Source organism: Enterobacter sp. FB, from assembly GCF_000805795.1.
Taxonomy (GTDB): Bacteria; Pseudomonadota; Gammaproteobacteria; order Enterobacterales; family Enterobacteriaceae; genus Enterobacter; species Enterobacter roggenkampii.
Genome location: NZ_JSZC01000016.1, coordinates 115,343 through 295,444 on the forward strand (window position 1 = coordinate 115,343; position 180,102 = coordinate 295,444).

General features: G+C 56.6%; 155 protein-coding genes, 2 tRNA genes, 3 rRNA genes, 8 pseudogenes and 1 other annotated feature (1 of these 169 running past the window's edge). Of the genes and pseudogenes, 78 read left to right on the forward strand and 90 right to left on the reverse strand.

Going from position 1 to position 180,102, the window contains the following annotated elements:
* The 5 genes and pseudogenes from rfaD to PI91_RS21330 all read left to right on the forward strand — a co-directional run.
* Nucleotides 1-676: the 3' portion of an ADP-glyceromanno-heptose 6-epimerase gene (gene rfaD, locus PI91_RS21310; RefSeq protein ID WP_008502707.1), read on the forward strand. 257 nt of this gene lie to the left of the window's left edge; the window shows 676 of its 933 coding nt (coding positions 258-933); its start codon lies off the left edge, out of view; it ends in the stop codon at nt 674-676.
* A 2-nt stretch (nt 677-678) separates the two neighbouring features.
* A complete protein-coding gene (gene rfaF, locus PI91_RS21315) occupies nt 679-1,725 on the forward strand; it encodes an ADP-heptose--LPS heptosyltransferase RfaF (RefSeq protein WP_039267062.1) in 1,047 nt (348 codons plus the stop codon).
* Between the two features lie 3 nt (nt 1,726-1,728).
* Nucleotides 1,729-2,715, forward strand: coding sequence for a lipopolysaccharide heptosyltransferase RfaC (gene rfaC, locus PI91_RS21320; protein WP_039267063.1), 987 nt, complete (start codon nt 1,729-1,731; stop codon nt 2,713-2,715).
* Complete coding sequence (rfaQ, locus tag PI91_RS21325; protein WP_008502704.1) at nt 2,708-3,817, forward strand: putative lipopolysaccharide heptosyltransferase III; 1,110 nt, start codon at nt 2,708-2,710, stop codon at nt 3,815-3,817. The genes rfaC and rfaQ overlap by 8 nt, the downstream gene beginning before the upstream one ends.
* Nucleotides 3,814-4,922, forward strand: a pseudogene (locus tag PI91_RS21330) (glycosyltransferase family 4 protein). The gene rfaQ and the pseudogene PI91_RS21330 overlap by 4 nt, the downstream one beginning before the upstream one ends.
* Here PI91_RS21330 and PI91_RS21335 read toward each other — a convergent pair.
* Entirely contained in the window at nt 4,901-6,004 is a 1,104-nt protein-coding gene (locus PI91_RS21335) for a glycosyltransferase family 4 protein (RefSeq protein WP_039267064.1), read from the reverse strand. The pseudogene PI91_RS21330 and the gene PI91_RS21335 sit on opposite strands and share 22 nt — an antisense overlap.
* A gap of 230 nt (nt 6,005-6,234) precedes the next feature.
* Here PI91_RS21335 and PI91_RS21340 point away from each other — a divergent pair, with 230 nt between their 5' ends.
* The 7 genes from PI91_RS21340 (at nt 6,235) to coaD (ending at nt 14,051) form a co-directional block, all read left to right on the forward strand.
* The gene (locus tag PI91_RS21340) at nt 6,235-7,605 is read left to right on the forward strand and encodes an O-antigen ligase family protein (protein WP_039267065.1); all 1,371 of its coding nucleotides are present in this window, start codon (nt 6,235-6,237) and stop codon (nt 7,603-7,605) included.
* A 145-nt stretch (nt 7,606-7,750) separates the two neighbouring features.
* A complete protein-coding gene (locus tag PI91_RS21345; protein ID WP_039267066.1) occupies nt 7,751-8,734 on the forward strand; it encodes a glycosyltransferase in 984 nt (327 codons plus the stop codon).
* Between the two features lie 8 nt (nt 8,735-8,742).
* On the forward strand, nt 8,743-9,714 hold the full coding sequence (locus PI91_RS21350) for a glycosyltransferase (protein ID WP_039267067.1): 972 nt from the start codon (nt 8,743-8,745) through the stop codon (nt 9,712-9,714).
* A gap of 18 nt (nt 9,715-9,732) precedes the next feature.
* Nucleotides 9,733-11,367: a sulfatase-like hydrolase/transferase gene (locus tag PI91_RS21355; protein ID WP_008502698.1), complete on the forward strand. Its 1,635-nt coding sequence runs from the start codon at nt 9,733-9,735 to the stop codon at nt 11,365-11,367.
* A gap of 156 nt (nt 11,368-11,523) precedes the next feature.
* Nucleotides 11,524-12,798 carry a lipid IV(A) 3-deoxy-D-manno-octulosonic acid transferase gene (gene waaA / locus PI91_RS21360; protein ID WP_025910600.1) on the forward strand — a complete coding sequence of 425 codons (1,275 nt, stop codon included), beginning with the start codon at nt 11,524-11,526 and terminating at the stop codon, nt 12,796-12,798.
* Nucleotides 12,798-13,568 carry a glycosyltransferase family 2 protein gene (locus PI91_RS21365; RefSeq protein ID WP_039267068.1) on the forward strand — a complete coding sequence of 257 codons (771 nt, stop codon included), beginning with the start codon at nt 12,798-12,800 and terminating at the stop codon, nt 13,566-13,568. Before waaA ends, PI91_RS21365 begins: the two co-directional genes overlap by 1 nt.
* 3 nt (nt 13,569-13,571) lie before the next feature.
* Entirely contained in the window at nt 13,572-14,051 is a 480-nt protein-coding gene (gene coaD, locus PI91_RS21370) for a pantetheine-phosphate adenylyltransferase (RefSeq protein ID WP_008502695.1), read from the forward strand.
* A 2-nt stretch (nt 14,052-14,053) separates the two neighbouring features.
* On the opposite strand, the gene mutM is transcribed toward coaD, so the two are convergent.
* The 4 genes from mutM to radC form a co-directional block, all read right to left on the reverse strand.
* Entirely contained in the window at nt 14,054-14,863 is an 810-nt protein-coding gene (gene mutM / locus PI91_RS21375) for a bifunctional DNA-formamidopyrimidine glycosylase/DNA-(apurinic or apyrimidinic site) lyase (protein WP_008502694.1), read from the reverse strand.
* 72 nt (nt 14,864-14,935) lie between these two features.
* Entirely contained in the window at nt 14,936-15,103 is a 168-nt protein-coding gene (gene rpmG, locus PI91_RS21380) for a 50S ribosomal protein L33 (RefSeq protein ID WP_003024094.1), read from the reverse strand.
* A 22-nt stretch (nt 15,104-15,125) separates the two neighbouring features.
* Nucleotides 15,126-15,362: a 50S ribosomal protein L28 gene (gene rpmB, locus PI91_RS21385; protein ID WP_002436699.1), complete on the reverse strand. Its 237-nt coding sequence runs from the start codon at nt 15,360-15,362 to the stop codon at nt 15,126-15,128.
* A gap of 218 nt (nt 15,363-15,580) precedes the next feature.
* Nucleotides 15,581-16,249, reverse strand: a complete 669-nt coding sequence (gene radC / locus PI91_RS21390) for a DNA repair protein RadC (protein ID WP_039267069.1) — start codon at nt 16,247-16,249, stop codon at nt 15,581-15,583.
* 172 nt (nt 16,250-16,421) lie between these two features.
* Between radC and coaBC the strand changes: the two genes are divergently transcribed.
* From coaBC to slmA, 3 genes are all read left to right on the forward strand, one after another.
* On the forward strand, nt 16,422-17,633 hold the full coding sequence (coaBC, locus tag PI91_RS21395) for a bifunctional phosphopantothenoylcysteine decarboxylase/phosphopantothenate--cysteine ligase CoaBC (RefSeq protein WP_025910617.1): 1,212 nt from the start codon (nt 16,422-16,424) through the stop codon (nt 17,631-17,633).
* Complete coding sequence (gene dut / locus PI91_RS21400) at nt 17,611-18,069, forward strand: dUTP diphosphatase (protein WP_008502691.1); 459 nt, start codon at nt 17,611-17,613, stop codon at nt 18,067-18,069. Before coaBC ends, dut begins: the two co-directional genes overlap by 23 nt.
* A gap of 120 nt (nt 18,070-18,189) precedes the next feature.
* On the forward strand, nt 18,190-18,786 hold the full coding sequence (gene slmA / locus PI91_RS21405; RefSeq protein WP_008502690.1) for a nucleoid occlusion factor SlmA: 597 nt from the start codon (nt 18,190-18,192) through the stop codon (nt 18,784-18,786).
* Nucleotides 18,787-18,868: 82 nt separating this feature from the next.
* Here the strand turns inward: slmA and pyrE are convergent, their stop codons facing one another.
* Nucleotides 18,869-19,510 carry an orotate phosphoribosyltransferase gene (pyrE, locus tag PI91_RS21410; protein WP_039267070.1) on the reverse strand — a complete coding sequence of 214 codons (642 nt, stop codon included), beginning with the start codon at nt 19,508-19,510 and terminating at the stop codon, nt 18,869-18,871.
* 67 nt (nt 19,511-19,577) lie between these two features.
* On the reverse strand, nt 19,578-20,294 hold the full coding sequence (gene rph, locus PI91_RS21415; protein WP_039267071.1) for a ribonuclease PH: 717 nt from the start codon (nt 20,292-20,294) through the stop codon (nt 19,578-19,580).
* Nucleotides 20,295-20,419: 125 nt separating this feature from the next.
* Here rph and PI91_RS21420 point away from each other — a divergent pair, with 125 nt between their 5' ends.
* From PI91_RS21420 to PI91_RS21430, 3 genes are all read left to right on the forward strand, one after another.
* The gene (locus PI91_RS21420; RefSeq protein WP_008502687.1) at nt 20,420-21,283 is read left to right on the forward strand and encodes a YicC/YloC family endoribonuclease; all 864 of its coding nucleotides are present in this window, start codon (nt 20,420-20,422) and stop codon (nt 21,281-21,283) included.
* Between the two features lie 206 nt (nt 21,284-21,489).
* Nucleotides 21,490-22,107 carry a trimeric intracellular cation channel family protein gene (locus PI91_RS21425; RefSeq protein ID WP_008502677.1) on the forward strand — a complete coding sequence of 206 codons (618 nt, stop codon included), beginning with the start codon at nt 21,490-21,492 and terminating at the stop codon, nt 22,105-22,107.
* Between the two features lie 113 nt (nt 22,108-22,220).
* A complete protein-coding gene (locus tag PI91_RS21430) occupies nt 22,221-23,873 on the forward strand; it encodes a phosphoethanolamine transferase (protein WP_039267072.1) in 1,653 nt (550 codons plus the stop codon).
* Here the strand turns inward: PI91_RS21430 and ligB are convergent.
* A complete protein-coding gene (ligB, locus tag PI91_RS21435) occupies nt 23,870-25,540 on the reverse strand; it encodes an NAD-dependent DNA ligase LigB (protein ID WP_039267074.1) in 1,671 nt (556 codons plus the stop codon). The two genes, PI91_RS21430 and ligB, sit on opposite strands and share 4 nt — an antisense overlap.
* A gap of 251 nt (nt 25,541-25,791) precedes the next feature.
* Between ligB and gmk the strand changes: the two genes are divergently transcribed.
* Genes gmk through recG form a run of 5 tightly spaced genes read left to right on the forward strand, consistent with a single transcriptional unit; the run spans nt 25,792 to nt 31,658 of the window.
* The gene (gmk, locus tag PI91_RS21440) at nt 25,792-26,415 is read left to right on the forward strand and encodes a guanylate kinase (protein ID WP_008502674.1); all 624 of its coding nucleotides are present in this window, start codon (nt 25,792-25,794) and stop codon (nt 26,413-26,415) included.
* Between the two features lie 54 nt (nt 26,416-26,469).
* Complete coding sequence (gene rpoZ, locus PI91_RS21445; protein WP_000135058.1) at nt 26,470-26,745, forward strand: DNA-directed RNA polymerase subunit omega; 276 nt, start codon at nt 26,470-26,472, stop codon at nt 26,743-26,745.
* A 19-nt stretch (nt 26,746-26,764) separates the two neighbouring features.
* Nucleotides 26,765-28,879 carry a bifunctional GTP diphosphokinase/guanosine-3',5'-bis pyrophosphate 3'-pyrophosphohydrolase gene (gene spoT / locus PI91_RS21450; protein WP_008502673.1) on the forward strand — a complete coding sequence of 705 codons (2,115 nt, stop codon included), beginning with the start codon at nt 26,765-26,767 and terminating at the stop codon, nt 28,877-28,879.
* A 4-nt stretch (nt 28,880-28,883) separates the two neighbouring features.
* The gene (gene trmH, locus PI91_RS21455) at nt 28,884-29,573 is read left to right on the forward strand and encodes a tRNA (guanosine(18)-2'-O)-methyltransferase TrmH (RefSeq protein WP_032654439.1); all 690 of its coding nucleotides are present in this window, start codon (nt 28,884-28,886) and stop codon (nt 29,571-29,573) included.
* 3 nt (nt 29,574-29,576) lie between these two features.
* Nucleotides 29,577-31,658 carry an ATP-dependent DNA helicase RecG gene (recG, locus tag PI91_RS21460; RefSeq protein ID WP_039267076.1) on the forward strand — a complete coding sequence of 694 codons (2,082 nt, stop codon included), beginning with the start codon at nt 29,577-29,579 and terminating at the stop codon, nt 31,656-31,658.
* 141 nt (nt 31,659-31,799) lie between these two features.
* Here recG and PI91_RS21465 read toward each other — a convergent pair whose 3' ends face one another.
* The 7 genes from PI91_RS21465 to tetR(C) form a co-directional block, all read right to left on the reverse strand.
* Nucleotides 31,800-32,636, reverse strand: coding sequence for an aminoglycoside O-phosphotransferase APH(6)-Id (locus PI91_RS21465; protein ID WP_000480968.1), 837 nt, complete (start codon nt 32,634-32,636; stop codon nt 31,800-31,802).
* On the reverse strand, nt 32,636-33,439 hold the full coding sequence (aph(3'')-Ib, locus tag PI91_RS21470; protein WP_001082319.1) for an aminoglycoside O-phosphotransferase APH(3'')-Ib: 804 nt from the start codon (nt 33,437-33,439) through the stop codon (nt 32,636-32,638). Before aph(3'')-Ib ends, PI91_RS21465 begins: the two co-directional genes overlap by 1 nt.
* Before the next feature lie 106 nt (nt 33,440-33,545).
* A protein-coding gene (locus tag PI91_RS21475; protein ID WP_085959879.1) for an IS3-like element IS1133 family transposase occupies nt 33,546-34,675 on the reverse strand; the annotation gives its coding sequence in 2 pieces (ribosomal slippage) (nt 33,546-34,429 and nt 34,429-34,675; 1,131 coding nt in all).
* A gap of 64 nt (nt 34,676-34,739) precedes the next feature.
* Nucleotides 34,740-35,285 (reverse strand): recombinase family protein, encoded by a 546-nt coding sequence (locus tag PI91_RS21485; RefSeq protein ID WP_011013294.1) that lies wholly within the window; start codon nt 35,283-35,285, stop codon nt 34,740-34,742.
* Nucleotides 35,286-35,340: 55 nt separating this feature from the next.
* A complete protein-coding gene (locus tag PI91_RS21490; RefSeq protein WP_001067855.1) occupies nt 35,341-36,045 on the reverse strand; it encodes an IS6-like element IS26 family transposase in 705 nt (234 codons plus the stop codon).
* 1,629 nt (nt 36,046-37,674) lie between these two features.
* Nucleotides 37,675-37,989, reverse strand: a complete 315-nt coding sequence (locus PI91_RS26665; RefSeq protein WP_061342203.1) for a helix-turn-helix transcriptional regulator — start codon at nt 37,987-37,989, stop codon at nt 37,675-37,677.
* Nucleotides 37,976-38,635, reverse strand: a complete 660-nt coding sequence (gene tetR(C), locus PI91_RS21505) for a tetracycline resistance transcriptional repressor TetR(C) (RefSeq protein WP_001038045.1) — start codon at nt 38,633-38,635, stop codon at nt 37,976-37,978. Before tetR(C) ends, PI91_RS26665 begins: the two co-directional genes overlap by 14 nt.
* Before the next feature lie 92 nt (nt 38,636-38,727).
* Between tetR(C) and tet(C) the strand changes: the two are divergent.
* A pseudogene (tet(C), locus tag PI91_RS26240) lies at nt 38,728-39,917 on the forward strand (tetracycline efflux MFS transporter Tet(C)).
* A gap of 91 nt (nt 39,918-40,008) precedes the next feature.
* On the opposite strand, the pseudogene PI91_RS26670 reads toward tet(C), so the two are convergent.
* Nucleotides 40,009-40,098: pseudogene (locus tag PI91_RS26670) on the reverse strand (type VI secretion protein); the annotation flags it as partial.
* A 268-nt stretch (nt 40,099-40,366) separates the two neighbouring features.
* Here PI91_RS26670 and PI91_RS26245 point away from each other — a divergent pair.
* Nucleotides 40,367-40,636: pseudogene (locus PI91_RS26245) on the forward strand (hypothetical protein); the annotation flags it as partial.
* A 366-nt stretch (nt 40,637-41,002) separates the two neighbouring features.
* On the opposite strand, the gene PI91_RS21525 reads toward PI91_RS26245, so the two are convergent.
* On the reverse strand, nt 41,003-41,707 hold the full coding sequence (locus PI91_RS21525; protein ID WP_001067855.1) for an IS6-like element IS26 family transposase: 705 nt from the start codon (nt 41,705-41,707) through the stop codon (nt 41,003-41,005).
* Between the two features lie 99 nt (nt 41,708-41,806).
* Here PI91_RS21525 and PI91_RS21530 point away from each other — a divergent pair, with 99 nt between their 5' ends.
* Nucleotides 41,807-44,692 carry a Tn3 family transposase gene (locus tag PI91_RS21530; protein ID WP_001138082.1) on the forward strand — a complete coding sequence of 962 codons (2,886 nt, stop codon included), beginning with the start codon at nt 41,807-41,809 and terminating at the stop codon, nt 44,690-44,692.
* Here the strand turns inward: PI91_RS21530 and gltS are convergent.
* On the reverse strand, nt 44,689-45,900 hold the full coding sequence (gltS, locus tag PI91_RS21535) for a sodium/glutamate symporter (RefSeq protein ID WP_039267077.1): 1,212 nt from the start codon (nt 45,898-45,900) through the stop codon (nt 44,689-44,691). The genes PI91_RS21530 and gltS overlap by 4 nt on opposite strands.
* Nucleotides 45,901-46,125: 225 nt before the next feature.
* Here gltS and xanP point away from each other — a divergent pair, with 225 nt between their 5' ends.
* Nucleotides 46,126-47,517: a xanthine/proton symporter XanP gene (gene xanP, locus PI91_RS21540; protein ID WP_039267079.1), complete on the forward strand. Its 1,392-nt coding sequence runs from the start codon at nt 46,126-46,128 to the stop codon at nt 47,515-47,517.
* A 119-nt stretch (nt 47,518-47,636) separates the two neighbouring features.
* A complete protein-coding gene (locus tag PI91_RS21545; protein ID WP_039267080.1) occupies nt 47,637-49,331 on the forward strand; it encodes an AsmA family protein in 1,695 nt (564 codons plus the stop codon).
* Between the two features lie 128 nt (nt 49,332-49,459).
* On the opposite strand, the gene yicI is transcribed toward PI91_RS21545, so the two are convergent.
* Both yicI and PI91_RS21555 read right to left on the reverse strand, forming a co-directional pair.
* Nucleotides 49,460-51,778, reverse strand: coding sequence for an alpha-xylosidase (gene yicI, locus PI91_RS21550; protein WP_039267081.1), 2,319 nt, complete (start codon nt 51,776-51,778; stop codon nt 49,460-49,462).
* A 12-nt stretch (nt 51,779-51,790) separates the two neighbouring features.
* A complete protein-coding gene (locus tag PI91_RS21555) occupies nt 51,791-53,182 on the reverse strand; it encodes a glycoside-pentoside-hexuronide family transporter (RefSeq protein ID WP_039267082.1) in 1,392 nt (463 codons plus the stop codon).
* A gap of 290 nt (nt 53,183-53,472) precedes the next feature.
* Between PI91_RS21555 and PI91_RS21560 the strand changes: the two genes are divergently transcribed.
* Nucleotides 53,473-53,567: transfer RNA gene (locus PI91_RS21560), tRNA-Sec, on the forward strand.
* An 18-nt stretch (nt 53,568-53,585) separates the two neighbouring features.
* On the opposite strand, the gene PI91_RS21565 is transcribed toward PI91_RS21560, so the two are convergent.
* Nucleotides 53,586-54,461, reverse strand: coding sequence for a WYL domain-containing protein (locus PI91_RS21565; protein ID WP_039267084.1), 876 nt, complete (start codon nt 54,459-54,461; stop codon nt 53,586-53,588).
* 209 nt (nt 54,462-54,670) lie between these two features.
* Here PI91_RS21565 and PI91_RS26250 point away from each other — a divergent pair, with 209 nt between their 5' ends.
* The 3 genes from PI91_RS26250 to PI91_RS21575 all read left to right on the forward strand — a co-directional run bounded on the left by PI91_RS26250 (nt 54,671) and on the right by PI91_RS21575 (nt 55,980).
* On the forward strand, nt 54,671-54,841 hold the full coding sequence (locus PI91_RS26250; RefSeq protein WP_198527872.1) for a hypothetical protein: 171 nt from the start codon (nt 54,671-54,673) through the stop codon (nt 54,839-54,841).
* Between the two features lie 145 nt (nt 54,842-54,986).
* A complete protein-coding gene (locus tag PI91_RS25060) occupies nt 54,987-55,250 on the forward strand; it encodes a DUF1883 domain-containing protein (RefSeq protein ID WP_071580387.1) in 264 nt (87 codons plus the stop codon).
* Between the two features lie 49 nt (nt 55,251-55,299).
* Complete coding sequence (locus tag PI91_RS21575; RefSeq protein ID WP_039267086.1) at nt 55,300-55,980, forward strand: hypothetical protein; 681 nt, start codon at nt 55,300-55,302, stop codon at nt 55,978-55,980.
* Here the strand turns inward: PI91_RS21575 and PI91_RS25065 are convergent.
* Nucleotides 55,977-56,150, reverse strand: coding sequence for a YlcI/YnfO family protein (locus tag PI91_RS25065; protein WP_071580389.1), 174 nt, complete (start codon nt 56,148-56,150; stop codon nt 55,977-55,979). The two genes, PI91_RS21575 and PI91_RS25065, sit on opposite strands and share 4 nt — an antisense overlap.
* Before the next feature lie 128 nt (nt 56,151-56,278).
* Between PI91_RS25065 and PI91_RS21580 the strand changes: the two genes are divergently transcribed.
* Nucleotides 56,279-56,620, forward strand: coding sequence for a SymE family type I addiction module toxin (locus PI91_RS21580; RefSeq protein ID WP_039267088.1), 342 nt, complete (start codon nt 56,279-56,281; stop codon nt 56,618-56,620).
* A gap of 57 nt (nt 56,621-56,677) precedes the next feature.
* A pseudogene (gene rhuM, locus PI91_RS25070) lies at nt 56,678-57,146 on the forward strand (RhuM family protein).
* On the opposite strand, the gene PI91_RS21590 reads toward rhuM, so the two are convergent.
* The 3 genes from PI91_RS21590 to PI91_RS21600 all read right to left on the reverse strand — a co-directional run bounded on the left by PI91_RS21590 (nt 57,136) and on the right by PI91_RS21600 (nt 59,307).
* The gene (locus tag PI91_RS21590; protein WP_039267089.1) at nt 57,136-57,591 is read right to left on the reverse strand and encodes an acetyltransferase; all 456 of its coding nucleotides are present in this window, start codon (nt 57,589-57,591) and stop codon (nt 57,136-57,138) included. The pseudogene rhuM and the gene PI91_RS21590 overlap by 11 nt on opposite strands.
* Before the next feature lie 66 nt (nt 57,592-57,657).
* Nucleotides 57,658-58,704 (reverse strand): class I SAM-dependent methyltransferase, encoded by a 1,047-nt coding sequence (locus PI91_RS21595; RefSeq protein ID WP_039267090.1) that lies wholly within the window; start codon nt 58,702-58,704, stop codon nt 57,658-57,660.
* A 78-nt stretch (nt 58,705-58,782) separates the two neighbouring features.
* Complete coding sequence (locus PI91_RS21600) at nt 58,783-59,307, reverse strand: lipocalin family protein (RefSeq protein WP_039267091.1); 525 nt, start codon at nt 59,305-59,307, stop codon at nt 58,783-58,785.
* 117 nt (nt 59,308-59,424) lie between these two features.
* On the opposite strand from PI91_RS21600, the gene PI91_RS21605 reads away from it, so the two are divergent.
* The 4 genes from PI91_RS21605 (at nt 59,425) to PI91_RS21620 (ending at nt 62,956) form a co-directional block, all read left to right on the forward strand.
* A complete protein-coding gene (locus tag PI91_RS21605) occupies nt 59,425-60,150 on the forward strand; it encodes a MerR family transcriptional regulator (protein WP_008500116.1) in 726 nt (241 codons plus the stop codon).
* Between the two features lie 99 nt (nt 60,151-60,249).
* Entirely contained in the window at nt 60,250-60,660 is a 411-nt protein-coding gene (gene uraH / locus PI91_RS21610) for a hydroxyisourate hydrolase (protein WP_008500117.1), read from the forward strand.
* 102 nt (nt 60,661-60,762) lie between these two features.
* Nucleotides 60,763-61,722, forward strand: coding sequence for a DUF523 and DUF1722 domain-containing protein (locus PI91_RS21615; protein WP_008500118.1), 960 nt, complete (start codon nt 60,763-60,765; stop codon nt 61,720-61,722).
* A gap of 145 nt (nt 61,723-61,867) precedes the next feature.
* The gene (locus PI91_RS21620; protein ID WP_039267092.1) at nt 61,868-62,956 is read left to right on the forward strand and encodes an AAA family ATPase; all 1,089 of its coding nucleotides are present in this window, start codon (nt 61,868-61,870) and stop codon (nt 62,954-62,956) included.
* A gap of 56 nt (nt 62,957-63,012) precedes the next feature.
* Here the strand turns inward: PI91_RS21620 and PI91_RS21625 are convergent, their stop codons facing one another.
* Nucleotides 63,013-63,264: a hypothetical protein gene (locus PI91_RS21625; RefSeq protein ID WP_039267093.1), complete on the reverse strand. Its 252-nt coding sequence runs from the start codon at nt 63,262-63,264 to the stop codon at nt 63,013-63,015.
* 301 nt (nt 63,265-63,565) lie between these two features.
* The gene (locus PI91_RS21630; protein ID WP_039267135.1) at nt 63,566-63,799 is read right to left on the reverse strand and encodes a hypothetical protein; all 234 of its coding nucleotides are present in this window, start codon (nt 63,797-63,799) and stop codon (nt 63,566-63,568) included.
* 110 nt (nt 63,800-63,909) lie between these two features.
* Between PI91_RS21630 and PI91_RS26520 the strand changes: the two are divergent.
* Nucleotides 63,910-64,057: pseudogene (locus PI91_RS26520) on the forward strand (AAA family ATPase); the annotation flags it as partial.
* 38 nt (nt 64,058-64,095) lie between these two features.
* On the opposite strand, the gene PI91_RS21635 reads toward PI91_RS26520, so the two are convergent.
* The 9 genes from PI91_RS21635 to PI91_RS21675 all read right to left on the reverse strand — a co-directional run bounded on the left by PI91_RS21635 (nt 64,096) and on the right by PI91_RS21675 (nt 82,581).
* Nucleotides 64,096-64,551: a hypothetical protein gene (locus PI91_RS21635; protein ID WP_039267095.1), complete on the reverse strand. Its 456-nt coding sequence runs from the start codon at nt 64,549-64,551 to the stop codon at nt 64,096-64,098.
* Between the two features lie 4 nt (nt 64,552-64,555).
* On the reverse strand, nt 64,556-76,654 hold the full coding sequence (gene cdiA / locus PI91_RS21640; protein WP_113771518.1) for a contact-dependent inhibition toxin CdiA: 12,099 nt from the start codon (nt 76,652-76,654) through the stop codon (nt 64,556-64,558).
* Between the two features lie 14 nt (nt 76,655-76,668).
* Nucleotides 76,669-78,366 carry a ShlB/FhaC/HecB family hemolysin secretion/activation protein gene (locus PI91_RS21645; RefSeq protein WP_232764472.1) on the reverse strand — a complete coding sequence of 566 codons (1,698 nt, stop codon included), beginning with the start codon at nt 78,364-78,366 and terminating at the stop codon, nt 76,669-76,671.
* Between the two features lie 182 nt (nt 78,367-78,548).
* On the reverse strand, nt 78,549-79,502 hold the full coding sequence (locus tag PI91_RS21650) for a GlxA family transcriptional regulator (RefSeq protein ID WP_039267097.1): 954 nt from the start codon (nt 79,500-79,502) through the stop codon (nt 78,549-78,551).
* Between the two features lie 26 nt (nt 79,503-79,528).
* Nucleotides 79,529-80,308 carry an MBL fold metallo-hydrolase gene (locus PI91_RS21655; RefSeq protein WP_039267098.1) on the reverse strand — a complete coding sequence of 260 codons (780 nt, stop codon included), beginning with the start codon at nt 80,306-80,308 and terminating at the stop codon, nt 79,529-79,531.
* Nucleotides 80,309-80,430: 122 nt separating this feature from the next.
* Complete coding sequence (gene nlpA, locus PI91_RS21660; protein ID WP_008500128.1) at nt 80,431-81,231, reverse strand: lipoprotein NlpA; 801 nt, start codon at nt 81,229-81,231, stop codon at nt 80,431-80,433.
* Between the two features lie 139 nt (nt 81,232-81,370).
* Nucleotides 81,371-81,769, reverse strand: coding sequence for a type II toxin-antitoxin system VapC family toxin (locus tag PI91_RS21665; RefSeq protein WP_023293716.1), 399 nt, complete (start codon nt 81,767-81,769; stop codon nt 81,371-81,373).
* The gene (locus tag PI91_RS21670; protein ID WP_023345171.1) at nt 81,766-82,032 is read right to left on the reverse strand and encodes an antitoxin; all 267 of its coding nucleotides are present in this window, start codon (nt 82,030-82,032) and stop codon (nt 81,766-81,768) included. Before PI91_RS21670 ends, PI91_RS21665 begins: the two co-directional genes overlap by 4 nt.
* A 129-nt stretch (nt 82,033-82,161) precedes the next feature.
* Entirely contained in the window at nt 82,162-82,581 is a 420-nt protein-coding gene (locus PI91_RS21675) for a GNAT family N-acetyltransferase (RefSeq protein WP_008500129.1), read from the reverse strand.
* A gap of 140 nt (nt 82,582-82,721) precedes the next feature.
* Here PI91_RS21675 and PI91_RS21680 point away from each other — a divergent pair, with 140 nt between their 5' ends.
* On the forward strand, nt 82,722-83,018 hold the full coding sequence (locus tag PI91_RS21680) for a YicS family protein (RefSeq protein WP_021242704.1): 297 nt from the start codon (nt 82,722-82,724) through the stop codon (nt 83,016-83,018).
* Between the two features lie 61 nt (nt 83,019-83,079).
* On the opposite strand, the gene PI91_RS21685 is transcribed toward PI91_RS21680, so the two are convergent.
* Nucleotides 83,080-84,030: a LacI family DNA-binding transcriptional regulator gene (locus tag PI91_RS21685; RefSeq protein WP_023293714.1), complete on the reverse strand. Its 951-nt coding sequence runs from the start codon at nt 84,028-84,030 to the stop codon at nt 83,080-83,082.
* A gap of 293 nt (nt 84,031-84,323) precedes the next feature.
* Here PI91_RS21685 and PI91_RS21690 point away from each other — a divergent pair, with 293 nt between their 5' ends.
* From PI91_RS21690 to PI91_RS21715, 6 genes are all read left to right on the forward strand, one after another.
* Nucleotides 84,324-84,638 carry a PTS sugar transporter subunit IIB gene (locus tag PI91_RS21690; protein ID WP_008500132.1) on the forward strand — a complete coding sequence of 105 codons (315 nt, stop codon included), beginning with the start codon at nt 84,324-84,326 and terminating at the stop codon, nt 84,636-84,638.
* An 11-nt stretch (nt 84,639-84,649) separates the two neighbouring features.
* Entirely contained in the window at nt 84,650-85,978 is a 1,329-nt protein-coding gene (locus PI91_RS21695; protein WP_039267099.1) for a PTS sugar transporter subunit IIC, read from the forward strand.
* Nucleotides 85,979-85,995: 17 nt separating this feature from the next.
* Nucleotides 85,996-87,372 carry a glycoside hydrolase family 1 protein gene (locus tag PI91_RS21700; protein ID WP_039267100.1) on the forward strand — a complete coding sequence of 459 codons (1,377 nt, stop codon included), beginning with the start codon at nt 85,996-85,998 and terminating at the stop codon, nt 87,370-87,372.
* Between the two features lie 5 nt (nt 87,373-87,377).
* A complete protein-coding gene (locus tag PI91_RS21705) occupies nt 87,378-87,680 on the forward strand; it encodes a PTS lactose/cellobiose transporter subunit IIA (RefSeq protein ID WP_029741865.1) in 303 nt (100 codons plus the stop codon).
* Between the two features lie 138 nt (nt 87,681-87,818).
* A complete protein-coding gene (locus PI91_RS21710) occupies nt 87,819-89,198 on the forward strand; it encodes a carbohydrate porin (protein WP_023326394.1) in 1,380 nt (459 codons plus the stop codon).
* Nucleotides 89,199-89,332: 134 nt separating this feature from the next.
* Nucleotides 89,333-90,238 (forward strand): EamA family transporter, encoded by a 906-nt coding sequence (locus PI91_RS21715; protein ID WP_032654354.1) that lies wholly within the window; start codon nt 89,333-89,335, stop codon nt 90,236-90,238.
* Nucleotides 90,239-90,286: 48 nt separating this feature from the next.
* Here PI91_RS21715 and nepI read toward each other — a convergent pair whose 3' ends face one another.
* From nepI to PI91_RS21760, 10 genes are all read right to left on the reverse strand, one after another.
* The gene (gene nepI / locus PI91_RS21720) at nt 90,287-91,477 is read right to left on the reverse strand and encodes a purine ribonucleoside efflux pump NepI (protein WP_023345166.1); all 1,191 of its coding nucleotides are present in this window, start codon (nt 91,475-91,477) and stop codon (nt 90,287-90,289) included.
* A 102-nt stretch (nt 91,478-91,579) separates the two neighbouring features.
* Nucleotides 91,580-92,032 (reverse strand): DUF1198 domain-containing protein, encoded by a 453-nt coding sequence (locus tag PI91_RS21725; RefSeq protein WP_021242696.1) that lies wholly within the window; start codon nt 92,030-92,032, stop codon nt 91,580-91,582.
* Nucleotides 92,033-92,207: 175 nt separating this feature from the next.
* Complete coding sequence (uhpT, locus tag PI91_RS21730; protein ID WP_025910697.1) at nt 92,208-93,599, reverse strand: hexose-6-phosphate:phosphate antiporter; 1,392 nt, start codon at nt 93,597-93,599, stop codon at nt 92,208-92,210.
* A 132-nt stretch (nt 93,600-93,731) separates the two neighbouring features.
* The gene (locus tag PI91_RS21735; protein ID WP_039267101.1) at nt 93,732-95,051 is read right to left on the reverse strand and encodes an MFS transporter; all 1,320 of its coding nucleotides are present in this window, start codon (nt 95,049-95,051) and stop codon (nt 93,732-93,734) included.
* Entirely contained in the window at nt 95,044-96,549 is a 1,506-nt protein-coding gene (gene uhpB, locus PI91_RS21740) for a signal transduction histidine-protein kinase/phosphatase UhpB (protein WP_039267102.1), read from the reverse strand. The genes PI91_RS21735 and uhpB overlap by 8 nt, the downstream gene beginning before the upstream one ends.
* Nucleotides 96,546-97,139 carry a transcriptional regulator UhpA gene (uhpA, locus tag PI91_RS21745; RefSeq protein ID WP_021242693.1) on the reverse strand — a complete coding sequence of 198 codons (594 nt, stop codon included), beginning with the start codon at nt 97,137-97,139 and terminating at the stop codon, nt 96,546-96,548. The genes uhpB and uhpA overlap by 4 nt, the downstream gene beginning before the upstream one ends.
* 82 nt (nt 97,140-97,221) lie before the next feature.
* Entirely contained in the window at nt 97,222-97,509 is a 288-nt protein-coding gene (gene ilvN / locus PI91_RS21750; protein WP_008500144.1) for an acetolactate synthase small subunit, read from the reverse strand.
* Between the two features lie 3 nt (nt 97,510-97,512).
* Nucleotides 97,513-99,201 carry an acetolactate synthase large subunit gene (gene ilvB, locus PI91_RS21755; protein ID WP_023293706.1) on the reverse strand — a complete coding sequence of 563 codons (1,689 nt, stop codon included), beginning with the start codon at nt 99,199-99,201 and terminating at the stop codon, nt 97,513-97,515.
* A 106-nt stretch (nt 99,202-99,307) separates the two neighbouring features.
* A complete protein-coding gene (ivbL, locus tag PI91_RS25910; RefSeq protein WP_057979964.1) occupies nt 99,308-99,406 on the reverse strand; it encodes an ilvB operon leader peptide IvbL in 99 nt (32 codons plus the stop codon).
* A gap of 342 nt (nt 99,407-99,748) precedes the next feature.
* Complete coding sequence (locus PI91_RS21760) at nt 99,749-100,969, reverse strand: ISL3-like element ISKox3 family transposase (protein ID WP_000343760.1); 1,221 nt, start codon at nt 100,967-100,969, stop codon at nt 99,749-99,751.
* Between the two features lie 282 nt (nt 100,970-101,251).
* Between PI91_RS21760 and tisB the strand changes: the two genes are divergently transcribed.
* From tisB to emrD, 4 genes are all read left to right on the forward strand, one after another.
* On the forward strand, nt 101,252-101,341 hold the full coding sequence (tisB, locus tag PI91_RS25090) for a type I toxin-antitoxin system toxin TisB (RefSeq protein WP_008500146.1): 90 nt from the start codon (nt 101,252-101,254) through the stop codon (nt 101,339-101,341).
* Nucleotides 101,342-101,405: 64 nt separating this feature from the next.
* The gene (locus PI91_RS21770; protein WP_023293705.1) at nt 101,406-101,852 is read left to right on the forward strand and encodes a GNAT family N-acetyltransferase; all 447 of its coding nucleotides are present in this window, start codon (nt 101,406-101,408) and stop codon (nt 101,850-101,852) included.
* A 62-nt stretch (nt 101,853-101,914) separates the two neighbouring features.
* Complete coding sequence (locus PI91_RS21775) at nt 101,915-102,748, forward strand: EamA family transporter (RefSeq protein ID WP_039267103.1); 834 nt, start codon at nt 101,915-101,917, stop codon at nt 102,746-102,748.
* Nucleotides 102,749-102,923: 175 nt separating this feature from the next.
* Nucleotides 102,924-104,108, forward strand: a complete 1,185-nt coding sequence (emrD, locus tag PI91_RS21780) for a multidrug efflux MFS transporter EmrD (protein ID WP_039267104.1) — start codon at nt 102,924-102,926, stop codon at nt 104,106-104,108.
* Here the strand turns inward: emrD and PI91_RS21785 are convergent.
* Both PI91_RS21785 and dsdC read right to left on the reverse strand, forming a co-directional pair.
* Nucleotides 104,011-105,099 carry a cellulase family glycosylhydrolase gene (locus PI91_RS21785; protein ID WP_039267105.1) on the reverse strand — a complete coding sequence of 363 codons (1,089 nt, stop codon included), beginning with the start codon at nt 105,097-105,099 and terminating at the stop codon, nt 104,011-104,013. The genes emrD and PI91_RS21785 overlap by 98 nt on opposite strands.
* An 84-nt stretch (nt 105,100-105,183) precedes the next feature.
* On the reverse strand, nt 105,184-106,110 hold the full coding sequence (gene dsdC / locus PI91_RS21790; protein ID WP_039267106.1) for a DNA-binding transcriptional regulator DsdC: 927 nt from the start codon (nt 106,108-106,110) through the stop codon (nt 105,184-105,186).
* Nucleotides 106,111-106,314: 204 nt separating this feature from the next.
* Between dsdC and dsdX the strand changes: the two genes are divergently transcribed.
* Nucleotides 106,315-107,652: a D-serine transporter DsdX gene (gene dsdX, locus PI91_RS21795; protein ID WP_039267107.1), complete on the forward strand. Its 1,338-nt coding sequence runs from the start codon at nt 106,315-106,317 to the stop codon at nt 107,650-107,652.
* 17 nt (nt 107,653-107,669) lie between these two features.
* Nucleotides 107,670-108,956 carry a D-serine ammonia-lyase gene (dsdA, locus tag PI91_RS21800; protein WP_021242686.1) on the forward strand — a complete coding sequence of 429 codons (1,287 nt, stop codon included), beginning with the start codon at nt 107,670-107,672 and terminating at the stop codon, nt 108,954-108,956.
* An 83-nt stretch (nt 108,957-109,039) separates the two neighbouring features.
* Here dsdA and PI91_RS21805 read toward each other — a convergent pair whose 3' ends face one another.
* From PI91_RS21805 to PI91_RS21820, 4 genes are all read right to left on the reverse strand, one after another.
* Nucleotides 109,040-109,387 carry a DUF202 domain-containing protein gene (locus PI91_RS21805; RefSeq protein WP_039267108.1) on the reverse strand — a complete coding sequence of 116 codons (348 nt, stop codon included), beginning with the start codon at nt 109,385-109,387 and terminating at the stop codon, nt 109,040-109,042.
* Complete coding sequence (locus tag PI91_RS21810) at nt 109,377-109,724, reverse strand: YidH family protein (RefSeq protein WP_008500156.1); 348 nt, start codon at nt 109,722-109,724, stop codon at nt 109,377-109,379. The genes PI91_RS21805 and PI91_RS21810 overlap by 11 nt, the downstream gene beginning before the upstream one ends.
* A gap of 92 nt (nt 109,725-109,816) precedes the next feature.
* A complete protein-coding gene (locus tag PI91_RS21815) occupies nt 109,817-111,139 on the reverse strand; it encodes a 6-phospho-alpha-glucosidase (protein WP_039267109.1) in 1,323 nt (440 codons plus the stop codon).
* Nucleotides 111,136-112,758 carry an alpha-glucoside-specific PTS transporter subunit IIBC gene (locus tag PI91_RS21820; RefSeq protein WP_039267110.1) on the reverse strand — a complete coding sequence of 541 codons (1,623 nt, stop codon included), beginning with the start codon at nt 112,756-112,758 and terminating at the stop codon, nt 111,136-111,138. Before PI91_RS21820 ends, PI91_RS21815 begins: the two co-directional genes overlap by 4 nt.
* Before the next feature lie 221 nt (nt 112,759-112,979).
* Here PI91_RS21820 and PI91_RS21825 point away from each other — a divergent pair, with 221 nt between their 5' ends.
* Complete coding sequence (locus PI91_RS21825; protein WP_039267111.1) at nt 112,980-113,723, forward strand: GntR family transcriptional regulator; 744 nt, start codon at nt 112,980-112,982, stop codon at nt 113,721-113,723.
* Here the strand turns inward: PI91_RS21825 and PI91_RS21830 are convergent.
* The 3 genes from PI91_RS21830 to ibpA all read right to left on the reverse strand — a co-directional run bounded on the left by PI91_RS21830 (nt 113,694) and on the right by ibpA (nt 116,503).
* Entirely contained in the window at nt 113,694-115,355 is a 1,662-nt protein-coding gene (locus PI91_RS21830) for a putative transporter (RefSeq protein ID WP_039024540.1), read from the reverse strand. The two genes, PI91_RS21825 and PI91_RS21830, sit on opposite strands and share 30 nt — an antisense overlap.
* 172 nt (nt 115,356-115,527) lie before the next feature.
* Nucleotides 115,528-115,956: a small heat shock chaperone IbpB gene (gene ibpB / locus PI91_RS21835; protein WP_008500161.1), complete on the reverse strand. Its 429-nt coding sequence runs from the start codon at nt 115,954-115,956 to the stop codon at nt 115,528-115,530.
* A 136-nt stretch (nt 115,957-116,092) separates the two neighbouring features.
* Nucleotides 116,093-116,503, reverse strand: coding sequence for a small heat shock chaperone IbpA (ibpA, locus tag PI91_RS21840; RefSeq protein ID WP_008500162.1), 411 nt, complete (start codon nt 116,501-116,503; stop codon nt 116,093-116,095).
* Nucleotides 116,497-116,568: a sequence feature (ROSE (Repression Of Heat Shock gene Expression) occurs in the 5'-region of heat shock genes and acts as an RNA thermometer to modulate expression.), on the reverse strand. Its footprint overlaps the gene before it by 7 nt.
* 249 nt (nt 116,569-116,817) lie before the next feature.
* Here ibpA and PI91_RS21845 point away from each other — a divergent pair.
* Nucleotides 116,818-117,150 carry a YceK/YidQ family lipoprotein gene (locus tag PI91_RS21845; protein WP_021242679.1) on the forward strand — a complete coding sequence of 111 codons (333 nt, stop codon included), beginning with the start codon at nt 116,818-116,820 and terminating at the stop codon, nt 117,148-117,150.
* Here the strand turns inward: PI91_RS21845 and PI91_RS21850 are convergent.
* From PI91_RS21850 to PI91_RS21860, 3 genes are all read right to left on the reverse strand, one after another.
* Nucleotides 117,147-118,376, reverse strand: a complete 1,230-nt coding sequence (locus PI91_RS21850; RefSeq protein WP_039267114.1) for a DUF3748 domain-containing protein — start codon at nt 118,374-118,376, stop codon at nt 117,147-117,149. The genes PI91_RS21845 and PI91_RS21850 overlap by 4 nt on opposite strands.
* 50 nt (nt 118,377-118,426) lie before the next feature.
* Nucleotides 118,427-119,239: a sugar-phosphatase gene (gene yidA, locus PI91_RS21855; RefSeq protein WP_008500165.1), complete on the reverse strand. Its 813-nt coding sequence runs from the start codon at nt 119,237-119,239 to the stop codon at nt 118,427-118,429.
* A gap of 114 nt (nt 119,240-119,353) precedes the next feature.
* Complete coding sequence (locus PI91_RS21860; protein ID WP_025910743.1) at nt 119,354-120,379, reverse strand: NAD(P)-dependent alcohol dehydrogenase; 1,026 nt, start codon at nt 120,377-120,379, stop codon at nt 119,354-119,356.
* Between the two features lie 109 nt (nt 120,380-120,488).
* Between PI91_RS21860 and PI91_RS21865 the strand changes: the two genes are divergently transcribed.
* Complete coding sequence (locus tag PI91_RS21865) at nt 120,489-121,424, forward strand: LysR family transcriptional regulator (RefSeq protein ID WP_032654294.1); 936 nt, start codon at nt 120,489-120,491, stop codon at nt 121,422-121,424.
* Between the two features lie 34 nt (nt 121,425-121,458).
* Here PI91_RS21865 and gyrB read toward each other — a convergent pair whose 3' ends face one another.
* From gyrB to dnaA, 4 genes are read right to left on the reverse strand one after another with little or no spacing between them, the layout of a single operon-like run.
* Nucleotides 121,459-123,870 carry a DNA topoisomerase (ATP-hydrolyzing) subunit B gene (gene gyrB / locus PI91_RS21870; protein ID WP_039267115.1) on the reverse strand — a complete coding sequence of 804 codons (2,412 nt, stop codon included), beginning with the start codon at nt 123,868-123,870 and terminating at the stop codon, nt 121,459-121,461.
* 28 nt (nt 123,871-123,898) lie between these two features.
* Complete coding sequence (recF, locus tag PI91_RS21875) at nt 123,899-124,972, reverse strand: DNA replication/repair protein RecF (RefSeq protein ID WP_008500169.1); 1,074 nt, start codon at nt 124,970-124,972, stop codon at nt 123,899-123,901.
* Entirely contained in the window at nt 124,972-126,072 is a 1,101-nt protein-coding gene (dnaN, locus tag PI91_RS21880; RefSeq protein ID WP_008500170.1) for a DNA polymerase III subunit beta, read from the reverse strand. The genes recF and dnaN overlap by 1 nt, the downstream gene beginning before the upstream one ends.
* A 4-nt stretch (nt 126,073-126,076) precedes the next feature.
* The gene (dnaA, locus tag PI91_RS21885; RefSeq protein WP_039267117.1) at nt 126,077-127,471 is read right to left on the reverse strand and encodes a chromosomal replication initiator protein DnaA; all 1,395 of its coding nucleotides are present in this window, start codon (nt 127,469-127,471) and stop codon (nt 126,077-126,079) included.
* Nucleotides 127,472-128,070: 599 nt separating this feature from the next.
* On the opposite strand from dnaA, the gene rpmH reads away from it, so the two are divergent.
* The 9 genes from rpmH (at nt 128,071) to PI91_RS21925 (ending at nt 135,590) form a co-directional block, all read left to right on the forward strand.
* Nucleotides 128,071-128,211, forward strand: coding sequence for a 50S ribosomal protein L34 (gene rpmH, locus PI91_RS21890; protein WP_000831330.1), 141 nt, complete (start codon nt 128,071-128,073; stop codon nt 128,209-128,211).
* 16 nt (nt 128,212-128,227) lie between these two features.
* On the forward strand, nt 128,228-128,587 hold the full coding sequence (rnpA, locus tag PI91_RS21895; RefSeq protein ID WP_021242673.1) for a ribonuclease P protein component: 360 nt from the start codon (nt 128,228-128,230) through the stop codon (nt 128,585-128,587).
* On the forward strand, nt 128,551-128,808 hold the full coding sequence (gene yidD, locus PI91_RS25100; protein WP_001307474.1) for a membrane protein insertion efficiency factor YidD: 258 nt from the start codon (nt 128,551-128,553) through the stop codon (nt 128,806-128,808). Before rnpA ends, yidD begins: the two co-directional genes overlap by 37 nt.
* Nucleotides 128,809-128,810: 2 nt before the next feature.
* Entirely contained in the window at nt 128,811-130,454 is a 1,644-nt protein-coding gene (yidC, locus tag PI91_RS21900; RefSeq protein ID WP_008500173.1) for a membrane protein insertase YidC, read from the forward strand.
* Between the two features lie 72 nt (nt 130,455-130,526).
* Nucleotides 130,527-131,891, forward strand: coding sequence for a tRNA uridine-5-carboxymethylaminomethyl(34) synthesis GTPase MnmE (mnmE, locus tag PI91_RS21905; RefSeq protein ID WP_032654291.1), 1,365 nt, complete (start codon nt 130,527-130,529; stop codon nt 131,889-131,891).
* A 111-nt stretch (nt 131,892-132,002) separates the two neighbouring features.
* On the forward strand, nt 132,003-133,178 hold the full coding sequence (locus PI91_RS21910) for an MFS transporter (RefSeq protein ID WP_039267118.1): 1,176 nt from the start codon (nt 132,003-132,005) through the stop codon (nt 133,176-133,178).
* Nucleotides 133,147-134,118, forward strand: coding sequence for an HTH-type transcriptional regulator YidZ (gene yidZ, locus PI91_RS21915; protein ID WP_039267119.1), 972 nt, complete (start codon nt 133,147-133,149; stop codon nt 134,116-134,118). The genes PI91_RS21910 and yidZ overlap by 32 nt, the downstream gene beginning before the upstream one ends.
* A gap of 122 nt (nt 134,119-134,240) precedes the next feature.
* Complete coding sequence (locus tag PI91_RS21920; RefSeq protein WP_039267120.1) at nt 134,241-134,987, forward strand: 4'-phosphopantetheinyl transferase superfamily protein; 747 nt, start codon at nt 134,241-134,243, stop codon at nt 134,985-134,987.
* A 36-nt stretch (nt 134,988-135,023) separates the two neighbouring features.
* Entirely contained in the window at nt 135,024-135,590 is a 567-nt protein-coding gene (locus PI91_RS21925) for an NADPH-dependent FMN reductase (RefSeq protein ID WP_014833835.1), read from the forward strand.
* Nucleotides 135,591-135,681: 91 nt separating this feature from the next.
* Here PI91_RS21925 and adeP read toward each other — a convergent pair whose 3' ends face one another.
* Nucleotides 135,682-137,019, reverse strand: a complete 1,338-nt coding sequence (gene adeP, locus PI91_RS21930) for an adenine permease AdeP (RefSeq protein ID WP_021242668.1) — start codon at nt 137,017-137,019, stop codon at nt 135,682-135,684.
* A 165-nt stretch (nt 137,020-137,184) separates the two neighbouring features.
* On the opposite strand from adeP, the gene yieH reads away from it, so the two are divergent.
* The gene (gene yieH / locus PI91_RS21935; protein WP_039267121.1) at nt 137,185-137,850 is read left to right on the forward strand and encodes a 6-phosphogluconate phosphatase; all 666 of its coding nucleotides are present in this window, start codon (nt 137,185-137,187) and stop codon (nt 137,848-137,850) included.
* 31 nt (nt 137,851-137,881) lie between these two features.
* On the opposite strand, the gene PI91_RS21940 is transcribed toward yieH, so the two are convergent.
* From PI91_RS21940 to asnC, 21 genes are all read right to left on the reverse strand, one after another.
* The gene (locus tag PI91_RS21940) at nt 137,882-139,030 is read right to left on the reverse strand and encodes an esterase (RefSeq protein WP_087450469.1); all 1,149 of its coding nucleotides are present in this window, start codon (nt 139,028-139,030) and stop codon (nt 137,882-137,884) included.
* Nucleotides 139,031-139,190: 160 nt separating this feature from the next.
* Complete coding sequence (gene phoU, locus PI91_RS21945; RefSeq protein ID WP_008500182.1) at nt 139,191-139,916, reverse strand: phosphate signaling complex protein PhoU; 726 nt, start codon at nt 139,914-139,916, stop codon at nt 139,191-139,193.
* A 26-nt stretch (nt 139,917-139,942) separates the two neighbouring features.
* A complete protein-coding gene (gene pstB, locus PI91_RS21950; RefSeq protein WP_008500183.1) occupies nt 139,943-140,716 on the reverse strand; it encodes a phosphate ABC transporter ATP-binding protein PstB in 774 nt (257 codons plus the stop codon).
* Between the two features lie 47 nt (nt 140,717-140,763).
* Nucleotides 140,764-141,654: a phosphate ABC transporter permease PstA gene (gene pstA, locus PI91_RS21955; RefSeq protein WP_008500184.1), complete on the reverse strand. Its 891-nt coding sequence runs from the start codon at nt 141,652-141,654 to the stop codon at nt 140,764-140,766.
* Nucleotides 141,654-142,613: a phosphate ABC transporter permease PstC gene (gene pstC / locus PI91_RS21960; protein ID WP_008500185.1), complete on the reverse strand. Its 960-nt coding sequence runs from the start codon at nt 142,611-142,613 to the stop codon at nt 141,654-141,656. The genes pstA and pstC overlap by 1 nt, the downstream gene beginning before the upstream one ends.
* 128 nt (nt 142,614-142,741) lie before the next feature.
* Nucleotides 142,742-143,782, reverse strand: a complete 1,041-nt coding sequence (gene pstS, locus PI91_RS21965; RefSeq protein WP_008500186.1) for a phosphate ABC transporter substrate-binding protein PstS — start codon at nt 143,780-143,782, stop codon at nt 142,742-142,744.
* 321 nt (nt 143,783-144,103) lie between these two features.
* On the reverse strand, nt 144,104-145,933 hold the full coding sequence (glmS, locus tag PI91_RS21970) for a glutamine--fructose-6-phosphate transaminase (isomerizing) (RefSeq protein ID WP_008500188.1): 1,830 nt from the start codon (nt 145,931-145,933) through the stop codon (nt 144,104-144,106).
* Nucleotides 145,934-146,158: 225 nt separating this feature from the next.
* On the reverse strand, nt 146,159-147,529 hold the full coding sequence (gene glmU / locus PI91_RS21975; protein ID WP_039267122.1) for a bifunctional UDP-N-acetylglucosamine diphosphorylase/glucosamine-1-phosphate N-acetyltransferase GlmU: 1,371 nt from the start codon (nt 147,527-147,529) through the stop codon (nt 146,159-146,161).
* 137 nt (nt 147,530-147,666) lie between these two features.
* Nucleotides 147,667-148,086, reverse strand: coding sequence for a F0F1 ATP synthase subunit epsilon (locus PI91_RS21980; protein ID WP_006177560.1), 420 nt, complete (start codon nt 148,084-148,086; stop codon nt 147,667-147,669).
* A gap of 20 nt (nt 148,087-148,106) precedes the next feature.
* The gene (gene atpD, locus PI91_RS21985; RefSeq protein WP_003862362.1) at nt 148,107-149,489 is read right to left on the reverse strand and encodes a F0F1 ATP synthase subunit beta; all 1,383 of its coding nucleotides are present in this window, start codon (nt 149,487-149,489) and stop codon (nt 148,107-148,109) included.
* 31 nt (nt 149,490-149,520) lie between these two features.
* A complete protein-coding gene (gene atpG, locus PI91_RS21990) occupies nt 149,521-150,384 on the reverse strand; it encodes a F0F1 ATP synthase subunit gamma (RefSeq protein ID WP_008500191.1) in 864 nt (287 codons plus the stop codon).
* Nucleotides 150,385-150,435: 51 nt separating this feature from the next.
* A complete protein-coding gene (atpA, locus tag PI91_RS21995) occupies nt 150,436-151,977 on the reverse strand; it encodes a F0F1 ATP synthase subunit alpha (RefSeq protein WP_003862367.1) in 1,542 nt (513 codons plus the stop codon).
* A gap of 12 nt (nt 151,978-151,989) precedes the next feature.
* A complete protein-coding gene (atpH, locus tag PI91_RS22000) occupies nt 151,990-152,523 on the reverse strand; it encodes a F0F1 ATP synthase subunit delta (protein ID WP_008500192.1) in 534 nt (177 codons plus the stop codon).
* A 14-nt stretch (nt 152,524-152,537) separates the two neighbouring features.
* Nucleotides 152,538-153,008: a F0F1 ATP synthase subunit B gene (gene atpF / locus PI91_RS22005; RefSeq protein WP_003862370.1), complete on the reverse strand. Its 471-nt coding sequence runs from the start codon at nt 153,006-153,008 to the stop codon at nt 152,538-152,540.
* Nucleotides 153,009-153,056: 48 nt separating this feature from the next.
* Complete coding sequence (gene atpE / locus PI91_RS22010) at nt 153,057-153,296, reverse strand: F0F1 ATP synthase subunit C (protein WP_000429386.1); 240 nt, start codon at nt 153,294-153,296, stop codon at nt 153,057-153,059.
* A 49-nt stretch (nt 153,297-153,345) separates the two neighbouring features.
* Nucleotides 153,346-154,161, reverse strand: coding sequence for a F0F1 ATP synthase subunit A (gene atpB, locus PI91_RS22015; RefSeq protein ID WP_008500193.1), 816 nt, complete (start codon nt 154,159-154,161; stop codon nt 153,346-153,348).
* Nucleotides 154,162-154,169: 8 nt separating this feature from the next.
* The gene (gene atpI, locus PI91_RS22020) at nt 154,170-154,550 is read right to left on the reverse strand and encodes a F0F1 ATP synthase subunit I (protein WP_008500194.1); all 381 of its coding nucleotides are present in this window, start codon (nt 154,548-154,550) and stop codon (nt 154,170-154,172) included.
* A gap of 616 nt (nt 154,551-155,166) precedes the next feature.
* On the reverse strand, nt 155,167-155,790 hold the full coding sequence (gene rsmG / locus PI91_RS22025) for a 16S rRNA (guanine(527)-N(7))-methyltransferase RsmG (RefSeq protein ID WP_008500195.1): 624 nt from the start codon (nt 155,788-155,790) through the stop codon (nt 155,167-155,169).
* A gap of 107 nt (nt 155,791-155,897) precedes the next feature.
* Nucleotides 155,898-157,787, reverse strand: coding sequence for a tRNA uridine-5-carboxymethylaminomethyl(34) synthesis enzyme MnmG (gene mnmG, locus PI91_RS22030; protein WP_008500196.1), 1,890 nt, complete (start codon nt 157,785-157,787; stop codon nt 155,898-155,900).
* 374 nt (nt 157,788-158,161) lie between these two features.
* Nucleotides 158,162-158,611: an FMN-binding protein MioC gene (mioC, locus tag PI91_RS22035; protein WP_039267123.1), complete on the reverse strand. Its 450-nt coding sequence runs from the start codon at nt 158,609-158,611 to the stop codon at nt 158,162-158,164.
* Between the two features lie 90 nt (nt 158,612-158,701).
* A complete protein-coding gene (gene asnC, locus PI91_RS22040) occupies nt 158,702-159,160 on the reverse strand; it encodes a transcriptional regulator AsnC (protein ID WP_039267125.1) in 459 nt (152 codons plus the stop codon).
* A gap of 151 nt (nt 159,161-159,311) precedes the next feature.
* Between asnC and asnA the strand changes: the two genes are divergently transcribed.
* Nucleotides 159,312-160,304 (forward strand): aspartate--ammonia ligase, encoded by a 993-nt coding sequence (gene asnA, locus PI91_RS22045; RefSeq protein WP_039267126.1) that lies wholly within the window; start codon nt 159,312-159,314, stop codon nt 160,302-160,304.
* Here asnA and viaA read toward each other — a convergent pair whose 3' ends face one another.
* Complete coding sequence (gene viaA / locus PI91_RS22050; RefSeq protein ID WP_039267127.1) at nt 160,305-161,756, reverse strand: ATPase RavA stimulator ViaA; 1,452 nt, start codon at nt 161,754-161,756, stop codon at nt 160,305-160,307. It lies immediately after the preceding gene.
* The gene (gene ravA, locus PI91_RS22055) at nt 161,750-163,246 is read right to left on the reverse strand and encodes an ATPase RavA (RefSeq protein WP_039267129.1); all 1,497 of its coding nucleotides are present in this window, start codon (nt 163,244-163,246) and stop codon (nt 161,750-161,752) included. The genes viaA and ravA overlap by 7 nt, the downstream gene beginning before the upstream one ends.
* 222 nt (nt 163,247-163,468) lie before the next feature.
* Here ravA and kup point away from each other — a divergent pair, with 222 nt between their 5' ends.
* The 7 genes from kup (at nt 163,469) to rbsR (ending at nt 171,406) form a co-directional block, all read left to right on the forward strand.
* On the forward strand, nt 163,469-165,337 hold the full coding sequence (gene kup / locus PI91_RS22060; RefSeq protein ID WP_021242659.1) for a low affinity potassium transporter Kup: 1,869 nt from the start codon (nt 163,469-163,471) through the stop codon (nt 165,335-165,337).
* A gap of 216 nt (nt 165,338-165,553) precedes the next feature.
* Nucleotides 165,554-165,973: a D-ribose pyranase gene (gene rbsD, locus PI91_RS22065; protein ID WP_008503495.1), complete on the forward strand. Its 420-nt coding sequence runs from the start codon at nt 165,554-165,556 to the stop codon at nt 165,971-165,973.
* A 7-nt stretch (nt 165,974-165,980) separates the two neighbouring features.
* Nucleotides 165,981-167,486, forward strand: a complete 1,506-nt coding sequence (rbsA, locus tag PI91_RS22070; RefSeq protein ID WP_008503496.1) for a ribose ABC transporter ATP-binding protein RbsA — start codon at nt 165,981-165,983, stop codon at nt 167,484-167,486.
* A gap of 4 nt (nt 167,487-167,490) precedes the next feature.
* Complete coding sequence (gene rbsC / locus PI91_RS22075; protein WP_021242657.1) at nt 167,491-168,456, forward strand: ribose ABC transporter permease; 966 nt, start codon at nt 167,491-167,493, stop codon at nt 168,454-168,456.
* A 27-nt stretch (nt 168,457-168,483) separates the two neighbouring features.
* The gene (rbsB, locus tag PI91_RS22080) at nt 168,484-169,374 is read left to right on the forward strand and encodes a ribose ABC transporter substrate-binding protein RbsB (protein ID WP_008503498.1); all 891 of its coding nucleotides are present in this window, start codon (nt 168,484-168,486) and stop codon (nt 169,372-169,374) included.
* 106 nt (nt 169,375-169,480) lie between these two features.
* Nucleotides 169,481-170,410 (forward strand): ribokinase, encoded by a 930-nt coding sequence (rbsK, locus tag PI91_RS22085; protein ID WP_039267138.1) that lies wholly within the window; start codon nt 169,481-169,483, stop codon nt 170,408-170,410.
* Nucleotides 170,411-170,413: 3 nt separating this feature from the next.
* Nucleotides 170,414-171,406 (forward strand): ribose operon transcriptional repressor RbsR, encoded by a 993-nt coding sequence (gene rbsR, locus PI91_RS22090; RefSeq protein WP_113771519.1) that lies wholly within the window; start codon nt 170,414-170,416, stop codon nt 171,404-171,406.
* Here the strand turns inward: rbsR and PI91_RS22095 are convergent.
* Nucleotides 171,372-172,169 (reverse strand): annotated as a pseudogene (locus PI91_RS22095) (MFS transporter); the annotation flags it as partial. The gene rbsR and the pseudogene PI91_RS22095 overlap by 35 nt on opposite strands.
* Before the next feature lie 70 nt (nt 172,170-172,239).
* On the opposite strand from PI91_RS22095, the gene PI91_RS22105 reads away from it, so the two are divergent.
* Nucleotides 172,240-173,360, forward strand: a protein-coding gene (locus tag PI91_RS22105) for an IS3-like element ISSen4 family transposase (RefSeq protein WP_085950818.1) whose coding sequence is annotated in 2 segments (ribosomal slippage) — nt 172,240-172,498 and nt 172,498-173,360 — 1,122 coding nt in all. Because the reading frame shifts where the segments join, the coding sequence is not laid out codon by codon here.
* A 29-nt stretch (nt 173,361-173,389) separates the two neighbouring features.
* Here the strand turns inward: PI91_RS22105 and PI91_RS22110 are convergent.
* Both PI91_RS22110 and PI91_RS22115 read right to left on the reverse strand, forming a co-directional pair.
* Nucleotides 173,390-174,019: pseudogene (locus PI91_RS22110) on the reverse strand (MFS transporter); the annotation flags it as partial.
* Entirely contained in the window at nt 174,016-174,723 is a 708-nt protein-coding gene (locus tag PI91_RS22115; RefSeq protein ID WP_039267131.1) for a FadR/GntR family transcriptional regulator, read from the reverse strand. The pseudogene PI91_RS22110 and the gene PI91_RS22115, both read right to left, overlap by 4 nt.
* Before the next feature lie 453 nt (nt 174,724-175,176).
* On the opposite strand from PI91_RS22115, the gene PI91_RS22120 reads away from it, so the two are divergent.
* The 4 genes from PI91_RS22120 to rrf form a co-directional block, all read left to right on the forward strand.
* A 16S ribosomal RNA gene (locus tag PI91_RS22120) occupies nt 175,177-176,716 on the forward strand.
* Between the two features lie 85 nt (nt 176,717-176,801).
* Nucleotides 176,802-176,877 (forward strand) — tRNA-Glu (locus PI91_RS22125).
* Between the two features lie 183 nt (nt 176,878-177,060).
* A 23S ribosomal RNA gene (locus tag PI91_RS22130) occupies nt 177,061-179,963 on the forward strand.
* Between the two features lie 71 nt (nt 179,964-180,034).
* Nucleotides 180,035-180,102: ribosomal RNA gene (gene rrf, locus PI91_RS22135) — 5S ribosomal RNA — on the forward strand; the annotation flags it as partial.

The window sequence follows — 180,102 nt, forward strand, 5'->3', positions numbered from 1 at the left end:
CAAGTACATGATGGACAACAACTATCAGTACTCCAAAGAGATCCTGCACTACTGCCTGGAGCGTGAAATTCCGTTCCTGTATGCCTCTTCTGCCGCCACTTACGGCGGGCGCACCTCGGACTTCATCGAGTCCCGCGAATATGAGCAGCCGCTGAACGTCTACGGCTACTCCAAATTCCTGTTCGACGAATATGTGCGTCAGGTTCTGCCAGAAGCGAACTCGCAGATCGTCGGCTTCCGTTACTTCAACGTCTACGGACCGCGCGAAGGCCACAAAGGCAGCATGGCAAGCGTGGCGTTCCACCTGAACACCCAGCTGAATAACGGTGAAAGTCCAAAACTGTTCGAAGGCAGCGACGGCTTTAAGCGTGACTTCGTTTACGTGGGCGACGTGGCGGCCGTAAACCTGTGGTTCTGGGAAAACGGCGTGTCCGGCATCTTCAACCTGGGTACTGGCCGCGCAGAGTCCTTCCAGGCGGTGGCTGATGCCACGCTGGCGTACCACAAAAAAGGCAGCATCGAGTACATTCCGTTCCCGGACAAGCTGAAAGGCCGCTATCAGGCGTTCACCCAGGCTGACCTGACTAACCTGCGCGCAGCGGGTTATGACAAGCCGTTCAAAACCGTTGCCGAAGGCGTAACGGAGTATATGGCCTGGCTGAACCGCGACGCGTAAGTATGAAGATTCTGGTGATCGGCCCGTCATGGGTGGGCGACATGATGATGTCGCAAAGTCTCTATCGCACGCTCAAGGCGCGCTATCCCCAGGCGATAATCGACGTGATGGCACCCGCGTGGTGCCGTCCGCTGTTATCGCGTATGCCGGAAGTGAATGAAGCGATCCCGATGCCGCTCGGCCACGGGGCGCTGGAAATTGGCGAACGCCGCAAGCTCGGCCATAGCCTGCGCGAGAAGCGGTATGACCGCGCGTATGTTCTGCCCAACTCCTTTAAATCTGCCCTGGTGCCCTTCTTTGCGGGCATTCCGCATCGCACCGGCTGGCGCGGCGAAATGCGCTACGGCCTGCTGAACGATGCGCGCGTGCTGGATAAAGCGGCCTGGCCATTAATGGTGGAGCGCTACGTGGCGCTGGCCTATGACAAAGGCGTGATGCGCAGCGCGAAAGACCTGCCGCAGCCGCTGCTCTGGCCCCAGCTTCAGGTTAACGACGGTGAAAAATCCCAGACCTGCAGCACGTTTGGCCTTTCGGCTGAACGTCCGATGATTGGCTTCTGCCCTGGCGCCGAGTTCGGCCCGGCAAAACGCTGGCCGCACTACCACTATGCAGAGCTGGCGAAACAGCTGATCGACGAAGGCTACCAGATTGTCCTGTTCGGTTCGGCAAAAGACCACGAGGCGGGCAACGAAATTCTCGCGACGCTCAGTAATGAACAGCAGGCCTGGTGCCGCAACCTGGCGGGAGAAACGCAGCTTGAGCAGGCGGTTATCCTGATTGCTGCCTGCCACGCTGTGGTTACCAACGATTCAGGCCTGATGCACGTCGCCGCTGCGCTCAACCGTCCGCTGGTGGCGCTGTATGGGCCAAGCAGCCCGGACTTTACGCCTCCGCTTTCCCATAAAGCGCGCGTTATTCGCCTGATCACCGGCTACCACAAGGTGCGCAAAGGCGATGCCGCTGAAGGTTATCATCAGAGTCTGATCGACATTACCCCGCAGCGCGTTCTTGAAGAACTCAACGCACTGCTGTTGAGCGAAGAAGGATAACGGATGCGGGTACTGATCGTTAAAACCTCGTCGATGGGCGATGTTCTGCATACGCTGCCGTCGCTGACGGACGCCATGCGGGCCATTCCCGGCATCCGTTTTGACTGGGTGGTGGAAGAGGGCTTCGCGCAGATCCCCACCTGGCATGAAGCGGTCGACCGCGTGATCCCGGTGGCGATTCGCCGCTGGCGGAAAGCGTGGTTCTCCGCGCCGATTAAAGCCGAACGCAAAGCCTTCCGCGAGGCGGTACAGGCGCAGCGTTATGATGCCATCATCGACGCGCAGGGACTGGTCAAAAGCGCCGCGCTGGTAACGCGTCTGGCACACGGCGTAAAGCACGGGATGGACTGGCACAGCGCCCGAGAACCGCTGGCGAGCCTGTTTTATAACCGCCGCCATCACATCGCAAAGCAACAGCACGCGGTGGAACGTACCCGCGAGCTTTTTGCAAAGAGTCTTGGCTATGCAAAGCCGGAAACGCAGGGCGATTACGCCATTTCGCAGCATTTTTTGCACGGTTCGCAACAAACAGACGCACCCTACCTGATTTTCCTTCATGCAACGACCCGCGACGACAAGCACTGGCCGGAAGCGCACTGGCGCGAACTGATCGGCCTGCTGGCAAACGCGGGGCTGCGTATCAAACTCCCGTGGGGCGCTCCCCATGAAGAAGCGCGCGCCAAACGCCTGGCGGCAGGATTTGATTATGTGGACGTTCTGCCGCGCATGAAGCTGGATGGCGTCGCTCAGGCGCTGGCAGGCGCGACGGCTGTGGTCTCCGTGGATACGGGACTCAGCCACCTGACGGCGGCGCTGGATCGACCTAATATTACGCTTTACGGCCCAACGGACCCGGGGCTTATCGGCGGCTATGGAAAAAATCAATATATCTGCCGCCCGGAACACTCATCGCAGCTGAGCGATCTCAGCGCCGCTGCGGTATTTGCGCAATTAGAGCCTTTGCTGGCAGCAGAGAGAGCCTATGTCTGATTTTTTCTCAGCGGAGCGCCCGCCAAAGCGCGTGCTGATTATTAAGCTTCGTCACCACGGTGACGTTTTGCTTACCTCGCCGGTTTATACCGTGCTGAAAAAGAACTGGCCGAACGTGGAAGTCGATGCGCTGGTTTATGACGATACCCAGGCGATGCTGACCAGCCACCCGCATATCGACCAGGTGCACACTATTGGGCGCAACTGGCGCAAGAAGGGCTGGTTTGAACAATTCCGCCTCTACCGCGCCCTGCTGAACACCCTGAAAGGCCGTCAGTATGACGTGCTGATTAACCTGACCGAACACTGGCACGGCGCGCGTCTGGCGCGTCGCCTGAAACCGCGCGTCTCCGTCGGCTTTAAGCCGGATAAGCGCGGTGGCCTGGCGCGTCGCCGTTGGGTGAAATCGTTCACCACGCTCTATCCGGCGATTCAGGACAACAGCCGTCATATGGTGGAGGTTAATCTGGATGCCCTGCGCCGGATCGGCATTCATCCGCAGTCCGACGAAGACAAACATACGCTTTTTGTGCCCGGTGACGCGGCAGAAGCCTCTGTGGCCGAAAAGCTGGCCGGGTTTGGGCTCACGAGTAAATCCTACATTCTGGTTCACCCGACCTCGCGCTGGATGTTTAAGGCCTGGGATATCAAAAAGCTGGCAGCGACCATTGATAACCTGGCGGCGCGCGGCCTGCCGATCGTCCTCTCCGCCGCGCCGTCAAAAGAAGAGAAGGCCTATATGGACGCGCTGCGCGCTGCGCTCACCCAGCCGGTCTTTGATTTAAGCGGTCAGCTGAACCTGAAAGAGCTGGGTGCGCTCATGAAGCACGCCCGGGTGTACTTCGGCGTGGATTCCATGCCAATGCATCTTGCGAGCGCCGTCGGTACGCCAACCGTCGCCATCTTTGGTCCTACCGGCGCCATCAAATGGGCGCCGTGGGGGGTAAATTATCGCGTAATCGTGGCCGGGTTTACCTGCCAGCCGTGCGGCAAAGCGGGCTGCGGAGACAGCGGTGTCTCTGACTGCATCACGGCCATCACCCCACAGCAGGTGCTGAGCGCCATTGATACGATGCTTCTGGAAACGGAAACCCCTGCATGAAGCTGGCTATTGTCCGACAGACCTACAACCCCAACGGTGGCGCAGAGCGTTTTGTCTCACGTGCGCTAAACGTGCTGGCGCAGGATACCTCCCTTGATGTCACGCTGATTGCTCGCCAGTGGGAGGATGCCGCAGGCTGGAAAACGCTGACGGTCAATCCGCCGTTTCGCAATCGCATCGCGCGTGAATCCGGTTTTGCCCTCGAAGCCGCCGCGCATTTTGCGCAGTTTGATATTGTGCAAAGCCACGAACGCATACCGGGAGCCACCATCTTCCGGGCGGGCGACGGTGTTCACGCCACCTGGCTTGAGCAATATGGCCGCATTCTGTCGCCGCTGGCGCGCTGGGCGCAATCTCTGAGCCGCTATCACCGCTACATTCTGCAGGCCGAGGCGCAGATGTTTACCCATCCGCAGCTGCGCAAGGTGATCTGTAATTCGAAGATGGTGCGCGATGATATCGCGCGGCGCTTCGGGCTGCCGGACGACAAGCTGACGGTGATCTACAACGGCGTGGACACCGTTCAGTTTAGCCCTGAGGTCCGCGCCCTTTCGCAGCGTGATGCCCTGGGTATTCCTCCTGACGCACCGGTGCTGGCGTATGTTGGGTCAGGCTTCAGCCGCAAAGGCGTCGCCACCGCGCTGCGCGCCATTGTGGCGCATCCTGACGTCTGGCTGCTGATTGCTGGCCGCGATAAACATGCGCGGAAGTTCGAAAAGCTGGCACAGGCGCTGGGATTTCCTCACGAGTGAAGTTCCTGGGCCCCGTTGCCAACGTGCGTGAAGTCTATGGCACGGCGGATGCCCTTATCCTGCCGACGCTCTACGATCCCTTCCCGAACGTCTGCGTGGAAGCGCTGGCCTGTGGTTTGCCGCTGCTTACCAGCCACGGCTGCGGCGCGGCGGAGTGGATAACCGAGGGTCAAAACGGCTGGGTGCGCGATGCGCTGGACAGCGAAGGCTACCAGCAGGCCATCTCGCTGTGGCTGAAAGGCCGTGAACAGGGTGTCGATTACTCCGCCGCTGCGCGTGCAACCGCCGAGCCCTTCACCCTGGACAGAATGGCGAAAGAGCTACAGGCGCTTTATCGTGATTTGCTGCGCTGAGCGGCATCGGAGAAGACTTTCTCCATCGCGTCCAGCATACATTCGCGGGTAAAGTGCGTGCTCAGGTAATCATATCCCTGTTGCGCGAGCGTCTCACGAAGGGCTGAGTCGTCATAGAGTTTCATTATGGCATCGTGCAGCGCGTTTTCGTCGCGCTGCGCGACCAGCACTCCCGTCAGCCCGTTAATCACCGCATCTCCCGTTCCACCCGCATCCGTTGCAATGGTGGCAATACGGGTGGCTAACGATTGCAGCACGCCCTGCGGAACACCTTCCATATCGTGCGAAGGGCTGAGCGCAATATCAAAGGCCGGGAACCAGCGTTCCGGATCGGATTGATGTCCCGCCATGACTACGCGGTGCTGTAACCCCAGGGCGGTGATTTCCTGTTCCAGCGTCGCTTTGTGCGGACCTTCGCCGACAATCGCCAGCTTGATGTGTGGATTGGCGATTTTCGCCAGGGCGCGCAGCAGTACGCTATGGCCTTTGTTCGGGCGCAAATGCGATACCACGCCCAGCCAGAAATCGTCCTGCGACAAACCACAATGAACCCGGGCCTGGTGCTTATCTCCCGGATGGAAACGCTGCGTATCAACACCGCTTGGCACCGACGTACTCTGAGACATCGGCACGCCAATATTTGCCACCTGATGGCGCAGCGCCTCGCCGGTGGTCACGATATGCGCGCAGGCCGTGCGGAAGAGCCAGCGGGTCGTCCAGTTGTTGCGCGGTACGCCGGACGCATGACGGGTTCTCACCAGTGGTACAGGGTTGGACAGCGTCAGATTCGCCAGCGCCACCAGCCAGGTATCGGCAGAGTTATGGCTGTTGATGACGTCAATCGAGTGACGGTTATCCTTCATCCAGCGACGCAGCACCTGCAGGTTTTTAAGGTTCTTACGCTTCAACGGCATCGTGACCACCGTCAGACCGGCATTGCGTGCCAGCGCGTGGAGCGGCGCAGTTTCCGGACAAAGGAGAGTCACCTGATGGCCACGCTGAATCATCCCAAGCGATTCGTTGATAATGCGCAGAGGCTGCCCGCCTTTGCCGCCGTCTGCTTCAGTGTGAACAATATGCATATATTTCCTGTCGTTTAGCTGAAACCGCTGTCCAGGCCGCCGATTATATACGTGGGTATTACGATAATGCACAGGCGGATTAATCTTGCTTACAAACATTGTCCTTCTGTAGTAATGGCTTCTGTGGTAATTTTCTCAGGCTTTTATTCCACTCAAAATCAGTGGAATCTGCATATGGCATTGTTAACTAACCGGTATTAACGCCGAGATCCTTTACCAGTACCAAAATTATGACAAATACTCGTAACATCCTGACAGGTCTTTTAGTACTGTCTGTACTGGCTTTATGTTTTATCTGGCCAATCCCAAACGATCAGCTACCTTTTCATCGTAATGGACTGATTTATCCTAATATAGTGGTGGCGCTCGGTCTTTTCTTTAGCTCTTCAGTGGCGAGAAAAGCGCTGGACTTAAACAAAATTAAGTTCGTGCTTATTGTGCTGTGGGCATTAACCTTCTTTATCCTGATTAACGGCTTTTTTGTCGCGCCAGATATTAAAGAAATGGTGTCGACCTGGGATGGACAGTGGTTACGTCCGGTATTGCTTTTCTGTGCAGGCCTGGTGTTATTACCGGTGATTCAGGAGCGCTTCCCCTCTTTATCGGCAGCCCGTTTCTTTACTCTCGTCGTTCTTTTTTTCTGGGGCGTCGTCTGTATCCATCTCCTTGATACCGTCTGGCTTTACTGGCGAGACGGCGTGATCCACTGGGGCGAAACGCGGATTGTTTATAACCGCACGCGCATGAGCTTCCAGGTCAATATGATCACCGGTTTCCTGATCGCCGAACTGCTTGCACGCGGCCTGCTTCATCAGCGTTTCTTACGCCTGAAGACACCGTTCCTCGCCTTTATGCTGCTGTGTAACCTTGTCTGCACGGCGTTAGTCGATACCCGCTGGGGAACGATCGGCCTGGTTGGTAGCCTGTTCTCCACCTTCCTACTGCTCAGCCTGCACAGTATGCGTCGCAGCCGAGTGGTGTTAACAGGCGTTATTCTTGTGAGCATCATTATCATTTCCGCGCTTCTGGGCTATGCCTCCTGGAAAACCGATCCGCGCTGGCAAAATCTGGAAGATGATGCGGTAACAGGCTGGAACGCGCCTTTCACCAGTTTTTGCTATAACAGAACAGACGGAACTGTACCGACTAACGATCTCGGTCGTCCAATGGATCACTCCAACGGCTGTCGTGCCAGCTTCTTCCATCAGGGCTGGAAACTGGTGGGTGAACACCCTGCGGGAATGGGGCCTCGCAAAGAGGCCTTCCGCTATGTGCTGCGTCGCGACACGCAGGACAATCGCATTAACATTCCGCACAGCCACTACGGCCTGATTGAGTTTGGTATCCAGAACGGCATCGCGGGCATTGCAGGCTGGCTGATTCTGCTGGCAGGCTGCTGGTACATCGGCTGGCGCGAGTTCCGCCATGGCAATATGATGGCGGGCATGTTCCTGCTGCTGTTTACGGTTGGTTTCTTCTCCCGAACCATGGTTGACCACAATCTGAAAGATCACTACCTGGAACAATATATGCTGTTAACCGGGTTGCTTGTGGGAATGTGCGCGTTACGGCCCGCTAAACGAACAGAAACAACCTCCTGATTGCGTATACATAGCGCCGTTGACAATACGCATCGGCGCAACGTTACCTATCAGAACTCTTTTGCCTGCCGGCTGTCGAAAAGCCATTGCACATTGCTGTATCGCTCGCTAGCCGCATCTCACCGCGTTAAATTACGGAGTAAGCATGTCTGGAACGCCTCAATTAAGCCTCGTTGTCGCCGTCTATAATGGCGAGAATTTCCTGAGCGCTTTTTTTGACAGCATAAAGAAACAGAATCTGCACAGCCTGGAACTTATTATTGTTAATGACGGCTCTACTGACGGCTCTGCAGAGATCATCGCCCGCTACGCCAGTGAATTCAGTCATTTTAACGTCATCGACCAGCCTAATGGGGGGGTCTCTGCGGCCCGTAATACCGGTCTGGCCGCAGCAACGGGCGATTACATCGCGTTCCCGGATATTGATGATGTCATCTATCCGGGCATGTATCCGCGCCTGCTGGAGATTGCACTCGCCGGGCAGTTGGACGTCGCGACCTGCAACGGTACCTACATTTATGACGACGGACGCCCGTCGAAGAAGATTTTCCCTTCAGATAAACTTGCGTCAACCGACGTGCTGGACGGCCCGACCTGGCTGCAGATGGCGCTCGAATCGCGCAAGTTCCTGCACGTGACGTGGCTGAACATCTATCGCCATGCCTTTATCAAAGAGCAGGGCTTCAGCTTTGAACAGGGTCTGCGCCATCAGGACATCCCCTGGACTACGGAAGTGCTGCTCACCGCCAGACGCGTGCAGTATATTGATGAGACCTATTACGACTACCTGATCCACTCCGCTTCCGTTTCCCATACGCCAGGCACGGACGACACGCGCATGCGCTCTTCGCGCCATTATATGAAGATTCTGGAGATGCTGGACGCCATCAACAAACGCTATCCGGAACAGGTGAAACGCGTGCCCGCCTGCCGCTGGCAAATCGCCAAAGAGGGTCTGGGGATCCTGCATAGCATTAATAACATTGACGATATGGCCAAAAAACGCGAGATCACCCGTGAGCTTTTCGATCGCGGTATCTGGACTCTGATTTGGCAAAATGCGCGCGGCTTCCGCCAACGGTGGCGTCTGGGACGTCGCTACTTCCGTCTTAAAAAACTCGTCAAATGAGTGGAAATATGAGCAAGCTTAAACTGCATGTTGTCTCCCGCCCTGAGTTTATCGCGACGAATTTTGCCGATTTTCAGGAACTGATTGATCAGAAAATCAATCCGGATGATATTCCGCATCGTTTTTACTGTGGGGGAAGAGGCGTCTGGACATTTCAGACGATGCTCAGCCTTAACTATTACTATAACGGCCAGATTGAATGTTCATGGGGCACTGAATGCCGCCCGGACGCAATTAATCTGATGCACAACGATCACTATGGTTCCCGCGTAAAACCCTGGGTCGGCGTGACCGTTGTTGCTCGTGCCGATCGTCCGCCGGTTATCGGCGCGGATTACGTCGTCGAACAAAACCCTGAAGTTGCTAACATCCCAGGGCGTATCTTTATTCCTAACTGGCCACAGCCGGGCGTAAAACCACGCGAACGCACCGACGAGACAATCAAAACCGTCGCATTCTTCGGCCGTGTAGACAGTTTCCCGGACGAATACCGCGAAGGGAATTTTAAGCAACGTCTTGCCGAACAAGGTATTGAGCTCCGCATCTCGTTCGATAACTGGACAAACTACCAGGACGTGGACGTGTGCATCAGCTTCCGCAAATCACACGATCATAAACTGGCGCGTAAGCCTGCCAGTAAGCTCATTAACAACTGGCTGGGGAAAACGGTGATGGTCTGCGATGACGAGCCGTCTTATCGCGCGATCCGCGAAAGCGAGCTGGACTACCTGATCGCCAAAACCCCTGATGAAGCCTTCAATGCCATCATGCGTCTTAAAAACTCCCCTGAACTGTATCGTCAGATGCGCGAACAGGGTGAAAAACGTCTACAGGTCTATTCCCGCGAAGCGGTCGCTGCACGCTGGTATGCCCTGTTTGAGGATATTTGGCGAAAAGGATTGCACAATCGTCCTACGGTAGTTCGCGCACTGCGCTTTGGCTTTGGTAAAGCCATTCGCCCGCTGACTAAAAAGTTCTGATCGGAATAGAGTCCTTCCATGTTCAAAACAACGACACACTCTTCGTTCACCCCGCGCAGCAATCTGTTGCGCACCCTGGGGTTGACGCTGGCATTCCTGCTGCTGTTCTCGCTCTCAGAAATCATCATTCTGCTGAAAGATCACGTCTACCAGCCGAAATCCGGTGATATCTCGCTGTATCTGATCATCTCCCTGCTTGCCGCAGCCAGCGCGCGTTTCTTCCTGACTCGCCTGCTGCTGGCCGTCACGTTTATCGTTCAGATTTCGGAAGCGGTATACTACCAGTTCTACGGTCAGTTCTATGGCCCGAGCGAAGTCTGGCTGGCGTTCGTGGAAACGAAAGACATTGCCAGCGGGATCACCGACAGCCTGGGTTCACTGGGCATCTACTTCGCCATCATGATTGTGGCGGTCGTGTTTGCGCTGGTCTTTGCGCGTCGTCTGGCGCCGCTTTGGCACAAATGGATTGCGCTTCCTTGCCTGCTTGCGATTGTCGTGATGTTTGTCGGTCAGTTCTACAAAGCGATCGACGGGCAGATGTACAAGTTCAACCCGGACCTGCGCCACTCCCTGCTGCGTAACGGCCTGTCTGCGATGAGCTTCAGCGCCATACGCCTGATCCCAGAAGCGATGTCAGGCGAAAACCAGAATCTGACCCACTACGATCCCTACCAGGTCAAACCTGTTAAGGATACGCGCGCGGGTAAATATTCGATTATTCTGGCGATAGGTGAAAGCCTTAATCCGCACCACGTCAGCGCTCTGGGCTACGAACGCGATACCACACCCGAGCTGAAAGCGCTGCTCCAGCAGTATCAAGGTACGGGCCGCCTGATTGTCTCCAACGCCGTGTCCACCCGCGTGGCCATCCCGATGCTGGTGAATAATCTGCGCGAGCCGGATAACTACGGGGCCTATAAATCGAAATCCACCAATATCTTCGCCAACGCGAAGAAACAGGGTTATCAGACCGCCTTTATCTCCGCCCAGGGGCTGGAAGGGCTGAGCAACTGGATTGGCATCCATGATATCGATCTGTGGGAAGATACCCAGATCCGCCCGGCACCAGATGTCGGCGCAGACGTTGTTCTGACGCCATCCGTTGAGAAAGCAACCCTGGACTGGAACAAACCGTTCCTGATGGTGCTCAACAGCCGTGCGCCACATATCCCGTACGAGCGTAATATTCCGCAGGGCTTCGCGAAATTCTCTACGCCGCGTCTGAGTGATGATGTGGCGCAGAAGAAAAATGAGTATGACGATGCGGTCCGCCTGTATGACAAAGAACTCGCGTCCGCGATTCGCACCGCGCTGGCAAAATCCAAACTGCCGGTGCTGGTGTTTATCACCTCCGATCACGGTGAACGCGTGGGCGATAACGGTCTGTTTGGCCACTCGGTTGTTGAAATGCCAATTGCTCAGGTACCGTTCCTCTACTTCAGCAACGATCCGGCTTACGCCATGAAGGAGATCAGCCCGCAGGTACCTCTCAACCATTACCAGGTGGCAACGCTCATCAACAAGATGCTGGGCTACGACGTCAGCAATCCGAATCAAAAAGATGACAGCTTCTTTATCACTGGCGGTGATATTCGCGGGCTTTCGGAGCGCGTAACCTACCATCTGAATGCCCTCCCCGAAGCGGAGCGCTAATCGGTCAGACATGAAACGGGCAAGAAATTGCCCGTTTTTTTTCAGGCGAATGAGCGTAACGCAGGCAAATGGGTATCTTAAAACACCAAAGAGATAGCTTTAGACGGCTCAAATGCTTAGAATTTGCCCGCCGAAACTAAAAAAACGGATAATCGCTTGGAATTGTTGTATACCGCCCTGCTCTACATTATTCAGCCACTGGTGTGGCTGAGACTGTTGCTTCGTAGCCGGAAAGCGCCTGCGTATCGTAAACGCTGGGCTGAACGCTATGGCTTCTGCCGCAATAAAGTCGCACCGGACGGTATTTTGCTGCATTCCGTGTCTGTCGGTGAAACGCTGGCGGCGATCCCGCTGGTTCGCGCCCTGCGTCACCGCTACCCGTCGCTGCCGATTACCGTCACGACGATGACGCCAACCGGCTCGGAGCGCGCGTTATCCGCTTTCGGCAAAGACGTTCATCACGTCTATCTCCCTTACGATCTCCCCTGCGCCATGAATCGTTTCCTGAATACCGTTCGCCCGAAGCTGGTGATTGTGATGGAAACCGAACTGTGGCCAAACATGATTTCCGCCCTGCATGCCCGTAAAATTCCGCTGGTGATTGCCAACGCGCGCCTGTCAGAGCGCTCGGCGAAAGGTTACGGCAAGCTGGGTAAATTTATGCGCCGCCTGCTCAGCAAGATCACCCTGATTGCCGCGCAGAATGAAGAAGATGCGGCACGCTTTATCTCTCTGGGCCTCAAACGCAACCAGCTTGCGGTGACGGGCAGCCTGAAATTTGATATTTCGGTTACCCCTGAACTCGCCGCGCGCGCCATCACGCTTCGCCGCCAGTGGGCCCCGCGTCGTCAGGTCTGGATTGCGACCAGTACCCATGACGGTGAAGAAGAGATCATCCTGCAGGCGCACCGCAAGCTGCTGGAAAGCTTCCCTGATTTACTGCTGATCCTCGTGCCCCGCCATCCGGAACGTTTTAAAGATGCCCGTGAAATGGTGCAAAAAGGCGGTTTCAGCTTCACGCTGCGCAGCAGCGGGGAGATCCCGTCTGGCAGCACCCAGGTGGTGATTGGCGATACGATGGGCGAACTGATGCTGCTGTACGGGATTGCTGACCTCGCGTTTGTCGGCGGCAGCCTGGTGGAGCGCGGCGGCCATAACCCGCTCGAGCCGGCAGCCCACGCGATTCCGGTGCTGATGGGGCCACATACGTTTAACTTCAAAGATATCTGCGCGAAATTACAGCAGGCCGATGGTTTAATTACCGTGACCGATGCGGACTCCGTAGTTAAAGAGGTCTCAACCCTTCTGACTGACGAAGATTATCGCCTGTGGTACGGGCGACATGCGGTCGAAGTGCTGCACCAGAACCAGGGTGCCCTGACCCGTCTGCTGCAGCTTCTGCAACCTTACCTGCCCCAGCGGAGCCACTGATGTCAACGCGTCTGTCGGTCGTGATGATCGCCAAAAACGCCGCCGACCTGCTTCCGGACTGCCTGGCGTCGGTTGCCTGGGCTGACGAGATAGTCGTTCTTGATTCCGGAAGTACGGACAACACGGTGGACGTTGCCCGGGCAGCGGGCGCAAAAGTCTTTATCGATACTGACTGGCAAGGCTATGGCCTCCAGCGCCAGCGCGCGCAGGGGTTTGCCACCGGAGATTATGTCCTGATGCTCGATACTGACGAGCGCATCACGCCGGAGCTTCAGCAGGCCATTCAGGCGGTGCTTTCCTCACCTCAACCTGATGCTGTATACAGCATTGCCCGACGCAACTACTTCCTTGGCCGTTTTATGCGCCACAGCGGCTGGTATCCTGACCGCGTGACGCGCCTCTACGAGCGCGAGCGGTATCAGTACAACGACAATCTGGTGCATGAATCTCTGGCCTGCGACAACGCCCAGATCATCCCCCTGACGGGCGATTTACTGCACCTGACCTGCCGCGATTTCGCAAGCTTCCAGCGCAAACAGCTCAACTATGCCACCGCATGGGCGCAGGAGCGTCACCAGCGCGGCAAGAAGGCCTCGCTGACCGGAATCTTCACCCACACGCTGGGCGCGTTTCTGAAAACGCTGCTGCTACGTGGTGGCGTGCTGGACGGTAAGCAGGGCTGGTTACTTGCGGTAGTCAATGCCCAGTATACTTTCAACAAATACACCGAGCTGTGGGCGCTCTGCCGCGGCTACTCAGAGAAAACGTGAGCCATGAGCACAAAAGCGATTTATCCGGGTACCTTCGATCCGATCACCAACGGTCATCTTGATATCATCACCCGTGCGGCGTGCATGTTTGACAAGGTGATCCTGGCCATTGCCGCCAGCCCCAGCAAAAAGCCGATGTTTGACCTCCACGAGCGCGTGCAGCTCGCCACCGATGCCATTTCGCACCTGCCGAATGTTGAGGTTGTCGGATTCAGCGACCTGATGGCGAACTTCGCCCGGGCCCAGCAGGCGAACATTCTGATCCGCGGTTTACGCGCGGTGGCAGACTTCGAATATGAGATGCAGCTGGCGCACATGAACCGCCACCTGATGCCGGAGCTGGAGAGCGTGTTCCTGATGCCCTCCAAAGAGTGGTCGTTTATCTCGTCCACGCTGGTAAAAGAGGTGGCGCGACATCACGGGGACGTTACCCATTTCCTGCCGGTTAACGTCCACCAGGCGTTGATGGAAAAGCTCAAGTAGCCCTATTTCTGGCACTGACGGCAGTAGAACGTGGCGCGCTGGGCGTGTTTCGTGGCAATAATGGGTGTGCCGCAGACTCTGCACGGTTCGCCCTTACGGCCATACACCTGCAGCTCCTGGGCAAAATAGCCCGGCTTGCCGTCACTTTGCAGGAAGTCCTTCAACGTTGTCCCCCCCTGCTCAATCGAGCGCAGCAATACGGCTTTAATCACGCGGACCAGCAGCTCACACTCCTGCGCCGACAGCGACGAGGCCAGCCGATCGGGGTGGATCCCGGCCGCAAACAGCGATTCGCTGGCGTAGATATTCCCCACGCCGACCACCAGCTTGTTATCCATCAGCCAGGGCTTAATCGGGCTTTTCTTCTTCGCGCACTTCGCCTTGAGGTATTCCGCGTTAAACGCGTCTGAGAGCGGCTCCGGGCCCAAATGCGCCAGCACGTTATGCCCTTCCAGCTCCTTCGTCCACAGCCACGCGCCAAAGCGCCGTGGATCGGTGTAACGGAGCACTTTGCCGTTGCTCATCACCAGATCCACGTGGTCGTGCTTTTCCGCAGGCAGTTCTTCGGTAAGAACGCGCAGGCTCCCGGACATCCCCAGGTGGATAATGATCCAGCCGTCGGGCAGCTCCAGCAGCAGATATTTCGCGCGGCGCTGAACGCTAAGGACGGGTTTATCGCTCAGGGCATGGATCTCATCGGACACCGGCCAGCGCAGACGCCCGTTACGGACAACCGCGTGAAGAATCGTCGCGCCGACCAGATGGGGCTCAATGCCGCGACGGCTGGTTTCTACCTCAGGTAATTCAGGCATGGTTCCTCCGTTGAGATACAGAATGCAAAAAACCCCGCAGTTGCGGGGTTTTTCGATACAAGGAGACTAAAATTATTTGATTTTAGCTTCTTTGTACAGTACGTGCTGGCGTACAACTGGATCGAATTTTTTCAGTTCCAGTTTTTCCGGCTTAGTACGTTTGTTCTTCGTGGTGGTGTAGAAGTGACCTGTACCAGCAGAAGAAACCAGCTTGATTTTCTCGCGAATACCTTTAGCCATGATTTATTTCCTCTTTAAGTACTTAGTACTTTTCGCCACGGGCACGCAGTTCAGACAGAACTGTATCGATGCCTTTCTTATCGATTACACGCATACCTTTAGCAGATACGCGCAGGGTGACAAAACGCTTCTCGCTCTCAACCCAGAAACGGTGAGAGTGCAGGTTCGGCAGGAAACGGCGTTTAGTCGCGTTCAGTGCGTGGGAACGGTTGTTACCGGTCACCGGACGCTTGCCAGTAACTTGGCAGACTCGGGACATGTCTATTCTCCAAAAATCAAATTAGCTCGAGCTTCGTATGGGGTATCGGCGCCTCGTCAGGCTTTACAGCCCGGTCATCGCATAGTTCTAAGTGAACTCTCGATTGCCAGGCCCAAATGCCAAACCCGAGATTCTCAAAGGTGGCGTAGTATACGCTGACTCGGCGGTGTGCTCAAGTCCCGAACAGACAAAGATCCCGATGGATCGCGAGAAATAGCCTAAATCCAGCCATGTTCTGCAAAAGAAATGTACTCTCCGCGGCCAATTATCAGATGGTCCAGCACACGAATGTCCATGAATTGACAGCATTTGATAATGCGCTCGGTGATTTCTTTGTCCGCTCTGCTCGGTTCTGCACAGCCTGAGGGGTGATTATGCGCGAGGATCACGCCCGCTGCATTCACTTTTATCGCTTCCCGCACAATTTCTCGCGGATGCACCTCAACGTGGCTTAACGTACCGGCAAAGAGGCAGCTATGTTTCAGTACCCGGTTTCTGTTATCGACAAAGATCACCATAAAGATCTCGCGCTCGATATCGGTTAACTGGCTTTGCAGGTATTCACGCGTCATCGCTGGCGTCAGGATCGGATCGTCCTTCTCCATGCGGACATTGTAAAAACGGCGGGCAAGTTCAGCAATGGCCCGCAACTGGGCATATTTCGCCACACCGATCCCTTCTACGTGCTTAAACTGCGCCAGTTCGGCGGTCAGCAAACCGTGCAGAGAACCGAAATGTAAGATCAGCTCTTTTGCCAGCGTAAATACCGTTTTACCGGGCGTTCCGGTACGTAAAAAGAGCGCCAGCAGTTCATCATCTTTTAACAGGGTGACGTCATAGCGCAGCAGTTTTTCGCGCGGCAGCAGCGGCTCATCCTCTTCTTCCATGCTCTTTCTCCCTTTTTTAACCGCATGCTGCCACAGGCCAGTCAGGCACTCGACGACCACGTTGCGTTCTTGCGTAGCGCCTCGCAAAGTGGTCGAAGGACAAAATCACCCCGTTTTGGGGATTGTGATAAAATGCCCGCTCTCTGGTGAACCCCAACAGGAAAGAATCATGATGAGCCTGGCCGGTAAAAAAATCGTTCTTGGCGTGAGCGGCGGTATTGCTGCCTACAAAGCGCCGGAGCTGGTGCGTCGTCTGCGCGAGCGCGGGGCAGATGTACGGGTCGCGATAACCGAAGGCGGTAAAGCCTTTATCACTCCTCTGAGCCTGCAGGCCGTTTCAGGATACCCGGTATCTGACAGTCTGCTCGATCCGGCCGCCGAAGCCGCGATGGGCCATATTGAGCTTGGGAAATGGGCAGACCTGGTTATCCTCGCCCCCGCCACGGCTGATTTAATCGCCCGGGTAGCGGCCGGTATGGCAAACGACCTGGTCTCCACCATTTGTCTGGCCACACCTGCGCCTGTTGCCGTCGTGCCTGCCATGAACCAGCAGATGTACCGTAACGCGGCTACGCAGCACAATCTTGAGACCCTGGCCTCACGCGGCCTGCTTATCTGGGGTCCGGACAGCGGTAGTCAGGCCTGCGGCGATGTTGGCCCGGGCCGCATGCTTGATCCGCTGACGATTGTTGATATGGCCGCGGCCCACTTTTCGCCTGTCAACGATCTGCAACATCTCAACATCATGATAACCGCGGGCCCCACGCGCGAGCCGCTGGATCCGGTGCGCTACATCACCAACCACAGTTCCGGCAAAATGGGCTTTGCGATTGCCGCCGCCGCCGCGAAGCGTGGTGCGAACGTCACGCTGGTGAGCGGCCCGGTCTCTCTGCCTACGCCTGCGTGTGTGAAGCGAATTGACGTTACCACCGCGCTGGAGATGGAAGCCGCCGTGCAGGCACATGCGCAAAGCCAGCAGATTTTTATTGGCTGTGCGGCCGTTGCAGACTATCGTGCTGAGACGATCGCCGAGGCTAAAATTAAAAAGCAAGGCGATGAATTAACACTAAAAATGGTGAAAAACCCGGACATTGTTGCCGGTGTCGCCGCACTAAAAAGCCACCGGCCATACGTTGTTGGGTTTGCCGCAGAAACGAATAATGTGGAAGAATATGCCCGGCAAAAACGTACCCGCAAAAACCTCGATTTGATTTGCGCGAACGACGTATCGCTGGCCACACAAGGATTTAACAGCGACAGCAACGCACTGCACCTTTTCTGGCAGGATGGAGATAAAGTCTTACCGCTTGAGCGCAAGGAACTCCTGGGCCAACATTTACTCGACGAGATCGTTACCCGTTATGATGAAAAAAATCGACGTTAAGATTCTGGACCCGCGTGTTGGCGAGCAATTCCCGCTGCCAACCTATGCCACCTCCGGCTCTGCCGGTCTTGACCTGCGCGCCTGTCTCGATGACGCCGTAGAACTGGCTCCGGGTGCCACGACCCTGGTTCCGACTGGCCTGGCGATTCACATTGCTGACCCGTCGCTGGCAGCGGTTATCCTGCCGCGTTCTGGCCTGGGCCATAAGCACGGCGTTGTGCTGGGTAACCTGGTGGGCCTGATCGACTCCGACTATCAGGGTCAACTGATGGTCTCCGTCTGGAACCGTGGTCAGGACAGCTTCACCATTGAACCGGGCGAGCGTATCGCACAGATGGTCTTTGTACCGGTGGTACAGGCAGAATTTAACCTGGTGGCAGACTTTGACGCCACTGACCGTGGCGAAGGCGGCTTCGGCCATTCCGGGCGCAAATAACGGCCCGACAAACACGTATCTCACAGCGTCATAATGCAATAACAAACCGCAAACGTCCGTTTGCGGTCGCTGTGTGGATGCCAGCCTGGCAAGTGCTTATTTTCAGGGGTATTTTGTAACATGGCAGAAAAACAAACCGCGAAAAGGAATCGTCGCGAAGAAATACTTCAATCTCTGGCTCTAATGCTTGAATCCAGCGATGGCAGTCAACGCATCACCACCGCTAAACTGGCCGCCTCCGTAGGCGTGTCTGAGGCGGCGCTGTACCGTCATTTTCCGAGCAAGACCCGGATGTTCGACAGTCTGATCGAGTTTATTGAAGACAGCCTGATCACGCGCATCAACCTGATTCTGAAAGACGAAAAAGACACTACCGCGCGTCTGCGTCTGATAGTGCTGTTAATCCTGGGCTTCGGTGAACGCAATCCGGGCTTAACCCGTATCCTGACCGGCCACGCGCTGATGTTTGAGCAGGACAGACTCCAGGGCCGCATTAACCAGCTTTTCGAACGCATTGAAGCGCAGCTGCGCCAGGTGCTGCGCGAGAAGAAAATGCGTGAAGGTGAAGGATACAGCATTGATGAAACGCTGCTGGCGAGCCAGATTCTGGCGTTTTGTGAAGGGATGCTTTCCCGCTTTGTGCGCAGCGAGTTTAAATACCGTCCAACGGACGATTTTGACGCCCGCTGGCCGTTAGTGGCGGCACAATTACAGTAACGCCATCGCCGGATGGCGGCTTCGCCTTATCCGGCCTACGAACGGGTAGGCCCGGTAAGCACAACGCCACCGGGCAATGCACTTAAACCCCGAACGCTTCGCGATACGCTTTTACCGCTGCCAGATGGTCCGCCATCTCAGGCTTCTCTTCCAGATACGCAATCAGATCTTTCAGGGTGATTATTGACGTCACAGTGCAGTTGTAATCCCGCTCCACTTCCTGAATGGCGGAAATTTCTCCGCGACCACGCTCCTGACGATCCAGCGAAATCAACACGCCAGCCAGCGTTGCACCGTTGGCCTGGATAATCTCCATTGATTCGCGGATCGCCGTGCCCGCGGTGATCACATCGTCCACCAGCATGACGCGGCCCTGCAGCGGGCTGCCGACCAGATTCCCGCCTTCACCGTGGGTTTTGGCTTCTTTGCGGTTAAAGCAGTACGGCACGTCGCGATCATGATGTTCCGCCAGCGCCACCGCGGTAGTGGTCGCAATCGGAATGCCCTTATAGGCCGGGCCAAACAGCAGGTCAAAATCAATCCCGGAATCCACCAGCGCTTCGGCATAGAAACGGCCTAACAGTGCCAGATCGCGCCCGGTATTAAACAGCCCGGCGTTGAAGAAATAAGGACTTTTACGCCCGGATTTCAGCGTAAATTCGCCAAACTTAAGTACCTGCTTGTTAAGCGCAAACTCAATAAACTGGCGCTGATACGATTTCATGGATTAGCTCCTTTGGTTTTTCTGTCTTACAGGCAAAAAAAAGGCGACTCATTGGTCGCCTTTAAAATCAATTTTCTAACGCCGCTTTCTGCGTCGTGACAATGGATTCGATTCCCCCTCGGGCCAACGCCAGCAGGGAGAGAAGCTCTTCGTGGGTGAACGGCTCGCCTTCTGCCGTGCCCTGCACCTCAATGATGCGACCGTCTTCGGTCATCACCACGTTCATGTCTGTCTCTGCAGCGGAATCTTCAACGTATTCCAGATCGCAAAGCGCTTCACCGTTAACGATGCCTACGGAGACCGCCGCAACCATGCCTTTCATTGGATTGGTTTTCAGCTTACCGGCAGCAACCAGCTTGTTCAGAGCATCGGCCAGCGCTACACAGGCGCCGGTAATAGAGGCCGTACGCGTGCCACCATCGGCCTGAATCACGTCGCAGTCCAGGGTAATCGTGAATTCGCCGAGGGTTTTCAGATCAACGGCGGCGCGCAGCGCACGCGCGATCAGACGCTGAATTTCCATGGTACGACCGCCCTGCTTACCCTTTGCCGCTTCACGGGCGTTACGGGTATGGGTCGCGCGCGGCAGCATGCCGTACTCGGCGGTGATCCAGCCCTGGCCCTGACCTTTCAGGAAGCGCGGAACGCCTTCTTCGATGGATGCGGTACACAGCACTATGGTGTCACCAAACTCAACCAGCACGGAGCCTTCAGCGTGTTTTGTATAGTTACGGGTCAGGGTGACGGGACGCACCTGATTGGCGCTACGACCTGATGGACGCATGATGGATTCTCCGGCTTGAAACGAATGTGGCTGCGCATTATACGGATAAAGGACGCTTATTCCTATCCTGAGAAGCCCCCGAAAGCTATAATCCCCCCATCTCTCCTTTAAAAACGGGAATGTCTATGATCCGCAGTATGACCGCCTACGCCCGGCGTGAAATCAAGGGTAGCTGGGGTAGCGCTACATGGGAAATGCGCTCGGTAAACCAGCGTTACCTGGAAACGTATTTCCGTATGCCGGAGCAGTTCCGCAGCCTTGAGCCTGTTGTTCGCGAGCGTATCCGTACGCGTCTGACGCGCGGTAAAGTGGAATGTAACCTGCGCTTTGAGCCTGATGCCAGCGCACAGGGCGAGCTGATCCTCAACGAAAAACTGGCGAAACAGCTCGTGAATGCGGCGAACTGGGTCAAAATGCAGAGCGATGAAGGCGAAATCAACCCGGTTGATATTCTGCGCTGGCCTGGCGTCATGGCCGCCGGTGAGCAGGATCTGGACGCGATTGCCGCTGAAATTCTGGCCGCCCTCGACGGCACGCTGGATGACTTTATCGTTGCCCGCGAAACCGAAGGTCAGGCGCTGAAAGCGATGATTGAGCAGCGCCTTGAAGGCGTGAGTGCGGAAGTGGCTAAGGTTCGCACCCATATGCCGGAAGTGCTGCAGTGGCAGCGCGAGCGCCTGGTCGCCAAACTGGAAGAGGCAGAAGTTCAGCTGGAAAACACCCGTCTGGAACAAGAGCTGGTGCTGATGGCGCAACGTATTGATGTCGCTGAAGAGCTGGACCGTCTGGAAGCGCACGTTAAAGAGACCTACAACATTCTGAAGAAAAAAGAAGCGGTAGGCCGCCGTCTGGACTTTATGATGCAGGAGTTCAACCGCGAGTCGAACACTCTTGCGTCTAAGTCGATCAATGCGGAAGTGACGAATTCAGCGATTGAGTTGAAAGTACTGATTGAGCAAATGCGCGAGCAGATCCAGAATATTGAGTAACGCCTTTTCGGGTGGTGCCGACGGCATCACCCATTATTATTTCTAATCCATTCCGGCACCTGATTTTGCATGTCACCGCCTTTCATCAAGCTTATTCAACAACATTTGATAAAAATTTATAGGGCAAACGCAGTTGCCTTAGAAAAACTCAATCGTGATCTTGCGCACAAATCGCTAACCTCCCCCGCGTTCACACCGGAGGAAATATGCTGCTTCACATCCTTTATCTCATTGGCATCACCGCAGAAGCCATGACCGGCGCACTTGCTGCCGGACGTCGCCGTATGGACACCTTCGGCGTGATCATTATTGCTACAGCGACCGCGCTGGGCGGCGGCTCGGTACGCGATATTCTGCTGGGACATTATCCGCTTGGGTGGGTCAAACACCCTGAGTACGTCATTATCGTGGCGACAGCAGCCGTGTTAACCACCATAGTGGCGCCCGTCATGCCCCATCTTCGCCGCCTGTTTTTAGTCCTTGACGCTTTAGGTCTGGTGGTTTTCTCGATTATCGGAGCGCAAATCGCGCTGGATATGGGGGAAGGACCTGTTATCGCTACCATTGCCGCCGTGGTCACGGGCGTATTCGGCGGTGTGCTGCGCGATATGTTCTGCAAGCGCATTCCACTGGTTTTCCAGAAAGAGCTTTACGCCGGAATATCCTTTGCGTCTGCCGTTCTGTATATTGCTTTACAACATTATGTTTCGAGCCATGATGTTGTGGTCATTGCCACGTTATTATTTGGCTTTACGGCTCGCTTGCTGGCACTGCGCTTAAAACTGGGATTGCCTGTTTTTCATTACACGCAGGACACACATTGAATTCTCAACAAAACCACAACAAAGTAGTAAAAAGCACTTTTTGTTATCTCATATAACCGGGCCAAACGCGATAAACTGTCGCATCTTTGTCCCCATAAACTTGCGTTAAAACAATGTCCTTTGCCAAAACGTCAGCCCTGATTATTAATAAAAAACTCAGCAGCCATTTTTTAATTTTGCTGCTCGTTTCCGTGCTGATTCAGTTATGGCCAGTATTTTTAACGCAACCTGCACGATTCGCAGTGCGCATTGCGATTTGTAATGCGCTTTTACTGGTTTGCGCCGCAGCGATCTTTCGCTCGCTTCCCGGCAAGATCCTCGCATTTTTTTTAACCGCCCTGCTCACGTTAAATTTTGCGATTGCTTACAGTACCTGGAGCGTCTACCAGAGCGAATTTAACACGGTATTCGCGATGAGTATTCTCGGCACTCACGTTGCCGAAGCGAAAAGCATGTCAGGTTTATACCTGCACTGTTTACCAGCCGCGTTTGCTTACTTTATTGTCACCTGGTTCGCAATCAAAGCAGCTAGCGAGCATGTTTCTTTCCGCGTCAAAACTATCGGCTTCGTTCTGCTTGCCGTTTATTTTGGCTGGTATTCGACGGCAAATTGGCTAAAAAAACGCCATGACCTTGAAGTTTATTATCCGCTAAGCTCCCGGATTTTAACCAATACGCCATTTTACACCGGCGCAGAGTTCATTATTGCCCATCGCGATAACGCGCTGGCGGAGAAAATTAGCCAGCACAGCGTCAATTATCCTGCGTTGCAGTATCATGAAACGGGCATCGAAAACTATGTTGTTATCGTGGGTGAATCCGCACGTCGCAGCAATATGAAGCTCTACGGTTTTCACCAGGATACCACGCCAGTGGAATCCTTGCTGGCGAAGGACTCCCTCATTTTTAGCAATGCTATTGCCCCTGCGTCAGCCACCGTGCTTTCCGTGCCGATGATATTAAGTAAAGCTGATCCAGACCACTTCACCACCGATAAGCTTGCAGACAATATCGTTAGCGTCGCTAAAAAAACGGGCTATCACACCGAATGGATTAGCGCCCAGGGTAATACAGGCAAGAGCAATAACTATATTGTGGCGATTGCTTCTATTAGCCATAAAGCCCAGTGGATTGACACCCGTTATGACACCGAACTTTTACCTGCCCTGGATGAGGCGCTTAAAGCACCCGGCAGGAAGTTAATTTTCCTGCATATCAACGGTAGTCATGAGATGGCCTGCGATCGGTATCCGCCATCCGCAAATATTCTGCATACCGGCAACAAGTATGAAGATTGCTACAATAATGCGATTCTGTTTACCGACTACTTCATTGGCGAAGTAGCTAAACGTCTGCAGGGCAGCGCATCCTCTCTGCTCTATTTTTCAGACCATGGGCTGGAAAAAAACCCGCAGCTGAACTCCATCTATATGCATGGCTCACGCAACCCAAGCAAAGAGGCTTACCAGGTCCCCCAGTTTATCTGGTATAGCCAGCAAGCCCTGAATGCTCAAAAAAGATCGGTGGGGTGGGTGCATGAAGCGTGGCCCACAGCAAGCAATTATGAGTTGATGTTGACGTGGCTTGGAATCACAACGGGTGTTGATCAATGCAGCTCGGTGCTTGCGGCGTGCTATCAGGCTCCTACACTTATCCCGGTAATTGATGGTGGCCGCCACATCTATGACTACGATCAGCTACGCGAAACCTTCAGTTCACCAGACAGACATACCCCCTGGCGCAAAGCTAAAGCAAGCTCGCTCTAAAATCCAGGCAGGCCCTGCTTGCCTAACCAGGATGCCAGCCCGGCAACGCCAGGGTCGTGGATGAAGGCAACAATTTGTCGCGCCTTCCTCTCTCCCGTTCCCGGCAGGCTTTGCCAGTCCTTTGCGTTACGTTCGCTCAACGTCTGCCAGGTTACGTTCCCCATCGCCTTCAGCGAAGCCTGTGTCAGCGGAACACCCAATGCCATGAGCCAGCGAATAAATGGCTTCTCGCGCACCAGATTAAATCGATGCCAGAGCGCCAGCCCGCGCGCGGAGGAAAACCCAGGCGTAGCCTGCATTTGCGCCTGCGTTAATAACAGCCACGAAAAGAGGTGTTCAAAATGATGTGCCTGCCAGAGGGTGCGCCAGCCTGACTCGCCTAATCCTTCAATATCAAGTACCTGCTTTGAGCTGAGCCAGGTCAGTCGGGCAAAGAACTGTTCCATACATTCCGGAGAAGCATAGAAACAGCTCAGCGCATGATAACGCGAGGCTGGAGGCTCGGGTTTATGTCTGTCCGTCCCGCGCCAGACCACCTTATCAAACCGGGGAATACCCTGCCCGGCCAGGCTGACCTGTATCTGATCCCCTGAGGCAATATCCAGCCTCTGCCAGCGCTCAACCGAGCCCAGACTCACCCGCCGTACCTGTTTATCGTCCAGTTGCACAGGTTCCAGTGCGGCTACAACGGACATTTTGCCCGTTCGCCCCACGGAAAAATGAATATCACTCACCTCGGCCACCTGGGATGCAGGCGCATATTTCCACGCAACCAGCCAGTTGCCTTCGCCCGGTAACCAGCCTTCCCCTGCGGGCGCATCCTCCGAACGCACCACAATGCCATCCGTGGCAAAGGGTAATCCGGTTACGTGCCAGGCGGCGCGCTGTTTCTCGACGGCATCAACAGAATCGGCGGGTAGTGTATACCGTGCCGACAGCGTAAAACCGGCCTGAGACAGTTCAGCTAAAGATGTCTGCATATCTTTCGGCCCATCCGGCCAGGCCCAGATGAACACGCCGATCTTGCTCAAAACTGAGTTATCCTTTTGCCGCATCATCGCCCCCGCCACCTTTGCGCGAGCGTTCATCCCGCCCATTTGCCGCTGAATGTGATTGTCGCTTAGCCAGAAAAGCTCGCCCTGTAAGACGCTGTTCGCGAGCTTGCCGGTGAGCTTTTGCGGAATAGTCGGGATCAAACGCACCTTCCCGGTCCAGTCTTCCCCTTTCAGGCCATCACCACGACTGATGGCCTGGGTTAACGTTCCGTCACGATAGACCAGCGTTACCGCCACACCGTCAACTTTGGGCTGCATCCACAGATGCTGCCGCGCACGCATCCACTGTCTCAACTCCTCTTTGCTGGCCACTTTATGTACGCCCGTATGGGCAACAGGATGTTTTACGCTTCCCACCAGCGCAGGGAGTTTCTCCTCTGAAGGCTCACTGCCAAAACAGTGCTGCCACTGCATTAAGCGCCCGTTAAGCTGGTCGTAAACTTCGTCGTTGACCTCGCTCACGCCCTGCTTCCAGTAAGCGTCATCCCAGCGTTTGATTTGCGCGCTTAACGACGCCATCTCTTTCTCAGCTTTTGCCTGCGACCACACCGGGCACACCGCCGCGCCATAGCCACTCCACAAGAGCATTAACCCGCTTATCCATCGCCACATTGCTACTCCTCCTTTGTGTTGCAGGAGGTATATCCCGATGCCTGAAACAACGCTAACGGCAACGATTCACAATGCGAGACGCTATCCGGTATTTCTTTGGGTTGCTGAAAACCTCAGATATAACCTGAAAACGGCACGCAAAATTCAATAATCCAGGGGAAAAAGTGTGACAAAGGCTACGTCACACGGCAGTGACGTGTATAATAAGCCCGTATGTAGGACTTCTTCGTTAACACATACAAAAGACTCTCATGGCTCAAGGCACGCTTTATATTGTTTCTGCCCCTAGTGGCGCGGGTAAATCCAGCCTTATTCAGGCACTGTTAAAAACCCAACCGTTGTACGACACACAGGTTTCTGTTTCTCACACCACGCGTCAACCGCGTCCGGGTGAAGTGCACGGCGAACACTATTTCTTTGTGGATCACGACGAGTTCAGAGCGATGATCGGCAGAGACGCGTTTCTTGAACACGCGGAAGTATTCGGTAATTACTACGGTACCTCGCGTGAAACCATTGAGCAGGTTCTGGCCACGGGCGTGAATGTGTTCCTGGATATCGACTGGCAGGGTGCACAGCAAATTCGCAAGAAAATGCCTGACTCGCGCAGTATCTTTATTTTACCGCCATCGAAAGATGAGCTGGATCGCCGCCTGCGTGGCCGCGGTCAGGACAGCGAAGAAGTCATCGCAAAGCGTATGGAACAGGCTGTTGCAGAAATGAGCCATTACGCGGAATATGATTACCTTATTGTGAATGATGATTTTGATGCCGCACTGAGCGATCTCAAAACCATTCTTCGTGCAGAACGTCTGCGTATGAGCCGCCAGAAGCAGCGACATGACGCATTAATCACCAAACTGTTGGCAGACTGAACCCACTTTCAGTATCATGCCCAGTCATTTCTTCACCTGTGGAGCATTTTAAGTATGGCACGCGTAACTGTTCAGGACGCTGTAGAGAAAATTGGTAACCGTTTTGACCTGGTGCTGGTCGCCGCGCGTCGCGCTCGTCAGATGCAGGTAGGCGGTAAAGATCCGCTGGTACCGGAAGAAAACGATAAAACCACCGTTATTGCACTTCGCGAAATCGAAGAAGGTCTGATCAACAACCAGATCCTCGACGTGCGTGAGCGCCAGGAGCAGCAAGAGCAGGAAGCCGCAGAACTGCAGGCCGTAACCGCTATTGCTGAAGGTCGTCGTTAATTAAACCTGCGGGTCGCCCTTGTATCTGTTTGAAAGCCTGAATCAACTGATTCAAATCTACCTGCCTGAAGACCAGATTAAGCGTCTTCAGCAGGCGTATCTCGTTGCACGTGACGCTCACGAGGGCCAGACACGTTCAAGCGGTGAACCCTACATCACGCACCCGGTAGCGGTGGCCTGTATTCTGGCCGAGATGAAACTCGACTACGAAACGCTGATGGCCGCGCTGCTGCACGACGTGATTGAAGATACCCCTGCCACTTACCAGGACATGGAACAGCTGTTTGGCAAAAGCGTTGCCGAACTGGTGGAAGGGGTCTCTAAGCTTGATAAGCTGAATTTCCGCGACAAGAAAGAGGCGCAAGCCGAAAACTTCCGCAAGATGATTATGGCGATGGTGCAGGATATCCGCGTCATTCTCATCAAACTCGCTGACCGCACCCACAACATGCGCACGCTGGGCTCACTTCGCCCGGATAAACGTCGCCGCATTGCCCGTGAAACCCTCGAAATCTACAGTCCGCTGGCGCACCGTTTAGGTATTCACCACATTAAAACCGAGCTGGAAGAGCTGGGTTTTGAAGCGTTGTACCCGAACCGCTATCGCGTGATTAAAGAGGTGGTGAAAGCCGCACGCGGCAACCGTAAGGAGATGATTCAAAAGATCCTCTCTGAAATCGAAGGGCGCTTGCAGGAAGCGGGAATTCCGTGCCGCGTCAGCGGTCGCGAGAAACACCTGTACTCCATCTACTGCAAAATGGTGCTCAAGGAGCAGCGTTTTCACTCGATCATGGATATCTACGCCTTCCGCGTCATTGTCCATGACTCGGACACCTGCTATCGCGTGCTGGGGCAGATGCACAGCCTCTACAAACCGCGTCCGGGGCGGATGAAAGATTACATCGCCATTCCAAAAGCGAACGGCTATCAATCTTTGCACACCTCGATGATCGGACCGCACGGCGTGCCTGTTGAGGTGCAAATTCGCACCGAAGACATGGACCAGATGGCAGAGATGGGTGTTGCCGCGCACTGGGCCTATAAAGAGCACGGTGGCGAAAGCAGTACGACCGCACAAATCCGTGCCCAGCGCTGGATGCAGAGCCTGCTGGAACTTCAGCAGAGTGCGGGTAGCTCGTTTGAATTTATCGAGAGCGTGAAATCCGATCTCTTCCCGGATGAGATTTACGTTTTCACCCCAGAAGGTCGCATTGTCGAACTGCCTGCGGGCGCAACGCCGGTCGACTTCGCTTACGCCGTGCATACCGATATCGGCCATGCCTGCGTGGGCGCGCGCGTCGACAGACAACCTTACCCGCTGTCTCAGCCGCTCGCCAGCGGCCAGACGGTGGAAATTATTACCGCGCCGGGCGCACGTCCGAACGCGGCCTGGCTGAACTTTGTCGTGAGCTCCAAAGCGCGCGCTAAAATCCGTCAGCTGCTGAAAAACCTCAAGCGTGATGATTCCGTCAGCCTGGGGCGTCGTCTGCTCAACCACGCGTTGGGCGGCAGCCGTAAGCTGGCTGAGATCCCACCGGAGCATATCCAGCGCGAGCTCGACCGTATGAAGCTCACGTCTCTTGACGATCTGCTGGCGGAAATTGGTCTGGGCAACGCCATGAGCGTCGTGGTGGCGAAAAACCTGCAGCAGGGCGAAGCAATACCTTCTGCGCCAGGCGCATCCGGCCATGCTCATCTGCCAATCAAAGGCGCGGACGGGGTGCTAATCACCTTCGCAAAATGTTGCCGTCCAATTCCAGGCGACCCGATTATTGCGCACGTCAGCCCAGGTAAAGGGCTGGTTATCCACCACGAATCCTGTCGTAACATTCGCGGCTACCAGAAAGAAGCCGAGAAGTTTATGGCGGTCGAGTGGGATAAAGAGACGGCGCAGGAATTTATCACCGAGATTAAGGTGGATATGTTCAACCATCAGGGTGCCCTGGCGAACCTGACGGCAGCGATCAACACGGCCTCTTCCAATATTCAAAGCCTGAATACGGAAGAAAAAGATGGCCGCGTGTACAGCGCCTTTATTCGTCTGACCGCCCGCGACCGCGTGCATCTGGCGAATATCATGCGCAAGATCCGCGTCATGCCGGACGTGATTAAAGTCACCCGTAACCGAAACTAGTGGTATGAATTCACAACGTTACGCGCGGATATGCGAAATGCTCGCCAGGCGTCAGCCTGACCTGACGGTCTGCATGGAGCAGGTCCATAAACCGCATAACGTCTCTGCTATCGTCCGTACCGCCGATGCCGTCGGTGTGCATGAAGTGCACGCCGTCTGGCCGGGTCACCGGATGCGCACCATGGTCTCGGCGGCGGCAGGCAGTAACAGCTGGGTTTCCGTCAAATCTCACCAGACAATTGGCGATGCCGTTTCGCACCTGAAAGGGCGCGGGATGCAGATCCTTGCCACTAACCTGTCCGCTAAAGCCGTGGATTTTCGCGAGATCGACTACACTCGCCCGACCTGCATTTTGATGGGTCAGGAGAAAACCGGGATCTCACAGGAAGCGCTGGATCTGGCGGATCGGGACATCATCATTCCGATGATCGGCATGGTCCAGTCTCTCAATGTCTCCGTGGCGTCCGCGCTCATTCTGTATGAAGCGCAGCGCCAGCGTCAGAACGCCGGCATGTACGAGCGTAGCAACAGCATGCTGCCGGAAAATGAACAGCAGCGCCTGCTGTTTGAAGGCGGTTATCCGGTGCTGGCTCGCGTTGCGAAGCAGAAAAAATTGCCTTACCCCCACGTCAACGCGCAGGGCGAAATTGAAGCCGATGCCGAGTGGTGGGCCACCATGCAGTACGCCGGGTAAGCGATGAAAGGCCGCCTGCTGAATGCTATCCCGCTCAACAGCCTGACGGGCGTGGGCGCGGCGCAAAGCAGTAAGTTGGCCAAAATTGGCCTGCACACCGTGCAGGATCTCCTGCTTCACCTCCCCCTGCGTTATGAAGACCGCACCCAGCTTTATAAGATTGGCGATCTCCTTCCTGCCATTTACGCCACCGTTGAAGGCGAAGTCCTGAACTGCAACATCACCTTCGGCGGACGCCGGATGATGACCTGCCAGATCAGCGACGGCACCGGCATTCTCACCATGCGTTTCTTCAACTTCAGCGCGGCGATGAAAAACAGCCTGGCGACAGGCCGCAGGGTGCTGGCCTATGGCGAAGCCAAACGCGGGAAGTACGGCGCAGAGATGATCCACCCCGAGTACCGCGTGCAGGGCGATCTCAGCACGCCGGAACTGCAGGAGACACTTACCCCGGTTTACCCGACGACCGAAGGCATCAAGCAGGCGACGCTGCGTAAGCTTACCGATCAGGCGCTGGAGCTGCTGGACACCTGCGCCATTACCGAGCTGCTGCCACCCGAGCTGGCGCAGGGCATGATGAGCCTTCCCGAAGCGCTGCGTACCCTGCACCGTCCGCCACCCACGCTGCAGCTCAGCGACTTAGAAAGCGGGCAACACCCCGCCCAACGGCGTCTTATCCTTGAGGAATTACTGGCGCATAACCTGAGCATGCTGGCGCTTCGTGCGGGCGCGCAGCGTTTCCACGCTCAGCCTTTAAGCCAGAATGATGCGCTCAAAGATAAGCTGCTGGCCTCTCTGCCGTTTAAACCCACCGGCGCGCAGGCGCGCGTCACCGCCGAGATTGAACGCGATATGGCGCTCGACGTGCCGATGATGCGCCTGGTACAGGGCGATGTAGGCTCCGGTAAAACGCTGGTTGCCGCCCTTGCAGCCCTGCGCGCCATTGCCCACGGTAAACAGGTCGCGTTAATGGCGCCGACCGAGCTGCTGGCGGAACAGCACGCCAACAATTTCCGCGCCTGGTTCGCGCCGCTGGGGATTGAAGTAGGCTGGCTGGCAGGAAAACAAAAGGGCAAAGCGCGCCTTGCGCAGCAGGAAGCCATCGCCAGCGGGCAGGTGCAGATGATTGTCGGCACGCACGCTATCTTCCAGGAGCAGGTGCAGTTCAACGGCCTTGCGCTGGTGATTATCGATGAACAGCACCGCTTCGGCGTGCATCAGCGTCTGGCGCTGTGGGAAAAGGGACTGCAGCAGGGCTTCCACCCGCATCAGCTGATCATGACCGCCACGCCGATCCCGCGCACGCTCGCGATGACGGCTTACGCCGATCTGGATACCTCCACCATCGACGAACTCCCCCCGGGCCGTACGCCGGTCACGACGGTTGCCATTCCTGACACGCGTCGCAGCGATATCATCGACCGCGTGCGCAACGCCTGCACCCACGAAGGGCGTCAGGCCTACTGGGTTTGTACCCTGATTGAAGAGTCGGAACTGCTGGAAGCGCAGGCTGCCGAAGCCACGTGGGAAGAGTTAAAGCTCGCCCTGCCGGAGCTAAACGTGGGTCTGGTTCACGGACGCATGAAGCCCGCTGAAAAGCAGGCGGTGATGCAGTCGTTCAAACAGGGCGAGCTGCATTTGCTGGTCGCGACTACGGTCATCGAAGTGGGCGTGGATGTGCCGAACTCCAGCCTGATGATCATCGAAAACCCGGAGCGCCTGGGCCTTGCCCAGCTCCACCAGCTTCGCGGGCGCGTCGGCCGTGGCGCGGTAGCGTCCCACTGCGTTCTGCTCTACAAAGCGCCGCTCTCGAAAACCGCCCAGATGCGGTTGCAGGTGCTGCGCGACAGCAACGACGGTTTTGTGATTGCGCAAAAAGACCTGGAGATCCGCGGCCCCGGTGAACTGCTGGGCACGCGTCAGACGGGAAATGCGGAATTCAAAGTCGCGGATTTGCTGCGCGATCAGGCCATGATCCCCGAGGTTCAGCGCCTCGCCCGCCACATTCATGAACGCTACCCCGAGCAGGCGGCAGCGTTAATTGAGCGCTGGATGCCGGAAACCGAACGCTATTCCAACGCCTGATTTCAGGCGAACATCGGCAGCATCAGGTACAGCTTGGGGTCGTTTGCGGGAGAGGGCGAAATCCTACGCTAAGGCTTTGGCCAACGATATTCTCCGGTAAGATTGATGTGTTACCAGGGGATAGGAGAAGTCGCTTGATATCTAGTATGACGTCTGTCGCACCTGCTTGATCGCGGCCGCGATAGCTAGATCGCGTTGCTCCTCTTCTCCATCCGCGTTCCAAGCTGCGGAAAGGCACCCATAAGCGTACGCCTGGTCGAGCAGGCGACGCGGATCGACGTCCAGCGCACGAGAGAATGCGTCCGCCATCTGTGCAATGCGTCTAGGATCGAGACAAAGGTCGTCTCTGTCAGCCGGATCGTAGAACATATTGGCGGCGCCAAAGCCCACTTCACCGACCAGACCGACGGGATCTATCACCAGCCAGCCGCGACTGGAGAACATGATGTTTTCATGATGCAGATCGCCATGTAGCCCACGCAGTTCCGAGGCATTGCTCATCATTTGATCGGCTATAATCGCCGCGTGGACGTAGTCAGTTTGACAACCTGCGTTTTGATCATCGCGCGCCCGCTGAAACAAAGCTGCAAAGCGATCCCGGATCGGGAGAAGGGCAGAAGGCAGGGGTTCCTCAGATGCGGCATACAGCTTCGCCATTAGTTCCGCTGCAATTTCGGTCGCCTGGTAGTCGCCGTGCTCGGCAACGATGTGAGAGAGCATTCGCTCCCCGGCATATTCGAGCAACATCAGATTGTTCTCACGACCGAGCAACCGGACTGCTCCCCTCCCATTGCGCCATACCAGATAGTCGGCCCCGCGCAGTTCATCAGCAATGTCTTCTATAGGTTTCAATCCCTTGACGATTGCAGGAGTCCCGTCTGGCAATGAAACTTTCCAAACGAGGCTGGAAAAGGTGTCCGCAATGAGAACAGGTTGCGAAACGTGCCAATGAGCAGGAAAAACAGGCGGCATGAACATCAACCCCAAGTCAGAGGGTCCAATCGCAGATAGAAGGCAAGGCGTTCGCGGTCGGGGGCTTCGATCCCCAATACATTGAATAGGACAGCGAAGGCGCGCTCTGCTTCATCTGGCGCTGCCCAGTTCTCTTCGGCGTTAGCAATCATGAGTGCCAAATCGGCATAGCGATCTGCTGTTCCGAGCCGCCCAAGGTCGATCAGACCCGTGCATTGAAGAGTTTTAGGGTCCACCATGAAGTTCGGCATGCAGGGATCACCATGGCAAACAACCATATCGGTGCGCTCTTGGTCGAGCCGCACCGGTAGCTCTCGTTCGACACGAGCCAAAAGATCGAGCTGCGGCGTACTCTTGTCCTCGTCCGGTAAGAAGTCGGGATTGACGGCATTGCGGGACACCACATCAACGGCGCGTCCGAACATTCGCGACAGCCTGCGCTCAAACGGACATTGATCAACCGATAGGCTGTGAACAGCGCCAAGTTGCTGCCCCATTGACGGCCACGCTTTGAGCAAATCCGCTCCAGACAGATCAGCCGCCGGTACTCCCGGAATTGCCGTTATCACCAAGCATGCACCCTCCTGTTCCTCCTGCCAGTTGATCACCTCGGGGCAAGCCACACCTCGACCTTTGAGCCAAATGAGGCGGTCACGCTCTCCAGCGAGCTCACCGCGGCGGGAAGCAGGTGCGATTTTCGCGAAGGCATGCCCGTCACCACGTCGAAAAACAAAATCACCAGATTCTCCGCCTCTGACAGGCAACCAGTCAGAATGCGATTCACCAAAAAAAATATTAGTTCGATTCAATGGAGGTTCCTTCAGTTTTCTGATGAAGCGCGGAGGTGGCTCAACCTGCGAAAAGAAACGAGTTGCTATGGACTTGCACCGGTTGTGTTCCGGTCTATCTCTCATTTTAAGCGGCTTTTTTCTCAAATGCCACCGGCGATTTCCAGCCGAGTGTTGAATGTCTTCGGCGTGGATTATAAAAGCCATTTATATATTCGAAGATTGCAATCTCAATATCTCGCCTTGTTTGCCAGTGTCTGCGCCAAATCAACTCAGCCTTTAATGATTTAAAGAAGCTTTCTACTGCGGAGTTATCAAAACAATTGCCTTTCCCGCTCATGGACGGCAGCAATTGATGTTTGAGCAGTAGCTTTTGATATTCATGAGCGCAATATTGGCTCCCACGGTCTGTGTGTTGAATACAACCCGGTGGTGGTTTGCGTAAAGCCAACGCCATATTCAGTGCCCTTAATGCAAGATCCTGCTTTAATCGATCACCTGTTGCCCAGCCAATCACGCGACGGGAATACAGGTCAAGGATAACAGCAAGATAGACCCATCCTTCTCTGGTCCAAACATAAGTGATATCGCCTGCCCATTTCTGGTTGGGTGCGCTTGCGCTAAAGTCTTGTTTTAATAGGTTCGGTGCAATGTTGAAGGTATGATGACTATCCGTTGTCCGTTTGAATTTACGCGTTCGAACAACTGTAATGTTATTCTGGCGCATCAAACGTCCAACCCGACGCTGCCCAACCTGCAGGCCCAGCGCTTTCAACTCTTCTGTCATACGCGGCCTACCATAGCTCCCCAAACACAACCGATGCTGCTCACGTATATGCGCTAGAAGTATAAGATCACGACGCTGGCGCAGTGATGGAGGACGGCGTTTCCATGCACGTAAACCACGATCTGTTACGCCCATCAAACGACATATGCGTGAACGTGAGAGAGAGCCACGGTAATCCGTAATAAACTGAAATCTCACAGCTTTTGTACTGCGAAAAATATTGCTGCCTTTTTTAATATCTCCCTCTCCTCCCGAAGGATACGGTTCTCTTTGCGTAAACGTTCATTCTCACGCAGAAGATCAGTGTCTTGGGTAGGAATTTTAGTTTCATCGGAAATTGATGCGATCCATTTCCCAAGCGTGGAAAGCCCAATACTTAAATCTGACGCAACTTGACGGCGTGTTAAGCCACTAGTGAGTGCTATGCGAACTGCATCACGCTTAAATTCATCACTATGCTTTAATGACATATATGGTCTCCTTGATAACAAATAATGCTCTCAAAAAGACCGGAACGAAACCGAGGCAAGTCCACTACGTAAGTCCGAGAACATGCTTTCCATGGTCTCTGAGCTCGCCTTTGGGACCGACATATCGGTAGAGAGTGACGCGCTCGATGCCGAGTTCCTTGCAGAGATCGGAAACTGAAGTATCGCGCTGGGCCATGGCGGCTTGCGCGAGACGCACCTGAGCTTTGGTGAGCGCGAATTTTCGTCCGCCCTTGCGACCGCGCGCTCTCGCGGAGGCGAGACCCGCCATGGTGCGCTCTCGGATCAGATCCCGCTCGAACTCGGCCAAGGTGGCGAAGATTCCGAACACCATGCGACCGGACGCAGTCGTGGTGTCGATCTGAGCGCCCTTTCCAGTCAGAACCCGCAGGCCGATCTTGCGGTCTGACAGCTCCTTCACCGTGTTGACCAGATGGGCAAGCGATCGTCCGAGGCGATCGAGCTTCCAGACCACCAGCACATCGCCGTCACGCAATGACTTGAGGCAGGCAGTCAAGCCAGGGCGATCATCACGACCGCCGGAAGCAAGATCATCATAGATATTGTCCCGTTCGACACCTGCGGCGCGCAAGGCGGCACTGTTGCAAAGTTAGCGATGAGGCAGCCTTTTGTCTTATTCAAAGGCCTTACATTTCAAAAACTCTGCTTACCAGGCGCATTTCGCCCAGGGGATCACCATAATAAAATGCTGAGGCCTGGCCTTTGCGTAGTGCACGCATCACCTCAATACCTTTGATGGTGGCGTAAGCCGTCTTCATGGATTTAAATCCCAGCGTGGCGCCGATTATCCGTTTCAGTTTGCCATGATCGCATTCAATCACGTTGTTCCGGTACTTAATCTGTCGGTGTTCAACGTCAGACGGGCACCGGCCTTCGCGTTTGAGCAGAGCAAGCGCGCGACCATAGGCGGGCGCTTTATCCGTGTTGATGAATCGCGGGATCTGCCACTTCTTCACGTTGTTGAGGATTTTACCCAGAAACCGGTATGCAGCTTTGCTGTTACGACGGGAGGAGAGATAAAAATCGACAGTGCGGCCCCGGCTGTCGACGGCCCGGTACAGATACGCCCAGCGGCCATTGACCTTCACGTAGGTTTCATCCATGTGCCACGGGCAAAGATCGGAAGGGTTACGCCAGTACCAGCGCAGCCGTTTTTCCATTTCAGGCGCATAACGCTGAACCCAGCGGTAAATCGTGGAGTGATCGACATTCACTCCGCGTTCAGCCAGCATCTCCTGCAGCTCACGGTAACTGATGCCGTATTTGCAGTACCAGCGTACGGCCCACAGAATGATGTCACGCTGAAAATGCCGGCCTTTGAATGGGTTCATGTGCAGCTCCATCAGCAAAAGGGGATGATAAGTTTATCACCACCGACTATTTGCAACAGTGCCCAAATCGGACGTACGCGTTGTCATGAAATTTTTGGCACTTTCTTAAGTAGGCGATAAGACTCTGCAAGGTCAATTACTGTTCCGCACATCGCGGCCGCTTGGAGCAACTCGCCATGCTCGTGGCAGATACCGAGAATGCGGCTCCAAGACAGATGTCTTGCATCTAGTCAACTCTCGACATCCACCGACCGACGGTCAATGTAATTTGCAATAAAATTCCTGTCAACTACGCGGTTACCCGCCTTATCACTGTTGAAGGCCACCGCTCATCACGCGTTTGCTGACATTGAGCCCTGCCGGCCGATCGGCCTGAGACTCTCAGCACAGGAGACGGCGGGTGACGAGCGTATACTTTTTCGACGCTTGGTTGCGGTCGCGCTAGGCGTGGCCGCCGACGAACCCGCTGGTGTCGCCCTTGCGGAGCAGCGCAAGGCGGACCTTGCCACGACATCCCCTCGCCCGCCGATCGTCTAAATTCGTCGAGGTTAAGAAATTCCCGCTCCGGCGAGGCCATCACCATCACCGGCGTCAGGTAGTGGACATGGCAGCAGCGCACGCAGGTCATTTCCAGTTTCTGGCCGTCGTCGAGATCGCCGACCTTCAGGCTCCGCTTCCAGCTCATCACCCGAAATCCTCTCAACTCGGTATCCGCGTATAGGGAATCTTGCCGCCGACATGTCCGCCAGCCGGTGGCTTCCGTTCGCTCAGGCTGATGACGGTGCGCCCCGAGAGCGCAATGAGTCCGTCGATCGCTGCTGATGCCCGTTCCCTGCGTTGCCGCCCGGCATCGTCGTCGAACAGCAAATCAAGCTGGCTGGCGTCAGGTCGAATAGTGTCACTCCGACGCGAAATACCTTCACGCCGCACGGATTGGCTTGTGCCAATTTGCGCCAAAGGGCGTCGATCCCGGCAAGCCCTGCCATCTGGACTCCGACCGACAGTCCCGAACTCAGCCCGCTTCGGCGCGAAACGCCATGCTGACTGCCTGATCACTCCGCCGGACAGATTCACCACTTTTGTGTTGTGACGCCTACTCCTATGGCTCGCCCCCTTCTTTTCGTAACGCCTGCAGATCGTCCTGATCTTCACGCTCATCTGCATAGGCTTCATCAGCGCCTGACTGGCGAGCACGATTCCGGCCCTAGCCGCAGGATCGCGCAGGACGACCTAGTTACGAACCAGGCCGAGTGTTCCTGACATCCATCGGCACCATAGTTCTGCTTATCCGGCACGCGCGCGTCAGGGGTGTGGTGAACTACAAAGCAGACCCGTTGAGGTTATCAGTTCGATGCACAATCAGCAGCGCATAAAATATGCACAAGAACAGGAGCACCCTTCGCATTAAGCTGTGGTGGTAACAAGTAGTGCCGGGCTACCATCAGCGAGCATGATGCGCTCCCACAGCATTCGCCTTGGCAGTATGGAAGTTCCTCGCTCCAGTTCGGGCCGGTATCCACCTCGAGTGACCCCAGCCGCCCCTCATGCCAACCGAGCCCATTAAGCGCAGAGTCGGCCGCAACTATCTCGGGGACGCATAAACACGCAGCGATTTACCAAGGAGTTCGGCTAGGTCAATCCGCAATTCCCTTTGCCTGGCCGGAGATGCCGCGAGCAAACAATGTGTCCGGTCGCTACCAGATGGACTTTGTGGGCGGAGGATTGCACCAGACGCTTCAGCGCAGCGTCGTACGATGAATCGGAAGGCCCGGTAAGCAATTGAAGAACCGCTGACCACCTCCCATCCGACAATGCAAGGGTGCCCCGCTCCCAGCGCGACACGGTTGCCTGATCCACACCCATTAATTCAGCTAGGTGACTTTGCTTCATATGACGAAGCAACCGCGCCCTCCGCACCTGCCGCCCCCTGTCATTCGTCAACATTCTTCAGCACCTCAATGTCGTTCGTAGTGAGCCTCATTTTTTCAAGACCGCCGATGATGAGAGCCAGGCCTCGCTCGAATGCCGCGTCCGGACCGCCTTCGTAGACGATTTTCATCGCGCTCTGTAGGCGCGCCGGCATCGTAGACGCTGAGGTGGTCAACTGATCTTCGCCCCGCTCCTCGGCGTCTGCCTCGCTAGCTTGCTGCTCAAGAACAGCGCCGACGGTGAAGTAGCTGATTGCCATCAACGCATAGGTCGCGTCACCTGCCGAAAAGCCAGCATCGCAAAGGAAGCGAAGCTGCGCGTCGGCTTTTTCCATCTGCGGCGCGGCTGGCCGCGTCCCGGCATGAATACGCGCGCCATCGCGATAAGCGAGCAACGCCCGTCGAAAACTGCATGCATTGCCCTTCAGGAACGAACGCCAGTCGTCGTCATCCCTTGGCGTCGAATGCGTGTGATTTATCGTCAGCATGGCTTCGGCAAGTGCGTCGAGCAACGCACGCTTGTTCTTGAAATGCCAGTAGAGCGCTGGCTGTTGCACCCCGAGGCGCTCAGCCAGTCGGCGCGTCGTTAGACCTTCCATGCCCACGTCGTTAAGCAGTTCGAGCGCGGTTCGGATCACGGCCTCGCGTTGGAGCTTGTTCATTCGCGAATTCTCATGTTTGACAGCTTATCATCGATAAGCTTTAATGCGGTAGTTTATCACAGTTAAATTGCTAACGCAGTCAGGCACCGTGTATGAAATCTAACAATGCGCTCATCGTCATCCTCGGCACCGTCACCCTGGATGCTGTAGGCATAGGCTTGGTTATGCCGGTACTGCCGGGCCTCTTGCGGGATATCGTCCATTCCGACAGCATCGCCAGTCACTATGGCGTGCTGCTAGCGCTATATGCGTTGATGCAATTTCTATGCGCACCCGTTCTCGGAGCACTGTCCGACCGCTTTGGCCGCCGCCCAGTCCTGCTCGCTTCGCTACTTGGAGCCACTATCGACTACGCGATCATGGCGACCACACCCGTCCTGTGGATCCTCTACGCCGGACGCATCGTGGCCGGCATCACCGGCGCCACAGGTGCGGTTGCTGGCGCCTATATCGCCGACATCACCGATGGGGAAGATCGGGCTCGCCACTTCGGGCTCATGAGCGCTTGTTTCGGCGTGGGTATGGTGGCAGGCCCGTGGCCGGGGGACTGTTGGGCGCCATCTCCTTGCATGCACCATTCCTTGCGGCGGCGGTGCTCAACGGCCTCAACCTACTACTGGGCTGCTTCCTAATGCAGGAGTCGCATAAGGGAGAGCGTCGACCGATGCCCTTGAGAGCCTTCAACCCAGTCAGCTCCTTCCGGTGGGCGCGGGGCATGACTATCGTCGCCGCACTTATGACTGTCTTCTTTATCATGCAACTCGTAGGACAGGTGCCGGCAGCGCTCTGGGTCATTTTCGGCGAGGACCGCTTTCGCTGGAGCGCGACGATGATCGGCCTGTCGCTTGCGGTATTCGGAATCTTGCACGCCCTCGCTCAAGCCTTCGTCACTGGTCCCGCCACCAAACGTTTCGGCGAGAAGCAGGCCATTATCGCCGGCATGGCGGCCGACGCGCTGGGCTACGTCTTGCTGGCGTTCGCGACGCGAGGCTGGATGGCCTTCCCCATTATGATTCTTCTCGCTTCCGGCGGCATCGGGATGCCCGCGTTGCAGGCCATGCTGTCCAGGCAGGTAGATGACGACCATCAGGGACAGCTTCAAGGATCGCTCGCGGCTCTTACCAGCCTAACTTCGATCATTGGACCGCTGATCTTCACGGCGATTTATGCCGCCTCGGCGAGCACATGGAACGGGTTGGCATGGATTGTAGGCGCCGCCCTATACCTTGTCTGCCTCCCCGCGTTGCGTCGCGGTGCATGGAGCCGGGCCACCTCGACCTGAATGGAAGCCGGCGGCACCTCGCTAACGGATTCACCACTCCAAGAATTGGAGCCAATCAATTCTTGCGGAGAACTGTGAATGCGCAAACCAACCCTTGGCAGAACATATCCATCGCGTCCGCCATCTCCAGCAGCCGCACGCGGCGCATCTCGGGCAGCGTTGGGTCCTGGCCACGGGTGCGCATGATCGTGCTCCTGTCGTTGAGGACCCGGCTAGGCTGGCGGGGTTGCCTTACTGGTTAGCAGAATGAATCACCGATACGCGAGCGAACGTGAAGCGACTGCTGCTGCAAAACGTCTGCGACCTGAGCAACAACATGAATGGTCTTCGGTTTCCGTGTTTCGTAAAGTCTGGAAACGCGGAAGTCCCCTACGTGCTGCTGAAGTTGCCCGCAACAGAGAGTGGAACCAACCGGTGATACCACGATACTATGACTGAGAGTCAACGCCATGAGCGGCCTCATTTCTTATTCTGAGTTACAACAGTCCGCACCGCTGCCGGTAGCTATTGACTATCCGGCTGCACTAGCCCTGCGTCAGATGGCTCTGATCCAAGGCAAACTGCCAAAATATCTGCTGGCACCGGAAGTCAGCGCCCTGCACCATTATGTTCCGGATCTGCATCGCAGGATGCTGCTGGCTACCCTGTGGAACACCTACATCTGTATTAACGAAGCGCTGGCATTGACCCTGAGTGATTTTTCTCTGGTGCCGCCTTATCACTGTTGAAGGCCACCGCTCATCACGCGTTTGCTGACATTGAGCCCTGCCGGCCGATCGGCCTGAGACTCTCAGCACAGGAGACGGCGGGTGACGAGCGTATACTTTTTCGACGCTTGGTTGCGGTCGCGCTAGGCGTGGCCGCCGACGAACCCGCTGGTGTCGCCCTTGCGGAGCAGCGCAAGGCGGACCTTGCCACGACATCCCCTCGCCCGCCGATCGTCTAAATTCGTCGAGGTTAAGAAATTCCCGCTCCGGCGAGGCCATCACCATCACCGGCGTCAGGTAGTGGACATGGCAGCAGCGCACGCAGGGGCACTGTTGCAAAGTTAGCGATGAGGCAGCCTTTTGTCTTATTCAAAGGCCTTACATTTCAAAAACTCTGCTTACCAGGCGCATTTCGCCCAGGGGATCACCATAATAAAATGCTGAGGCCTGGCCTTTGCGTAGTGCACGCATCACCTCAATACCTTTGATGGTGGCGTAAGCCGTCTTCATGGATTTAAATCCCAGCGTGGCGCCGATTATCCGTTTCAGTTTGCCATGATCGCATTCAATCACGTTGTTCCGGTACTTAATCTGTCGGTGTTCAACGTCAGACGGGCACCGGCCTTCGCGTTTGAGCAGAGCAAGCGCGCGACCATAGGCGGGCGCTTTATCCGTGTTGATGAATCGCGGGATCTGCCACTTCTTCACGTTGTTGAGGATTTTACCCAGAAACCGGTATGCAGCTTTGCTGTTACGACGGGAGGAGAGATAAAAATCGACAGTGCGGCCCCGGCTGTCGACGGCCCGGTACAGATACGCCCAGCGGCCATTGACCTTCACGTAGGTTTCATCCATGTGCCACGGGCAAAGATCGGAAGGGTTACGCCAGTACCAGCGCAGCCGTTTTTCCATTTCAGGCGCATAACGCTGAACCCAGCGGTAAATCGTGGAGTGATCGACATTCACTCCGCGTTCAGCCAGCATCTCCTGCAGCTCACGGTAACTGATGCCGTATTTGCAGTACCAGCGTACGGCCCACAGAATGATGTCACGCTGAAAATGCCGGCCTTTGAATGGGTTCATGTGCAGCTCCATCAGCAAAAGGGGATGATAAGTTTATCACCACCGACTATTTGCAACAGTGCCTCTTGAACGCTATCAGATTTTGAAAAAGGAACATGTATGCCGCGTCGCGTCACTCTAACCGATCGGCAGAAAGACGCGCTGTTGCGCTTGCCGACTTCACAGACGGATTTGCTCAAGCACTATACGCTGAGTGATGAAGACCTTGGGCATATCAGGCTGCGTCGGCGCGCTCACAACAGGTTCGGCTTCGCCCTGCAATTGTGTGTCCTGCGCTATCCCGGCCGGGTGCTGGCTCCAGGCGAACTGATCCCTGCAGAGGTCATCGAATTTATCGGAGCGCAGCTTGGCCTGGGTGCCGACGATCTCGTAGACTATGCTGCCCGCGAGGAAACACGGCACGAGCATCTTGCCGAGTTACGGGGGCTCTACGGCTTCCGCACCTTCTCCGGACGTGGTGCGAGCGAGCTGAAGGAATGGTTGTTCCGAGAAGCCGAGATGGCGGTGTCGAACGAGGATATCGCCCGTCGCTTCGTAGCCGAGTGCCGACGCACCCGCACTGTCCTTCCCGCGACATCCACGATCGAGCGGCTTTGTGCCGCGGCTCTCGTCGATGCCGAGCGACGCATCGAGACGAGGATCGCCAGTCGGCTGCCTATGTCGATCCGAGAACAGTTGCTGGCATTGCTCGAGGAGACGGCTGATGATCGGGTGACCCGTTTTGTGTGGCTGCGCCAGTTCGAGCCTGGCTCGAACTCTTCGTCGGCCAACCGGCTGCTCGACCGGCTCGAATATCTGCAACGCATCGATCTCCCCGAGGATCTGCTTGCCGGCGTTCCTGCCCATCGGGTGACTCGTCTGCGCAGGCAGGGTGAACGGTATTATGCCGACGGCATGCGCGATCTCCCGGAGGACAGGCGGCTTGCGATCTTGGCTGTTTGCGTCTCGGAATGGCAGGCGATGTTGGCCGACGCAGTGGTCGAAACCCACGACCGGATCGTCGGCCGTCTCTACCGTGCTTCGGAGCGTATTTGCCATGCAAAGGTCGCAGACGAAGCGGGGGTGGTGCGTGACACCCTGAAATCCTTCGCCGAGATCGGGGGCGCCCTGGTCGATGCACAGGATGATGGCCAGCCGCTGGGCGATGTCATCGCGAGTGGGTCAGGGTGGGACGGCTTAAAAACCCTTGTTGCAATGGCAACCAGGCTGACCGCCACCATGGCCGACGATCCGCTCAATCATGTGCTCGACGGTTATCACCGCTTCCGCCGATACGCTCCACGCATGTTGCGCCTGCTCGATCTGCGAGCTGCGCCCGTTGCACTGCCGCTTCTGGAAGCGGTGACGGCCCTTCGTACCGGTTTGAACGATGCCGCGATGACCAGCTTCTTGCGGCCCAGCTCGAAATGGCATCGCCACCTTCGGGCCCAGAGGGCTGGCGACGCTCGCCTATGGGAGATCGCGGTGCTGTTCCATCTGCGCGATGCGTTCCGCTCCGGAGATGTCTGGCTTACTAGGTCCCGGCGCTATGGCGATCTGAAACACGCACTCGTTCCGGCACAATCCATCGCGGAAGGCGGTCGTCTCGCTGTGCCATTGCGGCCGGAGGAATGGCTGGCAGACCGGCAAGCTCGCCTCGACATGCGGTTGCGCGAGCTTGGCCGTGCCGCTCGCGCAGGCACGATCCCGGGCGGGTCGATTGAAAACGGCGTTCTGCATATCGAGAAACTCGAAGCCGCCGCGCCGACAGGCGCCGAAGATCTGGTGCTCGATCTCTACAAGCAGATCCCGCCCACGCGCATCACCGATCTCCTGCTGGAGGTGGATGCGGCGACCGGCTTCACCGAAGCGTTCACCCATCTGCGCACAGGAGCACCCTGCGCTGACCGGATCGGGCTAATGAACGTTATCTTGGCGGAAGGGATCAACCTCGGCTTGCGCAAAATGGCGGATGCGACAAACACCCACACCTTCTGGGAATTGATCCGCATTGGACGGTGGCATGTCGAGGGCGAAGCCTATGACCGGGCGCTGGCCATGGTGGTCGAGGCACAGGCAGCGTTACCCATGGCCCGGTTCTGGGGCATGGGCACGTCGGCTTCGAGCGACGGACAGTTCTTCGTCGCTACAGAGCAAGGTGAGGCCATGAACCTGGTCAACGCGAAATATGGCAATACCCCGGGCCTGAAAGCCTATAGCCACGTCTCCGACCAATATGCGCCGTTCGCAACCCAGGTGATTCCTGCAACGGCAAGCGAAGCGCCTTACATCCTCGATGGCCTGCTGATGAACGATGCTGGACGCCATATCCGCGAGCAGTTCACCGACACGGGCGGCTTCACCGATCACGTCTTTGCCGCATGTGCCATTCTCGGCTACCGGTTCGCTCCGCGCATCCGCGACCTGCCATCCAAACGGCTCTACGCGTTCAATCCGTCGGCCGCCCCGGCGCACCTGCGAGCGTTGATCGGCGGAAAGGTCAACCAAGCCATGATCGAGCGCAATTGGCCCGACATCCTGCGCATCGCCGCCACCATTGCTGCCGGGACCGTCGCGCCAAGCCAGATTCTGCGGAAACTCGCCTCCTATCCGCGGCAGAACGAGCTCGCGACAGCCCTGCGGGAAGTCGGTCGCGTCGAGCGCACCCTGTTCATGATCGACTGGATTCTGGATGCCGAACTCCAACGGCGTGCCCAGATCGGGCTCAACAAAGGCGAAGCTCATCATGCGCTGAAGCGGGCAATCAGCTTCCACCGCCGCGGTGAAATCCGCGACCGTTCCGCCGAAGGCCAGCATTACCGCATCGCCGGCATGAATCTGCTCGCCGCCATCATCATCTTCTGGAACACCATGAAGCTCGGCGAGGTCGTTGCAAACCAGAAACGCGATGGAAAGCTGCTATCGCCCGATCTCTTGGCCCATGTTTCGCCGCTCGGATGGGAACACATCAATCTCACCGGAGAATATCGCTGGCCAAAGCCTTAGCGTAGGATTCCGCCCCCTCCCGCAAACGACCCCAGCTTAATCACCAGCGCGTTGACGATATCAATAAAGAACGCCCCGACCATCGGCACCACCAGAAACGCCATGTGCGATGGCCCAAAGCGTTCGGTGATCGCCTGCATGTTGGCGATAGCCGTTGGGGTTGCCCCCAGACCAAAACCGCAGTGACCCGCCGCCAGCACCGCCGCATCGTAGTTTTTGCCCATCATGCGCCAGGTGACAAACATGGCGTACAGCGCCATAAACAGGGCCTGCACCGCCAGAATCGCCACCATCGGCAGCGCCAGGGAGGCCAGCTCCCACAGCTTGAGGCTCATCAACGCCATCGCCAGGAACAGCGAGAGGCAGACGTTGCCAAGCACCGACACCGCCCGTTCAAACACGCGGTAGAAACCCATCAGCGCCAGACCGTTGCTCAGAATCACCCCGATAAACAGCACGCAGACAAACGTCGGCAGCTCAAACGCGGAGCCCGCCAGCCATTGCGCAACCACTTTACCCACGGTGAGGCAGATGGCGATCATCGCGATGGTTTCAATCAGCACCAGCGAGGTGATACTGCGTCCAACGTCAGGCTTTTCAAAGGCGGTCGGTACCAGCTCGTCGTCCGGCCTGCCGTCCGGCGTGGTGGAATGCTTCACCAGATAACGCGCCACCGGGCCGCCAATCAGGCCACCCAGCACCAGGCCAAAGGTGGCACAGGCCATCGCCACTTCCGTTGCATTTTCAAAACCGTAGCGCTCGACGAACAATTTACTCCATGCCGCCCCGGTACCGTGACCGCCTGACAGCGTAATCGACCCCGCCAGCAGCCCCATCAGCGGGTCCAGCCCCAGCAAGGTTGCCATGCCGATGCCAATCGCGTTTTGCATCAGCAGCAGCCCCACCACCACAATCAAAAATACGCCAAGCACCTTACCGCCCGCCCGCAGGCTTGCCAGGTTGGCGTTCAGGCCGATGGTGGCAAAGAAGGCCAGCATCAGCGGGTCTTTCAGGGACATGTCAAAATCGATTTCCCAGCCCATGCTTTTTTTGAGCACCAGCAGGGCCAGCGCCACCAGCAGGCCGCCAGCGACAGGTTCAGGAATGGTGTATTTTTTCAGAAGGGAAACGCTATGTACCAGCTTACGGCCAAGCAGTAACACCAGCGTTGCGGCAACAAGGGTCGACAACGTATCGAGATGAATCATAGAAGGCTCCTTTTTTGCGCGTGTTCCATACACACGCGGCGTTATCCTGGGCCGGTTTGCGCTCTTCATGAGCTTCCGGCGCAAAAAGTGTAATTTTTTTTCCTCATCGGATGTAGAAAACCTGCTCACGGCGGCAGATTTTCTTGTCTTTTTTTGCTGGCAATCGTTTGCTTTTACCAGGTGGTCAGATAAAATGCCCGCTTTTCCACCGTGGGATTGCCGCCGATGTCCGTTAACACCATAGAGTCGCCTGATGCGCAACCGATTGCGCAGAAGCAAAATAGCGAACTGATTTACCGCCTTGAAGACCGCCCGCCGCTGCCGCAGACGCTTTTCGCCGCCTGCCAGCATCTTCTGGCGATGTTTGTTGCGGTGATCACCCCGGCGCTGCTGATCTGTCAGGCGCTCGGTTTACCGGCGCAGGACACGCAGCACATCATCAGCATGTCTCTCTTCGCCTCCGGCGTGGCCTCGATTATCCAGATTAAAGCGTGGGGTCCGGTGGGTTCGGGTTTACTGTCGATTCAGGGCACCAGCTTTAACTTTGTGGCGCCGCTGATCATGGGCGGTACGGCCCTGAAAACCGGCGGTGCGGATGTTCCGACCATGATGGCGGCGCTGTTCGGCACCCTGATGCTGGCGAGCTGTACGGAGATGGTGATCTCCCGCGTTCTGCACCTGGCTCGCCGCGTCATCACCCCGCTGGTTTCCGGCGTCGTCGTGATGATTATCGGCCTGTCGCTGATTCAGGTGGGCCTCACCTCCATCGGCGGCGGCTATGCCGCGATGGGCGACCACACCTTCGGCGCGCCAAAAAACCTGCTGCTGGCGGGCGTCGTGCTGGCCATCATTATTCTGCTTAACCGCCAGCGTAACCCCTACCTGCGCGTCGCCTCGCTGGTGATCGCCATGGCGGCAGGCTACCTGCTGGCGTGGGCGCTCGGCATGCTGCCGGAGAACACCGCGCCAGCCAACAGCGCGCTGATCGCTGTCCCTACGCCGCTGTATTACGGTCTGGGCATTGACTGGGGTCTGCTCCTGCCGCTGATGCTGGTCTTTATGATCACCTCTCTGGAGACCATCGGCGACATCACCGCCACCTCCGACGTCTCCGAGCAGCCCGTTTCCGGCCCGCTGTACATGAAGCGCCTGAAAGGCGGCGTGCTGGCGAACGGTCTGAATTCGTTTGTCTCTGCGGTCTTCAATACCTTCCCGAACTCCTGCTTCGGTCAGAACAACGGCGTGATCCAGCTGACCGGCGTGGCCAGCCGCTATGTCGGCTTCGTGGTGGCGCTGATGCTGATCGTCCTCGGCCTGTTCCCGGCGGTGAGCGGCTTTGTGCAGCACATCCCTGAGCCGGTGCTGGGCGGTGCAACGCTGGTGATGTTCGGGACGATCGCGGCCTCCGGCGTGCGTATCGTCTCCCGCGAGCCGCTGAACCGCCGCGCAATCATGATTATTGCGCTGTCGCTGGCCGTCGGTCTGGGCGTTTCTCAGCAGCCGCTGATCCTGCAGTTTGCCCCGGACTGGGTGAAAAACCTGCTCTCTTCCGGCATTGCCGCGGGCGGTATCACCGCTATCGTGCTGAACCTCGTTTTCCCGCCTGAAAAGAACTGATCCCCTTCACGGCAGGCAGTCAATGTCTGCCGTGACATCTATTTACACCATTCCCGCCTTGAGGATTGCGCATAAATCGTGCATAACTCCCTTATGTGCGTTTTGCGGGATGGAAGACCATGAAATTTATTGGAAAGCTACTCGTCTATCTTCTGGTAGCCCTGCTCATTGTGATACTGGCGCTCTATATTCTGCTCCAGACCCGCTGGGGCGCGACTCAGGTCAGCAGCTGGGTAACGGTGAATACCGACTACGAGCTCAGTTTCGACAAGATGAATCACCGCTTTTCGTCACCATCCCACATCATTCTGGAAAACGTCACCTTCGGCCGGGACGGTAAACCCGCCACGCTGGTGGCCAAAAAAGTGGATATCGGCCTCAGCAGCCGCCAGATAACCGATCCGCTGCACATGGACACCATCACCCTGTTCGACGGCACGCTGAATCTCTCCCCGCAGACCGCGCCGCTGCCCTTCCAGGCGGATCGCCTGCAGCTGAACAATATGGCCTTTAACAGCCCGAATACCGAATGGGATCTGAGCGCGCAGAAGGTGACGGGCGGCGTCAGCCCGTGGCAGCCGGAAGCGGGCAACGTGCTGGGCAATCACGCGCAGATCCAGATGAGCGCAGGCTCGCTAACCCTCAACGGCGTACCGGCCACCAACGTGCTGATCGAGGGCCAGCTTAACGGCAAGGAAGTGGTGCTGAATACGATCGGCGCCGATATGGCCCGGGGCTCGCTCACCGGCTCGGCCCTGCGCAACGCCGACGGGAGCTGGATTATCGACACGATGCGCCTGAACGAGATCCGCCTGCAGAGCGATAAAACGCTGACCGCGTTCTTCGCACCGCTGGCCACTATCCCCTCTCTGCAGATTGGTCGTCTGGACGTGACCGACGCCCGGCTTCAGGGCCCGGACTGGGCGGTGACCGACCTCGATTTAAGCCTGCGCAACCTGACGCTGAGCAAAGGTGACTGGCAGAGCCAGGAAGGCCGCCTGTCGATGAACGCCAGCGAGTTTATCTACGGCTCGTTGCATCTTTTTGATCCGATCCTGAATGCGGAGTTTTCCCCGCAGGGCATGGCGCTGCGCCAGTTCACCTCCCGCTGGGAAGGCGGCATGGTGCGCACGTCCGGTAACTGGCTGCGCGACGGTAAAGCGCTGGTGCTGGACGATGTCGCCATTGCCGGGCTGGAGTATACCCTGCCGCAAAACTGGAAAGCGCTGTGGATGGCGCCTCTGCCGGAATGGCTGAACAGCGTCACGCTGCAAAAATTTGGCCTAAGCCGCAACCTGGTGATCGACATCGATCCCGCCTTCCCGTGGCAGATCACCTCTCTGGACGGCTATGGCGCAAACCTGCAGCTGGTGAAAGATCGCCAGTGGGGCGTCTGGGGCGGCAGCGCAACCCTGAACGGCGCGGCGGCGACCTTTAACCGCGTGGACGTGCGCCGTCCGTCGCTGGCGCTGAATGCTAACGCCGCGACGGTGAACATTACCGACCTGAGCGCGTTTACCGAGAAAGGTATTCTGGAAGCCACGGCGACCGTTTCCCAGCTGCCGCAGCGGCAGACCACGGTGAGCCTGAACGGGCGCGGCGTGCCGCTCAGCGTGCTGCAGCAGTGGGGCTGGCCTGCGCTGCCGATTGCAGGTGACGGCAATATTCAGCTCACCGCCAGCGGCAGCGTGCAGGCCAGTGCGCCGCTGAAGCCAACGGTGAATGGGAAGCTGAGCGCGGTGAATATGGATAAGCAGCAGGTAGAGCAGACGATGACGGGCGGCGTGGTGTCGGCGATGGCGCCGGCACAGTAAAAAGCCGGGTTGCGGCTTCGCCTTACCCGGCCTACGAGGTTTTGGTTCCCTCTCCCTGTGGGTGAGGGCATCAGACCGCATAATTACCGTAGGCCCGGTAAGCGCAGCGCCACCGGGCATTTTCCACCTCAGAGCTGAACCGCCACCTCATCCCCCTCGGCTTTCACCACCACGCCCCACTCGCTGCCCGCGTGCGAGCCGCCCTTCACGCCGCGCACTTTCTGCACGTTGCGCAAACACACCGACCAGTTTTGCGCGTCTCCCGCGCCGGTAAAGGTCACGATGTCGCCCCGACGTGACGCCTTCAGCGTAAACGCCACCGCGCCGTCCGCCGCAGGCACTTCGCTTACCGCCGTTGCGCCATCGTCCAGGTTAAACAGCTGGAAGGCCGTCCCCTCGTGCCACGCGTAGTTCGGCTTCTGGTTATTGTTGCCCAGCGCCAGCAGCGTGTTGTCGCGCACGTAGACCGGCAGGCTCATGAAATCGTGCTGCTGCTTATGCCAGCGGCTGCCCTGGATTTCGTCGTTGTGCCACAGGTGCGTCCAGCGCCCTTCCGGCAGGTAGAACTGCACGTCGCCCGCCCCGGAGAACACCGGAGCGACCATCAGGGCATCCCCCAGCATGTACTGACGGTCAAGGTAATCGCAGGCCGGATCGTCCGGGAACTCCAGCATCATCGCGCGCAGCATCGGCGTGCCGAACTCGCGCGCCAGCGCCGCCTGACGGTACAGGTACGGCATCAGCTGACACTTCAGCTGGGTGAAGTGGCGCACCACGTCGCAGGACTCGTCATCGTACGCCCACGGCACGCGGTAGGATTTGCTGCCGTGAAGGCGGCTGTGGCTGGAAAACAGCCCGAACGCGCACCAGCGCTTGTAGACGTGCGCCGGGGCGGTGTTTTCGAACCCGCCGATATCGTGGCTCCAGAACCCGAAGCCGGACAGGCCAATCGACAGCCCACCGCGCAGGCTTTCGGCCATTGATTCATAGTTGGCGTAGCAGTCACCACCCCAGTGCACCGGGAACTGTTGCGCACCCACGGACGCGGAGCGGGCAAAGAGCACCGCCTCTTCTTCTCCCACCGTCTCTTTCAGCACGTTCCACACCAGCTCGTTGTAGATGTAGGCGTAATGGTTGTGCATCTTCTGTGGATCGGACCCGTCGAACCACTGCACGTCCGTCGGAATACGCTCGCCAAAGTCGGTCTTGAAGCAGTCGACGCCGATATCCACCAGCCCTTTCAGCTTGTCGGCATACCACCGGCACGCGTCCGGGTTGGTGAAGTCGTAAATCGCCAGCCCCGGCTGCCATTTGTCCCACTGCCACAGGGATCCGTCCGGGCGCTTGAGCAGGTAGCCCTTCTCTTTCAGCTCCCGGAAGATCGGGGATTTCTGGCCGATATACGGGTTAATCCACACGCAGACCTTCAGCCCTTTCTCTTTCAGGCGGCGGATCATGCCTTCCGGATCCGGGAAGGTCACCGGATCCCACTCGAAGTCGCACCACTGGAAGGCCTTCATCCAGAAGCAGTCAAAGTGGAACACGTGCAGCGGCAGGTCCCGTTCGGCCATGCCGTCGATAAACCTGTTCACCGTGGCTTCGTCGTAGTTGGTGGTGAACGAGGTGGTGAGCCACAGGCCGAACGACCAGGCAGGCGGCAGCGCCGGACGCCCAGTGAAGCGGGTATAGCGGTTCAGCACTTCTTTCGGCGTCGGGCCGTCGATAACGAAGTACTCAAGATATTCGCCTTCCACGCTGAACTGCACCTTAGAGACTTTCTCGGAGCCCACTTCAAACGAGACGTTTTCCGGGTGATTCACCAGCACGCCGTAGCCGCGGTTGGTCAGGTAGAACGGGATATTTTTGTAGGACTGCTCGGTGCTGGTGCCGCCATCGCGGTTCCAGGTTTCGACCGTCTGGCCGTTGCGCACCAGGGCGGTGAAGCGCTCGCCCAGGCCGTAGACCGTTTCCCCCACGCCCAGATCCAGACGTTCAAACACATAGTTGCGATCGGTATTGCTGTCCTGTACGTAGCCGTTGTTTTTCAGCTGGCTGCCGGTAATGCGCTTGCCGTTGCGCAGGAAATCCAGCGCCCAGAACTCGCCTTTGGTAACGCGCACGCTGACGCTGCCGCTTTTCAGCTCGGCAAAATCGGCGTTGTTTTCGATCTCTAGCTTCACGTCTTTCAGAACGTTCAGCGGATAGTGCGGGCCGTTGTTTAGCGCGCCCTGAAAGTGCTCGATGCGCACCCCGACAATCCCTTCCTGCGGGGCAAACAGGCGCACCGTGAACATCAACGTGTCGAGCTGCCAGGTGCGTTCACGCACGTCACGCGGCGCCACGTACACCACCAGGTCATTGCCCTGCTGCTCCACGTCAAACACCTGCACCGGACAGGTCACGTTCAGGCCCGGTTGAATAAGCCAGTTTCCATCACTGATTTTCATGCTTTCGTCCTCTTAGTTCTGCAATTCTTTGCTGACCGGCAGGTTTTCAAACTCCTGCTGATTGCGGCGCGCGCCCTGCGCCAGCTCGGCCAGGATTTTGGTCAGGAAGGGGGTTTTCAGCGTGTAGTAGCGTTTGGCGATGATGGCGCTCAGCACGTAGCAGACCGCCGGGGCCAGGGTAAACAGGCCGATAATGATGCTGATGGTCGCGCTGTTCTGGGTTTTGGCCGCCGCATCGTAGCCGCCGCCTGCCAGCATCCAGCCGATCATCGCCCCGCCCAGCGCCAGACCCAGCTTCAGCACGAACAGCGTGCCAGCAAAGCTGATGCCGGTCAGGCGCTTGCCGTTGGTCCATTCACCGTAGTCGACGGTATCGGACATCATGACCCACTGGATCGGCGTCACCAGCTGGTGCAGCACGCCGATGACGAAGATAAAGGCGAACATCACCACGGTGGCCTGCATCGGCACGAAGAACATCGCCATGCTGACCACCGCCAGCGCGGCGTTGGTCCACCAGAAGATGCTGACCTTGCACTTCCAGTCGGTGAGCGGTTTCGCCAGCGCGGAGCCAATCAAGTTGCCGACGCAGTAGGTGGTCAGGAACGCGACGAACACTTCCGGCGAGCCCATGATCCAGGTGCAGTAGTACATCATCGCGCCGCCGCGCACGCAGACGGCGAGGATGTTGAGGATGGTCAGTACGCCGACGATGCGCCACTGGTCGTTTTGCCAGATATCGCGCAGGTCTTCCCGCATGGAGGTGGTGCTCGGCGGCACCTGGATGCGCTCTTTGGTGGTAAAGAAGCAGAACGCCAGCATCAGGAACGCGACCACCGACAGCACGGCGATCCCGCCCTGGAAGCCGAAGGCTTTGTCATCTCCACCAATCAACTTCACCAGCGGCATCATCAGCACCGTGGAGAGCATGCCGCCCGCCGTCGCCAGCACGAAGCGCCAGGACTGAAGGGAGATACGCTGCGTCGGGTCACTGGTGATCACGCCGCCCAGCGCGCAGTAAGGAATGTTGACCACGGTATAGAGCAGGGTCAGCAGGGTGTAGGTAACGGCGGCGTAAACCATTTTGCCGTTAAGGCTGAGGTCCGGCGTGGTGTAGGCCAGCACGCAGACGATACCGAACGGGATCGCGCCGAACAAAATCCACGGGCGGAACTTGCCCCAGCGGCTGCGGGTGCGGTCGGCAATCAGCCCCATGCACGGGTCGGAGATCGCATCCAGCGCGCGGGCCAGCAGGAACATGGTGCCGACGAACCCGGCGGGAATGCCGAAAATGTCGGTGTAGAAAAACATCATGTACAACATGACGTTATCAAAAATGATGTGGCTGGCGGCGTCTCCCATGCCGTAGCCAATCTTCTCTTTTACTGACAGTACTTCGCTCATCTTTTTTTATCCTTCACGCTGTAGGGGGCGCTGAGACCGGTTGCATTGGTTTTAAACCATTGTTTCAGATGGGGGTATTGCGTTTTCTGGTTAGCAGATTACGTTTCTTGTTTTTTGTGATCGCGGTAAATACTGGAGAGCACGAAAGGCTAACCTGAGGATTTTCTTAAGAATTAACTGAAACAGGGGGGTGCAGGTCAAAAGAGAGGTGAAAAAAGTGGTGTGGGGTATGTGGTAAATGCCTGAAAGTAGCTATAATGCGCCCCGCCTCCATGTAGCAATGCAGGCGCGGAAGATCGTCATCTCCGGTGAGGTGGCTGGACTTCAAATCCAGTTGGGGACGCCAGCGTTCCCGGGCAGGTTCGACTCCTGTGATCTTCCGCCAAAATTCAGCGGTTAACTATCAACCCAATGCTCCTTGTGATCTTAACATATCTGCATTATTCAGTTTAAACTTGAAACCATCATGATTTTTCTGTTGAAAATCGACTGACCATTCATTAAATATAATCCAAAGAAAAGCAGCCCTTTCGGTGAATAGGATTTTATTCTGCCCATCTTGAATATTATAATCTCGTCTTATTTCATTCTTAACATCGTCATTAAGTTTGGGGTTTATTTCCAACTCCACTGGAAGAAATTTACTCCATAAATCATCGTAATCAAGACCAAATTCATTGTTAATAGAATCCGCTAATTCACTTACCTCAGAAACTCTAGCAAAGTTGAAATTTTTATAATTAATATCGTTTTTACTATCCTCTTGATAAGCCCTGAATATCCAATTTCGCCCATCAAATAGAATTACCAATGGTGATAGAATTCTTTCACTAACATCACCACTTCTTATTGAATTATATACACATTTTAATTTTTTCTTATTAAAAATCGCTCTTGTTATTTTCGCAACGTTGAGCTTGTCAAGTGGAGGCATATATAACCCAATCCTTTCAAAGACTACAACATTTCGCCCACGAAGAATTTTATTTTTATCAAAACCTGACGACAACATATCAAGTGCATCTTCAGCCGATATATTAATTAGCTCAATAAATTCAGGTGAGATAGTAAATTTTTTAGTTTTATTACTATATACTAAGTTCCTAGGCCTTATTTTTTTATATTCGTTCAGAATACGTGTCGCCGTAATTTCAGATACAGCAAACTCTTCTATTATATCTAATCGACTTAGCGTTCCTGTGAAAAATAATCTAAAATCTATGAATGCAAGCCGCAGTGCTAAATCATAATCATCATTAATTATATTTTTGAAATCCATAAAGTCACCTCCACCATCTATCTTATGAGACAATTCTAACTCATAACCACACCAAAGTACATATCATTTTGATACCAACTAGACACCCAAAAACATCAAAAAAAAGCATGATCAGATAGCCAGTGTTGACAAGAATCCATCATGTCTATAGATTGGATAGCAGAGGGTTCAATCCTGGGCCTTCTTAACCAACTCGAGAGGCACTTCGAATGGCTACAAATCCACCAAAAGATAACCACCGTAATGGTATGGTTAAAGAACGGTCTCAGGTGTTTAACCCAACGACTGAAATATGGACAAAACGTGACACTAACACAGGAAGATTTATGGATGGAAAAGCAGACGGCACACCTTTTAAAGGCGTAAGAAAAAAAAAGTAAGCGGGGAGACGCTCAAATCAGACCCGCTTAACTTTGACACCGCGCCGTCGAAGAGATGGCGCTAAACAGGTGAAACTGTTGCGAAGAGTGGCAGCTTTTCTAACTCAGGTCAACAGTCTCATTAAAAAATGTGAGGCTAATTCCAATGCAATATACGCATTATGATTTAAAGCAGCTTAATGCAGGTCAAGTTGTTCATGTTCAACTTGCTGGTAGCGCTGCTAATGTTAAATTGATGGATTCTGTCAACTTTGACAATTATAGAAATGGCAGACGCCACACCTACTATGGGGGCTATGTGACCAAGACCATATCAAGTTTATCAATCCCCAACAATGGGCACTGGCATTTAACTGTCGATCTTGGTGGTTATCCCGGCTCTGTACGTTCATCAATCAATGTGTCATAGTAATAGCTCATGGGAGGTGTGATTATACCTCCCTTTTTTTGGACATTATATGAAAGCATTAGCATTATTTGGTAGTACCGCACGTTATGAACGTGAAATCGACTCAGATATTGATTTATTAGGAGTGTACGATAAAGCTACTATTCATTGTAGTTCTGAATCAATAGTTAATCTATATTTATATCCAGAAGAGATAATCATTAAAAAAATGGTGTCGGGTGATTTGTTTGCTCTTCATCTTGTCAAAGAAGCCATCCCAATATATGGCACTGAATATTTTAAAGAAATATTTAGCAATTTCAGATACAAAAAAGATTATTCCTATGAAATAGGTACCGCCTTGTTTATTGGTAACATCCTTATCAAAAACTACGCTTCAATTATTAACAAAGCGATTGTTAATAAAAAACTAGCCTGGTGTCTAAGAACAGTTGTCATTGCAATTTCAGCAGAAGAAAAAAAACCTGTATTCTCAAAGAAATATATTTCAGAGTATTTAAAGCTAAAAAACTTAAACGCCAATGAAGTTCTATACCTTATAAATACAAAACGTATAAAATACGCTCTCCAAAAAGAAAGTTTAGAGAAATATTACTTTTTTTTTGATGAGATTTCAAGACGTTATCATGTAAATGGCAATTACTATAGTGATCCATTGGTTTTAGATATTCTGTCAAAAGTTGGATTAATAAGTCCAATCTCTAAAGGCCAATCTGAAGCATATTCTTAGAATTTACTTTTTTCTTCTTTGAGCCTTAGTTTACATGCCTCCTTAACCCACTTACTAAAATTCCCTTTCCCCGCAGCCTTCTCAATCTGTTCCAAAAGCTCATCCTCGAACCGGATGTTCTTCATCGTGCTTTTGGTGCGGTCAAAATTTGGTTTCTTTTTCTCTTGCACGGTAGGTACCACTTCGGTTAATTTATCCTCACATGGTACCTACCACATGAGTTTGGAATTCTGACAACGCCCAGCAGTGTTGGAGCACTAAAGGGCGTCTAACCTCACCAACTATCAAGGAGTTGATTATGGCTGATTCGCATTCTACCCCAGACACCGACCAATCCGGAACCGAGCGTTCGTTAATTGTGGGATACCGCCCGAATGTTTTCGACAAATCCACGCCAAATATCATCCTTTCCGGCAAGTGGCTGCGCGCGGCGGGTTTTGATACCGGACAGCAGGTCACGGTAAAGGTCATGAAGGGTTGCATCGTTCTAGTGGCGTATAACGAGCAGGAACAGCGTTTGCAGGACGATTATAAGCGGACTAAGGCAAAGCTTATTGAGATAGAGGACGCGCTTGCAGCGATCCAAGCTCCGCGTCCTGAAAAGCGCCTCGCAAAATCAAATACAAACCACCTGGCTTAGCGGCTGTTTCTGGCATACTACGAACTTAAAGGCATCACCTTATGACGCGGATGCAGCATGACATATGAAGAATTAATTAATTCACCAGCCGGTGAGTTTGTCATGTTTGCCAGCAAAGATGGAAAAGTTCGCATTGAATGCCGCTTCGAAAGCGATACGTTGTGGCTCTCACAGGCCACGATCTGTGAGTTATACGGCAAAGCCAAAGCCACGATCAGTGGGCATATCAAGAATATTTTTGATGAGGGTGAGCTGGTCGAAAATTCAGTTGTTCGGTTTTACCGAACAACTGCCAGCGATGGAGTAGGTATTTTTACGAGACTGGCAAACCAAACTCGATCAGTTCCTTCAATTTAGCGATCGGGGCGTTTTAAAAGGAGCAGGCAAAATCAGCAAGAAAGCGGCTGATGAAAAGGCGTGCTCAGAATACATTGAGTTTGAAAAAAAGCAGCGCCTGCTGAAAGAAGCCGAAGGTGAGAAAGATATCATCGGCTTATTAAAATGGGATAAGCAGGCTAAGCGCTAATCCCGGTATTCCTGCTCAGCTTCATATGCAACAACGGAAACGGATTCCCCTGCCCGTCCAGTTCCGAGCGTCCGACCTGCTCAAACCCCATATGGCGATAAAACGCGACGCCCTGCGGGTTCTGCTCGTTCACGTCCACTTCGTTCGCGCCGAACGCTGCGATGGCGTATTTCAACAGCAATTTCCCGACGCCCTTCCCCCGGCTCGCATCGTCAACAAACAGCATTTCAATGCGGTTTTCATCCACGCCTAAAAAGCCGTGAATAACGCCTGCGTCATCGCGGGCCATCACGACGGTGAGGTTTGGCAAATACGCGTTGAGCAATAGCGGGCGCAGCGCCGCAATATCGCTTTCCTGTAAAAAGTGATGGGTGGCGCGGACGGAGGATTCCCAGATCGTGACCAGACGCTCGAAGTGCGTGGGGAGTGCGGTTTCAATTTTCATGGGGGAGATCATGATTGGAAAATCCTACTAATGCAAATCACGCTATGCGGCCTGTTCCCCCTCACCCTAACCCTCTCCCACAGGGAGAGGGAACTGACCGTGCGGTTTTTCATCCCCTACCCTGATCTCCATCACCGCATACACCCCGTCCTTCGGCACCACCACGGTGACGTTTTCCACCGGCACGCCCGCCGCGAGGTGGATGTCCTGCAGCTGCTGTAACGACCTCGGGTGAATATCCTCCCAGCCGATACCCCGCAGCACAAAGTCAATCTGCGGGCTGCTGGTGAGCATGTTCGACACAATCACCGCGCCGCCGGGTTTGACCAGCCGCAGCGCGCGCTGGAGAAAAATCACCGCGTCGGTATCGTTGAAGTATTCGAAAATCCCCAGCGCGTCGACCAGTTCGGCCTGATGCTCGCCCAGCTCCAGCAGCAGGTCCTCGTTACGCACCAGCGTATGGAGCAGGTTGCGCCTGAGCAGCGTCAGCTGTTCGCCCACCACAATGCCTTCCTGCGCCGCCATGGTTTCCGCCCAGCTCAGCGCTACGGGATCTTTGTCCACCAGGGTGAGATAGACCTGCTGACCGTCGAGCTTTGCTTCGCGCAACGCCTCCAGCACCGGAATGGCGGCACCGCTCGCCAGGCTGACCCAGTTGTTCTCGCTCGCATTGCGAATGTACTTATCCACCAGTGCGGCCAGCACCCGGGCGCGGGAGCGCACGCCAATCGCATCGTTAGCGTGGATAAACCACTGGCGGCTGTCGCTGTCCATTTTTGTGCCGTCGGGCAGGCGGTCCTCCAGCGGGTTTTGCACCACAAACAGCGCCAGCGCGGAGGGGACCAGCCGGGTGCGCCACGCGGTGAGCGCCGGACGGTTGCGGAAAGCCTGTTCGGAATAGCGGTTCTGCGGAACAAGCACGGCCTGCCCCCCTTCGTCGTATTCCACCCTCGGCGGCCGGAGCGCTGGCTCGGCTTTCAGGGCGCGGTCAAGGGAGGCGATCTCACGGGCAGCATCGTCTTTCATCGGCCACTGGTCGCTGACGTCGGGAAATGACGCGCTGAAAATCGTCATATTTTCCGGTGCATCGCCGCGAAAAGGCTGCCAGTTCATGTCGTCTTCCCTCCGTTAGGCTTTTAACGGAAGTCTATCCAGGCGTGCCAGTAATGCCCCAGGAAGAAAGCACGATTTTTATTGTTTCACCCACACCAGCTGGTCAACCCGGAAGCCCAGGCTGCGCGCGGTGTTCAGGTAATCCTGCTTCACCGCATCCGGGATGGTCGGCGTACGCGACAGGATCCACAGATAGTCGCGGTTCGGGCCGCTTACCAGCGCGTACTGGTACTTATCGTCCAGCCTGATCACGTTATACCCGCCGTAGAACGGGCCGAAGAAGGAGACCTTCAGCGCGGCCGTGGTCGGCTCGCCGGTAAAGTACGCTTTGCCTTCGCTCTCATTCCACTTGTTCTTCACCGGATCGTAGCCCCGGTTGAGCACGCTAATACCGCCGTCGCTGCGCTTGCCGTAGGTCGCCGTCACCTGCTCCAGGCCGCGTTCGAAGCGGTTTTCCAGACGGGCGACTTCGTACCATTTGCCGAGATAGCGGCTGGCTTGGAAGTTGGTAATAGGCTGCACGCCTTTCGGCGGCGTGGGGGATTTACAGGCGACCAGCGTCAAAGCAATCGCAACACCGGTCACAACGGGCCATAGCTTCATGAGAATTCCTTTCATTTGCACGGTTGGATGTTAAGTGTAGTGCACCGTTTCGGCGCTTCATCCCGTTCGGGAAAATTCGTAGTATATTGAGAGTATTCCTCCACTCTGGACACGGACATGGCTTACTCCATCGGCGAATTCGCCAGACTCAGCGGCATCACCGCCACCACCCTGCGGGCGTGGCAGCGTCGCTATGGTTTACTCAAGCCACAGCGCACGGAAGGCGGCCATCGCCAGTACAGCGATGAGGACGTCCAGCAGGCGCTCAAAATCCTCGACTGGGTAAAAAAAGGCGTCCCGATCGGCCAGGTCAAACCGCTGCTGGAACGCCCGACGCCGGGCCGAACCAACAACTGGCAAACCCTGCAGCAGAACATGCTGCAACGCCTGCAGGACGGCAAAGTCGAGTCCCTGCGCCAGATGATTTACGACGCCGGGCGCGAATACCCAAGGCCGGAACTGGTCGCGAACGTGCTGCGCCCGCTGCGCCGCCAGGTCTCGGCTAACGTGGCCGCCGCCATGACCCTGCGCGCGATCCTCGACGGCATCATCATCGCCTATACCTCGTTTTGCCTCGAAGGCGATAAAAAAGCGCCGGGCGATAACATTCTGCTTAGCGGCTGGCACCTGAACGACCCGTGCGAGATCTGGCTCGAAGCCCTAACGCGCACCGGGCAGGGCCACCGCATCGACATTCTGCCAGTTCCGCCAGACGCCCTGGCTCCGGACATTTTCCCGGAGCGAAAATGGCTGCTGGTCACCAGCGGTAAACTCACCGCCGGGCGGAAAAAGCAGGTGGAGCAGTGGCAGCAGCAGGTATCGCTTGAAGTGATTATCCTCTGATCATTTTCTCCTGCGGGAATCTTCACGAAAAGTTGAATATTTTCCCGCGCCGCAAATGCTAACGTTTTCCTGTGACGAATAACTCCACAGGAAAACACCATGAAAAAAACTGCCCCTCTGCTGATCCTGGCCTCAATGGCCTTTGCCCCCGCCGCCTTTAGCGCCCCTGCCGGTACGCTGAGCGTCCACATTCTCGACCAGCAAACCGGGATGCCGCCATCAGACGTGAGCGTTACGCTGGAGAAGCAGCAGCAGGACAAATGGACCCCGATTGCCAGCGGTAAAACCGACCATGACGGACGCATCAAATCGCTTTATCCGCAGGATCAGGACATGCAGCCTGGCGTGTATAAAGTGACCTTCAAAACCGCTGAGTACTTCCACGGCAAAAAGCTGGACTCCTTCTTCCCGGAGATCCCGGTGCTGTTTACCGTGACCCGCACCAACGAGAAGCTGCACATCCCGCTTCTGCTGAGCCAGTACGGTTACTCGACCTATAAGGGCAGCTAAGACGCATTGATTCTAAAGGAATAAAAAAAATAGTTCCGCTAATACTTGGACAAATTAGTCATGTTGTGTAAGTTTTAATTATATGAACGGGAGGACCACACCATGACAACGAAACCTGTGCTCGGTATTAGCGGATGTTTGACCGGATCCGCCGTTCGCTTTGACGGCGGACACAAGCGTATGAGCTTCGTCATGGATGAGCTGGCCCAGTGGGTGAACTTCAGGCCCGTCTGTCCGGAAATGGCCATCGGCCTGCCGACGCCTCGCCCTGCGCTGCGTTTGATTATGACCACCAGCGGTGAAACGCAGATGCGCTTTAGCCACGCGCCTCACGAAGACGTTACGCAGAAAATGGCGGACTTTACGGCAGATTTTTTGCCGAAAATCGGCGATCTCGCCGGGTTTATCGTCTGCGCTAAATCCCCAAGCTGCGGCATGGAACGCGTGCGGCTGTATGATGAAAACGGCAACCGGGGCCGCAAGGAGGGGGTCGGGCTGTTCACCGCCGCCCTCCTTGAAACCTGGCCGTGGCTGCCCGTGGAAGAGGATGGACGCCTGCACGACCCGGTGCTGCGGGAAAACTTTGTCGAACGTGTTTTTGCCCTGCACGAACTGAACACGCTGCGTAAAAATGGCCTCACGCGCCGCGCGCTGCTGGACTTCCACAGCCGTTACAAACTCCAGCTGCTGGCGCACCATCAGGCGGGTTACCGTGAAATCGGCCCGTTCGTTGCCTCGCTGCACGAGTGGGAAGACCTGGACGCCTTCTTTGTGGCGTACCGGGAAAAGCTGATGACCATCCTGAAAAAACCCGCTTCGCGGAAGAATCACACCAACGTGCTGATGCATATTCAGGGGTATTTTCGTAACCAGCTGAACACCCGCCAGCGCGGCGAACTGCGCGACGTGATCCTGCATTATCGCAACGGACAGTTGCCTATCCTCGCCCCGATCACGCTGCTGAAGCACTACCTGGCCGAATACCCCGACCGGTATCTGATGACGCAAAACTACTTTGATCCCTATCCTGATGATTTGGGTCTGCGTCTGGCAGTCAAGTGATGAAAAAAATGCGAAGGCCCCATTGACCCGTAGAGGCCCAAAGCAGTACCCCGTTTAGACGACATCCTCACTGTCGTCTCTTTTTTGCATTTCATCTCAAAGACTGTGATTATATACAGGCTTATTCTGCGAAAGGGGCCTGCCTGTGATCCACACCCTGCACATTCAAAATTACCGCTCCATCCGCGAGATGTCGCTGGAGCTGGAGCAGCTCAATATCGTCTTCGGGCCGAACGGGACCGGAAAATCGAATATCTACAAGGCGATACACCTGATGCACAGCGCCGCGCAGGGGCAGTTTTCCCAGGCGCTGGCGAACGAGGGCGGCATTCTGAAGGTGTTCTGGGCAGGCAAAACCCGTAGCGACCAGCTGCGGCGGATGAATCTGGCGGTAGAAACAGAGACCTATGAATACGAGCTGCAGGTCGGGTTTGTGGAGAAGCTGCCCTATCCCTCGCAGTTTCAGCTCGATCCGGTGATCAAAGAAGAATCTCTCTGGCTGAGCGGCCAGCACCGCCGCCCCTCGTCGCAGCTGATGAAGCGCAGGAATCAGGCGGTGTTTCTGAATAACGTGCATCACGAGAAAGTGACCCACAGCGGCACGCTGTACGAGAACGAATCGGTATTCGGCCAGCTCGGCGAACCGCACCTTTACCCGGAAGTGTCGCAGATGCGCGAGTCCCTGCGTAACTGGCGCTTTTATCATGAGTTTTCTGTATCAATCGGCTCAGCGATGCGGGCCCCACAGGTCGGCTTTCGCTCGCCGGTGCTGGCCAGCGACGGCGCCAATCTCGCGGCGGCGTTTCAGACCATTGTGGAGATTGGCGACGAGCTGCTGCTGATGCGCATCCTCGACCAGGCCTTCCCCGGCTGCGTGTTTTACAGCGACAACACCGGCGGACGTTTTCGCATGATGATGCAGCGCGAGGGATTGAGCAGGCCGCTGGAACCCGCGGAGTTCTCCGACGGCACCCTGCGCTTTCTGTGCCTGGCGGTGGCGCTGCTCAGCCCGCGTCCGCCTGCGTTTATCGCGTTGAACGAACCGGAAAACAGCCTGCACCCGCAGATGCTGCCCGCGCTGGCGAGCTTAATCGCCGAGGCCAGCCGCTACTCGCAGATCTGGCTCACCAGCCACTCGCCGGAGCTGGCGACGTTGATTGAGAAGCAGCGATCGTTTTCGCTGTATCAGCTGTCGATGGTTGAGGGGGAGACGCGGGTGGAGAGGCTGGGGTAAGCCGCATTCTCTTCCTTAGAAGCCCAACAAAAAGAAACACAGTCCCAAAATCGACATTACTCCGGGGGCTTCTTTCGTATCTTGCGCTCATCGAGTAAGGCATATAGCCACGATCTGACGCCTGCCGCGGTTGCTGCAATAGCGCTTACAACGACAATCTGCTTAATATCTGACCGGTCAAAAACAACGTCATGGCTGATGATGAATTTAACGACAATCAGGGCCAGAGAGAAAAACGCCAGGCAGCAAACAAACAGGTAGGCAATGCTGAAGAATAACCTGGCGAGAGTAGGTTTATTTTTTGTCATTTTGTTCACATCATCTTTATCGGCATTATCGAAAACGCCCTTCTCAGAGAACCAAAAATATCATCAATATATACCTTTCCCGAGTCTGGTACAGGGCTAAACAGTGGTTGATATGAAAGGCCTGCAAATGTACGAACAGGGCTATAATTTTTATCTTTCCGATAGCAGTGTGTGGTTAGTGAATTTAAGTTCTCTACCCTGATTTATACACAGCAGACTCATTCTCTGCAGCTGCAAACCACGCGCTAAAGTTAGCTACTGCATCATGGTCCGCCCACCCCGGTGATGCAAAAGCATGAACTTAGTAAACGTTAGGATCGCCTGATGTAGAGTGGCCGTCAAAACAAGCAACATCGTCAGAGTCACTCTTTTTTGCAAACGGTATCAAATTTCGTTCTGGGTATTGCTTTTTAATTTCATCAAACCACTGCTGAGAATATCCCTCGAACTCGCACAGGAACCACCAAGGTTCCAGATCAATAAGATAGTCTTCATCTATAACATTCAGAAAGCTCTGTGGATACTGAAACCCCATGACAAACTCTTTATTCGACCAGTGGTCGCCTCACCCGTGTTGTTGGTGCTAACCTCTTTTTAGGTCGTAGAAATAGAATATTTCAGCCACTTTTAGTTTATCAATTGAATATCGCGTTGAACGAACCGGAAAACAGCCTGCCCCCGCAGATGCTGCCCGCCCTCGCGAGCTTAATCGCCGAGACCAGTCTCTACTCGCAGATCTGCCTTACCAGCTTCGATGGCGGAGGGGGAGACGCGGGTGGAGAGGCTGGGGTAGTCTCCCGGGGCACGGAGACACTTTTTTCGCATCTCGCTTCAGTGAAGCATGCCAATAAAGAACCCCAGATACCCGGCCCTGCTTAACCATATAAAGGGGCTGGTAAGGCCGGATCGCCGGATATTAATCAACTCTCTCATGGGGGCCAGGCCATCATTTTTGATAACGACATTTTTTGCACAATAGCGGCAATGCATAATCAGAAATAAAATTCCGGCGATCGCAAAACCAAAATAACTTTCGCGACTTCCCCAAAAATGAGTGCTTAACTTTAAATAAGTTAATCCCCAGATACTGACTAGAAAGACGATAAATGAACATGCCGCGATGTTCATGTCTCGCTTACTACCCAGACCAAAAAAGAGCGCATCAAAGAAAAACATCGTGGTAAGAGGTGACTGAACGCTTCTTCCCGTCACTTTACTAAAACGGACAAACACGACAGTTCCGATGAAAAATGCGAAAAGCGCAATTCCTAATAGAAGATAAATCATTTAATTAATCCTTTTTGAAGGGCCAGGATACGAGTTCGGTACTGCCAGCGCCATCGATCTCCGGCAGGTTGTTATGATTTTCACTTTGTCGGATACTGGCACCAATGCCTCCGCCAATTCTAAAAGCACCACCAACACCATCTTTACCAACAGATCCTTCAATTGAAAAAATACCAGCGGATATGGAACCGGAATAATCATAAGCCGGATTGAAATCCTTAATTGGATAAGGCCCGAAAGTTAATCCAGCCGACGCATCCGCGCGCCAGCCAAACACCTTTGTTATCCCGCCATTAATTGCGAATTTATCTTCTGAAAGGACCCCCTCCAGATAGCCCCCGCCGACATAACCAACAGCCACCTGACCTTTTACATCACCATGGATTTTTGCCGTATCCCCTACTGATGGACCAATATGAGAGTCTGTAATAGCCTTGTTAATTTTGTCGGGAGATACACCTTTACCGCCGAGATCGAAAGCCAGTGAAGCATCCTGTTGCGTTGCTGGAGGCACTAATCCACCCCAGTTTGAGGTAGCATTATTCTCAGCTGCGTTCTTTCCTCCTTGCGCCCCAGCAGCCGCCGAAGCCGTACTCCCTCCCGCCAACCCACCAGCCACCCCCGCCGATACAGAAGCCAGCGTAACGATCGTCTGCTTTTGATCTTCACTCAGTTTCGACAGGTCTTTCACCTCCGGATAGAGCAGGCTGGCTATCGCATGCGCAGCCAGCTCGCCCGTTGCCGCCCCCGCAGCTCCCGCAGCGGCGCTGTTACCCTGAAGAACCGCCACCGCGCCGCCCAGAATAGCGTGCGCAACGGTATTGACGGTAGGATCGCCTTCGGTTGATTTAAGCAGATGCGCCAGCTCAGGCGCCGACGCGCCTGCCAACGCACCCGCAATATTACCGCCCGCCAGTCCCTGAAGTGCCGCCGTTGCCGCCTGAATACCGCGCTGAATATCGCTGCCAGTACCGTACTTCTCCATTGCCGTCTGGCCAGCCTGATTCACGATTTGCTTATCACTTGGGTTAGCATTACCTTCCGATTTCAGCTTCTCTTTGGCCGCCTTCAGCGCCTCTGGATCGGTCATGGCATTCCGTGCCGCTATCTCTCCTTGCGTCCGCGCGATATCCGCAGCCTGGCTGCCGATATCACTGATAAGCCCGACCGCTTTCAGGCGATTTTGCTCTTTCTCCTTGTCGAAGATTGGGCTGATGCTATCGTTGGCATGTTCGGTATCGCGGCTCAGGTTTGCCACATCCTGCTTCTGATTATCCCGATCGCGAACGATAATGGTGCCGTCTGCCACCGCCGCTTGGGTGGTACCTTCCGCATGGCCGCTGTGGCTTGCGCCTGAAATCATGCCGCCCGGCATTTTGCCTTTAAAGGTATCGCCAAAACTGCCACTCCCACTCAGGCTCACACCCGTTTGGCTGACCTTATAATCCGCCTCGTTGTGAAGGTCGCTAAAGCCCAGCGTTCCCGTGTCTAACGAATTTTTGTCAGCCGTCGCCGTGGAGGCAATAACCGCGCCATCCAGTTGCGTGTGACGGCCAACCGTGACGTCAAATCCACCATTACCGGCAAACAACCCCGTCTGCTCTTGAACGGAGTCGTACGTGCTCTTCATCTTATCCTGACTGGCACTGATGTAACCGGAGCCAGTCATACTTCCGAACGTGAAGCTGCCGCCCGCCGCTACGCTGGTCTGCTTAGATTTGTAATCATTATTGTCCTGCTGACTACTCATCAAAAGATCGCGGCCAATATCAGCGACAATCTTCTCACCGTTGACCTGCGCCCCGTTCAGAATGGCATCTCTACCGCTGGTCATGGAGACCGTGCCGCCGCTGTCCAGCGTGGTTTCGGTCCAGGCGGTGCCGTTACCTTTTTCATTACCTTTAGACGCATTCACATTGGCGAAAACACTGATCCCCATCCCGCCGCTGCCGCCCCCAATACTTACGCCCACACCACCACCGCTGCTGCTGTTTTTGCCGGTGGTTTTCTGCGTGTTGGCCGCTCCCGTCAGCAGGATGTCGTTTTCAGCATTCAGCGTGGCGTCACCGCCCGCTTTCAGCTGGCTACCGCCGATCAGGATATCGCCGCTATTCGTACTCTTACCTTTGCCCGTGGCGGTAATAGAAAGATCGTTTCCGGCATTGATTGTGCTGCCCGCTACCGTGTCGCTATCGGCATGCTGCTGAGATTTCGATTTCTGGCTAGTCAGAGAGAGGCTGACACCAAATCCGTTCGCCGGATCGCCAGTCTGCTGGGCAACAACCGCTCCCTGTGCCGCCTGTACGCCCGAGAGTGTCGCTTTCGTTGCCTGCAGGGCAGCCAGACGTCCATCACTTTCTTTAGACGCCTCCTGTGCAGTGGTAACAGCGCTGTTGATTGCGCCACCCACTACGCCAGACAGAGCCACCGTAAGGCCACTGGATTTTTGTTCAAACTTCTCATCGCGGGCGCGTTTGTCATGACCCGGCTCGATCGTCACGCTGTCGCCAGTGAGCGCCATATTTTTGCCAGCCACCAGGTCCGCGCCGCCGACATGCAGCTGATTACCGGCGGCAATATCAACGCTCCCCCCCGTCGAGCCCACCGTACTGAAGCTCTGACTCTGGGTAGTGCCTTTCTCACGGAGATCGTGCGTGCTTTTGCTGCTGCCGATGGTGAAGCCAATCCCGCCCGAGCCCATCAGGCCGGATTTTTTCTCTTCCTTAAAGCGCCAGGAGGTATCGCTGTTCGTCGCTGCCACAATATCGACGTTGTTGCCCGCCTTAAGCTTCACGTCGCCATCGCCCGCCACGGCGGATCCGTTCACCAGCAGGTTATTGCCCGCAACGACCTGCACGTTATCGCCGCTCAACAATGAGCCGGATTCACGCGTCGCGCTGTTCTCCTCGATGGTGTGGGTGGTTTTCTTGCTCAGGAACCCTTTTTTGGTTTTGGTCTGCTCTTTGTAGTGATAATCGCTTTCGGTTGCGGTATTGAGATTGACGTCGCGGCCCGCCGCCACGCCGATATCGCCCTTCGCCGTTACCTGCGCGGCTTCGGTGGTGACATCGCGCCCCGCGAGGATCTGGGTATTCGCCCCGCTGGCGATCTCGGTTCCCTGCTGGCGTACGGACTCGTTGATGACGGTTTTCTTGCCTGACTTATAGCTATCGCCCTGTGTGGTCTCTTCCGCCGCCAGATTCACGTCGCGACCCGCCTGCAGCCCGACGCTTTTCTCCGCCGCCAGCGCGGCGGCCTGGGCGTTGATATCCTGCCCGGCCTTCAGCACCAGGTTATCGCCTGCGGAAATCGTGGTGCGGTCGAGCCCGGTGCTGTGGGACTCGCTTTTCCCTTTACGGCTGCTTTCGCTGGTCTGTGCCGCGTTCAGATTGAGATCGTTGCCCGCGCTCAGCCCCGCGCTGCCGCCCGCCTTCAGGTCGCTGGCGGTCACGTCAAGGTTGTGCCCGGCGTTCACCAGCAGGTTGCCGCCCGCGGTGACGTTACTGCCCTGATACGTGACAGACGAACGGCTGGTTTTCGCCCGGCTTGAGCTGAATGCGTCGTTGATCTGATTCGCGTTGACGGCAATATCGCCCCACGCGTTCAGTAGCATATCGCCACCGGAGGCCAGGTTCGCCCCGGTAACGGTGATGTTTTTCCCCGCCTCAAGCGACAGGCCATCCTGTGCGGTAATAGACGCCGTGTTGCCCAGCAGGGTGTCTTTCAGGCCGATCTTGCCGTACTTCCCGCCGGCGTTGATATCAATCTGCTCAACCTGGGTCAGGTTGTTGATGCTGCCGTCCAGGCTCTCCAGCGCGACCGTTTTGCCGCTGATGGTGGAGCTGATGTTATTGATATCGCCGATGGCGCTCAGGTTCAGGTCGCCGCCAGCTTTCATCAGGCCGTTGTTGAGGTTGCTGATGCTGTTCTGGCTGTCGAGCGTCAGGCTGTTTTTCGCCAGCAGCGAGCTGCCGCCGTTGGTGATGTCGCCGCCCTTCAGGGTAACGTTGTTACCCGCGATTACGCTGCCGTTATTGACGGTGACGTCCTTCGGCGACAGGTAGAGTTTCGGTACCATCACGGTTTCGCCGTTGACGGTGGCTTTCTCCCACCACAGCAGGCTGTGGTCGAGCGCGGCAATCTGATCGGCGGTCAGCGAGACGCCAAACTGCAGGCCCAGCGACTGCTGAGCCGCCGCGGCGTTGTCCATCAGATAGCGCATCTGATCCAGATCGGAGCCGATGCCGTTCAGGTAGCGGTTACCGGTCTGGTTGAGCACCACGTTGGAGACATAGCGGGTATCGAACGCCGCATCACCGAGGAAGCGGTAATCGTAATCCGGGTTCAGGTTGAGTCGGCCGAGCATGTAAGACGAGCCGAGGAACTGCTTCTCATCGGTAAACGCCAGCCGCGTCTCCTGAGGCGCCGTGGACGACGGTTTGACCCCGAGCATTGCGTTCAGGTCGGCAAACAGGGCGGGATCGAGCTGTCCGAGACCGTTCAGTTTCGGGTTGATGCTGATCAGGTACGGGCTTTTCGGGTTATCGGAGAAGACGAAATAGCCGTTGTTGCCCGACGGCAGCGGGTAAGCGCTGGTATCGACGCGCTGGCCCTGATAATGCCCGACGGCGCCGCCCTGAGCGGTTCTGAGATCGGCGGTGGTGACCCCGGCGTTCGCCAGCGCGCCCAGCTGGCCGAGGTTCGCGTTGCCTTTCTGCGTGGTGCCAATGTTGCTGAGAGGCGTGCCGGACGCGCCGCCGTTTTCCAGCGCGCCGCCGCCGTTAAGCTGCTGCAGCGCACCCTGGAGCTGATCGTTCCACTGCGGCGAGTTCACCGCCACGGTGCCGGTATTGCTCAGCCCCTGTTTTTGTACGCCGCTGCCGACGCTCTGGTTGCTGAGGGTGTTCAGCGACGGCGCGGAGATAACGTTGCTAACGCCGCCCGCGTTCGCAGTGGTATTGGTGTTGCTGATGTTACTGGTGAAGTTTGCGGTGACGTTACCGCCCGCCTGGATGACGGCGCGGTAGAGTTCACCCGGTTGGAATTCTGTTTCATGCCCAACCAGATTGTACTCAATAGTATCATTCTGGAATTTGATATTCTTACTACCAGCCACGCCTAACTTACTTGTTGCGTAACCAACAGACGCAGATAACGGTTTATATTCATAAATCAGGTAATCAACCTCACTACCTGCCTGCCAGCTCTGGTTATTTAATTGATTTCCAGACAGGTGAATATCACCGTTTGCCAATATATTGCTGGCATTATTATCAAGTCTGGAAGCCTGAATAGTCAGGTCACTACCTGAAGAGATACGCCCTGATGGAGAATCGCCCCCTGTGATAACAGTTGTGCTGTATCTTCCGGAAAAACGCTGCCTGACTGTATTTTTAAAAGGAGCCAGATAATAGTATGTGGAGCGATGGATATTACATGCACTATTAGCTCCACAGTTACCAGCACCCGGACCAGTAATGACTTCTCGCGAATAAAAACCATAACTTCCATTTGGCAGAGCCGTAACAGGCACATCTATTGTTGACTCACCTGTCATCCAGTCATCAACTGGTTGTACCTGACTCTGAGTTGAAGCTTTAAGCCCTTCCCGTTCATTTCGTAAGTTGATGGTTTTAATATTAAGACTTCCACCCTGCGTCTCAATATTCCCAGACGTGTTCACCACCTGGCTGTTCGCATTCCCTGCCGCATCCCGCTGCATCCACAGGTTGTTTCCCGCCATGATGTCGCCGCGCTGGTTGGTGATGCTGTCGGCAAACAGCGCCAGGTTATTCGCCGCGTACAGCAGCGCGGTGTTGACGATGGCGCCCGGCGCGCTCAGGGTCAGCGAGCCGCGCGTGCCGGTGAAGCCGTCGACGGTAATATTGCTCCGGCTGGCCACGGTGATATCGCCCCCGCCCTGCACCGAGCCCGCGGCGTTCAGCGCCACGCTGCCGCCGGAGAGCGTGCTGGAGCCGCCGCCGGTGGTGATTTGTCCGTTGTTGCTGAGCTGCCCGCCCGCATTCAGGTTGACCGCCTGCCCCTGCAGCACGCTGCGGTTATCGATGTCGCTGCCGCTGTTGATGGTGAGGGTTCTGCCTGCCGCCACAGCGGTTCGGCTGGTAAACGCGTTCGTCAGCTGCAGCGTTAAGTCCCCCAGGGACACCAGTTGGCCGGTAAGGTCCAGCCCCCGGCTCTGCAGCCACAGGTTGCCGCCGCTCAGCAGCTTGCCGCCCGCGCTCTGGGTTACCTGGTCCGCGCCAATATTCAGCTGCGTGTTGCCGAGCAGCGTGCCGCTGTTGTTCAGCTGGCTGTAGTTAACCGTCAGCTGTCCCGCCTGGGTGGTGCCCTGGCTGGCGAAATTGGTGCCGATCAGGGTGGCGCGATCGGCCACCCACGTGCCGCCGTTGGTGGCGTTTGCCGCATTGAGTATCAGGTCGGTGGCCTGCAGCCAGCCGGTGCCGGTGAATTGCGGCGTGCCGAGCGTCAGGCGCGCGCCGGAGAGGAGTCTGCCGTCGTTACGCGCCTGCGAGGAGGCGGTCACGCGCGTCTCGCCGCCGCCCTGGATCAGGCCGTAGTTAAACAGCGCGGGCGTGGTCAGCGTCAGCGCATCGCGGCTGACGATTTCACCCCCGCTGTTGTTGGTCAGCGTCCCGCTGAGGGCCAGCGTCGCGCCGTTATCGCCCTGCAGACGTCCGTTGTTGGTGAGCGCCCCGGTGGTGATACCGAGCGTGCCCCCCTGCATTTTGCCGTCGCTGGTGACGGAGGCCGCCGTGACGTTCAGCGCCCCGCCGGACAGCAGGGTGCCGCCAGACTGCTGGCTGACCGCGCCGGTCTGGCTGAGGGTCAGGCCATTCACGCCGCTGATGGCGCCGCTGTTGCTGAGCGTGCCGCCCGTCAGCGTCAGGTTTTTCGCCGCCCACTGGCCCTGGTTCGCCAGCGTCGCGGCCTGCAGCGTTGCCGCACCCAGCGCGGTGATCCTGCTGCCTGCGGTTCCGGTGAGCGTGTCGGCCAGCGTCATCTGCAGCGCGTCGGCGCTCTGCACCGCGCCGCTGTTGGTGAGCGACCGGGCGTTAAGCAGGATGTTCTGTGCCTGCCAGCTGCCGGCGTTGGTCACTGCCCCGGACGCAATCGTCAGCGCGCCCTGGGTAAGAAGTTTGCCGCCTGCGCCGTTGATCAGCTCCTGCTGCGGCGCGGCCATCGCCATGCGCGCCATCAGCCGCTGCTGCCCCTGAACGGTCAGGCTCTGCAGACCGGTTAAGGTGCCCTGGTTGTTAATGCTGTTCTGATGCAGCGCGAGGGTGTTCCCCTGCACGGTGCCGCTGTTTTTAAGCGTGCTGCCGCCGAGCGTCACATCGCCCTCGCTGAGGAGCTGCCCGCGGTTATCCAGCGTCTGTGCGGTGATATCCGCCCAGCCCTGGCTCATCAGCGAGCCGGTTGAGGTCAGCGTGCCGCCGGTCGTGGCCGTCAGCGTTCCCTGGCTGAGCAGAGACCCGCCGTGCGTCCAGTCGCTGGCGCGGATGTCCGCGCCGTTCCCCTGCAGCGTGCCCTGCGTGGTCAGCTGGCCTGCATCCAGCGTCAGCATGCCGCCGGAGAGGGTGCGCGAGGTCGCGCCCGTGGTCAGCGTGGTGCCGGTGAGCGCCAGGCCGTTCGTTCCCTGCATCAGCCCGCCGTTGTTCATATCGCGGGCGGTGAGGGACAGCGTACCGCCCGTGATGCGCCCCGGGTTCGCCAGGGTGTCCGCGGTGAAGGCGGTCGCGCCGCCGCTCTGCAGCAGCCCGGTATTGGTTAACGCTCCGCTGAGCGTGCCGCTGAGTCCCGTCTGCCCGTTCACCGTGCCGCTGTTGGTGAGGGTGGTGCCGGTCATGCCCAGCGTGGCGCCCTGCAGCGTACCGGCGTTCGTCAGCTGTCCGCCCGCCAGCGTGAAGCCGCCGCCGGAGAGCCATTTACCGTTCAGCTCGTTGATAAAGCGGTCGGCGGTGGCGTTAACCGCGTTGCTGCCCTGCATCAGGCCGCTGTTGCGCAGCTCAGTACCGCCTGCTGTCAGCGTTTTGCCCGCCACCGTGCCGCTGCTGGTCAGCGTCGTCGCGTTAAGCGCGGCATCGTCGGTGGCAATGATGTTCCCCGTGTTGGTCAGGGCATTGCTCAGGCCCAAATCCAGGCTCTGCGCCTGAATATCGCCCCGGTTCGTCAGGTCGCTGCCCCGCAGGGTGAACCCGCCCTTCACCAGCAGCAGGCCGGCGTTATCGAGCGTGTCGAGGGATAAGTCCAGAGGACTGCCGCTCACCAGCTGCCCGGTGGCGCCGTTGCTCAGCGCACGGGTGGTCAGCGCCAGCGTGTCGTTACCCTGAAGGATCCCGGTGTTGTTCAGCTGCGCAGCCTTCACCGTGAGGGCTTTCCCGGCCAGCTGGCCGTCGTTAAACAGCTGCGCCGCCGTCAGCGTGAACAGATTTTGGCTGAGCAGGACGCCCGTGTTATCCAGCCTGCCGGTCGCGGAAAGCGTCAGGGCATCCAGCGTCTGAACGCTGCCCTTGTTATTCAGGCTCCCGGCGTCAAGCGTCGCGCTGCGCCCCTGAAGGCTGCCCGCGTTGCTGAGGGTTTGTCCGCTGAGCGTCAGGGTCTCGCCGCCCGTCACCTGCCCCTGAGGCTGGTTCGTGAAGGTGTTCCCGGACCAGGCCAGCGTGCTGCTGCCCTGAAGCAGGCCGCTGTTTTGCAGGTCGCCCCGCAGGGTCAGCACTTTCGCCAGCAGCTGGCCCCGGTTATCGGTCCTGTCGGCCTGGACGTCCAGCGCCTGCTGGCTGAGCACCTTACCGCTGTTGGTCAGCGTGCCGGTCACCGCCGCCGTCACGCCCGCTTCCCCCAGCGCGTTGCCGGTGTTCATCCACTCACCGGTGGCCAGGTTCAGGGTGTTGCCCTGCAGCAGCCCGGCGTTGTTCAGGGTGGTGTGGTGCAGGTCGAGCGCGCCGCCGGAGAGCAGCATGCCCGCCTGCTGGTTGCTGAGCTGTGTCCCGGTCGCCGTGAGGGAATGTGTCCCCTGCAGCGTGCCGCCGTTGGTCACCGACGCGCTGTTAAACTGCGCGTCGGTGCCGGCCATCAGCCCGCTGTTCGTCAGGCTGGCGGTGGTCAGCGTCAGGCCGTTCCGGGCAATCACCCGCCCGTCGGCATCGTTGCTGGCCTGTCGGGTCAGGTTCAGCAGCAGCGCGGTGGCGCTGAGCTCGCCGCTGTTGGCCAGCGTTTCACCGCCGAGCGTCAGCGTTCCGCTGCTGCGCAGCGCGCCACGGTTAGTGAGGTCTGCCACGCCGAGCGTCAGCGCCGAGTCCCCCTCGACGGTGCCCTGGTTTTGCAGGCTGTCCGCCGTGATGTGCAGGTCGCTGGCCGCAATATTGCCCGCGTTAGCAAACGCAGTGCCGTTCAGGGTGAGCCGGTCGTCCGCCAGCAGGCGTCCGGTATCGGTGTTGGTCAGGCTGAGGTAGTCGCTGCTCAGGCTGACGCCGTTGATTTCCCCCTGGTTTGTCAGCGTGTCGCCCCGGAGGTGCAGCGTGCCGTCGGTAGTGATAAGCCCGCTGTTAGACAGCACCGGAACGTTCAGCGTTAAATCCTGCGTGCTGTAGACCGATCCGCCCGCGAGGTTTGTGAGTGACCCGGTCTTCAGGCCGAGCAGGGTGGTCCCCTGCAGCAGTCCGCTGTTCTCCACCGAGGCAGCGTCCAGCGCCAGCGCACCGGCAACCAGCGTACCGCTGCTGGTGATGCGTTCAGGAGCCGTCAGGGTCATGCGTTCCGCTTTTGCGACGCCGGACTGGAGGATGTTCTGTCCGCTGAGCGCGATGGCGCTGGCGGTAAGCTCTCCGCCGCTGGTCAGGTCGCCGGTCGCGTTAAAACTCAGCGCGTTACCGGTGGATTTCCCGGCGTGCGCAATCGTGCCCGCCGTCACCGACAGAGCGCCTTTCGCCGCCTGCGTGCCGTTCAGCGCGGCATTCTGCGCCTGCAGGGTAAGCCCCTGCCCGCTCTGCAGATGCGCATCCCGGCCGGTGGTCAGGTCGCCGGTGCTGACGGTTAAGGCCCCCGCCGCGTCCGTCTGCCCGTTCAGGCTGGCGCTGCGGGTCGCGGAAATCTGTACATTGCCCTGGCTGGTGGTACGGGACGCCTGACCGCTGGTCAGGGTGCCGGCCTGCGCCGTCAGCGCCGTCGCGCCGGACAGGGTGCCGTTCTGTTCAAGCGCGCCTGCCGTCACGCTCATCGCCCCGTCAGCCAGCAGGCTGCCGCTGTTACGCAGGGCCTGCTGCGCCGTGACGTTCGCATTGCCTTTCGCGCTCAGCGTGCCCCGCTGCTCCAGGGTACCAACGCTCAGCGCCAGGTTGCCGGCGCTCTGCAGGGTACCGCTGTTAGTGACCGTCTGCCCCTTCAGGGTGACGTCGTTACCCTGCACCGTGCCGCCGTTTGTCAGCTCTCCTGCGCTCACGTCAAGGTGGCCTTTCGCTGCCAGCTGGCCGCTGCTGGACACCCTGTCGCCGGAGAGGGCAATGTCGCGCCCCGCATTCACCTGCCCCTGATTACTGACGCCGCTGCCCGTCAGGCGGACATCGCCCGTGGCATCGGCCCGGCTCTGGCCGTCCATCACCAGCTGTCCGCCGCTCAGGGCCAGATTCTCTCCTGCCGAGACCGCACTGGCCGTGGATGACAGCGTGCCGCCGCTGCTGAGGGTCGCGCGGGTATCGCTACCGCTGCGGGTATTCGCCAGCGTGATATCTTTCCCGGCCGCCACGCTGAGCGCGCCTTTGGTGGTGACGCTGCCGCCGCGCTGCGTCAGGCTGCCGTCGGTGGACAGCGTGGTGTCGGCCTGACCCGTCAGCGTCGCATCCGCAAGCGCCATTCCCTGTTTGCTCGTGACGGTTAGCGCCCCGCCCTGTGCCGACACGCCGCCGCCGTTGACGGTCAGGGTATCTTTACTGTCCAGCGTCGCCGCGCCGCGGGAGACCAGGGAGGTATTGCTGAGCGTCATCCCCTGCCCGCTGCTCACCGACAGCGCGCCCGCGCTGTTTGTCCCGCCGCCCGTCGTCTGCACTTTCCCCGCAGCGGAAAGGCGCATATCGCCCTGGCTGGCGAGCGTGCTGTTATTGAGTTCCACATCCTGCGAGCTGGCCACATTCAGCGCGCCACCGGACTGATGGCTGCCGTTGAGGGCCACTCCCGCGCCGTTCGCGGTAATCGATCCGCTGGCCAGGCTGTTCGTGACCGTCAGTTTCCCGCCCGCGTCCAGCTGAATATCGCCCTGGCGCGCGGTGAGGTTGCCGAGGTTCACCCCTACGCCCGTCTCGCTGGAGACCAGGCGGATACGGTTCGCATACATCCCGCCGAGCGCGCCGGTATCCACGGCCACCACGGGCGCGGCACCCTCACCGGCAATCGGCCTGACGCTGCCGTCCGTGCCCACGCGGTTCGCCCCTGCCGTCACCGTCAGGTCGTTCGCATGTATCGCGGCGTTCACTTCCGTTGCGCGCGCAATAATCGACAGCGCGTCGCTCCTGCTGGCATCCAGCCCCTGGCCTTCAACCGTGATGGCGCCTTTCGTCACCTCCAGCGCCTGCAGGTTACCGCTGGCGTCGAACTGCGGTTTCCCCGTGGTCAGGGTGACGTTCGGGGTGTTGATAAATCCGCACCCGTTACAGGTAATGCCGTACGGGTTGGCCACCATGACGTTTGCTGCTTTACCGGCGACTTCCGTATAGCCCTGCAGCTGCGAGCGGCTGGCGCCCGTGACTTCGTTGATAATGCCTTTCGCTTCCCGCCCGGCCTGCAGGTTGGGGTTGTTCTGGATAAGCCCGCCCAGCTGGGTCCGGGTTAAACGGACCGTGCCGTTGTTGAGGATAAGCCCCTCTTTGCCGACGTTATACTCACCGAACTGGTTATGCGAGATACCCGCCCCGTTAGGCGTGGCGATGTTGACGACCGGCACCCCGTTCCCCGCCCGATCGACCGTGGTCTGCCCGGTCGGCGTAAGCGCCGCCGCGACGGCAGGTGCCATCGGCTGCCAGACCATCAGGCCGCAGACAATCCAGCTGATCAGACGCTGCGAGAAACGAACGGGTGGGTGACGGGTATCCATAGTCGTAGAGTCTCTTAAAGCATGAAGGCAATGCGCCAGTTAACGCTCACATGATCCGGGCCGAGCCAGTCGGGGTAGTGCAGGGGCGTACCGACCGAAATCTGGCTGCTGTACCCGCGCCCTGCGCTGTTCAGCCCCACCGAAGCGCCCCACAACGTGCCGGAGGCAAAGCGGTCCTGACGGTCTTTTTCCAGCCAGCCGCCGTCAACGGCGACCGTTGCGCTCACCGCGCCAATCACCGGAAGGGTGAAGAGGGAATACCCCAGCTCGTTACGCCAGTAGCCGCCGTTATCCCCGGACAAGTACTGCTCTTTAAAACCGCGCACGGAGCTTTCGCCGCCGAGCGTCAGGCGCTCGGAACCGTACAGCCGGTCGGGCGACCACTGGCCGTAGGCGCTGGTCAGCCACCAGGCATTACGGGTAATCGGCCGCTGGAAGCTGGCGTTCAGACTCCATTTACGGAATTCCGCGCGCGGCATATCCCCGGACTTATCTTCGTCGGTTTCGGCATTGAACCACGGCATGCCGTGGCTCCAGGTCGGGTTGAAGGTCGCCACGCCGCCCAGCATTTTTTGCGTGTGCGTAATGCCCAGAATCAGGCTGGAGAGGTTGCGCGTGCTGCTCTGAAGCGGCGCGTCGTTGAGCCAGTTGCGGCTGGATCGCTGAACCACGCCTGCCGCAATGCCGGTTTTCACCTCCCCGTTGCGGAAGACCACCCAGGACGCGTTAAGGCGGTGGGTTTTGGTATCGCCCGTGGAGAGCCAGTTGAATCCCTGGTTACTGATGGTGGTCCGGTAGTTACTCCAGGCGTAGCTGTAGTCCAGTAATCCGTAGCCAAACGGCACGCTGACGCCCGCCTGGAAATTCTGCGCATCGTACGCGCTGGCAAAATCACTGCTGCGCCCGCCGCTGACAAACCATTTATCCGCCAGCCCCAGCATATTATTAGCGGTGAGCACGCCGCTCAGCTGATCTTCGCCGGTACTCTTCTGCCCGCTATTATCCAGGCTTACCGATGCACTTAAGGGAAATTCCGGCTTTGCCGTAAGATTAACAATGGAATATCCGGCCTGCGTTCCCGGAAGAATTTCAATCTGAACCGGCTCGGCGCGCAAACGGTTAATTTGCTCCATGCCCTGTTCGATGTCGCGTAAATTAAGGATGCCGCCCACCCGCCCCGGAAACGCCATTTTCAGCATACGCGGCGTTTCGCCTTCCAGACGGATCGCTTCCAGTCTGCCTTCCAGCACAACAATATTCAGATGGCCGCCGGAGAGATCCTGCTCGGTAAGAAAAGCGCGGCTGGTGATATATCCCCGGCTGATATACCAGTCAGAAATATGGGCGAGAAGCTCCGTTATTTTCGCCATATCCAGACAGCGGCCCTGCCACGGCGCGACAAGGGTCTGCCGGGTTTTCGGGGAGATTAAGGTCGCACCGGAAAGGGTAATGGTATGAATGGTGAAACAGGGTCCGGAGCCGGTAACCGGCAGCGGTCTGGCGGGCGCGGGGCGAGGAATACTCCGCTCCAGCTCCTCACGCTGTTGCTGGTTCTGTAATAAAAGCTGCTGCTGTTGCTGTTGAATGGAATCGCGATCGGCTGGCGATAAAGGTGCAGCACTCACCCTCGCTGAAAAAAGCGAAAACAATAAGATAGCAACGGCATAATTTACTAATGAAATTATTCTAATTTTTATTTCGGCGCTATTCATCCATGCCACAAAAATGTCCGCAATGATTATTTTTGTAATATAAGAGTTTTCTTAAAGCGAGTATATCTAATTTGAATTAGGGCTCCTAAAATTAATAGTTATTTCAGAAGAGTGAGAAGGATATTAAGAGAAAATAAGAAAGGATTTAACTCACCCTTAAATCTTGAGTTAGCCGTAATACACTAGGCATGAAGCCGAAACGTCTTTCGCCACTCCGCCGGACTCACCCCAAAACGCGCCTTAAACTGCTGTCGCCAGGTGACGGCGGAATTAAATCCCACCAGCTCAGCCACGCGTTCAATCGGCATATTTCCGGCTTCCAGCAGGATTTGGCTGCGCCGCAGGCGTTCGGCGGTCAACCAGTCGGCGACGCTCATCCCTGTAGCGTTCACAAAGTGACGGGTCAGGGTGCGGCGGCTCATCGAGACCACCTCAGCCAGCGAGTCCAGACTATGTTGTTCGGTGATGTGCTGCTGCAGGTAGTCGATCAGGCAGTTAATGCGTCCGTCGCGGGTATCTTTAGGCACCGGCTGGGCGATGAACTGCGCCTGCCCGCCCTCGCGGTGGGGCGGAACAATCATCCGGCGGGCAATCTGGTTAGCAACCACGCTGCCAAAGCGCTGGCGAATGATATACAGGCAGCAGTCGAGGGCTGCGGCAGTCCCGGCGGAGGTGATGATATTGCCGTCATCCACGTAAAGGGCATTAATATCCAGCTGAACGTTCGGGAAGAGCGACTGAAACTGACGTTCGAACTCCCAGTGGGTGGCCGCACGTTTGCCGTCGAGGATCCCCGCCCAGGCCAGCACAAACGACCCCAGACACAGCCCGACGATTTCTGCGCCGCGGTCTCTCGCCTGTACCAGGCTGTCGAGCAGCGTCTGGGGCGGGCGTTCAAGAACGTGCTGCCAGTAGGGAACGACAACAATATCGGCCTGCCCAATGGCGGTAAAATCCTGCGTGGCGTTGAGGGAAAATCCGTCTTTTGAGGTGAGGAACCCTGGCGTTTCGGCGCAGATCGTCACGTTAAAGCGCTTTTCTCCGGAGACCGAGTCGCCAAACAGAATACAGGGAACGGAGTAGTGGAACGGGCTGAACCCGTCTACCGCGACAATCGCGACGTTGACTAGCGACATTTGTCTCTCCTTTCCCTTTCAGACACTCAGAATATAACGGTTTCGCCATCCTCAGGAATACTCACCGCGTCACTCACCTGGTTGGCTTCTACATACTCACGCAGCGCGCTGCGGGTCAACAGGCAGTGGTTAATGGCCTCCATATGGCTCGCCACAATGTTGGCCTGCGGCAGCAGGAAATGAACGTTAAGCACATCTTCCTGCCCCATAATAATGGGCCCAAAACCAATGACGTGGGCATAGCCAGCGTTCAGCACCACCACGTCCGGCTGGTGCTTTTGCAGATCGGCCGCCACCTCGTCACGCCAGACGGTATCCCCGGCAAGGTAGAGCGTCTTCTCATCAGGATGACGCAGCACCACGCCACAGGCCTCGCCCAGCCGCTCCGCCAGTTCGGGCACGGCGTATGCGCGATCGGTACCGTGCTGGCCGCCGTGGGTTTTCGCTATCCGGATATCACCAAAGGTGGTTGCGTCGGTCATGACCGTCAGGTTGCTAAACCCCTGGCTGCGCAGCAGCGCGGCATCACGGTCGTTTTGCACGTAGATCGGTTTGTCTTTGGCGATCAGTTCCGCCGCGGCGCGATCCCAGTGATCGTCATGGGTATGGGTGACGATCACCGCGTCGGCGTCCAGCAGCGTGTTGACGTCTACGGGGAGTTCGACCGTCGGGTTACGGCGTTCGGCATGGGCCGTGCCGGGGAAGCCCGGATAAGCGCCCTGCGGAGCCAGCATCGGGTCGATTAAAAGACGTTTTCCGGCGTAGGTAATCAGCTGGGTGGCGTTGCGAATGTGGGTGATGTTCATGGGCTATCCTCCGGTTGGTGTGATAAGGAGGATAGCCAGCCGTCGCGCGTCACGCTGTGGGTTAAAGGGCGATTACCGATGGAATCGGGCCAATTTTCGTCACCGCGCTTTCTGCGGGTTCCTTACCAGCCCGGCACCGCCCCGCCGTTAAAGATCGTCTCCGCCGCTTTCGCCACTTCAGGCGACTGATACGACTGGATAAATTCCTTCACGTTCTCGGCGTCTTTGTTGTCTTCGCGCGTCACCACGATGTTCACGTACGGCGAATTTTTGTCTTCGATAAAGACGCTGTCATGCACCGGCGACAGCCCGGTTTGCTGGATATAGGTGGTGCTGATGATGGCGACATCCACTTTCGGGTCGTCCAGCACGCGCGGCAGCTGCGCCCCTTCCAGCTCCATGATTTTCAGCTGTTTAGGGTTGGCGGTAATATCCAGCGCCGTCGGCAGCAGCCCGGTATCTGGCTTCAGGGTGATGAGCTTCTCTTTTTGCAGCAGCAACAGCGCACGTCCCAGGTTGGTCGGGTCGTTTGGAATGGCAATGGTTGCCCCGTCCTTCAGATCCGAGACGGATTTGATTTTGCGGGAATAGCCTGCCATCGGGAAGACAAAGGTGTTCGCCACGGCCACCAGCTTGTAGCCATGCGCCTTATTATCCTCTGCAAGGAACGGGCGATGCTGGAAGACGTTGGCATCCAGTTCCCCCTGGTTGGTGGCATCGTTAGGCAACAGCGAGCCGCTGAAGCCCACCAGCTCCACGTCCAGGCCATATTTCTCTTTTGCCACCTTTTTGGCAACTTCCGCCACGTCCTGTTCGGCGCCGTTGATGACGCCGACTTTAATGTGTTTGGCATCGCTGCCACTTTGATCGCACCCTGCCAGCAGCAGGCCAGCCAGTACCAGAGCACCCAATCGACGTTTCACAAGACAGTTCCTTTTGCTGAATGTTGTAGTGACTATATCGACAACGAGGCGGTGAAATAAAAACCGAAAAAGAATCAATAAGAAGGATAAGTTATATGCGGGTATGGCCGGGTGGCGCTGCACCACCGGGCATCAGGGATCACAACGTTGTCGTCCAGTCCTCGACGGCAAGCTCCTGCACCATTCTGAATGCACGATCGTTAGTAACAATCGTTGTTCCCCGACTGATAGCATGTGCAGCGATCAGTTGATCGAGATCCCCCATCACTTTCCCTTTCTTTTCCAGGGTTGCACGGAGTTCACCGTACGTTGCTGCGGCGTCGCTGTCCCAGTCGCAAATCGTGATGGTATTGAGAAACTCCCGGATTGTTTCTTTCAATCTACTGCTTTTCTTCTTGTCAGCACCATACAGCAATTCCGCTTCGGTAATGCTTGAGATACAAACGTCACCCGGCGCCAGACATGTCATTCTGCTTACAACCTCCGGGTGTCGTTTAAACAAGTGACTCACAATATTCGTATCCAGCATATGTCTCATGAGCATGCTCCATCCAGAGGGTCTCTTGTCGTAACACTCTGATTGCGTTCCTCCTTGCTCAAAAACGTATCTGGTACGTCCGTTTCTGCCAGCATGCGGAGAAAATTATCCCAGCTCTTTATTCGAACAGGTTTTGCCGCCAAAACGACATTCCCCTCCTCATCCCGTCGGATGTAGACGCTCTCCGTATCAAACGCGAATTCAGCAGGCAGCATAACGGCCTGATTCTGACCCTTTTTGAATAGTTTTGCTGTGCGTTCCATTGCTATCTCCATGGATGACTTGACCAGGCCAAAGCATGCGCCACGGCCCGAAAAGAAGACAAGCAACACGTTTTAAATTAGGAAAGCGGCTCGCAATAAATAGCAGAATGCATAATGACAGAAACGGGCTTAAAGGGCTTTCGCCAGGTAATGTCGCTGCATGCCCGGGTACGGATAATCCTGCAAAGACATCTGCAGCTGGTACCCCTGTTTTTCATAGAACGGACGCGCCTGGAAGCTGACGGTATCCACCAGCGCGTGCTTGCAGCCTTTGCGTCTGGCTTCATCTTCCGCCGTTTTGATGAGCTGGCTGCCCACGCCGGATCCGCGTACGGCATCGCTCACCCAGAGAAAGTCGATATTCAGCCAGTCGCCTTTACGCACCCCAATGAGCCCGCCGAGCATGGTGCCGATGTCGTCCCGCACGTAAACGCCAATATCCCCGCTGAATGTGGAGAGATCCAGAAACTGCGCATTGTAGGCTCTCAGGCCCGTGAGTAACTCTTCTTTTTCCTGCGCCGTAACCGCATGAGTAATGCTCAGGTGCATATTTTTCTCCTTGTTATCTGTGCCGTTTCACTATCTCACACACGCAACGTGGAGAAAATTCATACTTTCGGCTGGCGTCGCTACACTGAATGTAACGATATATTTCATGGGAAGCCTGTGACGTCAAAAGGGGGTTGTTGATGAAAGCTGCACACCTTGTCTGCCTGCTGGTTTGTCTGCTGTTCGCCGCGTTTGTCCACGCTCAGGAAAAGGACGATCCGGCGAAAGAGGCGCAGATTAAGCAACAGGTCCTGAAAGATATTAAGAAAACCTGTACGCCACAGAAAAAGCAGAGCGATAAGGCCTGGCAGGCGATGATTTTGTCGTCAGAGGCCAATCAGCTGCTGATCAAAAATGCCGTTACCGCCGTGAAGCGTGACAACCTGGACGCCTACTGGGCGGCGATTGGTCAGGTGGATTGTATGGAAGATTATTGAGGGCTGGAAACCTGCTTCTCGCCGGGTGGCGGCTGCGCCTTTCCCGGCCTACACAACATGTTTAACGCTTACGCACGTCTGGAATGATCAAATCCCCGCGCAGCACATACGAGCCCAGCATCTGCGTTTTCTCCGTCAGCCAGCTTACAATACGCGCCGCCATCGCATCCATAGAATATTCAATCGCCGGGATCACCGGAATACCCGGCAGGTGCAGCGATCCGGCCAGGCTAAAGACCATAATGTCGTCCGGCACGGATTTATTAAACGCCTGCAGCTGCGGGATCACCCGCTGGGCTTCCTGCTCGTCCGCCACCAGCAGCGCGTTGAAGTTCAGCGTGCTGGCGTTATTCAGCAGCTCCTGTAGCGCAACGGACGACGAGGTCGCGTCCATGAACACAAGGTTGCGATTAAAGGGCAGGAAATTTTTCTCCAGCGCGTGCTTGTAGCCGAGCAGCACCTGGTCAGCAAAACCGCTGCCGTGCGGATGGATCAGGGCAATCTGGCGTCGCCCCTGGCTGGTCAGGTAGTTACAGGCGGTTTCGGCGGCAAAGGCGTGATCGAACTGGATGCTGTTGGAATTATCAGACTCCATGCAGTCCACCAGAATGACGTTGTCCATGTCGACGTCCAGCGGGAAACGCGCGCCAATCACCAGGATGTCATCGCAAAGCCCGCAGGAGAGTTCCTCAAGAGCGTGCATCACTTCCGCTTTGCTGTGCGCGAAACGCAGCAGCAGGTGTTTTTGATGCTGGCTGAGCTGTTTTTCCAGCGCGTAGAGATAACCAGTGGTCTGGTTAATGTTTTCCTGGGCGCAAATCACCCCGATACAGCCCGTCGACTGGCTCAGCAGCGACTGGGCAATCACATTAGGCCGGTAGTTAAGCTCATCCACTGCCTTCAGAACGGCCTGACGGCTGGCTTCCTTTACGCCACGCGACCCACTCAACACTCGCGATACCGTGGCTTTAGACACCCCGGCAAGACGTGATACATCATTGATTGTCGACATCTCTTTCCCCTGGCAGGCTTACCTCGCGCCTGCAAATTCCATGACCGCTTCGGCTCACATTATAGCCAGAGCGGAGTATATCCGTTTCCGTTTTCCATGGAAACCGATTTTCCGTTTCCACTCCAAATGATGTCAAAACAGCCAAATTATGTGACCTGCATCCGGTTAATTAGCCTCATAAGCATTGGATCTTGATGGTTGTCACAGTTCTGTCTTTTATGAATGGAAACCGGTTTCCGTATCATGTCCAATCATCCTCGCAATAACTTTTTACATTTAGAGGATGGTTGTCGATGTTCAAGATTATGCTGTGCTGCTCTGCCGGGATGTCCACCAGCCTGTTGGTCAGCAAAATGGTCGATGTCGCGAAAGAACGTGGTTTGCCGGTGAAGATTGATGCGTACGGTGTTTCCGAATTTGATACGCAGTTTCCGCAATACCAGGTGGTACTTCTCGGACCGCAAGTGAAATACATGTTACAGACACTCTCAGACAAGGCGGCGACGCATGGCATTCCGGTGCAGCCCATCGACATGATGGACTACGGCATGCAGCGTGGCGATAAAGTACTGGACTTTGCTCTGTCGCTCATCGAAGCGGCACACTAAAAGGTGTTCACATGAGTTCGTTATATCAATCCATGGTTGCGGTGATTGAGCAGTCAATTACCCCGCTGGCCGCGAAGCTCGGTCAGCAAAAGTACGTGATTGCCATCCGCGACGGCTTTACCGCCGCGCTGCCGTTTATGATCATCGGCTCGTTTATGCTGGTGTTCATCTTCCCGCCGTTCTCGGCGGATACCACTAACAGCTTCGCCCGCGGCTGGCTGGATTTTTCCCAAACCTACCGCGAACAGCTGATGCTGCCGTTTAACCTCAGCATGGGCGTGATGACCTTCTTCATCTCGGTAGGGATTGGGGCGAGCCTGGGGCGTCAGTTTAACCTCGACCCGGTGATGTCCGGCCTGCTGGCCTTTATGGCCTTCCTGCTGGTCGCCGCGCCGTATACCGACGGCAAAATCTCAACCCAGTACCTCTCCGGCCAGGGCATCTTCACCGCCCTGATCGCCGCCATTTACTCAACCCGCGTGTACGCCTGGCTGAAGCAGAACAACGTCACCATCCGCCTGCCGAAGGAAGTGCCCACCGGCGTGGCGCGTTCGTTTGAGATCCTGATCCCGGTGATGGTGGTGATCGGCACGCTGCACCCGCTGAACCTGTTCATTGAAGCGCAGACCGGGATGATTATCCCGCAGGCGATCATGCACCTGCTGGAGCCGCTGGTGTCCGCGTCTGACTCCCTGCCCGCCATTCTGCTCTCCGTGCTGCTGTGCCAGATCTTCTGGTTCGCGGGTATCCACGGCTCGCTGATTGTTACCGGCATCATGAACCCGTTCTGGATGGCGAACCTCTCGGCAAACCAGGCGGCACTGGCCGCAGGCGCGGCGCTGCCGCACGTTTATCTGCAAGGCTTCTGGGATCACTACCTGCTGATTGGCGGCGTCGGTTCCACCCTGCCGCTGGCCTTCCTGCTGCTGCGCAGCCGCGTTACCCACCTGCGCACCATCGGCAAAATGGGCGTGGTGCCAAGCTTCTTTAACATCAACGAGCCGATTCTGTTCGGCGCGCCGATCATCATGAACCCGATGCTGTTTATCCCGTTTGTGTTTGTTCCGCTGGTCAACGCCTGCCTGGCGTACGGCGCCACGAAGCTCGGCTGGCTGGCACAGGTGGTCTCGTTAACCCCGTGGACTACGCCCGCGCCGATTGGCGCCTCGTGGGCGGCGAACTGGGCGCTGAGCCCGGTGGTGATGTGCCTCGTCTGCATGGTGATGTCGGCGCTGATGTACCTGCCTTTCCTGCGCGCCTATGAGCGTACGCTGATTAAAAACGAAGAGCAGAAAGCCCAGGCTGCAACCGTGGGTGCCGCTGAAGCCACAAGTAACTAAGTCAAAGAGGAAGGGTCATGAAATACGCATTTCCCGATAACTTCTGGTGGGGCAGCGCAAGCTCCGCTCTCCAGACGGAAGGGACACGAGAGGGTGAAACCACGTGGGACTACTGGTTTGCCCGCGAGCCGAACCGTTTTCACAACGGCGTGGGGCCGCAGCACACCTCCACGTTTTATCAGCACTGGAAAACGGACATTCAGCTGTTAAAACAGCTGAACCACAACAGCTTTCGTACCTCGATTAGCTGGGCGCGCCTGATCCCCGACGGTATCGGTGAAGTGAACCCGGACGCGGTCGATTTTTATAATCAGGTCATTGATGAGCTGAATGAACAGGGCATCACGCCGTTTATCACCCTGTTCCATTTCGACATGCCGATGGCGATGCAGGAAATTGGCGGCTGGGAAAACCGTGACGTGGTGGACGCGTACGCCCGCTATGCGCAGATTTGCTTCGAGCTGTTCGGCGACCGCGTGCTGCACTGGTTTACCTTTAACGAGCCGATCGTGCCGGTGGAAGGCGGTTATCTGTACGACTTCCACTACCCCAACGTAGTGGATTTCCGCCGGGCGGCCACCGTGGCGTATCACACGGTGCTGGCCCATGCGAAGGCGGTTCAGGCCTACCGCGCCGGGCACTACGCGGGGGAGATCGGCATCGTGCTGAACCTGACGCCGTCGTATCCGCGTTCGCAGAACCCGGCAGACGTGAAGGCGGCGCACGTTGCGGATCTGATGTTTAACCGCAGCTTCCTCGACCCGGTCCTGCGCGGCGAATACCCGGCGGATCTGGTGGCGCTGCTGAAATCTTACGACCAGCTGCCCGCCTGCAAGCCGGAAGACGGTTTCCTGATTGCGGAAGGGAAAATCGACCTGCTCGGCATTAACTACTATCAGCCGCGTCGCGTGAAGTGTCGCGACAGCGCGGTGAACCCGCAGGCGCCGTTTATGCCGGAATGGTTCTTTGATAGCTACGAGATGCCGGGCCGCAAGATGAACCCCTACCGCGGCTGGGAAATCTACGCGCCGGGTATTTACGATATTCTGATTAACCTGCGCGACAATTACGGCAACCCCCGCTGCTTTATTTCTGAAAACGGCATGGGCGTCGAAAACGAGCAACGTTTTATTGAAAATGGCCAGATTAACGATCAATACCGCATTGATTTTATATCTGAGCATTTAACGTGGCTGCATAAAGGCATAAGCGAAGAGTGTAATTGTCTTGGCTACCATATGTGGACATTTATTGATAACTGGTCGTGGTGTAACGCGTATAAAAATCGCTACGGATTTATCCAGCTCGATCTGGAGACGCAGCAGCGCACCATTAAGAAAAGCGGGGAGTGGTTTGCCGCCACCGCCTTAAATAATAGCTTTGATAAAGAGTAATGATGATGATCGCACTAGAAGAAGCCGTAATGGAAATTATCGTCAACGCCGGGCAGTCCCGCAGCCTGTGCTTTGAAGCGCTGCACGCGGCGCGCCAAGGCAACATTGATGAAGCTAAAAGCCTGCTGCGCGAAGCCGACGGCTACGCGCGTCAGGCGCATAAGATGCAGACCAAACTGATTGAGCAGGACGCGGGCGAAGGCCGCCAGCCGATGACGTTAATCATGGTGCACGCGCAGGATCATTTAATGAACTCCTTATTAGCGCGTGAATTATCCGAAGAAATTATTCATTTATATCAGAGATAGTCTATGGCGAAATAAATTACTGCAATACCTCTGTACCTAAAACTAGAAATCCACTTGTTCTGATGATAGCGACATATTCTGTCAGATCGGAGCGGGATGGTTATTGTCTGAATAAAATTAAACTATATTGAGATAACCATGAATACGATTAAAAAACTTCCATTAACCATGGCGGTTATCGCCGCGCTTTGCCCAATTTCCGTGCTCGCCCAGGAATTCACGCAGGAGCAAATCGACGCCATTGTGGCGAAAGCGGTGGATAAAGCCCTGGCCGAACGTCAGGCCAAAATGGATGCCGCCGTCGCGAAAAAAGCGGACGTGGTGACCGAGCCGCAGAGCGCGGCGCAATCCCCGGACATGGCGATTCCGTTCGGGATTAAATTTACCGGCTACGCCCGCTACGGCGCGCACTTCCAGGCCGCCGATCAGAAATATGTGGCGGTGGATGGCTCCTACAACGGCGCGTCCGCGATCGGTCGTCTGGGTAACGAAGGCAACGGCGGCGAGTTCCAGCTCTCCAAGGCCTTCAAGGGCGAAAACGGCGCCATCTGGGACATCAACGTGATGATCGACCACTGGGGCGACGAAGTTAACCTGAAAAAGGCCTACGCGGGGGTGACCAACATTATGGCCTCCAACCCGAACGCCTATTTCTGGGCCGGTCGCGACTTCCACCAGCGTCCGCAGCAGGGCATCAACGATTACTTCTGGATGAACCACGACGGCCAGGGCGCCGGGGTGAAGAACTTCGATATCGGCGGCGTGCAGTTTGACGTCGCTGCCGTGGCGGCAGTGGAATCCTGTAGCCCGGAAGTGATGGAAGACGAAGCGAACCCGTCACGCATCACCTGTACCGGCGGGTCCGGCACGGGCGACAAAGGTAACTACGCGGCCACCTCTAAAATCCACGGTATGAAGCTCGGTCCGCTGGATCTGGAGCTGTACGCCAACTACGGCTTTGATTCAAAAGCGGTGGAGAGCGACGAGCGTCTGAACGCCTGGCAGGGTGGCGTGGTGCTGAGCCACACCAACGACAGCGGCGTGAACAAGGTGATTGCCCGCTACTCCGATAACTCGGACAACAGCGTGTTCAATAAAACCGAAGACCTGACCACGGTCTACGCCAGCTTCGAAGGGCTGTACAAATTCACCCAGGCCACGCAGGTGGAGTACATCCTCGCCTTCCACGACTACGACAACAGCCGTGATAAGACCGACAACCGTAAGAACTACAACGCCATCGTGCGCCCGATGCACTGGTGGAACGACGTTCACTCCACCTGGCTGGAAGCGGGCTGGCAGCACGTGGATTACGACAACGGCGGCGACAACAAGGGCTGGAAGCTGACCCTGTCGCAGAACATGTCTATCGCCATGGGGCCGGAGTTCCGTCCGATGCTGCGCTTCTACGTGACCGGCGGCAAGGTGGATAACGCACGCACCGCGCGCGTGAACAACACCAAAGACGAGACGCTCGACGACTTTAACGTCGGCGCGATGTGGGAGGCGTGGTTCTAGTAAAGCGTCGTTTGTTTCGCCCGGCGGCGCTGCGCTTGCACGGGCCTACAAGGTTTTGTAGGCCGGGTAAGCGTAGCGCCACCCGGCAAGATCCCATGTTATGCTACAAAAAAACCAACATAACAGGGGAGAAAATGGGTTCCACACGTAAAGGGATGCTGAACGTCCTGATCGCCGCCGTTTTATGGGGCAGTTCCGGCGTTTGCGCGCAGTACATCATGGAGAAAAGCCACATTTCTTCGCCTTACCTGACCATGGTTCGCCTGCTGTTTACCGGCGTGATCCTGCTGACGCTCTCCTTCGTTCACGGCGACAAGATTTTCTCGGTCATCAAGCATCGCAAAGATGCCCTCAGCCTGCTTTTTTTCTCGCTGGTCGGCGCGCTCACCGTGCAGCTCACCTTCCTGCTGACGATTGAAAAATCCAACGCCGCGACGGCCACCGTGCTGCAGTTTCTGTCGCCAACGATTATCGTGGCGTGGTTCGCGCTGGCGCGGAAAAAGCGCCCCGGCGTGTTTGTTTTGTCCGCGATTGTGACCTCGCTTGTCGGGACGTTCCTGCTGGTCACCCACGGCGACCCAACCTCGCTCTCCATCTCGCCTGCCGCCCTGTTCTTCGGCATCGCCTCGGCGTTTGCCGCCGCGTTTTACACCACCTATCCGTCAACGCTGATTGCCCGCTACGGCACATTGCCGATTGTCGGCTGGAGTATGTTGATTGCCGGATTAATGCTGACGCCGTTCTACGCCGGACGCGGCACCACCTTCGTGATCGACGGCGGCCTGCTGCTGGCGTTTTTCTACCTGGTGGTGATTGGCACCGCGCTGACGTTCAGCCTGTATCTGAAAGGCGCACAGATGATCGGCGGGCCGAAGGCGAGCATCCTGAGCTGCGCCGAGCCGCTGAGCAGCGCGCTGCTATCGGTGGTGTTGCTGGGCGTGGCGTTCACCCTGCCGGACTGGCTGGGGACGCTGCTGATCGTGTCGTCGGTGGTGCTGATTTCGATGGATTCGCGTAGAAGGGTTAAGGCATCGGCGTAGCCTGATGCCCTCACCCCAACCCTCTCCCACGGGAGAGGGAGAAAAACACTACTTCGCTTTAACCTTCCCTGCCACCAGCAGCGCCGTCAGCAGCATCAGCGTGCCGGAAATCACCAGCGGTGACGTCAGCCCCAGATGGTCGAGCGCCACGCCGCCAATGGCCGCGCCGCAGGTGTTCGCCAGCTGGATCACCGCCACCTGAATCGACCCGGCTTTTTCCGCCTGATCGGCGAGCGAGCGGGTGATCCACGTCGACCAGCCCACCGGCACCAGCGCAAAGGCAAAGCCCCAGATAATCGCAATGGCAGACGCGACCCACTTATCGCTGCCCCACAGCACCAGCACCGTGGCGCTCGCCGCCAGCACCAGCGGCGCACCCGCCAGCGCCACCTTCAGGGAGCGTTTCAGGAACTGCGACGACAGCGAGGTACCGACAAAGCTGGCGATACCGAAGCTCAACAGCACCAGCGTCAGGCCGTCTACGTCAAAGCCCGCCATGGTCATAAACACCGGGCGGATATAGGTAAAGAAGGCAAACTGCCCGGCAAAGGCCATAAAGATGGCGGTCATCCCCGCCAGCACGCCGGGGCGCTTGAGCAGCGCGAACATGTTCTGCTTATGGTGCGCCGCTTCGCCCGGCAGGGACGGCAGCGCTTTCCAGACCCAAATGATGCAGAGCAGGCCCATCACCGCCGCGGCGTTGAAGACGTTACGCCAGCCGATAATCCCACCGAGGAAGCTGCCCAGCGGCGCGGCGATCACCAGCGCGATGGAGACCGCACCGAAGATAACGGAAAGCGCTTTCGGCACCGTCCGCGCGGGCACCAGGCGCATGGTGAGCGAGGCCGACATCGCCCAGAAGCCGCCGAGCCCCAGCCCCAGACAGGCGCGCCCCAGCAGCAGCAGGGTAAAGCTTTCCGCAAACGAGACCAGCAGGCAGGAGAGCGTCAGCAGCACGCTGAACAGAATGACCACCTTGCGGCGGTCAATCGCGCCAATCACCTGGGTGATAAACAGGCTGGCGAACATCGCCACGAAGGCGGTGACGGTAACGGACTGACCCGCCACACCTTCGGAAATGCCCAGATCCTGCGCCATCGGCGTCAGCAGGCTTACCGGCAGAAACTCAACGGTAATCAGGCAGGCGACGCAGAACGCCACGGAGAAAACCGCCGACCAGTTGGGGCGAGTAACCTCTTTGGTCTGCGGTCGGGTCGTGGGCTGGATATGTTCTGTCATGGCGTCACCTGAAGATAAAAACGTGCGGAAAAGTCGCGCAGTTTATCATCAAAAGTGTGACGAATTTAACGTTTAGACAACTTTTGTGGTTTTTAGAGGGGATCAGTGCAGGTAAAACACGCCCTCTTCCGGCAGGAAGAGCTGGTTATAGCGTAGCTGGAAGGCGTTCAGCTCCTGCGGATCGGGCTCCATCTCGCGCATGAAGCCGAGCGCCAGACGGATTTGCGCATCGGTGATCGGCGCGGCCAGGCGGGCTTTACGCAGCATGCGGTGCCAGGCGTGCAGGTTCTCCTCGCTGCCGTCGACAATGCAGACCTGCCAGATCAGCAGCACCTGCGCGGCGTTTTGCAGATGCGCCTCGTCCGGCCGTTCAAGGTAGCGGATAAACTCATTGCCCGGCGTTTTACCGAACTGATCGATCATCGACTCAACCGGCATCGGGGTGATGCCAAGACGCTCGCTTAAACGTTTGATGGCGCGGCGGGAATCTGAGGTCAGGACGCGAAATCCCACCACAAACACCACGGCAAGCGTTGCCAGCATTATCCAGACCATGCGTTCTCCTTTGACTAGCCGCTCATCATAGCGGGAAACGCACGGCGTCAACAGCGGGCATAACCAGAATAGTGCTCTGAAAAGACGTTGCGGAATGGGGGATCAGGTATTAACGCCGTCGGCGCAAATAAAAAAGCCCGGCATCACACACCGGGCAAAGAAGTTACCTGCACACTCAGGCTGTTTTTAATTTCTGCGCACGATTTTCACGGCGAATTTTACGTTCTTCCAGCACCGCGACCATCGCCATCAGGACGATACAGCCGATCGCTGCCGCATCCAGCGCCGCGAAGGTGCCCGCCCAGCCGGTGAGGCCGAAAATTGGCGTGCCGTCGGCGATCATCCCCAGACCCAGCTTGGCAAAGCTGTCGCCGATCAGATAGGCGAAGGTGCCTTTAATCCCATCGGCGGCGCCGATCGCTTTTTTCGGTACGAAGCCCACTGCCGCCACGCCGATCAGCAGCTGCGGACCAAACACCAGGAAGCCGAGCGCGAACAGGGATGCGAGGTAAACGTACTGGTTGCTGGCGTGCTGGTAGATGCCGAGGGTGGCGATAATCAACGCCAGCGCGATGCAGGCCACCAGTGCGCGACGGCCGTTGGCGAGGTCGGAGAGCCAGCCCCACAGCAGCGTGCCGACCAGCGCGCCCACTTCGAACAGGGTGAAGCCCTGAATTGCTACTTCTTTAGAAAGCTTCAGCTCCTGGAAAGCATACACGGTTGACCACTGGTCAATGCCGATACGCACCACGTAGAGGAAGATGTTTGAGAAGCAGAGCAGCCAGATCACTTTGTTTTTCAGCACGTACTCAACAAAGATCTGCCATTTGGTCATCTCGTTCTCTTCGGTCTCTTTGTCCTCTTCGCTGATCTCCTCGCCGAACAGCTCTTCCGCTTTGCCGAGGCCGTACGATTCCGGGGAGTCGCTGCCGTAGCGCAGGCCGATAAAGCCGACGATCAGGGCGATAATCGACGGGAAGATAAACATACCGATCACATGGCCGTCGAACAGGTAGTTTGCGCCGAACAGCGCTACGCCAGCCGCGCCCGCCCCGCCGAGGTTGTGGGAGATGTTCCACATGCCGAGGTAGGAACCACGCTTGCGGCGCGGGGTCCATTTGGTAATGGTGGAGTAGCTGCACGACCCGCCGGTGCTCTGGAAGAAACCGCTCAGGGCGTAGAAGGCGATCATCAGGAACAGGCTGACGGAGCCCGCGCCCATGCTGGCGCTGAAGCCGAGCATACAGATGGCGGAGAGGATCAGCATAAACGGCAGGAACTGCTTGGTGTTTTTGCCGTCCGCGTAGTAGGACACAACCGTTTTCCCCACGCCGTACGTAATGGAGAAGCCCAGGCCAATCATCCCCAGCTGCGTCATGCTCAGCCCGTAGGTCGAGATCATGTCGTTCTGCGCGATGTTAAAGTTTTTGCGGATCAGATACATGGTCAGGTAGCCGATGAAGACCACCAGATAGGACTGCATGAACGGTTTGAACCACATCTTGCGCCGCACGTCGAGCGGCAGATCCAGAGTCGGCTTGCGCACCTGGTTTAAGAAGGCCAGCATGGTTGGTTTACTCCTGAGCTGATTTTTGCAGCATTGTAAAAATCAGCCGGGAGAGATGCCTGAGACAGCGTCCAGGTAAAACCGGGAAAATTTCCTAGTTTTGCGCCACTCGGGGTGAAAAGGTGAGGCGCATCACATCACGCTGGCTTCACGCGGGGCCTGCGCATGTAAAAACGGCAGCAGCAGCAGGGCGGAAATGCCCGCCGCGATGGCGATCACCGCGAAGAAGCCACTCCAGTGCCAGATGTCGATGACCCGCGCCAGCGGCCAGCCGGAGAGCGATGCGCCGAGGTAGGCAAACAGCCCGACAAAGCCCGTCGCCGCGCCGGCCGCCTCCTTGTGCGAGCACTCCGCCGCCGCCATGCCGATCAGCATCTGCGGGCCAAAGACGAAGAAGCCGGTGGTGAAGAAGCACGCCGCCTGCATGACGTAGCTGGCGAACGGCATCAGCCACAGCGAGCCAACAGAGAGCAAAATCCCGGCGGCAAAAATCAGGTTCATCGGGCCGCGGTTGCCGTTGAACAGCTTATCCGAGCCCCAGCCCGCCACCAGCGCGCCGATAAACCCGCCCAGCTCGAACATTGTCACCGCCGAGTTGGCGGTCACCAGGTCCACGCCGAGCGTCTCGGACATGTACAGATTGCCCCAGTCGTTGATAGCCGCGCGCACCACGTAGACCAGCACGTAGCAGAGCGAGAGGAGCCAGATGTAGGGGTTTTTCAGCACGTATTTGGTGAGGATCTCCCTGCGGGTCAGCCCCGCGCCCTCCTGCTGCTGGGCAATCTCCATCTCGTCGTGCCGCCAGTCGCCCACCGCAGGCAGGCCCACGGTCTGCGGCCTGTCGCGCAGGCGCCAGCAGAGGAACAGCCCGGCGACAATCGCCAGGCCACCGGCAATCATCATCCCCGCGCGCCAGCCGTAGTGCAGCGCCGCGGCACCCACCACCATCGGGATCAGCGCCCCGCCGACGTTATGTGCGGTGTTCCATATCGCCCACCAGCCGCCGCGTTCGTTGCGCGAGTACCAGGCGGTGAGCAGACGCGCGCAGACCGGCGCGCCCCAGCCCTGGAAAAAGGCGTTCAGCGCCCACAGCAGGGCAAAGGCCCACAGCGAGGTGGAGAAGCCAAACAGAATATTCACCACGCCGGTGGCGATCAGCCCAACGCCCATGAAATAACGGGCATTTGAGCGATCGCTGACGATGCCGGAGAAGAACTTCGACAGGCCGTAGGTGATATAAAACAGCGTCGCCAGCAGGCCGATGTCGGTGCGGGTCATCACGCCGCTCGCGAGGATCTCCGGCGCGGCGGCGTTGAAGCTTTTGCGGGTAAAGTAGAACAGCGCGTAGCCGAGCCAGATAGTGATCAGGATATGACGACGCCAGTAGCGGTAGCGGGCGTCGATCTCCGCTTTGTTGCCTATCGGCGCGGCGTTTGCGGGGGTTTTAAACATGGTGGCTCCTTAGCGGCAGGCTGACGCTGACGCGCGTCCCGTGGGTGCAGGAGAGGCTCAGCGTGCCGCCAAGCGCCTTCACGCGCTCGCGCATGCCCGCCAGGCCAAAGCCCTGCTGGCCGGAGCCCGGCGGCAGGCCGCAGCCGTCATCTTCAATCACCAGCATCAGGCGCTCGTCCTGCTGCCAGCCCTGGATCGTGACCGCGCTGGCGCTGGCGTGCTTGACGATATTGTTCAGCCCTTCCTGACAGACGCGGAACAGGGTTACGCGCTGGCCTTCGCTCAGCGCAGGTTCGCTAATGCGCCAGTCGAGATGGCTGACAATGCCGCGGCTTTCCAGCTCCATCTCGCGCATCAGGGAGCGTACCGCCTGCTCCAGCGACAGGTCGTCAAGCTGGCGCGGGCGCAGCCTGCCGAGCAGGCGTCGCACCGAGTCATACACGCCCAGCGAAAGCTGTTCAATATGCGCCCCGCCCTGCTTCACGCCTGCGTTTTCTGCCGCCAGGCGCTGGACAATGCCCGCCTGGGTGCGGATGGCGGTGATCGTCTGGCCGATGTCATCGTGCAGCTCGCGGGCCACCTCCTGCCGCACGCTCTCTTCCGTCTCCAGCAGGCGTTCAGCCAGACGCCGGTTGCGCGCCAGCTCGGTCTGCAGGGACTGGTTCAGCTCGCGCAGGCGCTGAATGCCCGCCCCGAGCAGCAGCCCGGTCAGGCTCTGGGCCAGCAGCGAGAGCAGCAGATCCACCGGATGGTCGTGCCAGGTCTGGCTGGCGATCAGCGCGATGGCGTTCATCAGGGTGGCGATCAGCGCCCCCTGCCAGCCATAGTGCCAGGCCAGAGCAATAATCGGCAGCGCAAGGCAAAACGGCGTGAAGCGTGAAAGCTCGGCGGGCAAACCCAGCTGAAGCCAGAGGCTCACCACGAACAGCAGCAGATACCAGATGAGATGCCGGGCGCGCCAGTTCACCGGTTGGGACACCAGCCCCGGACCAAGCGGTTGCCAGACGGTGCTGGTGAGGTAGTGCCAGATCACGAGGCAGGTGGGTGCCAGCGTCAGGCCACCGGTGAGGGTCAGCAGCAGAGCGTTGAGCATCTCCTTGTCGCCAACCCACGGCAGGGACTGCAGCAGCGCGGCGGCAATCAGCGCCGCCCCCTGGCGCAGCAGCGTGCGCCAGTCGCGCTGGTGACGATAGCGGGAAATGAGCGCAACGGGGAGAAGCGTGAGCAGACTTCCGGTCATCAATAAGGGCAGATGCGCGAGGGCCACTTCCTGCGCCAGCCAGACCAGCAGCAGCCACTCTGCGCCCAGCAAAACGGGCCAGTAGCCGCGCGGGCACTGGAGCATTAACCCCAGACGCAGGCCGAAGGGGAACAGCAGTACCGCCAGCTCAGGACGTTCCACCAGATGCAGGCTGATGCTCCACAGGCAGAACCACGCGGCGGAGAAGATAAAAAAGCTGGCAACGACGGCGATCAGCCGCGAAAAGACGGGACTCATTGCCAGCTGTCGAACATGCGGCGCGCCAGCTCGACGTCGTTGCTGACGTTGAGTTTTTCCATCAGGTTGGCGCGATGGACGTGCACGGTCTTCGGCGACAGATCCAGCTCGGCGGCAATCTCTTTTACCGACATCCCCTGCGCGAGCTTCTCAGCCACCTGACGCTCGCGCCGGGTGAGCGGATCCTGTCGTCCGGCCGCCAGCTTGATGGCGATTTCCGGCGTCAGGTAGCAGCCGCCGGTGGAGACGGTGCGCACGGCGGCAATCAGCTCGTCCGGGCTGCAGCGTTTAGAGAGGAAGCCGCGTGCGCCCGCGTTGAGCGCCTGCTCGACCAGCGCCGGACTGTCGTGGACCGAGAGCATAATGGTCGCCATTCCTTTCGGCAGCTGGCTTAACAGCTCCAGCCCGGAGAGATCCGGCATTGAAATGTCGCAGATACAGACCTGCACCCCGCGCCCCGGCAGGCCCGCCAGCGCCTCGCGACCGGAGCCAAACTCGGCCACGACCTGGAAATCCGGTTCGAGGTTGAGAAGCTGGGCAAAGCCAGAGCGGACGATAAGGTGGTCGTCGATAAGGGCGATGGTGGTCATGTGTGTTCCTGCGGTCTGAAAAAGCCGGATGGCGCTGCGCTTATCCGGCCTACAAGAGCGAAAGACGCTTACCTTAAGCGATCTATTCGAAGAACACCGCAATTTTGTTAAACATGGTGGGATCGGACTGGTTGCGCGCCACGTTGGTGACGTCCTCCAGCTTGTCGATCTGCGCCATCATCTGCTCCAGACGCTGGTCATCGTTGACCAGTAGCCAGATGCGGCTGTGCTCACTGCCCTGAATCGGCAGACAGAGAATGCCTTCCACGTTAAACGCCCGGCGGGCAAACAGCCCGCAGACGTGGGTCATGACGCCAGGGTGGTTGCGGACGGTGAGTTCCAGAATGACGTTATCATGTTGTTTCTGCATGGCTTATTCTCCCACCATCTCAGTATTTGCCGCACCCGGCGGCACCATCGGATACACTTTTTGTTCAGGGTCGATACGCACGTGGATCAGCGCCGGGCCCGGACGCGAGATCGCCGCCTGCAGCGCCGCGTGGGCATCCTCTTCCGCGTTCAGATCGCAGGTGTGCAGGCCAAAGCCGGCGGCAATCTGCATAAAGTTAATCATCCCCGGATAGGTCGCCGCAAACACGCCCTGCTTGTAGAACAGGCTCTGCTGCTGGTGCACCAGCCCCAGCGCCTCGTTGTTCATCAGGATGATTTTCACGTCTAACTGGTTTTCGGCTGCGGTCGCCATCTCCTGAATGTTCATCATCAGGCTGCCGTCACCGGAGAAGCAGATGACCTTGCGGTCCGTATTCGCCAGCGCCGCGCCCACAGCTGCGGGCAGGCCAAAGCCCATGGTGCCGAGGCCGCCGGAGGTCAGCCACTGGCGCGGACGGTTCAGCGGGTAGGCCTGGGCGGTCCACATCTGGTGCTGGCCCACGTCGGTGGTGATAATCGCGCTGTCGTCCACGCAGGCGGCCACGGCGTTGATCAAGCCGTAGTGGCTCAACGGGTCGCCTTCAGTTGGGATCGCGCCCGGGAACTCGCGCTGCAGATCGGCCACCAGCTGGCGCCAGTCGGCGCGATCGGTCGCGTCGGTTTGCGGGATCAGCTGCGCCAGCACTTCGGCTACGTCCCCCTGAATCGCCACGTGCGGCTGCTTGATTTTACCCAGCTCGGCGCGATCGATATCCACGTGAATAATTTTCGCGTTCGGGCAGAACTCCTCGGTTTTGCCAATCGCCCGGTCATCAAAACGTGCGCCCATCACAATCAGCAAATCCGCCTCTTGCAGGATATAGTTGGTGCTGCGCGCGCCGTGCATGCCCAACATCCCCAGGGACAGCGGGTGCGCTTTTGGCAGCATACCCAGCGCCATCAGGGTCATGGTGGTCGGCAGGTTGGCTTTTTCCGCAAACTGGCGGATTTCATCCGCAGCGTTAATCGCCCCGCCGCCCAGATAGAGCACCGGACGTTTGGCGGCGTTAATCATGGCGGCGGCGTCGCGCACGCTCTCAGCGCTGAACTCCGGCGCAGGGGCACGCTCGCCCGGCTCCGGCAGCACGTCGATCTCGATCTCTGCGGTCTGGACATCCTTAGGAATGTCTATCCACACCGGGCCCGGGCGGCCGGACTGCGCAATGCGGAACGCATCGCTGATAACCTGAGGAAGCTCGGCGATGTCGCGAACTAAATAGTTATGTTTGGTGATGGGGATAGAGATGCCGTAGGTATCGACTTCCTGGAACGCATCGGTGCCGATCATCGAGGACGGCACCTGGCCGGTAATGCAGATCAGCGGAATGGAGTCGAGACGCGCGTCGGCGATGGCGGTCACCAGGTTAGTGGCGCCCGGCCCGCTACAGGCCATACAGACCGCCGGTTTACCCTGGGTACGCGCCATGCCCTGGGCGATAAAGCCTGCGCCCTGCTCGTGGCGCGCCAGCACGTGGCGGATCTGTGTGCTTTGGCTTAACGCATCATACAGCGGCAGTACCGTGCCGCCGGGGATGCCCGCAACCGTGGTGATGCCCTGTCGCTCCAGCAGATGAACGATCAGCTGCGCGCCGGTAAAACGCGTCTTGGTGGATGTTGTGCCCGAACTTGCCATGCTCCAGTCCTTTTCTTCTGAGCCGACTATCCGGGGAGGGTCCTAAACGAAAAACCCCGCCCGGTTTGCGCCGGCGGGGTTTTGGATTCGTGTGTTGATCCAGTCCCTACGGCGCATTGCCGACGACCACCACCACACGCACGACGACCACTGCGGCTGGTTGCGCAGTTTTTAGTAGGGTCGAAGTGAAGATGGATGAAGTCATTGGGGACCTGTGTTTGGAATCATTGATGGAATTTATACAAACACAGGTTTTCGGGCGTGACAATGGAAATATTTTCATCTGCGCAAAAATGCGTCAGGGATCACGTTTCGTTTGTTGGGGGATGAAAACAAAAAACCCCGCCGAAGCGAGGTTTTTATCAGGGTTTTGCGGTTGGTCGCCGCAGAACACACTGTGTTACGTCAACGCAAAAAGTATACGCGATCGAAGACGAACGCGCAATTCCGGCACGGATTTTGACGTTTTTGAGTATGGATCGCCTTCCAGATTTTGTCTACAAAATACTGTTCATACGTGGGTCTTCCCCGATCATGGTGGGAAGGCTCAGAACGCCATATTCAGCTTTCCGTAGTGGAACATCACCCCCAGTTTAAAGCGCTCCCGGTTTCGGTATCCCCTGGCTTTTATCCTCAGCAGCCTGATCTTGCTGTTAAGTGCCTCCGCATTTCCGTTTGAGACACTGTGTCGCATCGCATTCAGGATCCCGTACAGCCTTTTTCCTATCGTTTTCGCGGCATTTTTCATCATGGGAACGTCACTGTTAGCCGCCAGCGCCAACCATCTCTGCCAGTCACTCCGTCTTTCCTCGCTCCATGGCCTGTTCCAGATATCCTTTGCCAGCTCTTTCAGCGCCCAGCACTGGCTCGTCAGCTTCATCTGTGCACGCAGCCACATCAGCTTTTCCTGCCGGGATTCGGTCATCCACTTATCGCTGTACTGCCACAGGAAGCGGGTTCCTTTTGCCTGGTGTCGGCTTTCAACAGGGAGGTGCGGATGTTCATTCTGACGGGTTTTATCAACTACCTCGCCCAGTTGCTTCGCCACATGGAAGCGGTCAAAGGCGATTTTCTCAACCGCACTGGGTAAGTGGATACGCGCTGCTCTTATATAGCCCGCGTTCATGTCCATTGAGAGCGTTTTGATAGCCAGCAACTGCCCATCAGTGAGCGTGCGAAGATAGCCGGCAAGACTCTCTGTGCCGCGATCATCCGTTAAGGCCAGCGCCCGACCATCGCGATCGGAGATCACCGTTATGTAACGATGTCCTTTTTTAAAGGCGACCTCATCCACATTCATATGACGGGCGGATAATGGCTTTTTTATCCGGGCAAGACCTCGCTTAACTGCCCGGGTCATAATGCCGTCAACCGCATTCCAACTGAGCTTAAGTTGCTTCCTGACAGCATCAACGGTGCTGATTTTCAGCCATGAGAGAACGAACGATTCGAATAGCAACGTATACCGACTTCCGGGGCCAGCCCACGGAACAGGCAACGTCAGGCAGCCATGCTCCGGACACATAATTCGTGGAACATCGGCTTCAACAATAGTGGTGAACTGGCAGGTATCAAGATGGCGCCATTTACGATGACGGTGATCGTGAACAGAACAGGATTTACCGCAGGTCGGACAGGCTAGCCGGGTGTTTTCAGCGATCTCAATAGTGACAGTAACAGAACCGGCATTTTCATCGAGAGAAAGGGACTTTACCTGCCACGGATCGGACAGGTTGAGAATATGAGCGTAGAGGGACTTTTCGTCCATGGCGGTGACCTCTGGCGATTAAATACACCATTATCATGCCTTCAGCCACCACAACAAGGGAAGACCCTCATACGTACAGTATTTATCTATACTGAGGGTGTTCGCAGTGAGCGAGGGGGCCGCAGTTCTACCGGCGCAACGAAGTCCTGGCTGAAACGGGTGGTGCCGTCAGTGCCTTAACCCCTGAAGTGAGCACACTGTGTTACGTCAATCCAGGTGCTGGCAACAGGCGGCGGAAAGGTACGCCAGCATCGTGCTCCTTTTAACCAAAAGGAGACGCGTATGAGCGTAGTGGATATGGTGATACTTATCCTCAAACTCATTGTTGCAGTACTGCAACTGCTTGATGCTGTCCTGAAATTCGTTCGGTAATTCAGGTTCAAGTCGCACCTGAGAGGGGCGGGCAACCGCCCCTCTTTAATAACGAGGGAATGCTATGTCGCGTCTGTTAATTGAGCCTGTCACGCCCGACGAGCCGGGGTATATCGCCCTGAAGGCGGAAAGTATCGCATCGAATTTCAACATGCTGCGCAGGCTGGAAGAGAGCTGGCAGCGGGGTGAGAACCGCTTTAACGCGCCGGGTGAAAAGCTGCTGGGGGCGTTTCTCAACGGCAAGCTGGTTGGCGTGTGCGGTCTGAATCGCGATCCGTTCAGCCAGCAGCCGCGCGCCGGGCGTATTCGCCATCTCTACGTCAGCGAGAAGTGCCGTGGGCTGGGGATTGGCAAGCAGCTTTTAACCGTCGTGATGGCCGATGCCAGCATCTGGTTCGATTTCCTCAATACCCATGCGCCGGACGCTGCCTACGGGTTTTATCGCCAGGCAGGGTTTACGCTGGTCTCGGACGAACCGCGGGTGACGCACCGCCTTTTTTGTGCGGTGTAACCGGCTGGCAGCTTCAGGACGTGAATGTTACAGTTGAGTGACAACTCATCACCCGACACGCCATGACCCTCACCGTATTCTGCATTTTACTCTTCGCCGCGCTGCTGCATGCCAGCTGGAACGCCATCGTCAAAGCCGGAACGGACAAGCTCTATTCCGCGATTAGCGTCAGCGGGTCCGCCACGCTGATTGCTCTGGTGCTGCTCCCCTTCTCTCCCCAGCCCTCTGCCGAAAGCTGGCCGTTTTTGATTGTCTCCTGTGCCTTACAGGTGGTGTACACCGTGCTGGTGGCAAAGACCTATCAGGTCTCCGATATGAGCCAGACCTATCCGCTGATGCGCGGCACCGCACCGCTGCTGGTGGCGCTGATCAGCGTGCTGGCGCTTGGCGATCGTCTCTCCTGGCTCGCCTGGGCCGGTATCGGGGTAATTTGCCTGTCTATTCTGGCGATGGCGATGAACGGGCGCATGAAGTCACGCAAGGGGATCTGGCTGGCGCTGCTGAATGCCTGCTTTATCGCCGGGTATACGCTGGTGGACGGCACCGGCGTGCGGCTGTCGGACACCGCGCTGGGCTATACGCTGTGGACCTTCTTTATGAACGGCTTCTGCCTGCTCGGCTGGGCGATGTTGGCGCGTCGGCGCGAGGCGTCCGGCTACCTGCGCCTGCACTGGAAAAAAGGTCTGCTCGGCGGCGTTGGCACCATGGGCTCTTACGGTCTGGCGCTGTGGGCGATGACGCAGGCACCGCTGGCGGTGGTTGCGGCGCTGCGGGAAACCTCCATACTCTTTGGCGCGCTGATCGCTTTTTTGCTTTTAAAAGAGAAGGTTGCGGGCCTGCGCATCGCGGCGGCGCTGGGCATTGCCGGCGGCGCCATTCTGCTGCGCCTGGCGTAAAGCACTGGCAACATTAGTTGCCGTTCTTGTTTACAAATCCTGCCTTTACCGGTTTTTTCATTCACCGCGACAATGCTTAAATTGTCATCTCTCTGTGGTAGATTCCTCGCGCATTTATGGGAATGCGCAGTCACTTATTCTTCATTTTTCTCTTTTGGCAAAAGTATTCAGCGACATGAAAAAGCAACGGAACGTTAACTTATTGTTGATGCTGGTGTTACTGGTGGCCGTCGGTCAGATGGCGCAAACCATCTACATTCCGGCGATTGCCGACATGGCAAAGGAATTGAACGTCCGCGAGGGCGCGGTACAGAGCGTAATGGCGGCCTACCTGCTGACCTATGGCGTTTCGCAGCTCTTCTACGGCCCGCTCTCCGACCGCGTCGGGCGTCGCCCGGTGATCCTGGTGGGCATGAGTATTTTCATGGTGGCGACGGTAATTGCCATTACCACCCATAGCCTGACCGTACTGATTGCCGCCAGCGCCCTGCAGGGCGTTGGGACCGGCGTTGGCGGGGTGATGGCGCGAACCTTACCGCGCGATATGTATCAGGGCACCCAGCTCCGTCATGCTAACAGCCTGTTGAATATGGGCATTCTGGTCAGCCCGCTGCTGGCCCCGCTGATCGGCGGCCTGCTGGACACGATGTGGTCCTGGCGCGCCTGCTACGCCTTCCTGCTGGTGCTCTGCATGATTGTCACCTTCAGCATGGCGCGCTGGATGCCGGAAACGCGTCCGCAGGACGCGCCGCGCACGAAGCTGATCGCCAGCTATAAAACGCTGTTCGGCAACGGCGCGTTTACCTGCTACCTGCTGATGCTCATCGGCGGCCTGGCGGGCATCGCGGTGTTCGAAGCCTGCTCCGGCGTGCTGCTGGGCGCGGGGCTGGGCCTGAGCAGCATGGTGGTGAGCATTCTGTTTATTCTGCCGATCCCGGCGGCGTTCTTCGGCGCGTGGTTTGCCGGTCGACCAAACAAGCGCTTCTCCACCCTGATGTGGCAGTCGGTGATCAGCTGTCTGCTGGCGGGTCTGATGATGTGGATCCCGGGGCTGTTTGGCGTGATGACCGTCTGGACGCTGCTCATCCCGGCGGCGCTGTTCTTCTTCGGCGCGGGGATGCTGTTCCCGCTCGCCACCAGCGGCGCGATGGAGCCGTTCCCGTTCCTCGCAGGTACGGCGGGCGCGCTGGTGGGCGGTTTGCAGAACATCGGTTCCGGTGCGCTGGCCTGGCTTTCAGCGATGATGCCGCAGACCGGGCAGGCTAGTTTGGGCCTGCTGATGACGCTGATGGGGCTGCTGATTTTACTGTGCTGGCTGCCGCTGGCGTCGCGTGTCCCGCATCACGAGCAGCCGGTTTAACCGCATGATGGCCCGGCTTCTCGCCGGGCTTTTCACAGACGGGCGCAATCATCGCCTGCAGTAACGGCTCTGGCGCTGGCCGCCAGGCCCCCTCTTCCCCGTCGTAAAACTGGAAGTCCGCGTTAAGCGCATACGGAATTTTCGCCTTTTGCAGCTCGCAGGCCATAAAGGTGGCGAACGCGACTTGCGAGGCGGTTGGCGTAAAGCGGCTTGATTCTCCCACGCCCCAGCCCCCGACCCAGCTAACGTGCCCGGTTTTTTGCTGCCAGTGCAGCGCGGCATTGATGCGGTTACGGATAGCCGCTTTCTCCGCCGCCGTGCCGGACGTCCACGGGTATTTACCGCCATTTTTCAGCGGCCCCCACGGGAAAATATGCCACTCCGCCAGCAGATAGGTTTGGCTGTGCGCGGGCAGCTTCAGGCTGGATAACTCCTCCGGCGCGGCACGCAGGCGTGGCGCAATGAAGATCATGCGCTGCGGGTCGATGTCGTGGATCGCTTTAATGGTTTTTTCATACACGCGGTTTAACGACGCGAGATTGTGGTTAAGCTTGTCGGCGGGCTCATAGATGAGATCAAAACCCAGCAGCGGGTAGCTTTGACCGAAATAGTGCGCCACGGCAATCCACCAGTTGACCGTCTCTTTCTCGTTATCGGCTTTCGGGTCGTTTTTATATTCATCAGCCTGATACGCGACTATCGGGATCACGCCATACTGCTCACAGGCTTCTACCAGCTTGCGCAGGTGGATCAGCCGCGCTTCCGTCGGCTCGTCGGCCACGCGGATGCGCACGTGGGTAATGCCTTTAGCCCGAAAATCGCGGACCACCAGCGGATCGAATTCGCGTATGCCGCGCTCGGTGCGCGCCCAGTCCACATCCATCCCGACGCCAAGCTGCTGCGCATAACGGGCAGCCGTCAGCGGCGGCTCAGCGGCAATGGCCCAGCCGGAAGAGATCAGTAACGCGGTCGCTATAAGAGGCTTTAACACGGTTTACCCTGGATAAATCGAAAGCATTACCTGTATTTAGCACGCTTTTTCACATTTGGTGTAGCGCGAAAGCGTAATAATTCTTCAACCTGCCAGTTCTCTCAGCCAGCCGATAAAGGCGTCTATTTTCGGCCACTGTCGGCCCGAAAGCGTCGAAACATAGTAGTGCTGATGGCATTTCAGGGTCTTGTCACCAAACGGGGCGATCAGTTCGCCCCGTTCAAGCCGTTTTTGCACCAGCCGCTTTCTCCCCATCGCGACGCCGACGTGGTTGATGGCCGCAATAATCGCTAAGTCGGAACGATCGAAACCAATACCCGACGATGGCGGCATATTCACCGCAAAGTGCTGCGCCCAGCTCAGCCACTCATCCGTACCGGAATCATTGCTCCAGGCCTGACGGTCATGCAGCAGCGTGCAGTGGCTAAGGTTATCGGGGTTTTTCAGCAGCTCATGCTCGCGGGCATACTGCGGCGAGCAGACGGGCAAAATCTCTTCGTCCATCAGGAAGTGATGAGACAGATGGTTTGGCGGCTTATCGTCGAAATAGAGCGCCAGATCGACGCCCGTTCGCTGCATATTGACGTAATCATTGCCGGTAAGGACGGTAAGCGATATTGACGGATAGCGGCGGGTAAAGTCGCCCAGCATGGGTACCAGCCAGCACTGAGCGATCGACGGCCGGGAGTAGACCGTCAGCGTGCCGGACAGCGCCTGGTTTTTGATGTCCAGGATCTCCTGATTCAGGGTGTCGAGGGACGATTTTAGCGTCCAGTAAACGCGCTTTCCCTCCTGCGTCAGCTCAACTTTACGGTGCGAACGGACAAACAGCTGAATACCGAGCTCTTCTTCGAGCAGGTTGATGCGGTGGCTCACCGCGCTGGGGCTGAGCGACAGCTCCTCCGCCGCCAGCGCGAAGGATTCATGTCGAGCCGCCACTTCAAAGGTGTACATTTTCGACAGCTGCCAGCCGTTTAATAGCCGGTTTCTGGCTTCATTTGCATCGGTCATCACAATTCTCACGCGTGGTTTCTGCGCTCAGCATACTGTTTAAGGGTGAATTTATGTGAACCTAATGCGGATTAAGTGCGTTTTTTAGAGCGCAGTCACTCAGTTGATTCAATCTGGCTCACCTGAACGCCAATTTATATCGTTTGTCAGCCCACGCCGCTTTTTCGTCCAATATCCCCAGATGACATAAGGGTGAGGTGAGATATGGGATCTCAGGTCTGGGTTGTGGCAACGCTGCTGGTCAGCATTGTGTTGATTGTTTTAACCATCGTTAAGCTGAAGTTTCACCCGTTCCTCGCGCTGCTGCTGGCGAGCTTTTTCGTCGGCGCAATGATGGGAATGAGCCCGCTGGATATGGTAAACGCCATTGAGAGCGGGATTGGCGGTACGCTGGGCTTCCTGGCAGCGGTGATTGGTCTGGGCACCATTCTCGGCAAGATGATGGAGGTTTCCGGCGCGGCAGAGCGCATCGGGATTACGTTGCAGCGCTGCCGCTGGCTGTCAGCAGACGTGATTATGGTGCTGGTGGGCCTGATCTGCGGCATTACGCTGTTCGTGGAAGTGGGCGTGGTCCTGCTGATCCCACTGGCGTTTTCCATCGCCAAAAAGACCCACACGTCGCTGCTTAAGCTGGCCATTCCGCTCTGTACCGCGCTGATGGCGGTGCACTGCGTGGTGCCGCCGCATCCGGCCGCGCTGTTTGTGACCAATAAATTAGGGGCGGACGTTGGGACGGTAATCGTCTACGGCCTGCTGGTGGGCCTGATGGCCTCTCTGGTCGGCGGCCCGCTGTTCCTGAAGCTGCTCGGCAATCGTCTGCCGTTTAAACCGGTTCCGGCGGAATTTTCAGACCTGAAGGTGCGGGAGGAGCATACCCTGCCGTCGCTGGGCGCCACGCTGTTTACGGTGCTGCTGCCGATTGCCCTGATGCTGGTGAAGACCATCGCTGAACTGAATATGGCAAAAGACGGCACGCTGTATACGCTGCTGGAGTTTATCGGCAACCCCATCACCGCCATGTTTATCGCCGTGTTTGTCGCCTACTACCTGCTGGGCATCCGCCAGCATATGGGCATGGGCGCGATGCTGACCCATACGGAGCACGGCTTTGGCTCTATCGCCAACATTTTGCTGATTATCGGCGCGGGCGGCGCGTTCAACGCCATCCTGAAAACCAGCGGACTGGCGGACTCGCTGGCGCAAATTCTCTCGAACCTGCACATGCACCCTATCCTGCTCGCCTGGCTGGTGGCGCTGGTGCTGCATGCCGCCGTAGGCTCCGCCACGGTCGCGATGATGGGCGCCACGGCCATCGTCGCGCCGATGCTGCAGCTCTACCCGAACGTCAGCCCGGAGATCATCACCATTGCCATCGGTTCCGGCGCCATTGGCTGCACGATCGTGACCGATTCCCTCTTCTGGCTGGTGAAGCAATACTGCGGCGCGACCCTGAATGAGACCTTCAAATACTATACGACGGCGACGTTTATCGCCTCGGTGCTTGCACTTGGCGGCACATTCCTGCTTTCTTTCATTATCTGAGCGCGAAGAGACGTATTATGGAAAACGCAACTATCACCACTTTAACCGCACAGTTTCCTCTGGTTGAGGATCTGATTGCCCTGAAAGAAACCACCTGGCTTAACCCGAACACCACCACGCTTGAAGAAGGGCTGCCCTATGTCGGGCTGACCAAAGCCGACGTGGACGATGCCCATGCGCGCCTCAACCGCTTCGCGCCGTATCTGGCGAAAGCCTTCCCGGAGACGGCCGCAACGGGCGGGATTATTGAATCTGAACTGGTCGCCATTCCGGCAATGCGGGCGCGGCTGGAGAAAGAATCTGGCAAATCCATTCCCGGCACGCTGCTGCTGAAAAAAGACAGCCATTTGCCGATCTCCGGCTCGATTAAAGCGCGCGGCGGTATCTATGAGGTGCTGACCCACGCGGAAAAACTGGCGCTGGATGCCGGGTTGCTGAGCGTTGAAGACGACTACAGCATCCTGCTGGAGCCGCGCTTTAAGGACTTCTTCAGCCAGTACAGCATTGCGGTAGGCTCAACCGGCAACCTGGGGATGTCCATCGGCATCATGAGCGCACGCATCGGCTTTAAGGTGACGGTGCATATGTCCGCCGACGCCCGCGAGTGGAAAAAAGCCAAACTGCGCAGCCACGGCGTCATCGTCGTGGAATATGAGCAGGATTACGGCGTGGCGGTGGAGCAGGGACGCAAAGCGGCGGAAAGCGATCCGAACTGCTTCTTCATTGACGATGAAAACTCCCGCACCCTGTTCCTGGGCTACGCGGTGGCGGGCGAGCGCCTGAAGGCACAGTTTGCCGCTCAGGGCCGCGTGGTGGATGCCGATCATCCGCTGTACGTCTACCTGCCGTGCGGCGTCGGCGGCGGCCCCGGCGGCGTGGCGTTTGGCCTGAAGCTGGCCTTTGGCGATAACGTTCACTGCTTCTTCGCGGAGCCCACGCACTCCCCGTGCATGCTGCTGGGCGTTTACACCGGCCTGCACGATGAGATCGCGGTGCAGGACCTGGGCATTGATAACGTGACGGCGGCGGACGGGCTGGCGGTAGGACGCGCCTCCGGCTTCGTGGGCCGCGCGATGGAGCGCCTGCTCGACGGGTTCTATACGCTTTCCGATCAGAGCATGTACGACATGCTCGGCTGGCTGGCGCAGGAGGAAGGCATTCGGCTGGAACCGTCCGCGCTGGCGGGGATGGCCGGGCCGCTGCGCGTGCCTTCAGATGCCAGCGTTACCCACCTGGTGTGGGCGACCGGCGGCGGCATGGTACCGGAAGACGAGATGGCGAAGTATCTGGCTAAAGGGCAGTAATTCTGCCGGGTGGCGGCTGCGCCTTACCCGGCCTACGGTTCGCGGCAGTTGTAGGCCCGGTAAGGCGTAGCCGCCACCGGGCTTTAAAAGCTCACAATTTGCTGAATGTGAGTCACTGCGAAGAGTAAAGACAGCGACAGCACAGCCAGCGCGATGAGGAACTTATCCCGCACCGCCTTCGGCTGCACAAAGTCGTCCTGCGCTACGTCCATCAGGTTACGACTGCGGGTATAGCGCAATAAAACGATTGCCACCAGCGCCAGCACAACAAGCGAGATCCAGAACGGCACCCCGGTGCGGTGCCAGTTGTGCTTAATCGCCAGGGCGATCAGCGCGCCATACCCCAGCAGCGTGCGCAGCCAGGCGAGTGACGTCCGCTCCGGCTGCAGGCCGGGGTCCGCTTCGCGTCGCGCTTTGCGGCTATCCGCCATAGAACACCAGCCCCATCACCACGCCCGCCACCGCCAGCAAAATCGCGCTGATGATGAGTAACCCACGCGTATAGGGCAGATCCTGCTTCAGACGCATCGCCTTCTCATTGCGCAGCCAACGCAGGTAGCCGTAAATCGCCAGCACGCCCGCGAACAGGCACAGCAGCAGCGCCAGCACCTCGCGAATCAACGGCGTGGCGAAATCAGGCGCGAGCTGGTCGAGCCCCACCCCGGCGGCAAGGAATCCCAGCGCGGTGCGGATCCACGCTAAATACGTGCGTTCATTAGCCAGCGAGAAGCGGTAGTCCGGCGCTTCGCCGAGGCGGGAAATTTTCATGAAGGTTCCTTGTCGAGCTACGGGCAGGCTTCAGCATAGCGTAAATCGACAAGGACAAGGAGACCGGCATCGGGCGATGCCGGTCAGGACGATCAGTGCAGCGCTGGCCAGTACTCTTTGTTGGCCTCGATCAGGTCATCCAGAATCGCTTTCGCGACGGACGCGCTCGGCACGGTTTTCGACAGGGTGATCGCCTGCCAGAGTTTCTGGTACGAACGCTGCTCCCAGGCATCCACCACCAGTTTTTCCACCGCCACCTGCTGGCTCATCAGCCCTTTCTGGAAGTGCGGAATATCGCCCACCGTAAGCGGCTCCGGTCCGTTATGGCCGACCAGACAAGGGATCTCCACCATCGCGTCGGCATCAAAGTTATGGATGGCCCCGTTGTTGGGCACAATCAGCAGCATGCGTTCCTGGGTATTAAAGGCAATCGCGGTCGCCAGATCGACGATGTACGACGCATGTTCGTCGATTTCCAGCTCGCCGGCGGAGGATTTGCCCGCCTCGATAATCGCCCGGCATGAACTGAATACATGCTTCTCACGGTGGTCCATGACCTCATTGGCGCGGGTGCGTTCCGGGTTGGAATGCGCGACCACGTAGTCCGGGAACAGGTAATACTTCAGATAGGTGTTCGGCATGGTGTCCGGATCCAGCGCCTGCACGTCTTTGGCTTTGGCGAAGGTATCGTTCCAGCTCGCCTCGGTGTGCGCATCGTCAGACGGCGGTACATAGCCGTTTTTCGCCACGTATTCGCGCAGTTTCGGCATCAGATCGTTGCCGTTAAGATCTTCAATCGACGTCCACCAGCCGAAGTGGTTCAGGCCATAGTAGCGCACGCGCATCTCTTTGCGGTCTTTCAGGCCGACAATCTGCGCCATGCGCCCTTCAATGCCGATCGGCATATCGCATATGTTGAGAATTTTGGCGTTCGGACGCAGGCGGCGCGTGGCCTCCGCAACAATCGCCGCCGGGTTGGAGTAGTTCAGCATCCACGCGTTCGGAGAGTACTGCTCCATGTAATCCACCAGCTCCAGCACGCCGCCGATAGAGCGCATGCCGTAGGCGATCCCGCCCGGGCCGCAGGTTTCCTGGCCCAGCACGCCGTGGCGCAGCGGGATTTTTTCATCCTTTTCACGCATCGGGTATTTGCCCACGCGGATATGCGCCATCACGAAATCGACATCGCTAAAGGCCGCTTTCGGATCGGTGGTGTAGCTGAATTCAATCTCCGGGGCCTGCTCCTTAAGGATGATTTTGCACGCTTCGGCGATGGTTTCCTGACGCGCGCCGTCGTTGTCATAGAACTTCAGGGCGCGCAGCGGGAAACGGTCACGGTTGGCTAACAGCATCAGGACGATACCAGGCGTAAAGGTGCTGCCGCCGCCTGCAATGACAACTGAGAATTTTTTCATGATATAGCCTCTGTCAGGGTGGTTTGTTCATTCGTTAAGGAAGTTTTCATCAGCGATTCCAGCTGGTCGCGCACCTGAGGAACGTGCAGGCCGACAATCACCTGAATGCCGTTGCCGCGTCGCACCACACCGTGGGCGCCAAGGGCTTTGAAGACGTCATCACTTTGTGTTTTCGCCATATCGACCAGGGCGATGCGCAGGCGGGTGGCGCAGTTGTTGATGCTGTCGATGTTGGCCGCGCCGCCCAGCGCCTGCAGGAACCCGGCGGCCTGCCCGACCTGCTGGCTGGCCGCGGCCGGGGCGGTAGTTTGCCCGCGCGCCGCCTTATAGTCGGCCTTGCTGTAGAGCTTGATTTCGCTCTCTTCCCGGCCCGGGGTTTTCAGGTTCAGACGCGCAATCAGCGTTTTGAAGACCACGAAGTAAACTCCGGTAAAGCAGACGCCAATGCCGATCTGGGTGAACACCGTCGAGGCGTGGTTGTGGAACATCGGGATCCAGTTTTGCGGCAGGAACTGGTCCAGCAGGCCGCCGCCCATGTTCCCGACCACGCCGAAGGTGTACATCACCGTTGCCATGGTGGCCGCCAGCACGGCGTGAACGGCAAACAGCAGCGGCGAGATAAACAGGAAGGTAAATTCGAGCGGTTCGGTAATACCCACCAGCACCGCGGTAAGCGTGGCCGGGACCAGTAGCCCCGCGACCTTGACGCGGTTTTCCGGCGACGCGGTGTACCAGATCGCCAGCGCAATCCCGACCGAGCCAAACACTTTGGAGTTGCCGTGCAGCGCGAACCCGCCTTCCGGGAAGAGGGTTTTCAGCGGCAGGGTGCTCTGGCTGAATTCCTGCAGGTGCTGCGCCCAGTAGACCTGAATCCCCCCTTCCACCGCCGCCGGGCCAAAGATGAACGGACCGTAGACGAAGTGGTGCAATCCGGTTGGGATCAGAATGCGTTCCAGGAAGGTATAGACCCATACGCCCAGCGCACCGGCAGAGCGCAGGAACGCCTGCAGGGACTCAATGCCCATCTGCACTTTCGGCCAGCCCAGCAGCGTCAGCCAGGCGCAGGGGATCATGACGAAGAACGCGAGGATAACGACAAACGAGCTGCCCTGGAAAATCCCCAGAAACACCGGCAGCGGCTTGTCAAAATAGCGGTTGTGGATGGCGGTGACGATGCCTGAAATCACGATAGCGCCGATGATGCTGGTATCGAGCGTTTTGATCCCGGCAATCATCGCCAGCCCGCTTCCCGCCGTCGGTTCGGCGGAGAAGTCGACGCCGAAGAAGTGGCCCCAGGTCATCCCCATCGCGTTGATGAAGTAGTTCCAGGTCAGGAAGCTAATCAGCACCGCCAGACAGGCGCGGCCCTGGGCCTGCTTCGCCAGGCCAATCGGCAGGCCGACGGCAAAAATCAGCGGCATATTGCGGAACACCGCCCAGCCGCCCTCTTCAATGATGTGAACAATCTGCGCGAAAAGATGATCGGGGGCCGTTAAGGCTTCGCCGACAAACAGCGGGTTGCGAAGCATGATGGCGATTCCCACCACGATCCCGGCGAACGGAAATAGCAACACCGGGGTAAACATGGCACCGCCAAAACGTTGTATTTGACTGAGCATTTTTAAATCCTCATGAAACAACCTGTAGGGGTAGAGGCCTTTATGGTTTTTTGCTGGCCTGAGGTGAGCATAAGAACTTACTGATGCGCGAACATGGCGTGCCGCTGCGATTCGTGATCGCATTCATGGTTTTATTTTGACCAATCAGGTCTACTTTTTACGGTAAATATGGACATGTCAGGACGCCATCCACGCCCTGATAAGGGCAGAGAGGTCTACTGGTGATCTACAAATCCATTGCTGACAGATTGCGGCTGCGGCTGAATTCGTCGGACTACAATATCGGCAGTCCGCTGCCGGGCGAGAAAGCGCTGGCGCAGGAGTTCGGCGTGGCGCGAATGACCATCCGCAAGGCGCTGGATCTGCTGGTGAGCTGGGGGTTGGTTGAACGGCGGCACGGCAGCGGCACGTTTGTGTCACGCAAAGACGTTCACCACGAAACCACCAACCTGACCGGGCTGGTGGAGGTGCTGCGTCAGCAGGGAAAAGAGGTGCAGAGCAAGGTGCTGCAGTTTGAAGTGATGCCCGCCCCGCCCGCCATCGCCAGCCAGCTGCGAATTCAGGTGGATGAGCGGATCTACTTTTCCCGGCGGGTGCGCTACGTGGACGGAAAACCGCTGATGCTGGAGGACAGTTTTATGCCGGTGAAGCTGTTTCGCAATCTGTCGCTGGCGCATCTTGAAGGGTCAAAGTTTGATTACATCGAGAAGGAGTGCGGGATCACCATCAGCGGCAACTACGAGAGCCTGACGCCGGTGCTGGCCGATAAGCAGCTGGCCGGTTATATGAACCTGCCGGAACAGACGCCGCTGCTGCGTATCACCTCCCTTTCCTACAGCGACAGCGGCGAGTTCCTCAACTATTCCGTGATGTTCCGAAATACCAGTGATTACCAGGTGGACTACCATCTGCGGCGCATACACCCGGAAGATTTACTAGCTCATCCCCCAGAACAGCACCGCTAGTAGCTGCGGGGTGATGATGCGCAGGAACATCACCAGCGGGTAGACGGTGGCATAGGAGAGCGCGGCCGCGCCGCTGGTGGTGTGCAGGTTATTGGCAAAGGCCAGCGCGGGCGGATCGGTCATGGAACCCGCCAGCATGCCGCACAGCGTCAGGTAGTTCATTTTGGCGAACATCCGCGCCAGTATGCCCACCGTCAGCAGCGGGATCGCCGTGATAAAGATGCCGTAGCCGACCCAGCTCATCCCTTCACCCTTGACCAGGGTGTCGACGAAATCCCCGCCGGACTTCAGCCCGACCACCGCCAGGAACAGCACGATGCCCAGCTCGCGCAGCGCCAGGTTGGCGCTCGGCGGCATAAACCAGTAGAGCTTACCGATGCAGCCGATACGCCCGAGGATCAGCGCCATAATCAGCGGCCCGCCCGCCAGGCCCAGCTTGAGCGCCACCGGGAAGCCCGGCACGTACAGCGGGATGGAGCCGAGCAGCACGCCGAGCCCGATACCGATGAACACCGGTAGCATCTGCACCTGCTGCAGTTTTTGCTGCGCGTTACCCACCATATCCGCGACGGCGTCAATGGAAGACGGGCGCCCCACCAGGTTGAGGATATCCCCGAACTGCAGGCTGGCCTCCGGGCTGGCGACCAGCTCGACACCCGCACGGTTAAGGCGGGAGATCACGACGTCATAACGCTCTTTTACCTGCAGATCGCGTATTTTTTTGCCAAGGACGTGCTCGTTGGTTACCACAACGCGTTCAACGCGCATATCGGTGCCGCGCGTTGAGAGCGAGGTATCCACTTCCTGACCAATCACCAGACGGGCATTGTTCAAATCTCCAGGCTGGCCCACCAGGTGCAGCAGATCGCCTTGCTGAATAATGGTGCCGGGGGCAGGCACCATCAGCATATCGTCGCGCTTAAGGCGGGAGCAGATAATATTGGCGCTGTTCAGGATCGGCACGTCCTGAATCGCCATATTGTTCAGGTTGGGGTTATCGACCCGAATGTTGATGGTTTTGATCGGCATATGGCCGTTGGTAAGCGTGGTTTCGTGGTCCTTCGCCTCTTTATCGACGTTAATGCGAAACAGGACGCGGACCAGCCACATGGAGAGCAGAATGCCGCAAATACCAAACGGATAGGCCATGGCGTAGCTCATCCCCATCTGGTCGACGATGCCGGGTTCGATGCCCAAATCGCGCAGGATTTGCTGCCCCGCGCCGAGCGCAGGCGTGTTGGTGACCGCCCCGGAGAAAATGCCCAGCACCACGGGCAGCGGGATAGCAAAGATTTTATGCAGAATGGCGGTGACCAGCCCGCCCATCACCACAATGCCGAGAGCAAACAGGTTGAGCCGTAAGCCGGAGACCCGAAGTGAGGCGAAAAAACCCGGCCCCACCTGAATCCCGATGGTATAAACGAACAGGATCAGGCCGAACTCCTGGGTAAAGTGGAGCATTTCGGCGCTCAGCACCAGCCCGAGCTGGTCGGCAAAGTGGCCGACAAAAATGCCGCCGAACAGCACCCCGCCTATCCCAAACCCGACGCCGCGGATTTTGATATTCCCTATCCACAGGCCAACAACAGCGACCAGGGCCAACACGCTGACGGTTAACGCGATATCACTCATGATCCACTTCCTTGGCATAACCTTAGTTATGCTAAGGATTCTCTCAGAGCCGTGGGCGGTTGTATGGGCGATGGCGCACAAAAAAGCCCTGCCGGGGCAGGGCCTTGTGCGGTCTGTGAGCAGTGTCGGGTGGCGGCTGCGCCTTACCCGACCTACAGGTTCGGCGGGCTTGTTAACTATTCAACGCCGGCCGGTCGCTAATGGCGATACGCTGCGGCGCGATGGCTTCCGGTACGTTACGGGTCAGGTCAATATGCAGCAGCCCGTTGGTAAACGTTGCGCCGGAGACGTCCATATGGTCTGCCAGGGTAAAGCTCAGGCTAAACGGCTGATTAACCAGCCCCTGATGAAGCCATTTGGTCTCGGTCTCTTGTTTCTCCGGCGTACCTTTCACGGTCAGACGCGTGCCTTCGAGCTGAATATCCAGATCCTCCTGACGGAAGCCAGCCAGCGCCAGGGTGATGCGATAGTGGTTATCGTCGCTTTTTTCGATGTTGTACGGCGGAAACGTCTGTTGCTCAGCGGTGTTTTGCAGGGCATTAGCCAGTTTGTCAAAACCAATCCACTGACGAAGTAAGGGGGATAAATCGTAGTTACGCATACTAAATCTCCTTCTGAGAAGCGAGTTCGGCACAGTTTAATTTTGTGCGCAGTTGTTCCTGCAAATCCTGATGGATTCGCATATGCTCCCGTTACGGCAAGCAGGTCTGGGTGGGCCGCTCGCGCGACCCGCATAATTAGTTAATTTCGATACGACGCGGTTTTTTCTCTTCCGGAATCACACGTTCCAGTTCGATAAACAGCAGGCCGTTGACCAGGTTTGCACCTTTCACATGAATGTTCTCGGCTAACTGGAACTTGCGTTCAAAGTTGCGCTCAGCGATGCCCTGGTAAAGGTAGGTACGTTCTTTCTGCTCGGCCGTATGGGAACCTTTCACCACCAGCAGGTTGTCCTGCGCGGTGATCTCCAGTTCGTTTTCTGCAAAACCGGCGACGGCAATGGCGATGCGGTAGTGGTTTTCGTCAACCAGCTCAACATTGTATGGAGGGTAGCCGTTGCTCTGGCTTTGGTTATTTTCTAAATGGTTAAACAGGCGGTCAAAACCAATTGCAGAACGGTACAGCGGAGAAAGATCGAAGTTACGCATAAATAAAACTCCTGAAATCAGCGAGAAAAGTAAGCCTTCCACCATGGACAGGCCTTTACGCCCCCCGAACACCCATCAGGCGAGTTCGTTATCGGGTCGTATTCTTAAAATGGGTCTGCAACCGGGCTTTTCAAGCATGACAACTGCACTTTTTTTTGCACTTTCCTGCATCTCGCATAGACTGGGACAACAGCACAAAGGGTTAAATTGCGATGGCTGCCACAGTGCGGGGTTATCGGGCTATCCATTTTGGATAAGGCTCGCTATAACCCTGAGTTGCAGGTCTATGCAGTGCCATTAACGATGACTGAGTGATGATGAAAAATGTTCTGATAAAGCTGACGACGTTCAGCGGGGTAGTTTTACTTTGCGGGTGTTCGAGCGTGATGTCTCACACCGGCGGTAAAGAAGGAACATATCCGGGGACGCGCGCCAGCGCGGCGATGATCTCCGATGACGATACAAACTGGGGCACCAAATCCCTGGTTATCCTGGATATGCCGTTTACGGCTGTGGCGGACACGCTTCTGCTGCCGTGGGATTTATTCCGTAAGGACGACTCCGTGCGCTCACGGGTAGAGAAAAGCGAGCAGGAAAATCTGGCGACAAACGCCGTCATTCCGCCCGCAGAGATGCCGCCGCGCTAGTTCTGCGCGGTTTCCGCTAACCAGAGCTGACGTAAACCGTCCGTCTCTTCCATCCACGCAATAAAGCGCCCGTCCGGGGAAAATACGACGGCATCCGCAGACGGCGGATTGCCGTGATCGGACGTCAAAAACGTCACCTGTCCGGTCTGCGCGTCACAGCAGGCGATCCGGTTTTCGAGCACAAACCCAAGCCGATCACCCGCCGGATGCCAGTTAAACGCAGACTGAATATCGCTCCCGTTACGCGTCAGCTGGCGCGGCTCGCCGCCATCAGGTGAGATCAGCCACAGCTGCACAATGCCGTTATCGTCGCGCATCAGAAACGCGATCTGTGTCCCCTCCGGGTTGCTGCGAACCCAGTGACGCGGCACGTTCACCAGGCCCGGATAGGCCCTTTGATGCGTAAAGGTCAAACGACGCTGCTTCACCCCAGCAGGCGGGGCTGGCAGGGTCTCTGCGGTGCCCTGAAGCGGCGCATCGCCCGCCCGTTTCCAGCTCTGTTCATCTTCTGGCAGGTTAACAATAAACAGTTCAGGCACTTTCTCGCCCGTTGCAGACAGGGTATCGCCGATAAACGCCAGTCTGTCGTTGCCCACCCAGCCCTCTTCGTAGGCGCGGTTAATCTCGTCGCTGCCCGGCTGCGGGTTGGGCGTCGTGCGGCTGACCAGCACGCTCCAGTAAGTCCCCGGGTATTCACGAGGATGGTTTCCCGGCGGATTCACCGGGCCATAAGGCGCCGCCACGCCGACGTTGCGTAAATCAAGCTTCGCATCGCGCACGTGCAGCACGTGGTCGTTATAGGTAAAGCTGACAAGCTGGCCGTTCGGGCTGAAGACATGGACGTGGCTGCCGCCGCGCAGCGCGCCCGGGGTGAACGGTGAAGTGATATCCATTGCGTCCAGGTTGCTCATCTGCCCGTGATGCGCAATTACCCCCTGGCGATGATGAAAATCGTAGTGCCAGTCCGCATCCGGGTTTTTCGGGCCGTGGATAAAGACGTATTTCTCCTGCGCGGGATGAACGGTCACCACGCCAACGTGCGCACCGTCAGTGGCGCGATAAATCACCTCGACCTCGCCCGTAACAACATTAACCCGCTCGATGGTTTCACCGGTGAACGATGCACCTGACGGGCGCACGTCATAGACCAGCCACTGGCTGTCCGGCGTCCAGGTATTGATGTTAGTAAGCTGGTGGTTGCGGGAAGCGAAGGTGATTTGTTTCATGAGGATACCCTGATGCGCGGTTTTCGCATCAGGGTATCGCAAGCGGGTGTTTAGTTCAGCACAAACTTCTCAATGGCGTAAGCCACGCCGTCTTCAAGGTTGGATTTGGTGACAAAATTAGCCACTTCTTTCACTGACGGAATAGCGTTATCCATCGCTACGCCCATGCCCGCGAATTCAATCATCGCGATGTCGTTTTCCTGATCGCCCAGCGCCATGATTTCGTCCGGCTTGATGCCCAGCGCGTCGGCCAGCGATTTCACGCCGGTGCCTTTATTGACGCGTTTATCGAGGATTTCAAGGAAGTACGGCGCACTTTTCAGCACGGTGTATTTCTCTTTCACTTCGGCCGGAATGCGCGCAATCGCTTTATCCAGGATCTCCGGCTCGTCGATCATCATCACTTTCAGGAACTGGGTGGCCGGATCCATCTTCTCGGCTTCACAGAACACCAGCGGAATGGTCGCCACGTAGGATTCATGTACCGTGTAGTAGCTGATATCACGGTTGGCGGTGTAAAGCGTATTGCGATCGAGAGCGTGGAAGTGGGAACCCACCTCACGGGACAGTTTTTCCAGGAACCGGTAGTCATCGTAGCTTAGCGCGGTTTGCGCAACCGTACTGCCATCTGCGGCTTTCTGCACCAGCGCGCCGTTATAGGTAATGCAGTAGTCGCCAGGCTGATTCATGTGCAGCTCTTTCAGGTAGCTGTGCACGCCCGCATACGGACGCCCCGTGGTGAGGACCACATTCACGCCCTTTGCGCGTGCCGCGGCGATCGCGTTCTTAACGGCTGGAGAGATAGTGTGGTCTGGCAGCAACAGCGTGCCGTCCATATCGATTGCAATAAGTTTGATAGCCATGAGTTCCCCGGGATAAATGAGTGCTGCCTCATGCTAACGCGATTAAGCACACAAAAATAGAGCTACCTTGCGCAACAAAAGCCCCCTTTTACGCCTATCCCGAGGAACAAAGACTTACTCGCGGGTGAGAACGATTTTACCAAACGCACCGCGATCCAGATGCTCAAGAGCCTGTTTAAGCTCGTTAAAACGGTAGCGATGCTCAATCACGGGTTTCAACCCGGTGACATCCACGGCGCGGACGAAATCTTCCAACGCCCGGCGGTGCCCCACGCCGATCCCCTGAATGACGGGAGATTTCAGCAACAGTTCGCCAGCAGAGAGCGAAATGTCAGACCCGGCCAGCACGCCAATGACCGAGATACGTCCATGAACAGCAACGGCGCGCAGGGAGTGCTTCAGGTTCTCGCCCCCCACGGTTTCGATAATATGGTCGATGCCGCGATCCTGCGTCAGCGCCAGCGCCTCTTCAGCCCAGTCGCCTTTCAGGCGGTTGATGCCCTGGCTGGCCCCCAGCTTTTTGGCCAGCGCCAGCTTTTCATCGCTCCCGGACGTAACAATGACCTCTGCGCCGTGCGCTTTTGCGATTTGCAGGGCGAAAATCGCCACGCCGCCCGTTCCCTGTACCAGCACCGATTGCCCGGCGCGCAGCTGACCGCGTTCCACCAGTGCGAACCAGGCGGTAAGCCCCGCGCAGGGTAAGGTGCTGGCCTCTGCGTCATCCAGGGTTTCCGGCGATGCCGCCAGCGCGTCTTCCTTCACAATCACGTACTCGGCCAGCATTCCCTGGAAGTATCCACCGGACGTTTTATAGGGCAAATTGCGCGCGTCCGCCTGCGGCTTACCGTCGATCCACTCCGGAAAGAAGGTTGAGATAACGCGGGCACCGGGCTGGAAACGCGTGACGCCTTCACCAATGCTGTCGACGACGCCCGCCATGTCAGACGCCGGGGTAAACGGGAAGGAAAGCGGAATCGGCATCGTGCCTTCAATCACCATTTTGTCGCGATAGTTGAGCGCGACGGCATTCACCCTTACGCGAACTTCACCCGGACCTGGCTGGGGAATGGGCTCCTGAATAAGCGTAAGGCTCTCGCGCCCAAGGGCGCTCATCGTCCAGCGTTGCATTGTCTCGGTCATTTTTTTCTCCGGCCATCAAGTAAGCTTTAGTACTGACAGTCTACCGTTGACGCATGGTCGCCAGTGGCGATAAGTTTTCTCTATATTGACGCCAAAAAAGATACAATTCATGACCGACACGCTGAAGGATATCCCTGTTTTTGTCGCTGCCGTAGAGGCGGGAAGTTTCGCTCAGGCCGCCATTCGTCTGCATTTGTCACGCTCGGCGGTAGGAAAAAGCATCGCTCGTCTCGAGGAGCGACTGGGGGTACGGCTGTTTCAGCGCACCACCCGCAGCCAGAGCCTGACCGATAACGGCGCCCTTTTTTATGAACGGTGCCTGCGTGCGCTGGAGGAAATTCGGGGCGCAGAGTCGCTGCTTGAAACGGGGAAACAGCAGGTCAGCGGCCGCCTGCGCGTTGCCATGCCGGTACTGTTTGGCCGCCAGTGCGTCGCGCCGCTGTTGATTGAACTGGCGCAGGAACACCCCGGGCTTGAGCTTGAAATGTCGTTCAGCGACCGCGTGGTGGATCTGGTGGAGGAAGGGTTTGATATGGCGGTGCGTAACGGCACGCTGCAGGACAGCAGCATGCTGGTCGCCAGAAAGCTGGGGGAACACCGCATGGTGCTGTGCGCTGCGCCGGATTATCTGCAGAACAAAGGCCAGCCGCAAAGCGTGGCTGACTTACCCCATCATACGGCGATTAACTATCTGCGCGCAGGCAGAGTGTTACCCTGGCAACTGATGGATAACGAAGGGACCTCGCACACCTTTACTCCCCGTTCATCGCTCAATATGGATGATTTGCAGGCCATCTGCGACGCGGCGCTGGCCGGGCACGGGATTGCCTGGCTCCCCTGCTGGATGGCCATTAAAGAAATTCATCAGGGAAAGCTCGTCCCGCTCCTGAAACAGGCGCCCGATGTCCATTTTGACGTTCATGCCGTCTGGCAGCAAACGCCGCACCTGCCGCTGAGGGTGAGGATTGCCGTCGATACGCTCGCCAGTCGCTTACCGTCAGTGCTGTCGCAGGATATGCCCGCGCCCATAAAAAAGCCGCGCTAAACGCGCGGCCAGTTATCGTGCGGTATCACGTCGATTAAATATCGATATTTGCCGCTTTCAGGGCGTTCTCTTCGATGAAGGCACGACGTGGTTCAACCGCATCGCCCATCAGGGTCGTGAACAGCTGGTCTGCAGCAATCGCGTCCTTAACGGTCACGCGCAGCATGCGACGGCTTTCCGGATCCATGGTGGTTTCCCACAGCTGCTCCGGGTTCATTTCGCCCAGACCTTTATAGCGCTGGATCGCGAGGCCGCGACGGGACTCTTTCACCAGCCAGTCCAGCGCCTGCTCGAAGCTGGCTACCGGCTGACGACGTTCGCCACGTTCGATGAACGCATCGTCTTCGATCAGGCCGCGCAGCTTCTCGCCGAGCGTGCAGATACGACGGTATTCCGGACCGGTGACAAACTCGTGCTCCAGCGGGTAGTCGGTGTCGACGCCGTGGGTACGCACGCGAACGATCGGCTCGAACTGCCCGTCAGCGTTCTGCTGAACATCGCATTTCCACTGGCTGCCGTGCTGCTCTTTTTCGTTCAGATCGGTCACCAGAGCGTTCACCCAGCGGGTGACGGTCTGCTCGCTGCTCAGATCGGCTTCGGTCAGGGTTGGCTGATAAACCAGCTCCTTCAGCAGCGTTTTCGGATAACGGCGTTCCATACGCGTAATCATTTTCTGCGTGGCGTTGAACTCGGACACCAGACGCTCCAGCGGCTCACCGGCCAGTGCAGGGGCGTGCGAGTTCGCGTGCAGGGTCGCGCCATCAAGCGCGATTGCGATTTGGTACTGATCCATCGCTTCGTCATCTTTGATGTACTGTTCCTGCTTGCCTTTCTTCACTTTGTACAGCGGCGGCTGGGCAATGTAGACGTGGCCACGCTCAACGATTTCTGGCATCTGACGATAGAAGAAGGTCAACAGCAGCGTACGGATGTGCGAGCCGTCGACGTCCGCATCGGTCATGATGATGATGCTGTGGTAGCGCAGTTTGTCCGGGTTGTACTCGTCACGGCCAATGCCGCAGCCCAGCGCGGTGATGAGTGTCGCCACTTCCTGATAAGAGAGCATCTTGTCGAAACGGGCTTTCTCAACGTTGAGGATTTTACCCTTCAGCGGCAGAATCGCCTGGTTCTTACGGTTACGGCCCTGCTTCGCAGAACCGCCCGCGGAGTCCCCTTCCACGAGGTACAGTTCGGACAGCGCCGGGTCGCGTTCCTGGCAGTCAGCCAGCTTGCCCGGCAGGCCGGCTAAGTCCAGCGCGCCTTTGCGACGGGTCATTTCACGGGCTTTACGCGCCGCTTCACGGGCACGCGCCGCATCAATAATTTTGCCCACCACGATTTTCGCGTCGGACGGGTTTTCCAGCAGGTATTCGCTCAGCAGTTCGTTCATCTGCTGCTCAACCGCCGATTTCACCTCGGAAGAGACCAGCTTGTCTTTGGTCTGTGAGGAGAACTTCGGATCCGGCACCTTCACGGAAACCACGGCAATCAGGCCTTCACGGGCATCGTCACCGGTGGCGCTGACTTTCGCTTTCTTGCTGTAGCCTTCTTTGTCCATGTAGGCGTTCAGGGTACGGGTCATCGCCGCACGGAAGCCTGCAAGGTGGGTACCACCGTCACGCTGTGGAATGTTGTTGGTAAAGCAGTAGATGTTTTCCTGGAAACCGTCGTTCCACTGCAGCGCCACTTCAACGCCGATGCCGTCTTTTTCGGTGGAGAAATAGAAGATATTCGGGTGAATAGGCGTTTTGTTCTTGTTCAGATACTCAACAAACGCCTTGATACCGCCTTCGTAGTGGAAGTGGTCTTCTTTGTTGTCGCGTTTGTCGCGCAGGCGAATCGAGACGCCGGAGTTCAGGAACGACAGTTCACGCAGGCGTTTCGCCAGGATGTCGTACTCGAACTCGGTGACGTTGGTGAAGGTTTCGAGGCTCGGCCAGAAACGCACCATGGTACCGGTTTTGTCGGTGTCGCCGGTAACGGCCAGCGGTGCCTGCGGCACGCCGTGCGTGTAAAGCTGACGGTGAATTTTGCCTTCGCGCTGGATAACCAGCTCCAGCTTCTGCGACAGGGCGTTTACTACCGAAACACCTACGCCGTGCAGGCCGCCGGAAACTTTATAGGAGTTATCGTCGAACTTACCGCCTGCGTGCAGGACGGTCATGATCACTTCCGCCGCGGAGACGCCCTCTTCGGGGTGAATACCGGTTGGGATGCCACGGCCGTCATCGGTGACGGAGACGGAGTTATCCGCATGGATGGTGACCACGATGTCTTTACAGTGACCCGCGAGCGCTTCGTCGATAGCGTTATCTACCACCTCGAATACCATGTGGTGCAGACCGGTGCCGTCATCCGTGTCGCCGATATACATACCCGGGCGCTTACGCACCGCATCCAGCCCTTTCAGGACTTTGATACTGGAGGAGTCATAAGAATTCGACATCAACGTTTCTCGCTCATTTCAACTTGGGTTAATCCGTTATTTTACCCTTTTCCACGGTAAACATCTTCGAATTTTCGTCCGACATGTCCATAACGTGTTCAGCGCTAATGGCGCTGACGAAAACCTGCGACTGCGTGGCTTTTAAGCGGCTGGCAAGCAGCCCGCGCCGCGCGTCGTCAAGTTCCGAGGCAAAATCATCTATCAGGTACAGGCAGCGTCGCCCGCTTTCGCGGGTGAGGAACTCCCCCTGTGCCAGGCGCAACGCACACATCAGGAGCTTGAGCTGCCCGCGCGACAACGTGTCTTCCACCGGCGCACCGTCGGCACGAATGCGGAAATCCGCCTTGTGCGGGCCGTGCGCGGTGTAGGTCAACATGCGGTCGCGCTCGAAGCTTCTCTCTAACACTTCGGCATAATCCGTCTCTTTCTCCCAGCCGCGCTGGAAGGAGAAGGTGAGAGAGAACTCGGGTAAAAACTGTTTGCAGGTGTCGGCCATGTCTTCGGCAATACCTGCGCTGTATTCGGCACGCCAGTTGCTGATTTGTTCCGCAAGAGGGATTAACTCCATGTCCCACGGACGCAGCTGGGCGTAGCGCGTCACCTGGCGCAACGCGGCGTTACGCTGCTTGAGCAGACGCTTCAGGTTGCTCCAGGCGTTAAAGAATCCGGCTTCGTTGTGAAAGCATCCCCAGTCGAGGAACGCTCTTCTGTATTTGGGGCCGCCGTTGAGTAAAGTAAACCCCTCGGGCGTGATCAGCTGCATCGGCATCAGCAGCGCCAGCTCGGCCACCTTGTGGCCGTCGGTACCGTCGATGCGCACCTTGCTGTCGCCCTGCTTGTCTTTGGTCAGGCCGATGGCGGTCTCCCGCTCCTCGCCCTGCAAACGCCCGTGCAGAACAAAAGATTCCTGCTCGTGGCGAATCACGCGACCAATCTGCAAACTGCGAAACGCCCGACCGTGGCCGAGCGTATAGATGGCTTCCAGCACGCTGGTTTTGCCGCTGCCGTTCGCGCCAACCAGGAAATTAAAGCCAGGGGATAAAGCGAGATCCGCGCTTTCGATGTTGCGAAAGTCGCGGATCAACAGACGGGTGAGCGACATTACAGTCTCATTGGCATGACAACATAGGCAGCCGACTGTGATGCGGCATCTTCAATCTGTACGCTCGAAACGGAGTCGGTCAGCAGGATGCGCACGTTCTCGCATTTCAGCGCGTTCAGCACATCCAGCACGTAGCTAACGTTGAAGCCGATTTCCATCTCAGCCCCGGCGTAGGTGACGTCCAGAATCTCTTCTGCCTCTTCCTGCTCCGGGTTGTTGGCGGTGATTTTGATCTGGTTTTCACTCACGTACAGGCGCACGCCGCGGAATTTCTCGTTGGAGAGGATCGCGGCACGGGCAAAGGCCTGCTTGAGGCTGTCGCAACCGGCTTCCAGCGTTTTGTCCGGGTTCTTCGGCAATACGCGGCGATAATCCGGGAAACGGCCGTCAACCAGCTTCGATGTGAAGACAAAATCGCCCACGTGGGCGCGGATGTTATTGCTGCCGATCTGCACGCGCAGCGGCGTGTCGCCACCGTCGAGCATACGCATCAGCTCAATCACCCCTTTACGCGGCACGATCACCGAATGGTTTGGCAGCGAGTCGCCAATCGGCATGGAACAGACCGCCAGACGGTGGCCGTCGGTCGCCACGGTACGCAGCTCTTCACCTTCGGTTTCGAACAGCATGCCGTTTAAGTAGTAACGAACGTCCTGATGCGCCATGGAGAACTGGGTGGCTTCAATCAGACGCTTCATCGTCGCCTGCGGCAGGGTGAATTCCACTTCGCTCTGCCAGTCGTCCAGGTTCGGGAAGTCCGCTGCAGGCAGCGTGGAGAGCGAGAAACGGCTGCGGCCAGAGCGCACCAGCATACGGTCGCCTTCCAGCTGCACGGCGATTTCAGCACCTTCCGGCAGCCCGCGGCAGATATCAAAGAATTTACGTGCCGGAACCGTGGTCGCGCCCGCGTCGTGCGGCTGCGTCAGCGTAACGCGCGCGATCATTTCCATTTCCAGATCTGTACCGGTCAGCGACAGCGTACCGTCCGCGACCTGAAGCAGCAGGTTTCCGAGAATAGGCAGCGTTGGGCGGCCGCCTAATGGGCCACTCACCTGTTGCAGCGGTTTTAATAAATGTTCACGTTCAACGGTAAATTTCATAGCGTCACGATGATAATGTTCTGATTAGATTGGAAAAATCTTCTTTTATGTCGTGGCTTTCTTCGCGTAACTGCTCAATCTTGCGACAGGCGTGCAGCACGGTCGTATGGTCACGGCCACCAAACGCATCCCCGATTTCCGGCAGACTGTGGTTGGTTAACTCCTTTGCCAGCGCCATCGCCATCTGACGCGGGCGCGCCACCGAGCGGGAACGACGTTTAGACAGTAAATCTGCCACTTTGATCTTGTAATACTCAGCCACCGTCTTTTGAATATTGTCGATAGTGACCAGTTTTTCCTGCAATGCCAGCAAATCACGCAGCGCTTCACGCACAAAATCGATGGTGATCGCACGACCGGTAAAGTTGGCATTGGCGATAACGCGGTTCAGTGCCCCTTCCAGCTCACGCACGTTGGAGCGCAGACGCTTGGCAATGAAGAACGCCACTTCACCCGGCAGGCGAATGTCGTTTTCATCGGCTTTCTTCATCAGGATCGCGACGCGGGTTTCCAGCTCCGGTGGCTCGATCGCCACGGTCAGGCCCCAGCCGAAGCGGGATTTCAGACGATCTTCCACACCGTTGATCTCTTTTGGATAACGATCCGAGGTCAAAATGATCTGCTGATTGCCTTCCAGCAGGGCGTTGAAGGTGTGGAAAAATTCTTCCTGCGATCGTTCTTTATTGGCAAAGAACTGAATGTCATCGATCAGCAGCGCGTCAACGGAACGGTAGTAGCGTTTAAACTCTTCGATCGCATTGTTTTGCAGGGCTTTTACCATGTCCTGAACGAAGCGTTCGGAGTGCATATACACCACTTTGGCATTGGGCTTGCGCGCCATAATGCCGTTGCCCACCGCGTGCAGCAGGTGCGTTTTACCGAGACCCGTGCCGCCATACAGGAATAGCGGGTTGTAGGCCCCGCCGGGGTTATCAGCAACCTGGCGAGCCGCCGCGCGCGCCAGCTGGTTCGACTTACCTTCAACGAAGTTATCGAACGTGTGTTTGACGTTTACGTTAGAGCGGTAGGTTGGCTCAGCCGGTGCGGGAACATTATCCCAGCCCTGACGAGCGGGTGCGACGCGAGGGGCCGGAACAGGAGCGGCCTGAGCAGGCGCTGCGACGTTCACGGTTTCACGAACGGTTTGGGTGACCGGCTTTGTACCCACTTCAAAGCGCAGCTGTGGGGCATCTGACCCGCAGAAATCGTTCAGCAGTCCATTGATGTTATTAAGGTATTTGTCCCTTACCCAATCGAGCACAAAACGGTTTGGCGCGTACAAAGCCAGCGTGTTATCGCTCAGTTCCGCCTGCAACGGGCGGATCCACATACTGAATTCTGTGGCTGGTAACTCATCCTGCAATCGGGCAAGACACTGCTGCCAAAGCGAAAGTGACACGGCGGACTCCACTCGAACAATAAAAGAAAACTATTGAATATTCATGATTGTTGGCGCACATCGGCATGACCCTGTGTAAAGGGGGACGTGCGAATTGCTATCTGCAATTTATCCTGACCAGGATCCTGGGATCCCGATCGGGACCGCGGATCATAGCCTAAACTGAGCCAGAGATCTTCTGTTTCTCACAGATTCTTCCCGATTTATCCACAGGAAGATCAGAAACCGGTTAAGTGTAAACGATCCTGGCGCGAGTGCCCCACGATTTAGCCCGCATATTGGAAAAATTAATGAGCACAGCCAATTTATTGCTTAAATGATCTAACGAAGATCCGGGACGATCCTTGCGCTTTATCGGTGAGCCCGTATAATCCTCGACCCGGCGCGTGATGCTCATCTTCCTGCGTCGTCCGTTGCTCATTTTCCACGCGAAAACGTGCGGAAATACGCGGGAAATAAGGAAAGAGAATTGACTCCGGAGTGTACAATTATTACAATCCGGCCTCTTTAATCACCCACGGCTTCGGCGTCCGTCATTCGAAACTCGGTCGGGCATCCGCAAAAGTCATGAATTTTTTCAAGTTTAGGTAGAAATCGCCATGAAACGCACTTTTCAACCGTCTGTACTGAAGCGCAACCGTTCTCACGGCTTCCGTGCTCGTATGGCTACTAAAAATGGTCGTCAGGTTCTGGCACGTCGTCGTGCTAAAGGCCGCGCTCGTCTGACCGTTTCCAAGTAATAAAGCTAACCCCTGAGTGGTTAAGCTAGCATTTCCCAGGGAGTTACGTTTGTTAACTCCCGCTCATTTCACTTTCGTCTTCCAGCAGCCACAACGGGCTGGCACGCCGCAAATCACCATCCTCGGCCGCCAAAATTCGCTGGGGCATCCCCGCATCGGTCTCACAGTCGCCAAGAAAAATGTTAAGCGTGCGCATGAACGCAATCGGATTAAACGTCTGACGCGTGAAAGCTTCCGTTTACGTCAGCACGAACTGCCTTCAATGGATTTCGTGGTGGTGGCGAAGAAAGGGGTTGCCGACCTCGATAACCGTGCTCTCTCGGAAGCGTTGGAAAAATTATGGCGCCGCCACTGTCGCCTGGCTCCCGGGTCCTGATAGCCCTCATTCGGGTCTATCAACGCCTGATTAGTCCGCTACTCGGGCCGCACTGCCGTTTCACACCAACATGCTCAAGCTACGGAATTGAGGCATTGCGCAGGTTTGGAGTGATAAAAGGCAGTTGGTTGACGGTGAAACGCGTATTAAAATGCCACCCTTTACACCCCGGTGGAGACGACCCCGTCCCCCCAGGACCCTTTGATACCAGAGAACACTAACGATGGATTCGCAACGCAATCTTCTTATCATCGCTTTGTTGTTCGTGTCTTTCATGATCTGGCAGGCATGGGAGCAGGATAAAAATCCTCAACCCCAGCAGCAGACCACGCAGACTACGACCACCGCAGCGGGTAGCGCCGCCGACCAGGGCGTACCGGCCAGTGGCCAGGGGAAACAGATTACGGTTAAGACCGATGTGCTTGAGCTGACAATCAACACCCGTGGTGGTGATGTTGAGCAGGCGCTGCTGTTGACCTACCCGAAAGAGCTGAAGTCTAACGAACCGTTCCAGTTACTGGAAACCACGCCTGAGTTTATCTACCAGGCGCAGAGCGGCCTGACCGGTCGTGACGGCCCGGATAACCCGGCTAACGGTGCGCGTCCACTGTATAACGTCGAGAACGACACCTTTGTGCTGGCTGATGGCCAGAACGAACTCGTTATCCCGATGACCTATACCGACGCCGCAGGCAACACCTTCACCAAAACCTTCACCCTGAAGCGCGGTGAGTATGCGGTGAACGTGGGCTACAGCGTACAGAACGCCAGCGCGAAACCGCTGGAGCTGTCGACCTTTGGCCAGCTGAAGCAGTCCATCAATCTGCCGTCTCACCGTGACACCGGAAGCAGCAACTTTGCGCTGCACACCTTCCGTGGCGCGGCGTACTCCACGCCTGACGCGAAGTACGAGAAATACAAATTCGACACCATTGCCGATAACGAAAACCTGAACGTCAGCGCTAAAGGCGGTTGGGTGGCGATGCTGCAGCAGTATTTCGCGACGGCGTGGGTGCCAAATAACGACGGTACCAACAACTTCTATACCGCGAACCTCGGTAACGGCCTTGCAGCCATCGGCTACAAATCTCAGCCGGTTCTGGTACAGCCGGGTCAAACCGGTAAGCTGGCCAGCACCCTGTGGGTTGGCCCGGAAATTCAGGACAAAATGGCCGCTGTTGCGCCGCACCTGGATCTGACCGTGGATTACGGTTGGTTGTGGTTCATCTCTCAGCCGCTGTTTAAGCTGCTGAAGTTCATCCACAGCTTCCTGGGTAACTGGGGCTTCTCTATCATCGTTATCACCTTCATCGTTCGTGGCATCATGTACCCGCTGACTAAAGCGCAGTACACCTCCATGGCGAAGATGCGCATGCTGCAGCCGAAGATTCAGGCAATGCGTGAGCGTCTGGGCGATGACAAACAGCGCCAGAGCCAGGAAATGATGGCCCTGTATAAAGCAGAGAAAGTGAACCCACTGGGTGGCTGCTTCCCGCTGCTGATTCAGATGCCAATCTTCCTTGCGCTGTACTACATGCTGATGGGTTCCGTTGAGCTGCGCCACGCGCCGTTCGCACTGTGGATCCATGACCTGTCCGCACAGGACCCGTACTACATCCTGCCGATCCTGATGGGCGTGACGATGTTCTTCATCCAGAAGATGTCGCCGACCACCGTGACCGACCCGATGCAGCAGAAGATCATGACCTTTATGCCGGTCATCTTCACCGTGTTCTTCCTGTGGTTCCCGTCAGGTCTGGTGCTGTACTATATCGTCAGCAACCTGGTGACCATCATCCAGCAGCAGTTGATTTACCGTGGTCTGGAAAAACGTGGCCTGCATAGCCGCGAAAAGAAAAAGTCCTGATCCGATAAGTTAACGCTAAAATAAGGGCGGTCGATTGACCGCCTTTTTTATTTGTATTGAACGAGAGCAACCATGAGCCATAACGACACTATCGTCGCCCAGGCAACCCCACCGGGACGCGGTGGTGTAGGCATTCTGCGTATCTCCGGCCTGAAGGCACGCGAGGTGGCCGAAGCGGTGCTGGGTAAACTGCCAAAGCCGCGCTACGCTGATTACCTGCCGTTTAAAGATGCCGACGGCACGCCGCTGGACCAGGGCATTGCGCTGTGGTTCCCCGGCCCGAACTCCTTTACCGGTGAAGACGTGCTGGAGCTTCAGGGCCACGGCGGCCCGGTTATCCTCGACCTGCTGTTAAAACGTATCCTGACCCTGCCGGGCCTGCGCATTGCCAAGCCGGGCGAGTTCTCCGAGCGTGCCTTCCTCAACGACAAGCTCGACCTGGCGCAGGCTGAGGCCATTGCTGACCTGATCGACGCCAGTTCTGAACAGGCGGCCCGCTCTGCTCTGAACTCGCTGCAGGGCGCATTCTCCGCGCGTGTGAATCACCTTGTGGAAGCACTTACTCACCTTAGGATCTACGTTGAAGCGGCTATCGACTTCCCGGACGAGGAGATCGACTTCCTCTCTGACGGCAAAATCGAAGCCCAGCTCAACCAGGTAATGGCCGATCTCGACGCCGTTCGTGCCGAAGCGCGCCAGGGCAGCCTGCTGCGCGAAGGGATGAAGGTGGTGATTGCCGGACGCCCGAACGCCGGTAAATCGAGCCTGCTGAACGCCCTGGCGGGCCGTGAAGCGGCAATCGTAACCGACATTGCCGGCACCACTCGCGACGTGCTGCGCGAGCACATCCACATCGACGGCATGCCGCTGCACATCATCGATACCGCCGGTCTGCGCGATGCCAGCGACGAAGTTGAGCGCATCGGTATCGAACGCGCCTGGCAGGAGATCGAGCAGGCCGACCGCGTGCTGTTTATGGTGGACGGCACCACCACCGACGCCGTTGACCCGGCGGAGATCTGGCCGGACTTTATTGCCCGTCTGCCGGCCAAACTGCCGATCACCGTGGTGCGTAACAAAGCGGACGTGACCGGCGAAACGCTCGGTATCAGCGATGTGAATGGTCACTCACTGATTCGCCTGTCGGCGCGGACCGGTGAAGGCGTGGACGACCTGCGTAACCATCTCAAGCAGAGCATGGGCTTTGATACCAGCATGGAAGGCGGCTTTCTGGCGCGTCGCCGTCACCTGCAGGCGCTGGAAGAGGCGGCACGCCATCTTGACCAGGGCAAAGCGCAGCTGATTGGCGCGTGGGCAGGTGAACTGCTGGCGGAAGAGCTGCGTCTGGCGCAGCAGAATCTGAGCGAGATCACCGGGGAGTTTACGTCGGACGATCTGCTGGGACGGATCTTCTCGAGCTTCTGCATTGGCAAGTAATTCCCGCTAATCCATGGTGATTTCCTCCTGGGAAATCACCATTGTCCAAATGGCAACTCGCCTAATCCCTTTTCACCCCCTATCCTGCATGCCTGCATCTATGGGGGGTTTATGGCGCGTTTTCTGTTTTGTAGTTTCGCATTAGTTCTGCTTTATCCGTCCGGCATTGATATGTATCTGGTGGGACTACCGCATATCGCCCGCGATCTGGGCGCCAGCGAAGCGCAGCTGCATATTGCCTTTTCGGCCTACCTCGCGGGGATGGCGTCGTCGATGGTCTTTGCCGGGAAGATCGCGGATAAAGCAGGCCGTCAGCCTGTAGCTATCGCCGGTGCCATCGTTTTTGCCCTGGCATCCCTTCTCTGCTCACAGGCGCAAAACAGCACCGTGTTTCTGGCCGGGCGCTTTATCCAGGGCATCGGTGCGGGCGGTTGCTACGTGGTGGCGTTTGCCATTTTGCGCGACACCTTAAGCGCCCAGCGTCGCGCTAAGGTGCTCTCGATGCTGAACGGCATTACCTGCATCATCCCGGTGCTGGCCCCGGTCGTGGGCTATCTGATCATGCTGAAGTTCCCGTGGCAGAGCCTGTTCTGGACCATGGCGGCGATGGGCGCGCTGGTGTTTGTCCTGTCGATTGCCGTGCTGAAAGAGACCCACCCGGGCTCGCAGAATACCGGCCATACCGCGACCATTCACCCGGCAGAGAAGCTTCTCAACCGCTTTTTCCTCAGCCGTCTGACCGTGACCACGTTAAGCGTGGCGGTGATCCTGACCTATGTAAACGTTTCCCCGGTGTTGCTGATGGAGACCATGGGCTTCGATCGCGGTGAGTATTCAACGGTGATGGCTTTAACCGCGATGGTCAGTATGGCCGTTTCGTTCTCTACCCCGTTTGCGCTGAATATCTTTCGCCAGCGCACGCTGATGCTGACCTCACAGGTTTTATTCATGGCCGCAGGCGCGATCCTGGCGACCACCAGCTCACATGCGGTGATGCTGGTGGGCATTACGCTCATTTGCGCCGGGTTCTCGGTTGGCTTTGGCGTGGCGATGAGCCAGGCGCTTGGTCCCTTCTCGCTGCGGGCAGGCGTGGCGAGTTCGGTACTCGGGATCGCGCAGGTCTGCGGCTCGTCGCTGTGGATTTGGCTGGCAGCCGTAGTTGGCCTGAACGCGCTGAATATGCTGATCGGGGTTCTGATTGGCTGTAGCATAGTCTGCATTACCTTACTTATGGTCATCCAGCCCGCGGCGCACTATGAAGAAGCCCATCAGCAGTCTCGATCTTAACCTGTTGCTGTGCCTGCAGCTTTTGCTGCAGGAGCGCAGCGTTACCAAAGCGGCGAAGCGGATGAACGTGACGCCGTCGGCGGTGAGTAAATCACTGGCCAAGCTGCGTGACTGGTTTGACGACCCGCTGTTTGTCAAAACGCCGCTAGGGCTGCTGCCGACGCCGCTGACGGTGAGCCTGGAGCAGGATCTGGCTGACTGGATGCAAATCGGCAACCAGATCCTCGATAAATTCCATCATGATTCTCCGGGCGGGCTGACGTTCGTGCTGGCCGCGGAAACGCCGCTGATGCTGATCCGCTTCAATACCCTGCTGGAGCAGGTGAACCAGCGCTATCCACAGGCGACGGTGAAAATGCACCAGTGGGATTACGACTCGCTGGACGCGATTACGCGTGGCGAGGTGGATTTGGGCTTCACCGGGCGTGAAACGCATCCGCGATCCCGCGAGCTGCTTAAGCTGATGCCGTGGTTTATCGACTACGAAATCCTGTTCAGCGACCGCCCCTGCGTCTATCTGCGCGAGGATCATCCGGCGCTTCAGCAAGAATGGAATCTGGAGACCTTCCTGCGCTATCCCCACATCAGCATCTTCTGGGAACGCAGCGATACCTGGGCGCTTGATGAGGTGTTAAAGGAGATGGGACGCGATCGCACTATCGCCATGAGCCTGCCGGGCTTCGAACAGGCGATGTTTATGGCGGCGCAGCCCGGCCATCACTATATCGCCACCGCCCCGCACTACTGTCACCACTACAATGAACTCCACCAGCGTAAGCTGATCGCGCTTCCGATCCCCATTGATGAGGAGCAGGCGGATAAATTGACCGTGCCCTTCACGCTGATCTGGCATAAACGGAACAGCCATAATCCCAAAATTCTCTGGCTGCGGGAGACCATCAAGGCGCTGTACGGTGCGAGCGATCCAATTTTTGCCTAAGAAAATGTAAAGTTCGGTCCTAAGGCTTCTCTTACTTCCATTTACTGATTAAAACAGGAGGCAAGTTAAGCGATAATCATGTAACCGTTTAACCGATTACGACCATTATCAAGGAGCGAAAAATGGCTACGCACTTTGCAAGAGGGATACTTACAGAAGGACGTCTCGTATCGGCAAGAATTTCTTCAGCCTGTCACCGTGAAGCACTCACGCTTCCGGAGCATCGCAGGTCGCGGTTTTTAGCGTCCCGAGCGCTTCTCGCGGAACTGATGTTTATGCTGTACGGCACCAGCGAGCTGCCGGACATCATTACCCAGCCAGAAGGCCGCCCGGTCTTTGCGGACCCGGAGCTCCCTCGTTTTTCCATTGCCTACACGGGCAATATCATTGGGGTCGCGCTGACCACCGAAGGGGACTGTGGGCTTGATATGGAGCTTCAGCGCGCGACGCGCAGCTTCCACGGTGGTAACGCGCATGAAGGCTATCCGCTCTCCAGCAATGAGAAGCTGTGGGTACGCAACCAGAACGATCCTGTTGAAGCCAGAGCCCAGCTCATTACCCTGCGCCAGAGCATTCGCAAGCTCTGCGGATGCGCCTCAGACGACGCCAGCCTGCTGCAGCTGTTGCCTGGCTCCGGACGTCTGCGCGCCACCCAGGCCACGCTGGTAGAAGCGCTCTGCGACGCGGAGGATGTGCTCATCTGGTCCATCGCGGTGACCCCCGCCATCGAACGCATGAAAATCTGGGAATTTGACAGTCAACAGGGATGGCGTAGCCTTCCTGATGTGCCCGAGCGCGCCAACGAGCCCGCCGCACGTCTGATGCGATTAACCAGTTTACCGGCAGAAAAAGCATTCACCCTTAGCTGATCCAATCAGGGTCATCATGATGAAACAGGAGTAATCATGTCTGATACGTTGAAAGTTGTTACGTTACTGGGAAGCCTGCGCAAAGGTTCATTTAACGGGATGGTAGCCCGCACGCTGCCACAGCTGGCACCTGCAGGTATGGAAATTAGCGCCCTGCCGTCTATTGGCGATATTCCGCTTTATGATGCTGACGTACAGCAGGAAGAAGGGTTCCCGCAGAGCGTTGAGGCGCTGGCAGAGCAGATTCGCCAGGCTGACGGCGTGGTCATCGTCACGCCAGAGTACAACTACTCTGTACCCGGTGGTCTGAAGAATGCCATCGACTGGCTGTCCCGTTTACCTGAGCAGCCGCTGTCAGGCAAACCGGTGTTGATCCAGACCAGCTCCATGGGCGCGATTGGCGGCGCGCGCTGCCAGTATCACCTGCGTCAGATCCTGGTCTTCCTCGATGCGATGGTGATGAACAAGCCGGAATTTATGGGCGGAGTGATTCAGAACAAGGTCGACCCGCAAACGGGTGAAGTGGTGGATCAGAGCACGCGCGACCATCTCTCTGGCCAGCTGACGGCGTTCGGGGATTATATTAAGCGGGTCAAAGCCTGATAAAAAAGCCCGGTGGCGCTAGCGCTTACCGGGCCTACACTCGTCAGTAGGTCAGGTAAGCGAAGCGCCACCTGACACCACAAACCGCACCTTAGTGCGCGTCAATAAACACAATCTTCAGCACAAACAGCAGCGCCACAACGATGACGCACGGGCTGAGGTCGCGGAAGCGGCCGGTACCGATCTTCATTACGCAGTAAGAAATAAAGCCCAGCGCGATACCTTCGGTAATCGAGAAGCTGAACGGCATCATCACGGCGGTAATAAACGCCGGCACCGCTTCGGTTAAATCATCCCACTTCACGCGCGACAGGCTGGAGGTCATCAGCACACCCACATAGATCAGCGCGCCGGCTGCAGCGTACGGAGGCACCATGCCCGCCAGCGGCGAGAGGAAGATCACCAGCAGGAACAGAATACCCACTACAACCGCCGTCAGGCCGGTACGGCCGCCCACGGAGACGCCGGAAGAGGATTCGATGTAAGCGGTCACAGACGAGGTCCCGATAAATGAACCGGTCACAGAGGAGATACTGTCCACAAACAGCGCCTGCTTCATGCGCGGGAATTTGCCTTTCTCATCTGCCAGACCCGCTTTGTCGGTCACGCCGATCAGCGTACCGGAGGAGTCGAACAGGTTAACCAGCATGAAGGAGAAAATCACGCCCGCCAGGCCCAGGTTCAGGGAACCCGCCAGATCAACATGGCCAACAACGGTAGAGACGCTCGGTGGCGCGGAAACGATGCCGTTATAGTGAACGTCGCCCAGCATCCAGCCCAGCAGCGTGGTCACCACGATGGAGACCAGCACCGCCGCATGAATATTGCGGGAAGCCAGGATGGCGATGATAAAGAAGCCCAGCACGCCCAGCAGCACGTTATGCGAGGTCAGGTGGCCGATGCTCACCAGCGTATCCGGGTTCGCCACGATCACGCCGGCGTTTTTCAGCCCCATCATCCCGATAAACAGACCGATACCGCTGGTGATGCCCACGCGCAGGCTCACGGGAATGTTCGCAATCATCCAGTAACGCACGCGGAAAATGGTCAGCAGCAGCAGGCCAACCGCGCCCCAGAAGATGGCGCCCATACCCACCTGCCACGGCAGCCCCATCGCCTGAACCACCACAAAGGCAAAGAACGCATTCAGACCCATCGCCGGGGCCAGCGCGACCGGCAGGTTAGCGAACACACCCATCAGAATGCTGCCGAGGGCCGCGATCAGACAGGTAGTCACGAAGACGGCGCTGGTATCCATGCCAGCAACGCCCAGAATTTGAGGGTTAACAAAAACGATATAGACCATCGTCAGGAAGGTGGTGAAACCGGCGATCACTTCGGTGCGTGCCGTCGTGCCGTGCTCGCGCAGTTTAAACACGCGCTCAAGCAGACCCTGACCAGATGTCTGGGTAGTGTGTTGTTGACTCATCATCAATTTCCGAACAAGGAGGGAAAATTCGTCGCTATCCTATACCAAAATGCGACAATAGTGGCGGTTACGTGATACTTTTTTCATTGAATTTGCTTATACGGCAACGATTGCGTTCCGGTGAACTGCCGTACGTAAACGTTAAACTGGTTAAAAGGGAAAGGCATGTCCGGAATTGAAGCGGTATTTTTCGACTGCGACGGTACGCTGGTCGACAGTGAGGTCATTTGTTCCCGCGCGTATGTCGCCATGTTCCAGGAATTTGGCATTACGCTGGAACTCGACGAGGTGTTTAAGCGCTTTAAGGGCGTGAAGCTCTACGAGATCATCGACATCATTAACGAAGAACACGGCGTCGTTCTGGATAAAGCGGCTCTGGAACCGGTGTACCGCGCCGAGGTTGCGCGCCTTTTCGATTCGGAGCTGGAGGTGATTCCGGGCGCAAACGCGCTGCTGGATGCCATGACGGTGCCGATCTGCGTGGTCTCCAACGGACCGGTCAGCAAAATGCAGCACTCGCTCGGCAAGCTTGAGATGCTGCACCACTTCCCGGAAAAACTGTTCAGCGGCTACGATATCCAGCGCTGGAAGCCGGACCCGGCACTGATGTTCCATGCGGCAAAGGCGATGAACGTTAACGTAGAGCACTGCATTCTGGTGGATGACTCGTCTGCGGGCGCGCAGTCGGGGATTGATGCGGGGATGGAGGTGTTTTACTTCTGCGCCGACCCGCACAACAAGCCGATCGATCATCCAAAAGTCACGACCTTCACCGATCTGGCGCAGCTACCCGCGCTGTGGAAGGCGCGCGGGTGGAATATTACGCGTTAAGCCGCCCCTCCCGGCAGGGAGGGCGACAGGTTTATCTGAAGAGCTTTTGAACAAACTCAGCATACGCCGGACGCCAGACGTCCATTTCGTGGTTCAGACCGGGGTACATTTTATAGTCGAATTTGATGCCCTGCTTTTCCAGCTCCGCCTTCAGACCGGCGATATCTTTGCCGGTCACCGAATCGCGCTCTCCCACAACGACGGTGAAGTTATGCAGCTGCCGGTTAATGGCCTCAGGCTGCTTAAAGCGTGCGGCCACGCCTTCGTCAGGCACGGTTGTCGTGGTAACGCCGCTGAACGTTCCCAGCCAGCCGAAGCTCTCCAGATGATTCATCCCGGAGACCAGCGCCTGATAACCGCCCTGTGACAATCCCGCCAGTGCCCGGCCTGCCGCATCTTTACGCACGTTGAAGCGTGTATCCACCAGCGGAATAATCTCGCTCATCAGTTCACGGTCTGCGGCTTTCGCATTGAGCGGATAGAAAGACTTCCGTCGTTCTGCCGGTGGGAAGTTCTCGGGGATGGCCTCAGTGCTCTCCGTCTCGGTGTCTGGTACCACCACCAGCATCGGTTTAATTTTCCCTTCGGCCATCAGGTTATCCATGATTTGCGGCAGACGGCCCTGGTCGATGGCAGAGAGCCCGGTATCCCCAAAGCCATGGTAGAAGTAGAGCACCGGTAAGGGTTCCCCTGTGCCGTTGTAGCCAGGGGGAGTCCATACATAGACGCGGCGCTCTGACTTGAGCGACGGCGAGTGCCAGGTCAAGGTCGTCAGATCGCCATGCGGTACAGGACGATCGTCGAGAATACTGCCCGGAACCAGAATCAGGCTGGTGTTCACCTGCCGCTGGGGTTTTTGATAGCGGCTTCCCGTGTCAACTGAACGGAAACCATCGATGTCGAAATAATATTCGTACAGATTCGGTGCCATCGGCTCGCTTTTCCATGACCAGACGCCATTTTTCTCTTTCGTCATATCATGGGAAACCTGGCTTTCAGGCATTGACCCCGTCACCACGGAGACTCGCGTTGCGCCGGGTGCAAACAGGCGAAACGTAATGCTTTTATCCGCATTAACCTGGGTCACATAGTGGCTGACCGGGGTAGTCTGGTCAGGTGTGACCGGCAACGGTGCGGCAATCACGTCTGTTCCAGTACCGATCCCGATGCTGATGGCCATCGCCAGGCACGCTAATGAATTTTTCATATACCATCCTTTGCTGTTTTTTCGTCTCACGTTAGCGCGTTTCGAACGTCAGGCAACGGATGAAGGGGAAAATTGTGATTACACTAGAAATAACAACGCCGGTGAGTACCGGCGTTGTTATCAGATGACAGGATTACTCTTTCGGATCTTTACCCGCCAGCAGCTTGTCCAGCTCGTCGCCGCCCACGTGACGGAAGTCCTGACCCTTCACGAAGTAGAAAATGTATTCGCAAATATTCTGGCAGCGGTCACCGATACGCTCGATAGAACGCGCGCAGAACAGGGCCGTCAGCACGCTCGGGATCGTGCGGGAATCTTCCATCATGTAGGTCATCAGCTGGCGCACGATGCCTTCATACTCCTGATCGACCTTCTTGTCTTCACGGTAGATACGCACCGCTTCGTCCAGATCCATCCGCGCAAAGGCATCCAGCACGTCGTGCAGCATCTGCACGGTGTGGCGGCCCAGCGACTCGAGGCTCACCAGCAGCGGCTGGTGCTGCTGCGAAAACTTCTCCAGCGCGGTGCGGCAGATTTTATCGGCGACGTCACCAATACGTTCCAGCTCGGCGATGGTTTTGATGATCGCCATCACCAGACGCAGGTCGCTCGCCGTCGGCTGACGTTTCGCGATAATGCGCACGCAGGCTTCGTCGATAGCCACTTCCATCATGTTGACGTTTTTATCGCCTTCAATGACGCGCTTCGCCAGCTCGCTGTCCTGGTTGTGCATCGCCGTAATCGCATCAGAAAGCTGCTGCTCGACCATGCCGCCCATGGTCATCACCTGGGTGCGAATGCTTTCCAGCTCTGCGTTGAACTGGCCGGAAATGTGTTTATTAAGATTGAGGTTGTCCATGGTTTCTCCACATGCACTAAGGCAAATCAACCGTAGCGGCCAGTAATATAATCTTCGGTTTGTTTCTTCGCGGGCTTAGTGAACAGATCGTCCGTGTTACTGAACTCAATCAATTCACCCAGGTACATAAACGCCGTGTGATCGGAGCAACGCGCAGCCTGCTGCATGTTGTGGGTCACGATAACCACGGTGTAATCCTGCTTCAGCTCGGTGATCAGTTCTTCAATACGACCGGTTGAAATCGGGTCCAGCGCTGAACACGGCTCATCCAGCAGCAACACTTCCGGGCGGATCGCAATACCGCGCGCAATGCACAGACGCTGCTGCTGACCACCGGAGAGAGAGTACCCGCTCTGGTGCAACTTATCTTTGGTTTCGTTCCATAATGCGGCCTTGGTCAAAGCCCACTGCACGCGCTCGTCCATATCGGCACGGGAGAGCTTTTCAAACAGGCGAACGCCAAAGGCGATGTTGTCATAAATGGACATCGGGAACGGCGTGGGTTTCTGGAACACCATCCCCACTTTCGCGCGCAGCAGGGCAATATCCTGAGCCTGGGTCAGAATGTTTTCACCGTCGAGGATGATTTCCCCTTCAGCGCGCTGCTCCGGATAGAGCGAATACATTTTGTTAAAGGTACGCAGCAGCGTGGATTTCCCACAGCCGGACGGACCGATAAATGCCGTGACCTGGTTCTTCGCGATATCCAGGTTGATGTTCTTCAGGGCATGGAATTTGCCGTAGTAGAAGTTCAAATCACGAACCTGAATCTTACCCGGGGCAGTATCAACCATACTCATTGACTCATTTCCTCATTCGGCGCCGCGAGCTGCCGCGCCGTAAAAAATTAACCGTGTTTCTTCTTCGCGAAAATGACGCGCGCCAGAATGTTCAGCAACAGTACGCAAAGGGTAATGATCAGCACCCCGGCCCAGGCCAGCTGCTGCCATTCCGCGAAGGGGCTCATCGCAAATTTAAAGATCGTCACCGGCAGGTTGGCGATCGGCTGCATCATGTCCGTGCTCCAGAACTGGTTGGAGAGGGACGTAAACAGCAGCGGCGCCGTTTCACCCGCAATACGCGCCACCGCCAGCAGGATACCGGTCATGATCCCGGAGACCGACGCCTTCAGCGTAATCGCAGAGATCATCTTCCATTTTGGCGTACCCAGCGCGTAAGCCGCTTCACGCAGGCTGTCCGGCACCAGTTTCAGCATGTTCTCGGTGGTTCGAATCACAATCGGCACCTGCAGCAGCGCCAGCGCAATCACACCCGCCCAGCCGGAGAAGTGTTCCATCTGCGCCACCACCACGGTGTAAACGAACAGACCCACGACGATAGACGGGGCTGACAGCAAAATATCGTTAATGAAGCGAATGACTTCCGCCAGCAAGGATTTACGACCGTATTCCGCCAGGTAGATACCCGCCATGATGCCCAGCGGCGTGCCGAAGACCGTGGCCCAGAGGATCAGCAATCCGCTGCCCGCCAGGGCATTCGCCAGGCCACCACCCGCCGTGTTCGGCGGCGGCGTCATTTCGGTGAACAGCGAGAGTGACATTCCGTCAATCCCGCGAACGACCGTTGAGAAGAGGATCCAGACAAGCCAGAACAGACCGAATGCCATCGTCGCCATAGAGAGCGTCAGGGCAATGCGGTTTTTCATGCGGCGTCTGGCCTGCATTTTGCGGCGGGATTCCGCCAGTTCAGCAGTAGCTTGCATTTCGAGAGTGGCCATTAGCGTGCTCCCTCATTTTTAGCGAGACGCATAATCATCAGCTTGGAAATCGCCAGAACAATGAAGGTAATAACGAACAGAATCAGACCCAGCTCCATCAGCGCCGCGACGTGCAGACCCGATTCCGCTTCCGCAAACTCATTCGCCAGCGCAGAGGTAATACTGTTACCCGGCATATAAAGCGACGCGCTGTCGAGCTGATAGGTGTTACCGATGATGAAGGTGACCGCCATGGTTTCACCCAGCGCACGACCTAAGCCCAGCATCACGCCCCCGATCACCCCATTTTTGGTGAACGGAAGGACAATGCGCCAGATCACTTCCCAGGTGGTGCAGCCGATGCCGTAGGCCGACTCTTTCATCATCACCGGCGTTTGTTCGAAGACATCGCGCATGACCGCCGCAATGTACGGAATAATCATGATGGCGAGGATCACACCCGCCGCCAGAATGCCGATACCAAAAGCCGGGCCAGAGAACAGGGCCCCCACAAACGGAATGGCAGAGAGGACGTTACCCACCGGTTCCTGGAAGTACGTGGCGAACAGCGGCGCAAAGATAAACAGACCCCACATGCCGTAGACGATACTTGGGATGGCCGCCAGCAGTTCGATGGCGATACCCAATGGGCGACGCAGCCAGCCCGGCGCCAGCTCCGTCAGGAACAGGGCGATACCGAAACTTACCGGAACCGCAATCAGCAGGGCGATGAACGAGGTCACCAGCGTGCCGTAAATCGGCACCAGTGCACCGTAGATATCGTTCGGCGCATCCCACTCTTTACTCCACAGGAAGGAGAAACCGAATTTCTGGATGCTCGGCCAGGAGGAGAAAATCAGAGACACGATAATGCCGCCCAGCAGCAATAGCACAATCAGCGCAGCCAGTTTGACCAGCGCGCTGAAAATCATGTCACCTTTTTTACCCGGAGGGTTAAATGCAGGCTTGGTTGCAGCCATAAATTACTCTTCTGTTTGAGACGTTTTTACGAATATGCCCGGTGGCGCTGACGCTTACCGGGCCTACAGAGTAAACCGTAGGGCGGGTAAGCGCAGCGCCACCCGCCATCTTCGTTAAATATATCCTGTTAGTACAGCGCTTTACCGCTGCTGTCTTTCACGTTGGTTTTCCATGCAGCGCGAATCTGCTCAACCACGTTGTCTGGCAGGGTGGCGTAATCCAGAGCGTTAGCCTGTTTGCCGCCGTTTTTGTATGCCCAGTCGAAGAACTTCAGCACTTCAGCGCCCTGTTCAGGTTTCTTCTGCTCTTTGTGCACCAGGATGAAGGTGGTAGAGGTGATTGGCCACGCCCCTTCGCCCTTCTGGTTAGTCAGATCCTGCGCGAAGGATTTGCTCCAGTCAGCGCCTTTTGCGGCGTTAGCAAAGTTCTCTTCGGTCGGGCTAACCGGTTTGCCGTCGGCAGACACCAGTTTGGTGTAGGACAGGTTGTTCTGCTTCGCGTACGCATACTCTACGTAGCCGATGGAGCCAGGCAGACGCTGTACGAACGCGGCGATACCGTCATTACCTTTACCGCCCAGACCGGTAGGCCAGTTAACGGTAGAGCCGGAGCCGACTTTAGATTTCCACTCTTCGTTCACTTTCGCCAGGTAGCTGGTGAACACGAAAGAAGTACCAGAACCATCCGCGCGGCGAACCACGGCGATGTTCTGGGAAGGCAGCTTCAGGCCTGGGTTGAGTTTGGCGATCGCTTCGTCATCCCATTTTTTGATTTTGCCTAGGTAGATGTCACCCAGGGTTTTGCCGTCCAGCACCAGCTCACCCGACTTCACGCCCGGCAGGTTGATCGCCAGAACCACGCCACCGATCACGGTAGGGAACTGGAACAGGCCTTCCTGAGCCAGTTTGTCATCAGACAGCGGAGCATCTGATGCGCCGAAATCAACCGTGTTCGCGGTAATTTGTTTTACGCCACCGGAGGAGCCGATACCCTGATAGTTAACCTTGTTACCGGTTTCTTTCTGGTAGGTATCCGCCCATTTGGCATACACCGGCGCAGGGAAGGTTGCACCAGCGCCAGTCAGGCTTGCTTCTGCAAATACAGAGAACGCGCTCAGAGATAAGGTCGCGGCGACAACAGTTGCGACAGTGGTACGCATAACTTTCATAATGTCTCCTGCAAGATTTTCGTAAATCGTTGTTTAGTGGCTACGATGAGCAAAATAGGACAAACAGGTGACAGATAAATGTACGAATTATGACAGTTTTATGACAATGAAAATTTAACTTAAAATTAAACAAAACAAAGCTTAATTTTCATCGAGTTAGCCACTTTTATGACAGGTTGTTTTCAGAAATATTTTCTTTATGTGACACTGAAAAAAGTAGCTGAAGATGACAAATTGTCATTATTAAAAATGAGAAAGGATTGATGAAAAACAAACCAGGCAGGATAAAAAAGCTCCACCCGAAGGTGGAGCCTGAAGGGTTTATTCTACAGTGACCGATTTCGCCAGGTTACGAGGCTGGTCAACGTCGGTGCCTTTGATCAGCGCCACGTGATAGGCCAGCAGCTGCAGCGGAACGGTGTAGAAGATCGGCGCAATCACCTCTTCCACATGCGGCATCTCGATGATGTGCATGTTGTCGCTGCTGGCGAAACCGGCATCTTTATCAGCAAAGACGTACAGCACGCCGCCACGGGCGCGGACTTCTTCGATGTTGGACTTCAGTTTTTCCAGCAGTTCGTTGTTCGGAGCCACGACGATAACCGGCATATCCGCGTCAATCAGCGCCAGCGGACCGTGTTTCAGCTCGCCTGCCGCATAGGCTTCAGCGTGAATGTAAGAGATCTCTTTCAGCTTCAGCGCGCCTTCCAGCGCAATCGGATACTGATCGCCACGGCCCAGGAACAGGGCGTGATGTTTGTCAGAGAAATCTTCCGCCAGAGCTTCAATGCGTTTGTCCTGGGAGAGCATCTGCTCAATACGGCTCGGCAGCGCCTGCAGACCGTGAACGATGTCATGCTCAACAGAGGCATCTTCACCTTTCAGACGCGCCAGTTTCGCCACCAGCATCAGCAGAACCGTCAGCTGAGTGGTAAACGCCTTGGTGGAGGCCACGCCGATTTCGGTACCCGCTTTGGTCATCAGCGCCAGATCGGATTCACGCACCAGCGATGAGCCCGGGACGTTACAGATGGCCAGAGAACCCAGATAACCCAGCTCTTTAGAGAGACGCAGCGCCGCCAGGGTATCTGCCGTTTCACCTGACTGGGAAAGGGTGATCATCAGGCTGTTACGACGTACGGCAGATTTGCGATAGCGGAACTCAGACGCAATTTCTACGTCGCACGGCACGCCCGCCAGAGATTCAAACCAGTAGCGAGAGACCATACCGGAGTTGTAGGAGGTGCCGCAGGCCACGATCTGAATATGCTCAACCTTGCTGAGCAGTTCGTTCGCGTTTGCGCCCAGCTCGCTCAGATCCACTTCACCATGGCTGATGCGCCCGGTCAGGGTGTTTTTGATGGCGTTTGGCTGCTCGTAAATCTCTTTCTGCATGTAGTGACGGTAAGCGCCTTTGTCGCCCGCGTCGTACTGCAGATTCGATTCGATCTCCTGACGTTTCACCTGCTCGCCTTTGGTATCGAACACGGTTACGCTGCGGCGAGTCACTTCGGCGATATCCCCCTCTTCGAGGAAGATAAAGCGACGGGTGACCGGCAGAAGTGCCAGCTGATCGGACGCGATAAAGTTTTCACCCATGCCCAGGCCGATAACCATCGGGCTACCGGAACGCGCGGCCAGCAGCGTGGACGGGTCGCGGGAATCCATGATCACCGTACCGTACGCACCGCGCAGCTGAGGAATAGCACGCAGCACCGCATCACGCAGCGTACCGCCCTGCTCAAGTTCCCAGTGCACCAGGTGAGCAATCACTTCGGTGTCAGTTTCAGAGACGAAGGTGTAGCCGCGCGCTTTCAGTGCTTCACGCAGCGGTTCGTGGTTTTCGATAATGCCATTGTGCACGACCACGATGTGTTCAGACACATGCGGGTGCGCGTTGCCTTCAGACGGTTCGCCGTGCGTCGCCCAGCGGGTGTGCGCAATACCGGTTCCCCCGTGCAGCGGATGCTCTTCCGCGGCCTGGGCCAGCATCTGCACTTTACCGAGACGGCGCAGACGGGTCATATGACCTTCTGCATCGACGACAGCCAGACCGGCAGAGTCGTAACCACGGTATTCCAGACGACGTAAACCTTCGAGAAGGATTTCAGCAATATCACGCTGCGCAACTGCGCCAACAATTCCACACATAATTTTAGATTCCGAATTTAGGCATAATGCCTGCGTTGTCGCTGACCTGTATTTGCCCTTACCAGGCGCCCCGAGCCTTGTAGAGAGTGGGGTTATTTTTATGGGTACTGCTTGTGGGGGGAGATATATGTTTATCTCCTCACCCGGGTTTGCCTGATGACGGCTACGCCTTATCAGGCCTACTCAATCGTAGGGCGGGTAAGCGTAGCGCCACCCGCCTTGGTGTTACTTCTTCTTCACAGGACGTTTCCAGCCCTGCTTGTGCACCTGCGGCACACGGCTTAATACCAGTTCGTTATCGGCGATATCGCGCGTAACGGTTGTCCCGGCGGCAATCGTTACGCCGTTACCCACGGTAACAGGTGCCACCAGCTGGGTGTCGGAACCGACAAACACATCATCACCGATGATGGTTTTAAACTTATTGGCGCCGTCATAGTTACAGGTGATTGTGCCTGCGCCAATGTTGACGTTGTCACCAATTTCCGCGTCGCCCAGATAGGTTAAATGACCGGCTTTTGAGCCTTTACCCAGACGCGCTTTTTTCATCTCAACGAAGTTGCCCACGTGAGCGCCTTCCAGCAGCTCAGCTCCCGGGCGCAAACGCGCAAACGGGCCGATGGTACAGGCCACATCCAGACGGGCATCTTCCACCACGCTGTACGGGCTGATTTCACAGTCGTCACCAATGACGCTGTTTTTGATCACGCAGCCAGCGCCAATTTTGACGCGGTTGCCCAGCGTGACGTGACCTTCGAGGATAACGTTAGTATCAATTTCAACGTCGCGCCCGTGCGCTAACGTTCCACGCAGATCGAAACGCGCCGGATCGCGCAGCATCACGCCAGCCAGAAGGAGTTTCTCGGCCTGTTCGGACTGATAAACGCGCTCAAGACGGGAGAGTTGAAGGCGGTTGTTCACCCCTTCGGTTTCGCTGATGCGCGCCGGATGGACCGCCGCAATCTCGCGCCCTTCCTGGTATGCCATCGCAATGATGTCGGTGATGTAGTATTCACCCTGCGCGTTATTGTTATTGAGCTTCGACAGCCAGCGCTTCATATCCGCACCATTGGCAATCAGGATACCGGTGTTGATCTCCTGAATCTGACGCTGCGCCTCGCTGGCATCTTTATGCTCAACAATACCCGTAACGTTGCCGTTTTCACGGGTGATACGGCCATAACCGGTTGGATCGTCCAGCACAACGGTTAATAAACCGATGCCGCCCTGCCGTTTGGCTTCACGCAGGCGAGTCAGCGTTTCAACGGAGATCAGCGGGACATCGCCGTAGAGCATCAAAATGTCTTCGTCATCCGCAAAGAAGGGCGCTGCCTGCTGCATGGCATGGCCTGTACCCAACTGCTCGGCCTGAAGCACCCAGTTGAGCTTGTCGTCGCTCAGCGTCTTTTTAAGCAGATCGCCGCCGTGGCCGTAGACCAGGTGGACCTGACTGGCACCCAATTCATTCGCTGCATCAATGACGTGCTGCACCATTGGCTTTCCTGCAAGCGTGTGAAGTACTTTAGGCAGGTCGGAATACATGCGGGTCCCTTTGCCTGCGGCAAGGATCACCACGCTCATCGCACTGTTTGACATACGCATCCTGACGGTAGTTTGAGTGAGAAGTAAAAACGTTTGATGCTTAAAATTCTACATCTTTTTCAACATGAATTAAGGACGAAAAAAAAGCCAGCCTGGTATCCAGACTGGCTTTTGTGCTTTTCAAGCCGGTGTTACATCGCTTTTTTGGTCAACTCGATAACGCGCAGTTTCGCGATCGCTTTGGCCAGCTCCGCAGACGCCTGAGCGTAATCCACGTCACCATGAGAGCTGCTAATGTGCTCTTCAGCCTTACGCTTCGACTCCAGGGCTCGCGCTTCGTCGAGATCCTGGCCACGAATAGCGGTATCGGCCAGAACGGTCACACTGCCAGGCTGCACTTCAAGAATGCCGCCGGACAGATAGATAAACTCTTCGTGACCGAACTGTTTAACGATGCGGATCATACCAGGCTTAATGGCGGTGAGCAGCGGTGCGTGACCCGGGAAAATACCCAGCTCACCTTCACTACCCGTTACCTGGATTTTCTCGACCAGACCAGAGAACATTTGTTGCTCTGCGCTGACGACGTCCAGGTGGTAAGTCATTGCCATATCACCCTCCGATTAAGGCGTTAAAGTTTTTTGGCTTTTTCCACAGCTTCTTCGATGGAACCAACCATGTAGAACGCCTGCTCTGGCAGGTGATCGTATTCGCCTTCCATGATGCCTTTAAAGCCACGGATGGTGTCTTTCAGGGAAACGTATTTACCCGGAGAACCGGTGAATACTTCCGCAACGAAGAACGGCTGGGACAGGAAGCGCTGGATCTTACGCGCACGTGCTACCACCAGTTTGTCTTCTTCAGACAGTTCATCCATACCCAGGATGGCGATGATGTCTTTCAGTTCCTGGTAACGCTGCAGCAGGGACTGTACGCCACGCGCGGTGTCGTAGTGTTCCTGACCAACAACCAGTGGATCCAGCTGACGGCTGGTGGAGTCCAGCGGGTCAACGGCTGGGTAGATACCCAGAGACGCGATCTGACGGCTCAGTACCACGGTTGCATCTAAGTGCGCAAAGGTGGTGGCTGGAGATGGGTCAGTCAAGTCATCCGCAGGTACGTATACCGCCTGAACGGAGGTGATAGAACCGGTTTTGGTAGAGGTGATACGTTCCTGAAGAACACCCATCTCTTCCGCCAGCGTTGGCTGATAACCTACCGCTGAAGGCATACGACCCAGCAGTGCAGATACTTCAGTACCGGCCAGGGTGTAACGATAGATGTTATCAACGAACAGCAGAACGTCACGGCCTTCGTCACGGAACTTCTCAGCCATCGTCAGGCCGGTCAGCGCAACGCGCAGACGGTTTCCAGGTGGCTCGTTCATCTGGCCGTAAACCAGGGATACTTTGTCCAGAACGTTGGAGTCGGTCATTTCGTGGTAGAAGTCGTTACCCTCACGAGTACGTTCACCTACGCCCGCAAACACAGAGTAACCGGAGTGCTCGATCGCGATGTTACGGATCAGCTCCATCATGTTTACGGTTTTACCTACACCCGCACCACCGAACAGACCCACTTTACCGCCCTTCGCAAACGGACACATCAGGTCGATAACTTTGATACCGGTTTCCAGCAGTTCCTGAGAGCTGGACAGCTCTTCGTAGGAAGGTGCCGCGCGGTGGATAGCCCAACGCTCTTCTTCACCGATGTCGCCTTTCATGTCGATTGGCTGACCCAATACGTTCATGATACGACCCAGTGTTGCTTTACCTACCGGGACTTCGATCGGGTGCTCAAGGTCTTTTACTTCCAGACCACGACGCAGACCGTCGGAAGAACCCATCGCGATGGTACGCACGATACCGCCGCCGAGCTGCTGCTGAACTTCCAGCACCAGGCTCTCGTTACCATTCTGTACCTCAAGCGCGTCGTACACGCGTGGTACGGCGTCCTGAGGGAACTCGACGTCCACCACGGCGCCGATTACCTGGACAATCTTTCCAGTAGCCATCTTGAATCCTCTACGTAATTCGTAAACCTGGTTAAACCGCGGCGGCCCCCGAGACGATCTCGGTGAGTTCCTGAGTAATGCTGGCCTGACGAGCTTTGTTGTAAACCAACTGCAGCTCTTTAATCAGGCTGCCGCCATTATCGGTCGCGGCTTTCATCGCCACCATTCGTGCGGCCTGCTCGCTGGCCAGGTTTTCTACAACGCCCTGATAAACCTGAGATTCAACGTAACGACGCAGCAGGGTATCCAGCAGCGGTTTCGGATCGGGTTCATACAGGTAATCCCAGGCTTTTTGCTTCAGCTCGTCATCTTCTGATGCCGGTAACGGCAGCATCTGAGTGAGCGTTGGAACCTGAGACATGGTGTTAATGAATTTGTTGCTGACAACGTACAGTCTGTCCAGACGGCCTTCATCATAGGCCTGCAACATCACTTTAACCGGGCCGATCAGTTCGGACAGGGACGGGTTATCACCCATACCGGTCACCTGAGCGACAATGTTGCCACCAACGGAGTTAAAGAAAGAGACGCCTTTAGAGCCGATCATTGCGATATCGCACTGAACGCCTTTTTCAGACCATGCTTTCATATCCGCCAGCAGTTTTTTGAACAGGTTAATGTTCAAGCCGCCACACAGACCACGGTCGGTCGACACCACCAGGTAGCCCACGCGCTTAACGTCGCGTTCTTCCAGGTAAGGGTGCTTATATTCCAGATTACCGTTTGCAAGGTGACCAATCACTTTGCGCATGGTTTCTGCATAAGGACGGCTGGCCGCCATGCGATCCTGCGATTTACGCATTTTGGAAGCGGCGACCATCTCCATCGCTTTAGTGATCTTTTGCGTGTTCTGGACGCTTGCGATCTTACTACGTATCTCTTTTGCGCCGGCCATGAGCTTCTCCTCAATGCCAGGCGGCTTGTCCTGAGACAAGCCGCCGGACGATTACCAGGATTGGGTTGCTTTGAAGGAATCGAGGATAGCTTTCAGCTTGCCTTCGATTTCGTCGTTATAGCCACCGGTCTGGTTGATCTCTTGCATCAGCGGAGCGTGATCACGGTCGACGTAAGCCAGCAGAGCGGCTTCGAAGCTACCGATTTTCGCCAGTTCCACATCTTCGAGGTAACCGCGTTCAGCCGCGAACAGTACCAGGCCCTGCTGAGCAACAGACATTGGTGCGTACTGTTTCTGCTTCAGCAGCTCGGTCACTTTCTGACCGTGGCTCAGCTGTTTACGGGTTGCTTCGTCCAGATCGGATGCGAACTGAGAGAACGCAGCCAGTTCGCGATACTGTGCCAGCGCGGTACGGATACCACCGGACAGTTTCTTGATGATCTTGGTCTGAGCAGCACCACCCACACGGGATACGGAGATACCCGGGTTAACCGCCGGACGAATACCGGAGTTAAACAGGTTGGTTTCCAGGAAGATCTGACCATCGGTAATGGAGATTACGTTGGTCGGAACGAACGCAGAAACGTCACCCGCCTGGGTTTCAATGATCGGCAGCGCGGTCAGAGAGCCCGTTTTACCCTTCACTTCACCTTTGGTGAAGTTCTCGACGTATTCCGCGTTAACGCGGGAAGCACGCTCCAGCAGACGAGAGTGGAGGTAGAATACGTCGCCAGGGAACGCTTCACGTCCAGGTGGACGACGGAGCAGCAGGGAAACCTGACGATAAGCAACAGCCTGCTTAGACAGGTCATCGTATACGATCAGCGCATCTTCACCGCGGTCACGGAAGTATTCGCCCATTGCGCAACCGGCGTATGGTGCCAGGTATTGCAGTGCAGCAGATTCAGAAGCGGTCGCCACAACAACAATGGTGTTAGACAGCGCGCCGTGCTCTTCCAGTTTACGAACCACGTTAGAAATGGTGGACGCTTTCTGGCCGATAGCCACGTACACACATTTGATGCCGGAATCACGCTGGTTGATGATGGCGTCGATTGCCATCGCGGTTTTACCGGTCTGACGGTCACCGATGATCAGTTCACGCTGACCACGACCGATTGGGATCATGGCGTCAACGGACTTATAACCTGTCTGAACAGGCTGATCTACGGACTGACGGTCGATAACGCCTGGTGCGATAACTTCGATTGGGGAGAAGCCATCGTGCTCAACCGGACCTTTACCGTCGATTGGCGCACCCAGGGTGTTAACAACGCGACCCAGCAGGCCACGGCCAACCGGCACTTCCAGAATACGGCCAGTACACTTAACCTTCATGCCTTCGGCGAGGTCAGCGTATGGACCCATCACAACTGCACCAACGGAGTCGCGCTCCAGGTTCAGTGCGATAGCGTAACGGTTACCCGGCAGGGAAATCATCTCACCCTGCATACAATCGGCCAAGCCGTGGATGCGGATAACACCGTCACTTACAGAAACAATAGTACCTTCGTTGTGAGCTTCACTCACAACATTGAACTGAGCAATGCGCTGCTTGATCAGTTCGCTGATTTCGGTGGAATTCAGTTGCATGCTCCAGTCCCCTTAAGACTGCAAGACGTCTGCAAGGCGCTCAAGACGGCCGCGTACGCTGCCATCAATGACCATATCACCCGAACGGATGATTACGCCTGCCATTACAGACTTATCGATTTTGCAATTCAGCTTAACTTTGCGTGACAGACGTTTTTCCATCGCGGCGGTAATTTTCGCAAGCTGTTCGTCACTCAGTTCAGTCGCAGAAGTCACTTCGACTTCAGCGGTAGCTTCACTAAGGGCACGTAAGTGCTCAAACTGCTCTAGAACATCCGGGAGAACACGGAGACGACCATTCTCTGCCATCACCTTAATCAGGTTCTGGCCGTTGGCATCCAGTTGCTCTCCGCACACGGCGATAAACGACGCGGCGAGAGTTTCAGGTGCTAACGCACCGGAAAGCAACTCGGCCATTTGTTCGTTTTTCGTCACCTCAGCGGCAAACGCCAGCATATTCTGCCAGCGATCGACATTTTGGTGTTCGATAGCAAAGTCAAAAGCTGCTTTGGCGTAGGGGCGAGCTACCGTAACAAATTCAGACATCAGCCCCTCCCTCCTTACAGTTCAGCGACAAGTTTGTCCACGATGTCGCTGTTAGCAGCTTCATCCACGGAACGTTCGATGATCTTCTCGGCGCCAGCAACAGCCAGAATCGCAACCTGCTTACGCAGTTCTTCACGAGCACGTTTACGCTCAGCTTCAATTTCAGCCTGAGCCTGTGTCACGATCTTAGTACGTTCCTGTTCTGCTTCAGCTTTCGCTTCGTCCAGGATCTGCGAACGGCGTTTGTTAGCCTGTTCGATGATAACCTGAGCTTCCGCTTTCGCTTTTTTCAGCTGGTCTGTCGCGTTGGCCTGTGCAAGGTCCAAATCTTTCTTAGCGCGTTCTGCAGAAGCCAGACCGTCAGCAATTTCTTTCTGACGTTTTTCGATGGCTGCCATTAAAGGCGGCCATACATACTTCATGCAGAACCAGACAAAGAGAATAAACGCGATGGCCTGGCCGAGGATTGTTGCGTTCATGTTCACAGCACAATACCTCTTTAATATCTGTGGCTTAGGGTTTTAAAACTACTACTACGCGACAGCAAACATCACGTACAGACCCAGACCTACAGCGATCATTGGGATAGCATCCACCAGACCCATAACGATAAAGAACTGAGTACGCAGCAGAGGAATCAGATCAGGTTGACGCGCAGCGCCTTCCAGGAATTTGCCCCCGAGGATGCCGATACCGATCGCAGCACCGATAGCCGCCAGACCCATCATCACAGCGGCAGCCATGTACAGCAGATCCATATTCAGGTTTTCCATGACAGTCTCCAGTTTGTTTCAATTAAAACGTAGTAGTGTTGGTAAAAAATCAGTGCTCTTCAGACGCCATCGACAGATAGACGATCGTCAGAACCATGAAGATAAAGGCTTGCAGCGTAATGATCAGGATGTGGAAAATGGCCCACGGCACATTCAGAACCCACTGTGACCACCACGGCAGAAGACCCGCGATCAGAATGAAAATCAGCTCACCCGCATACATGTTGCCGAACAGTCGCAGACCCAGTGAAACAGGTTTGGACAGCAGGCTAACGCCTTCCAGGATCAGGTTGACCGGAATAAACGCCCAGTGGTTGAACGGCTGCAAGGTAAGCTCTTTCACAAAGCCGCTTACGCCTTTCATTTTGATGCTGTAGAAAAGAATCAGGATAAACACGCCCAGCGCCATCGACAGGGTGATGTTCACGTCCGCAGACGGAACCACGCGCAGTGCTGGCAGGCCGAAGATGTGCTCGCCAATAAACGGCAGCAGATCGATTGGCAGCAGGTCCATCAGGTTCATCAGGAAGACCCAAACGAACACGGTCAGCGCCAGCGGAGCAATCAGCTTGCTCTTGCCATGGTACATGTCTTTGACGCTGCCATGGACGAAGCCGATGATCATTTCGATGAAGGTCTGGAATTTCCCTGGTACACCGCTGGTCGCTCGTTTAGCAACACCGCGGAACATGGCCAGGAACAGAAGACCCAAAACCACCGAGAAGAACATGGAGTCGATGTTGATCGTCCAGAAGGTGGCCGGGGGGTTATGTGGATCCACCAGCGAGAATGTACGCAGGTCCAGCTGAAGGTTATTCAGATGGTGACCTATGTAATCCTGCGGCGTCATATTTTCTGAAGCCATGATGCCTTTTACCCTTTGTTATTGATTACAGCTGGAGCCAGAACTTGTACCACCAGCACCAAAACCCACGTTGCTATCAGCGGCATGAAGACCACTTTCAAAACCGCCAGCGCCATCACCAGTAGAGCAAAGGTCAGCAACACCTTACACACTTCGCCGAGGGCGAAGGACCAGGCCACGCGGCCTTTGGCAGGTGTATGCGCCTGATGACGCCAGGCAAAAATCATAAACAACACGTTTGGCAGCACAACCGCCAAACCCCCGCACACGGCGGAGATGCCCCAGAAGGGGTCTTTGAGGCTAAACAGCAGTCCACTTGCTATCACAGCCAGAAACTGAATGAACAGAAGCTTACGAGCAACGTTTCTACTCAAGAGCGACACAGACATCACGTTTTTACTCCTGCTCCCTTCGAGGTATGCCGCGTGTCGTATAAAACGTCCTTTAAGGCTCAGAGTCAAGCATCAAAAAGCGGTCAAATTATACGGTGCGCACCCGTGATTTCAAACATTAAGTAGCGAAAAGGTGAATAAATGTTTAAATATTTTTCCCCACCGCTATTTTTTAACTTTCGCTGAAAGCGTCAACCTTCGACCAAAACTGCAAACAGCGCGAAAACGTTGTCGATAAAGCGTGCACGAGATCACAAAACACACATTTGCGATAAGGTTGTATTTATCAAAGGCGCAAATCGCAGAAATTTATCTTTATGAAATTAAACGCAAAATGTCGCAACTATTTTCAAAACAGCCCAGTACACAATAAAAACCTTTTATTGACATTCTTAATAAATAATTAACATTGCGTTCTGGTTACTGCCTTCCACTTTTAGCAGACTTATATTTTCAAAGATGACTATCTTCTCGGTGAATAACGATTGCTTCGTTAACCGGAAGAAAAACCTTAGTGAAGCAGAGGTTAAAAGCTCCTCGGTAAATCCCCGGTAGTTGTGCTGTTTTTTAACATGATAAGAACAGCACGAATTCCACATTTTTTATTAATTTTTTAAAAATTGTTTGGCTTAATTATCACCAGGTGTCGTTCGCCTTCGAGCTGAGGAATCTGTAATTTCTCAATAGACTCGACAGCAAAACCGTCCGGAAGCTGTTCAATCTCATCGCCTGGCAACTGCCCTTTCAGTGCATAAAAGCGGCCATTCTCTGCAGGTAAGTGCTTGCACCAGCTCACCATATCGTTGAGCGACGCAAATGCGCGGCTGATAACCCCGTCAAACGGCGGCTCTGCCGGGAACTCCTCTACCCTGCTCTGCACGGGCGTGATGTTTTCAAGCTTCAGCTCATGCTGTACCTGGCGTAAAAAGCGCACGCGTTTGCCAAGGCTGTCCAGCAGCGTGAAATGGCTCTCAGGGCGAACAATCGACAGCGGAATACCCGGCAGACCAGGGCCCGTCCCCACGTCGATAAAGCGTTCACCTTTCAGCCAGGGAGCAACCACGATGCTGTCGAGAATGTGGCGAACGAGCATCTCGTTGGGGTCGCGAACAGACGTCAGGTTGTACGCTTTGTTCCATTTGTTCAGCATATCGACATAGGCCACCAGCTGATTTTTCTGGTGATCGGTGAGCGAAATACCTGCCTGATCCAGCAGACGAGAGAGTTTGTTGAGCACGGTGAATACCTGTTGAGAGTTTTTTTGCCCGGTGGCGCTGCCGCTTACCGGGCCTACGAATAAGTAGGGCGGGTCAGCGAAGCGCCACCCGCCAAAAGCAATGTCAATTACGCGCTACGGCGCAACATGCCCTGCTTTTTCAGCCACACCAGCAGGATCGAAATCGCCGCCGGGGTCACGCCCGAGATGCGGGATGCCTGACCGATCGACACCGGTTTGTGGTCGTTCAGCTTGGCGATCACTTCGTTGGAAAGGCCCGTCACCTGGCGGTAGTCCAGCATTTCCGGCAGCAGCGTGTTTTCGTTACGCTGCTGTTTTTCGATCTCATCCTGCTGACGGGCGATGTAACCTTCGTACTTCACCTGGATCTCGACCTGCTCTGCCGCTTCAGCGTCTTCCAGGCCCGGCGCGAACGCGGTCAGTTTGACCAGGTTCTCGTAGGTGACTTCTGGACGGCGCAGCAGATCTTCACCGCTGGCTTCGCGCGACAGCGGCGCGGTTAAGTGAGCGTTCACTTCAGCAGCGGTTTCCGCCTGCGGATTCACCCAGGTGGTTTTCAGACGCTGACGTTCCTGCTCAATGCGCTCCAGCTTCTCGTTGAAGCGCGCCCAGCGCTCGTCATCGACCAGACCCAGCTCGCGGCCCATTTCGGTCAGACGCAGGTCGGCGTTATCTTCACGCAGCATCAGGCGATATTCCGCGCGAGAGGTAAACATACGGTACGGTTCTTTGGTACCCAGCGTGCAGAGATCGTCAACCAGCACGCCCAGATAAGCCTGAGAACGCGCCGGAGCCCAGCCCTCTTTCTCAGCAGAGAAGCGCGCGGCGTTCAGACCGGCAAGCAGGCCCTGTGCAGCCGCTTCTTCGTAGCCGGTGGTGCCGTTAATCTGACCCGCGAAGAACAGACCGTGGATGAATTTGCTCTCCAGGGTCGGCTTCAGGTCACGCGGATCGAAGAAATCGTACTCAATAGCGTAGCCAGGGCGAACGATTTTTGCGTTCTCCATACCCTGCATTGAGCGAACAATTTGCATCTGTACGTCGAACGGCAGGCTGGTGGAGATGCCGTTCGGGTAAATTTCGTTTGAGGTCAACCCTTCCGGCTCCAGGAAGATCTGGTGCTGGTTGCGATCGGCAAAGCGCATCACTTTGTCTTCGATCGACGGGCAGTAGCGTGGACCGATCCCTTCGATCACGCCGGCGTACATCGGGCTGCGATCGAGGTTATTGCGGATCACGTCATGGGTTTTCTCGTTGGTGTGCGTGATGTAGCACGGCACCTGCTGCGGATGCTGTGCCGCATTGCCCATAAACGAGAAGACCGGCATTGGGTTATCACCGTGCTGTTGCGCCAGCACGCTGAAATCGATGGTGCGCGCATCAATACGCGGCGGCGTACCGGTTTTCAGGCGGCTGACGCGCAGCGGCAGCTCGCGCAGACGGCGAGACAATGGGATAGACGGCGGATCGCCTGCACGGCCGCCGCTGTAGTTATCCAGACCAATATGAATTTTACCGTCAAGGAAGGTACCCACGGTCAACACCACGGCTTTAGCGCGGAATTTGAGGCCCATTTGGGTCACGGCGCCCACGACGCGATCGTTCTCAACGATAAGATCTTCAACCGCCTGCTGGAAGATCATCAGGTTCGGCTGATTCTCCAGCGCGGTACGTACCGCCTGGCGATAAAGTACGCGGTCTGCCTGAGCACGGGTCGCACGCACAGCGGGGCCTTTACTGGCGTTTAGTATCCTAAACTGAATGCCTGCGTGATCGATCGCCTTCGCCATCAGGCCGCCAAGTGCATCCACTTCTTTTACCAGGTGTCCTTTCCCAATGCCGCCAATCGCCGGATTACAGGACATTTGTCCCAGCGTGTCGATATTGTGTGTCAAAAGCAGGGTCTGCTGACCCATTCGCGCTGCGGCCATTGCGGCCTCAGTGCCTGCGTGACCCCCGCCAATGATGATGACGTCAAAAGGATCCTGATAAAACATGGTGGTCTGCCTCGCGTAAAGCGGTAAGAAAATGGATTGAAGCCCGGGCCGTGGATTCTACTCAACTTTAGTCTTTCGAGAAAGCATTGGGATCCTGGGCTATTAAAAAGAAGATCTTTTTATTTAGAGATCTGTTCTATTGTGATCTCTTATTAGGATCGCGAACCCGTGTGGATAAGTCCGATCTCATAAAGAAGATCATGCAGTTAGAAAGGATCGTTTGCTGTGAATGATCGGTGATCCTGGACCGTATAAGCTGGGATCAGATCGCGACTTTATACACAGGCCAAAAACGGCGCTACGGTTGTTCTTTGGATAACTACGGGTTAATACGAGCTTTTAACCAGAGTTATCCACATCTGTTCGCGCGATCTTTAATCGTTTTTGAGTAAATTTTTCCATTCCGCGAGCCAGATCTCGGCTGGATCCTCCGGAATGTCATGATCGAGGATGTTGATCTTGAGCGTTTCACCCAGCTGTTTTGCTCCGCAGGAGGTCACAGCGGCTTCGACTTTCTCTATTGCCCCGCAAAAGGTGTCATATTCACGACTGCCGATCCCCACTGCGCCAAAACGGACGTTTGACAGGTCGAGCTGCTGTTCCAGCAGTTCGTCATATAAAGGTTGCAGGTTGTCCGGCAGATCGCCCGCGCCGTGCGTGGAGGTGATCAGCAGCCAGACCCCGTCAGTCGGGAGATCTTCCAGCAACGGGCCGTGCAGGGTTTCCGTAGAAAAGCCCGCCTCTTCCAGCTTTTCAGCCAGATGTTCCGCTACGTATTCTGCACCGCCAAGGGTGCTGCCGCTGATAAGGGTAATGTCCGCCATTGATCGCTCGCCCAGATAAAGAGACGGCCATTGTACGCTGTGAACGAGCTGGGATCTACCTGTGGAAAATGTGGGAATGGATTTGCCCGATCACGGGCGGATGGTACGCATGATCGGGTTTTGCAGGGAGATCAGGGTCTCGGTGGACTGAATTTCATCGATTGTTTGGATCTTGTTGATAAGTACCTGCTGGAGCGCGTCGATGGATCGGCACATGGCCTTAATAAAGATGCTGTAGTGTCCGGTGGTGTAGTACGCCTCGGTGACTTCATCCAGCGCGTTCAGTTTCGCCAGGGCGGAAGGGTAGTCTTTGGCGCTTTTAAGAATGATGCCGATGAAGCAGCAGACGTCGTAACCCAGCTGCTTCGGGCTGACGTCAATGCGCGCGCCGGTAATGATCCCCGCCTGCTTCATCTTCTCTACGCGAACGTGAATGGTTCCCGGGCTGACGCCAAACTGTTTCGCCAGTTCGGCGTAGGCGGTACGGGCATTGGCCATTAACGCCTCCAGAATGCCGCGGTCGAGATTGTCGATCTGATAATTTTCCATAGCTTTTTCTTATGAAGATTAATGAATCACTCTATTCTAGCGCCTTATTTTATCGAATCAAAAGTGAAGGCGGCTTTTTGTTGATGGGTTATTGAATAAGGTGCCATTTCTGTTGCTTAATCAATATCAACAGGACGCAGGAGTATAAATAATGAAAACCGCTTACATCGCAAAACAACGCCAGATCAGTTTCGTAAAATCCCATTTTTCCCGCCAGCTGGAAGAGAAGCTTGGGCTGATTGAAGTCCAGGCCCCGATCCTCAGCCGCGTGGGTGACGGGACGCAGGATAACCTCTCTGGATGCGAAAAAGCGGTACAGGTAAAAGTGAAAACGCTGCCAGACGCCCAGTTCGAAGTGGTTCATTCCCTGGCGAAGTGGAAGCGTCAGACCCTGGGACAACATGACTTCAGCGCGGGCGAAGGGCTCTACACGCACATGAAAGCCCTTCGCCCCGATGAAGACCGCCTGTCTCCCATTCATTCCGTTTACGTTGACCAGTGGGACTGGGAGCGCGTGATGGGCGATGGTGAGCGCCACGTTGGCACGCTGAAGTCTACCGTTGAGGCGATCTACGCCGGGATCAAAGCGACCGAAGCGGCCGTAAGCAAAGCGTTTGGTCTGGCACCGTTCCTGCCGGAAACGATCCACTTTGTACACAGCCAGGAATTGCTGACCCGTTTCCCGGATCTGGATGCCAAAGGCCGCGAGCGGGCGATCGCCAAAGAGCTCGGGGCGGTGTTCCTGATTGGGATCGGCGGCAAACTGTCTGATGGCAAACGCCACGACGTTCGTGCGCCGGATTATGATGACTGGAGCACCACCGGTGAGGGGGAATTTGCCGGTCTGAACGGCGATATTCTTGTCTGGAACCCGGTACTGGAAGACGCATTCGAGCTTTCTTCTATGGGGATCCGCGTGGATGCTGATGCGCTGAAGCGCCAGCTGGCGGTGACCGGCGATGAAGATCGTCTCAAACTGGAGTGGCACCAGGCGCTGCTGCGTGGGGAAATGCCGCAGACGATTGGCGGCGGTATCGGCCAGTCCCGTCTGACCATGCTGCTGCTTCAGCTGCCCCATATTGGTCAGGTGCAGTGTGGCGTCTGGCCGCAGCAGGTGCGTGAAAGCGTCGGTTCTCTTCTGTAATTAACGCTGCCAGCGTCTGAGCAGGCGGCTACGCAACCCGGTATCAAAGCGCCAGATATGATCGAAGATGCGCATGATGCCGGGTTTTCCATGGGCGGACATCGCCACCGCATGAAAACGGTGCTGATGCACACGCTGTAATTCCTTAACTTTATTGACCACGTCATCCGGCAGCCGCTGGGCAATAAAATCGGATATCACTACCGCGTCAGCGTCATACCAGTCGCCGCCCTGCATCCGCTCTACGATGCTGCGAAAACAGCTGGCCAGATCGGTTCCGCCGCGAAAGCGCTGGCTCAGGAAGCGGATTGCCTGCTCGATCCCCTGCTGGTTCGTCAGCTCATAGCCCACGACTTCGCTGGAGAACAGCATGATGAAGCAGCGGCGGCGATCGGCGAGCGCCACGCGCATCAGCGCCAGACAGAACGCCTTTGCACACTGCTCGTTAAACCCGCCCATGGAGCCGGACGTATCCACGCAGACAATAAATGGCCCGCGCGGCTGTTCGTCAAAATCCTGATGAATGACCGGCCGCTGGCTGATTTTCTCGCGCCAGGCTTCGCCGTGCAGCCGGTAGGTGAGGAGCTGTTTTTCCACCAGCCGACGGTAAAACTCATACTCCAGCTCGGTCATCCCCAGCGTGCTCAGCTCCGTGGGCAGCAGACGCAGAATATCATCGCTCTGCTGGAGCCCGTCGACCTGCTCCGGAACGGTGGCCGGCTCACGCACCAGGGTGCGGAAGGTTTCCATCGGGGCGTCCTTCTTTGGAACCGACTTTGCCTCCCTTGAACGTCCCAGCTGTTCTGCAAGCTTCATCAGCTCGGGCTGCTGCGCCAGAAAATCGCCGTACTTGACGATCAGCTGATAGTCCCCGCGCTGGAGCTGGCCCGCGCTCATGTCCCAGAGACGCCCTGCCGCGTTCTCATTCTCCACCAGCACCTGCTCAAGCTGGCCGCTTAAGGTCATGCGTTCCTGAACTTCACTGAGCAGCTGTTCGCGCTCTTCATCCAGCAGCTGCTGGTTTAGCGTGGTGGCCTGCACCACCAGGCTGAGGCGCCAGCGCTGTAAGAAGAGGGTGTGCAGTGCGGGAGTGAACGTGGCGTTGTCCGTGACCAGCCCCCGGGCCTGGCTGGCAAACGGGGAGTGGACCTTGTCGAGCAACGTCAGGGTTTGCGGAAGCTGGACGATAAACTGCGACGTGGAAAGTCGCTGGCACTGCTGATAGCAGGCCACTTCTTCCGTTAACTCAGGGGGGACTTCGGTCTCTTTGAACCGTTGACGCAGGTTATCCCGCCAGCGCGGAAGATCGTCGGTCATCGCCTTTTTGAGCTTCGGAAATTTTTCAAAGAAGGCCGCCAGCTGCGGTGAAGCCAGAAGGGTGATCACCACTTCTTCGATCAACCCTTCCTCGCTGACGGCCAGCATGACGTTAAGCGTATCCAGGGTTAGCATTGACGCGCCTGTTTGATCTGCGCGCTGACGTCCTGCAGGCTGGCTTCGATGCGGCCTAACCAGTCGCTATGGATAAAGAGGCATTTTTGCTGTTCGCTAAAGCGGGTGTGCTGCTGGTGCCATTCGGTGTCCAGCGCGTCCAGCTGCTGCTTAATCTCTTCGGGGACGCTCTCAGAGGCGGTTCCCGGAAGCGCAAGACGCGAGCCCTGCAGGCTGACGTCGCGGATCACCAGGTGCTGGCTGCTGTCTACTTCCATATTCAGCGGCTGCGCAAAACCGATGCCGTTGAGCTTTCCGCGGATCTCTCCGCCCTTATCCAGCCACTGCGCCAGCGTCTCGCGCTCAATCGTCACGTGCACCACCTGCATATCATGCAGCTTGAGCGGCTGCTGAAGCAGCAGGGTCAGCGTCGGGCTGGTGAGTTCAGGGGGTAATTCATAGTGCGGTTTGCGGGCGAACATCCCCCCCAAGCGATTCACTTTCAGCGCGGTTTTATCACTTTGCTGCTGCTGAAGCTGGATGCGCCGCTGGGCAATCGCCCCCAGCTGATTGAGCATCGCCTGCTGTCCCCAGGCGTGTCCGGTCATCAAAACGTCGAGCTGCTGCTGCATCAGATTCATGCCTTCCGCGTCGTGCCAGAGGCAGTCTTTCAGCAGGATCAGATCGATGGGCGCAACGGCATCGCGACCGCTGAACAGGGCGCTGGCCTGCAGCAGGCGGATCGCTTTTTTCCAGCGGCGATCGGAGACATAGGGGGCAGAGGGCAGTAAATCAAGCTGCTGGCGCAGCATGAAGATCAGCTCGAAGACGGAATCAGGCAGCTTAATTTTACCGATCTCTTCCTGCCACTGGTAATACTCCTCGTCTGATACCTGCAATGACGCTGCTACCGGGTTCTCGTTCTCATCCTGCTGGCTGACCAGCATGGAACGGAAGTTGGACTTATCCTGCACTTTGTCCAGCCACAGGCGGATCAGCATACGGTCATACAGCGCTTCCAGGCTGCTGTCGGCTTCAGGCAGTTCGTTTGAGGCGGCCACCAGAAGGCGCATCGGGATTTTCTCTTCACTGGCGCCGTTGCGGAACCGACGTTCGTTTATCGCCGTGAGCAGGGTGTTCAGAATGGCCGGGCCGGCTTTCCAGATCTCATCAAGGAAGACAATTTCTGCCTCAGGCAGATACCCCGCTGTCAGGCGCTCGTAGCGCCCTTCATCTTTCAGCGCCTGAATGGAAAGGGGGCCAAACACTTCTTCCGGGGTGGAAAAGCGGGTCATCAGGTATTCAAACGCGCGGGCGTTCTTAAAAGCAAACTTAAGCCTGCGGGCAATCAGGCTTTTGGCGATGCCCGGCGGCCCAAGCAGAAACACGCTTTCACCGCTCAATGCTGCCAGTAAACAGAGGCGAATGGCGTGGCTACGCTCGAAAAGGCCTTTCTCCAGCGCGCTGCTGAGGCGGGAAATTCTTTCTGCTAATAAATGTGAGTGAGCCATAATAGTTTTGCATCCTTTCGCCGTCGTGGCGGCCAATTGAAGCGAGTATAGACGTTTCAGTCAGGGCTGGTAATAGGCTGAAGTGCGGCGCAATTTTCTTTGCGCTACATTAATGCGGTTGCATTTAGGGGTACGATTTTGCAATGAATCGTGCATACTGTGCGCTTTTTGTGGGCCAAGGGACCAGGAACACATTTGTTATTTAAACGAAAAGACTAGTCTATGAGCACTGATAATAAGCAATCATTACCCGCAATTACGCTTGCGGCGATCGGGGTTGTCTACGGTGATATTGGCACCAGCCCGCTTTATACGCTTCGTGAATGTTTGTCCGGCCAGTTTGGCTTTGGTGTTGAGCGCGATGCCGTGTTTGGCTTCCTGTCCCTCATCTTCTGGCTGCTGATTCTGGTCGTTTCCGTTAAGTATCTCTCCTTCGTTATGCGCGCTGATAACGCGGGCGAAGGCGGTATCCTGACCCTGATGTCCCTTGCAGGGCGCAACACCTCCGCCAGAATGACCTCCGTGCTGGTGATTATCGGCCTGATTGGCGGCAGCTTCTTCTATGGAGAGGTGGTTATCACGCCCGCGATTTCGGTCCTCTCGGCGATAGAGGGGCTGGAGATCATCGCGCCACAGCTTGATACGTGGGTGGTCCCGCTGGCGATAATCGTGTTGACGCTGCTGTTTGTGATCCAGAAGCACGGTACCGGGCTGGTGGGAAAACTGTTTGCGCCGATTATGCTGGCCTGGTTCCTGATCCTGGCGGCGCTCGGTTTACGCAGCATTATCGCGAACCCGGAAGTGCTGCATGCGCTGAACCCATACTGGGCCGTGCATTTCTTCCTCGAATACAAAGTAGTTTCCTTCGTGGCGCTGGGGGCGGTCGTGCTCTCCATCACCGGTGTGGAAGCGCTGTATGCGGATATGGGTCACTTCGGAAAGCTGCCTATCCGCGTGGCCTGGTTTTTGGTTGTGCTGCCGTCGCTGGTGCTCAACTACTTCGGCCAGGGCGCGCTGTTGCTCAAAAACCCGGAGGCGATTAAGAACCCGTTCTTCCTGCTGGCGCCTGACTGGGCGCTGGTGCCGATGCTGATCCTGGCGACGCTGGCGACCGTCATTGCCTCTCAGGCGGTGATTTCCGGCGTGTTTTCTCTGACGCGCCAGGCCGTGCGTCTGGGGTATCTCTCACCGATGCGCATCATTCATACCTCAGAGATGGAGTCGGGCCAGATCTACATCCCGTTCGTTAACTGGCTGCTCTACTTCGCTGTTGTGATTGTGATTGTCAGCTTCGAGCACTCCAGCAACCTGGCGGCGGCGTACGGTATTGCGGTAACCGGCACCATGGTGCTGACATCGCTTCTCTCCACCACGGTGGCATACCGTAACTGGCACTGGAATAAGTTCCTCGTGGCGATGATTCTGGTGGGCTTCCTGTGCATTGACGTGCCGCTGTTCTCCGCGAACCTCGACAAAATTGTCTCCGGCGGCTGGCTGCCGCTGACGCTGGGTCTGGTGATGTTCATCGTCATGACCACCTGGAAAAGCGAGCGCTTCCGCCTGCTGCGCCGTATGCATGAGCACGGGAATTCTCTGGAGGCGATGATTGCTTCTCTGGAGAAATCTCCGCCGGTCCGCGTGCCGGGCACCGCGGTGTACATGTCTCGCGCCCTGAACGTGATCCCGTTCGCGCTGATGCATAACCTCAAGCACAACAAAGTGCTGCACGAGCGCGTGATCCTGCTGACGCTGCGTACCGAAGATGCGCCATATGTTCACAACGTACGCCGCGTGCAGATTGAGCAGCTCTCCCCGACCTTCTGGCGCGTGGTGGCAAGCTACGGCTGGCGTGAAACGCCGAACGTGGAAGAGGTGTTCCACCGCTGCGGTCTGGAAGGCTTAAGCTGCCGCATGATGGAGACGTCGTTCTTTATGTCCCACGAGTCGCTGATCATCGGTAAGCGCCCGTGGTACCTGCGCCTGCGCGGCAAGCTGTACCTGATCCTGCAGCGTAACGCCCTGCGCGCGCCTGACCAGTTTGAGATCCCGCCTAACCGCGTGATAGAGCTGGGTACGCAGGTCGAGATTTAAGTCCTTTCGAAAATGCCGGGTGGCGCTGCGCTTACCCGGCCTACCAAACCCGTAGGCCCGCGCAAGCGAAGCGCCGCAGGGCAATTTCTCCCATCAATATTTCACTTAGCGAAACGTTTCGACGTCGATCACAAATCTGTTACGTCATGGTGGTTTTCTGAACATTTCTGAGGCTACACTCTTTTTAGCGAAACGTTTCGCTAGTGGAGCAAGAAAATGAAGAAAGGCACTGTACTCAACTCAGAAATCTCGTCGGTTATTTCCCGTCTTGGGCATACCGATACGCTGGTGGTTTGCGATGCAGGCTTACCGGTTCCGCGCAGCACAACCCGTATTGATATGGCGTTAACGCAGGGTGTTCCTTCGTTTATGCAGGTACTGGACGTGGTGACCGCGGAGATGCAGGTTGAGGCGGCTATTCTCGCGGCGGAAATCAAACAACATAATCCGCAGCTCCACGAAACGTTGCTCAGCCATCTTGAGCAGCTGCAACAACACCAGGGAAACACCATCGAAATTCGTTACACAACGCACGAACAATTCAAACAACAAACCGCAGACAGTCAGGCGGTGATTCGCAGCGGGGAGTGTTCCCCGTATGCGAATATCATTCTCTGTGCTGGCGTCACCTTCTGAGGCCATCATGGACGCATTACTGCAACTCAAAGGGATCGATAAGTCGTTCCCGGGCGTAAAAGCCCTCTCCGGCGCGGCGCTGAACGTCTACCCCGGGCGCGTAATGGCGCTGGTGGGCGAAAACGGCGCCGGCAAATCCACCATGATGAAAGTGCTGACCGGTATCTATCAACGCGATGCCGGTTCACTCCTCTGGCTGGGTAAAGAAACCACCTTCACTGGCCCGAAATCTTCTCAGGAAGCGGGTATCGGCATTATTCACCAGGAGCTGAACCTGATCCCGCAGCTCACCATTGCGGAGAACATCTTCCTCGGCCGTGAGTTCGTGAATCGCTTCGGTAAGATCGACTGGAAAACCATGTACGCCGAAGCCGACAAGCTGCTGGCGAAACTGAACCTGCGCTTTAAGAGCGACCGCCTGGTGGGCGATCTCTCCATCGGCGATCAGCAGATGGTGGAAATCGCGAAGGTGCTGAGCTTCGAGTCGAAAGTCATCATCATGGATGAACCGACAGACGCCCTGACCGATACCGAAACCGAATCCCTGTTCCGCGTTATCCGCGAGCTTAAATCACAGGGGCGCGGGATTGTCTATATCTCTCACCGCATGAAAGAGATCTTTGAAATCTGCGATGACGTCACCGTTTTCCGCGACGGGCAGTTTATTGCTGAGCGACAAGTGGCCACGCTGACGGAAGATACGCTCATCGAAATGATGGTGGGACGCAAGCTTGAAGATCAGTATCCGCATCTGGATAAAGCGCCGGGCGAGATCCGCCTGAAGGTGGATAACCTCTGCGGCCCGGGTGTGAACGACGTGACCTTTACCCTGCGCCAGGGCGAGATCCTGGGCGTGGCGGGCCTGATGGGCGCGGGACGTACCGAGCTGATGAAAGTGTTGTACGGCGCACTGCCGCGCACCAGCGGTTATGTCACCCTCGACGGCCATGAAGTGGTCACCCGCTCCCCGCAGGATGGTCTGGCGAACGGCATCGTCTATATCTCCGAAGACCGCAAACGCGACGGCTTAGTGCTGGGCATGTCGGTAAAAGAGAACATGTCCCTGACTGCGCTGCGCTATTTCAGCCACAGCGGCGGCAGCCTGAAGCATAAAGACGAGCAGCAGGCGGTCAGCGATTTTATCCGTCTCTTTAATGTTAAAACGCCGTCGATGGAGCAGGCGATTGGCCTGTTATCCGGCGGGAATCAGCAGAAAGTGGCAATTGCGCGCGGGCTGATGACGCGCCCGAAAGTGTTGATCCTCGACGAGCCAACCCGCGGCGTAGACGTGGGGGCGAAGAAAGAGATCTATCAGCTGATTAACCAGTTTAAGGCCGACGGTCTGAGCATCATTCTGGTCTCTTCCGAGATGCCAGAAGTATTGGGCATGAGCGATCGCATTATCGTCATGCATGAAGGGCATCTCGGCGGTGAATTCACTCGCGAGCAGGCCACCCAGGAAGTTCTGATGGCTGCCGCTGTGGGCAAGCTTAATCGCGTGAATCAGGAGTAAGAAGATGACTACCCAGGCTGTTTCTGGTCGCCGCTATTTCACAAAGGCGTGGCTGATGGAACAAAAATCGCTCATTGCCTTGCTGGTGCTGATCGCGATTGTGTCGACCATGAGCCCGAATTTCTTCACCGTAAATAACCTGTTCAACATTCTGCAGCAGACGTCGGTGAACGCCATTATGGCGGTCGGCATGACGCTGGTGATTTTGACCTCAGGGATCGATCTGTCCGTCGGTTCCCTGCTGGCCCTCACCGGTGCGATCGCCGCTTCGCTGGTCGGGATTGAAGTCAACGCGCTGGTGGCCGTGGCCGCAGCTCTGGCGGCAGGCGCGGCGATTGGCGCCGTCACCGGCGTGATTGTGGCAAAAGGCCGCGTTCAGGCGTTCATCGCGACGCTGGTGATGATGCTGCTGCTGCGCGGGGTGACCATGGTTTATACCAACGGCAGCCCGGTCAATACCGGCTTCACCGATAACGCCGATCTGTTTGGCTGGTTCGGTATCGGTCGCCCGCTGGGTGTCCCGACGCCGGTCTGGATCATGGCTATCGTCTTCCTGGCGGCGTGGTACATGCTGCACCATACCCGTCTGGGCCGTTACATCTATGCGCTGGGCGGTAACGAAGCGGCAACGCGTCTGTCCGGTATCAGCGTGAATAAAGTCAAAGTTATCGTGTATTCCCTGTGTGGTCTGCTGGCGTCACTGGCGGGCATCATCGAAGTGGCGCGCCTCTCTTCCGCGCAGCCGACGGCGGGTACGGGGTATGAGCTGGATGCTATTGCAGCAGTGGTTCTGGGCGGTACGAGTCTGGCGGGCGGTAAAGGTCGCATTGTTGGGACATTGATCGGCGCACTGATTCTCGGTTTCCTGAATAATGGTTTGAATTTGTTAGGTGTTTCCTCCTATTACCAGATGATCGTTAAGGCAGTGGTGATTTTGCTGGCGGTACTGGTAGACAACAAAAAACAGTAACTGACGACACTACAGGACATCTTAGATATGAACATGAAAAAACTGGCTACCCTGGTTTCCGCTGTCGCGCTGAGCGCAACCGTAAGTGCTAACGCCATGGCGAAAGATACCATCGCGCTGGTTGTCTCTACCCTGAACAACCCGTTCTTCGTCTCCCTGAAGGATGGAGCGCAGAAAGAAGCGGATAAACTGGGCTACAACCTGGTGGTACTGGATTCACAGAACAACCCGGCGAAAGAGCTGGCTAACGTTCAGGACTTAACCGTTCGTGGTACCAAAATTCTGCTGATCAACCCAACCGATTCCGATGCCGTAGGCAACGCCGTGAAGATGGCAAACCAGGCGAAGATCCCGGTGATTACCCTGGACCGTCAGGCAACCAAAGGCGACGTGGTGAGCCATATCGCGTCTGACAACGTGCTGGGCGGCAAAATCGCGGGTGACTACATTGCGAAGAAAGCCGGTGAAGGCGCTAAAGTCATCGAACTGCAGGGGATTGCCGGTACGTCTGCCGCCCGCGAGCGTGGCGAAGGCTTCCAGCAGGCGGTTGCAGCGCACAAATTCAACGTGCTGGCTAGCCAGCCGGCAGACTTCGACCGTACTAAAGGTCTGAACGTCATGCAGAACCTGCTGACCGCACATCCTGACGTGCAGGCGGTATTCGCGCAGAACGACGAAATGGCGCTGGGTGCGCTGCGCGCTCTGCAGACTGCAGGTAAATCTGATGTGATGGTTGTCGGATTTGACGGTACGCCGGATGGTGAAAAAGCAGTAAACGATGGCAAACTGGCTGCGACCATCGCTCAGCTGCCTGAGCAGATTGGCGCGACTGGCGTTGAAACTGCCGACAAAGTGCTGAAGGGCGAAAAAGTTCAGGCTAAATACCCTGTTGACCTGAAACTGGTTATCAAGCAGTAAAAGGCGAATCAGGCCGTCACTGGCGGCCTGAGGGACACCAATAAAGAAAAGTGTGGCATACGCCACCGGGTAACACCGGTGGCGCTCTCAGATGGACAACCCAACCATGAAAACCGCAGGCAACCTCGTCGTCCTTGGCAGTATCAATGCCGATCACATTCTTAACCTTGAATCGTTCCCTGCACCGGGCGAAACCGTCACGGGTAACCAGTATCAGGTCGCATTCGGCGGTAAAGGGGCAAACCAGGCCGTCGCTGCCGGTCGCAGCGGGGCGAATATTGCGTTTATCGCCTGCACGGGTGATGACGATACCGGCGAGCGCGTACGCAAGCAGCTGGCGAGCGACAACATCGATATCGCACCTGTCAGCGTTGTTGCAGGGGAATCTACCGGCGTGGCGCTGATTTTCGTCAACGCAGAAGGTGAGAATGTCATCGGTATTCATGCTGGCGCTAACGCAGCGCTGACGACGGAGCGCGTGGAAGCGCAACGTGCAATCATTGGCGGCGCCGAGGCCCTGCTGATGCAGCTGGAGTCGCCGGTTGAAAGCGTGCTGGCCGCGGCCAAAATTGCGCATGAAAATCATACCACTGTCGTACTTAACCCGGCCCCAGCCCGTGTATTATCAGACGAGCTGCTGGCGCTGGTGGATATCATCACGCCGAACGAAACCGAAGCCGAAAAGCTGACGGGCATTCGCGTAGAAAACGATGACGATGCCGCGAGAGCCGCGCGTGCGCTGCACGACAAAGGCATCGGAACCGTGATCATCACCCTGGGCAGCCGTGGGGTATGGGCAAGCGTAAACGGTGAAGGCCGTCGCGTGCCGGGCTTTAAGGTGAAGGCGATTGATACCATCGCAGCGGGAGACACCTTCAATGGTGCGCTGGTGACCTCGCTGCTGGAAGGCAAGAAAATGGATGATGCGATCCGCTTCGCGCATGCCGCTGCCGCGATTGCGGTGACGCGCAAGGGCGCTCAGCCTTCCGTTCCGTGGCGTAAAGAGATCGATGAATTCTTAAGTCAGCAGGGGTAACGCTTGGCCACAATGAAAGATGTCGCCCGCCTGGCGGGTGTTTCTACCTCGACGGTGTCTCACGTCATAAACAACGATCGCTTCGTCAGCGAGGCGATTCGGGAAAAAGTCGAAGCGGCAGTAAAAGATCTCAACTATGCGCCGTCTGCACTGGCGCGCAGCCTTAAGCTCAACCAGACGCGTACGATCGGTATGCTGATCACCGCCAGTACCAACCCCTTTTATTCTGAGCTGGTTCGCGGCGTGGAGCGCAGCTGCTTCGAGCGTGGCTACAGCCTGGTGCTGTGCAATACCGAAGGGGACGAGCAGCGCATGAACCGTAACCTGGAAACGCTTATGCAAAAACGCGTCGACGGGCTACTGCTGCTGTGTACCGAAACGCACCAGCCGTCGAAAGAGATTATCCAGCGCTATCCCTCCATTCCCACGGTGATGATGGACTGGGCGCCGTTCGACGGCACCAGCGACCTCATTCAGGATAATTCTCTGCTGGGGGGTGATATGGCCACCCAGTATCTGATCGATAAAGGCTATACCCGCATTGCCTGTATTACCGGTCCGCTGGACAAAACCCCGGCGCGTTTGCGTCTGGAAGGATATCTCGCCGCGATGACGCGGGCGGGACTTTCCGTGCCGGAAGGGTATCGTATTACCGGTGATTTTGAGTTTCACGGTGGTTTCGAAGCGATGCAGACGCTGCTGGCGCAACCGCAGCGTCCGCAGGCGGTGTTTATCGGCAACGACGCCATGGCGTTTGGCGCCTATCAGGCGTTATATCAGGCCGGTTTGCGCGTTCCCCATGATATGGCGGTAATCGGCTACGATGATATCGAGCTGGCCAGCTATATGACGCCGCCGCTCACCACCATTCATCAGCCAAAAGATGAACTGGGCGAGCTGGCCATCGATGTGTTGATCCACCGAATGGCTCAGCCCACGCTGCAGCAGCAGCGCCTGCAGCTTACTCCTGTTCTGATGGAACGCGGTTCGGTTTAGCTTTCTCTTTGTGACGCTCTTTAATCAGGTTTCGGCCGTCTTTCGGTTTTAACAGCATAAAGACCAGCGCTGAAACGACGGTGAGTGCGCCCATGGTGATAAAGGTATAGTGGAACTGCTCGACGGTGTTCGCGCTGTCGAAACCTTCATAAAACCGCAGTACCGCCGCACTCACGGCAACCCCTAAACTGATCGACAGCTGCTGGGTGACTGCCAGCACGCTGTTGCCGCTACTGGCGTTCTCGTCGGTCAGATCCGCAAGGGTGATGGTGTTCATCGATGTGAACTGCGTCGACATCGCCATGCCCAGCACAAACAGCGGCAGGATCAGCATCCAGACGGGAAGCGAGGCGGACTGCAGCGAGAACTGCGCAATCATCAGACCGATAAAGACCGTCACGCCAACCAGCGTTTTGCGATAGCCAAACCAGCGTAGCACCTGCGTCACGGTCGATTTTGCCAGAATCGATCCCATCGCCGTGGGCGCCATCATGCAGCCGGCAATCAGTGCCGGATAGCCGAAACCAACCTGCAGCATCAGCGGCATCAGGAACGGTACGCAGCCCGTCCCCAGACGCGAGGCAATGTTTCCTGCGATCCCGACGGAAAACGTTCGGGTGTTGAAGAGCCCAAGAGAGATTAACGGCGTCGGATGGCGGCGCGCGTGACGTATATAAAGAAGGAAAAGCAGAATCCCGGCGAGGATAACGGAGAGCGCGATCCACGTCGCGACGATCTTCTCGCCAAACAGCTCCATCCCGCTGACCTGCTCCCCGTTGATTAGTACACCCCGATGTTAGTAATGTCTTCATAAGCCACATGAGGACATCCCCATGAAGAAGCGTTTTTCCGACGAACAGATCATCAGTATTCTCCGCGAAGCCGAAGCTGGGGTACCCGCCCGTGAACTCTGCCGCAAGCATGCCATTTCCGATGCCACGTTTTACACCTGGCGTAAGAAGTATGGCGGTATGGAGGTGCCTGAAGTTAAGCGCCTGAAGTCGCTTGAGGAAGAGAACACCAGACTCAAGAAGCTGCTTGCCGAAGCCATGCTGGATAAAGAGGCGCTTCAGGTGGCTCTTGGGCGAAAGTACTGACGACAGACCAGAAGCGGGAAGCCGTGATGTTGATGTGTGATGCGACCGGTCTGTCGCAACGTCGTGCCTGCAGGCTTACAGGTTTATCCCTGTCGACCTGCCGCTATGAGGCTCACCGTCCGGCTGCTGATGCGCATTTATCAGGGCGCATCACTGAGCTGGCACTGGAGCGCAGGCGTTTTGGCTACCGTCGTATTTGGCAGTTGCTGCGCCGTGAAGGGCTTCATGTTAATCATAAGCGCGTGTACCGGCTTTATCACCTCAGTGGCCTGGGCGTAAAACGCAGAAGACGTCGTAAAGGGCTGGCAACAGAACGTCTGCCGCTGCTCCGTCCGGCGGCGCCCAATCTGACCTGGTCGATGGATTTCGTCATGGACGCACTTTCCACCGGTCGCAGGATCAAGTGTCTTACCTGCGTCGATGATTTCACAAAGGAATGCCTGACGGTCACTGTTGCCTTTGGGATTTCAGGCGTTCAGGTCACGCGTATTCTGGACAGCATTGCACTGTTTCGAGGCTATCCGGCGACGATAAGAACTGACCAGGGGCCGGAGTTCACTTGCCGTGCACTGGATCAATGGGCCTTTGAGCATGGTGTTGAGTTGCGCTTAATCCAGCCGGGCAAGCCAACGCAGAACGGATTTATTGAGAGCTTTAACGGACGATTTCGCGATGAATGTTTGAATGAGCACTGGTTCAGCGATATCGTTCATGCCAGGAAAATTATTAATGACTGGCGGCAGGATTATAACGAATGCCGCCCGCACTCCACGCTGAATTATCAGACACCGTCTGAATTTGCAGCGGGCTGGAGAAAGGGTCATTCTGAGAATGAAGATTCCGACGTTACTAACTGAGTGTTGTATCTAATCGTGGGGGCAGGTCAGAGCACCAGGCTCAGGCCAAACAGGAAGAAGCCGCCCATATCGAAACTGCGCCTTGGCGTGGTGAAGTTCGGCATATATTTGCGGGCATACAGCAACCCCGCTACGCCAATCGGAATATTAATCAGGAAGATCCAGTGCCAGCTTGCCCAGGTGACAAACACGCCACCGAGTACCGGGCCAAGTATCGGCCCTACCAGACCCGGCATGGTGACGAAGTTAAGCACGGGAAGCAGTTCGCTTCGCGGGTAGGCTCGCAGCAGGGCAAGGCGCGCCACGGGCATCATCATCGCGCCGCCAATGCCCTGTAATACGCGGAAGATAACCAGCTCCGTTAAGGACGAGGAGAGCGCACAGGCCAGCGAACCGAGCGTAAAGAGCGTTACGGCCAGCATGAAAACTCTGCGGGTGCCGAAGCGGTCGGCCAGCCAGCCGCTAACAGGGATCAGCATCGCGACCGTCAGGGTATAGCTGATGATGGCGGACTGCATCGCCAGCGGGGAACGGTTGAGGCTTTGCGCAATAGCGGGAAGCGCGGTGTTGAGGATGGTGGCATCCAGTGCCTGCATAAAAAACGCCATGGCTGCAATCCACGGCAATCCGGCCATGCTGCGCGCTTTTTTCTTTGTCATTTATTTACCTGCTGGTGGGCTGGCGCTGCCAGCAATGCCTGGCACGCACTCAGGGCTCGCTGCCCGTCGCTTTCCTGAATGGCATCCACTATCGCCTGGTGCCATTCCAGTTTTACCACGTCGTCTTGTGTAATAGAGGTAAAGTAAGTGTGGTACACCGAATGGAATAACGAGGCAAAAGAGGTGAGGAACGGATTGGCGCTCATCATATAGATATGTTCATGCCAGGCCATATCGACCTCAACCCAGCGTTCGCGGTTGAAGTGTTTTTTCAGGAACACCATCTCTTCCATCAACGCGTTAAGCTGCGCTTTCTGCTCTGCTGTTCCAAGCGTGGCAGCAAGCAGACATGCCTGAGGCTCAAGGCTACTGCGCATTACCAGAAAGTGATCGATAACCTGATGAAAGTTGTCTTCCGTCATCCACCAGGAGAGCAGCTCCTGATCGAGAAAATTCCAGTTACTTTGTGGCATCACGCGTGTGCCAATACGAGGGCGAGGAAGCACCATACCTTTTGCCGTCAGGGTTTTCACCGCTTCGCGCACGGCGGTACGGCTCACCCCAAACTGCTCACCCAGCTCCATTTCACCCGGCAGGATGCTCCCCGGGGCATATTTACCCGCTAAAATCCGCTGAGCCAGCTTTTCGGCCAGCACATAAGACAGGTTTTTTTGGGCGGCCAGCTGTTGCGCGCTTAATGGCATCGCTTTTATTCCTTAAAGATTCATGCTGATAATTATGCCACCGCGAATGTGATTGTGGTTGCAGATACATCAAATAGAACAATTTGTAGCTTGATTTCACCTCTTTTGGTGAAAAAAAACGCGAATGGAAACTTTTTTTAAATTTCCTCTTGTCACGTCAGAATAACTCCCTATAATGCGCCTCCACTGACACGGAACAACGGCACACACGCCGCCGGGTCAGCAGAGAATAGCGAAAATAAACGCTTGACTCTGAAGCGGGAAAGCGTAATATGCACACCCCGCGCCGCAGCGAAAACGAAGCGGCACTGCTCTTTAACAATTTATCAGACAATCTGTGTGGGCACTCAAAGTGACATGGATTCTTAACGTCCTCGGACGAAAAATGAATACCAAGTCTCTGAGTGAACATACGTAATTCATTACGAAGTTTAATTCACGAGCATCAAACTTAAATTGAAGAGTTTGATCATGGCTCAGATTGAACGCTGGCGGCAGGCCTAACACATGCAAGTCGAGCGGTAACACAGGGAGCTTGCTCCTAGGTGACGAGCGGCGGACGGGTGAGTAATGTCTGGGAAACTGCCTGATGGAGGGGGATAACTACTGGAAACGGTAGCTAATACCGCATAACGTCGCAAGACCAAAGAGGGGGACCTTCGGGCCTCTTGCCATCAGATGTGCCCAGATGGGATTAGCTAGTAGGTGGGGTAACGGCTCACCTAGGCGACGATCCCTAGCTGGTCTGAGAGGATGACCAGCCACACTGGAACTGAGACACGGTCCAGACTCCTACGGGAGGCAGCAGTGGGGAATATTGCACAATGGGCGCAAGCCTGATGCAGCCATGCCGCGTGTATGAAGAAGGCCTTCGGGTTGTAAAGTACTTTCAGCGGGGAGGAAGGCGTTGAGGTTAATAACCTCAGCGATTGACGTTACCCGCAGAAGAAGCACCGGCTAACTCCGTGCCAGCAGCCGCGGTAATACGGAGGGTGCAAGCGTTAATCGGAATTACTGGGCGTAAAGCGCACGCAGGCGGTCTGTCAAGTCGGATGTGAAATCCCCGGGCTCAACCTGGGAACTGCATTCGAAACTGGCAGGCTAGAGTCTTGTAGAGGGGGGTAGAATTCCAGGTGTAGCGGTGAAATGCGTAGAGATCTGGAGGAATACCGGTGGCGAAGGCGGCCCCCTGGACAAAGACTGACGCTCAGGTGCGAAAGCGTGGGGAGCAAACAGGATTAGATACCCTGGTAGTCCACGCCGTAAACGATGTCGACTTGGAGGTTGTGCCCTTGAGGCGTGGCTTCCGGAGCTAACGCGTTAAGTCGACCGCCTGGGGAGTACGGCCGCAAGGTTAAAACTCAAATGAATTGACGGGGGCCCGCACAAGCGGTGGAGCATGTGGTTTAATTCGATGCAACGCGAAGAACCTTACCTACTCTTGACATCCAGAGAACTTTCCAGAGATGGATTGGTGCCTTCGGGAACTCTGAGACAGGTGCTGCATGGCTGTCGTCAGCTCGTGTTGTGAAATGTTGGGTTAAGTCCCGCAACGAGCGCAACCCTTATCCTTTGTTGCCAGCGGTTAGGCCGGGAACTCAAAGGAGACTGCCAGTGATAAACTGGAGGAAGGTGGGGATGACGTCAAGTCATCATGGCCCTTACGAGTAGGGCTACACACGTGCTACAATGGCGCATACAAAGAGAAGCGACCTCGCGAGAGCAAGCGGACCTCATAAAGTGCGTCGTAGTCCGGATTGGAGTCTGCAACTCGACTCCATGAAGTCGGAATCGCTAGTAATCGTAGATCAGAATGCTACGGTGAATACGTTCCCGGGCCTTGTACACACCGCCCGTCACACCATGGGAGTGGGTTGCAAAAGAAGTAGGTAGCTTAACCTTCGGGAGGGCGCTTACCACTTTGTGATTCATGACTGGGGTGAAGTCGTAACAAGGTAACCGTAGGGGAACCTGCGGTTGGATCACCTCCTTACCTTAAAGAACCTGCCTTTGTAGTGCTCACACAGATTGTCTGATGAAAAGTAAATAGCAAGGCGTCTTGCGATTGAGACTTCAGTGTCCCCTTCGTCTAGAGGCCCAGGACACCGCCCTTTCACGGCGGTAACAGGGGTTCGAATCCCCTAGGGGACGCCACTTGCTGGTTCGTGAGTGAAAGTCACCTGCCGTCATATCTCAAAACTGACTTGCGAGTCACGTTTGAGATATTTGCTCTTTAAAAATCTGGATCAAGCTGAAAATTGAAACGACACATCTTAAATGGTGTGTTCGAGTCTCTCAAATTTTCGCAATCAGAAGTGAAACATCTTCGGGTTGTGAGGTTAAGCGACTAAGCGTACACGGTGGATGCCCTGGCAGTCAGAGGCGATGAAGGACGTGCTAATCTGCGAAAAGCGCCGGCGAGGTGATATGAACCTTTGACCCGGCGATGTCCGAATGGGGAAACCCAGTGTGATTCGTCACACTATCGTTAACTGAATACATAGGTTAACGAGGCGAACCGGGGGAACTGAAACATCTAAGTACCCCGAGGAAAAGAAATCAACCGAGATTCCCCCAGTAGCGGCGAGCGAACGGGGAGCAGCCCAGAGTCTGAATCAGCTTGTGTGTTAGTGGAAGCGTCTGGAAAGTCGCACGGTACAGGGTGACAGTCCCGTACACGAAAGCACACAGGTTGTGAACTCGAAGAGTAGGGCGGGACACGTGGTATCCTGTCTGAATATGGGGGGACCATCCTCCAAGGCTAAATACTCCTGACTGACCGATAGTGAACCAGTACCGTGAGGGAAAGGCGAAAAGAACCCCGGCGAGGGGAGTGAAATAGAACCTGAAACCGTGTACGTACAAGCAGTGGGAGCACCTTCGTGGTGTGACTGCGTACCTTTTGTATAATGGGTCAGCGACTTATATTCTGTAGCAAGGTTAACCGTATAGGGGAGCCGAAGGGAAACCGAGTCTTAACTGGGCGTTAAGTTGCAGGGTATAGACCCGAAACCCGGTGATCTAGCCATGGGCAGGTTGAAGGTTGGGTAACACTAACTGGAGGACCGAACCGACTAATGTTGAAAAATTAGCGGATGACTTGTGGCTGGGGGTGAAAGGCCAATCAAACCGGGAGATAGCTGGTTCTCCCCGAAAGCTATTTAGGTAGCGCCTCGTGAACTCATCTTCGGGGGTAGAGCACTGTTTCGGCTAGGGGGCCATCCCGGCTTACCAACCCGATGCAAACTACGAATACCGAAGAATGTTATCACGGGAGACACACGGCGGGTGCTAACGTCCGTCGTGAAGAGGGAAACAACCCAGACCGCCAGCTAAGGTCCCAAAGTCATTGTTAAGTGGGAAACGATGTGGGAAGGCACAGACAGCCAGGATGTTGGCTTAGAAGCAGCCATCATTTAAAGAAAGCGTAATAGCTCACTGGTCGAGTCGGCCTGCGCGGAAGATGTAACGGGGCTAAACCATGCACCGAAGCTGCGGCAGCGACACTATGTGTTGTTGGGTAGGGGAGCGTTCTGTAAGCCGTTGAAGGTGGCCTGTGAGGGTTGCTGGAGGTATCAGAAGTGCGAATGCTGACATAAGTAACGATAAAGCGGGTGAAAAGCCCGCTCGCCGGAAGACCAAGGGTTCCTGTCCAACGTTAATCGGGGCAGGGTGAGTCGACCCCTAAGGCGAGGCCGAAAGGCGTAGTCGATGGGAAACAGGTTAATATTCCTGTACTTGGTGTTACTGCGAAGGGGGGACGGAGAAGGCTATGTTAGCCGGGCGACGGTTGTCCCGGTTTAAGCATGTAGGCGGAACGATTAGGTAAATCCGGTCGTTTTTTAACGCTGAGGTGTGATGACGAGGCACTACGGTGCTGAAGTAACAAATGCCCTGCTTCCAGGAAAAGCCTCTAAGCATCAGGTAACATCAAATCGTACCCCAAACCGACACAGGTGGTCAGGTAGAGAATACCAAGGCGCTTGAGAGAACTCGGGTGAAGGAACTAGGCAAAATGGTGCCGTAACTTCGGGAGAAGGCACGCTGATATGTAGGTGAAGCCCCTGCGGGTGGAGCTGAAATCAGTCGAAGATACCAGCTGGCTGCAACTGTTTATTAAAAACACAGCACTGTGCAAACACGAAAGTGGACGTATACGGTGTGACGCCTGCCCGGTGCCGGAAGGTTAATTGATGGGGTTAGCGGTAACGCGAAGCTCTTGATCGAAGCCCCGGTAAACGGCGGCCGTAACTATAACGGTCCTAAGGTAGCGAAATTCCTTGTCGGGTAAGTTCCGACCTGCACGAATGGCGTAATGATGGCCAGGCTGTCTCCACCCGAGACTCAGTGAAATTGAACTCGCTGTGAAGATGCAGTGTACCCGCGGCAAGACGGAAAGACCCCGTGAACCTTTACTATAGCTTGACACTGAACACTGGTCCTTGATGTGTAGGATAGGTGGGAGGCTTTGAAGCGTGGACGCCAGTCTGCGTGGAGCCGTCCTTGAAATACCACCCTTTAATGGCTGGTGTTCTAACGTAGACCGTAATCGGGTTGCGGACAGTGTCTGGTGGTTAGTTTGACTGGGGCGGTCTCCTCCCAAAGAGTAACGGAGGAGCACGAAAGTTAGCTAATCCTGGTCGGACATCCAGGGAGGTTAGTGCAATGGCATAGAGCTAGCTTGACTGCGAGAGTGACGGCTCGAGCAGGTGCGAAAGCAGGTCATAGTGATCCGGTGGTTCTGAATGGAAGGGCCATCGCTCAACGGATAAAAGGTACTCCGGGGGATAACAGGCTGATACCGCCCAAGAGTTCATATCGACGGCGGTGTTTGGCACCTCGATGTCGGCTCATCACATCCTGGGGCTGAAGTAGGTCCAAGGGTATGGCTGTTCGCCATTTAAAGTGGTACGCGAGCTGGGTTTAGAACGTCGTGAGACAGTTCGGTCCCCTATCTGCCGTGGCGCTGGAGAATTGAGGGGGGCTGCTCTAGTACGAGAGGACCGAGTGGACGCATCACTGGTGTTCGGGTTGTCATGCCAATGGCACTGCCCGGTAGCTAAATGCGGAAAAGATAAGTGCTGAAAGCATCTAAGCACGAAACTTGCCCGAGATGAGTTCTCCCTGAGACTTTAAGTCTCCTGAAGGAACGTTGAAGACGACGACGTTGATAGGTCGGGTGTGTAAGCGCAGCGATGCGTTGAGCTAACCGATACTAATGAACCGTGAGGCTTAACCTTACAACGCCGAAGATGTTTTGGCGAAGAGACAGATAATCAAATTTCAGCTTGATACAGATTAACAGAATTTGCCTGGCGGCTTTAGCGCGGTGGTCCCACCTGACCCCATGCCGAACTCAGAAGTGAAACGCCGTAGCGC

Coding starts and splice junctions, on each gene's coding strand:
- PI91_RS21340 (WP_039267065.1), top strand. CDS start 6,235: ATGACAAATACTCGTAACATCCTGACAGGTCTTTTAGTACTGTCTGTA.
- rbsB (WP_008503498.1), top strand. CDS start 168,484: ATGAACATGAAAAAACTGGCTACCCTGGTTTCCGCTGTCGCGCTGAGC.
- PI91_RS21420 (WP_008502687.1), top strand. CDS start 20,420: ATGATCCGCAGTATGACCGCCTACGCCCGGCGTGAAATCAAGGGTAGC.
- PI91_RS21695 (WP_039267099.1), top strand. CDS start 84,650: ATGAGTTCGTTATATCAATCCATGGTTGCGGTGATTGAGCAGTCAATT.
- PI91_RS21645 (WP_232764472.1), bottom strand. CDS start 78,366: ATGAATAGCGCCGAAATAAAAATTAGAATAATTTCATTAGTAAATTAT.
- PI91_RS22115 (WP_039267131.1), bottom strand. CDS start 174,723: ATGCCATTAAGCGCGCAACAGCTGGCCGCCCAAAAAAACCTGTCTTAT.
- rbsD (WP_008503495.1), top strand. CDS start 165,554: ATGAAGAAAGGCACTGTACTCAACTCAGAAATCTCGTCGGTTATTTCC.
- rph (WP_039267071.1), bottom strand. CDS start 20,294: ATGCGTCCATCAGGTCGTAGCGCCAATCAGGTGCGTCCCGTCACCCTG.
- PI91_RS21775 (WP_039267103.1), top strand. CDS start 101,915: ATGACCCTCACCGTATTCTGCATTTTACTCTTCGCCGCGCTGCTGCAT.
- yicI (WP_039267081.1), bottom strand. CDS start 51,778: ATGAAAATCAGTGATGGAAACTGGCTTATTCAACCGGGCCTGAACGTG.
- gltS (WP_039267077.1), bottom strand. CDS start 45,900: ATGATTCATCTCGATACGTTGTCGACCCTTGTTGCCGCAACGCTGGTG.
- uhpB (WP_039267102.1), bottom strand. CDS start 96,549: ATGAGTCCCGTCTTTTCGCGGCTGATCGCCGTCGTTGCCAGCTTTTTT.
- atpD (WP_003862362.1), bottom strand. CDS start 149,489: ATGGCTACTGGAAAGATTGTCCAGGTAATCGGCGCCGTGGTGGACGTC.
- radC (WP_039267069.1), bottom strand. CDS start 16,249: ATGGAAGAAGAGGATGAGCCGCTGCTGCCGCGCGAAAAACTGCTGCGC.
- pstA (WP_008500184.1), bottom strand. CDS start 141,654: ATGGCCACTCTCGAAATGCAAGCTACTGCTGAACTGGCGGAATCCCGC.
- PI91_RS21710 (WP_023326394.1), top strand. CDS start 87,819: ATGAATACGATTAAAAAACTTCCATTAACCATGGCGGTTATCGCCGCG.
- PI91_RS21635 (WP_039267095.1), bottom strand. CDS start 64,551: ATGATTTATCTTCTATTAGGAATTGCGCTTTTCGCATTTTTCATCGGA.
- PI91_RS21940 (WP_087450469.1), bottom strand. CDS start 139,030: ATGGCCATCAGCATCGGGATCGGTACTGGAACAGACGTGATTGCCGCA.
- PI91_RS21350 (WP_039267067.1), top strand. CDS start 8,743: ATGAGCAAGCTTAAACTGCATGTTGTCTCCCGCCCTGAGTTTATCGCG.
- PI91_RS21820 (WP_039267110.1), bottom strand. CDS start 112,758: ATGCTCAGTCAAATACAACGTTTTGGCGGTGCCATGTTTACCCCGGTG.
- ligB (WP_039267074.1), bottom strand. CDS start 25,540: ATGTGGCGATGGATAAGCGGGTTAATGCTCTTGTGGAGTGGCTATGGC.
- PI91_RS21490 (WP_001067855.1), bottom strand. CDS start 36,045: ATGAACCCATTCAAAGGCCGGCATTTTCAGCGTGACATCATTCTGTGG.
- mnmG (WP_008500196.1), bottom strand. CDS start 157,787: ATGTTTTATCAGGATCCTTTTGACGTCATCATCATTGGCGGGGGTCAC.
- PI91_RS21830 (WP_039024540.1), bottom strand. CDS start 115,355: ATGAGTGATATCGCGTTAACCGTCAGCGTGTTGGCCCTGGTCGCTGTT.
- ravA (WP_039267129.1), bottom strand. CDS start 163,246: ATGGCTCACTCACATTTATTAGCAGAAAGAATTTCCCGCCTCAGCAGC.
- PI91_RS21690 (WP_008500132.1), top strand. CDS start 84,324: ATGTTCAAGATTATGCTGTGCTGCTCTGCCGGGATGTCCACCAGCCTG.
- asnA (WP_039267126.1), top strand. CDS start 159,312: ATGAAAACCGCTTACATCGCAAAACAACGCCAGATCAGTTTCGTAAAA.
- asnC (WP_039267125.1), bottom strand. CDS start 159,160: ATGGAAAATTATCAGATCGACAATCTCGACCGCGGCATTCTGGAGGCG.
- trmH (WP_032654439.1), top strand. CDS start 28,884: ATGAATTCACAACGTTACGCGCGGATATGCGAAATGCTCGCCAGGCGT.
- ilvB (WP_023293706.1), bottom strand. CDS start 99,201: ATGGCAAGTTCGGGCACAACATCCACCAAGACGCGTTTTACCGGCGCG.
- PI91_RS21815 (WP_039267109.1), bottom strand. CDS start 111,139: ATGAAAAAATTCTCAGTTGTCATTGCAGGCGGCGGCAGCACCTTTACG.
- recF (WP_008500169.1), bottom strand. CDS start 124,972: ATGTCGCTCACCCGTCTGTTGATCCGCGACTTTCGCAACATCGAAAGC.
- ilvN (WP_008500144.1), bottom strand. CDS start 97,509: ATGCAGAAACAACATGATAACGTCATTCTGGAACTCACCGTCCGCAAC.
- PI91_RS21625 (WP_039267093.1), bottom strand. CDS start 63,264: ATGACAAAAAATAAACCTACTCTCGCCAGGTTATTCTTCAGCATTGCC.
- PI91_RS21665 (WP_023293716.1), bottom strand. CDS start 81,769: ATGAGACATATGCTGGATACGAATATTGTGAGTCACTTGTTTAAACGA.
- rbsA (WP_008503496.1), top strand. CDS start 165,981: ATGGACGCATTACTGCAACTCAAAGGGATCGATAAGTCGTTCCCGGGC.
- adeP (WP_021242668.1), bottom strand. CDS start 137,019: ATGAGTCAACAACACACTACCCAGACATCTGGTCAGGGTCTGCTTGAG.
- dut (WP_008502691.1), top strand. CDS start 17,611: ATGATGAAAAAAATCGACGTTAAGATTCTGGACCCGCGTGTTGGCGAG.
- rfaF (WP_039267062.1), top strand. CDS start 679: ATGAAGATTCTGGTGATCGGCCCGTCATGGGTGGGCGACATGATGATG.
- gyrB (WP_039267115.1), bottom strand. CDS start 123,870: ATGTCGAATTCTTATGACTCCTCCAGTATCAAAGTCCTGAAAGGGCTG.
- PI91_RS21595 (WP_039267090.1), bottom strand. CDS start 58,704: ATGAACTGGCAGCCTTTTCGCGGCGATGCACCGGAAAATATGACGATT.
- PI91_RS21345 (WP_039267066.1), top strand. CDS start 7,751: ATGTCTGGAACGCCTCAATTAAGCCTCGTTGTCGCCGTCTATAATGGC.
- atpE (WP_000429386.1), bottom strand. CDS start 153,296: ATGGAAAACCTGAATATGGATCTGCTGTACATGGCTGCCGCTGTGATG.
- atpG (WP_008500191.1), bottom strand. CDS start 150,384: ATGGCCGGCGCAAAAGAGATACGTAGTAAGATCGCAAGCGTCCAGAAC.
- viaA (WP_039267127.1), bottom strand. CDS start 161,756: ATGCTAACCCTGGATACGCTTAACGTCATGCTGGCCGTCAGCGAGGAA.
- uhpT (WP_025910697.1), bottom strand. CDS start 93,599: ATGCTGGCCTTCTTAAACCAGGTGCGCAAGCCGACTCTGGATCTGCCG.
- PI91_RS21810 (WP_008500156.1), bottom strand. CDS start 109,724: ATGAAAATTTCCCGCCTCGGCGAAGCGCCGGACTACCGCTTCTCGCTG.
- yidZ (WP_039267119.1), top strand. CDS start 133,147: ATGAAGAAGCCCATCAGCAGTCTCGATCTTAACCTGTTGCTGTGCCTG.
- PI91_RS21680 (WP_021242704.1), top strand. CDS start 82,722: ATGAAAGCTGCACACCTTGTCTGCCTGCTGGTTTGTCTGCTGTTCGCC.
- rbsC (WP_021242657.1), top strand. CDS start 167,491: ATGACTACCCAGGCTGTTTCTGGTCGCCGCTATTTCACAAAGGCGTGG.
- PI91_RS21925 (WP_014833835.1), top strand. CDS start 135,024: ATGTCTGATACGTTGAAAGTTGTTACGTTACTGGGAAGCCTGCGCAAA.
- recG (WP_039267076.1), top strand. CDS start 29,577: ATGAAAGGCCGCCTGCTGAATGCTATCCCGCTCAACAGCCTGACGGGC.
- PI91_RS21805 (WP_039267108.1), bottom strand. CDS start 109,387: ATGGCGGATAGCCGCAAAGCGCGACGCGAAGCGGACCCCGGCCTGCAG.
- PI91_RS21425 (WP_008502677.1), top strand. CDS start 21,490: ATGCTGCTTCACATCCTTTATCTCATTGGCATCACCGCAGAAGCCATG.
- rpoZ (WP_000135058.1), top strand. CDS start 26,470: ATGGCACGCGTAACTGTTCAGGACGCTGTAGAGAAAATTGGTAACCGT.
- atpA (WP_003862367.1), bottom strand. CDS start 151,977: ATGCAACTGAATTCCACCGAAATCAGCGAACTGATCAAGCAGCGCATT.
- PI91_RS21705 (WP_029741865.1), top strand. CDS start 87,378: ATGATCGCACTAGAAGAAGCCGTAATGGAAATTATCGTCAACGCCGGG.
- PI91_RS21770 (WP_023293705.1), top strand. CDS start 101,406: ATGTCGCGTCTGTTAATTGAGCCTGTCACGCCCGACGAGCCGGGGTAT.
- PI91_RS21355 (WP_008502698.1), top strand. CDS start 9,733: ATGTTCAAAACAACGACACACTCTTCGTTCACCCCGCGCAGCAATCTG.
- PI91_RS21590 (WP_039267089.1), bottom strand. CDS start 57,591: ATGAAAATTGAAACCGCACTCCCCACGCACTTCGAGCGTCTGGTCACG.
- pyrE (WP_039267070.1), bottom strand. CDS start 19,510: ATGAAATCGTATCAGCGCCAGTTTATTGAGTTTGCGCTTAACAAGCAG.
- PI91_RS21525 (WP_001067855.1), bottom strand. CDS start 41,707: ATGAACCCATTCAAAGGCCGGCATTTTCAGCGTGACATCATTCTGTGG.
- PI91_RS21670 (WP_023345171.1), bottom strand. CDS start 82,032: ATGGAACGCACAGCAAAACTATTCAAAAAGGGTCAGAATCAGGCCGTT.
- rfaC (WP_039267063.1), top strand. CDS start 1,729: ATGCGGGTACTGATCGTTAAAACCTCGTCGATGGGCGATGTTCTGCAT.
- PI91_RS21920 (WP_039267120.1), top strand. CDS start 134,241: ATGGCTACGCACTTTGCAAGAGGGATACTTACAGAAGGACGTCTCGTA.
- yidC (WP_008500173.1), top strand. CDS start 128,811: ATGGATTCGCAACGCAATCTTCTTATCATCGCTTTGTTGTTCGTGTCT.
- coaD (WP_008502695.1), top strand. CDS start 13,572: ATGAGCACAAAAGCGATTTATCCGGGTACCTTCGATCCGATCACCAAC.
- PI91_RS21530 (WP_001138082.1), top strand. CDS start 41,807: ATGCCGCGTCGCGTCACTCTAACCGATCGGCAGAAAGACGCGCTGTTG.
- PI91_RS21725 (WP_021242696.1), bottom strand. CDS start 92,032: ATGGTCTGGATAATGCTGGCAACGCTTGCCGTGGTGTTTGTGGTGGGA.
- PI91_RS21865 (WP_032654294.1), top strand. CDS start 120,489: ATGACCGACACGCTGAAGGATATCCCTGTTTTTGTCGCTGCCGTAGAG.
- PI91_RS21675 (WP_008500129.1), bottom strand. CDS start 82,581: ATGCACCTGAGCATTACTCATGCGGTTACGGCGCAGGAAAAAGAAGAG.
- PI91_RS21735 (WP_039267101.1), bottom strand. CDS start 95,051: ATGTTTAAAACCCCCGCAAACGCCGCGCCGATAGGCAACAAAGCGGAG.
- PI91_RS21430 (WP_039267072.1), top strand. CDS start 22,221: ATGTCCTTTGCCAAAACGTCAGCCCTGATTATTAATAAAAAACTCAGC.
- atpH (WP_008500192.1), bottom strand. CDS start 152,523: ATGTCTGAATTTGTTACGGTAGCTCGCCCCTACGCCAAAGCAGCTTTT.
- xanP (WP_039267079.1), top strand. CDS start 46,126: ATGTCCGTTAACACCATAGAGTCGCCTGATGCGCAACCGATTGCGCAG.
- PI91_RS25060 (WP_071580387.1), top strand. CDS start 54,987: ATGCAATATACGCATTATGATTTAAAGCAGCTTAATGCAGGTCAAGTT.
- rfaQ (WP_008502704.1), top strand. CDS start 2,708: ATGTCTGATTTTTTCTCAGCGGAGCGCCCGCCAAAGCGCGTGCTGATT.
- PI91_RS21980 (WP_006177560.1), bottom strand. CDS start 148,086: ATGGCAATGACTTACCACCTGGACGTCGTCAGCGCAGAGCAACAAATG.
- PI91_RS21860 (WP_025910743.1), bottom strand. CDS start 120,379: ATGACCGAGACAATGCAACGCTGGACGATGAGCGCCCTTGGGCGCGAG.
- dsdX (WP_039267107.1), top strand. CDS start 106,315: ATGGGATCTCAGGTCTGGGTTGTGGCAACGCTGCTGGTCAGCATTGTG.
- PI91_RS21605 (WP_008500116.1), top strand. CDS start 59,425: ATGGCTTACTCCATCGGCGAATTCGCCAGACTCAGCGGCATCACCGCC.
- rpmG (WP_003024094.1), bottom strand. CDS start 15,103: ATGGCTAAAGGTATTCGCGAGAAAATCAAGCTGGTTTCTTCTGCTGGT.
- phoU (WP_008500182.1), bottom strand. CDS start 139,916: ATGGACAACCTCAATCTTAATAAACACATTTCCGGCCAGTTCAACGCA.
- PI91_RS26665 (WP_061342203.1), bottom strand. CDS start 37,989: ATGTTGACGAATGACAGGGGGCGGCAGGTGCGGAGGGCGCGGTTGCTT.
- coaBC (WP_025910617.1), top strand. CDS start 16,422: ATGAGCCTGGCCGGTAAAAAAATCGTTCTTGGCGTGAGCGGCGGTATT.
- mioC (WP_039267123.1), bottom strand. CDS start 158,611: ATGGCGGACATTACCCTTATCAGCGGCAGCACCCTTGGCGGTGCAGAA.
- dsdC (WP_039267106.1), bottom strand. CDS start 106,110: ATGACCGATGCAAATGAAGCCAGAAACCGGCTATTAAACGGCTGGCAG.
- PI91_RS21685 (WP_023293714.1), bottom strand. CDS start 84,030: ATGTCGACAATCAATGATGTATCACGTCTTGCCGGGGTGTCTAAAGCC.
- pstB (WP_008500183.1), bottom strand. CDS start 140,716: ATGAGTATGGTTGATACTGCCCCGGGTAAGATTCAGGTTCGTGATTTG.
- dsdA (WP_021242686.1), top strand. CDS start 107,670: ATGGAAAACGCAACTATCACCACTTTAACCGCACAGTTTCCTCTGGTT.
- mutM (WP_008502694.1), bottom strand. CDS start 14,863: ATGCCTGAATTACCTGAGGTAGAAACCAGCCGTCGCGGCATTGAGCCC.
- PI91_RS21760 (WP_000343760.1), bottom strand. CDS start 100,969: ATGGACGAAAAGTCCCTCTACGCTCATATTCTCAACCTGTCCGATCCG.
- PI91_RS21655 (WP_039267098.1), bottom strand. CDS start 80,308: ATGAACATCACCCACATTCGCAACGCCACCCAGCTGATTACCTACGCC.
- PI91_RS21565 (WP_039267084.1), bottom strand. CDS start 54,461: ATGGATTTCAAAAATATAATTAATGATGATTATGATTTAGCACTGCGG.
- cdiA (WP_113771518.1), bottom strand. CDS start 76,654: ATGGATACCCGTCACCCACCCGTTCGTTTCTCGCAGCGTCTGATCAGC.
- uraH (WP_008500117.1), top strand. CDS start 60,250: ATGAAAAAAACTGCCCCTCTGCTGATCCTGGCCTCAATGGCCTTTGCC.
- ivbL (WP_057979964.1), bottom strand. CDS start 99,406: ATGACTTCATCCATCTTCACTTCGACCCTACTAAAAACTGCGCAACCA.
- PI91_RS21575 (WP_039267086.1), top strand. CDS start 55,300: ATGAAAGCATTAGCATTATTTGGTAGTACCGCACGTTATGAACGTGAA.
- glmS (WP_008500188.1), bottom strand. CDS start 145,933: ATGTGTGGAATTGTTGGCGCAGTTGCGCAGCGTGATATTGCTGAAATC.
- PI91_RS21545 (WP_039267080.1), top strand. CDS start 47,637: ATGAAATTTATTGGAAAGCTACTCGTCTATCTTCTGGTAGCCCTGCTC.
- PI91_RS21365 (WP_039267068.1), top strand. CDS start 12,798: ATGTCAACGCGTCTGTCGGTCGTGATGATCGCCAAAAACGCCGCCGAC.
- kup (WP_021242659.1), top strand. CDS start 163,469: ATGAGCACTGATAATAAGCAATCATTACCCGCAATTACGCTTGCGGCG.
- PI91_RS21715 (WP_032654354.1), top strand. CDS start 89,333: ATGGGTTCCACACGTAAAGGGATGCTGAACGTCCTGATCGCCGCCGTT.
- nepI (WP_023345166.1), bottom strand. CDS start 91,477: ATGACAGAACATATCCAGCCCACGACCCGACCGCAGACCAAAGAGGTT.
- PI91_RS21700 (WP_039267100.1), top strand. CDS start 85,996: ATGAAATACGCATTTCCCGATAACTTCTGGTGGGGCAGCGCAAGCTCC.
- tisB (WP_008500146.1), top strand. CDS start 101,252: ATGAGCGTAGTGGATATGGTGATACTTATCCTCAAACTCATTGTTGCA.
- rbsK (WP_039267138.1), top strand. CDS start 169,481: ATGAAAACCGCAGGCAACCTCGTCGTCCTTGGCAGTATCAATGCCGAT.
- dnaN (WP_008500170.1), bottom strand. CDS start 126,072: ATGAAATTTACCGTTGAACGTGAACATTTATTAAAACCGCTGCAACAG.
- rpmB (WP_002436699.1), bottom strand. CDS start 15,362: ATGTCCCGAGTCTGCCAAGTTACTGGCAAGCGTCCGGTGACCGGTAAC.
- PI91_RS21650 (WP_039267097.1), bottom strand. CDS start 79,502: ATGTCGCTAGTCAACGTCGCGATTGTCGCGGTAGACGGGTTCAGCCCG.
- atpI (WP_008500194.1), bottom strand. CDS start 154,550: ATGTCTGTGTCGCTCTTGAGTAGAAACGTTGCTCGTAAGCTTCTGTTC.
- PI91_RS21630 (WP_039267135.1), bottom strand. CDS start 63,799: ATGGGGTTTCAGTATCCACAGAGCTTTCTGAATGTTATAGATGAAGAC.
- PI91_RS21335 (WP_039267064.1), bottom strand. CDS start 6,004: ATGCATATTGTTCACACTGAAGCAGACGGCGGCAAAGGCGGGCAGCCT.
- ibpB (WP_008500161.1), bottom strand. CDS start 115,956: ATGCGTAACTACGATTTATCCCCCTTACTTCGTCAGTGGATTGGTTTT.
- PI91_RS21845 (WP_021242679.1), top strand. CDS start 116,818: ATGATGAAAAATGTTCTGATAAAGCTGACGACGTTCAGCGGGGTAGTT.
- PI91_RS21910 (WP_039267118.1), top strand. CDS start 132,003: ATGGCGCGTTTTCTGTTTTGTAGTTTCGCATTAGTTCTGCTTTATCCG.
- yieH (WP_039267121.1), top strand. CDS start 137,185: ATGTCCGGAATTGAAGCGGTATTTTTCGACTGCGACGGTACGCTGGTC.
- PI91_RS21600 (WP_039267091.1), bottom strand. CDS start 59,307: ATGAAGCTATGGCCCGTTGTGACCGGTGTTGCGATTGCTTTGACGCTG.
- ibpA (WP_008500162.1), bottom strand. CDS start 116,503: ATGCGTAACTTCGATCTTTCTCCGCTGTACCGTTCTGCAATTGGTTTT.
- uhpA (WP_021242693.1), bottom strand. CDS start 97,139: ATGACCACCATCGCCCTTATCGACGACCACCTTATCGTCCGCTCTGGC.
- PI91_RS21850 (WP_039267114.1), bottom strand. CDS start 118,376: ATGAAACAAATCACCTTCGCTTCCCGCAACCACCAGCTTACTAACATC.
- gmk (WP_008502674.1), top strand. CDS start 25,792: ATGGCTCAAGGCACGCTTTATATTGTTTCTGCCCCTAGTGGCGCGGGT.
- pstS (WP_008500186.1), bottom strand. CDS start 143,782: ATGAAAGTTATGCGTACCACTGTCGCAACTGTTGTCGCCGCGACCTTA.
- mnmE (WP_032654291.1), top strand. CDS start 130,527: ATGAGCCATAACGACACTATCGTCGCCCAGGCAACCCCACCGGGACGC.
- PI91_RS21615 (WP_008500118.1), top strand. CDS start 60,763: ATGACAACGAAACCTGTGCTCGGTATTAGCGGATGTTTGACCGGATCC.
- yidD (WP_001307474.1), top strand. CDS start 128,551: ATGGCGCCGCCACTGTCGCCTGGCTCCCGGGTCCTGATAGCCCTCATT.
- slmA (WP_008502690.1), top strand. CDS start 18,190: ATGGCAGAAAAACAAACCGCGAAAAGGAATCGTCGCGAAGAAATACTT.
- emrD (WP_039267104.1), top strand. CDS start 102,924: ATGAAAAAGCAACGGAACGTTAACTTATTGTTGATGCTGGTGTTACTG.
- glmU (WP_039267122.1), bottom strand. CDS start 147,529: ATGTCAAACAGTGCGATGAGCGTGGTGATCCTTGCCGCAGGCAAAGGG.
- PI91_RS21555 (WP_039267082.1), bottom strand. CDS start 53,182: ATGAGCGAAGTACTGTCAGTAAAAGAGAAGATTGGCTACGGCATGGGA.
- pstC (WP_008500185.1), bottom strand. CDS start 142,613: ATGGCTGCAACCAAGCCTGCATTTAACCCTCCGGGTAAAAAAGGTGAC.
- PI91_RS26250 (WP_198527872.1), top strand. CDS start 54,671: ATGGCTACAAATCCACCAAAAGATAACCACCGTAATGGTATGGTTAAA.
- yidA (WP_008500165.1), bottom strand. CDS start 119,239: ATGGCTATCAAACTTATTGCAATCGATATGGACGGCACGCTGTTGCTG.
- PI91_RS21465 (WP_000480968.1), bottom strand. CDS start 32,636: ATGTTCATGCCGCCTGTTTTTCCTGCTCATTGGCACGTTTCGCAACCT.
- PI91_RS21580 (WP_039267088.1), top strand. CDS start 56,279: ATGGCTGATTCGCATTCTACCCCAGACACCGACCAATCCGGAACCGAG.
- atpB (WP_008500193.1), bottom strand. CDS start 154,161: ATGGCTTCAGAAAATATGACGCCGCAGGATTACATAGGTCACCATCTG.
- rpmH (WP_000831330.1), top strand. CDS start 128,071: ATGAAACGCACTTTTCAACCGTCTGTACTGAAGCGCAACCGTTCTCAC.